Source organism: Bacillus sp. RC240, assembly GCF_044907945.1.
Taxonomy (GTDB): Bacteria; Bacillota; Bacilli; order Bacillales; family Bacillaceae_G; genus Bacillus_A; species Bacillus_A mycoides.
Genome location: NZ_JBIYCT010000002.1, coordinates 288,358 through 519,043 on the forward strand (window position 1 = coordinate 288,358; position 230,686 = coordinate 519,043).

The 230,686-nt window shown below is 36.2% G+C and carries 261 protein-coding genes, 1 tRNA gene, 1 pseudogene, 4 riboswitches and 1 other annotated feature (2 of these 268 running past the window's edge); of the genes and pseudogenes, 65 read left to right on the forward strand and 198 right to left on the reverse strand.

Annotation, left to right across the window (positions count from 1 at the left end):
* Positions 1–389, reverse strand: the 5' portion of a protein-coding gene (locus tag ABH955_RS09400) for a hypothetical protein (RefSeq protein ID WP_404453965.1). It extends 157 nt beyond the left edge of the window; the window shows 389 of its 546 coding nt (coding positions 1–389); it begins with the start codon at positions 387–389; its stop codon lies beyond the left edge, outside the window.
* 100 nt (positions 390–489) lie between these two features.
* Complete coding sequence (locus ABH955_RS09405; RefSeq protein ID WP_002088468.1) at positions 490–909, reverse strand: MarR family winged helix-turn-helix transcriptional regulator; 420 nt, start codon at positions 907–909, stop codon at positions 490–492.
* Between the two features lie 160 nt (positions 910–1,069).
* On the opposite strand from ABH955_RS09405, the gene ABH955_RS09410 reads away from it, so the two are divergent.
* Positions 1,070–1,741: an SIMPL domain-containing protein gene (locus ABH955_RS09410; RefSeq protein WP_002138209.1), complete on the forward strand. Its 672-nt coding sequence runs from the start codon at positions 1,070–1,072 to the stop codon at positions 1,739–1,741.
* Between the two features lie 134 nt (positions 1,742–1,875).
* Positions 1,876–3,165: an NCS2 family permease gene (locus tag ABH955_RS09415; protein WP_404453968.1), complete on the forward strand. Its 1,290-nt coding sequence runs from the start codon at positions 1,876–1,878 to the stop codon at positions 3,163–3,165.
* A 33-nt stretch (positions 3,166–3,198) separates the two neighbouring features.
* Here the strand turns inward: ABH955_RS09415 and corA are convergent, their stop codons facing one another.
* From corA to spoIIM, 9 genes are all read right to left on the reverse strand, one after another.
* Positions 3,199–4,161 (reverse strand): magnesium/cobalt transporter CorA, encoded by a 963-nt coding sequence (gene corA / locus ABH955_RS09420; RefSeq protein ID WP_002067031.1) that lies wholly within the window; start codon positions 4,159–4,161, stop codon positions 3,199–3,201.
* Between the two features lie 210 nt (positions 4,162–4,371).
* The gene (locus ABH955_RS09425) at positions 4,372–5,676 is read right to left on the reverse strand and encodes a pyrimidine-nucleoside phosphorylase (RefSeq protein WP_002067030.1); all 1,305 of its coding nucleotides are present in this window, start codon (positions 5,674–5,676) and stop codon (positions 4,372–4,374) included.
* Between the two features lie 7 nt (positions 5,677–5,683).
* Positions 5,684–6,505 carry a purine-nucleoside phosphorylase gene (locus ABH955_RS09430; protein ID WP_078175428.1) on the reverse strand — a complete coding sequence of 274 codons (822 nt, stop codon included), beginning with the start codon at positions 6,503–6,505 and terminating at the stop codon, positions 5,684–5,686.
* Positions 6,506–6,517: 12 nt separating this feature from the next.
* Positions 6,518–7,702: a phosphopentomutase gene (deoB, locus tag ABH955_RS09435; RefSeq protein WP_002014935.1), complete on the reverse strand. Its 1,185-nt coding sequence runs from the start codon at positions 7,700–7,702 to the stop codon at positions 6,518–6,520.
* A gap of 364 nt (positions 7,703–8,066) precedes the next feature.
* A complete protein-coding gene (locus tag ABH955_RS09440; protein ID WP_404491050.1) occupies positions 8,067–8,798 on the reverse strand; it encodes a FixH family protein in 732 nt (243 codons plus the stop codon).
* A gap of 140 nt (positions 8,799–8,938) precedes the next feature.
* Positions 8,939–9,829 carry a site-specific tyrosine recombinase XerD gene (gene xerD, locus ABH955_RS09445; RefSeq protein ID WP_002067028.1) on the reverse strand — a complete coding sequence of 297 codons (891 nt, stop codon included), beginning with the start codon at positions 9,827–9,829 and terminating at the stop codon, positions 8,939–8,941.
* Positions 9,830–9,835: 6 nt separating this feature from the next.
* The gene (locus tag ABH955_RS09450; RefSeq protein WP_002165108.1) at positions 9,836–10,066 is read right to left on the reverse strand and encodes a YqzK family protein; all 231 of its coding nucleotides are present in this window, start codon (positions 10,064–10,066) and stop codon (positions 9,836–9,838) included.
* A 103-nt stretch (positions 10,067–10,169) separates the two neighbouring features.
* The gene (fur, locus tag ABH955_RS09455) at positions 10,170–10,625 is read right to left on the reverse strand and encodes a ferric iron uptake transcriptional regulator (protein ID WP_000392654.1); all 456 of its coding nucleotides are present in this window, start codon (positions 10,623–10,625) and stop codon (positions 10,170–10,172) included.
* Between the two features lie 106 nt (positions 10,626–10,731).
* A complete protein-coding gene (gene spoIIM / locus ABH955_RS09460) occupies positions 10,732–11,379 on the reverse strand; it encodes a stage II sporulation protein M (protein ID WP_404491051.1) in 648 nt (215 codons plus the stop codon).
* Positions 11,380–11,505: 126 nt separating this feature from the next.
* On the opposite strand from spoIIM, the gene ABH955_RS09465 reads away from it, so the two are divergent.
* The gene (locus ABH955_RS09465) at positions 11,506–12,057 is read left to right on the forward strand and encodes a GNAT family N-acetyltransferase (protein ID WP_002033881.1); all 552 of its coding nucleotides are present in this window, start codon (positions 11,506–11,508) and stop codon (positions 12,055–12,057) included.
* Positions 12,058–12,080: 23 nt separating this feature from the next.
* Here the strand turns inward: ABH955_RS09465 and ABH955_RS09470 are convergent, their stop codons facing one another.
* Positions 12,081–12,620: an NUDIX domain-containing protein gene (locus tag ABH955_RS09470; RefSeq protein ID WP_002014941.1), complete on the reverse strand. Its 540-nt coding sequence runs from the start codon at positions 12,618–12,620 to the stop codon at positions 12,081–12,083.
* 74 nt (positions 12,621–12,694) lie between these two features.
* On the opposite strand from ABH955_RS09470, the gene mciZ reads away from it, so the two are divergent.
* Both mciZ and ABH955_RS09480 read left to right on the forward strand, forming a co-directional pair.
* Positions 12,695–12,823: a Z-ring formation inhibitor MciZ gene (gene mciZ / locus ABH955_RS09475; RefSeq protein ID WP_000870295.1), complete on the forward strand. Its 129-nt coding sequence runs from the start codon at positions 12,695–12,697 to the stop codon at positions 12,821–12,823.
* A 53-nt stretch (positions 12,824–12,876) separates the two neighbouring features.
* Entirely contained in the window at positions 12,877–13,791 is a 915-nt protein-coding gene (locus ABH955_RS09480) for an aldo/keto reductase (RefSeq protein ID WP_404491052.1), read from the forward strand.
* Positions 13,792–13,849: 58 nt separating this feature from the next.
* On the opposite strand, the gene ABH955_RS09485 is transcribed toward ABH955_RS09480, so the two are convergent.
* From ABH955_RS09485 to ABH955_RS09495, 3 genes are all read right to left on the reverse strand, one after another.
* Complete coding sequence (locus tag ABH955_RS09485) at positions 13,850–14,677, reverse strand: aldo/keto reductase (RefSeq protein WP_002088477.1); 828 nt, start codon at positions 14,675–14,677, stop codon at positions 13,850–13,852.
* A 130-nt stretch (positions 14,678–14,807) separates the two neighbouring features.
* Entirely contained in the window at positions 14,808–15,332 is a 525-nt protein-coding gene (locus tag ABH955_RS09490) for a GrpB family protein (protein WP_404491053.1), read from the reverse strand.
* A 68-nt stretch (positions 15,333–15,400) separates the two neighbouring features.
* Positions 15,401–15,676: a YqkE family protein gene (locus ABH955_RS09495; protein ID WP_002111646.1), complete on the reverse strand. Its 276-nt coding sequence runs from the start codon at positions 15,674–15,676 to the stop codon at positions 15,401–15,403.
* 201 nt (positions 15,677–15,877) lie between these two features.
* Between ABH955_RS09495 and ABH955_RS09500 the strand changes: the two genes are divergently transcribed.
* Both ABH955_RS09500 and ABH955_RS09505 read left to right on the forward strand, forming a co-directional pair.
* Positions 15,878–17,467, forward strand: coding sequence for a bifunctional metallophosphatase/5'-nucleotidase (locus ABH955_RS09500; RefSeq protein ID WP_113937127.1), 1,590 nt, complete (start codon positions 15,878–15,880; stop codon positions 17,465–17,467).
* A gap of 171 nt (positions 17,468–17,638) precedes the next feature.
* Complete coding sequence (locus ABH955_RS09505; RefSeq protein ID WP_404445187.1) at positions 17,639–17,956, forward strand: ferritin-like domain-containing protein; 318 nt, start codon at positions 17,639–17,641, stop codon at positions 17,954–17,956.
* Positions 17,957–18,005: 49 nt separating this feature from the next.
* Here the strand turns inward: ABH955_RS09505 and ABH955_RS09510 are convergent, their stop codons facing one another.
* Entirely contained in the window at positions 18,006–18,482 is a 477-nt protein-coding gene (locus ABH955_RS09510; protein WP_002014948.1) for a ribbon-helix-helix domain-containing protein, read from the reverse strand.
* A gap of 131 nt (positions 18,483–18,613) precedes the next feature.
* On the opposite strand from ABH955_RS09510, the gene ABH955_RS09515 reads away from it, so the two are divergent.
* A complete protein-coding gene (locus ABH955_RS09515) occupies positions 18,614–19,612 on the forward strand; it encodes an alpha/beta fold hydrolase (protein WP_404491054.1) in 999 nt (332 codons plus the stop codon).
* A 119-nt stretch (positions 19,613–19,731) separates the two neighbouring features.
* Positions 19,732–21,051 (forward strand): Na+/H+ antiporter family protein, encoded by a 1,320-nt coding sequence (locus ABH955_RS09520; RefSeq protein WP_286126178.1) that lies wholly within the window; start codon positions 19,732–19,734, stop codon positions 21,049–21,051.
* 25 nt (positions 21,052–21,076) lie between these two features.
* Here ABH955_RS09520 and ABH955_RS09525 read toward each other — a convergent pair whose 3' ends face one another.
* Positions 21,077–22,003, reverse strand: coding sequence for a LacI family DNA-binding transcriptional regulator (locus tag ABH955_RS09525; protein ID WP_404445196.1), 927 nt, complete (start codon positions 22,001–22,003; stop codon positions 21,077–21,079).
* A gap of 114 nt (positions 22,004–22,117) precedes the next feature.
* Positions 22,118–22,594 (reverse strand): GNAT family N-acetyltransferase, encoded by a 477-nt coding sequence (locus ABH955_RS09530; RefSeq protein WP_404491055.1) that lies wholly within the window; start codon positions 22,592–22,594, stop codon positions 22,118–22,120.
* 82 nt (positions 22,595–22,676) lie between these two features.
* Here ABH955_RS09530 and ABH955_RS09535 point away from each other — a divergent pair, with 82 nt between their 5' ends.
* Positions 22,677–23,600 (forward strand): alpha/beta hydrolase, encoded by a 924-nt coding sequence (locus ABH955_RS09535; RefSeq protein ID WP_002014993.1) that lies wholly within the window; start codon positions 22,677–22,679, stop codon positions 23,598–23,600.
* A 10-nt stretch (positions 23,601–23,610) separates the two neighbouring features.
* On the opposite strand, the gene ABH955_RS09540 is transcribed toward ABH955_RS09535, so the two are convergent.
* Positions 23,611–23,856: a DUF2552 family protein gene (locus tag ABH955_RS09540; protein ID WP_002014992.1), complete on the reverse strand. Its 246-nt coding sequence runs from the start codon at positions 23,854–23,856 to the stop codon at positions 23,611–23,613.
* A 139-nt stretch (positions 23,857–23,995) separates the two neighbouring features.
* On the opposite strand from ABH955_RS09540, the gene ABH955_RS09545 reads away from it, so the two are divergent.
* From ABH955_RS09545 to ribH, 5 genes are all read left to right on the forward strand, one after another.
* Positions 23,996–24,202, forward strand: coding sequence for a CDGSH iron-sulfur domain-containing protein (locus ABH955_RS09545; protein ID WP_098614107.1), 207 nt, complete (start codon positions 23,996–23,998; stop codon positions 24,200–24,202).
* A gap of 190 nt (positions 24,203–24,392) precedes the next feature.
* A riboswitch (FMN riboswitch) is annotated at positions 24,393–24,536 on the forward strand.
* Positions 24,537–24,845: 309 nt separating this feature from the next.
* The gene (gene ribD, locus ABH955_RS09550; RefSeq protein WP_242307760.1) at positions 24,846–25,958 is read left to right on the forward strand and encodes a bifunctional diaminohydroxyphosphoribosylaminopyrimidine deaminase/5-amino-6-(5-phosphoribosylamino)uracil reductase RibD; all 1,113 of its coding nucleotides are present in this window, start codon (positions 24,846–24,848) and stop codon (positions 25,956–25,958) included.
* Complete coding sequence (gene ribE, locus ABH955_RS09555; protein WP_404491056.1) at positions 25,940–26,584, forward strand: riboflavin synthase; 645 nt, start codon at positions 25,940–25,942, stop codon at positions 26,582–26,584. The genes ribD and ribE overlap by 19 nt, the downstream gene beginning before the upstream one ends.
* Before the next feature lie 12 nt (positions 26,585–26,596).
* Complete coding sequence (ribBA, locus tag ABH955_RS09560) at positions 26,597–27,808, forward strand: bifunctional 3,4-dihydroxy-2-butanone 4-phosphate synthase/GTP cyclohydrolase II (protein WP_404491057.1); 1,212 nt, start codon at positions 26,597–26,599, stop codon at positions 27,806–27,808.
* Positions 27,809–27,957: 149 nt separating this feature from the next.
* Positions 27,958–28,419, forward strand: a complete 462-nt coding sequence (gene ribH, locus ABH955_RS09565; protein ID WP_000230892.1) for a 6,7-dimethyl-8-ribityllumazine synthase — start codon at positions 27,958–27,960, stop codon at positions 28,417–28,419.
* A gap of 23 nt (positions 28,420–28,442) precedes the next feature.
* Here the strand turns inward: ribH and ABH955_RS09570 are convergent, their stop codons facing one another.
* The 8 genes from ABH955_RS09570 to ABH955_RS09605 all read right to left on the reverse strand — a co-directional run bounded on the left by ABH955_RS09570 (position 28,443) and on the right by ABH955_RS09605 (position 35,205).
* Complete coding sequence (locus tag ABH955_RS09570) at positions 28,443–28,763, reverse strand: hypothetical protein (RefSeq protein WP_404491058.1); 321 nt, start codon at positions 28,761–28,763, stop codon at positions 28,443–28,445.
* Between the two features lie 181 nt (positions 28,764–28,944).
* On the reverse strand, positions 28,945–29,943 hold the full coding sequence (gene bioB / locus ABH955_RS09575) for a biotin synthase (protein ID WP_113937121.1): 999 nt from the start codon (positions 29,941–29,943) through the stop codon (positions 28,945–28,947).
* Between the two features lies 1 nt (position 29,944).
* Positions 29,945–30,754 (reverse strand): malonyl-ACP O-methyltransferase BioC, encoded by an 810-nt coding sequence (gene bioC, locus ABH955_RS09580; protein ID WP_404491059.1) that lies wholly within the window; start codon positions 30,752–30,754, stop codon positions 29,945–29,947.
* Positions 30,720–31,460, reverse strand: a complete 741-nt coding sequence (locus ABH955_RS09585) for an alpha/beta fold hydrolase (RefSeq protein WP_404491060.1) — start codon at positions 31,458–31,460, stop codon at positions 30,720–30,722. Before ABH955_RS09585 ends, bioC begins: the two co-directional genes overlap by 35 nt.
* Positions 31,457–32,644 carry an 8-amino-7-oxononanoate synthase gene (gene bioF, locus ABH955_RS09590; protein ID WP_404491062.1) on the reverse strand — a complete coding sequence of 396 codons (1,188 nt, stop codon included), beginning with the start codon at positions 32,642–32,644 and terminating at the stop codon, positions 31,457–31,459. The genes ABH955_RS09585 and bioF overlap by 4 nt, the downstream gene beginning before the upstream one ends.
* Positions 32,610–33,338: a dethiobiotin synthase gene (gene bioD, locus ABH955_RS09595; protein ID WP_404445224.1), complete on the reverse strand. Its 729-nt coding sequence runs from the start codon at positions 33,336–33,338 to the stop codon at positions 32,610–32,612. Before bioD ends, bioF begins: the two co-directional genes overlap by 35 nt.
* Entirely contained in the window at positions 33,338–34,771 is a 1,434-nt protein-coding gene (gene bioA / locus ABH955_RS09600; RefSeq protein WP_404445226.1) for an adenosylmethionine--8-amino-7-oxononanoate transaminase, read from the reverse strand. Before bioA ends, bioD begins: the two co-directional genes overlap by 1 nt.
* A gap of 77 nt (positions 34,772–34,848) precedes the next feature.
* The gene (locus ABH955_RS09605; protein WP_404491063.1) at positions 34,849–35,205 is read right to left on the reverse strand and encodes a hypothetical protein; all 357 of its coding nucleotides are present in this window, start codon (positions 35,203–35,205) and stop codon (positions 34,849–34,851) included.
* 142 nt (positions 35,206–35,347) lie between these two features.
* Positions 35,348–35,567 (forward strand) — a binding site (T-box leader).
* Positions 35,568–35,844: 277 nt separating this feature from the next.
* Here ABH955_RS09605 and nhaC point away from each other — a divergent pair.
* Positions 35,845–37,218 carry a Na+/H+ antiporter NhaC gene (gene nhaC, locus ABH955_RS09610; protein WP_404491064.1) on the forward strand — a complete coding sequence of 458 codons (1,374 nt, stop codon included), beginning with the start codon at positions 35,845–35,847 and terminating at the stop codon, positions 37,216–37,218.
* 49 nt (positions 37,219–37,267) lie between these two features.
* On the opposite strand, the gene cpdB is transcribed toward nhaC, so the two are convergent.
* Positions 37,268–39,640 carry a bifunctional 2',3'-cyclic-nucleotide 2'-phosphodiesterase/3'-nucleotidase gene (cpdB, locus tag ABH955_RS09615; protein WP_404491066.1) on the reverse strand — a complete coding sequence of 791 codons (2,373 nt, stop codon included), beginning with the start codon at positions 39,638–39,640 and terminating at the stop codon, positions 37,268–37,270.
* 364 nt (positions 39,641–40,004) lie between these two features.
* On the opposite strand from cpdB, the gene ABH955_RS09620 reads away from it, so the two are divergent.
* On the forward strand, positions 40,005–40,784 hold the full coding sequence (locus tag ABH955_RS09620) for a GDSL-type esterase/lipase family protein (RefSeq protein ID WP_002067002.1): 780 nt from the start codon (positions 40,005–40,007) through the stop codon (positions 40,782–40,784).
* Between the two features lie 72 nt (positions 40,785–40,856).
* Positions 40,857–41,303, forward strand: coding sequence for a MarR family winged helix-turn-helix transcriptional regulator (locus ABH955_RS09625; RefSeq protein ID WP_404453987.1), 447 nt, complete (start codon positions 40,857–40,859; stop codon positions 41,301–41,303).
* A 24-nt stretch (positions 41,304–41,327) separates the two neighbouring features.
* Here the strand turns inward: ABH955_RS09625 and ABH955_RS09630 are convergent, their stop codons facing one another.
* The 7 genes from ABH955_RS09630 to argC all read right to left on the reverse strand — a co-directional run bounded on the left by ABH955_RS09630 (position 41,328) and on the right by argC (position 47,496).
* Positions 41,328–41,567: a hypothetical protein gene (locus ABH955_RS09630; protein ID WP_404491067.1), complete on the reverse strand. Its 240-nt coding sequence runs from the start codon at positions 41,565–41,567 to the stop codon at positions 41,328–41,330.
* 58 nt (positions 41,568–41,625) lie between these two features.
* Positions 41,626–42,177, reverse strand: coding sequence for a DUF2062 domain-containing protein (locus ABH955_RS09635; RefSeq protein WP_002088510.1), 552 nt, complete (start codon positions 42,175–42,177; stop codon positions 41,626–41,628).
* A 148-nt stretch (positions 42,178–42,325) separates the two neighbouring features.
* Entirely contained in the window at positions 42,326–43,276 is a 951-nt protein-coding gene (argF, locus tag ABH955_RS09640) for an ornithine carbamoyltransferase (protein ID WP_002014968.1), read from the reverse strand.
* Between the two features lie 12 nt (positions 43,277–43,288).
* Complete coding sequence (locus ABH955_RS09645; RefSeq protein ID WP_002129009.1) at positions 43,289–44,449, reverse strand: acetylornithine transaminase; 1,161 nt, start codon at positions 44,447–44,449, stop codon at positions 43,289–43,291.
* Entirely contained in the window at positions 44,446–45,213 is a 768-nt protein-coding gene (gene argB / locus ABH955_RS09650; RefSeq protein WP_404445248.1) for an acetylglutamate kinase, read from the reverse strand. Before argB ends, ABH955_RS09645 begins: the two co-directional genes overlap by 4 nt.
* Positions 45,214–45,224: 11 nt before the next feature.
* Complete coding sequence (gene argJ / locus ABH955_RS09655; RefSeq protein ID WP_404491068.1) at positions 45,225–46,448, reverse strand: bifunctional glutamate N-acetyltransferase/amino-acid acetyltransferase ArgJ; 1,224 nt, start codon at positions 46,446–46,448, stop codon at positions 45,225–45,227.
* A gap of 10 nt (positions 46,449–46,458) precedes the next feature.
* Positions 46,459–47,496, reverse strand: a complete 1,038-nt coding sequence (gene argC, locus ABH955_RS09660; protein ID WP_003191291.1) for an N-acetyl-gamma-glutamyl-phosphate reductase — start codon at positions 47,494–47,496, stop codon at positions 46,459–46,461.
* A gap of 224 nt (positions 47,497–47,720) precedes the next feature.
* Between argC and ABH955_RS09665 the strand changes: the two genes are divergently transcribed.
* Positions 47,721–47,906 carry a YqzH family protein gene (locus ABH955_RS09665; protein ID WP_002014960.1) on the forward strand — a complete coding sequence of 62 codons (186 nt, stop codon included), beginning with the start codon at positions 47,721–47,723 and terminating at the stop codon, positions 47,904–47,906.
* Between the two features lie 29 nt (positions 47,907–47,935).
* Here the strand turns inward: ABH955_RS09665 and ABH955_RS09670 are convergent, their stop codons facing one another.
* Positions 47,936–48,730: an SDR family oxidoreductase gene (locus ABH955_RS09670; protein ID WP_404491069.1), complete on the reverse strand. Its 795-nt coding sequence runs from the start codon at positions 48,728–48,730 to the stop codon at positions 47,936–47,938.
* Positions 48,731–48,739: 9 nt separating this feature from the next.
* Complete coding sequence (locus ABH955_RS09675) at positions 48,740–49,693, reverse strand: MBL fold metallo-hydrolase (RefSeq protein WP_404491070.1); 954 nt, start codon at positions 49,691–49,693, stop codon at positions 48,740–48,742.
* Positions 49,694–49,858: 165 nt separating this feature from the next.
* On the opposite strand from ABH955_RS09675, the gene proI reads away from it, so the two are divergent.
* Positions 49,859–50,698 carry a pyrroline-5-carboxylate reductase ProI gene (gene proI / locus ABH955_RS09680; protein WP_002066991.1) on the forward strand — a complete coding sequence of 280 codons (840 nt, stop codon included), beginning with the start codon at positions 49,859–49,861 and terminating at the stop codon, positions 50,696–50,698.
* Positions 50,699–50,755: 57 nt separating this feature from the next.
* On the opposite strand, the gene sdaAA is transcribed toward proI, so the two are convergent.
* The 4 genes from sdaAA to rnz all read right to left on the reverse strand — a co-directional run bounded on the left by sdaAA (position 50,756) and on the right by rnz (position 53,981).
* Positions 50,756–51,634, reverse strand: a complete 879-nt coding sequence (gene sdaAA, locus ABH955_RS09685) for an L-serine ammonia-lyase, iron-sulfur-dependent, subunit alpha (RefSeq protein WP_002033842.1) — start codon at positions 51,632–51,634, stop codon at positions 50,756–50,758.
* 18 nt (positions 51,635–51,652) lie between these two features.
* Positions 51,653–52,312, reverse strand: coding sequence for an L-serine ammonia-lyase, iron-sulfur-dependent subunit beta (sdaAB, locus tag ABH955_RS09690; protein ID WP_002088527.1), 660 nt, complete (start codon positions 52,310–52,312; stop codon positions 51,653–51,655).
* Between the two features lie 45 nt (positions 52,313–52,357).
* Positions 52,358–52,495: a hypothetical protein gene (locus ABH955_RS09695; protein ID WP_002066987.1), complete on the reverse strand. Its 138-nt coding sequence runs from the start codon at positions 52,493–52,495 to the stop codon at positions 52,358–52,360.
* Positions 52,496–53,057: 562 nt separating this feature from the next.
* Entirely contained in the window at positions 53,058–53,981 is a 924-nt protein-coding gene (gene rnz / locus ABH955_RS09700; RefSeq protein ID WP_002014952.1) for a ribonuclease Z, read from the reverse strand.
* A 189-nt stretch (positions 53,982–54,170) separates the two neighbouring features.
* Between rnz and ABH955_RS09705 the strand changes: the two genes are divergently transcribed.
* From ABH955_RS09705 to ABH955_RS09715, 3 genes are all read left to right on the forward strand, one after another.
* Positions 54,171–54,422, forward strand: a complete 252-nt coding sequence (locus ABH955_RS09705; RefSeq protein ID WP_000665712.1) for a DUF3932 family protein — start codon at positions 54,171–54,173, stop codon at positions 54,420–54,422.
* A gap of 195 nt (positions 54,423–54,617) precedes the next feature.
* A riboswitch (M-box (ykoK) riboswitch) is annotated at positions 54,618–54,785 on the forward strand.
* Positions 54,786–55,116: 331 nt separating this feature from the next.
* Positions 55,117–57,822 carry a magnesium-translocating P-type ATPase gene (mgtA, locus tag ABH955_RS09710; RefSeq protein ID WP_404491072.1) on the forward strand — a complete coding sequence of 902 codons (2,706 nt, stop codon included), beginning with the start codon at positions 55,117–55,119 and terminating at the stop codon, positions 57,820–57,822.
* 76 nt (positions 57,823–57,898) lie between these two features.
* The gene (locus ABH955_RS09715; protein WP_016096135.1) at positions 57,899–58,600 is read left to right on the forward strand and encodes an MgtC/SapB family protein; all 702 of its coding nucleotides are present in this window, start codon (positions 57,899–57,901) and stop codon (positions 58,598–58,600) included.
* A 174-nt stretch (positions 58,601–58,774) separates the two neighbouring features.
* Here the strand turns inward: ABH955_RS09715 and ABH955_RS09720 are convergent, their stop codons facing one another.
* On the reverse strand, positions 58,775–60,013 hold the full coding sequence (locus ABH955_RS09720) for a DNA polymerase IV (RefSeq protein WP_404445263.1): 1,239 nt from the start codon (positions 60,011–60,013) through the stop codon (positions 58,775–58,777).
* A 142-nt stretch (positions 60,014–60,155) separates the two neighbouring features.
* On the opposite strand from ABH955_RS09720, the gene ABH955_RS09725 reads away from it, so the two are divergent.
* Positions 60,156–60,362, forward strand: a complete 207-nt coding sequence (locus ABH955_RS09725; protein ID WP_000809197.1) for a hypothetical protein — start codon at positions 60,156–60,158, stop codon at positions 60,360–60,362.
* 52 nt (positions 60,363–60,414) lie between these two features.
* Here the strand turns inward: ABH955_RS09725 and ABH955_RS09730 are convergent, their stop codons facing one another.
* A complete protein-coding gene (locus ABH955_RS09730; RefSeq protein ID WP_404445267.1) occupies positions 60,415–61,533 on the reverse strand; it encodes a tripeptidase T in 1,119 nt (372 codons plus the stop codon).
* A gap of 127 nt (positions 61,534–61,660) precedes the next feature.
* A complete protein-coding gene (locus ABH955_RS09735) occupies positions 61,661–62,206 on the reverse strand; it encodes a GNAT family N-acetyltransferase (protein WP_002015105.1) in 546 nt (181 codons plus the stop codon).
* Between the two features lie 188 nt (positions 62,207–62,394).
* On the opposite strand from ABH955_RS09735, the gene prli42 reads away from it, so the two are divergent.
* Positions 62,395–62,487, forward strand: a complete 93-nt coding sequence (gene prli42 / locus ABH955_RS09740) for a stressosome-associated protein Prli42 (RefSeq protein WP_000549036.1) — start codon at positions 62,395–62,397, stop codon at positions 62,485–62,487.
* A 90-nt stretch (positions 62,488–62,577) separates the two neighbouring features.
* Here the strand turns inward: prli42 and ABH955_RS09745 are convergent, their stop codons facing one another.
* The 19 genes from ABH955_RS09745 to ABH955_RS09835 all read right to left on the reverse strand — a co-directional run bounded on the left by ABH955_RS09745 (position 62,578) and on the right by ABH955_RS09835 (position 81,204).
* Positions 62,578–62,817 (reverse strand): DUF3894 domain-containing protein, encoded by a 240-nt coding sequence (locus ABH955_RS09745; protein ID WP_002088543.1) that lies wholly within the window; start codon positions 62,815–62,817, stop codon positions 62,578–62,580.
* Positions 62,818–62,881: 64 nt separating this feature from the next.
* Positions 62,882–63,442 carry a L,D-transpeptidase gene (locus ABH955_RS09750; protein ID WP_002067076.1) on the reverse strand — a complete coding sequence of 187 codons (561 nt, stop codon included), beginning with the start codon at positions 63,440–63,442 and terminating at the stop codon, positions 62,882–62,884.
* A gap of 16 nt (positions 63,443–63,458) precedes the next feature.
* Positions 63,459–64,427 carry an aromatic acid exporter family protein gene (locus tag ABH955_RS09755; protein ID WP_002033971.1) on the reverse strand — a complete coding sequence of 323 codons (969 nt, stop codon included), beginning with the start codon at positions 64,425–64,427 and terminating at the stop codon, positions 63,459–63,461.
* 100 nt (positions 64,428–64,527) lie between these two features.
* A complete protein-coding gene (locus tag ABH955_RS09760; protein WP_404445274.1) occupies positions 64,528–65,250 on the reverse strand; it encodes an amino acid ABC transporter ATP-binding protein in 723 nt (240 codons plus the stop codon).
* On the reverse strand, positions 65,243–65,902 hold the full coding sequence (locus ABH955_RS09765; RefSeq protein WP_404445277.1) for an amino acid ABC transporter permease: 660 nt from the start codon (positions 65,900–65,902) through the stop codon (positions 65,243–65,245). Before ABH955_RS09765 ends, ABH955_RS09760 begins: the two co-directional genes overlap by 8 nt.
* A gap of 36 nt (positions 65,903–65,938) precedes the next feature.
* The gene (locus tag ABH955_RS09770; RefSeq protein WP_002192550.1) at positions 65,939–66,718 is read right to left on the reverse strand and encodes a transporter substrate-binding domain-containing protein; all 780 of its coding nucleotides are present in this window, start codon (positions 66,716–66,718) and stop codon (positions 65,939–65,941) included.
* 250 nt (positions 66,719–66,968) lie between these two features.
* Positions 66,969–67,382, reverse strand: a complete 414-nt coding sequence (locus ABH955_RS09775; protein WP_002015097.1) for a BrxA/BrxB family bacilliredoxin — start codon at positions 67,380–67,382, stop codon at positions 66,969–66,971.
* 143 nt (positions 67,383–67,525) lie between these two features.
* Positions 67,526–67,933 (reverse strand): YjdF family protein, encoded by a 408-nt coding sequence (locus ABH955_RS09780; RefSeq protein WP_002067071.1) that lies wholly within the window; start codon positions 67,931–67,933, stop codon positions 67,526–67,528.
* A gap of 122 nt (positions 67,934–68,055) precedes the next feature.
* A complete protein-coding gene (locus ABH955_RS09785) occupies positions 68,056–68,520 on the reverse strand; it encodes an NUDIX hydrolase (protein ID WP_404491074.1) in 465 nt (154 codons plus the stop codon).
* A 69-nt stretch (positions 68,521–68,589) separates the two neighbouring features.
* A complete protein-coding gene (locus ABH955_RS09790) occupies positions 68,590–69,294 on the reverse strand; it encodes a DUF421 domain-containing protein (protein ID WP_113937098.1) in 705 nt (234 codons plus the stop codon).
* 106 nt (positions 69,295–69,400) lie between these two features.
* The gene (locus ABH955_RS09795; protein WP_113937097.1) at positions 69,401–70,579 is read right to left on the reverse strand and encodes an FtsW/RodA/SpoVE family cell cycle protein; all 1,179 of its coding nucleotides are present in this window, start codon (positions 70,577–70,579) and stop codon (positions 69,401–69,403) included.
* A 340-nt stretch (positions 70,580–70,919) separates the two neighbouring features.
* Positions 70,920–72,242 carry a dihydrolipoamide acetyltransferase family protein gene (locus ABH955_RS09800; RefSeq protein WP_404445282.1) on the reverse strand — a complete coding sequence of 441 codons (1,323 nt, stop codon included), beginning with the start codon at positions 72,240–72,242 and terminating at the stop codon, positions 70,920–70,922.
* 15 nt (positions 72,243–72,257) lie between these two features.
* Entirely contained in the window at positions 72,258–73,241 is a 984-nt protein-coding gene (gene bfmBAB / locus ABH955_RS09805) for a 3-methyl-2-oxobutanoate dehydrogenase subunit beta (protein ID WP_000290070.1), read from the reverse strand.
* 13 nt (positions 73,242–73,254) lie between these two features.
* Entirely contained in the window at positions 73,255–74,256 is a 1,002-nt protein-coding gene (gene bfmBAA, locus ABH955_RS09810) for a 3-methyl-2-oxobutanoate dehydrogenase subunit alpha (RefSeq protein WP_002033961.1), read from the reverse strand.
* Between the two features lie 27 nt (positions 74,257–74,283).
* A complete protein-coding gene (lpdA, locus tag ABH955_RS09815; protein WP_002015090.1) occupies positions 74,284–75,705 on the reverse strand; it encodes a dihydrolipoyl dehydrogenase in 1,422 nt (473 codons plus the stop codon).
* A gap of 4 nt (positions 75,706–75,709) precedes the next feature.
* A complete protein-coding gene (buk, locus tag ABH955_RS09820) occupies positions 75,710–76,813 on the reverse strand; it encodes a butyrate kinase (protein WP_002088555.1) in 1,104 nt (367 codons plus the stop codon).
* 87 nt (positions 76,814–76,900) lie between these two features.
* Complete coding sequence (locus ABH955_RS09825) at positions 76,901–78,001, reverse strand: leucine dehydrogenase (RefSeq protein ID WP_002015088.1); 1,101 nt, start codon at positions 77,999–78,001, stop codon at positions 76,901–76,903.
* A gap of 35 nt (positions 78,002–78,036) precedes the next feature.
* A complete protein-coding gene (gene yqiS, locus ABH955_RS09830) occupies positions 78,037–78,936 on the reverse strand; it encodes a phosphate butyryltransferase (protein ID WP_002190640.1) in 900 nt (299 codons plus the stop codon).
* A 195-nt stretch (positions 78,937–79,131) separates the two neighbouring features.
* On the reverse strand, positions 79,132–81,204 hold the full coding sequence (locus tag ABH955_RS09835) for a sigma 54-interacting transcriptional regulator (RefSeq protein WP_404491076.1): 2,073 nt from the start codon (positions 81,202–81,204) through the stop codon (positions 79,132–79,134).
* Between the two features lie 137 nt (positions 81,205–81,341).
* Here ABH955_RS09835 and ABH955_RS09840 point away from each other — a divergent pair, with 137 nt between their 5' ends.
* On the forward strand, positions 81,342–81,575 hold the full coding sequence (locus ABH955_RS09840; RefSeq protein WP_001190193.1) for a DUF2627 domain-containing protein: 234 nt from the start codon (positions 81,342–81,344) through the stop codon (positions 81,573–81,575).
* A 51-nt stretch (positions 81,576–81,626) separates the two neighbouring features.
* Here the strand turns inward: ABH955_RS09840 and ABH955_RS09845 are convergent, their stop codons facing one another.
* Positions 81,627–82,355, reverse strand: coding sequence for a glycerophosphodiester phosphodiesterase (locus ABH955_RS09845; RefSeq protein WP_002033957.1), 729 nt, complete (start codon positions 82,353–82,355; stop codon positions 81,627–81,629).
* Positions 82,356–82,405: 50 nt separating this feature from the next.
* Here ABH955_RS09845 and ABH955_RS09850 point away from each other — a divergent pair, with 50 nt between their 5' ends.
* Positions 82,406–82,552 carry a YycC family protein gene (locus ABH955_RS09850; RefSeq protein WP_001247671.1) on the forward strand — a complete coding sequence of 49 codons (147 nt, stop codon included), beginning with the start codon at positions 82,406–82,408 and terminating at the stop codon, positions 82,550–82,552.
* Between the two features lie 240 nt (positions 82,553–82,792).
* On the opposite strand, the gene ABH955_RS09855 is transcribed toward ABH955_RS09850, so the two are convergent.
* From ABH955_RS09855 to accB, 15 genes are all read right to left on the reverse strand, one after another.
* Positions 82,793–83,356 carry a PRK06770 family protein gene (locus tag ABH955_RS09855; protein ID WP_404491078.1) on the reverse strand — a complete coding sequence of 188 codons (564 nt, stop codon included), beginning with the start codon at positions 83,354–83,356 and terminating at the stop codon, positions 82,793–82,795.
* Between the two features lie 297 nt (positions 83,357–83,653).
* The gene (gene spo0A / locus ABH955_RS09860; RefSeq protein WP_002015081.1) at positions 83,654–84,448 is read right to left on the reverse strand and encodes a sporulation transcription factor Spo0A; all 795 of its coding nucleotides are present in this window, start codon (positions 84,446–84,448) and stop codon (positions 83,654–83,656) included.
* 286 nt (positions 84,449–84,734) lie between these two features.
* Positions 84,735–86,027, reverse strand: coding sequence for a SpoIVB peptidase (spoIVB, locus tag ABH955_RS09865; RefSeq protein WP_002015079.1), 1,293 nt, complete (start codon positions 86,025–86,027; stop codon positions 84,735–84,737).
* A gap of 119 nt (positions 86,028–86,146) precedes the next feature.
* Positions 86,147–87,886, reverse strand: a complete 1,740-nt coding sequence (recN, locus tag ABH955_RS09870) for a DNA repair protein RecN (protein ID WP_404453997.1) — start codon at positions 87,884–87,886, stop codon at positions 86,147–86,149.
* Positions 87,887–88,156: 270 nt separating this feature from the next.
* On the reverse strand, positions 88,157–88,606 hold the full coding sequence (gene argR / locus ABH955_RS09875; protein ID WP_002015076.1) for an arginine repressor ArgR: 450 nt from the start codon (positions 88,604–88,606) through the stop codon (positions 88,157–88,159).
* A 142-nt stretch (positions 88,607–88,748) separates the two neighbouring features.
* Positions 88,749–89,588: a TlyA family RNA methyltransferase gene (locus tag ABH955_RS09880; RefSeq protein ID WP_002015074.1), complete on the reverse strand. Its 840-nt coding sequence runs from the start codon at positions 89,586–89,588 to the stop codon at positions 88,749–88,751.
* A gap of 3 nt (positions 89,589–89,591) precedes the next feature.
* A complete protein-coding gene (gene dxs, locus ABH955_RS09885) occupies positions 89,592–91,484 on the reverse strand; it encodes a 1-deoxy-D-xylulose-5-phosphate synthase (RefSeq protein ID WP_002129043.1) in 1,893 nt (630 codons plus the stop codon).
* A gap of 308 nt (positions 91,485–91,792) precedes the next feature.
* Positions 91,793–92,686, reverse strand: a complete 894-nt coding sequence (gene ispA, locus ABH955_RS09890) for a (2E,6E)-farnesyl diphosphate synthase (RefSeq protein ID WP_002015072.1) — start codon at positions 92,684–92,686, stop codon at positions 91,793–91,795.
* On the reverse strand, positions 92,686–92,916 hold the full coding sequence (xseB, locus tag ABH955_RS09895; protein ID WP_000428422.1) for an exodeoxyribonuclease VII small subunit: 231 nt from the start codon (positions 92,914–92,916) through the stop codon (positions 92,686–92,688). Before xseB ends, ispA begins: the two co-directional genes overlap by 1 nt.
* Complete coding sequence (gene xseA / locus ABH955_RS09900) at positions 92,906–94,264, reverse strand: exodeoxyribonuclease VII large subunit (protein WP_002015068.1); 1,359 nt, start codon at positions 94,262–94,264, stop codon at positions 92,906–92,908. The genes xseB and xseA overlap by 11 nt, the downstream gene beginning before the upstream one ends.
* A 26-nt stretch (positions 94,265–94,290) precedes the next feature.
* A complete protein-coding gene (folD, locus tag ABH955_RS09905; protein ID WP_002067081.1) occupies positions 94,291–95,151 on the reverse strand; it encodes a bifunctional methylenetetrahydrofolate dehydrogenase/methenyltetrahydrofolate cyclohydrolase FolD in 861 nt (286 codons plus the stop codon).
* Positions 95,152–95,174: 23 nt separating this feature from the next.
* On the reverse strand, positions 95,175–95,567 hold the full coding sequence (gene nusB, locus ABH955_RS09910) for a N utilization substance protein NusB (protein ID WP_002067080.1): 393 nt from the start codon (positions 95,565–95,567) through the stop codon (positions 95,175–95,177).
* A 348-nt stretch (positions 95,568–95,915) separates the two neighbouring features.
* Positions 95,916–96,308, reverse strand: a complete 393-nt coding sequence (locus ABH955_RS09915; RefSeq protein ID WP_000807630.1) for an Asp23/Gls24 family envelope stress response protein — start codon at positions 96,306–96,308, stop codon at positions 95,916–95,918.
* Positions 96,309–96,330: 22 nt separating this feature from the next.
* The gene (accC, locus tag ABH955_RS09920) at positions 96,331–97,683 is read right to left on the reverse strand and encodes an acetyl-CoA carboxylase biotin carboxylase subunit (protein ID WP_002067079.1); all 1,353 of its coding nucleotides are present in this window, start codon (positions 97,681–97,683) and stop codon (positions 96,331–96,333) included.
* 16 nt (positions 97,684–97,699) lie between these two features.
* Positions 97,700–98,188 (reverse strand): acetyl-CoA carboxylase biotin carboxyl carrier protein, encoded by a 489-nt coding sequence (gene accB, locus ABH955_RS09925; RefSeq protein WP_002067078.1) that lies wholly within the window; start codon positions 98,186–98,188, stop codon positions 97,700–97,702.
* A 471-nt stretch (positions 98,189–98,659) separates the two neighbouring features.
* On the opposite strand from accB, the gene ABH955_RS09930 reads away from it, so the two are divergent.
* A complete protein-coding gene (locus ABH955_RS09930) occupies positions 98,660–98,857 on the forward strand; it encodes a hypothetical protein (RefSeq protein WP_012261697.1) in 198 nt (65 codons plus the stop codon).
* Between the two features lie 58 nt (positions 98,858–98,915).
* Here ABH955_RS09930 and ABH955_RS09935 read toward each other — a convergent pair whose 3' ends face one another.
* From ABH955_RS09935 to ABH955_RS09975, 9 genes are read right to left on the reverse strand one after another with little or no spacing between them, the layout of a single operon-like run.
* Positions 98,916–99,587 carry a SpoIIIAH-like family protein gene (locus ABH955_RS09935; protein ID WP_404491080.1) on the reverse strand — a complete coding sequence of 224 codons (672 nt, stop codon included), beginning with the start codon at positions 99,585–99,587 and terminating at the stop codon, positions 98,916–98,918.
* Positions 99,588–99,602: 15 nt separating this feature from the next.
* Positions 99,603–100,265, reverse strand: coding sequence for a stage III sporulation protein AG (gene spoIIIAG / locus ABH955_RS09940; protein WP_404445313.1), 663 nt, complete (start codon positions 100,263–100,265; stop codon positions 99,603–99,605).
* Entirely contained in the window at positions 100,255–100,887 is a 633-nt protein-coding gene (spoIIIAF, locus tag ABH955_RS09945; RefSeq protein ID WP_002015059.1) for a stage III sporulation protein AF, read from the reverse strand. The genes spoIIIAG and spoIIIAF overlap by 11 nt, the downstream gene beginning before the upstream one ends.
* A 12-nt stretch (positions 100,888–100,899) precedes the next feature.
* The gene (gene spoIIIAE, locus ABH955_RS09950; protein ID WP_002067101.1) at positions 100,900–102,072 is read right to left on the reverse strand and encodes a stage III sporulation protein AE; all 1,173 of its coding nucleotides are present in this window, start codon (positions 102,070–102,072) and stop codon (positions 100,900–100,902) included.
* A 10-nt stretch (positions 102,073–102,082) separates the two neighbouring features.
* Positions 102,083–102,466: a stage III sporulation protein AD gene (gene spoIIIAD / locus ABH955_RS09955; RefSeq protein ID WP_078172833.1), complete on the reverse strand. Its 384-nt coding sequence runs from the start codon at positions 102,464–102,466 to the stop codon at positions 102,083–102,085.
* 23 nt (positions 102,467–102,489) lie between these two features.
* A complete protein-coding gene (gene spoIIIAC / locus ABH955_RS09960) occupies positions 102,490–102,693 on the reverse strand; it encodes a stage III sporulation protein AC (protein WP_000020914.1) in 204 nt (67 codons plus the stop codon).
* A 14-nt stretch (positions 102,694–102,707) separates the two neighbouring features.
* A complete protein-coding gene (gene spoIIIAB, locus ABH955_RS09965) occupies positions 102,708–103,223 on the reverse strand; it encodes a stage III sporulation protein SpoIIIAB (protein WP_002088574.1) in 516 nt (171 codons plus the stop codon).
* The gene (spoIIIAA, locus tag ABH955_RS09970) at positions 103,217–104,143 is read right to left on the reverse strand and encodes a stage III sporulation protein AA (RefSeq protein ID WP_404454005.1); all 927 of its coding nucleotides are present in this window, start codon (positions 104,141–104,143) and stop codon (positions 103,217–103,219) included. The genes spoIIIAB and spoIIIAA overlap by 7 nt, the downstream gene beginning before the upstream one ends.
* 27 nt (positions 104,144–104,170) lie before the next feature.
* Positions 104,171–104,452 (reverse strand): YqhV family protein, encoded by a 282-nt coding sequence (locus ABH955_RS09975; RefSeq protein WP_000816054.1) that lies wholly within the window; start codon positions 104,450–104,452, stop codon positions 104,171–104,173.
* A gap of 178 nt (positions 104,453–104,630) precedes the next feature.
* Here ABH955_RS09975 and ABH955_RS09980 point away from each other — a divergent pair, with 178 nt between their 5' ends.
* Together ABH955_RS09980 and ABH955_RS09985 are read left to right on the forward strand one after the other, a co-directional pair.
* Positions 104,631–105,212 carry a GNAT family N-acetyltransferase gene (locus ABH955_RS09980; RefSeq protein WP_404445327.1) on the forward strand — a complete coding sequence of 194 codons (582 nt, stop codon included), beginning with the start codon at positions 104,631–104,633 and terminating at the stop codon, positions 105,210–105,212.
* Positions 105,193–105,513 (forward strand): hypothetical protein, encoded by a 321-nt coding sequence (locus ABH955_RS09985; protein WP_002129051.1) that lies wholly within the window; start codon positions 105,193–105,195, stop codon positions 105,511–105,513. Before ABH955_RS09980 ends, ABH955_RS09985 begins: the two co-directional genes overlap by 20 nt.
* Positions 105,514–105,548: 35 nt before the next feature.
* Here ABH955_RS09985 and efp read toward each other — a convergent pair whose 3' ends face one another.
* From efp to ABH955_RS10005, 4 genes are read right to left on the reverse strand one after another with little or no spacing between them, the layout of a single operon-like run.
* Complete coding sequence (gene efp / locus ABH955_RS09990; RefSeq protein WP_002129052.1) at positions 105,549–106,106, reverse strand: elongation factor P; 558 nt, start codon at positions 106,104–106,106, stop codon at positions 105,549–105,551.
* A 21-nt stretch (positions 106,107–106,127) separates the two neighbouring features.
* Positions 106,128–107,189 carry a Xaa-Pro dipeptidase gene (pepQ, locus tag ABH955_RS09995; RefSeq protein ID WP_002015050.1) on the reverse strand — a complete coding sequence of 354 codons (1,062 nt, stop codon included), beginning with the start codon at positions 107,187–107,189 and terminating at the stop codon, positions 106,128–106,130.
* A gap of 4 nt (positions 107,190–107,193) precedes the next feature.
* Positions 107,194–107,634, reverse strand: a complete 441-nt coding sequence (aroQ, locus tag ABH955_RS10000) for a type II 3-dehydroquinate dehydratase (RefSeq protein ID WP_002015049.1) — start codon at positions 107,632–107,634, stop codon at positions 107,194–107,196.
* A 55-nt stretch (positions 107,635–107,689) separates the two neighbouring features.
* Positions 107,690–108,175, reverse strand: a complete 486-nt coding sequence (locus ABH955_RS10005; RefSeq protein WP_002015048.1) for a YqhR family membrane protein — start codon at positions 108,173–108,175, stop codon at positions 107,690–107,692.
* A gap of 244 nt (positions 108,176–108,419) precedes the next feature.
* Here ABH955_RS10005 and ABH955_RS10010 point away from each other — a divergent pair, with 244 nt between their 5' ends.
* Positions 108,420–109,340, forward strand: coding sequence for a DUF1385 domain-containing protein (locus tag ABH955_RS10010; RefSeq protein WP_002015047.1), 921 nt, complete (start codon positions 108,420–108,422; stop codon positions 109,338–109,340).
* Between the two features lie 79 nt (positions 109,341–109,419).
* Positions 109,420–109,821 carry an SA1362 family protein gene (locus tag ABH955_RS10015; RefSeq protein ID WP_002015046.1) on the forward strand — a complete coding sequence of 134 codons (402 nt, stop codon included), beginning with the start codon at positions 109,420–109,422 and terminating at the stop codon, positions 109,819–109,821.
* A 78-nt stretch (positions 109,822–109,899) separates the two neighbouring features.
* On the opposite strand, the gene ABH955_RS10020 is transcribed toward ABH955_RS10015, so the two are convergent.
* The 3 genes from ABH955_RS10020 to splB all read right to left on the reverse strand — a co-directional run bounded on the left by ABH955_RS10020 (position 109,900) and on the right by splB (position 112,188).
* Positions 109,900–110,547, reverse strand: a complete 648-nt coding sequence (locus ABH955_RS10020) for an HAD family hydrolase (RefSeq protein WP_050000317.1) — start codon at positions 110,545–110,547, stop codon at positions 109,900–109,902.
* 53 nt (positions 110,548–110,600) lie between these two features.
* Complete coding sequence (gene mntR / locus ABH955_RS10025; protein WP_001143080.1) at positions 110,601–111,029, reverse strand: transcriptional regulator MntR; 429 nt, start codon at positions 111,027–111,029, stop codon at positions 110,601–110,603.
* 133 nt (positions 111,030–111,162) lie between these two features.
* Positions 111,163–112,188, reverse strand: a complete 1,026-nt coding sequence (gene splB / locus ABH955_RS10030) for a spore photoproduct lyase (protein ID WP_002067092.1) — start codon at positions 112,186–112,188, stop codon at positions 111,163–111,165.
* Between the two features lie 156 nt (positions 112,189–112,344).
* Between splB and ABH955_RS10035 the strand changes: the two genes are divergently transcribed.
* The 4 genes from ABH955_RS10035 (at position 112,345) to ABH955_RS10050 (ending at position 115,070) form a co-directional block, all read left to right on the forward strand.
* Entirely contained in the window at positions 112,345–112,662 is a 318-nt protein-coding gene (locus ABH955_RS10035; protein ID WP_372488344.1) for a PadR family transcriptional regulator, read from the forward strand.
* Positions 112,663–112,667: 5 nt separating this feature from the next.
* The gene (locus ABH955_RS10040) at positions 112,668–113,354 is read left to right on the forward strand and encodes a DUF1129 family protein (protein WP_372488342.1); all 687 of its coding nucleotides are present in this window, start codon (positions 112,668–112,670) and stop codon (positions 113,352–113,354) included.
* A gap of 7 nt (positions 113,355–113,361) precedes the next feature.
* A complete protein-coding gene (locus ABH955_RS10045; protein WP_372488340.1) occupies positions 113,362–114,030 on the forward strand; it encodes a DUF1048 domain-containing protein in 669 nt (222 codons plus the stop codon).
* 200 nt (positions 114,031–114,230) lie between these two features.
* Entirely contained in the window at positions 114,231–115,070 is an 840-nt protein-coding gene (locus tag ABH955_RS10050; protein ID WP_002138306.1) for a hypothetical protein, read from the forward strand.
* Positions 115,071–115,098: 28 nt separating this feature from the next.
* Here the strand turns inward: ABH955_RS10050 and ABH955_RS10055 are convergent, their stop codons facing one another.
* Positions 115,099–115,935, reverse strand: a complete 837-nt coding sequence (locus ABH955_RS10055; RefSeq protein WP_269480969.1) for a lipoate--protein ligase family protein — start codon at positions 115,933–115,935, stop codon at positions 115,099–115,101.
* Positions 115,936–116,105: 170 nt separating this feature from the next.
* Here ABH955_RS10055 and ABH955_RS10060 point away from each other — a divergent pair, with 170 nt between their 5' ends.
* The gene (locus ABH955_RS10060) at positions 116,106–116,489 is read left to right on the forward strand and encodes a rhodanese-like domain-containing protein (RefSeq protein ID WP_002015038.1); all 384 of its coding nucleotides are present in this window, start codon (positions 116,106–116,108) and stop codon (positions 116,487–116,489) included.
* 37 nt (positions 116,490–116,526) lie between these two features.
* Here ABH955_RS10060 and ABH955_RS10065 read toward each other — a convergent pair whose 3' ends face one another.
* A complete protein-coding gene (locus ABH955_RS10065; protein ID WP_404454368.1) occupies positions 116,527–117,063 on the reverse strand; it encodes a DNA polymerase III subunit delta in 537 nt (178 codons plus the stop codon).
* Positions 117,064–117,380: 317 nt separating this feature from the next.
* On the opposite strand from ABH955_RS10065, the gene ABH955_RS10070 reads away from it, so the two are divergent.
* From ABH955_RS10070 to ABH955_RS10090, 5 genes are all read left to right on the forward strand, one after another.
* Positions 117,381–118,358 carry a LacI family DNA-binding transcriptional regulator gene (locus tag ABH955_RS10070; RefSeq protein WP_404491082.1) on the forward strand — a complete coding sequence of 326 codons (978 nt, stop codon included), beginning with the start codon at positions 117,381–117,383 and terminating at the stop codon, positions 118,356–118,358.
* Between the two features lie 98 nt (positions 118,359–118,456).
* Positions 118,457–119,038, forward strand: coding sequence for a TetR/AcrR family transcriptional regulator (locus tag ABH955_RS10075; protein ID WP_002034003.1), 582 nt, complete (start codon positions 118,457–118,459; stop codon positions 119,036–119,038).
* A 71-nt stretch (positions 119,039–119,109) separates the two neighbouring features.
* Complete coding sequence (locus ABH955_RS10080) at positions 119,110–119,442, forward strand: DMT family transporter (RefSeq protein ID WP_000312339.1); 333 nt, start codon at positions 119,110–119,112, stop codon at positions 119,440–119,442.
* 1 nt (position 119,443) lies between these two features.
* Positions 119,444–119,758, forward strand: coding sequence for a DMT family transporter (locus ABH955_RS10085; RefSeq protein ID WP_002015033.1), 315 nt, complete (start codon positions 119,444–119,446; stop codon positions 119,756–119,758).
* A gap of 15 nt (positions 119,759–119,773) precedes the next feature.
* Positions 119,774–120,031, forward strand: coding sequence for a DUF3975 family protein (locus tag ABH955_RS10090; protein WP_088040143.1), 258 nt, complete (start codon positions 119,774–119,776; stop codon positions 120,029–120,031).
* A 170-nt stretch (positions 120,032–120,201) separates the two neighbouring features.
* On the opposite strand, the gene ABH955_RS10095 is transcribed toward ABH955_RS10090, so the two are convergent.
* The 12 genes from ABH955_RS10095 to gcvT all read right to left on the reverse strand — a co-directional run bounded on the left by ABH955_RS10095 (position 120,202) and on the right by gcvT (position 129,248).
* A complete protein-coding gene (locus ABH955_RS10095) occupies positions 120,202–120,387 on the reverse strand; it encodes a hypothetical protein (protein WP_016096117.1) in 186 nt (61 codons plus the stop codon).
* 247 nt (positions 120,388–120,634) lie between these two features.
* A complete protein-coding gene (locus ABH955_RS10100; protein WP_033728154.1) occupies positions 120,635–121,231 on the reverse strand; it encodes an ABC-2 transporter permease in 597 nt (198 codons plus the stop codon).
* Between the two features lie 14 nt (positions 121,232–121,245).
* The gene (locus tag ABH955_RS10105) at positions 121,246–121,869 is read right to left on the reverse strand and encodes an ABC-2 transporter permease (RefSeq protein WP_404491084.1); all 624 of its coding nucleotides are present in this window, start codon (positions 121,867–121,869) and stop codon (positions 121,246–121,248) included.
* Positions 121,870–121,900: 31 nt separating this feature from the next.
* Positions 121,901–122,533 carry an ABC-2 transporter permease gene (locus tag ABH955_RS10110; protein ID WP_002034007.1) on the reverse strand — a complete coding sequence of 211 codons (633 nt, stop codon included), beginning with the start codon at positions 122,531–122,533 and terminating at the stop codon, positions 121,901–121,903.
* A 14-nt stretch (positions 122,534–122,547) separates the two neighbouring features.
* Positions 122,548–123,216 carry an ABC-2 transporter permease gene (locus ABH955_RS10115; protein ID WP_404491086.1) on the reverse strand — a complete coding sequence of 223 codons (669 nt, stop codon included), beginning with the start codon at positions 123,214–123,216 and terminating at the stop codon, positions 122,548–122,550.
* Positions 123,197–124,069, reverse strand: coding sequence for an ABC transporter ATP-binding protein (locus tag ABH955_RS10120; protein ID WP_269480967.1), 873 nt, complete (start codon positions 124,067–124,069; stop codon positions 123,197–123,199). Before ABH955_RS10120 ends, ABH955_RS10115 begins: the two co-directional genes overlap by 20 nt.
* A 3-nt stretch (positions 124,070–124,072) precedes the next feature.
* Positions 124,073–124,447: a GntR family transcriptional regulator gene (locus ABH955_RS10125; protein ID WP_001021351.1), complete on the reverse strand. Its 375-nt coding sequence runs from the start codon at positions 124,445–124,447 to the stop codon at positions 124,073–124,075.
* A 116-nt stretch (positions 124,448–124,563) separates the two neighbouring features.
* Positions 124,564–124,755: a hypothetical protein gene (locus ABH955_RS10130; RefSeq protein ID WP_002088608.1), complete on the reverse strand. Its 192-nt coding sequence runs from the start codon at positions 124,753–124,755 to the stop codon at positions 124,564–124,566.
* A 70-nt stretch (positions 124,756–124,825) separates the two neighbouring features.
* Positions 124,826–125,029, reverse strand: coding sequence for a DUF3929 family protein (locus ABH955_RS10135; protein WP_000262495.1), 204 nt, complete (start codon positions 125,027–125,029; stop codon positions 124,826–124,828).
* 282 nt (positions 125,030–125,311) lie between these two features.
* A complete protein-coding gene (gcvPB, locus tag ABH955_RS10140) occupies positions 125,312–126,787 on the reverse strand; it encodes an aminomethyl-transferring glycine dehydrogenase subunit 2 (protein WP_002122485.1) in 1,476 nt (491 codons plus the stop codon).
* Positions 126,784–128,127, reverse strand: a complete 1,344-nt coding sequence (gcvPA, locus tag ABH955_RS10145) for an aminomethyl-transferring glycine dehydrogenase subunit 1 (protein WP_002015020.1) — start codon at positions 128,125–128,127, stop codon at positions 126,784–126,786. Before gcvPA ends, gcvPB begins: the two co-directional genes overlap by 4 nt.
* Positions 128,128–128,147: 20 nt before the next feature.
* Positions 128,148–129,248 (reverse strand): glycine cleavage system aminomethyltransferase GcvT, encoded by a 1,101-nt coding sequence (gcvT, locus tag ABH955_RS10150; protein WP_002034013.1) that lies wholly within the window; start codon positions 129,246–129,248, stop codon positions 128,148–128,150.
* A 390-nt stretch (positions 129,249–129,638) separates the two neighbouring features.
* On the opposite strand from gcvT, the gene ABH955_RS10155 reads away from it, so the two are divergent.
* Both ABH955_RS10155 and ABH955_RS10160 read left to right on the forward strand, forming a co-directional pair.
* The gene (locus ABH955_RS10155; RefSeq protein ID WP_002015016.1) at positions 129,639–131,321 is read left to right on the forward strand and encodes a DEAD/DEAH box helicase; all 1,683 of its coding nucleotides are present in this window, start codon (positions 129,639–129,641) and stop codon (positions 131,319–131,321) included.
* The gene (locus ABH955_RS10160) at positions 131,308–132,102 is read left to right on the forward strand and encodes a YqhG family protein (RefSeq protein WP_404454016.1); all 795 of its coding nucleotides are present in this window, start codon (positions 131,308–131,310) and stop codon (positions 132,100–132,102) included. Before ABH955_RS10155 ends, ABH955_RS10160 begins: the two co-directional genes overlap by 14 nt.
* A gap of 49 nt (positions 132,103–132,151) precedes the next feature.
* Here ABH955_RS10160 and ABH955_RS10165 read toward each other — a convergent pair whose 3' ends face one another.
* A complete protein-coding gene (locus ABH955_RS10165) occupies positions 132,152–132,283 on the reverse strand; it encodes a hypothetical protein (protein WP_002088613.1) in 132 nt (43 codons plus the stop codon).
* 98 nt (positions 132,284–132,381) lie between these two features.
* Positions 132,382–132,609 carry a hypothetical protein gene (locus tag ABH955_RS10170; protein WP_000032698.1) on the reverse strand — a complete coding sequence of 76 codons (228 nt, stop codon included), beginning with the start codon at positions 132,607–132,609 and terminating at the stop codon, positions 132,382–132,384.
* A gap of 72 nt (positions 132,610–132,681) precedes the next feature.
* Between ABH955_RS10170 and ABH955_RS10175 the strand changes: the two genes are divergently transcribed.
* Complete coding sequence (locus tag ABH955_RS10175; protein WP_080019198.1) at positions 132,682–132,798, forward strand: GTP pyrophosphokinase; 117 nt, start codon at positions 132,682–132,684, stop codon at positions 132,796–132,798.
* A 126-nt stretch (positions 132,799–132,924) separates the two neighbouring features.
* Positions 132,925–133,557, forward strand: a complete 633-nt coding sequence (locus ABH955_RS10180) for a VC0807 family protein (RefSeq protein ID WP_002145755.1) — start codon at positions 132,925–132,927, stop codon at positions 133,555–133,557.
* A gap of 66 nt (positions 133,558–133,623) precedes the next feature.
* Here the strand turns inward: ABH955_RS10180 and ABH955_RS10185 are convergent, their stop codons facing one another.
* The 10 genes from ABH955_RS10185 to comGA all read right to left on the reverse strand — a co-directional run bounded on the left by ABH955_RS10185 (position 133,624) and on the right by comGA (position 139,238).
* The gene (locus ABH955_RS10185) at positions 133,624–133,824 is read right to left on the reverse strand and encodes a YqzE family protein (RefSeq protein ID WP_002015009.1); all 201 of its coding nucleotides are present in this window, start codon (positions 133,822–133,824) and stop codon (positions 133,624–133,626) included.
* A gap of 38 nt (positions 133,825–133,862) precedes the next feature.
* Positions 133,863–134,360, reverse strand: a complete 498-nt coding sequence (locus ABH955_RS10190) for a shikimate kinase (RefSeq protein WP_002138327.1) — start codon at positions 134,358–134,360, stop codon at positions 133,863–133,865.
* A gap of 120 nt (positions 134,361–134,480) precedes the next feature.
* The gene (locus ABH955_RS10195; RefSeq protein ID WP_404454020.1) at positions 134,481–135,131 is read right to left on the reverse strand and encodes a 2OG-Fe(II) oxygenase; all 651 of its coding nucleotides are present in this window, start codon (positions 135,129–135,131) and stop codon (positions 134,481–134,483) included.
* Between the two features lie 174 nt (positions 135,132–135,305).
* On the reverse strand, positions 135,306–135,677 hold the full coding sequence (gene comGG / locus ABH955_RS10200) for a competence type IV pilus minor pilin ComGG (protein ID WP_002167676.1): 372 nt from the start codon (positions 135,675–135,677) through the stop codon (positions 135,306–135,308).
* Positions 135,674–136,135 carry a competence type IV pilus minor pilin ComGF gene (gene comGF, locus ABH955_RS10205; protein WP_269480965.1) on the reverse strand — a complete coding sequence of 154 codons (462 nt, stop codon included), beginning with the start codon at positions 136,133–136,135 and terminating at the stop codon, positions 135,674–135,676. Before comGF ends, comGG begins: the two co-directional genes overlap by 4 nt.
* Positions 136,119–136,415 (reverse strand): hypothetical protein, encoded by a 297-nt coding sequence (locus tag ABH955_RS10210; RefSeq protein ID WP_002088621.1) that lies wholly within the window; start codon positions 136,413–136,415, stop codon positions 136,119–136,121. The genes comGF and ABH955_RS10210 overlap by 17 nt, the downstream gene beginning before the upstream one ends.
* On the reverse strand, positions 136,408–136,863 hold the full coding sequence (comGD, locus tag ABH955_RS10215; RefSeq protein ID WP_002129089.1) for a competence type IV pilus minor pilin ComGD: 456 nt from the start codon (positions 136,861–136,863) through the stop codon (positions 136,408–136,410). Before comGD ends, ABH955_RS10210 begins: the two co-directional genes overlap by 8 nt.
* Entirely contained in the window at positions 136,860–137,159 is a 300-nt protein-coding gene (gene comGC / locus ABH955_RS10220; RefSeq protein ID WP_002088623.1) for a competence type IV pilus major pilin ComGC, read from the reverse strand. Before comGC ends, comGD begins: the two co-directional genes overlap by 4 nt.
* 11 nt (positions 137,160–137,170) lie before the next feature.
* Complete coding sequence (gene comGB, locus ABH955_RS10225) at positions 137,171–138,208, reverse strand: competence type IV pilus assembly protein ComGB (protein ID WP_016096112.1); 1,038 nt, start codon at positions 138,206–138,208, stop codon at positions 137,171–137,173.
* Positions 138,195–139,238 (reverse strand): competence type IV pilus ATPase ComGA, encoded by a 1,044-nt coding sequence (gene comGA, locus ABH955_RS10230; protein WP_404491088.1) that lies wholly within the window; start codon positions 139,236–139,238, stop codon positions 138,195–138,197. The genes comGB and comGA overlap by 14 nt, the downstream gene beginning before the upstream one ends.
* A gap of 205 nt (positions 139,239–139,443) precedes the next feature.
* On the opposite strand from comGA, the gene ABH955_RS10235 reads away from it, so the two are divergent.
* From ABH955_RS10235 to ABH955_RS10245, 3 genes are all read left to right on the forward strand, one after another.
* Entirely contained in the window at positions 139,444–140,139 is a 696-nt protein-coding gene (locus ABH955_RS10235) for a helix-turn-helix transcriptional regulator (protein WP_002014995.1), read from the forward strand.
* Between the two features lie 281 nt (positions 140,140–140,420).
* Entirely contained in the window at positions 140,421–140,663 is a 243-nt protein-coding gene (locus ABH955_RS10240; RefSeq protein ID WP_002015110.1) for a DUF2626 domain-containing protein, read from the forward strand.
* 107 nt (positions 140,664–140,770) lie between these two features.
* Entirely contained in the window at positions 140,771–142,165 is a 1,395-nt protein-coding gene (locus tag ABH955_RS10245; RefSeq protein ID WP_404454024.1) for an L-cystine transporter, read from the forward strand.
* Positions 142,166–142,565: 400 nt separating this feature from the next.
* Here the strand turns inward: ABH955_RS10245 and ABH955_RS10250 are convergent, their stop codons facing one another.
* Complete coding sequence (locus tag ABH955_RS10250) at positions 142,566–142,781, reverse strand: DUF3912 family protein (protein ID WP_219303540.1); 216 nt, start codon at positions 142,779–142,781, stop codon at positions 142,566–142,568.
* Between the two features lie 252 nt (positions 142,782–143,033).
* On the opposite strand from ABH955_RS10250, the gene ABH955_RS10255 reads away from it, so the two are divergent.
* Entirely contained in the window at positions 143,034–143,345 is a 312-nt protein-coding gene (locus ABH955_RS10255) for a hypothetical protein (RefSeq protein WP_002129099.1), read from the forward strand.
* A gap of 35 nt (positions 143,346–143,380) precedes the next feature.
* On the opposite strand, the gene ABH955_RS10260 is transcribed toward ABH955_RS10255, so the two are convergent.
* The 6 genes from ABH955_RS10260 to ABH955_RS10285 all read right to left on the reverse strand — a co-directional run bounded on the left by ABH955_RS10260 (position 143,381) and on the right by ABH955_RS10285 (position 151,246).
* Entirely contained in the window at positions 143,381–143,869 is a 489-nt protein-coding gene (locus tag ABH955_RS10260; protein WP_002015119.1) for a hypothetical protein, read from the reverse strand.
* A gap of 108 nt (positions 143,870–143,977) precedes the next feature.
* Positions 143,978–144,355: a nucleoside 2-deoxyribosyltransferase gene (locus tag ABH955_RS10265; RefSeq protein ID WP_002034029.1), complete on the reverse strand. Its 378-nt coding sequence runs from the start codon at positions 144,353–144,355 to the stop codon at positions 143,978–143,980.
* Between the two features lie 97 nt (positions 144,356–144,452).
* Positions 144,453–144,695 (reverse strand): DUF3966 domain-containing protein, encoded by a 243-nt coding sequence (locus ABH955_RS10270; protein WP_085960924.1) that lies wholly within the window; start codon positions 144,693–144,695, stop codon positions 144,453–144,455.
* A 243-nt stretch (positions 144,696–144,938) separates the two neighbouring features.
* Positions 144,939–145,997: an undecaprenyldiphospho-muramoylpentapeptide beta-N-acetylglucosaminyltransferase gene (locus ABH955_RS10275; protein ID WP_002067149.1), complete on the reverse strand. Its 1,059-nt coding sequence runs from the start codon at positions 145,995–145,997 to the stop codon at positions 144,939–144,941.
* Positions 145,998–146,015: 18 nt separating this feature from the next.
* On the reverse strand, positions 146,016–149,414 hold the full coding sequence (metH, locus tag ABH955_RS10280) for a methionine synthase (RefSeq protein ID WP_404491090.1): 3,399 nt from the start codon (positions 149,412–149,414) through the stop codon (positions 146,016–146,018).
* A complete protein-coding gene (locus tag ABH955_RS10285) occupies positions 149,414–151,246 on the reverse strand; it encodes a bifunctional homocysteine S-methyltransferase/methylenetetrahydrofolate reductase (protein ID WP_404491092.1) in 1,833 nt (610 codons plus the stop codon). Before ABH955_RS10285 ends, metH begins: the two co-directional genes overlap by 1 nt.
* Positions 151,247–151,316: 70 nt before the next feature.
* A riboswitch (SAM riboswitch) is annotated at positions 151,317–151,426 on the reverse strand.
* Between the two features lie 202 nt (positions 151,427–151,628).
* Positions 151,629–151,742: riboswitch (SAM riboswitch) on the forward strand.
* A gap of 89 nt (positions 151,743–151,831) precedes the next feature.
* Between ABH955_RS10285 and metI the strand changes: the two genes are divergently transcribed.
* The 4 genes from metI to ABH955_RS10305 all read left to right on the forward strand — a co-directional run bounded on the left by metI (position 151,832) and on the right by ABH955_RS10305 (position 155,505).
* Positions 151,832–152,944 (forward strand): cystathionine gamma-synthase/O-acetylhomoserine thiolyase, encoded by a 1,113-nt coding sequence (gene metI, locus ABH955_RS10290; RefSeq protein ID WP_002143142.1) that lies wholly within the window; start codon positions 151,832–151,834, stop codon positions 152,942–152,944.
* The gene (metC, locus tag ABH955_RS10295; RefSeq protein ID WP_002143144.1) at positions 152,941–154,104 is read left to right on the forward strand and encodes a cystathionine beta-lyase; all 1,164 of its coding nucleotides are present in this window, start codon (positions 152,941–152,943) and stop codon (positions 154,102–154,104) included. The genes metI and metC overlap by 4 nt, the downstream gene beginning before the upstream one ends.
* A gap of 161 nt (positions 154,105–154,265) precedes the next feature.
* Positions 154,266–154,778, forward strand: a complete 513-nt coding sequence (locus tag ABH955_RS10300; protein WP_219303752.1) for a cysteine hydrolase family protein — start codon at positions 154,266–154,268, stop codon at positions 154,776–154,778.
* A gap of 436 nt (positions 154,779–155,214) precedes the next feature.
* Positions 155,215–155,505 carry an ArsR/SmtB family transcription factor gene (locus ABH955_RS10305; protein WP_000894375.1) on the forward strand — a complete coding sequence of 97 codons (291 nt, stop codon included), beginning with the start codon at positions 155,215–155,217 and terminating at the stop codon, positions 155,503–155,505.
* 150 nt (positions 155,506–155,655) lie between these two features.
* Here the strand turns inward: ABH955_RS10305 and ABH955_RS10310 are convergent, their stop codons facing one another.
* Both ABH955_RS10310 and ABH955_RS10315 read right to left on the reverse strand, forming a co-directional pair.
* Positions 155,656–156,768 (reverse strand): class I SAM-dependent methyltransferase, encoded by a 1,113-nt coding sequence (locus ABH955_RS10310; protein WP_219303545.1) that lies wholly within the window; start codon positions 156,766–156,768, stop codon positions 155,656–155,658.
* A 9-nt stretch (positions 156,769–156,777) separates the two neighbouring features.
* A complete protein-coding gene (locus tag ABH955_RS10315) occupies positions 156,778–157,407 on the reverse strand; it encodes an MBL fold metallo-hydrolase (protein WP_002015137.1) in 630 nt (209 codons plus the stop codon).
* A gap of 170 nt (positions 157,408–157,577) precedes the next feature.
* Here ABH955_RS10315 and ABH955_RS10320 point away from each other — a divergent pair, with 170 nt between their 5' ends.
* Positions 157,578–157,748, forward strand: coding sequence for a DUF2759 domain-containing protein (locus ABH955_RS10320; RefSeq protein WP_002034036.1), 171 nt, complete (start codon positions 157,578–157,580; stop codon positions 157,746–157,748).
* A gap of 80 nt (positions 157,749–157,828) precedes the next feature.
* Here ABH955_RS10320 and glcK read toward each other — a convergent pair whose 3' ends face one another.
* From glcK to ABH955_RS10395, 15 genes are all read right to left on the reverse strand, one after another.
* A complete protein-coding gene (gene glcK / locus ABH955_RS10325; RefSeq protein ID WP_002034037.1) occupies positions 157,829–158,812 on the reverse strand; it encodes a glucokinase in 984 nt (327 codons plus the stop codon).
* Positions 158,813–158,831: 19 nt separating this feature from the next.
* Positions 158,832–159,032, reverse strand: coding sequence for a YqgQ family protein (locus ABH955_RS10330; protein ID WP_000253699.1), 201 nt, complete (start codon positions 159,030–159,032; stop codon positions 158,832–158,834).
* A 103-nt stretch (positions 159,033–159,135) separates the two neighbouring features.
* Positions 159,136–159,714, reverse strand: a complete 579-nt coding sequence (locus tag ABH955_RS10335; RefSeq protein WP_002034038.1) for a 5-formyltetrahydrofolate cyclo-ligase — start codon at positions 159,712–159,714, stop codon at positions 159,136–159,138.
* A gap of 104 nt (positions 159,715–159,818) precedes the next feature.
* Positions 159,819–159,968 (reverse strand): 50S ribosomal protein L33, encoded by a 150-nt coding sequence (gene rpmG / locus ABH955_RS10340; protein ID WP_001265616.1) that lies wholly within the window; start codon positions 159,966–159,968, stop codon positions 159,819–159,821.
* Between the two features lie 69 nt (positions 159,969–160,037).
* Entirely contained in the window at positions 160,038–162,392 is a 2,355-nt protein-coding gene (locus ABH955_RS10345; RefSeq protein ID WP_404491094.1) for a sugar phosphate nucleotidyltransferase, read from the reverse strand.
* Positions 162,393–162,737: 345 nt separating this feature from the next.
* Entirely contained in the window at positions 162,738–163,394 is a 657-nt protein-coding gene (phoU, locus tag ABH955_RS10350) for a phosphate signaling complex protein PhoU (protein WP_002015145.1), read from the reverse strand.
* A gap of 426 nt (positions 163,395–163,820) precedes the next feature.
* Complete coding sequence (locus ABH955_RS10355) at positions 163,821–164,951, reverse strand: RNA-guided endonuclease InsQ/TnpB family protein (protein WP_404491096.1); 1,131 nt, start codon at positions 164,949–164,951, stop codon at positions 163,821–163,823.
* A gap of 252 nt (positions 164,952–165,203) precedes the next feature.
* The gene (gene pstB, locus ABH955_RS10360; RefSeq protein ID WP_002088644.1) at positions 165,204–166,019 is read right to left on the reverse strand and encodes a phosphate ABC transporter ATP-binding protein; all 816 of its coding nucleotides are present in this window, start codon (positions 166,017–166,019) and stop codon (positions 165,204–165,206) included.
* A 28-nt stretch (positions 166,020–166,047) separates the two neighbouring features.
* A complete protein-coding gene (pstA, locus tag ABH955_RS10365) occupies positions 166,048–166,914 on the reverse strand; it encodes a phosphate ABC transporter permease PstA (protein WP_002088645.1) in 867 nt (288 codons plus the stop codon).
* 1 nt (position 166,915) lies between these two features.
* Positions 166,916–167,866: a phosphate ABC transporter permease subunit PstC gene (gene pstC, locus ABH955_RS10370; protein ID WP_002088646.1), complete on the reverse strand. Its 951-nt coding sequence runs from the start codon at positions 167,864–167,866 to the stop codon at positions 166,916–166,918.
* A 27-nt stretch (positions 167,867–167,893) separates the two neighbouring features.
* Complete coding sequence (locus tag ABH955_RS10375) at positions 167,894–168,811, reverse strand: PstS family phosphate ABC transporter substrate-binding protein (protein ID WP_002138359.1); 918 nt, start codon at positions 168,809–168,811, stop codon at positions 167,894–167,896.
* 521 nt (positions 168,812–169,332) lie between these two features.
* Positions 169,333–171,459: a peptidoglycan D,D-transpeptidase FtsI family protein gene (locus tag ABH955_RS10380; RefSeq protein ID WP_269480955.1), complete on the reverse strand. Its 2,127-nt coding sequence runs from the start codon at positions 171,457–171,459 to the stop codon at positions 169,333–169,335.
* Positions 171,460–171,568: 109 nt separating this feature from the next.
* Positions 171,569–172,846 (reverse strand): MFS transporter, encoded by a 1,278-nt coding sequence (locus ABH955_RS10385; RefSeq protein ID WP_002015154.1) that lies wholly within the window; start codon positions 172,844–172,846, stop codon positions 171,569–171,571.
* Between the two features lie 122 nt (positions 172,847–172,968).
* Positions 172,969–173,580 carry a superoxide dismutase [Mn] gene (sodA, locus tag ABH955_RS10390; protein WP_001052029.1) on the reverse strand — a complete coding sequence of 204 codons (612 nt, stop codon included), beginning with the start codon at positions 173,578–173,580 and terminating at the stop codon, positions 172,969–172,971.
* A 223-nt stretch (positions 173,581–173,803) separates the two neighbouring features.
* A tRNA-Ile gene (locus ABH955_RS10395) sits at positions 173,804–173,877 on the reverse strand.
* A 239-nt stretch (positions 173,878–174,116) separates the two neighbouring features.
* Here ABH955_RS10395 and yqgB point away from each other — a divergent pair.
* From yqgB to ispG, 3 genes are all read left to right on the forward strand, one after another.
* Positions 174,117–174,884 (forward strand): protein YqgB, encoded by a 768-nt coding sequence (yqgB, locus tag ABH955_RS10400; RefSeq protein ID WP_269480953.1) that lies wholly within the window; start codon positions 174,117–174,119, stop codon positions 174,882–174,884.
* Between the two features lie 66 nt (positions 174,885–174,950).
* A complete protein-coding gene (locus ABH955_RS10405) occupies positions 174,951–175,322 on the forward strand; it encodes a hypothetical protein (protein WP_002088653.1) in 372 nt (123 codons plus the stop codon).
* A 156-nt stretch (positions 175,323–175,478) separates the two neighbouring features.
* The gene (gene ispG / locus ABH955_RS10410) at positions 175,479–176,591 is read left to right on the forward strand and encodes a flavodoxin-dependent (E)-4-hydroxy-3-methylbut-2-enyl-diphosphate synthase (RefSeq protein WP_219303551.1); all 1,113 of its coding nucleotides are present in this window, start codon (positions 175,479–175,481) and stop codon (positions 176,589–176,591) included.
* 84 nt (positions 176,592–176,675) lie between these two features.
* On the opposite strand, the gene ABH955_RS10415 is transcribed toward ispG, so the two are convergent.
* The 4 genes from ABH955_RS10415 to ABH955_RS10430 all read right to left on the reverse strand — a co-directional run bounded on the left by ABH955_RS10415 (position 176,676) and on the right by ABH955_RS10430 (position 179,765).
* A complete protein-coding gene (locus ABH955_RS10415) occupies positions 176,676–177,089 on the reverse strand; it encodes a Fur family transcriptional regulator (RefSeq protein WP_002015164.1) in 414 nt (137 codons plus the stop codon).
* A gap of 13 nt (positions 177,090–177,102) precedes the next feature.
* The gene (locus ABH955_RS10420) at positions 177,103–177,936 is read right to left on the reverse strand and encodes a metal ABC transporter permease (RefSeq protein ID WP_002015165.1); all 834 of its coding nucleotides are present in this window, start codon (positions 177,934–177,936) and stop codon (positions 177,103–177,105) included.
* Positions 177,936–178,706: a metal ABC transporter ATP-binding protein gene (locus ABH955_RS10425; RefSeq protein ID WP_002015167.1), complete on the reverse strand. Its 771-nt coding sequence runs from the start codon at positions 178,704–178,706 to the stop codon at positions 177,936–177,938. The genes ABH955_RS10420 and ABH955_RS10425 overlap by 1 nt, the downstream gene beginning before the upstream one ends.
* 180 nt (positions 178,707–178,886) lie before the next feature.
* Positions 178,887–179,765: a YitT family protein gene (locus ABH955_RS10430; protein ID WP_002015168.1), complete on the reverse strand. Its 879-nt coding sequence runs from the start codon at positions 179,763–179,765 to the stop codon at positions 178,887–178,889.
* Between the two features lie 151 nt (positions 179,766–179,916).
* Here ABH955_RS10430 and ABH955_RS10435 point away from each other — a divergent pair, with 151 nt between their 5' ends.
* Positions 179,917–180,171, forward strand: a complete 255-nt coding sequence (locus ABH955_RS10435; RefSeq protein ID WP_002088657.1) for a DUF2624 domain-containing protein — start codon at positions 179,917–179,919, stop codon at positions 180,169–180,171.
* A gap of 19 nt (positions 180,172–180,190) precedes the next feature.
* Here the strand turns inward: ABH955_RS10435 and ABH955_RS10440 are convergent, their stop codons facing one another.
* Positions 180,191–181,087 (reverse strand): deoxyribonuclease IV, encoded by an 897-nt coding sequence (locus ABH955_RS10440; protein WP_404491098.1) that lies wholly within the window; start codon positions 181,085–181,087, stop codon positions 180,191–180,193.
* Between the two features lie 250 nt (positions 181,088–181,337).
* Positions 181,338–182,648, reverse strand: coding sequence for a DEAD/DEAH box helicase (locus ABH955_RS10445; RefSeq protein WP_002015172.1), 1,311 nt, complete (start codon positions 182,646–182,648; stop codon positions 181,338–181,340).
* A 179-nt stretch (positions 182,649–182,827) separates the two neighbouring features.
* On the opposite strand from ABH955_RS10445, the gene vrrA reads away from it, so the two are divergent.
* Both vrrA and ABH955_RS10455 read left to right on the forward strand, forming a co-directional pair.
* A complete protein-coding gene (gene vrrA, locus ABH955_RS10450; protein WP_002184950.1) occupies positions 182,828–183,553 on the forward strand; it encodes a VrrA/YqfQ family protein in 726 nt (241 codons plus the stop codon).
* 89 nt (positions 183,554–183,642) lie between these two features.
* Positions 183,643–184,593: a 4-hydroxy-3-methylbut-2-enyl diphosphate reductase gene (locus tag ABH955_RS10455; RefSeq protein ID WP_002015175.1), complete on the forward strand. Its 951-nt coding sequence runs from the start codon at positions 183,643–183,645 to the stop codon at positions 184,591–184,593.
* 40 nt (positions 184,594–184,633) lie between these two features.
* Here ABH955_RS10455 and ABH955_RS10460 read toward each other — a convergent pair whose 3' ends face one another.
* The 32 genes from ABH955_RS10460 to gpr all read right to left on the reverse strand — a co-directional run bounded on the left by ABH955_RS10460 (position 184,634) and on the right by gpr (position 215,870).
* A complete protein-coding gene (locus tag ABH955_RS10460; protein ID WP_002190694.1) occupies positions 184,634–185,755 on the reverse strand; it encodes a Nif3-like dinuclear metal center hexameric protein in 1,122 nt (373 codons plus the stop codon).
* A complete protein-coding gene (locus ABH955_RS10465) occupies positions 185,752–186,459 on the reverse strand; it encodes a tRNA (adenine(22)-N(1))-methyltransferase (RefSeq protein WP_404491099.1) in 708 nt (235 codons plus the stop codon). The genes ABH955_RS10460 and ABH955_RS10465 overlap by 4 nt, the downstream gene beginning before the upstream one ends.
* A gap of 166 nt (positions 186,460–186,625) precedes the next feature.
* Positions 186,626–186,982: a cytochrome c550 gene (gene cccA / locus ABH955_RS10470; protein ID WP_002015178.1), complete on the reverse strand. Its 357-nt coding sequence runs from the start codon at positions 186,980–186,982 to the stop codon at positions 186,626–186,628.
* 385 nt (positions 186,983–187,367) lie between these two features.
* Complete coding sequence (gene rpoD / locus ABH955_RS10475) at positions 187,368–188,495, reverse strand: RNA polymerase sigma factor RpoD (protein WP_000764062.1); 1,128 nt, start codon at positions 188,493–188,495, stop codon at positions 187,368–187,370.
* A 59-nt stretch (positions 188,496–188,554) separates the two neighbouring features.
* The gene (gene dnaG, locus ABH955_RS10480; protein WP_002015179.1) at positions 188,555–190,357 is read right to left on the reverse strand and encodes a DNA primase; all 1,803 of its coding nucleotides are present in this window, start codon (positions 190,355–190,357) and stop codon (positions 188,555–188,557) included.
* An 81-nt stretch (positions 190,358–190,438) separates the two neighbouring features.
* Complete coding sequence (locus ABH955_RS10485) at positions 190,439–190,582, reverse strand: hypothetical protein (RefSeq protein ID WP_162836445.1); 144 nt, start codon at positions 190,580–190,582, stop codon at positions 190,439–190,441.
* Between the two features lie 664 nt (positions 190,583–191,246).
* Complete coding sequence (locus tag ABH955_RS10490) at positions 191,247–192,059, reverse strand: pyruvate, water dikinase regulatory protein (protein ID WP_002015180.1); 813 nt, start codon at positions 192,057–192,059, stop codon at positions 191,247–191,249.
* A 29-nt stretch (positions 192,060–192,088) separates the two neighbouring features.
* The gene (gene ccpN / locus ABH955_RS10495; protein ID WP_002015181.1) at positions 192,089–192,721 is read right to left on the reverse strand and encodes a transcriptional regulator CcpN; all 633 of its coding nucleotides are present in this window, start codon (positions 192,719–192,721) and stop codon (positions 192,089–192,091) included.
* A gap of 106 nt (positions 192,722–192,827) precedes the next feature.
* Positions 192,828–193,574, reverse strand: coding sequence for a DNA repair protein RecO (recO, locus tag ABH955_RS10500; RefSeq protein ID WP_002129136.1), 747 nt, complete (start codon positions 193,572–193,574; stop codon positions 192,828–192,830).
* 33 nt (positions 193,575–193,607) lie between these two features.
* On the reverse strand, positions 193,608–193,751 hold the full coding sequence (locus tag ABH955_RS10505; RefSeq protein WP_000883924.1) for a YqzL family protein: 144 nt from the start codon (positions 193,749–193,751) through the stop codon (positions 193,608–193,610).
* A gap of 176 nt (positions 193,752–193,927) precedes the next feature.
* Positions 193,928–194,833: a GTPase Era gene (gene era / locus ABH955_RS10510; protein ID WP_002088672.1), complete on the reverse strand. Its 906-nt coding sequence runs from the start codon at positions 194,831–194,833 to the stop codon at positions 193,928–193,930.
* Positions 194,826–195,224: a cytidine deaminase gene (locus tag ABH955_RS10515; protein WP_113935594.1), complete on the reverse strand. Its 399-nt coding sequence runs from the start codon at positions 195,222–195,224 to the stop codon at positions 194,826–194,828. The genes era and ABH955_RS10515 overlap by 8 nt, the downstream gene beginning before the upstream one ends.
* A gap of 99 nt (positions 195,225–195,323) precedes the next feature.
* The gene (locus tag ABH955_RS10520) at positions 195,324–195,677 is read right to left on the reverse strand and encodes a diacylglycerol kinase family protein (RefSeq protein ID WP_002143170.1); all 354 of its coding nucleotides are present in this window, start codon (positions 195,675–195,677) and stop codon (positions 195,324–195,326) included.
* The gene (gene ybeY / locus ABH955_RS10525) at positions 195,674–196,144 is read right to left on the reverse strand and encodes an rRNA maturation RNase YbeY (RefSeq protein ID WP_002088675.1); all 471 of its coding nucleotides are present in this window, start codon (positions 196,142–196,144) and stop codon (positions 195,674–195,676) included. Before ybeY ends, ABH955_RS10520 begins: the two co-directional genes overlap by 4 nt.
* Positions 196,141–198,285 carry an HD family phosphohydrolase gene (locus ABH955_RS10530; RefSeq protein WP_002015188.1) on the reverse strand — a complete coding sequence of 715 codons (2,145 nt, stop codon included), beginning with the start codon at positions 198,283–198,285 and terminating at the stop codon, positions 196,141–196,143. Before ABH955_RS10530 ends, ybeY begins: the two co-directional genes overlap by 4 nt.
* A gap of 196 nt (positions 198,286–198,481) precedes the next feature.
* Entirely contained in the window at positions 198,482–199,441 is a 960-nt protein-coding gene (locus tag ABH955_RS10535; RefSeq protein ID WP_002015189.1) for a PhoH family protein, read from the reverse strand.
* 3 nt (positions 199,442–199,444) lie between these two features.
* Positions 199,445–200,644, reverse strand: a complete 1,200-nt coding sequence (yqfD, locus tag ABH955_RS10540) for a sporulation protein YqfD (RefSeq protein ID WP_002015190.1) — start codon at positions 200,642–200,644, stop codon at positions 199,445–199,447.
* Positions 200,645–200,893: 249 nt separating this feature from the next.
* Positions 200,894–201,187 carry a sporulation protein YqfC gene (gene yqfC, locus ABH955_RS10545; protein ID WP_002067170.1) on the reverse strand — a complete coding sequence of 98 codons (294 nt, stop codon included), beginning with the start codon at positions 201,185–201,187 and terminating at the stop codon, positions 200,894–200,896.
* A gap of 107 nt (positions 201,188–201,294) precedes the next feature.
* Positions 201,295–201,738, reverse strand: coding sequence for a GatB/YqeY domain-containing protein (locus ABH955_RS10550; protein WP_000054578.1), 444 nt, complete (start codon positions 201,736–201,738; stop codon positions 201,295–201,297).
* A gap of 15 nt (positions 201,739–201,753) precedes the next feature.
* Entirely contained in the window at positions 201,754–201,927 is a 174-nt protein-coding gene (gene rpsU / locus ABH955_RS10555) for a 30S ribosomal protein S21 (protein WP_000048061.1), read from the reverse strand.
* Positions 201,928–202,394: 467 nt separating this feature from the next.
* Positions 202,395–203,747, reverse strand: coding sequence for a tRNA (N(6)-L-threonylcarbamoyladenosine(37)-C(2))-methylthiotransferase MtaB (gene mtaB / locus ABH955_RS10560; RefSeq protein ID WP_002015193.1), 1,353 nt, complete (start codon positions 203,745–203,747; stop codon positions 202,395–202,397).
* A 6-nt stretch (positions 203,748–203,753) separates the two neighbouring features.
* Positions 203,754–204,503 (reverse strand): 16S rRNA (uracil(1498)-N(3))-methyltransferase, encoded by a 750-nt coding sequence (locus ABH955_RS10565; protein ID WP_404491100.1) that lies wholly within the window; start codon positions 204,501–204,503, stop codon positions 203,754–203,756.
* Positions 204,504–204,648: 145 nt separating this feature from the next.
* A complete protein-coding gene (prmA, locus tag ABH955_RS10570; protein ID WP_002138379.1) occupies positions 204,649–205,587 on the reverse strand; it encodes a 50S ribosomal protein L11 methyltransferase in 939 nt (312 codons plus the stop codon).
* A gap of 28 nt (positions 205,588–205,615) precedes the next feature.
* Positions 205,616–206,722, reverse strand: a complete 1,107-nt coding sequence (gene dnaJ, locus ABH955_RS10575) for a chaperone protein DnaJ (RefSeq protein WP_002015197.1) — start codon at positions 206,720–206,722, stop codon at positions 205,616–205,618.
* A gap of 202 nt (positions 206,723–206,924) precedes the next feature.
* Positions 206,925–208,760, reverse strand: a complete 1,836-nt coding sequence (gene dnaK / locus ABH955_RS10580) for a chaperone protein DnaK (protein WP_404491101.1) — start codon at positions 208,758–208,760, stop codon at positions 206,925–206,927.
* A gap of 26 nt (positions 208,761–208,786) precedes the next feature.
* Positions 208,787–209,353, reverse strand: a complete 567-nt coding sequence (grpE, locus tag ABH955_RS10585) for a nucleotide exchange factor GrpE (RefSeq protein WP_002138384.1) — start codon at positions 209,351–209,353, stop codon at positions 208,787–208,789.
* A gap of 114 nt (positions 209,354–209,467) precedes the next feature.
* On the reverse strand, positions 209,468–210,484 hold the full coding sequence (hrcA, locus tag ABH955_RS10590; RefSeq protein WP_002067157.1) for a heat-inducible transcriptional repressor HrcA: 1,017 nt from the start codon (positions 210,482–210,484) through the stop codon (positions 209,468–209,470).
* A gap of 133 nt (positions 210,485–210,617) precedes the next feature.
* Positions 210,618–211,757, reverse strand: a complete 1,140-nt coding sequence (gene hemW / locus ABH955_RS10595; RefSeq protein WP_404491102.1) for a radical SAM family heme chaperone HemW — start codon at positions 211,755–211,757, stop codon at positions 210,618–210,620.
* 51 nt (positions 211,758–211,808) lie between these two features.
* Positions 211,809–212,183, reverse strand: a complete 375-nt coding sequence (locus ABH955_RS10600) for a winged helix-turn-helix transcriptional regulator (protein ID WP_002015203.1) — start codon at positions 212,181–212,183, stop codon at positions 211,809–211,811.
* A gap of 189 nt (positions 212,184–212,372) precedes the next feature.
* Positions 212,373–214,196, reverse strand: a complete 1,824-nt coding sequence (lepA, locus tag ABH955_RS10605) for an elongation factor 4 (RefSeq protein WP_002034072.1) — start codon at positions 214,194–214,196, stop codon at positions 212,373–212,375.
* A 208-nt stretch (positions 214,197–214,404) separates the two neighbouring features.
* Positions 214,405–214,767: a DUF3679 domain-containing protein gene (locus tag ABH955_RS10610; protein WP_061689604.1), complete on the reverse strand. Its 363-nt coding sequence runs from the start codon at positions 214,765–214,767 to the stop codon at positions 214,405–214,407.
* Positions 214,767–215,870 carry a GPR endopeptidase gene (gene gpr / locus ABH955_RS10615; protein WP_002088693.1) on the reverse strand — a complete coding sequence of 368 codons (1,104 nt, stop codon included), beginning with the start codon at positions 215,868–215,870 and terminating at the stop codon, positions 214,767–214,769. The genes ABH955_RS10610 and gpr overlap by 1 nt, the downstream gene beginning before the upstream one ends.
* A 180-nt stretch (positions 215,871–216,050) precedes the next feature.
* On the opposite strand from gpr, the gene rpsT reads away from it, so the two are divergent.
* Positions 216,051–216,308 carry a 30S ribosomal protein S20 gene (rpsT, locus tag ABH955_RS10620; protein ID WP_113935599.1) on the forward strand — a complete coding sequence of 86 codons (258 nt, stop codon included), beginning with the start codon at positions 216,051–216,053 and terminating at the stop codon, positions 216,306–216,308.
* 84 nt (positions 216,309–216,392) lie between these two features.
* Here the strand turns inward: rpsT and holA are convergent, their stop codons facing one another.
* The gene (holA, locus tag ABH955_RS10625) at positions 216,393–217,403 is read right to left on the reverse strand and encodes a DNA polymerase III subunit delta (RefSeq protein WP_002034073.1); all 1,011 of its coding nucleotides are present in this window, start codon (positions 217,401–217,403) and stop codon (positions 216,393–216,395) included.
* A gap of 348 nt (positions 217,404–217,751) precedes the next feature.
* Between holA and ABH955_RS10630 the strand changes: the two genes are divergently transcribed.
* Positions 217,752–217,886, forward strand: a complete 135-nt coding sequence (locus ABH955_RS10630) for a YqzM family protein (protein WP_000997609.1) — start codon at positions 217,752–217,754, stop codon at positions 217,884–217,886.
* A 31-nt stretch (positions 217,887–217,917) separates the two neighbouring features.
* On the opposite strand, the gene ABH955_RS10635 is transcribed toward ABH955_RS10630, so the two are convergent.
* The 3 genes from ABH955_RS10635 to ABH955_RS10645 form a co-directional block, all read right to left on the reverse strand.
* Entirely contained in the window at positions 217,918–220,239 is a 2,322-nt protein-coding gene (locus ABH955_RS10635; RefSeq protein ID WP_404491103.1) for a DNA internalization-related competence protein ComEC/Rec2, read from the reverse strand.
* A gap of 14 nt (positions 220,240–220,253) precedes the next feature.
* The gene (locus tag ABH955_RS10640) at positions 220,254–220,811 is read right to left on the reverse strand and encodes a ComE operon protein 2 (protein WP_002088698.1); all 558 of its coding nucleotides are present in this window, start codon (positions 220,809–220,811) and stop codon (positions 220,254–220,256) included.
* Between the two features lie 63 nt (positions 220,812–220,874).
* On the reverse strand, positions 220,875–221,474 hold the full coding sequence (locus tag ABH955_RS10645; protein ID WP_404491104.1) for a helix-hairpin-helix domain-containing protein: 600 nt from the start codon (positions 221,472–221,474) through the stop codon (positions 220,875–220,877).
* 77 nt (positions 221,475–221,551) lie between these two features.
* Here ABH955_RS10645 and comER point away from each other — a divergent pair, with 77 nt between their 5' ends.
* The gene (gene comER / locus ABH955_RS10650; protein ID WP_002015213.1) at positions 221,552–222,379 is read left to right on the forward strand and encodes a late competence protein ComER; all 828 of its coding nucleotides are present in this window, start codon (positions 221,552–221,554) and stop codon (positions 222,377–222,379) included.
* A 172-nt stretch (positions 222,380–222,551) separates the two neighbouring features.
* Here comER and ABH955_RS10655 read toward each other — a convergent pair whose 3' ends face one another.
* The 8 genes from ABH955_RS10655 to ABH955_RS10690 all read right to left on the reverse strand — a co-directional run bounded on the left by ABH955_RS10655 (position 222,552) and on the right by ABH955_RS10690 (position 227,684).
* The gene (locus tag ABH955_RS10655; RefSeq protein WP_002088700.1) at positions 222,552–223,301 is read right to left on the reverse strand and encodes a class I SAM-dependent DNA methyltransferase; all 750 of its coding nucleotides are present in this window, start codon (positions 223,299–223,301) and stop codon (positions 222,552–222,554) included.
* Positions 223,298–223,654, reverse strand: coding sequence for a ribosome silencing factor (gene rsfS, locus ABH955_RS10660; protein ID WP_000653209.1), 357 nt, complete (start codon positions 223,652–223,654; stop codon positions 223,298–223,300). The genes ABH955_RS10655 and rsfS overlap by 4 nt, the downstream gene beginning before the upstream one ends.
* Complete coding sequence (gene yqeK / locus ABH955_RS10665) at positions 223,651–224,220, reverse strand: bis(5'-nucleosyl)-tetraphosphatase (symmetrical) YqeK (protein WP_404454084.1); 570 nt, start codon at positions 224,218–224,220, stop codon at positions 223,651–223,653. Before yqeK ends, rsfS begins: the two co-directional genes overlap by 4 nt.
* Positions 224,210–224,779, reverse strand: a complete 570-nt coding sequence (locus ABH955_RS10670; RefSeq protein WP_404454087.1) for a nicotinate-nucleotide adenylyltransferase — start codon at positions 224,777–224,779, stop codon at positions 224,210–224,212. The genes yqeK and ABH955_RS10670 overlap by 11 nt, the downstream gene beginning before the upstream one ends.
* Positions 224,780–224,914: 135 nt before the next feature.
* Entirely contained in the window at positions 224,915–225,208 is a 294-nt protein-coding gene (yhbY, locus tag ABH955_RS10675) for a ribosome assembly RNA-binding protein YhbY (RefSeq protein WP_002015220.1), read from the reverse strand.
* 4 nt (positions 225,209–225,212) lie between these two features.
* Entirely contained in the window at positions 225,213–226,046 is an 834-nt protein-coding gene (gene aroE / locus ABH955_RS10680) for a shikimate dehydrogenase (RefSeq protein ID WP_404454090.1), read from the reverse strand.
* A gap of 15 nt (positions 226,047–226,061) precedes the next feature.
* A complete protein-coding gene (gene yqeH / locus ABH955_RS10685) occupies positions 226,062–227,168 on the reverse strand; it encodes a ribosome biogenesis GTPase YqeH (protein ID WP_404454093.1) in 1,107 nt (368 codons plus the stop codon).
* Between the two features lie 3 nt (positions 227,169–227,171).
* On the reverse strand, positions 227,172–227,684 hold the full coding sequence (locus ABH955_RS10690; RefSeq protein WP_002015225.1) for a YqeG family HAD IIIA-type phosphatase: 513 nt from the start codon (positions 227,682–227,684) through the stop codon (positions 227,172–227,174).
* 246 nt (positions 227,685–227,930) lie between these two features.
* Between ABH955_RS10690 and sda the strand changes: the two genes are divergently transcribed.
* Complete coding sequence (gene sda / locus ABH955_RS10695) at positions 227,931–228,086, forward strand: sporulation histidine kinase inhibitor Sda (RefSeq protein ID WP_002015226.1); 156 nt, start codon at positions 227,931–227,933, stop codon at positions 228,084–228,086.
* A 152-nt stretch (positions 228,087–228,238) separates the two neighbouring features.
* Here the strand turns inward: sda and ABH955_RS10700 are convergent, their stop codons facing one another.
* The 3 genes and pseudogenes from ABH955_RS10700 to ABH955_RS10710 all read right to left on the reverse strand — a co-directional run.
* Positions 228,239–229,027, reverse strand: coding sequence for a phosphatidylserine decarboxylase (locus tag ABH955_RS10700; protein WP_002088706.1), 789 nt, complete (start codon positions 229,025–229,027; stop codon positions 228,239–228,241).
* Between the two features lie 291 nt (positions 229,028–229,318).
* Complete coding sequence (gene sigK / locus ABH955_RS10705) at positions 229,319–230,032, reverse strand: RNA polymerase sporulation sigma factor SigK (protein ID WP_000051382.1); 714 nt, start codon at positions 230,030–230,032, stop codon at positions 229,319–229,321.
* Positions 230,033–230,215: 183 nt separating this feature from the next.
* Positions 230,216–230,686: pseudogene (locus ABH955_RS10710) on the reverse strand (YcdB/YcdC domain-containing protein); its annotated part runs 141 nt beyond the window's last position; the annotation flags it as partial.

A 230,686-nucleotide genomic window follows, 5' to 3' on the forward strand; every position in this document is an offset into this window, starting at 1 on the left:
CCATTTAATTGATACGCATTTTCTTTTTTTACATTATAGTGCACCGCAATGTAGTGCACTTGAATATTTTCTTTCCCTGCTTTTGATACGTATTGCGGTAATCTTGGAATGTACATTGATGCTTTCTTAAATGGTAATTGCTTCGCTTTAACGAGCGATGAACTTGTTACATTACGCAAAGTGTCCTGATTACGAACATTATCGCTATGATGAAATAATACTGCGTTTTGCATAGAACGAACCCATAATTTCGAATACAGGACAGTATTATCGTTTTCAATGTACTTCACTTCTTTTTGCACCACTTGGATAGGGGTATCAGCGTACATGAATGTATGAAAGCAGAAAAAACTTCCAAGTAAAATGGTAAGTGCAGCAATATATTTCATAATCTTTCCTCCGATCTGTTTAATTAAAGTATCGGAGTTTCAAAATATTTTTATTCAAAAGAAAAAGGATAGGAAAGCTCTCGCTTCCTATCCTCATTTATTATAATACGCGGCCAAATAGTTCTAAAACCATTTCTATCTCTTGGTCGCTCCAACCTTTAAATTTCTCTTTATAATATTCTTTACGCACAGCTTCAAGCTTTTCAGTTACTTCTCGTCCGTTTTCAGTAATTTCTAAGTATACGATACGACGGTCCGAATTTGAACGTTTTCTTTCAACAAACCCTTTTCGCACGAGACGATCTGTTACAGCTGTAATATGACTGGAGGTTACGTTTACTTCACTCGCAATTTGCGAAGCCATCTGTGGACTTTTTAAAAATAACGCACGTAATACAGAGAATTCATTATATGGCATATGCTCTGAAAAACGTGTATTAATATCATTTTGTAATAAACGTATCATCTTTCGAAATGATGCAGATAAATCTAAAATCAGTGTTTCTCTATTTTCGTTCACTAGCCTCGTCCCTTTTTTATCATATTTACACATATTATAATCTATAAATACCTATATTGTATATGCTTTCTTCCCTCAACATTCTCATTTATGTAACTTTTTTCATAAGATTTTCTTTTTTGTTCACACATATACATATAAAAAAGGATGGTGAGCATAAATGCAAAGTGGAATGAATCCGTATTTACATAACATCCGTACGACAAATACTGGTAAAGAAGCTACTATTACTGTACAAGGAGAAGGCATTATAAAGGCAAAACCAAATGTTGTCATATTAACACTGGGCATTCGAACAGATAGTAAAAATGTAAAACAGGCGCAAGAAGAAAATGCAGTGCAATCGAAACAATTGCTTGATGCACTCAAACAGCTAGGTATTGCCGATAAAGATATAGAAACCATTTCTTATACAATTACTCCTCAATACGAATATGTAAATGATAAAGCATTACTACAAGGCTACCGTGTGGAGCATTTGTATGAAATTACCGTTTTAAATGTGCAAAAAGCAGGGGAAGTATATGATATAGCCGTTACAAATGGGGCAAACGTAGCAAAAGGATTACGTTTTCGAATATCTCATCCAAATAAATATTATGAGCAAGCTCTCATTCAAGCTCTGCAACAAGCAGTAGACAAAGCTCGTACAATTGCGAGTACCTACAATTTAAATATTAATCCTGTTCCCCTCTCACTCGTTGAAGAATCTGCCCAATTACCACGGGAGATCGCATCATATGCTACTTTGCATGCGCAAGCAGCTCCGCCCATTCAATCAGGAGAACTAGAAATCATTTCATCTATCCGGGCAATTTTTACGTATTTATAAATAAACTCATTTATAAGTAACCGTTATCATTTTCGTTGTTGTAAAAACATGATGTTCTGATATAATAAAGGACGGTGAGCTCTTACATAAGAGATATCACGGGTGGGAGAGGGATATGAAAAAGAAGGTTTAACATGAAAGGAATACTTGAAAGAACATTTAAATTAGACTTACACCAAACATCACCAAAACAAGAAGTTTTAGCTGGAGTCACGTCATTTTTCACAATTGTTTATATTATGATTGTAAATGCGTCAATCTTATCAGATGCCGGCATTCCTCTTGAGGCAGGAATTTTGGCAACTGTTCTTAGTTCATTTGTCGGATGTCTACTCATGGCATTTTGGGCAAATGCACCTGCTATTCTTGTCCCTGGTATGGGTGTAAATGCATTCTTCACGTACACTGCTGTGCATACGCTCGGTTTAACTTGGCAAGAAGCATTGGCAGCTGTTTTTATCGCCGGTATTATTTTTACAATTGCTGCTTTTACACCGATTGCTCGCGTGCTTTCGGTATCGATTCCAAAGTCATTAAAGGAAGCGATCACTGTCGGTATCGGGTTGTTTTTAGCTTTCATCGGCTTGCAAAAAGGTGGTTTAGTCGTTTCGCATCCTAATACTGCTGTTGCAATGGGAAAATTAAGTAGTCCTGTCGTTCTTGCCACACTACTTACTCTTATTGTCGCACTTGTACTATTTGCGCGTAACGTACGTGGAAGCTTTTTATGGACGATTGCAATTGGAACTGGTATTGCATGGCTGTTTGGTCTTGTTGATACGAGTCAAATGGGAAATAGTTCGTTTTCATTCGCTAATTATGGCGATGTGTTTGGAGCTATGTCATTTGGGAAACTTTCTTCCTTGCCATTTTGGATTGCAACATTCTCCTTAAGCATGGTGCTTATTTTTGAGAACATGGGACTTTTACATGGTTTATTAGAAGATGATCGTAAATTCCCACGTGCTTACCAAGCAAATGCAATTTCAGCAATGACATGTGGTCTATTTGGCACAAGCCCTACCGTTTCAACAGTAGAGAGTGCCGCAGGTATTACTGCAGGCGGAAAGACAGGTCTGACGTCTATCGTTACAGGGTTGTTATTCTTCGCATCACTGTTTGCGCTTCCGTTTGTCAAAATAATTCCTGACAGCGCCATTGCACCAATCTTAATTATTATTGGCGGTCTGATGATTACAAGCATTCAACAAATTCCTCTGAACGACTTTTCAGAAGGATTTCCAGCGTTTTTAATTATCGTTATGATCCCGCTCACATATAGTATCGCTGATGGCATTGCGTTCGGATTTATTGCTTATCCTATCTTGAAAGTTGCACTTGGAAAGCGTAAAGAAGTCGCACCGTCCATGTATATTATTACATGCTTATTCTTAGCCATGTTCGTATTACACGCTATTGGCTAAGAAAAAAACACCGAGGAAATCCTCGGTGTTTTTTTACTTAAACCAACCTTTTTTATAAAACCAAGCCATCATTCCGCCGCCAATTAATGCCATTAAAATTAAGCAAATAAAATAACTATACTTCCCGCCAAGCTCTGGCATATGTGCAAAGTTCATGCCGTATACCCCTGCAATAAATGTTAACGGCATGAAAATAGTTGAGAAAACAGTTAATGTTTTCATAATATTGTTCATATGGTGGGAATTCAACGAAAAGTAACTATCTCGAATATCTGCTGTTAATTCACGGCTCGCTTCAATCATCTCTGTCAGTTTAAGCAAATGATCATGTATATCTTTAAAATAAATTTCATGATCGCTTATACCGTAAAAACGTGTTGAATTTAATATACGATACAATAAATCACGCATCGGAATAATCGTACGCCTTAGCTTAGATAAATCTGCACGAATATCAAATACTTCTTCTAGCACACTTCCTGCTGTCTCACCCGTTAAATTATCATCAATTGCATTTAAATGGTCTTCAATGTAATAAACAGGTGCGAAATAATCATCTACAATTTGGTCAATAATTGTATGTGCTACATGCAAAGGGCTCTTCTTAATACGTTTCTTTTCACCGAGCGTTTTCCATACTCTTTCAATCGCATTGTTATGAGAGAAATGGAAAGAGACTATATATCGATCACTAATAAATAAATCGATTTCATGCGGTTCTAATCCGTCTTCTCCGAATGCATGAAGAACTAAAAAGTTATATCCATCATAAAAATCTACCTTTGGTCTCTGCACATACTCTACACAATCTTCAATTGCAAGGGGATGGAACTTGAAGTGATCTTGTAAAATATATGTATATTCCTCTTTCGTTGGCTTATATAAATCAAGCCAATACCATATGATGTTCTCTTTTTTCGTTTCTTCTAGCGAAACATCATATAAAACTTCATTTTTTTTCGTTATTGCACAAATTCTAATCATAATTTCACCCATTACTATTATAAACAAAAAATAGTAAAAAAAGCCAAGGAGAAATCTCCTCAGCTTTTTTTATCCCGCTATTTGCGGGCAGTAAGACCCCTACCTCAAAATTCAGCGAAAGCAAAGAAGTTAGGTCTGGGTCGGGCTGCCCGTAAATGCCCGATTGGTGAAGGCTAATAATCAGTGGGGATAAAGCCCCCCACTGATTAAAGTTTCACTTTATTACTTCGTTACAATACCGTGTACTAAAGTTGGTGCATCTACGTGATCTTTAGCGATTTTCATGTTCTCATAAATTTTCGCTTTTACGTCTTCAACATTTTCGCGGTTTGCGTAAATTGTAACAAGAGAGTCACCTTTTTTCACGCTATCGCCTACTTTTTTGCGAAGCATTAGACCAACTGCTAAATCAATTTCAGACTCTTTCGTTGCACGCCCTGCTCCTAAAAGCATTGCTGCTGTTCCGATTTCATCTGCAACGATTTCCGATACGTAACCGTCTTCTTTCGCTTCCACTTCAATTTTAAATTGTGCTTGTGGCAATTTAGAAGGATCATCAACAACAGATGCATCGCCGCCTTGCGCGGATAAGAACGTTTTAAATGATTCTAGCGCTTTACCATTGTTCATTACTTCAATTAACTTTTCACGTGCATCTTCTAAAGATGAAGCTTGTCCAGCAAGGTACACCATCTGACTTCCAAGTGTTAAACATAACTCTTCTAAATCTTTCGGTCCCTTACCTTGTAATGTATCAATTGCTTCTTGTACTTCTAATGCATTACCAATTGCTTCACCAAGCGGCTGACTCATATCAGAAATAACCGCCATCGTATTACGACCAACGTTATTACCGATGCGTACCATTGCTTCTGCTAAACGCTTTGCATCTTCATCCGTTTTCATAAACGCGCCTGCTCCAGTTTTTACATCAAGAACAATTGCATCTGCACCAGCAGCAATTTTCTTACTCATAATTGAGCTAGCGATAAGAGGAATTGAATTTACTGTTGCAGTTACATCACGAAGCGCATATAACTTTTTATCAGCAGGTGTTAAGTTTCCACTTTGACCAATAACAGCGATTTTATTTTCATTTACAAGACGCATGAATTCATCATTTTCAATTTCCACATGGAATCCTGGTACTGCTTCTAATTTATCAATTGTACCACCCGTATGTCCTAGACCTCGTCCAGACATTTTCGCAACTGGTACACCTAAAGCAGCTACTAATGGACCTAATACAAGTGTCGTTGTATCACCAACTCCACCCGTTGAATGCTTATCTACTTTTACCCCTTCAATGGCTGATAAGTCAATTGTATCACCGCTATTTACCATTGCCATCGTTAAATCTGCACGTTCTTGATCATTCATATCTTGGAAGAAAATTGCCATTGCAAGTGAACTCATTTGATAATCTGGAATACTACCATTTGTGTATCCTTCAACGATAAAGTTAATTTCTTCTGTCGTTAATGCATGTCCATCACGTTTTTTTGCAATTAGGTCCACCATTCTCATTGTGAAGTCACCCCTTCATTTGTTTTACAATTGCTTTTACTAATGCTAAGAAATTAGCTTTAACACGTTCTGTCGTTTCAATTACTTCATCGTGGTGAAGTGGTTGATCTAAAATACCAGCTGCCATATTTGAAATACAAGAAATACCTAGTACTTTCATACCTGCATGACGAGCTACAATTACTTCTGGTACTGTTGACATACCAACTGCATCTCCGCCAAGTGTACGAAGCATACGAATTTCAGCAGGTGTTTCATATACAGGACCTGTCATTCCAACATATACACCTTCTTGTACTTTAATATTTAAATCTACTGCAACTTGTTTCGCCATTTCGCGAAGTTCTGGCGTATATGATGTAGACATATCAGGGAAACGTACACCCATTTCAGAATCATTTGGTCCGATTAATGGGTTCGTACCCATGAAGTTAATATGGTCTGAAATTAACATAAGATCGCCTGGTTCAAATGATGTATTTACACCACCAGCTGCGTTCGTTACAACAACTGTTTCTACACCTAGTTCTTTCATAACACGAACTGGGAATGTTACTTTTTGCATATCGTATCCTTCGTAGAAATGGAAACGTCCTTGCATTGCTACTACTGTTACACCTTGAAGTGTACCGAATACAAGTTGACCTGCATGTCCTTCTACAGTTGAAACCGGGAATTCAGGGATTTCACTGTATGGTACTGTTACTGCGTTCTCGATTTCATCTGCTAATACACCTAGTCCAGATCCAAGGATTAGTCCTACTTGTGGTGTCTCTTGAAATTTCTCTTTTAAGTATGAAGCTGATTTTGTAATTAGTTCACGATTCATCTGTTTATCCCCCTATTTCTTTAGCTCGTTTAAGAAGCTTGTTCCATGTTCTGGCATTTTAACATTAAAGTTTTCTGCTACAGTTGCACCAATATCAGCAAATGTTTGACGAAGTGATAACTCTTGTCCGCCTTCTTTCATGCTTGGGCTATATGCTAATAACGGTACATATTCACGTGTATGATCAGTACCAGGATGTACTGGATCATTACCATGGTCTGCTGTAATTAATAATAGATCATCTTCTTTTAGTTTTTCGAATACTTCTGGAAGACGTGCGTCATATTCTTGTAGAGCTTCTCCGTACCCTTGTGGGTCACGACGATGACCAAATAAGGCATCAAAGTCAACTAAGTTTAAGAAGCTAATACCTGTAAAGTCCATATTTAATGTATCTACAAGCTTGTCCATTCCATCCATATTTGATTTCGTACGAAGTGATTCAGTTACACCTTCTCCATCATAAATGTCAGCAATTTTACCAATAGCAATTACATCATAATCGCTATCTTTAAGTTCATTCATTACTGTGCGACCAAATGGTTTTAACGCATAGTCATGACGATTTGGTGTACGTGTGAAGTTTCCTGGCTCTCCAACGAACGGACGAGCAATAACACGCCCTACCATATACTTCTCATCTAATGTTAATTCACGTGCGATTTTACAAATTTTATATAGCTCTTCAAGTGGTACTACTTCTTCATGAGCTGCGATCTGTAATACACTATCAGCAGAAGTGTAAACAATTAAAGAACCTGTTTCCATTTGTTCTTGACCAAGCTCAACAAGTACCTCTGTTCCAGAAGCTGGTTTATTACCGATAATTTTACGACCTGTCTTTTCTTCTAATTCATCAAGTAATTCTTTCGGGAATCCTTCAGGAAACACTTGGAATGGTGTATCAATGTAAAGGCCCATGATTTCCCAGTGACCTGTCATTGTATCTTTACCTGTAGATTTCTCTTGCATTTTTGTATAATATCCAAGCGGTTTCTCTACTTTAGAGATTCCTTTCATTTCACGAATATTACCAAGGCCTAATTTCACCATGTTTGGCATGTGTAATCCATTCATATGTTCAGCGATATGACCAATTGTATCAGAACCTAAATCACCAAACTGCTCAGCATCCGGTGCTTCACCGATTCCCACAGAGTCCATTACGACTAGGAAAATACGTTTATATTTATTCATAACTGCAACCTCCTATATGTTCAGTTCTACTTCTTGTAGTATGTTCAAAACGCTATAAAGTGAAACTGTTATCAATGGGAATTATCTTTCGTCCTCATTATTAAACAGTACTGCTTTAAATCATTCTCTAACTTTTTCGTTTTACTTTCAAACGAATAAAAAACATTTCTAGGTTTTTCCAAGTCAGATGTCAGACATCTGATATTGATATCATAACATGTTTACGCTTTCTTTTTAATACATTTTCGTAGAATTTCTCATTTTCTTCACACTTCTATTGTAATCCATTATGCAAATAAGTGCTAATTATTTTATAACATATTTCCTAATATAAAAATAAAAAGCAGCTCTAAAGAGCTACTTTTTATTTTACTTCTACTGTTTCTTCTTTATGTTCATGTAGTTCACCTTTTTTAACATGAACTTTCACTTTGTAAGCACCGTTTTCTTTGAAAGTATGTTTCGTTTCATACTCTCCTTTATTTCCTTCTTTCGCTGGAATAAATTCGTGCTTTTCAACACCATCTTTCCAAATCTCAAGTTGTACTTCAGCACCAGTTAACGCTTCTTCTTTTTGCTTCAAATGAACTTTCATTGTTGATTCAGCATTTGCTTTAATATCACCAGCCATAAGATGTATCATCGTATCACTTTTATGATCCCCATGACCTTCTTCTTTTTTCGCATCTTCTACTTTTGCATTTCCTACAGCGACTTTTGTTTCTGGCATAACATGCATTTCACGTGCATTTGTATGAGGAATAACATGATATACTCCATCAGTTTCAAATGTTTTCTCTACTGCATAAACACCTTTTCCTTTATGCTTACCATCTAACATCTCGTGTTTCTCGTCGCCATCTTTCCAAATCTCAAACTTTACGTCATCAGCATCCGTTACTCTTTCTTTTCCTTGTGTAACAAGTGCTTGTACTTCTGTTTTTTCACCAGGTTTAATTTCTTTCGGATTCGTTTGAACCGCTACTTTTATAGCTTCAAGTTTCTGTTCTTTTTTCGGTTCTTCTTTGTTTGTATTACAGCCAGCCAATGCTAGCATCGCGATAAATAATGTAATAATAAGTTTTTTCATCTTCATTTCCTCCTTCATACTTTCCTTAGTATAGAGGAAATACATTGTAATATTCTAGTCTTCTGCTGAAAACAATGTACGAAATGTTTGTGAAGTTTCTGTGAAATGGTTCACTCTTCTTAATCTATGAAAAAAGAGCATAGTGACTATGCTCTCGGGTGAAACTGTTTATATACATCTTTTAATCTAGTTTTTGAAACGTGCGTATAAATTTGTGTCGTCGAAATATCTGCATGTCCAAGCATTTCCTGTACAGCACGTAAGTCTGCCCCATTTTCTAATAGGTGCGTAGCAAAAGAGTGACGCAACGTATGCGGTGTAAGCTCTTTTGCAATATTCGCTTCTTTCGCTAGCCGTTTTAAAATTTTCCAAAATCCCTGCCTCGATAATCGATTACCATGATGGTTTAAAAAGAGCGCATCTACTGCTTTTTTACCCATCAATTCTCTTCTTCCTTTTTCAATATACTTTTGAATCGCTTCTGTCGCTAAGCTTCCTAGTGGAATAATTCTTTCTTTGTTCCCTTTCCCGATACAGCGAACAAATCCCATCGTTAAGTGCACATCTTCTAAATTTAATGCAATTAATTCCGAAACACGAAGTCCTGTTGCATACAACAACTCTAACATTGCCTTATCACGAATCCCAAAAGCACTTGCCGTTTTCGGTGTTTGAAGCAATGCTTCCACTTCGTCGATTGATAATACTTTTGGTAATTTTCGTTCCCCTTGTGGCGTTTCAATATGTACCGATGGGTCATGCTCCACTGCTCGTTCACGAAGTAAAAATTGATGAAACGAACGAATCGATGCAATATGACGCGCCAATGTTTTTGAAGATTTCCCGTTTTCTTTTAAATGCTGCAAAAAGTTAACAATATGCAAGCGTGTCACTTCATGAAACGTCTTCGTTTGTTCTACATTTTGCAAATACTTCACATAGCTTTTTAAATCGCGTTCATAAGATACAACTGTATTTTTCGCTAAACCTTTTTCAACAATCATATAATGAATAAAATCTTTTAATTGATCTTCCAATCTACACTACTCCCCATTTTCATAGAAAAACATCATTCTATTTACGAAAGCATCCTTTTCCGGCTCCTCATTCCCTGATACTTTTTCTACAGTCTCTTCTTTTGGCTTTTCATAACGATGGTAACTTTCATATTCTTGATTTATCCATAGTATAGCGAAATAAAACAAAATCGTACAACTTGTAAATAATAAAAATACTTTCATCCCATCAAAAGTTAATTTTAAAGCTCGGCGCATTGTAAATTCCTCCAAAATATAAGTTATTACAACATATGCCAAGCTTTCACCAATTTATACCTTATTCAAATAAAAAACCTCTTCCTAGTTAAATAGGAAAAGGTTATTTTTCATCCGTTTCATTTTCTTGACAATTTTTACAAATCCCATGGAATGTTAAACGATGATCTTTCACCTTAAAGCTCCAGTCTCGTTCCACTTTATTCTCCACTTCACCAAGTAAATCTTCTTGTATTTCTTGTACAGCACCGCATTGTGTACAGATTAAATGATGATGGAAACGCTGTGCACCTTCTTGGCGTAAGTCATAACGCGAAACACCGTCTCCAAAGTTAATTTTATCGACAACTTTCAACTCAGACAATAACTCTAAAGTTCGATAAACGGTTGCTAATCCGATCTCTGGCGACTTTTCTTTTACAAGGAGGTATACATCTTCTGCGCTTAAATGATCTTCTTCATTTTCTAGCAGCACACGAACTGTTGCTTCACGTTGTGGTGTCAATTTATAGCTCGCTGCATGTAATTGCTTCTTAATTCGTTCAATTCTTTCTTCCATTCGGTACTACTCCCTCCTCGCCACTCTTACACCATTATATCAGAAGAAGGGCTCCTGTCAAAAGAAAAACAATAAAAACAAATTGATAATTATTCTCAAAAAGTATTTATTGTTTGTTAATAGCCTCCACAACTTCTTTCATTAAAACTGGTGATGCATACACTTCGACACTGGAAGCAATAGCTAATACCGCTCCAATCACGAGAAAAAAGCATGTATAGCGAATTAATAACGGTAATAGTGGCTCAGTTATTTTCCGAATAAATTGATGCCTAATCATTCTCAAGGAAAAGCTTGCAGCAATTGTTGTCATTACGAGAAATACAGGAATTATAATTAAATTTTGTGGCAATACAGATACAAATGCTAATAATAGTCCATTCCATCCGTGCTGACTTACTAAAAAACCTACTGTAAATCCAACAACTACCCCTTTTAAAAATAGTAAGATAAAAATGAGCGGCAACCCAATAATTGAAATCCCCAAAATCCAAATAAAGCCGATATATTTTAATTGCGAAAAGTAACTTTCTCGAAACATTTCGCCTGCGACAGCAAATTCTCCTTTAGAAACTTGTCCAAAAAAACGCTGTAAATAAAATGATAAATCTTGCTTTTGGTTTATTTGCAAACTATTCACAAGAATCGCTCCAAATATTACTCCCATCAGTAATAAAACCGCATTAAATATATATAGTGAAGAATTTTCCTGCATGTGAGACATTACACGGTCTTGCCACGTTTTTCGCCACATTTTCCTTCCCTCCGTTCACACTCTTACTAAAAATGTATGAAAGAAAGAAAAAAAGTATGACGAATTAGCATTGAAATTCCGCTCTACTTTGCTAAACTAAAAAGTAGAGAATAGGAGGGATTTCTCTTGAAACCATTATTATTAGATTTTCCAACATTATTTCAAACTGAGCGCTTGCAAGTACGTAAGCCGTTTCCAGGTGATGGAACAGAAGTATATGAAGCAATCCAAGCTTCGCTAGAAGACTTATTACCATGGATGCCAATTACTGCTGAAACAGAAGAACGTGCTGAAGAAATTGTTCGCGAAGCTCACGGACAGTTTTTACTTCGTGAAACACTTGATTTCCACTTATACGATAAAGTATCTGGTACATTCATCGGAGCTATTACGCTCAAGCCTGAAAACTGGGATATTCCAAAGTTTTCACTTCACTTTTGGCTACATAGCGCTTATACAAAGCATGGCTATATGACAGAAGCCATTAAAGGTGCGATTCAATTTGCATTTGATAAACTAGGTGCTAGAAGAATTGAAATTCGTACTGATGCAACAAATATAAACGCATGTAACTTAGCAGAACGTCTAGAATTTATTTTAGAAGGTACAATGGAAAATGATTTCCTAGCACCCGATGGCAGCTTACGCGATGCACGTGTATATGCAAAAATCAACTAAAAACACTCGCCTTAGGCGAGTGTTTATTTTTGTAATTGTAAATATTGTACTGCAAACATCGTCTTAGCATCATGTATGCGAAGGTCTTTCATAAGATCAATCGCTTCTTCTAATGACACTTCCATTAATTCCACAAATTCATCTTCATCTAAAGCTGCTTTATTTTCTTTTTGTTTTAATCCTGTCGCTTTATATACATATAAAATCTCATCTGCAAAACCAGGTGATGTATAGAAAGATGTAATAAGCTCCATATTTTCACATACATATCCTGTTTCTTCTTCTAATTCACGAACTGCTGTTACCTCTGGCTTTTCCCCAGGTTCTAACTTCCCAGCAGGAATTTCCACAATTGCCTTTTCGAGAGCTTTACGATACTGCTCAACGAGTACAATTTTCCCCTCATCAGTAATAGCAATAATAGCAACTGCCCCAGGGTGATTTACGATTTCACGTTTACTCATTTCTCCATTTGGTAATACTACATCATCAACACGAACTTTTATAACCCTACCATCAAAAATCGGTTCAGTTTTTACTGTTCTTTCTGCAAGATTACTCATACTACTTCATCTCCCTGTTCTATTTCCTAATCGTTCTTCATACATTTTACCACATTGAAAGGAGCGTGATAGAAATGAAAGTTTACATTTTACCAAATCGCGTCACTTTAGTCGGCAAAGCATGGCAAATTCGTCATAAGCTAAAACAATATGGAAAAGAGTATACAACTGTACAAGAGTGGATTACAGCAAATAAAAAGTAAACGTTTGTCAACCTCCTTCCCCTTTCGTACAATAAAGGTAAGGAGGTTGACCTATGAAAAAACGTCAATTAGGAAACTCAGATTTACATGTTACGGAAATTGGATTTGGCTGTATGTCTCTCGGTGCATCTGAGGCTGAAGCTATGCGTATTATCGATGAGGCAATCGATTTAGGAATTAATTTTTTTGATACAGCGGACTTATACGATTATGGATTAAATGAAGAATTTGTTGGAAAAGCTCTGAAAGGAAAACGCGACCAAGTTGTTCTTACAACAAAGGTTGGAAATCGATGGACAGAAGAAAAAAACGGTTGGTCTTGGGATCCTTCTAAAGCTTATATAAAGGCCGAAGTAAAAGAGAGTTTACGTAGACTTCAAACAGATTATATTGATTTATATCAACTGCATGGCGGGACGATTGAAGATCCTATAGATGAAACAGTTGAAGCCTTTGAAGAATTAAAAAAAGAAGGGATTATTCGTCATTATGGTATCTCTTCTATACGTCCAAATGTCATTCATGAGTATGCAAAACGATCAAATATCGTTAGCATATTAATGGAATACAGCCTTTTAAATCGTCGCCCTGAAGAATGGTTCCCGCTTCTTAATGAACAGCAAATTAGCGTTATTGCTCGCGGACCACTTGCGAAAGGGATTTTAACTAACAATAATGCAAGAAAGATAGAAAGAGTAAAAGAAAAAGATTACCTCTCTTATTCTTACGATGAGTTATATTCGACACTCGCGAGTGTAAAAGAAATAATCGGGGAAAGCTCTTTAACAGGAACAGCTATTCAATATTGCTTACATAACGAAACTGTTGCAGCTGTTATACCTGGTGCAAGCTCTATTCAACAATTGCAAGAAAATATACAAGCTAGCCAACAGTTATCTTTAACAAAAGAAGAATATGTACAACTTCAAAAGATTGTTAAGTATGATTCATATGCTTTGCATCGCTAAAATATTGATACCGATAAAAGCAAAAGACTGCCTCCCAACACTAGGCGGCAGTCTTTTTTTATAACGTATCATATTTATCAGGATTCGTTCCTACATGTAAATTACGATTTAACGTATTAATTTGATCCATCTCTTCTTCAGTTAATGAGAAATCAAAAATAGTAAAGTTCTCTTTAATACGAGATGGCGTAACAGATTTAGGAATAGTCACAATCCCACTTTGAATATCCCACCTTAATATAACTTGTGCAGGTGACTTTTCATATTTTTTAGAAATAGCCTGAATAATTGGATGCTGGAATACTTCGCCGCCTCTCATTAAAGGACTCCACGCTTCCATCTGAATTTGCTCACCTTGACAGAAATCACGCAATTCAAATTGCGCTAACATTGGATGAAGTTCAACTTGATTTACCATCGGCTTCACTTTGCAATTTGGTAATAACAGTTCTAAATGATGTTTATGAAAATTAGAAACACCAATCGCGCGCACTTTACCTTCTTCATATAGCTTTTCTAAAGCACGGTACGTATCAACATACTTCCCTCTTATCGGCCAATGGATTAAATATAAATCTACATACTCCATTTGTAATTTCTTTAAACTTTTTTCAAACGCCTCGAGCGTCTCCTCGTACCCTTGATCGTCGTTCCAAACTTTTGTTGTAATAAACAAGTCTTCTCGCGGGATTCCAGATTCACGAACCGCTTCTCCGACACCGCTTTCATTTTCATATACAGTTGCTGTATCAATCGAACGGTATCCAACTTCTAACGCTGTTTTTACTGCTTGTTTAACTTCGTCGCCTTCTTTCGCTTTATAAACGCCTAGACCAATCATCGGCATTTTCACGCCATTATGAAGTGTAGTTGTTGGAATATGCACAGTCGTTCTCCCTTTCAATGTTACATTTTTTATAAACCACCACTTTATTTCAACAAGATTTATTCAAAATGTCAAAACATACGTACAGTTTACATAATAATTTTATACCCCTTTAGAAAATAACATGAACTCAGTCGTTCACGTTATTTTCTATCCATTTCTTCGCTTTTTCATCAACATTACGTACAAATTCATTTTTTCCTTCTGTATACAACGTGCCATCATATGTATATTTTTCAGCTAGTTCTTTCTTTAAAGTCGCATACGCTTCTGCTTCTTCACAATGAGCCATCATATAATCACGAAATGCTAAATGCCTTACTATCTCAGGATTTCCTTTTTCAAATACGTGTAAGTGATACGAGCGTTTTTCCTCAGTTCCATGAATAAAAAAACGACGACCTGAAATACCATTTTCCCCTTTCACGATGTAACCAAGCTCTTTAAATCGTTCATTCCAATGATCTACTCTGTCGATACTTTCTACTTCCATGATCATATCAATAATAGGTTTAGCTGCTAGTCCTGGCACTGACGTACTTCCAATATGATGGATTTTTACCGTTTCTGGCATCGCCGATTTTAATCTTTCGGCCTCCATTTGAAATTTCTCACTCCAATGATTTTCATACGGAACGACTACAATTTTCCTCATTCTAACTCCCCTTTTCTTACAAACTCGTCAAAAAAATGATCAGTGGCATTTCACTGATCATCTTTTTATTATTTAAAGTCTTTCCAAGTAAGGCTACTTTCACTTAACAGTTCTTCAAATGATTTATTCTTTTCACGTTCTTTTTGTTCTTTACGCTTTCTTTCTTGTTCTGCTGCCTCTTTTTTCTCTTCTCTCACTTGCAACTCTTTTTTCTTATTCTTTAATTGTTGCATTAACGAATCGTTCAATTGATCACCTAGTGTAAGTGATTCTTTCTCTGGTTGATTCATTTGAGAGTGTCTTTGTGTTTGTCTTTGTGTTTGTCTTTGCTTCTTTTTCTTCATACTATTCACCTTTTACTTTTTTCTCCATTATAGAGGATACACGGCGAAATCGACAATAAAAAAGGTTCCCTACTCTATTATTTATCTTTTGTAAATATGTTAATTTTTCGAAAAAACTAAATTTTTATATGGATATAATCCTAGTAATCTATTAAAATTATGTCGTATGATGTCAGATTATAAAAAAAGGAGAAATTAATTATGTGGAAAAAAATTATTCCTGCTGTTGCTGTTTTAAGTACTATTACTTTTTCAAGCGTATTCGCCGCTCCTCCATCTCAGACTCCTGCCGAACAAAACCGATACATAGACGTACAAATGCTTGGTATTAATGATTTACATGGTCAACTAGATACTGTAAAAAAAGTTAACAATAAAGAAGCTGGTGGCGCTGATTATTTAGCTACTTATTTAAAAGAACGTAAAAAACAAAACCCTAATACACTTCTCGTACATGCCGGTGATATTGTCGGAGCCAGCCCACCAGTTTCCGCATTATTACAAGACGAACCAACAATTGAATTTTTAAATGACTTAAAGTTTGATGTTGGTACAATCGGAAACCATGAATTTGATGAAGGTATCGATGAAATGAAACGCCTCATTTACGGTGGATATCACGAAAAAACAGGGAATTTCAAAGGAGCAAACTTCCCTTATGTCGCTGCAAACTTCTATAATAAATCAACTGGCCGCTTATTTTTACCACCATTCACTGTAAAAATGGTTGACGGAGTTCCTGTAGGGTTCATTGGAGTTGTTACAACGGATACACCGAATGTCGTTATGCCTACTATGCTTAAAAATGTAGAAATCACTGATGAAGTAGAGGCTATTAATAAATCCACACAACAATTAAAGCGTCTCGGCGTTAAATCTATCGTAGTCCTTGCACATGTCGGCGGAACAACTGATGAGTCTGGTGTAACAAATGGAGACCTCACTCGAATTGCAAATGAAACAGATCCCGAAGTTGATGTTATTTTCGGCGGACATAGTCATACGTACGTAAATGGTACTGTAAATAATAAACTTATCGTGCAAGCGAACTCTTACGGGATGGCTTTCTCTGATGTAGATGTAACGATTGATAGAAAAACAAAAGATATTGTGAAGAAAAAAGCTGAAGTTATTACAACGTACCATGAAGGTGTAGAGCCTGATAAACAAGTAAAACAAAAGTTAGATCAATATAAAGAAAAAATCGCACCTCTTGTAAATGAAGTAGTCGGAAAATCTACAGCACCTATCGACCGTAAACAAAACGATGCTGGTGAATCTACACTTGGAAATTTAGTTGCGGATGCCCAGCGCCAAACTATGCAAACACAAATCGCTCTTATGAATCCTGGTGGAATTCGTAATGATCTAGACGCTGGAGATATTACATGGGGCGAATTATACGGCATTCAGCCTTTCGGAAACCAATTAATTAAAGTAGATCTAACAGGTCAAGATATTCGTGATATTTTAAATCAACAATGGCAAAAAGGAGCAACGAGAATGCTTCAAATTTCAGGTATTCAATACACTTGGGATGCAAATAAACCAAATAACGAAAAGGTTACGAATATCCGTTTAACAAATGGTGAAGAATTAGTTCCCTCTAAAACGTATAGCGTAGTTGCAAATGCTTTCCTAGCTTCTGGCGGTGATGGATTCGTATCCTTTAAAAATGGAAAAAATGCTGAAACTGGTCCAAACGATTTTGAAGCATTAGTCGATTATGTAAAACAAGTGAAAGAACCAATTCAGCCGATTATTGATGGACGTATTCAAAAAAACAATTAAATACTATTCAAACTAGTGCGTGACACTCGAAAGAAGAAGCTCCTTTTATATGCAAGGAGCTTCTTCTTTTAGAGTCATACGTATTGTCATTCTTCTAGTGCAGTAAAGGATACGCACATAGCCCCTTGTTTCTTCGTAGTATATAGAAAACTATAATGGGAAGATTTGTATGTGTTTTCATCAAACAATGACGATACATTGTATCGAAAAAACGACAAACACATTCGTAGTATTGAGAAAGCAATTAACGGAGAATATAGCGCCATTCATTTTCATGCTAGATTAGCTACTTTAGCTCCAGACATAAATGAACGAACTCAAATCCTTGAAATTCGGCAAGATGAGCAACGAACAGTTGATTTTTACTTAGAAATTGCTGACGAAACGACAAATCAACAAGTGAAAGAAACATTTCGGCGCGCAGCAGCTGATGAACAAAATCATGCCGTTTGGTTCCTATATTACTTTTCGAAACAAAATAAAAAATGAAATAAAAGAAAGGATACACGCTCTTATATGGAACATAGTATCCTTTCTTTTATTTCTCTGGATACGTTTCATGATTAACATCATACCGTTGCAAAAATTCCTGTAGTGCTTCTTCTACAATTTTAGACTTTTGAATCCCTTTTGATTCCGATATAACATCTAGTCTTGCTAATACTTCTATATTAATCGAAAAGGTTCGTTTCTTTTTCTCTGTGCTCTTACTTATAATTTGAACACTTACTTCTTCTCTTTTTCTTAGCAATTCATAAATGCTTTGTAATTGTTCATAAATTAGTAATTGATAGTCTGTTTTTGCATATTGAAGGGCAGTAGCTTCTTGGATTTGCAAATGACGTGGCTCTTCACCATCACCTATAAAGATACGTTTTTTCTGCTCTCCATCATATTCATATCCAATCACCCTTAATTTCTTTGATAATGTATATGGGCTCATTTCAAGCCGTTTCGCTATAATAGCGATTGATTCGCGTCTATTTAAAGAATCAATAATTTCTCCAATCGTCACATTCTCCCTCCTCTCTTAATCGCCTAAACTTGAAATCAAACCAGTATGTTATGATACAATGATTTTCTAGTAGTATATGCAAAAGAAAGAGCCTGTGCGATTCATACCATTTAAGAAAAGGAGGTTTACATATGCTTTTTCGTAGCCATACCCCTCAGTTTTACAACGAAAAGAAGCAACTAATCCCTAACAGTATCGCTACGATAGAAAGCGTTATGATTAATGACCGGAAACAATCTCTCCTTATACGCGGCCAAAACGTGGAACAGCCTATTTTATTATGCTGCCACGGCGGCCCTGGTATGGCACAAATCGGCTTTATTCGCCATTTTCAAAAAGAGTTAGAAAAGCACTTTATCGTTATTAATTGGGATCAGCGAGGGGCAGGTAAATCCTTTTTATGGCGGGACATCCAAACAAATCTTACGATTGATCAATTTTTTTCAGATGCAAAAAAGGTTATTCAATATCTTCTCAAACGCTTTAATAAGCAAAAACTATTTCTCGCAGGTCATTCTTGGGGAAGTATTATCGGACTACAAATCGCTAATCAATGTCCCGAATATATAGAAGCATACATCGGCATCGGTCAAATCGTACATATGAAGCAAAATGAAGAATTACTATATCAACATTTAATTAGCTCTGCCAAAAAACATGACCATAAAAAGGCATTAGCTTCTCTTTTAAAATTAGGGAAACCACCCTTTTTAGATACGAGACGCCTCATTATTCAAAGAAAGTGGCTTGGTACATTCGGAGGAGCAATCCAAAATGGATCTTCCTTTTCTTTCATACGAAAAGGCTTCTTTTCTCCTGAATATACGCTATTAGATTGGTTCAAATTTCTCGCAGGAAATTTAAAATCCGGAGTTTTATGGGAAGAGATGCTGACAATCGATTTCTTTTCATCTATTTCAAGTTTATCTGTTCCTGTTTATTTTTGTTCTGGTCGCTATGATTATCAAACTCCTTATGCACTCGTTCAACAATATTGCGATATCATTCAAGCTCCTATTAAAAAGATGATTTGGTTTCCAAACTCGGCACATTCTCCAGATTTAGAAGAGCCTGAGTTATTCGCTAAATCTTTACAATCAATTAAACAAGAACTATCTTTTCAACATTAATAACAAAAGGCGCTTTTACATTTCATAGAAAACATTTTATAATGATATGTCGCAAGTATATGTCACTACAAACACTTGCTTGCCTTAACAGAATAAAAATTAGGGAGATTACATTTATTATGAACGCTGTACTCATCGCAGTAGCAGTCATGCTACTGCTTAGTTTGTTACGTGTCCAAGTCATTGTCGCCATTATCGTTGGAGCTTTAACAGGCGGACTTATCGGCGGACTCGGTATTTCAGAAACAATTAGTACTTTTACAGCCGGTCTTGGGAACAGTGCTCCTATCGCATTAAGCTACGCAATGCTCGGTGGATTTGCTATTTCCCTTTCAAAAACAGGACTTCCTGATGCAATGATCCAATCAGCTTTAAAATGGATCGGCAACGAACAAGACACGAAAAAACAAGTCTATTCTAAAATACTTATATTATTTATCATTTTAACAATGGCTTGCTTCTCACAAAATATTATCCCTGTTCATATCGCCTTCATCCCAATCTTAATTCCAGCACTTTTAAAAGTATTAAATGAGCTGAGGGTGGATCGTAGGCTTGTAACATGTCTTATTACATTTGGGTTAATTACCCCTTACATGTGGGTTCCAGCAGGGTTCGGAAAAATTTTTCATGACGTATTGCAAACAAATGCTGCGCAAAGCGGTCTTACATTTGATGTCGCACTTATTCCAAAAGCGATGACTATTCCAGCAATCGGTATGATTATCGGATTATGTGTAGCGGTTTTCATTACATACCGAAAACCACGTACATATGAAACAGAACAAATTCATTCTGCACAGAATGAAATCGTTCCCTATACGAAAAGAAGCATTACTTTGGGTTTATTATCAATACTCGCTACATTAACTGTGCAATTAGCAACAGAATCAATGATTTTTGGTGCTTTAGCAGGTATTATCGTCTTATCAGTTAGCGGTAGCCTCCCTCTTAAAGAAGCCGATGCTATTTTAACGAGTGGAATGCGTATGATGTCCTTTATCGGATTTGTTATGATTTCTGCCGCTGGATTTGGCGCTGTTCTTCGAAAAACTGGACATGTTGAATCTCTTGTGCAAACGAGTGCACATATAATCGGAAATAATAAACCGCTTGCTGCATTTCTTATGCTCATTATTGGACTTCTCGTTACGATGGGAATTGGCTCTTCCTTTTCAACCATCCCAATCTTAACAACAATTTTCGTACCGTTATGCGTCCAGCTCGGATTTAGTCCCATGGCTACAATCGCAATTATCGGTACAGCTGGTGCACTTGGTGATGCAGGTTCTCCAGCATCTGATAGTACACTTGGACCAACGTCCGGTTTAAATGCTGATGGTCAGCACCATCATATATGGGATACATGTGTCCCAACATTTCTACACTATAATATACCGTTACTTATATTCGGCTTTATTGCCGCAATTACACTATAAAAGGTGCGTTTTAAAAACGCACCTTTTACTTTGTTGTTTCTCTCTCAATGCATCTAAATTCTGTTTCCACTTCTTCTTGTCGCACTTGTTTCTTCTTTATTTTTCCTATTAACTGTTGAAAAGCTATTTCCCCATTTTCTTCGATATAACTTCCAATCGTCGTTAATGATGGACTTATCCATTCACCCTCTACACTCCCGTTAAATCCAATGATTTGTAACTTACCTGGTATATGAATATTAAGAGTTTTCGCCGCCCTGATTAGCTCAATAGCGACCTTATCACTTGAAGCTACAACCCCATCTATGTATGGATGCTTTTGTAACAATTCAAGAAACTGTTGATTCGTATACCCTTGTACAATTCCCTCTCGATAAGAAAGTCCTTCTTTCCAAGCAGTATCTAGAAATCCTGCCACATGCTCTTCCATTTCTTCACTCTCTACTTCCTCACCGATATAAGCAAGAAACTGGCAGCCTTTCTCTTTTAATAAAGAAACAGCTTTCTGTCCACTTTCATAATAGCTCATAAGAGATTGTCGTTCTTCAAGCACAGCGAAAGGAAGTGAGATTTCTCCTATACTTCGAAAAACAGATTTCGTCATTATAACGCCTGCAATGTTATTTTGCGCCAACATATCTATGTATCTATTCTTATTTTCTATATTACAAACTATTACTTGATACCCTTCTTTGTATGCTATTTCCTCAACGAAACGGAGCAAAGTGATGTATGATGGATTATGCAAATTATCTACAAGTAATGCAATCACCGTTGAAGGCTGTTTAAATAAAGGCTTTGCTGTAGCATTCGGTCTATAATGTAATTCTTCAATTGCTTTTTTTACTTGTTTCACCGTATCTTCATGGACATATCCTTTTTCGTTAATGACTCTTGAAACGGTTGCGACTGAAACACCGGCCAATTTTGCAACATCACGTATAGTTGCCACATCGTCACCCCTTAATATGGTAATAGATTACAATTTTAAATTAAACCAAAATATAACATTCGTCAAGGTTATTGTTTTATATTTCTGAAAATTGTTACACAATTTCCACTCTACTCAGAAAATATACTCCAGCTGAATTTCATGTGAAATCGCGATATTATCATAACCAATAAATGGAATTTCTTTCTTTATTTTTCGTGCTTCCTTTACCGCATCAATATATAAGTTCGTCATCATGAAGTTACGTTTTTGATAAAAACGAAGTGCGTTCATATTATCATTCGTCGTAATAAGCCACACTTTTTTACATTCGTTCTCTTTTGCCACTCGCAATACACAATCCACCAGTTTTGTACCAATCCCCTTCCCTTCCTCAAAACTATTTAACGATACAATTTCACACATGTTTTCTATCACTTTATATGTTAAAATTCCTACTATTCTGTTATTTCTAAGTGCAATAAAACCAGGTAATTCTTCTAATTGATGTACTCTGCCTCGCGAGACCATCATTGAGCTTCCCCAGTTTTCACACATAAAATCCTGAATTGCTTCTTTCATTTCTGGTGTGATTTTTTGTATATGAACCATACACGATTTCTCCCCTTTTCACATCATTGTGATACAATGTTAGTGTATCACATGTAGAGGTATTTGGAGGATGAGGTAAAGTATGAAACGTTTTTTTACAGCATTGTTTACTATACTAGGCGCACTAACTGCGATTGGGATTTTCTTTACAAATAAAGTTATGTACTTGAAGAAAAAAACAGAGGAAGAAGTTTTAGAACGCGAAACGAAAAAGCATTTTCATTTGGACGATTTTAAGGCTATTCAAAAAGAAGAGGTTCACATCCCTTCTCAATTCGGATACGAACTTCACGGATATTACATGCCAGCTGGTCATTCCAATAAATTTATGATTTTTTGCCACGGTGTGACTGTAAATAAAATGAATTCCGTTAAATATGCAAACTTATTTTTAAATAGAGGATATAACGTATTTATTTATGATCATCGCCGTCATGGTAAAACCGGTGGTAAAACAACAAGTTATGGCTATTATGAAAAACATGATTTAAAGTCAGTAGTTGACTGGCTAAAAGATCGTTTCGGAACGAATATTACACTCGGAATTCATGGTGAATCTATGGGTGCTGCAACTCTTCTTCAATATGCAGGACTTGTAGAAGATGGTGCTGATTTTTATATTGCTGATTGTCCTTTCTCTGATTTTTATGGACAGTTACAACATCGTTTGAAAGTTGAGTTTCATTTGCCAAAATGGCCTTTATTACCTTTAGCAAATGCCTTTTTAAAAGTTCGTGATGGCTATACAATTCGTGAAGTTTCACCAATTGATTGTATAAAAAATATTAACAATCCGGTTCTCTTTATTCATAGTAAAGATGATGACTATATTTTATCTGATATGACGAAATCACTTTATGAAGCGAAAGAAAATAATAAACAGCTTTATATTGCAGAACATGGTGCACACGCTTGCTCTTATAATGAAAATAAAGAAGAGTACGAAGATGCCATCGATCAATTTTTAAACACATATGTAAAAGAAACAAAAAACAGGCTTGCATAAGCCTGTTTTTTTACTGCGCTAAAACGTCTGTAACTTGTTCCATATTTTCAGAAATCCACTTTACTGCCTCGTCTAGCGTTGGGAATTCCGTCGTTTGAAAAGTTACCTCATCTTGAAGTAACCAAACATCTTTCGGTTCTTGTCCTACACCTGCGATTGACCAATGAAGTAAACTATATGGATGATTATCATTCAAAAATGATGCCCATGTGCGCTCATTTGCAATATTTTGTAGTGTGTGTAATTTTTTATCCATCTTTCGTCACCTTACTCTAGTCAGTTATAAAAACTATTATAACACTCTCTTCTCTCTCAAACAAAGTGCTCTTTTTATATTGTCAAGTACTCTCCCTAATTATATGATGAGAGTAAGCGTTTGGAAAGGAGGGATAACGTTGGCAAAAGTACAAATTAAAGTGAATGATAATGGCTCTTTTCGCGTTACAGGGGACGTGGAATTAGTTGACTCACAAGGGAATGTATTCCCAGCAAAACCGGCATTTTCTTTATGTCGTTGTGGTTTATCAAAAAACATGCCTTATTGCGATGCTTCGCATAAAGGAAAATTCGATTCTGTTGTTAGAGCACCAGAGGCAGAGTAATTTTGGACGTAACATGCACATTTTTTTGTGCATGTTTTTTCTTTTGATCAAAGCCTATACAGCCCTTCCCCTTTCAACATTTCTATTACTTTCGTCCCCATTCAAATCGGCATATATTTTCACACAATTCTTCACATTCGAATATTTTCCACTTTGCTTTTTTCTTTTTTGTGCTATAATGTGAGCAAACAACATCCTTCGGGGTCGGGTGAAATTCCCAACCGGCGGTGATGAAGCGATAGCTTCTAAGTCCGTGACCCGTTTTCAACGCGAAAACGGTGGATCTAGTGAAACTCTAGGGCCGACAGTATAGTCTGGATGGGAGAAGGATATGTTTTCTAGTAATTTTATATAGCGAATACACTTTTATTTCAGTATGCATATTTTTAAAGTTTCATTTTGAATCTTTATATATGTTTTATTTTGTATACTTATGTTTCTATACTGAAATAAAAAGATACGACTAGCGTTGAAAGAATTTGATATTTTGCTAGGTTTTTTCCTTATGCCAAAATATCAGTCATCGTTAGGTTTCTTTCCTATACTTTCGTATTCGAACTATATTTCTAGAAATCACGTCTCCCAAACCCCAAGGATATAAAATCCTTGGGGTTTTTTGATTTTTTCAGGAGAGGTGAAAAGAATGACAGATCAAGAATATATGAGGATTGCCTTGCAGTTAGCACAAGGAACATCGGGACAAACAAGCCCAAATCCTATGGTTGGTGCTGTTGTTGTAAAAGATGGAAACATCATAGGAATGGGAGCTCACTTGCGTGCTGGTGAAGAACATGCCGAAGTTCATGCACTTCATATGGCTGGTGAAAAAGCAAAAGGTGCTACTGTTTATGTAACACTTGAACCGTGTAGCCATTTTGGAAAAACACCACCTTGCTGTGAATTACTCATTGAAAAAGGAGTTCAGCGTGTTGTAATTGCTACTCTTGATTGCAATCCACTCGTTTCCGGAAATGGAAAAAGGAGATTAGAAGAAGTTGGAATCGAGGTAACTACTGGTGTTCTTGAGGCGGAAGCCACTTTATTAAATCGATACTTTTTTCACTATATGAAAACGAAACGTCCCTTTGTAACAATAAAAACAGCAATGAGCTTAGATGGAAAAACAGCAACTGTAACCGGTGAAAGTAAGTGGATTACAGGCGAAGAAGCACGCGCTGACGTTCACCAATATCGTCATATACATGATGCTATTCTAGTCGGTGTGAATACAGTTCTAACTGATAATCCACACTTAACAACACGAATTTCAAACGGAGGTAAACATCCTATACGCGTTATTTTAGATACCCACTTACGAACGCCGCCATCTTCTCATGTCATAACAGATGGCTTAACTCCGACATGGATTATTGTCGGTAAGGATGTAAATAAAGAGAAAATAGCGTCTTATGAATCTAACAATATAGCTGTATTCCAAATGAAAACACAGCAAATTGAAATACAAGATGTCCTATCCCTGCTCGGTGAGAAACAAATTCTTTCTCTGTTCGTTGAAGGTGGTCAAACGGTGCATGCAAACTTCTTAAAAACAAATAGTTTTAATGAAATCGTGACCTATATAAGCCCGAAATTAATTGGTGGAAAAGATGCACCCACCTTATTTGGCGGAGCTGGTTTTTCGAAGTTACAAGATGCACTTTCCTTAACAATTCAAGAGATGAAACAAATCGGTAATGACATAAAAATTGTTGCAACCTTAAAAAGCGAGGTGACGGAATGTTTACAGGAATCGTAGAAGAGTTAGGAACGATATCAAGCATGACTCAAAGTGGTGAAGCAATGAAGCTAACTATTAGCGCGAATCAAATTTTATCCGATGTCAAATTAGGTGATAGTATCGCGGTTAACGGCATTTGCTTAACAGTAACTACTTTTACGACTACTTCATTCACTGTCGACGCAATGCCTGAAACAATGAAAGCAACATCACTTCGTATGCTAAAGCCAAGTGCCAAAGTGAATTTAGAACGGGCGATGGCTGCAAACGGACGATTCGGTGGACATTTCGTCACCGGACATATCGATGGCATCGGTACGATTTTAACTAAAAAACAACATTACAATGCCATCTATTACAAAATAGCAATTTCTGATGAATTACTACGCTATTGTTTGCATAAAGGATCCGTTGCTGTTGATGGCACTAGCTTAACAATATTTGATATAGACGAATCTTCAATTACAATTTCACTCATCCCCCACACAGTAAGCGAGTCTATAATCGGAGAAAAAAAAGCCGGGGACATCGTAAACATTGAGTGTGACATGATTGGAAAATATATTGAACGCTTTATCTCAAAGCCCGCAAAAAGAACTGGTTCAATGACCGAAATCTTTTTACAAGAAAACGGATTTCTATAAGGAGGAAGCACAATGTTTCATCGTATTGAAGAAGCTCTAGAAGATTTAAAACAAGGAAAAGTTGTTATCGTATGTGATGATGAAAACCGAGAAAATGAAGGCGATTTTATTGCTTTAGCAGAGTACATTACACCAGAAACGATTAATTTTATGATTACACACGGTCGTGGTCTCGTTTGTGTACCCATTACGGAGGAGTACGCAGAACGTCTACAGTTAGAACCAATGGTATCCCATAATACAGATTCACATCACACTGCGTTTACAGTAAGCATTGATCATGTTTCTACAACAACAGGCATTAGTGCTCATGAACGTGCAACTACGATACAAGAATTGTTAAACCCTGCATCAAAAGGCTCTGATTTCAATCGCCCTGGACATATCTTTCCATTAATTGCGAAAGAAGGCGGTGTATTGCGCCGTGCTGGTCATACAGAAGCCGCTGTCGATTTAGCCAAACTTTGCGGAGCAGAACCAGCTGGAGTCATTTGCGAAATTATAAATGAGGACGGTACGATGGCACGTGTACCTGATTTACTAGAGTGCGCAAAACAATTTGATATAAAAATGATTACAATAGAAGATTTAATTGCTTATCGCCGCCATCACGAAACACTTGTGACGAGAGAAGTGGAAATTACATTACCTACAGATTTCGGTACTTTCCATGCAATTGGCTATTCTAACTCATTAGATATGAAAGAACATATCGCGCTCGTAAAAGGTGATATTTCAACAGGCGAACCTGTACTTGTACGCGTTCATTCAGAATGCTTAACAGGAGATGTATTTGGTTCGTGCCGCTGTGATTGCGGACCACAGCTACATGCTGCACTTGCTCAAATTGAGCGTGAAGGAAAAGGTGTTCTTCTCTATATGAGACAAGAAGGACGAGGCATTGGCCTTCTGAATAAGCTTCGCGCTTATAAGTTACAAGAAGAAGGGTTAGATACTGTAGAAGCAAATGAAAAACTTGGGTTCCCAGCTGATCTTCGTGATTACGGTATTGGCGCTCAAATTTTAAAAGATTTAGGCTTACAAAGTTTACGATTATTAACGAATAATCCACGAAAAATTGCTGGCTTACAAGGTTACGATTTAGAAGTAACCGAGCGTGTACCGTTGCAAATGCCAACAAAAGAAGAAAATAAAACGTATTTACAAACGAAAGTAAGCAAATTAGGACATTTACTAAACTTATCCCGCATTAACGGGCAGTAAAACTCCCACCTCAAAATTCGGCTGGAGCAAAGAAGTTAGGTGGGAGATCAACTGCCCGTAAAGGCCCGATTGGTTCAACTAATAATCAGCGGGGGATGAATCCCCCCACTGATTATAGTTTCACTTTATAATTAAAGGAGAGATACATTATGGTATTCGAAGGTCATTTAGTTGGTACAGGATTAAAAGTTGGGGTTGTTGTTGGACGTTTTAATGAGTTTATTACAAGTAAGTTACTTGGCGGAGCTTTAGATGGATTAAAGCGTCACGGTGTAGAAGAGAATGATATTGATGTTGCATGGGTTCCTGGTGCATTTGAAATTCCTTTAATCGCTAAAAAGATGGCCAATAGCGGAAAATATGATGCTGTTATTACATTAGGTACAGTAATTCGCGGTGCTACAACACATTACGATTACGTTTGTAATGAAGTAGCAAAAGGTGTTGCGTCTTTATCACTACAAACGGACATTCCAGTTATTTTCGGTGTATTAACGACAGAAACAATTGAACAAGCGATTGAACGTGCAGGTACAAAAGCTGGTAATAAAGGATATGAATCGGCAGTTGCTGCGATCGAAATGGCTCATTTATCAAAACAATGGGCTTAAAAAAGAGGCTACGGCCTCTTTTTTTATTTTCTCACCTTTTTTCGTACATCTTCTATTAATTCATCCATCGTTTTTCCTTCTGTTTTTATACGAAGAGCTTGTGCTGTTCTCCACACATTTTCTCTCTTTTCCGCTTCTTCTATAATAGAAATTTCCTTCCTCACTTCTTTTAAATCTTTTCCTTCTGTTTCAAGCCCAAAATGTTCAGCTTTCGTTCGAAAATGCTGTTCAATTCTTTGTTGCATTTCTTTTTGTTCAGGATTTTCAGCCGCCCTAACTGGATCAGCACTTATCGCTTTTATTAAAATCAGACAGGTCATAATAGTTAATATGTATTTGTACATGTAAAATCCTCCAACCCGATATAAATTACATTTTTACTATGTACAATTAGGGCTTGGAAAATTCGTCCACAAAATTATTTTTCTCGTCCAAAAGTGACTACTATCAAGCGTTAATGGACTTTTATTACATTTTATTTACAAAAAAAAGCAAACCCTTTAAAGAGTTTGCTTTTCATCTATCTTATAGCGCACATTCTTCAATCTCAAATCCTAAATCTTCAATCATACCCCAGTCCGCAGTCGGCTCTTGTCCAGCTGTTGTTAAATAGTCCCCGACAAAGATAGAGTTTGCTGCAAATAAACCAAGTGGCTGTACAGAACGTAAATTAAGTTCTCGACCACCTGAAATACGAATTTCTTTTGTTGGATTTACAAAACGCATCATCGCCAGCACTTTTAAACATTCTACAGGTGTTAATTCTTTTTGTCCTTCAAGCGGAGTACCCTTTACAGCAACAAGGAAATTACATGGAATAGAATCAGCATCTAAACGTTGTAATTCAAATGCAATTTCAGCGCGCTGTTCAATCGTTTCTCCCATTCCGAAAATTGCTCCAGAGCATGGAGAAATACCGGCTTGCTTCGCTTTTTGGACTGTATCAACACGATCGTCATACGTATGCGTTGAACAAATGCTATCATAATTGTTGGCATGCGTATTTAAATTGTGATTATAACGATGCACACCAGCTTCTGCTAACTGACCTGCTTGATCTTCATTTAAAAATCCTAAACAACAGCAAATTTTTAAATCTGTCGTTTCACGAATTTCCTTAACTGCTCCAATAACGTGATTTACTTCTTTATTCGTCGGACGACGACCAGATGCAACAATACAATATGTACCTGCTTTACGACGAATTGCTTCGTGCGCTCCTTCAACAATTTTCTCTTGTGTTAACCATGCATACTTATCAATCGGTGCTTCTGAAATAATAGACTGTGAACAATACCCGCAATCTTCAGGGCATAAACCAGATTTCGTATTTATAATCATGTTCAACTTTACTTTCTTACCAAAATGATGATGGCGAATGATGTAAGCTGCATTCATAATTTCTAAAACCTCTGTATCATCAGCTTCTAATATTGCAATTGCATCTTCTTTCGCAATCATTTTCTCTTCTACTACGTCGTATGCAAGTTTTTTCCAATCCCTTTTTATTTGTACTTGTTTCATTTCATCTCTTCCCCTCTTTTGTTATATACGTAAATAAAGCATGATATGTTGCTACTATCCCTTCTTTTTCCGTGAAGTCTCTTTCGTATATACGAAGCATCGTACGAAAGAGTGAAGGGCTTTGACAATAAGACTCTTCATTACTATTGGTCGCTCCTACTTTTCGAATAGAATGTAGAAACTCCCTAACTTCTGCAAACCTTTCTATGTAACATGTTTCAGAAACATGTACATTTCCTAATGGCATTTCACATATATTTACTAACTGTTCTTTCGAAACGAATCGTTGTCCTATTGAAGTACAATTGTGTATCCCCTTTTCTTTCTTAGCGCGCTGAAAAGACGTATGCAATTCTTGAAAAGTCGTATTACCAAACGTGGAAAATAATAATATTCCTTCTTCAGACAAATAGTTAAATAAATTTTTCACTGTCTCTTTTAAATCATTAAGCCATTGAAATGTAGCATTTGAAATGATGACATCATATGAATTTTCTAATTTTAATTGTTCAATATCTTCACATCGAAACATCACATTTTCCAAACTTTTTCTAGTTTTCGCGACTGCAATCATCTCATCAGCAAAATCCACAGCTGTAATATGAGCTTTCGGAAATAAATTTGATAATTGCTCTGTTACATATCCTGTCCCGCATCCAAGTTCTAAAATACGTATCGATGATGTTTCACTATATCGTTCCTTCAATGTAGAAAGTAACGAATACGCCATCTTTTTTTGTACATTTGCATATTGATCGTAGGATACAGCCGCCCCGTTAAACCGTTTTTGCAGTAACGTTTTGTTGATCATGTCGTATCCCCTCTACAAATTGAATAATTTCATTTGCGCAATATTCAAAATTCGTTACACATAATGCATGCCCAGCACCGCTTACTACTTTTAGGTTGGCATTCGTATTATCGGCCATACTATGGGCTGCAGACAATGGACATATTACATCCTGCTCTCCATGAAGGAGTAACAGCGGGGCTTTCATATCTATTACTTCATTTCTCATATCTGTTTCTATTAAATAATCTAAGCCTAATTGTAAAGACTGAATCGAGTCTCCTTTAAACTTCTGCGCAATCTCTTCAAAACTCGTATTCTCCCTCAGCTCACTTTTTGTAAACATATTTTCATAGAAACGCTTCAAAGTATCTTCTTTTTTTCTCGTTAAATTCTTTTTCATACGTTCTACATGCAAGGAATTCCATCCACTTGTATAGTCACTTGTATTGGTAAATTTAGCGGTACCACCAATTAGTACCATACCTTGGGCCTTAATCTTTTTATAAGCTTGTACTGCCGCTAACGCTCCTAGTGACCATCCAACTAAAATTACATTTTCATCCTGCGATACATCTATTATTCGCCCCGCAAATTCACTTTGTTCTTTCACGTTACGCCAATCTATACATTGAACAGAATATCCTTTAAAATACGGCAGAACCAAAGTCCAAACACCTTCTTCCATTCCCCATCCTGGAATAAAAATAAGCTTTAGCTCTTTCATACTAAAAACCCCTCTTCTTTACCAATGCGTATAATATGCTGAATAGCCCATTTTAAATCGGCTATTGTATGTTGTGACGTAACTGCAAAACGGACTCGGGAACTACCAACTGGAACAGTCGGCGGACGAATTGCAATGGCAGCGATACCTACCTCTTGTAACCTTTCACTAAACCGTAAAGTATTTTCATTTGACCCAACTACAATCGGTACAATATGAGTTGAGCTATTCCCAATATCAAAACCAGCTTCTTGTAAATGCGTCCTGAAATATGCACCATTCTCTATAAGTCGCTCTCTTCTTTCGTTATCTTCTTTCACAATTTCAATTGCTTTTCGGATCGCCCCTAATGTTCCTGGTGGTAAAGCTGTAGTAAAAATCAAGCTTCTCATCATATTTTGTAAATACTCTATATAGATGGAATCACCCGTTAAATACGCACCATAACACCCTAAAGCCTTACTAAACGTCCCCATATGTATATCAATTTTTTGAGCAATATCTTTTTCTACATGAGATAATCCGGCTCCACCGATTCCATATATTCCACTTGCATGTGCTTCATCAACTATAATGATTGCCCCGTATTTCTCTTTCAGCTGAACTAAGCCTCTCAAATATGCAATATCTCCATCCATACTAAAAATCGTATCTGTTACGATTAATTTTCTCTTTTCTGGTGACGCTATTTGCAACATCTTTTCTAAATGATCCAAATCATTATGACGATATCTTTTATGCTCTGCTCCGCTTAATATAATTCCATCAACAATACTTGCGTGATTTAATTTATCACTAAAAACCATATCGTGACGACAGGATAAAGCAGATATAGCACCTACATTTGCTGTATACCCGCTATTTACAATTAAAGCTTTTTCAGTACCTTTCCAATCACATATACTTCTCTCAACCTCTTCATACAGTGGATAATTTCCTACAACGAGACGCGAGGCAGTCGCTCCAGTTCCATATTTTTTTGTGCAGACAATAGCAGCTTCTTTCAACCTTTCATCTCCAGCTAACCCTAAATAATTATTTGATGCTAAATTTAGCATCCTTTTCTCATTTCGAATAAGCCATGTCTCTTCCGCTTTCTCTGTTACATGTAAATTACGATACTGCCCTTGCTCCTTTAATTGTTCTACTTTAGATTGAAGATGCGTGCGCCACATTTGATTCATTTTGGATGAGCTCCTCTAATTTTGAAATCATAATATGTTCTTTTGCCGATTCCAATAATTCTTCCCTTGTAAACTCACCTTCAAGGAATGGTAATAACCCTAAAACCGGCACGCCACTTAACTCCTCAATCATTATTTTATTTTCTTGCACTCTTTCTTTTTCATATCCTTTACATCCAGATAAAATTACACCTGCTACTTTTAATCCATGTGCTTTTGCATAAGAAATTGTTAAAATAGTATGATTAACTGTCCCAAGCGTAGGACGCGCTACTACAATAAGAGGAAGCTGTAATTCTTTTGCAAAATCAATCACTAAAGCATCTTCTGTATATGGAACTGCAAGCCCACCAGCCCCTTCTACAAATAGGCTATTAAACTTTTTTAGTAGTTCATTATAGTGATCAGTAATTTCTTTTAACGTTACTGTCCTTCCAGCTCTTTTCATGGCAAGTCTCGGAGCAAGTGGTTCTTCAATGGAATAAGGACAAATTTCATCCTCTTCTGTCGGTACACCCGATAATGCTTTTAACCTTGCTGCATCACCCTCAGGATTTGATGCAACATGTCCACTTTGCAACGGTTTATATACACCAACATTATGTCCACGCTCTCGAAATATACCTGCCAATGCTCCTGTCACTACCGTTTTGCCAACTTCTGTATCCGTTGCTGTTATAAAGAAACCACTCATTACTCTCCCTCCGTAACATCCGAGATTGCTTTATATAAAATGCGTAACATCTCATCAATCTCAGCCACCGTAGATGCAAGAGGAGGCATAAATACAATCGTATTACCGAGTGGTCGCAAAATCATGCCCAGCTCTCTTGAGCGTTTACACACTTGAACACCGACTCTTTCTGTCCATTCAAACGATTCTTTCATTTCCTTATTCTTCACAAGTTCAATACCAACCATTAGCCCACACTGACGAATATCTCCTACGTGCTTATATTCATTAAGAGCTTCTAATTGTGCCGCTACATATTCTGCTTTATGCGCAACATCTTCTATTAAATTAGTCTTTTCATATAGTTCTAAATTTGCAATTGCTACGGCACAACCTAACGGATTCCCTGTATAACTATGACCATGGAAAAACGTTTTTTGTTCTTCATAGCCTCCTAAAAAGGCATTATAAATTTCATCTGTCGTTACCGTAATTGCCACCGGTAAATAACCACCTGTTAAACCTTTTCCGGCTGTTAAAATGTCTGGCGTCACATCCTCGTGTTCACATGCAAACATTTTCCCGGTACGCCCAAATCCAGTCGCTACCTCGTCTGTAATAAATAATACATTGTATTTTGCACATAAATCGCGAAGCCCTTTTAAGTATCCTTTTGGCATTGTAATCATCCCACCAGCACCTTGCATTAATGGCTCCACAATAATAGCTGCTACTTCTTCATGTTTTTCTTGTAGCATTTCTTCCATTTCTTCTAAATGTTTCTTTACAATTTGTTCCTTATTATCTCCATAAGGAGAACGATATGTATATGGATACGGCATTTTAATTGCCTCAAATAATAGTGAACTATACACTTGGTGAAACAAGTCTATTGCCCCCACTGAAACAGCACCTATCGTGTCACCGTGATATGCTTCTTTTAATGTAACAAATCTTTGTTTTTTCGGTTTTCCTTTATGCTGCCAATATTGAAAGGCCATCTTAATTGCAATTTCAACGGCGCTAGAACCAGAGTCTGAATAGAATACTTTCTTCAAACCTTCTGGTACAACTTCAATTATTTTTTCTGCTAATAAAATAGATGGAACGTTAGCAAGTCCTAGCATAGTAGAATGAGCAATTTTATTTAATTGCTCGCGAATTGCCTCATCTAGTTCTGGTACTTGATGCCCATGAACATTTAACCAAATAGATGAAACACCGTCCCAATATTCATTTCCATTTACATCGTATAGCTTTCTTCCCTCTCCACGTTCAATAATGACAGGATCTTCTTCTAAATAATCTTTCATTTGTGTAAATGGGTGCCATACGTAATCTTTATTCTTCTTCGATAATTCTTCATATGTATAAGATGATTTTTCACTCGTGTTACTATTAACAGCCACAATTGCCACCCCTAATGTTAACTTATTTATAAATAAAGTTAACATTAAAAATAAATGACTGTCAATTATTTTTAAATCAAATAGTTCTTAAAAAAGAACAACTTATCATACGATAAGTTGTTCTACTTTCCATGTTGTATCTTTCCAATTTCTAAAATAATCTCTTCATCTTTTTTTCCTTCTGTATCAATTCCAAGTTGCTTAGCATGCTCAATTAACAAATCATGGCGCTGCTCAAATCTAGTGGTATCTACTTCTTTTGTAACCTCTTCTTTTGTTTTCCCCTCAGTAGAAACTCCTAGTTTCGTAGCTGCTTTTTCCATCGATTTCTTCTCTTCATTTCCTTTCACTTTCTTCACTTCTGACTGCTGTATTTGCTTTTGTTTCGACTGCTCTGATTCAGCTGCAAAAGCTGTGTAAATTCCAGCACTTCCGCCAACGACTAGTAAGGTGGTAAAAAGAATTATTTTTTTCTTCACTCTTTCCTCCCCTTTCAAATTCATTATAACGCACACTTTTACAGTATTAAAAACATTTCTCCTTTATTTCCCTAAAAAAATATCGAATGTTTTTATTGACATGTATGATGAATATATGATAAAAATTTAACTAACATCATATGAATCGGCGTTGATAGGATTTAGTAGTATTTCGTTTTCTGATTTCAGAGAGCTGGTGGTCGGTGCGAACCAGTACAGAGCGATTTATGAATTACCCCCTGGAGCTTCTTTTACGAAACGTGAGGAGTAGTGAAAGACGGTTTAGACCGTTATGTCTAAAGAGTGGTGAAACGAAACTGTTTCACAATTTAGGGTGGTACCGCGAATTTTTCGTCCCTGCATATATTGCAGGGGCGTTTTTATTTTATGAGCGCATATCATATGACCCTTTATTTTGTGATACATTCCTTTCACAAGCTAGGGTGGTACCGCGATTTCTTCGTCCCTGCATAATTATATGCAGGGGCGTTTTTTTATCCAATCATTTCCGTATCATATTGAGATGTTGACAATTACCGGTAATTTGTCACAAAATTCTAAATTTTAGAAGGAAATATACAATATTGGCGAATTTTATATAAAAAAGAGCTATTTTAAATTACTTAGGAGGGAAACACAATGGTTTCAAAAATTGAATCTGTTCTTTTAACATTATTTATCTTTTTCTGTATCGGCTTTAGTGTTATCCAATTAGAAGTTTCACCACACATCCCAATTTTATTTGGTATCGTTCTTTTATTAGCATTTGGATTTATAAAAAAAATCTCTTGGTCTACTATGGAAAAAGGGATGATCAGTAGTATTTCAGCTGGTATTCCATCTATTTTTATTTTCTTACTTGTGGGCGTATTAATTAGTGTTTGGATCGCTGCTGGAACAATTCCAACTTTAATGGTATACGGCTTCCAGCTTGTATCTCCTAAAATTTTCGTCCCAACTGTTTTTGTTGTTTGTGCAATTGTTGGAACAAGTATCGGTAGTGCCTTTACGACTGCCGCAACTGTAGGACTTGCCTTTATGGGAATGGGTAGTGCTCTCGGATACGATCCAGCTCTGATCGCTGGTGCAATTATTTCTGGTGCATTCTTTGGAGATAAAATGTCTCCTTTATCTGATACAACAAACTTAGCTCCTGCTGTAACGGGGGTAGATTTATTTGAGCATATTCGTAACATGCTTTGGACAACAGTTCCTGCTTTCATTATTGCTTTTATCGCATTTTTCATTTTAGGAAGCGGTACTAGTGGAGACGTTGACTTCACAAACTTTATTAGCACGTTAGAAAAACACACAACGATTTCTATCGTTACACTTATTCCAATTTTATTACTGTTCCTATTCGCATTTAAAAAAGTTCCAGCAGTTCCAACATTGCTTGCAGGAATTGTGGTAGGAATTATTATTCTCTTTATTTTTAAACCTAGCACTTCTTTAGCTGATTTAATGAAAATTATGCAAGACGGCTACGTTTCTAAAACTGGTATTAAAGACATTGATAGCTTACTATCTCGCGGTGGTCTACAAAGTATGATGATGTCGATTGCTCTTATTTTCCTAGCTCTTTGTATGGGAGGATTATTACAAGGAATGGGTATTATAGCGCAGCTGATGAATATTATCTCTAGCTTTGTAAAAAATAGCACACGCTTAATTATTTCTACTGCTTCAACTGCAATTGGTGTAAACTTCTTACTTGGTGAGCAGTACTTATCCATCGTTTTAACAGGACAAGCATTCGCTAATAAATACGATGAACTCGGTTTAGAACGTCGTAATTTATCACGCGTATTAGAAGATGCAGGTACAGTCATTAACCCGCTCGTACCATGGGGTGTAAGTGGCGTATTCTTAACAAACGTCCTTAGCGTTCCAACATTCGATTACCTTCCATACGCAATCTTCTGTTTAGCTTGCCCAGTCTTAACGATTATCGTCGGCTTTACTGGATTTGGCCTTTCATGGAAGAAAGAAAAAGCAGTACCAGTTTCATAATATAATAAAAAGGATTACCTTAATCGGTGATCCTTTTTATATTTCTCCGCTATCTATTCGCTTTCTTTCTTCTAAATAACATAAGTAATCCCGCTCCAACAAACGCCAGACCTGCTCCAATTGTAGAAGCAACACTTGTACCTGTTTTCGGTAAATCACGTTCCTCTTTATCTGCTTCTTTATTTTCACTTACAGTTTCTTTTGTATTTTGATTATCCGTTGTAGTTTGTCCAGATCCTGCGTTGTTTCCATCTTGTTTTGGTTCATTAACAGCATTACCTTCATCCGTTGGTGGTGTCGTTGGATTTTCTCCGTTATTGCCCTCACCTGTTGGCGGTGCCGTTGGATTCTCTCCATTATTGCCTTCACCTGTTGGTGGTGTCGTTGGATTTTCTCCGTTATTGCCTTCACCTGTTGGCGGTGTCGTTGGATTCTCTCCACCAGTTTCCTTATCATTCTTCTTCGTTATATCAATTGCATATTTAGCAAATTCATTTTCAGATGGTCCAACATATGATATTTTTCCATCTTTCTTTATATGGTTTTGTGCATTTGGTGAAGAATCAAATGTTGTATTTAATTTATCTGCAATAATCGGTTTAAACGTCCAATTTTGATCTGCTGATGGATTAATAACTGGTGTTTCCTGCATGTACTTCACAATAATTTGACGCGTTTCATCTTGTGATTGGTATACAACTTCGCCTTTACTTACACCAGGGAACGTTTGGCTACTTCCACGATAGTTGTTTGTAGCCACAATAAACTCTTGATTGTCAGCTACAGGCTTACCTTCATACGTCATATTTACAATACGATTCGTATTTCCATTTACAACTTTGCCATCTTTATCGTATTTCGCTGGTTGCGTTACGTCAATTTCGTATTTTAGGCCATCTAAAATATCAAAGTTATATGTAGGATAACCTATATTTACTAATGGTTGTTCTTCTGTTTTCTTTGAATCAATTTGATTAAATTGACCAGCAGACATTTCAAGCCATTCTTTCACTTGTGCCCCGTTTACTTTTACAGCATATAACGTATTTGGATATACATATAAATCCGCTACGTTTTTAATTGCTAACGTCCCTGCTGGAATATCCGTATAGTATGTAGCACCGTTTCGGCCACCTGCTTTAAATGGCGCCCCTGCAGATAATACTGGAATTCCTTTATATTTACTATATTGTCCGTTTTCAGCGAATAGTTTTTCTACATACCATTTTTGTGCATTTGTCACAAGTTGTACGGAAGGATCATCTTGTACTAATGAAAAATAACTATTAATTGGTGCTGTCGTTTTACCTACAGCTGTATTTACATAATCGATTGTCGCTTGATGATCATCTTTAATTTCATTAACTAATTTTTGATCAGATTCTACTAATGGGTTACCTTTACTATCAGCAATCGGACGAAGTTGTGGCTTAGACTGATCTTTTTGCACTTCCCATTTTCCGTTTACCTTTTTCAATTGCATATCAATAATACCTAAGTTACTACCAAAAACACCAGGCATTACAACTGGAACACCATTAAATATATCCTTCACTTCAGTATGTGAATGTCCCATTAATACTGCATCAACACCAGCAACTCCTGTTAAATAATATGATGCGTTTTCCATTCCAACGTTGTATCCACTCTTATCAACGCCTGAATGAGCTAGTGCAACGATAACGTCCGCACCTTTTGCTTTCATTTCTGGAACTAACTTTTCCGCTGTTTGAACAATATCTTTCGCTTTTACTTTTCCTTCTAAATTCGCTTTATCCCAGTTCATAACTTGCGGTGGAACAAATCCCATTACACCAATTTTCACTTTTTGTTTTTGGCCAGATTCATCCTCTACTTCTTTTTCAAAAATATGATATGGTTCAAAGTAATGCTTGTCATTCTCTTCAATACCATCATGATCATCTGTATAAACATTCGAGTTAATAACTGGGAATTCTGTTTTACTAATCACTTTGTTTAAATAATCTAAACCGTAGTTAAATTCATGATTCCCAAGAGAGATGACGTCATACTTCATTAAATTCATTAAACGATATAATGGATGTGTATAACTAGGATCCACAGGATTTTTCGGATCATTTATTTTATTCGCTACGTAATCTCCAAGCGGTGTCCCTTGTAATGCATCCCCATCATCAAATAGGACAGAGTTCTTCGCTTCTTCACGCGCTTTATTAACAAGTGTTGCAGTTTGCACGAGACCTACTTTATTATCTGTTTTCGTTTGATAATAATCGTAATTCATTAAGTTAACGTGAATATCTGATGTTTCTAAAATTCGTAAGTTAACTGTACTCTCCCCAATTTTTTCCTCTGCTTGAGCTGTTGTTGGCAACACTTGCGGTGCTATAACGCCAATAGCAAGAGTTGCTCCAGCTAACATTTTTTTTGACTTTTTCACAAAAAATCCCCCTTATACAATTACCAGAAATAATGAAATGAATCCCTATCTGTCTCTAACCACATACTTTTTTCTTCTATTAGAGACACGATTTTCATTTCATCCTGCGCTAACGAGTAGTCCCCTTAAAAGCTCGATTGATGAAGACTAACAATTAACGGGAGATAAAGCTCCCACTAAGCAGCATTTCACCTTATCTGACATTATCATATATAAAACTCTTTCGTATCGTCAATATTTTTTGACAAACTTCTACAAATTTTCTGTAAAGTCATTGTAAACTTTTCATAAACATATAATATGCCCTTACATTGCTAATACTGCTGAATATGATACAATTACCAATTACAAGGAGGATGAATTTATGAAAAAAGTCATCTTAACAATTGTTTGTCTCCTCCTTCTAATCATTTCTTGTTCTAATTTTGAAAAGAACGATGAGATAGAACAAAAAGGAACTGAAGGAAAAGCAGAAAAAACATCTGCTCCGAGTTGGATTGATAAGCAAACGAACGACTCCTTTTATCACCTCGTATTAGGTGATTCATTTGCAAAAGGATATGGATCTACACAAGGGGGATTTGCCGAATTAGCTTCTAGACAATTAGAAGGACAAATTCATAAACCAATTACGGTAGAAAACCTCGGTGTAAATGGTCTCACTACAGATCGTCTTGTTAAGAAAGTCCAGTCAGAAGAAGTTCAACAAAAAATTAGGGAAGCAAATATCATTACTATTAGTATTGGAGGAAATAATTTATTCCGCTTAAATCGTGATGTAGGTGTTATAGATGGTATTAAAATGTTAAATAAAGAAAAAGCCCGTTTTGAAACGGATGTGAAAAATATTGTAAAGACCGTTCGAGATCAAAATCCGAATGCTTTACTCATTCTCTCTGAACTCTATAACCCTTTACAACTAGATGACTCCATCGCAAGTTATGCAGATATGTTTTTAGACGGTTGGAATGATTCTATTTATTCTATTTCAAAAGCACATCAACCGTCGATCGTTTTACCAATTCGCAAATTAATTTCGAATGATAAAAAAGAGTTACTATTTGACCAAGTACACCCAAATGATAACGGTTATGCGATTATTGCCAATACATTTACAAAGCAAGTGTTATCCTACAAATATTAAGGCTACCATGAAACAATTCTATTTTTATACCTTGTCTTTTTTGTTACAATGATAGTGGAAGGGGGCCGTTATATGGAATCACGCGAGTGGGAACGTATTGTTGATCATCTTCTTTCGCTAGTGCCTCTTTTTTATCGCAAATTTATGCTTCCTGGAGAGTTTTCTTCTCAAAGACATATGCCGCCATCACATACGCAAGTGTTACTGCTTTTGCATGAAAATGCTACATTAGCAGTTTCAGAAATTGGCAAGCGGCTAGCGATTTCACGGCCTAACATGACCCCTCTATTAAACAAACTTATTCAAGAAGAGCTAATAGAGCGTCATTATAGCGAAAAAGATCGAAGGGTCATTTTAATTTCCCTAACAACTGAAGGGAAAATGTTAGTAAGTCAGTATCAGCAATTCATTTTAGGCAAACTAAAAGAAAATTTTCAAACATTATCTGAGGAAGAGCGTGAAAAGCTCATTTATTCTCTTAAAACCATTCAAAATTTAATTTTGAAAACAAACGCATAAAGCTGCTTCTAAATAGAAGCAGCTTTATGATTCGTAATAATTACCATAGTATACATTTGAATACGGCCATGTCATTAAATACGGTTTTCGTTCTTGAACAGGTTGCTGCTCAGGCTGTTGCATTTGTTGCATTTGTTGCATTTGTTGTATTTGTTGTATTTGTTGTATTTGTTGCTGCGGATATACTCCGAATTGCTGTCTCGCTCCAGTTACAGGATAATAATTTGTATATGGATATACTTGAGGTACATAGTAATAATACATTCATTCTCTCCCCCTTTTTCTTAAACATATTCAAAGGAGAAAATGAATGTGACATTCTTTATATTTGAACAAGTGGTTCTCTCACTTGTTTCTTTCTTTTCTTCAAACGTAACTTACGATTCTTTTCATATAAATAATGCACAACGAAATATGAAATTACCCCAAACACAATTCCTATTATCGTCATACCAATTAATACATATACTTCACTCTGTAATAAGCTCTTTAACATCGTAAAAATATGGCTCGAAAACAAATCTGATATCGTAAATGGTTCATGATGTATTTTCTGTACATGAAATGGGTAAATCATTTTTCCTAGCGCATAAGCAAACGGAAATAAAAATACTGGGAGAAACGATATTTTCCCAATAATATTACCAATGACTGCGGCTGGAAAAGATCCCTTTGCTAACCTGACAATTGGATAAAATATTAAATATACGAGCGATGCCGTATAAATCACCAACATTTCTAAACCAAATCCAATAGCAAAACCTAGTGACACTTTCTTTGCTCCTTCTGGCGATCGAAGCAACTTAAAATATTGAAACTTTAATATTCTCCACATCCGCTGAAAAAACGAATATGTTTTCTTAGTTGTTTTCAAATTCATCATCTCTTTAACTATATTTTTTTATCTAGTATGTCCTTACATGATATGAAAAACAAATTTAGTTTGCTCTTTTTATTATAAATGATATAGAGATAATTAACTAAATATACATCCGACATTTCCATATAAAAAAACCTCCCTTTTAGGAAGGCTCTTCTATATTTTTAAATAAACTCACTAATAAAGCTTTTTGCGCGTGCAACCTGTTACCAGCTTGCTCAAAAACGATAGACTGTGGCCCATCTATAATCTCTCCAGTTACTTCTTCTTCACGATGAGCGGGCAGGCAGTGCAGGAAACGATATGTTTGCTTTGCATGTATAACAAGCTCTTTATTTACTTGGAAAGGCTGGAATAAAGTATATTTTTCTGCTTCTCCTTCTTGGCCCATACTCATCCAAACGTCAGTATAAATAAAATCTGCTCCACTTACCGCTAATTCAGGATTATGCAAAATTTCAATTTCAGCCCCTGTTTCATCAGCAATCGCTAATGCTTTTTTAACAATTTCTTCATTCGGCTCATACCCTACAGGAGTTGCAACAGTCATATTCATTCCGACTTTTGCACTCGCTAGCAATAATGAATGACATACATTATTCCCATCACCTACATAAGCTAATTTAACTCCTTTAAACGTATGAACTTCTTCATATATCGTCATTAAATCTGCCAATGCTTGGCAAGGATGATGATCATCAGTTAAACCGTTAATAACTGGGATACTGGACTCTTTTGCAAGCTCCTCTACATCCGCATGCGAAAATGTGCGTATCATAATTCCATCAATATAATGAGATAGTACTTTCGCAGTATCTGACACCGTTTCTCCTCTGCCAATTTGCATCTCTTTTCCACTTAAAAACATTCCATGTCCTCCGAGCTGTACCATTCCTGCTTCAAAAGAAACGCGAGTACGGGTTGAATGTTTATCAAAAATGAGACCTAATATTTTCCCTTGTAATAAAGGCTCCTGCTTGTTCTTTTTTAAATATATAGCGAACTCAATTAAAGAAATGATTTCTTCTTGCGTCAATTCTTCTAACGTTAAAAGATCTTTCGTATTTAATTTCGGTACTTGTACAGTTGACATGAAATTTCCCCCTTATATTATTGATGCATTTTTTGTACAAACCACTCTTTTTATCATATATATTGCCTGTTCTAGCTCTTCATTCGTTACAATAAGTGGTGGTAATAGTCTTATAACATTAGGCCCTGCTTGTAATACGAGAAGTCCTGCTTTTTCTAGTTGTTCTATGACATTTGCAACCTCATGCTTGCATTCGATTCCAATCATAAGTCCCTTACCACGAATATTTTGAACACATTCAACGTGTCGTAATTCTTCTTGCAATTTCTTTAATACGTACTCGCCCTTTTCCTGTACCTCTTTAAAAAACGATTGCTCCTTAATGAATTGCAATACTTCTTTCGCTGCAGTCATAGCAATATAATTCCCACCGAAAGTTGAACCGTGTGACCCGGCAGTAAAAGAAGAACCTAGTTCTTTTCGGCCAATCATCGCTCCAACTGGAATACCATTCCCAAGCGCCTTTGCGATGGTAACGATATCAGGAACTATTCCCATTTGCTCATAAGCGAATAGTGTTCCTGTTCTGCCTATTCCAGTTTGTACTTCATCTATAATAAAAAGAGCATTGTACTGATTACATAGTTTTTCAATTTCCTTCAAAAAGGATGGATCAGCTAATATTACTCCTCCTTCTCCTTGAATAACTTCTACCATTACCGCCGCAACTTCTTCATTCATTACTTCCTCTAATGCTCGTATGTCGTTAAATGGTATATGTAAAAAAGACGGAAGTAATGGACCGAATCCTTCTTTCACTTTATCTTGCCCTGTTGCACTCATCGTTCCAAATGTTCTCCCGTGGAAAGATTGCTCACATGTTACTACGAGAGATTTTCCAGTATGCTTACGTGCTAGCTTTAAAGCCGCTTCATTTGCCTCCGCCCCGCTATTACAAAAAAACACATGATCTAATGCTGTATCTTCTGTTAATAATGATGCGACCTCTTCTTGTAAGGAGTTCGTAAATAAGTTAGATATATGCCATATATTTCTAAGTTGCTTTTCTACTGCCTTTACAACCGTAGGATGACAATGTCCTAAGTTACATACTCCAATACCAGAAGTGAAATCTAAATATTGCTCACCACTTTTATCAATAACTTTAGCCCCATTGCCCTTTAGAAATTCAATTTCTCTTCTTCCATATGTTTGAAAAAGATGGTTTGTCATACGATACTCACTCCTTTTGTTACCGTAGTTCCAACACACTCTCCTGTAACCTCAGTAAAATCCTTTGTACCATTTACGATACTAGCCTTTTCCACTCCCATTTTTAACGATGTAAGTGCCGCCTGTACTTTCGGAATCATTCCACCTGTAATGACGCCTTGTTCTATAAAAGTAAGAATTTCATATTCATCCGTTTTCTTTACCAATCTTCCTTCGTGTAATACTCCATCTACGTCCGTTATAAAAATGAGTTCTTTTGCGGATAGTGCATATGCTATTCCAGCTGCAGCGGTATCTGCATTTATGTTATAAACCTCATTACCATTTATCCCAATAGGGGCAATGACAGGAATATAATTCATATCTATCAACCCTTTCAATAGGGCTGTTTCTACATAACTTACTTCTCCTACATATCCTATCGCTTCGCCAACAGGTTGAACTTGAAGTAAATTACCGTCACATCCTGAAAGCCCCACCGCAAGTAAATCATGTTTTTGTAAATTCATTACGAATTTTTTATTCGTACTTCCGCATAGCACCATTTGAACAACATCCATAACCTCTTTTGGTGTTACTCTTAATCCATCTTTCTTTTCTATCTCGATATTAGATTCTTCTAACTTGGCATCAATTTCTGGGCCACCGCCATGGACAATAACAACCTTATACTTATTTTGCAATTTCTTTATACAATCAAAAAAGACACTATTTAATCGATTCAACATGCTACCGCCACATTTAACTACAATATAATCACTCATCTTCTCTCTCCTTATGTACGATAACAAGCATTTATTTTCACATATTCATAACTTAAGTCGCAGCCCCAAGCCGATCCCGTTTCATCTCCTAAATGTAAACACACATCAATTTTTATTTCATGTTCTTGTAATTTCTTTGTCATTTCCTCTTCAGAAAACATTTGAGGCTCACTATTTTTTAATACGGCGATAGATTGAAGAGTGATATCAATTGTATTTGGGTTAATAATTACTTCACTCTGTCCAGTACTACTAATAATTCTTCCCCAATTTGGGTCCTCACCGTATATCGCTGTTTTCACAAGACTGGAACCGACTATTTGTTTTGCAATTTTCTTTGCTTCTTCATTTGTTCTAGCCCCTAACACGTTTACTTCTATTAACTTCGTAGCACCTTCACCATCTTGTGCAATTTTTTTCGCTAAATCTTCACATACCTTTTGTAAAGCAACTACGAAAGTTTCCCAGTCTTCATGTTCCATATTCATCGTTTTCGTTTCTGATAATCCACTTGCCATAGCGATGACCATATCATTTGTAGAAGTATCTCCGTCCACCGTAATTTGATTAAACGTATGATTCGTAATTTGTGATAATGCTGTTTGCAATACTTCATGCTCTATATTGGCGTCTGTTGTAATAAAACTAAGCATCGTTGCCATATTCGGTTTGATCATCCCTGATCCTTTTGCGACCCCAGCAATGATCACTGCTTTCCCATCAATTATCATCTCATAGCAAGTTTCTTTCGTTATAAGATCTGTCGTTAAAATTGCTTCACAAAAAGAATAAGCTTCACTTACTTCCTTTGTTGGCACAAGAGATTCAATTCCCTTTCGAATGATACCCATCGGTAAAGGTATTCCAATTACACCTGTTGAAGCGACTGCGACGTACTTTTCTTTTATTCCAAAGTGTTCCGCTCCTAATGTTCGCATCTCATAAGCATCTTGCAATCCTTTCATCCCCGTACAAGCATTTGCATTGCCGCTATTTACAACAATTGCTTGTAATTTCCCTTCTGCTGCTATGCTATCCTTCGTTACTTGCAACGGCGCTGCTTGTATTTGATTTGTTGTATACACAGCGGCACATGATGCTGGCACCTCACAAACGATTGCACCCATATCCTTTTTCACCTTTTTCAGACCATTTGCAGTACCGATTGCCAAAAAGCCTTTTGGTGTAACAATTGAACCATTTGCTAATTTTGTAATAGACGATGCTTTAATCATAATTTCCCCCTTATGGATAAAGCGGCATATGCTGTAAACCCGTTGTCTCTTCTAGTCCCGCTAATAAATTTGCATTTTGAACTGCTTGCCCTGCCGCACCTTTCATCATATTGTCTATAACAGAAACGACCGTAACTTTTTCTGTTCTTTCATCGTAAGCTATCCCAATATCACAATAATTTGAGCCCCTTACTTCTTTCGGACTTGGAAATTCTCCTTGCGAGCGAACTCGAACGAAAGCTGAGTATTCATACGTTTCTTCATACAACTTTTGAAGTTGCTCTATTTTCATTTCCTTTTTCACTTTCGCATAAAGTGTAATCATAATCCCTCGTGATATCGGTATTAAATGTGTACTAAACGTGATTGGCCTCGTTTCACGATTCCACTCTGCAAGCATTTGCTCAATCTCAGGAACGTGCTGATGCTGATTAACTTTATAAATGTGTAAGTTATCGTATAACTCAGGAAAGTGAGTCATTGTTGTTGGCGTTTTGCCCGCTCCAGATACTCCTGATTTCGCATCAATAATAATCGAAGCTTCTTCAATCATGCCGCTACGTACTAACGGCGCTACCGCTAATAATGCAGCTGTAGCAAAACATCCTGGGTTTGCAATTAAATTTGCATTTTGGATCTCAGGCCTTTTCCATTCACTTAATCCATATACTGCTTTCCTAAGAAGTTCTTCCTGTGCAGCTGGCCTTTTATACCACAATTCATATGACGAGGGATCTATCATACGAAAGTCTCCAGATAGGTCAATTACTTTTAAACCTACTGCCAATAATTTTGGTGTTAACTCTGCCGATACTCCCGCTGGGGTTGCTAAAAATACAATTTCAGCTTCCTTCTCTATTTTCTCCGCATCAATTTCTTGTAACGTATGGACAAGGACATTTCGAAAATGCGGGTATACATTTGTTATAAATTCACCGACTTGTGAAAAAGAATGGAGAGATGCTATCGAAAAATATGGATGTTGCTCTAATAACCGAATTAACTCAATACCTCCATATCCAGTTGCTCCAATAATTGCGACTTTCATAAGCTCCTCCTCATATCTATTCTTTAAATTAAGTTTGATTATAATATTGCATAATTATAAAGTCAATTAAATATTTATAATTTTTAAAAACTTGAAAATATTAACTTCGCTATAAAAACAATATATACAAGTGGATTTTTATGCAAAAATAGTGCATAGTAGTATTTTCATTTCACTTCAAGTACAATAAAACAATACATGTATACATATAGGCGGGGAAAAACATGAATAAAAAATTAATTGAGAAAATGATTATAAAAAGTTTTCGGCAATATCAATGTAATCCTGTTTCAAAAGAGGATCAGGAAATGCTAATTAAACATATTCAAATGATAATTCATTCAAATACTGAAATTGATGTATACGAGGCTGTTGAGGATATCGTTTACGATTATGTGACTGGAAAATAAAAAATAGGAGATTTCCATATGGAAATCTCCTATTTTTTACTTAATGATTTGCCTGCAACGCGTTCAAATAAACCTGGGAATAATGCGTAGAGCTTTGGCCCCATTCCCATCCACTTCGGCAAGTTTACTTCACGTTTTTTCGTTTGCATCGCCTTTACGATTTGTTCTGCTACATATGTTGGTTTTAACATGTAACGTCCCATATTTTTCACATATGTACCTGATTGATCGGCTATTTCAAAAAAGTTCGTTTCTATCGGTCCTGGGTTAATTGCTGTTACATACACATTTGTGTTAGATAACTCCATACGTAAACTATTCGTAAATCCTAATACAGCGTGTTTTGTTGCTGCATAAGCACTCGACTTCGGAGTTGCAATTTTTCCAGCCAATGAAGCAATATTAATAATTTGTCCTTCGTTCCTTTTTACCATATTAGGTAATACCGCTTTCGTACAAGCTACTAATCCAAATACATTTACTTGAAACATATCCTTTACTTCATCCATTGAAGCATCTTCAAACGTTTTAAAAATACCAAACCCAGCATTATTTACCAATATATCAATACGGCCTACTTCTTGTAATACCTTTGAAAAAACAGATCGTACTTTCGTTTCTTCACTTACATCTAATACATAGTAATAGCAAGGTGTATTATAAGTTACTTTAATTTTGTCTGCTAATGCTTGTAGCTTCTCTTCTGTTCGAGCCATTAATACCGGCGTCGCCCCTTGCTCTGCAACCTGCATTGCAACTTGCTCTCCAATTCCACTAGAAGCACCTGTAATGACGATTACTTTTTCTTGTAAACGTCCCGTCATTGCTGTCACCTACTTTGCATAATAAATCAATTGTTGTGAAGATTCATCAATCATCACCTGTTGATTATATGCTAAAAAGTCTAATTGTCCAACAGTTTCTGAGATAGTAAGTGGTAATTGCTCTTTATATAATACCGGAAATAGTTTTACACACACCTCAAATGCTGTCATTGGCTTTTCCTTTAATAGTTCAAGCACTTTAAAAGCACGTGTCTCTTGCTTTTGTAATCTTGTTTCAATAAGTTGTTTCACATTCAGAACATCTTCCCCATGCCCTGATAAAATCCGTGAAATATTCATTTCACTTAAACGTTTTAACGTTTGATTGTACTGCAATAAGGGATGCGCTCTTTCTGTTTGCCCTTCATATGGTGGTTCTAATATTGGATTTGAAGAAATATGACTAATGAGAGCATCCCCACCAATTAATATTCCATCAGATTCTCTATATAATGAAATATGAGTGGAAGCATGACCCGGGGTTTCAATCACTGTAAATCCAGGTAACGAATCTATACGATCTCCCTCTCTCACGGTATGTGTTAACGATCTATTACAAGAATATTTAAGTGTCTTCGTCGTCAATAACGCCTCACCATTCAGAAATACTGCTGGAACGCCGAACTGCAAGGCTGTCTCTTTAAAAAATTCATGATACCTCTTTAAAAATTCAGCATTCTGTGTAATCCACGGTTCATTCCAAGGATGTCCGATAATCTTTACTTTTTCAGAAAATTTATTTAAAAGTCCGCAATGATCCGCATGGTGATGCGTAATCACTACCGTTTCAATATCTTCTATCTTATATCCTAATGCACCTAATTGACTTTCTAGTGCTTTCTTTGCTTCTTCTGTATTTGTCCCTGTATCAATTAACGTTAATGTTTCTCCCTCAACTAAAAACACATTCACTGTCTCAACTGCAAATGGAACAGGAATCTCCATTCGATGAATCGCCGTCATGCTTAGCCCCCCTGTCTTTTTCCGGTTCAAAAATGAATACCTCTTCAGTTTACAACTTCCCTATAAATTTGTCATTATTTTCAGATAAAAAGAGGTCTTTTCCATAAAAAAACGAATGTATGTACATTTATAAGTATTTCTAACCAAATTTAAAGGAGGCACATCATGTCTATGCAAAACATTTCCTTTCTCGGTGCAGGCTCTATTGCCGAAGCGATTATTGGTGGCTTATTAAACGCAAATGTTGTTAAGGGAGAACACGTCACTGTAAGTAATCGTTCTAACGAGACAAGATTACAGGAGTTACATAAAAAATACGGTGTCAAAGGTACACATAATAAAAAGGAATTACTTGCTGATGCAAATATTCTTTTTCTAGCTATGAAGCCAAAAGATGTCGCAGAAGCGGTTATTCCTCTTAAAGAATACATAAATAATGACTTGCTTATTATTTCGTTATTAGCAGGTGTTTCTACTCATTCAATTAGAAACCTACTTCAAAAAGACGTTCCGATTATTCGTGCAATGCCAAATACATCTGCAGCCATTTTAAAATCCGCTACCGCTATCTCACCTTCAGAACACACAACGGAGGAACATATTCGCACTGCAACATCTTTATTTGAAACGATTGGTCTCGTCTCTGTTGTAGAAGAAGAAGATATGCATGCTATCACTGCATTATCTGGAAGTGGACCAGCTTATATTTATTACGTGGTAGAGGCACTGGAAGAGGCAGCAAAAAAAATTGGTTTAAAAGAAGATGTTGCAAAATCTCTTATTCTTCAGACGATGATTGGTTCTGCTGAAATGCTAAAAGCAAGCGAAAAACACCCTTCTATTTTGCGAAAAGAAATTACTTCTCCTGGCGGAACAACTGAAGCAGGTATTGAAGTATTAAAGGAGCATAATTTTCAACAAGCATTAATCTCATGTATTACACAAGCAACGAAACGATCACACGATCTTGGAAAAACATTAGAAGAAATAGCAAAAGAAAAATAAAAAACGGAGCTCAACTTTATTTGAGCTCCGTTTTTACTTTAATCATATGATATGCTTTTAGTTATTACTCTTACCAAAAATCTCTTCTTGCAAACGACGACCTGTCGGTGTTGCTGCAAGGCCACCTTCTGCTGTTTCACGAAGTGCTACTGGCATCGTTTGTCCAATTCTAAACATCGCCTCAATGACTTCATCACATGGAATTGTACTAGTTACACCAGCTAATGATAAATCAGCTGAAATCATGGCATTCGCAGCTCCTGCTGCATTACGTTTTACACAAGGTACTTCTACAAGCCCTGCAACAGGATCACATACTAAACCAAGCATATTCTTTAATGAAATCGCCATCGCTGTAGCTGCTTGATCTTGTGTTCCACCAGCCATCTCAACTGCTGCTGCAGCTGCCATTCCACTTGCTGAACCTACTTCAGCTTGGCAACCTCCTGCCGCGCCAGAAATACAAGCATTATTCGCAACAACCATACCGAAAGCTCCTGCTGTAAATAAAAATTCAATCATTTCTTCGCGTGTCGGCTGTAATTTTTCTTGCAGTGCAAACAGTACACCTGGCACTGTTCCAGCAGATCCTGCTGTTGGTGTTGCACAAATAATTCCCATCGCCGCATTTACTTCATTTGTCGCAACAGCTTTACTCACTGCGTCCAAAATCGTATCTCCAGATAAACCTTTTCCACTCTGCATATACGCTTGGACTTTCACAGCATCCCCGCCAGTTAAACCAGTCGGTGATTTTACACCACGAATACCGCGTTCTACTGCTTGTTCCATCACGACTAAGTTCTTTTCCATTCCAGCAATTACTTCTTCACGTGAGATATTTCTTGTTTGCATTTCACATTGAATCATAATTTCTGCGATTTTTACATTTTGCTCTTTAGCTTGCGCCACTAGTTCCGCTGCGTTCCGAAACATGGTGTGTCCCCCCTGCAATTAATCCATAATAGTTACTTGACAAATATTTTGTTGCCCATTTATTTCCGCAATTACTTCATCTGCTAATAATTCATCTGTTTCAATGACCATAAGCGCTCTTCTTCCTTTTTCTTTACGAGAAACACTCATTGTACTTATGTTAATCTCATGCTTAGCAAGGATTGAAGCTACAGCTGCGATAGCACCAAAGCGATCGTTATTTACAATAAGTAGTGCTGGACTCGTGCCTGTTAATTGAAGATCGAATCCGTTTAATTCTACAACTTCAATTTTACCGCCACCAATTGAGCAAGCAACAACTTCAATTTCCTCTTCACCTTTATACAGACGAATTTTCGCTGTATTTGGATGCGGAGCATTTGCATCTTCTTCAATGAATTCCACTTCAATCCCGCGTTCTTTTGCAATATCTAACGCACTTGGAATACGTAAATCATCTGTTTCAAATCCTAGTATTCCACCGATTAGCGCTACATCCGTACCGTGACCACGGTATGTTTTTGCAAATGAACCATATAATGAAATGCTAACTCTCTCTGGTTCATGACGAAACAGCTGACGAGCAACTTGCCCCATTCTTGCCGCGCCTGCTGTATGTGAACTTGATGGACCAATCATAACCGGACCAATAATATCAAACACTGAGCGATACTTCATCATAACTCCCCCTAAACCTCTATGAAAAAATTATTTACTATTCTATTAAGCTACCGAATCGGTTGCTGTTCCAGTCGTACCACGAATTTGTTCCGCTGTAAGAATTGGATAGTTTTTGAATAACAGTGAAGCAATATATCCTGAAATAATACCAGTTATAATAATAAATAAGAAACTTAGCATTACCTGCATTTAAAAATAATATAAGATAGTCCACAATAAAGTCTGGTAGCAATCCAAAGTTTAACACAGAACCCCTTACAAGCATAGCATAAACAAGTGAAACTCCCATTGCTTTCATACCTTTTGATATTTTAAAGCTAAAAAGGAAAAAAAGACTTAGTACAAATAATAGTAATATCCTTCCTATTATAATTTCCATGTTGCTCTCTCACGATTTAGTCAACTTCACTTGTTATGACAAATGGCTAAAACGCATGTAGCCTACAATAAATTATAATCTGCCCTCATTATAGCTTGTTTTTAATAAAACGCTTACTTTTAATGAATTTTAAAAGTTCTGAATAAAAATCCATTTTCGCTACTTGTACCACTCGTATGTCGTCTGACTTATATAACAGTTTTTCTAAATAATCGGTATTATGTATTTTTATCCTATATCTTCACATCATTAAAAATTTCTGTGTCATCCTATATAAAAATAAAATGATAACAGTTTTATTTTTAATTTTTTTTAGAAATAAAAAAAATGGCAACCTATCGTCACCATTTTTTCACAACATTATTATCTTTCTACTGGAAATGATTTTAAATCCGTAGCTATTTCTGTATTAGAAAATAGCTCTCTTGCCTCTTTCAATAATTCCTTATATGTATCTCCTTGATAACGAGAACTAATATGAGTCAATATTAAGCGTTTTGCATTTGCCTGAAGTGCAATACTCGCAGCTTGCTTAGATGTGGAATGAAAATAATCATACGCTTGTTGTTCATCTTCTGCCGCAAAAGTCGCTTCATGAACAAGTACGTCAGCATCTTGCGCAAGCTCTCTACTCGCTTCGCAATATCGTGTATCGCCTAAAATTGTAATAACTCTTCCTTTTTGAGGCGGGCCAATAAAATCTTTTCCATCTAACACTGTGCCATTCTCTAATTCAACTACTTCACCATCTTTTAAGCGTTTAAAAACTGGACCAGGTTTCACACCCATTCCCAGTAACTTATCCACTAAAAGAGCTCCCTGTATATCTTTCTCTACAATTCGATATCCGAAGCATTCAATTCCATGTGATAACCTTTTTGTTTCTACACAAAATTCATTATCCTCAAACACAATACCTTCTTCCGTAATCTCAACGATTTCAAGTGGATATTTAACATGTGTCGTACTTACTAATAATGCCACTTCAATAAATTGTTTAATTCCTTTTGGTCCGTACACTGTTAATTTTGTTGTTCCACCTTGAAACGAACGGCTACCCAATAAACCCGGCAATCCAAAAATATGATCGCCATGTAAATGCGTAATAAATATTTTTTCAATGCGGCGTGGACGTACAGACGTATGTAGTATTTGATGTTGCGTCGCCTCGCCACAGTCAAATAACCAAGTCTGTCCTCGTTCTTCTAACAACTGCAAAGCAATTGCTGAAACATTCCTTCCTTTTGAAGGAACACCTGCACCAGTCCCTAAAAATACAAATTCCACTTTCTTTCCTCCAGCTCTTTATATAATCTATCTTTCATCTTACGGAATGTTATTTCAAATGGCAAATTGAATTTGTATAACCAATCATCTAGACAACTATATAACACGAACATTATACTTAAAAAATTTAGCTATCGTTCGTATTTTGTGGTAAAATGATTGTACTACATTTTAAGGGAGCGTTTTATTATGAAAGAAGTATTTCGTTTACAAACTGATTTTTCATCTTCATTTGATCGCTGGGTAAGTTCTTTCGTTTCTGATCACCCAGCACAATTAGAATGGACGACTTTAAAAGAATTAATCCATGAATATACAACATCACATACAAATGAGACGTTACCAACATATATTTCTTCAGCTTTAACATATTACGCACAACGCGTTTCAACAACAAGTAACTCAGAAATTGTTATTTTTGAAAATCCTACAATCTCATAATCTATAATAAAAAGCACTGTAATCAGTGCTTTTTATTTATGTTCATTAAAGTATTTATTTTCCCGCCTTATTTCAAAAACTCCGCTTATTTCCTACTATATAGCCATCATAAATCTATTTGATTTTTCAAAAAAACAGATTAAAAAGATATTGACACTACGATTTTACAGTGCTAATATTCAACGTGTAATTGAATATGGTCTCTGTTAGGTGAGGCTCCTGTATAGAGAAACGCTGCTGCCCAAAAATGTCGAGAGACGCCAATGGGTCAACAGGAAAGGTCGGAATGAAGGCCTTTCTTAACGTAGCTGGTTTCAGTACCTATGCTATACAGTGCTAAAACTCAACGAGGGAGAGGTGCGTATGTTTTGTCATACACAAAAACTGTTTTTATCTATGTTTACTAACAGTCTTTGTTGTTGACTCTTTTTGACTATGAATTCAGACCTTTACTCGTTTTGAGTAAAGGTCTTTTTTATATCTTTATGCACCCTACTATGAAACAAACATAGCATATTCAGAAACTACTAATTGTACGGAGGTGAGGAACAGTGGCAAGTGATGATTCGGCCCAGATACCCATATGTTTTACGTTAATATTTCACCATGTAGGTAGGAAAGAAGCTGTTCCTCCCAATTTTAAATAGTCGAGTAACAGATTGTTTCCTCCTTCATGAAAGAGGAGGAACTACCAATGTTAAATTTACAAAGACAAGAAACAAAGCATACTTACGATCAAGATAGCATGAAAGCAAATAACGAATTATTAGTGGAAGTTGCAACACAGGATGTAAACTCTGCATTAAAACTCTTAGAAACAACACAAGATGGTCTCTCTAAACAAGAAGCGTCTCGTAGACTTTCTTTATACGGTCCGAACGAAATTGCTCATAATAAAACATTGCCATGGTATATTCAATTTCTGCTGGCATTTAAAAATCCATTTATTTTTGTTTTGTTAGCTCTTGGAGCACTCTCTTTTTTCACAGATGATATACAAGGAACAATTGTCGTATCTGTAATGGTACTGCTAAGTGCAACGATTCGCTTTTTACAAGAATTCCGCTCTCAGAAAGCGGCGGATAAGTTAAAGGCTATGGTTCGAACAACTGCGAGTGTCTTTAGAATAGATGGATTTGTACACGAAACAAAAAACGTAACAAATTTAAATCGAAATTACACAACAGAAATTCCAATTGAAGAACTTGTACCTGGCGATATTATTTCACTTTCAGCTGGTGATATCGTGCCAGCTGATGTGCGTATTTTATCCGCAAAAGATTTATTTGTTAATCAGTCTTCTTTAACCGGGGAAGCACTTCCTGTAGAAAAATACGAAAACTGCTACCATACGGAAAATAAACATATATTACCGAAAAACATGAAAAAAAATTACAATCCGCTCGATATGGAAAACCTTTGCTTTATGGGTACAAATATTGTTAGCGGTAGCGCAAAAGCTGTTGTTGTTTCAACTAGTACGGATACGTATTTCGGCTCTTTAGCAAAAAAGGTTATCGGAAAACGTGCAGAAACAAGCTTTGATAAAGGCGTAAACAAAGTAAGTTGGCTCTTAATCACATTCATGCTTATTATGACACCCATTGTCCTTCTCATTAATGGATTCACAAAAGGAGATTGGCAAGAAGCTTTCTTCTTTGCTATTGCTGTTGCAGTTGGTCTTACACCTGAAATGCTGCCAATGATTGTAACTGCTAATTTAGCTAAAGGTGCCGTTAACATGTCTAAACAAAAAGTAATTGTAAAACAGCTCAACTCTATTCAAAACTTAGGTGCTATGAACATTCTTTGCACAGATAAAACTGGAACTTTAACAGAAGATAAAGTTGTCCTAGTTCGTCATTTAGATCCTAACGGAAATGAATGCGATCGTGTATTACACTTTGCCTATTTAAATAGCTTCTATCAAACGGGATTGAAAAATTTAATAGATAAAGCTGTTATTGAACATACAGAGGAAAACCATAAATTTGATCCATCAGCTTTTCAAAAGCTAGATGAAATTCCATTCGATTTTGCTCGTCGTCGTATGTCTGTCATCGTGAAAGATATTTCAGGTGAACATACAATGGTTTGTAAAGGTGCCGTAGAAGAAATTTTATCAATCTGTAATTACACTGAAGTTGATGGGCAAATTGTCCCTCTCACTGAAGAAATGAGAGCAAATGTAAAACATCTTAGCGAAACTTTAAATAGTGAAGGAATGCGTGTCATCGCTGTAGCATACAAGAAAGATAACAAACCTTATCATAAAGCTTATGCAGTACAAGATGAATCCGCTATGATCCTTACTGGATATATCGGCTTTTTAGATCCACCAAAACCATCTGCTGCTTCTGCAATTCAAGCATTGCAAAAACACGGCGTACAAGTGAAAATCTTAACTGGTGATAACGAAATTGTTACAAGAAAGGTTTGTAAAGACGTTGGATTAAATATAGGAGAGCCTGTCCTCGGTTACGAAATCGATTCTTTACCAGATAAAGCATTAGCAAAACTGGCAGAAGAAACAACAGTGTTCGCAAAACTAAATCCAATGCAAAAATCTCGTATTATTCACGTATTACAAGGTAATGGTCATACTGTAGGTTACATGGGCGATGGCATTAACGATACCGTGGCATTACGTGAAGCTGACGTTGGAATATCTGTTGATACCGCTACCGATATCGCAAAAGAATCTTCTGATATTATTTTACTCGAAAAAAGTTTAACTATATTAGAAGCAGGTATTTTAGAGGGACGTACTACGTTCGGCAATATTTTAAAATATATCAAAATGACGGCGAGCTCTAACTTCGGAAATGTATTTAGTGTATTAATAGCAAGTGCTTTCATTCCATTTTTACCGATGCTTGCAATTCATCTCTTAATTCAAAACTTACTTTATGATATTTCACAGCTTTCAATTCCATGGGATAAAATGGATAAGGAATTTCTAGAGAAGCCTAGAAAATGGGATACTGCAAACTTGCGTAACTTCATTATTTGCATCGGTCCAATTAGCTCTATATTCGATATTATCACATTCGTTGTCATGTGGAATGTATTCGGTGCAAATACACCTGGAGAACAATCACTATTCCAATCTGGTTGGTTTGTCGTCGGGTTACTAACTCAAACATTAATTGTCCACATGATCAGAACACAGAAAATTCCGTTCATTCAAAGTACAGCATCAATACCAGTTCTTGTATTAACCGCTTGTATTATGGCAATCGGAATTTACATTCCATTCTCACCACTTGGTGCAGCAATTGGTTTACAAGCATTACCACTAAGCTATTTCCCGTGGCTCATAGGAATATTATTAGGTTATGCTTTCTTAACACAATTCCTGAAAAAGCTTTATATTAAAAAATTCCATAGCTGGTTGTAAAAATGAGAATGAGTGGGTATTTCTCACTCATTCTCAAAAAATATAACATGTACTTATATGTATGGAGGTGACCATGATGATATGGTATGACATCGTATTAAGGTTATTCATAGCAATTATTGTAGGAGCTTGCATCGGAATGGAAAGACAATGGAGACATCGAATGGCTGGTTTGCGGACAAATGCTCTCGTATCACTTGGCGCCTGTATATTTGTTTTATTATCCGTCATGCTTGATCATGATGCTAGTCCATCACGCATCGCCGCTCAAGTTGTTAGTGGTATTGGCTTTTTAGGAGGCGGTGTTATTATTCGTGACGGTTTTAGTATTAGAGGGTTAAATACAGCGGCAACTTTATGGTGTGCAGCTGCTGTTGGTACTCTTACAGGTGCTGGCTTCCTCGTTGCAGCTATGCTAGGTGCAGCCGGCGTCTTACTAGCAAATATACTACTACGCCCAATCGCTCTATTTATGAATAATAAATCAAAAGAAGATTTACCCGAGCAAACAAACTACTTACTTTCTCTTACTTGTTCAGAAGAAAATGAAGCACATATTCGTTTTCTTCTCATGCACATGGTAAGTTCTGAAGGTATCGGTTTAAAAGAATTGTACAGTGAAGACGTTGATTCTAACCAAAAAGTATGTATACAAGCTACATTACATTGCAATACAAATGCAGCTGTCTTAATTGAAAAAATAGTAAGTAGAATGCTTTTAGAATCTGGTGTTACTGCCGCGGGGTGGAAGACAACACTAGACTTAGAAGCAAGTTAAATCATAAAGGTGTCATGAATAAAACAGAAGGTTTAATATTCATGACACCTTCTGTTTTATTTTCAAGTTATTAGCAACTGCTAGGAATAACTAAAAGTAATCCATACTCATTCAATCTTTTTGTTTCAACTTAGTATGGGGCTAAAAAAGAAGGGTTTAAATCTCTAAAACCTTCTACATAAACTTATTTTCTAATTTTTGCTGAAAAGACTTTTCTTGCTTACGCAATAATTGACTACCTCTCTGTAAAAGAGGTGTTCCATACTTTTCATTAATTTGATCAATAACAGCAAGTAACGGCTCTTCTTTCGCATCTTCTTCGAATGAAAACAAATCTAACTGTTTCACTGATTCTGTCTTCCACTCTAATTCAGTAGCTGTAACACCTAACAGACGAACAGAATCACCATCCCAGTGTTGCTTCCATAAACGTGATGCTGATTGGAAAATAACCCGTTCTTCCCATATTGCATTTTTCAATTGTTTACTCCGTGTTACCGTGCGACGATCATGGTATTTAATCATAATTTGAATGTTATAACTAACGAGAGTTCGTTTTTGTAGCCTTTTGCTTACTGATTTCGATAATCTTTCTAACATATCAAGTAATTCTTTTTCTTCGTCCATATCCTTTGAGAAAGTCATCGAATTTCCAACGCTTTTATGTTGTCCCATTTGATTCGGATCAACTTCCCTGTCATCCATACCTTTTGCACGTTTTTGTAAATCAACACCGTGCTTTCCAATTTTAGCGCGAATGATATGCTCGTCTCCTTTTGCTAACTGTTCAATTGTATGTATATGAATGTCTTTTAGTTTTTCAGCTGTTTTCTCTCCGATTCCATGCATCTCTGCAACTGATCGTGGCCAAATAATTTCTGGGATATCACGCTTTCGAAGTACTGTAATTCCAAGAGGTTTTTTCATATCTGAAGCAGTCTTTGCTAGGAAAAGGTTTGGGGCAATCCCAATGCTACATGGAAGCTGTAACTCTGTTAGTAACGCTTGTTGAATCATCTTCGCTATTTCAAGAGGCGAACCGAGCGCATAGCAATCTGTAATATCTAAATACCCTTCATCTATAGAAAACGGTTGTATTTTTTCTGTAAAACGGGAAAGAATTTGAAACATTTGAAATGAAGCTTCTCGATATAATGTAAAATTAGGGTGCCTCACAACTATTTGCGGGCATAATCGCTTCGCTTCCCATAGAGGCATCGTCGTACGTATTCCATATTCTCTCGCCTCATAACTACATGTTATGATAATCCCTTTTCTCTCTTTTTCATTCCCCGCAATCGCTAATGGCTTTCCTTGTAATGATGGGTCATGAGCAATTTCAACAGATGCGAAAAAGCAATTCATATCTACATGTAAAATGACACGACCATTTTTCGGATACATTTCTCGCATACTACTCACCCCTCAAAGAACATTTGTTCCTTCATTATATCAAATTTCTTTACACTTTATAATAATTATTGGCTTTTCTCTATCTATTTTTTGTTATACTGTACGTAACAAATGGATATTATTGTAAAGGAGATGAATCGTTATGAAACAACATAATAAACTCAATTATGTATTTATTATTATTATAGTAATCCTTGCGATTAATTATTTGTTACTTCCCCTTTTTAACATTAACATTTACGCTTTAGGAATCTTCTCTCATTTCATACGTTTTACAACAACTTATGTACTTCCATGGGTCTTCTTATATTGGCTTATCCGCCTTGTGAAAGCAATTGAATCAAAATAAAAAAAAGACGTGTAAACCATAATTGGTTCACGCGTCTTTTTGACTTTATTACTTACTTCGCTACTTCTTCGATAATAGCTACAACTAATTCTGCTGTTTTCGCTAATTCTTCAACAGGAATTTTTTCATTTGTTGTATGAATTTCTTCATAACCAACTGCTAAGTTAACTGTTGGGATACCATTTCCTGCGATTACGTTCGCATCACTTCCGCCACCACTTTGGTGAAGAGAAGGCGTACGACCAATGTTTTCAGCTGCACGTTTCGCAACTTCTACAACGTGATCGCCAGCAGCAAACTTAAATCCTGGATACATAACGTTTACTTCAACGTCTGCATGACCACCCATTTCTTTTGCAGTTGTTTCAAATGCTTCTTTCATTTTTGCAACTTGTGCTTCCATTTTCTCATTTATTAAAGAACGAGCTTCTGCAAAGATTTGAACATGATCGCAAACGATATTTGTTTGTGTACCACCTTCAAAACGTCCAATATTTGCAGTTGTTTCAGAATCGATACGACCAAGTGGCATCTTTGCGATTGCTTTTGCTGCGATAGTAATTGCAGATACACCTTTTTCTGGTGCTACGCCAGCATGAGCTGTTTTCCCGCGAATAATCGCATTCACTTTCGCTTGTGTTGGCGCTGCAACTACAATTTCACCAACTTTTCCATCACTATCTAATGCATAACCATATTTTGCTGTAATGCGCTCGCGGTCTAACGCTTTTGCGCCAATAAGACCAGATTCTTCTCCAACTGTAATAATAAATTCAATTTTACCATGAGGAATGTTTTTCTCTTTTAAGACACGAATCGCTTCAAACATAGATGCTAATCCAGCTTTGTCATCGGCTCCTAAAATTGTAGTACCATCTGATACGATATACCCATCTTTAATAGAAGGCTTAATTCCATTACCAGGAACTACTGTATCCATATGAGAAGTGAAATAAATTGTATCAACACCGTCTTTTGTTGCTGGTAAAGTACAAATTAAGTTACCTGCACCATGACCAGTCACACCCATCGTGTCATCCTCAAATACTTCCACACCTAAAGCAGTAAATTTCTCTGTTAACACTTTGCAAATTTCTGCTTCAAATTTCGTTTCAGAATCTACTTGTACTAACTCCATAAATTCATTTACTAAACGTTCTTGATTAATCATAAGACTGCGCCTCCTGCACTACCATTATGTATGTAACTACATTAATTATAACAGAATTTCGCAAAAGTTTCGAAATACAAGACAAAAAACAGATGGTTAACACATCTAGATACCCATCTGCCTTCTATTACTCGTTTAACAATACCCAGCGCATATGATCTTCCCAGATGCCATTTACCATTAGCATTTTTCGAGATACACCTTCATATTGAAATCCTATCTTCGTCACTACTTGTATAGATGCTAAATTTCGTGGCATAATTGGTGCTTCTATACGATGTAAATGAAATTCTTCAAAGGTAACTTGAATTGCTTTTCTAAGCGCTTCTGTTGTGTAACCTTTATTCAATTCTTCCTTATCTAATTTATAACCGAGTACACAAGATTGATAAATTCCGCGAACAATTAGATTAAATGAAATACATCCAATAATTTTTGTATCATCACCCTTTTTAAAAATCCAAAGCCTGATAATCTTGCCTTCCGCGAACTCTTTTCTATCCTTTTGTAACTTTTTCTTTTGATAATCTAACGTGAAAAAACCCTCCGGTCTATACTCTTCCCACGCTTTTAAAAATTCACGATTTTTGTCGTAATATTGAAGAACTTTTTCCGCATACGACTCATCAATTTCTCTTAAATGTAAACGATCTGTCTCGTATATTTTCATCATTGTATCTCCATTCTTCAGCTTGCATAACAAAAAATTAATAATCTATCTTTTAACATATTCTCTACGTATGCTCAAATTTCCTGTAATATTTTGCACCCCCTTCCCGAATTTTGTCCTTTCTCTCCCCTTGTCCACAATTTCATTTCTCGTTACAATGAAATTGTACTGATTTGCAAGGAGGTTTAACGATGCATAAAAAAGCTCAAAAAATTATGGTTTATATAATGTTAATTTCTATGCTTGTAACAACATTACTTACTGGCGCAAGTATGTTTTGGTAAAAAGGACGATTCACTCGTCCTTTTTTTACTGCTTACACATACAAAATAGACCATCTCGAAATCGAGATAGTCTATCTTGTAATGAACATTTTATTTTATATATATTACAATTGCTACAATGCTAAAGGAAAAAGCCATTACAAGTGCTATTACAAAACTTGTATATTGTTTCTGCTGAAATGCCCCAATAACAAAAGTAAGATTGAGTAATGCCATAAATACAATCGCTACAACGTAAGAACATATATTAAAAGTTGCCAATATGAATGTAATAACAAATAGAAAACCAACACAAAACTGCATGTAAGAAATTTTTGGATTTAAATACATATGAGCAACCCCTTTACTCAATTATCTTTATATATTCTCATTAACGCATGGTTATGTACACATGTCAAGACAACTTATAATAAAAGAAAAAGCCAACCGTTTCGTTGACTTTTCCAAATACTATGGCCCCTTTTTCCTTCGCCAATTGCTGAAATGTTTTTTTCGATTTCACAATCGATACTTTTGTTCCAATTGGAATACGATCAAACAAATATTCCACATCATGTTTCTTCATTCTTATACATCCTTGCGAAATATATTTTCCAATTGAACTAGGCTGGTTTGTCCCGTGTATCCCATACTTACTTCCATCCGTTCCTCTTGCATTAAATCCCATCCACCTCGATCCAAGTGGATTTTTTGGAGAGCCCCCAGGAATATCCTTCGCAATATAATAGGGATCCTTCGCCTTCAATACAATGTCAAAGGTTCCTTCTGGGGTTAATTCATTTGTTTTCCCTGTCGCTACTGGAAAAACCTTTTGGATCTTCCCATCATCGATGTAAGCTAGTTTATTCGTTGCTTTATTTACAATTATAAAAGGATCTCCAGCACGTGGGTTATCACCAAGAGGCCAGATCGGTGATAGAGAAAGACATAATACTAAAGAAAGAAGATACGGCATATATAGTTCCTACCTTCTAAATAAGTTCTTTTATATTATCCTTTCCCTTAAAACGACTTTTAATGAGTAAATATTGCTCCATCTCATAAACAAGTTGAACAAGTTTTGCACGTATTTCAAATTCTTCTCGCGAGACTGGTAAAGGCATTTCTCTAAATACTTCTCGCATTTCTTGAAGTTGTCTTAACGAAATGACCCCTGTACTTTCAGGTCGAATAGAATTCCCTATATTTTCAATTACGTCTGCAATCATATCAGCTTGTTCATACGTCCAAGATAGTGATGCAGCTAATGGTATCATGCGCTCCAAAATTTCAAATTGTTGCATACGCATATCAAAATACCGATAATAATAGTCATCTTCACGCATAAATTCATTCTCAAGTTTTTTAAATGATAAATCTTTCGCTTCTTTCAGCATCATTTCTGTTTCAATTAATTCGGCCCCACTCCAATTACTATCTCGATTCCGTAAATAAACGACCATTTCAAACAAAATCGTTCTGAAATGCTCTTCTATTTTTCCTTGATACTCTTTCAGTTTATTCTCACTGCTTGGCATGTACATGTTTACTAATAAAGCGACACTAATTCCAATCGTTAATATAGCAATTTCATTACCAACTATAGACCATGTAATTTGCTTTAATGAATACAGATGCATAACGATAACCGAACTCGTGACAATCCCTTCTTGAATTTTGCACATAACTGCAGTTGGAATAAAGGTAAGCAGTAATACGCTAATCGCAAGTGGTGTATAACCAATCGTTTCAAAAATACAAAACGCAAATACCATCGATAATACACAAGCTAAAAAACGGTGCAACGATACTTGAACGGATTTTCGTTTCGTATTTTGCACACATAAAATGACTAAAATACCAGCTGAACTATAAAATTCTAATCCTAATAACTGAGCAATAAAAACTGCCGCTCCCGTTCCAAGCGCTGTTTTCACTGTTCTATATCCAATTTTAAACATATCATTACTCCTATATGTATAAATGTATTTAAAAATAGTATAAAAAAAGGATGACGCAATGTCATCCTTTTCTACCTATTATTCACGTACCCTTCACATATTACAATATCTTTTGCAAAAATTCTTTTGCACGGTCACTTTTGGGTGCTGTAAAAAACTCTTCCGGATTACTATCTTCTACGAGCTTTCCACCATCTAAAAAGAGAACACGGTCTGCTACTTCTTTTGCAAATCCCATTTCATGTGTAACGATTGCCATCGTCATTCCTGTCGTAACTAATGATTTCATAACTTCTAACACTTCTTTCACCATTTCTGGATCTAGCGCAGAGGTCGGTTCATCAAATAACATAACTTCCGGTTCCATCGCTAACGCTCTTGCAATTGCTACACGCTGCTTTTGTCCTCCTGAAAGACGATTTGGATATGCATCTTTCTTATCTAATAACCCCACTTTTTCTAGAAGTTTCTCAGCTTTTTTTTCAGCTTCTTGCTTCGTTACTTCTTTTACATTGATAGGAGCATACGTAATATTTTCTAATACAGTCATATGAGGGAATAAGTGAAAATGTTGAAATACCATTCCGACATTTTCACGAACGTGCATAATATTTGTTTTCGGATTCGTTACTTCTTCCGTTCCAATCCAAATGTGACCATCTGTCGGCGCTTCTAATACATTCATACAACGTAAAAACGTTGACTTTCCAGATCCAGACGGTCCAATAATTGCAACAACCTCTCCTTTCTCAATCGTTGTTGTAATTCCTTTTAATACTTCATTTTTCCCAAATGATTTATGAAGGTTTTCAACTTTAATCACTTTTCTTCATTCTCCCTTCAATGGCTTTCCCGACTAATGTAAGAATAATGACTAACATATAATAAATAAGTCCAACAAACAGTAATGGTTCAAGATATTTAAATGTTTCACCACCTACAATATAAGCACGGCGCATTAAATCTGTGGCTCCAATTACAGTTACTACAGCCGATTCTTTCGTAAGAGTCGCAAATTCATTTACAAGTGCTGGTAATATATTTTTTAAAGCTTGAGGAAAAATAATATTTTTCATCATTTTCCCGTAAGGAATCCCTAAAGCCATAGCTGCTTCTGTTTGTCCTTTATCAACCGCTTGAATGCCGGCACGAATTACTTCTGACATATATGCACCTGAATTTAAACTAAATGCAAGTACAGCTGCTAAAAAGGCTGGTATCTCATATCCAATCATTTGCGGAACACCAAAATAAATAATCATTAATTGTAATACTAGTGGTGTACCACGAAATATTGAAGTATATATATCTGCTGCAATATTTAATACTCGTATTCTAGCAATTTTGCAAAGTGCTAATAACGTTCCTAAAATAAATCCTACCACAGCTGATGCAGCTACAATTTTCAATGTAACTTCTAATCCCTTTAATATATATGGTATTGAAGGCGTAATTGCCGAAAAATCTAGATTCATCCTTTTCATTCCCCTCACAGAAAAGTGAAAGGCAGCTTATTTTCCGCTGCCAAACCATTTCTTCACTAATTTATCCATTTCTCCATTTTCTTGCATTTTCTTAATTACTTTATTAAATTCTTCTGTTTTATCACTATTTTTCGGAAGAGCAATTGCTGCACCTACTTCTTCTGGTGCTTCTTGAATTTCAATTCCTTGTAGTTCTTTCATTTTTTCTAAATAATTTTTTGCAACTGTGTCTTCTATAATTGCAGCGTCAAAACGACCAGCTTTAATTTCTTGTACGATTTCTGGTATACGGTCACGTCCCTCAGCTTTGAAATCGACTTGTTTCTGAAATTCTTTTGCCTTTTCTTCTTGAATTGATCCTGTTTGTACTCCTACTTTTTTCCCTTTTAAATCTTCTAACGATTTAATATTAGAGCCCTTTTTTGAAACGATCATATTTTTTGCAACAAAATAAATATCTGTGAAATCAGCATTATTTTTACGCTCTGCAGTTGGCGTCATACCCGCCATAACGAAATCAACTTTTCCTGAATTAAGAGATGCTAATAATCCGCCGAAATCCATGTCTTTCACTTTCACTTCGTATCCAAGTTCTTTTCCGATATATTTGGCAATATCAACATCAAAGCCGATAATTTCATCACTTTTTGAAGCTTCCACGTATTCATACGGTTTATAGTCTGCTGAAGTCCCCATAACGAGTACTTTTTTATTTTTTCCAGTAGCCTTTTCTTCCCCATTACTACAAGCACTGAACATACTTACAATTAAAATAAGTGCAAATGATATTGATAATAACTTCTTCATCTTTCTTCCCCCTAATAATGTATATTTAAAAGTTTAATAGAGTATTTATTCGATGTTTGTATTGTATCAGCACTTTCATTTTTATGCAATATTTAAAATAAAAATAAATACAAAAACAGCATTAAAGCTGTTGTCAATGCATAAAAACATGCATAAAATAACAATTTCCTGCATGTTTAATTATTTTAAAAACTAAATAAAAAAGGCGGTACACCCACTTGATCGTGGACATACCGCCTTTTTCTCTTCCCTATAGTTCTTCGCAATTATCTTCGAAATAAGATTGTAGTTTTGCAATTACTTGCATTGGTTCATGACCTTCAATTTCATGACGTTCTACCATCGTTACAATTTTTCCATCTTTCAATAACGCAAATGATGGAGATGAAGGTGGATATCCTTCAAAATATTCACGAGCTCTTGCTGTTGCTTCTTTATCTTGACCCGCAAATACCGTTACAAGGTGGTTAGGGCGTTTATCATAATGTACGGAATGTGCAGCAGCAGGACGAGCAATGCCACCTGCACAACCACATACAGAGTTTACCATTACAAGTGTTGTACCATTTCTTTTAAATGCTTCTTCGACTGCTTCTGGTGTCGTCAATTCTGTATATCCCGCAGAGACAATCTCTTCACGCGCTTGACGGACAACATCATTCATAAAAAAGTTAAAGTTAATCAATCTTTTCCCTCCTCTAATTCTACCTATTTGTATCTTACCAGTTAATGTTTAGAGAATACAAGTAAGTTTACTTGTATTTCAGCATAGAAAAGGTGTTAGAGCCCTGTTCTAACACCTTTTCTTTAATGACCACGATGTTTTTGCTTTGCTTTTTGTACTTTTATAAAACGTTTTCTCTGCTTTTCAGCTTCCCGTTTCTCCTTAGATTGCACTTTCTGTTCTTGTTTATGCAGTTCATAAGATAAACTAATTGCTTCTTGTGCCTTAGTAAAACGTTTTACATTTACTTCTTTTGCCGCTTGTCGTATGATACGCTTTATATTTTTTGGACGCTGTTTTTCTTTAACTTCCACACCGCATTTTGCAAAGTACTGGAAATATGCTAACATCGGACCATTCACAAATATAAGTACTTCCTCGTCTGAAGGTTCCATCCCAAAAATATACCTCGCTCCATACAATTTCTCTTTTTCTTTATGCGTAATAATTCCTACAAAAAATTGACCATCGTGATATACTGTCAAATCCATTGACAGCCCCTCCTTTAAAAAAATTAGAAATACTGGACATCCCGGAGGGGAAGGTTACTGACATGAAATCATGCGTCTGGACTACCGACCAGAACTGTGTTTTTGTATCTCTTCCAATATTATTATATATTTCTTTCCATAATTTTCATATATTCAACAATCATTTTTTTATGCGATCCTACAATATAATCAGGTAGCTCTGTCACCGGGAAGAATTTAAGCTGAACCGCTTCTTCTTTATTCATAACAAAATTCCCTTCGTATTCATCGGTATAATAGGCTGTCGTTACGGATTGAAACTCATCACCGTTTGTTAATTTTGAAAAATAGTTCGCTCCAGAAAATACATTGATTAATCGGAGGTTCTTTACTTCTATTCCTGTCTCTTCATATACTTCACGGTAAGCTGTTTCTTCTGGTGATTCACCAAGCTCCATTAGCCCGCCAGGCAACCCCCATTTTCCGTACGGCTCTGTTCTTTGCTGTAATAATACATATCCACTTTCATTTATAACGAGTACAACAGCACCAACTAAAATTAAAGGGCGATGACCAACTACTTTTCGTAATTCCTCTACATATCCCATCGTATCCCTCCTTTTTCGTTGTCCACACTATTGTATCATATGTATGAAACGACAAAATGCGTATATTTTTCATTTTTTTAACAAAACATTTATTTTATGCGCTTCATCTACTGTAGCTAACATAATGGATTCGATTTCTGCACTCTTCTCTAAACACTCTTTCGCCCACTCTTCTGTTTTTCCTACTAAAGCTAGAACATCTTGCTGAATCCTCCCATCCTTTACTAATACAAAAGAAACTGGAGATCTTCTTCCCGCCACTTTCAGATCAAGCCGCGAAACTGCTTCATATTCTGGATACTGAAATATAGAAACAACACCATTCGCTTCCCACAATGCTAATTTAATCGTTTGAATATCGCTCACATTTCGCATACGAATTTCCGAAAATAAATATTCCACCGTAATTCTCGCTTTTTTCAAATTGCTAAAATCAATGGAACCATTGTGTATAAGAATAATAGGTGCTGGCTCTAAAAAGCGTCTCCATCTATCCCATTTCAACATTAAGACTGAGCTTATAATGTGAAGTACAACGAGTATGAACGTTGTAATCATCGAGCCGAGTAACCCCACTTTTTCATCAGATAATGCGTTAGAAATATTCCCACCAAGCAATAATACTAATACGACATCTAAAAAACGAAGTTGTGCGATGGACCTTTGTCCCATCGCTTTCGCAACTAATATTAAAAATATGTATGCTATGATAGCTCGAATAACCCATTCACCATTAGATAGATGCCGTGCTCCTTCAAAAATATGCATATGCATCACTTTGCACTCCTTACCCGTCTCAAACTGCTATTCTGTCTTAGTTTGCAACGTTTAAGGGCATATATGTAAAAAAGCTAGTTCGTTTTTACACGAACTAGCTTTTTTACTTAACTGAAAACATATATTTTTTATACGTTTTCCGTACCGATAATATGAGCCCCATCATAATCATATTCGAAAATAAGGAACTTCCCCCATATGATAAGAAAGGTAATGCGATACCTTTTACAGGCATTAATCCAACGATCATACCGATGTTTTGGAATATTTGAACCGTTAGTATTCCTATTGATCCAGCACATAATAATGTACCAAATAAATTATCAGCAGAATAACCGATAATAATTGTTCGATATAGTAGTAATAGGAACAAGAACACAACTAACGCCGCTACTATAAATCCACCTTCTTCGGCAATTGTAGCGAAAATAAAGTCAGTGTGTTTCTCTGGAATATAGACGTTCCCTTCACCGAATCCTTTCCCTTCCATACCTCCACTACCTACAGCTAAAATCGATTGCTGTGTTTGATAGCCTTCATTTGCATTCTCAAATGGATTTAGCCAACCTATAATACGTGATTGTTGGTGAGGTTTTAACAAAGTAACTAATTTATTAAAGAAGAAATCTGGATATTTTACAAATATAAATATTAATGTAGACAATATGGTCACCGGAATGACTGTACATAACGCAATTAATTTCTTTTGAATTCCTGACATAAATAAAATACATGCGATAGCTGCTGCATATAAGAACACCATACCTGTATCCGGTTGGCTATATACAACGGCCATAGGCGGGAGGGATACTAGCATAATTTTACCTACTAATTTTAAATCTGTTTGGAATGTCCTTGCCATATACTGTGCATTATGCTTCACTGCTATACTTGCTACTACAAGAAGCAATGCGATTTTGAAAAACTCGGATGGCTGAATTTGTCCAAGTACTGGAAAAACGAACCACCTTTTTGCCCCTAACTTTTCAGGTGTGAAACCTGATGCTGGTAATACTTTCAAAAGAATAAGTGAAGCAAACCCAGCAATATAAAGCGGCCAAGACAATTTTTGCAACTGATCTAAGTCGATGCTAGCAACAAGAAGTAACAATACAACCCCAATTATGTAGTTAACTCCCTGCTTCATAGCAAAGTTTGCATCTCCATACTGTCCGGTTTGCTGACTGCTATATATAGCAGTTATACTTATAACACAAAATGCACACAAAATTAAAATTAATTTTACATCTAAACTTTTTAGAAACTCGGTACTTCTTTTCATGACATCCTCCTGAAACATTGTTACAGCAAAATAAAAAACCAGGAGTCAACATTCTTCATGTTTTGACGACTGATTACACATTATCTATAAAACACTTATATAGAATAACTCTCTTTTTCATACAATACAATATATTATACTACAGTTTCATCAGTAAGATTTGCCAAAAAAATTATTCTTTTCTTATTTTATATCTATATACCATATATCAGCAATGTATTTTCGTAAATTTCTAATACATAATCGTTCATTGTAAGATTACTGGGAAAAGTGTTGTACATATAGTAGGATGCAAATGAAGAAATAAGATGATAAAAAGCTCGCATAAGCGAGCTTTTTATTAATATACAGATGTATTATTTTCTGACGTATTTTCTAAAATTTCTTTTACACGTCCTAAGAACTTACCACAAATTAAGCCATCTAGTACACGGTGATCAAGTGATAAACATAAGTTAACCATGTCGCGAGCACCGAACATACCATTATCCATAATTACTGGGCGTTTTACAATTGATTCAACTTGTAAAATAGCCGCTTGTGGGTAATTAATAATACCCATAGATTGAACAGAACCGAATGATCCTGTGTTATTAATTGTAAATGTTCCGCCTTGCATTTCGTCCGCTTTTAACGATTTCGTACGTACTTTTCCTGCAAGCTCTGTAATTTCACGAGCGATGCCTTTAATCGTTTTTTCGTCCGCGTGCTTAATTACTGGTACAAATAGTTCTTCCTCTGTTGCAACAGCGATAGAAAGGTTAATATCTTTCTTCTGAACGATTTTATCGCCAGCCCACATTGAATTAATTTGAGGATACTCTTTTAACGCCTGTGCTACTGCTTTTACGAAGAAAGCAAAGAACGTTAAGTTAAAGCCTTCACGCTTTTTGAAATCGCCTTTAATTGAGTTACGGTATGATACAAGGTTTGTCACATCTACTTCAATCATCATCCAAGCATGAGGTGCCTCATGTTTACTGCGTAACATGTTCGCTGCAATTGCTTTACGCACACCTGTTACCGGAATTTCGATATCGCCAGGCATTGTTGGTACAGAAACTGGTTTTGCAGCTTCTACTTTTTGTGCTACTGGCGCTGCTTTTGGTGCTTCTGGACGCGCTTCTACTACTGCTGCTACCGCTACAGCTTCCTCTTTCTTCGCACCTGCTTGCGGAATATTTCCAGATTCCACTAGCTTTAAAATATCTTTACGAGTGATACGGCCATTTGCTCCCGTACCTTCTACTAAATCTAAATCAACATTATGCTCACCCGCAAGTTTTAAAACAGCTGGTGAAAAACGTGGTTTTCCATCAGTTGGTTGTTTTGCTTTCGGTGCTTTTTCAGGCGTAGCTACTTCTGCCTTTGGTTCTTCTTTTGTTTTTTCCTCAACAGCTGTCGCTGCTACTTCATCTGCGCCTTCTACTTGAATAACACAAACTACTTCACCTACAGCTAACGTCTCACCTTCGCCAGCTATTAGCTCTTTCACAATACCAGTGAAAGAAGATGGTACTTCAGCATTTACTTTATCAGTCATTACTTCTGCAAGCGGATCATACTTGTTTACGTGATCGCCAACATTAACGAGCCATTTACTAATTGTACCCTCTGTAACGCTCTCCCCGAGCTGAGGCATTGTGATATTTTCTACAGCCATGTATAGTCCCCCCGATTAAAATTCCGCAAGTTCACGCATTGCTTTTTCAACTTTATCTGGATTTACCATAAAGAATTTTTCCATTGTTGGTGCATATGGCATTGCTGGAACGTCTGGACCTGCAAGACGTGCGATTGGCGCATCTAAATCAAACAGACAGTTTTCAGCAATAATTGCTGCCACTTCACTTATAATACTTCCTTCTTTATTGTCTTCTGTTACAAGAAGAACTTTACCTGTTTTAGAAGCCGCTTCAATAATCGCTTCTTTATCTAACGGATATACCGTTCTTAAATCAAGAATGTGTGCAGAGATTCCATCTTGTGCTAACTTCTCAGCTGCTTGAAGAGCAAAGTGAACACATAATCCGTAAGTGATAACAGTAATATCATCACCTTCGCGTTTTACATCTGCTTTTCCGATTGGTAATACATAGTCATCTTCTGGCACTTCACCTTTAATTAAGCGATATGCACGCTTATGCTCAAAGAATAATACTGGATCTTCATCACGAATTGCAGCTTTTAATAAGCCTTTTGCATCATATGGTGTAGAAGGGATAACAATTTTTAAACCTGGTTGGTTTGCAAACATCGCTTCTACAGATTGTGAATGATACAATGCACCGTGAACACCCCCGCCGAATGGTGCACGAATTGTAACTGGACAAGTCCAATCGTTGTTAGAACGATAACGAATTTTTGCTGCCTCAGAAACAATTTGGTTTACTGCTGGCATGATGAAATCAGCAAACTGCATTTCAGCGATTGGACGCATACCATACATTGCCGCACCAATTGCTACCCCAGCAATTGCAGATTCTGCAAGCGGTGCATCAAGCGCACGATCTTCACCAAATTGATCATACAAACCGTGTGTCGCTTTAAACACGCCACCTTTTTTACCAACATCTTCTCCTAAAACGAATACTTTCTCATCGCGTTCCATTTCTTCGCGCATTGCTAATGTAATAGCATCAATATAAGACATTACAGCCATGAAACGTTCCCCCCTATTCTGCGTATACGTGCTTCAATGCATCTTCAGGTGCTGCATACGGAGCATTTTCTGCATATTCTGTTGCTTCATTTACGATATGCATAATTTCGTCTAGCATTTGTTTTTCAAATTCCTCAGTTAACACACCAACTTCTTTTAAATAAGCTGCAAATGTTATAATTGAATCTTTTTTCTTCGCTTCTTCTACCTCTTCTTTATCACGATAAACACGATCATCGTCGTCACTAGAATGTGCTGTCAAACGATATGATACTGCTTCAATTAAAGTCGGACCTTCACCACGACGACCGCGGTCTGCTGCTTCTTTTACAGCTTTATATACTGCAAGCGGATCGTTTCCGTCTATTGTATATCCAGGCATGCCGTAACCAATTGCACGATCTGATACGTTTTTACATGCTAATTGTTTTTCAACTGGAATAGAGATTGCATATTTGTTATTTTCACACATGAAAATAACAGGTAGTTTGTGTACACCAGCAAAGTTTGCTCCTTCATGGAAGTCACCTTGGTTTGAAGAGCCTTCTCCGAATGTAACGAACGTTACTAAATCTTTCTTCTCCATTTTTCCAGCTAGTGCAATACCAACTGCATGTGGTACTTGCGTTGTTACTGGTGATGATCCTGTAACAATACGATTTTTCTTTTGACCGAAGTGACCAGGCATTTGACGACCACCAGAGTTTGGATCTCCAGCTTTTGCGAAAGCAGACAACATAAGCTCTTTAGCTGTCATACCAAACGCTAGTACAACACCCATATCACGGTAGTATGGTAATGCATAATCTTTCTCTCTATCAAGAGCGAACGCCGCTCCAACTTGTGCAGCCTCTTGTCCTTGACAAGAAATTACGAATGGAATTTTACCTGCACGGTTTAATAACCACATACGTTCGTCAATTTTACGTGCAAGTAACATCGTACGGAACATTTCTAATACTTGCTCATCACTTAAGCCAAGCTCTTCATGGCGCTTTTCTTTTACTTCTGCCATTTTTCATAACCTCCTAAATCCACATTTTTATGCGTGTAACGCTCTTCCATCTACAGCAAGTGCCGCTTCACCAATCGCCTCAGATAATGATGGATGCGGATGAATTGTATGTGCTACTTCCCAAGGTGTTGCATCAAGTACTCTTGCAAGACCAGCTTCAGAAATCATATCTGTTACATGTGGTCCGATCATATGAACACCGAGAATGTCATTTGTTTCTTCATCAACTACAAGTTTTACAAAACCGTCTGATTCTCCGTATACAAGTGCCTTTCCGATTGCACGGAATGAGAACTTACCTACTTTTAACTTATAGCCTTTTTCTTTTGCTTCTTGTTCTGTTAAGCCGACAGAAGCAACTTCTGGACTACTATATACGCATTTTGATACCATAGAATAATCAATTGGTGCAACTTCTTTACCAGCGATATGTTCTACTGCAACAATTCCTTCATGAGAAGCAACGTGAGCAAGTTGCAAGCCACCGATTACATCTCCAATTGCGTAAATATGAGATTCCTTCGTTTGATAAAACTCATTTGTTTGAATGTATCCTTTTTCCACAACAATATCTGTGTTCTCTAAGCCCATATTTTGCGTATTCGCTTGTCTTCCTACAGATACAAGCATTTTTTCTGCTTTAAATGCTTTGTTCTCACCGTTATGTTCAGCTTGAATTGTTACTCCATTATCTTTTACCAATGTTTCTGGTAATACTTTTGCACCAGTTACCACTTTAATACCTTTTTTCTTGAATAGACGTTGCATTTCTTTTGAAACGTCATTATCTTCTAGTGGTAATATGTTTTTCGCATATTCTAATACAGTAACTTCTACACCGAAGTCAGCAAGCATAGATGCCCACTCAATACCAATTACACCGCCACCAACGATAATGATTGAGCTAGGAAGCGTTTCCATTTTTAGGGCATGATCCGAAGACATTACATACTCTCCGTCTAACTCTAATCCTGGTAATGAATTTGGACGAGAACCTGTTGCAACAAGTACATTTTTTGGAATTAACATTTCATTCTCTTCTCCACTTGCAAGTTCAACTGAAATTGTACCTGGCATTGGAGAGAAAATAGATGGGCCAAGAATACGGCCAATACCTTCAAACACATCAATTTTACCTTGTTTCATTAAATGCTGAACGCCTTTATGAAGCTGCGTTACAATCTTCTCTTTACGCTCTTGTACTTTAGCAAAGTTTAGTTCTACATTACTTGCAATAACTCCGAACTCTTCTCCTTTTTTAGCAGTTGCGTATACTTCCGCACTACGTAAAAGAGCTTTACTAGGAATACATCCTTTGTGTAAACAAGTACCACCAAGATTTTCTTTTTCAACAAGTGCAGTTTTTAACCCTAGTTGTGATGCACGAATAGCAGCAACATATCCACCAGTACCGCCGCCAACGATGACTAAATCATATTCTCTTGCCATTATCTCAACCCCTAGCTACTGTTTGTTTTTCTCGTACAATATATTCTTTTGGAGCTTCTTCTTCACGTAATACACGAAGTGCTCCTTCTGCTAACGCTTGTAATTCATCTTCTCCTGGATGTACGATAACATCTGCAATCCAGTGAACACGTTCTTTTATTTCATCGACAAGAATTTTACTGTACGCAAGTCCACCAGTTAATACGATTGCATCGATTTTCCCGTGAAGTACAGCACTAGCTCCGCCAATCTCTTTTGCAACTTGATACGCCATTGCTTTATAAATAAGAGTTGCTTCAGGATCACCTTTTTCAACCATTTGTTCTACTTTAATTGCATCGTTTGTACCGATAAGACTTACAAGTCCACCTTGTCCGACAAGTTTTTTAACCATTTCGTCTCGGTAATACTCACCAGAAAAACACATTTCAACTAATTGTCCTACTGGTACTGTACCAGCACGCTCTGGACTAAATGGTCCTTCTCCGTTTAAGCCATTATTAACATCGATAACTTTTCCTTTTTTATGAGCACCAACTGTAATACCACCGCCCATATGTGTAACTAATAAATTTAAATCCTCATATTTGTGATTTAATTCATCTGCCACTTTACGAGCAACTGCTTTTTGATTTAATGCATGGAAGATACTTTTGCGTTCCATACCAGCAATACCACTTATACGAGCAATTGGCTCCATCTCATCTACAACGACAGGATCCACAATGAATGCAGGAATGTTTAATCCAGAAGCGATTTCATATGCTAAAATGCCTCCAAGGTTTGAAGCGTGATGACCGCTAAACCCATTTTTTAAATCTTCTAACATCGCATCGTTTACTGTATACGTACCGCCTTCGATTGGACGAAGTAATCCACCACGCCCACAAACAGCGTTTAATTTTGAAATGTTAATACCATGAGAATGTAGAACTTCTAAAATCGTTTCTTTACGAAACTCATATTGGTCGATAATTCGCTTATATTTTCCAATCTGTTCTACGTCATGACGAATAGTTTCTTCTAGAACGGGTCTTTCATTATCAAAAACACCAATCTTTGTGGATGTACTACCTGGGTTAATAACAAGAATTCGATTTACAGACAATGTTGCTACCTCCACTAATAAATTTAAAAGGAAGTGGAAACCTCATAAGAGGTAACCACACCTTTTGTAAAAGTTATATATGAATGATTAGCGACGGCTAATAATGTCGTGACCGTTGCGTAAGTATGTGCTACGAGAGTTTTTCAAGCTTGCAATGCGCTCTTCAGCTAGACGATCTGCTGCTACATAAGTTGCTATGCCATCGCGTTTTGAAATTTCGATTACTTTTGCAATTGTGTCATAAATAGACTCAACACGTTTTAATGCACGTTCTCTATTGTATCCATATAATTCGTCTGCTACGTTAATTACGCCACCTGCATTAATAACATAGTCTGGTGCGTATACAATACCCATTTCATGAATAAGGTCGCCGTGACGATCTTCTTTTAATTGGTTATTTGCAGAACCAGCGATTACTTTTGCTTTAAGTTGTGGAATAGTTTCATCATTAACTGTTGCGCCTAATGCACATGGTGCGTAAATATCACATTCAACACCGTAAATTTCATTTGGCTCAACTGCTGTTGCACCGAATTCTTCTACTGCACGTTGTACAGCTTCTTTATTAATATCTGTAACGATTAATTTTGCTCCTTCAGCGTGTAAATGTTTGCATAGGTGATACGCTACGTTACCAACACCTTGAATAGAAATTACTCTTCCTTCTAGGTTATCTGTACCAAATGCTTCTTTTGCAGCTGCTTTCATACCACGGTAAACACCGTATGCAGTTACTGGAGATGGGTTACCAGAAGAACCGAATGATGGTGAAATCCCTGTTACAAAATCAGTTTCCTCATGGATAATATCCATATCATCTACTGTTGTACCAACATCTTCAGCTGTAATGTAACGTCCGTTTAGTCCTTGAATGTAGCGTCCTAATGCACGGAACATCGCTTCGCTTTTATCTTTACGTGGATCACCGATAATTACTGTTTTTGCACCACCTAAGTTTAAACCAGCTGCTGCATTTTTGTATGTCATCCCTTTTGCAAGACGCAATGCATCTTCAATCGCCGCTTCTTCAGAATCATATGTCCACATTCTTGTTCCACCAAGAGCTGGTCCAAGTGTTGTATCATGGATTGCAATGATTGCTTTTAAACCAGATTCTTTATCTTGACAAAATACCACTTGCTCATAATCATATTTTTCTAAGTATTCGAAGATTTCTAATGTCATTGTCGTTTCCCCCTAATTGTTTTACCCTATTTGGTTTATTTTGAAGCAGTCGCAACTGCCAATGCTAATGAATATACTTTTGTTTCTGCTGAATCAGCACGTGATGTTAAAACAATCGGTGCTTTAGCGCCAGCAATCATCGCTCCTACCTTTGCATTTGCAAAATAGACGAGTGATTTATATAGCACATTTCCAGCTTCAATCGTTGGGACGAGTAAAATGTCTGCCTTACCTGCTACATCACTTACTATGCCTTTATGTTCTGCTGCAATTTGTGATACTGCATTATCTAAAGCAAGTGGTCCATCAACGACACAATTTTTAATTTGTCCGCGGCGATTCATTTGAGTTAACATCGCTGCATCAATTGTCGCTTGCATCGCAGGATTAACAACCTCTACCGCTGCAATTGGCGCTACCTTTGGCAAATCAATTCCTATTGCCTTGGCAACTTCTACAGTATTTTGTATAATAGCAGCTTTTTGTGTTACATCAGGTGCAATGTTCATCGCTGCGTCTGTAACAAAAATAAGACGATCGTAATTTGGAACTTCAAACGCTGCAACATGTGAAAGCACGCTGCCCTTACGAAGTCCCCACTCTTTATTTAATACAGCTTTCAAAATATTTGCTGTTGGGATGTTCCCCTTCATTAGCACATCTGCTTCGCCATTGCTTACAGATTTAACAGAAAGTTCTGCAGCCTCAGCACTTGACGCTGCTGCAATCACTTCAATATGTTCTGAAGTTTGTAACCCATGCTCTTGTAGCATCCCTATTATTTTCTCTTGATTTCCATATAGACGAAATTGAGCTAGCTGTAACTTGATTGCTTTCGCTACAGCTTCAATTACTTCATGATCTTCAGCTACTGCTACAGCCACAGTTTTTTTAGGCTGTCCTGCTGCTTGATCAATTAAGTGTTCTAACTTCATATTTTGTAATCAACCCTTTCCGTCGTCCCTCGTCTATTCATTAAGCAAATACCGTGCCAACTTTCAAAAGTGGTCTTACCAATAATGAAAACGCATTCAAAATGCAGTGAAATCAATACTTTGTAAAACAACGAAATATTCTGTCTCGTTTTGTCGCTTTTTGTATACCACGCAATAAATTGCACGGTACGCAATTTATTGCATGCTATTTTTTGCACAGTTATACTTTTCTAGCTTGTAATATAAGTTTCGAACTGAAATTTCTAACGCTTTTGCAGTCTTCGTTTTGTTCCCATCAAATTTCTCTAAATATTCACGGATAATATTCCCCTCAAATTCTGTCACTAGGTGTTCAAGGGCCTTCTCTTCTAATTCAGGTAATAAATTATTTTGTTTCGTCTCTACTTGTTCTTCTTTATGTAAAGGCGGTAAATGATGTACATCAATATATATTTCGTTATAATTCATAAAGATAATAGCTCGTCCTAAAATATTTTCAAGTTCCCTAACATTCCCTGGCCATTCATATGATTGTAAATACGAAACGGCTGAATCGGTGAGTCCTTCTACATTACGACCATAATCTTGATTAATTTTTTGAATTAACCTTTCTGCAATCGCTGGTATATCTCCTTTACGCTGACGAAGGGAAGGAATTTGAATCGGGATTTTATTTAAACGATAATATAAGTCCTCTCTGAACTCTCCTTCTAGAATGCCCTTTTCTAAATTCACATGCGTTGCTGCAATTACCCGGACATTAATAGGTATCGCTTTCGTTCCCCCTACTTTCACAATTTCTTTTTCTTGTAGCACACGAAGGAGCTTCGCTTGCGTATTTGCAGATAACTCTCCGATTTCATCTAAAAAAATACTTCCATTATTCGCTTCTTCAAAGAATCCTCGTTTCCCGCCTCTTTTCGCTCCAGAAAACGCGCCTTCCTCATAACCGAATAATTCACTTTCTAATAAGGTCTCAGAAATAGCAGCACAGTTTACTCGTACAAACTTATTGTATTTTCGATTACTACTGTTATGAATAGCGTGTGCAAATAACTCTTTCCCCGTACCAGATTCCCCTCTAAGTAATACTGTTGCCGGTGTATTCGCTCCAAGTTTTGCTTGTTCAATAGCTGCCGTCGTTTCATCTGAATCACCAACAATATCATCAAATGAATATTTTGCTTCTAACGTTCGAATAATTTGTCTTGCCCTATTCAATTCATTTGTTAACTTTTGAATTTCTGATACATCGCGAATTACCCCGACGCTCCCTTTCAATATTCCATCGACAATAACCGGTGCTACGTTTACAATTACATCTCGCTTTTTTTGCCCAATCTTCATATGTATTCCTCGTACCGCTCGGCGCGTCCGAAGTACTTTCATATGCATACTTTCACCTTCCACAATATCAGTTGTAGCCGGCTTCCCAATAATTTCTTCTTCAGTCAAACCCGTTAACTTCGTATAAGCAGGGTTTATAACTAGTCCTCTTCCTTTCTCATCAACAACCGAAATTGCTTCCTCAGATGAGTTAATAATCGCCTCAAGTAGCGTTTGAATTTCTTTTAAGTCTGTAACTTCTTCCGCTAAATCTACAACTTCTGTAATGTCTTTAAAAATCGCAAATGCCCCTTGAACCTCTCCACCTTCTTTTAATATCGGAATACGCGTTGTAATAATCTTTTTTTCATTCTCTAACGTCAGTTCATGATTCACTTCTATTTTTTTCGTGCGTATAATACGAAGCAACTTACTCGTTGGAATAACTTCTAAAATATATCTCCCTATTGCTTCCTCTTTTTTATATCCAGTAATACGCTCTGCGCTTTTATTAAACAGACGAACTTGTCCCTCTTGGTCTATAACAATCATACCGTCATGCGTTGAATTTAAAATTAAATTCCCTTGTTGCGTCTGTTCTTCTAGCTTTCCAATTAAGCTTTCCTTCTCATGCGCTAGTCTCGTAACAATTTTTGCAATATCCCCTGGTATAAGAAGGGTGTCTTTATGCTTGCTTCCCAATAAAACTTTATGTAAATCATAATCACCTGTCATATCAAACATTACATCAATATGCATAGAAAGAAACGGAGTTACACTATCACCAATCGGAACCCCATATTCCTTTGCGATTTGTAATCCTTTCGCAATTGGATTACTATCAATAACTCCTATAATTTGAAATATATTCGAATTTTGCAACAGACTCAGCAGTGTACTCCCACCTTCACCTGCTCCAACAATTAACACATTTTGTTTCATACATTACACTTCCTCTCGAAGTATCTCTGCAAAATTTTTCACATTCTTATCTTACTCGTTCAGCAACCTCTTGACAAACCCCCATTCCATATAACATCATTAAAATACACAAAATAATCTGAAAAGGAGCGTTATATATGCAGCGTTACCTCGCTCTATTATTAGCACTCATCCCCATTTCATTAGCCGTGCTTGGTATTAAACTAATGAGAGATACTGTATTTGGGATTTTGTTCTCCCCAATCCCTATATTATGGTTACAATTTTTAATCGGCGCTCTTTGCTTCGCACTCGGGTTTTATATCTTCGGCGGCTTCGTCTTACACAGAGATCGTAAGAGAAATAAAGTACAAGCACGCTTCAGAAGATAAAACAAAGTTTTCACATATCATAAATAAAAAATGAGACCATTATATTAGGTCTCATTTTTTTATCGGTAATAAAGTTCTTGCTGTTTCAGGATAATCAGTAATAATCGCTGATATATTCATATCAAAATATTTACGCATAAGCGTTTCTTCATTTATCGTGTAAGGACGAACCTCCACACCACTTCCCATCGTTAATTCAGCGATAGCATCTTGAAGATAACGATAATTCGGATGTACTGCAGTAGCACCCATCTTTTTTGCATATGCCCATGGGCTATGCAAACCTTCACGATACAAAATAGCTGTTTGAATATCAGGAGCCATCATATGACATCGCTTCATACTGTAGTGATTAAAAGAAGAAAACACAATCCGATCCTCTAGACTAAACTTACGTACAAGTGTTATAACCTCTTCTTCTAAACCTCTGTATGGGATTTTATTATTTTTCAGTTCAATATTGAGTAGCAATTTCGTTTTTGCGAGCCATTCTAACACCTCTTCTAGAAGAGGTATTTTGCAAAAACCTACTTTGTCACCGAATTTATAACTCGCATCCAACTTACATAAATCCTCATATAAATAATTTCGAACCGCACCTTTTCCATTTGTTGTCCGATCCACCGTTTCATCATGAATAACGACAACTTTTCCATCTTTCGTGAATTGAACATCGAGTTCAATTCCATCTGCCCCGAAAGCCTCTGCTGCTTCAAATGAAATCATTGTATTTTCCGGATACGTTCCCGCCGCACCACGATGCGCAAATATAAGAGTCATCCTCACTCCCCCAATCTTATGCTATACTATACGAAAAAGGAGGTACTTCTATGAGACCATTACAAATTTCTCCAGACACTGCAGTCCGCCTATCAAAAGCGTTAGGTGTTCCACTTGAACAACTTATGCATATGCCACAGCATATTTTAATCCAAAAGTTAGTTGAATTAGAAAAACAAAATAAAGACGAAGAATAATATAGTCCTGTTTTGCAGGGCTTTTTATTATCATCTATTATATCATGGATGACTTCCCCGCTAAAATCCTTTAATAGATGTACTACGATGCGATTTAGCCTTTACTTCATCATTTAATAATGAATTATATATCTTCTTTTTTGTTACAAGTCATAAAGAAAGCAGAATATTTATTCACAAGTCACCATTGCCCCCTTAAAGCAAGGTAATAAAAAAACTAGAAGCCCTTCATATTATTTTTTATTGAATGTGCGGAGTATCCCCTGATTCGTATAGTTCTTTCGCTTTTTCCTCCCCGAATGTAGTTAAAATATAATGTTGCTCTTCTACCGCATCCATCGCTCTAGTGGCTTTACAAACATTACCCTCTTGAGCATCCGAGAAAAAATTGTGATCTTCTACAATTTTACTAAAATCTTTTTTCGCCCATCTATCAGCAATTGCTACAAGCTCATTTTTCTTCGCAAAACTACTCTTATTTATGATTTTTTTTAATTTTTCAGCGTTATTTTGAATCATTGGGATGGATCCCGATTTTCGTTCTGCCACTACTTTTTGATGAGTCATGTGATACATCGCTGTAATGACTTCGCTTTCAGTAGAATTTTCAGTAACATACACATCAACAAAGACTCCATCTACCTCTCTACCTACTATCGTTGGGTCTTCTTTTTTATCTATTTGAGCACTCATTTCTTTATCTACTGGATTATCGGCAAGCTCTAACATTCCAAATGTAACTGCAACAGCAAGAACTCCCATAGCTGCTACTATTCCTAGCCAAGTTAATATTTTGTTTTTCATTTTCCTTCTCCCTCTGTATACCTATTTAATTATCTTAAAAAACTCACTTATATGTAATATTACTAAAAACAGGTTTTATTTTCCATAATATCAAACAACCCTTTTTATCTACCGAAATAATTTTGATAAAATCGATATCACTTCTCCCTCTTTTTCTCAACAAAATAAAAAGACCAACGAATTCTAAAATTCATTGGTCATTAAATAAAAGTTTATTGGTTTTAAAATTGATATCGAGTATAAATTTCAAGAATTATTAAGCTCTACTAAAACTTAAATCCCTTACTACTTTTCCTCTCAGCTAGCCTTATGTTCAAGTCTCAGCTTATCCGCAACCATTGCGATGAACTCGGAATTCGTAGGTTTTGCTTTTGACATGGATACAGTATAACCAAATAAGGACGAAATAGAATCAATATTCCCACGGCTCCAAGCTACTTCAATTGCGTGACGGATTGCGCGCTCGACACGGCTTGCTGTTGTATTATATTTCTTTGCAATATCTGGATATAATACTTTCGTAATAGATCCTAGTAATTCGATATCATTGTACACCATAGAGATTGCTTCTCGTAAGTACATGTACCCTTTAATATGAGCGGGTACACCAATTTCATGAATGATACTTGTAATACTCGCATCTAAGTTTTTCGGTTTTCCATCGATTGTTGTTGCTGATCGGAAAGATGGTAATGGACGTTTAATAGTAGCACTTTCCTTACCACTAACTTGACGAATATGACTTGTTAAATTCTCCATATCAAATGGTTTTAATATGAAATATGATGCCCCTAAATCAACCGCTTTTTTCGTCACATCTTCTTGTCCGAATGCTGTCAACATAATAACGCTAGGTTGTCTTAACCTTTCAATATGTCGCATTTTCTCTAGCACAGCTAGACCATCTAAATGTGGCATAATAATGTCTAAAACGAGTATATCAGGCTGCTTTTCTTTCAATAAGTTTAAACATTCTTGACCATTGTAAGCAATTCCGATAACTTCCATATCATCTTGGGCAGCAACATAACTCTCTAGCATCGATACCAATTCTTTATTATCATCCACAAGACATACTTTAATTTTCTCCACAGTTTTTCCTCCCTTACCGAATCGATTCTTCCGACATGTGTAAGCTTCTAGGCTACATGAATTGTTCGACAATTGTGTGAAAATTCCCTTTAAAGTTTCTTACTTTCCGATAAAATCACAAAAAAATATGTTTATCGTTCATTTTTTTACTTTCGCAACACATTCCATCATAGAATTACAGCGAAACGTTCAACCCTTTGCTTATATCTTACAACAAAAAACAGCTCTTGCGGAGCTTTTACAAAATTTCAACGAATTTTTCAAAAGAAAAGCGAGCTAATATGTATTAGCTCGCTTTTTTCTCTTGATCATAAATATTAATTCCAGCCTCATGTAACATCCATTCAATATGAACACCGTATCCTGACGTTGGATCATTTACAAATACATGTGTAACCGCACCAATTACTTTCCCATTTTGTACAATCGGACTTCCACTCATTCCTTGTACAATACCACCCGTTTTTGCTAGTAAACGTTTATCTGTCACTTTTATAACCATACCTTTTGTAGCCGGGAACTTTTGTGGTACCGTACTAACAACTTCAATATCAAACGCTTCCACCTTATCTTGATCAATAACTGTTAATATTTTCGCTGGCCCTTCTTTTACTTGATGGGATAATGCGATAGGCATTGCTTTATCCATTATGCCGTTTGTCATATCTGTATTTAATTTCCCAAAAATACCATACGGGCTATTTATTGTAATATTACCAATCACTTCACGATCCGGTGAAAATCTTGCTAATTTTTCTCCCGGGTTCCCGTGACTTCCTCTTTCAATAGACGTTACTGTCGAACGCATAATTTGTCCATCTTCTACTTGAATTGGCTTTTTTGTATCATTATCGGAAATCACATGACCAAGCGCTCCATATTTCATGGAATCTGGATGTACAAATGTCATCGTTCCGATACCAGCTGCTGAATCACGAATATACAGTCCAATTCGGTAAGAGGATTCACCATTGTCTTTTTGTGGTGTTAGCTTAGCACGAATATATTTTCCATCTCTTAATAAAACAAGATTAAGCGGTTCACCTGTTTCTCCACTATTATGAATAAATGGTGCTACATCACTCATTCTTTCAATTGTTTTACCATTGATTTCAGTAATCATATCTCCAATCTGTACACCAGCTGTTTCACCAGGAGATACTTTACCCTTTTCAGTTTGAATTAAATGATGGCCTACAACAAGTACACCTTTTGTGTTCAATTTTACACCAATCGATTGTCCACCTGGAATAACTTTAAAATCTTTTAATACTTTCACATTTACTTTTTTCACTGGAAAACCAGCAAGTTGAAACACCATATCAGCTTCACCATTTTGGTGAGAATTTACCATAAGTTCTTGTTCATTTGAACTTACAGTAAACACATTACGATTTGTAGATGCAGCCTTAAAAACTGGTAATGATGCTATTTCTGATTGTTGTCCTTCAAAAACAACAAGTTGCTTCGGAGATGAAATAAACGTTCGAAGCGGTTTAAAACATCCAATAAAAACTAGAGAAACAAGGAGACAAAGACCTATTATTTTTCGAAATCTTTCTAATTTCAATTTGTTCACTCTCCTCGCTCCTACCCCACATTCAGCCTCTTGGCTTCACTTTTTAATCTCTCCTTGCGGCGCTTTATTTATAACCGGAAGAATTAAGAAATCGTCATTTGAGAAAAAAAAGCTATCCATTACTGGATAGCCTCTGCTGTCTGTTTGAAATGATGCGCTTGCGTAAGTAACTCTTTCGCATGCTCTGTCGTTAAATCTGTAATTTCAACACCAGAAATCATTCGAGCAATTTCTGTTACTTTTTCATCCGTACTTAACACAGTAACCGATGTAATCGTACGATCATTCGCCACTTGTTTTCTAATAAATAAATGAGAGTCCGCCATTGAAGCTACTTGAGGTAAGTGCGTAATACAAAGTACTTGCGAGTTTACTGATACACGATAAATTTTTTCCGCAATAGCCTGTGCAACCCGACCACTCACACCCGTATCCACTTCATCAAAAATAACAGATGCAACACCTTGATGCTTAGAAAAAATGCTTTTTAAAGCTAAAATAATACGAGATAACTCTCCGCCAGAAGCGACCTTTGAAAGTGGCTTTAACGGTTCACCCGGATTCGTTGAAATATAAAATTCCACATGATCGTAGCCATCAGCCGTAAGTTTTACCGGTATTCCTTCCACGAGAGGTTCTTCTACATTTCCTACCCTCTTCATAATTCTCACTTCAAATTTCGTTTTTTCCATATATAGTTCTTTTAATTCTTGATGAATAGCGCTTGTAAGATGATCTGCAAGCTCATGACGCATAGTACTTAACAACGTTGCTTCTTTTACAATAACACCTTCTAATTTCGTTAACTGCTTTCTCGTCGTTTCAATATGTACGTCTTTATTTTCAATCGTAAAAATTTCTTGTTCAATTTTATCAGCATACGCTAAAATCTCTTCTACAGTATTTCCATACTTTCTCTTTAACATACGGATTTCATTCAAACGTGTTTCAATTTCATCTAGACGTTTCGGATCGTATTCCATCATGTCTAATTTTTCTCTAAGCTGGTATGCAACTTCTTCTAATAAGTAATAACTATTCGCAATAGAATCATGATTTTCTTGATACGCTTCATCTAAGTGCGTAATACTCTCCATTTGTCCCATTGCATTTCTTACGTGGTCCAATCCCTGTCCGTCTCCACTTAACGAACGATACGCATCTCCTAATGCTTTATAAATCTTTTCAAAATTGGAGATTTTTAATCGTTCCTCAGTCAATTCATATTCTTCATCCATTTTTAAATCCGCCTTACGAATTTCTTCATGTTGGAATTGAATTAAATCTAGACGATGGGCCATTTGTTGTTCATTTTCACTTAAAGATTTCAGCTGTTTTTTTAACTTCTCATAGTCTGTATATACATTTTGATATATGCCCAATTGTTTAACAATGCGATTTCCATCAAAATGATCAAGCATAAACATATGACGCTCTTCATTCATTAAATCTTGTGTTTCATGCTGTCCATGAATATCAACTAGCGTTTTTCCAATCTCTTTTAATATGCTGAGTGTAACAAGTTTCCCATTTACACGACAGACACTTTTTCCGTTCGCAGCGATGTCACGCTTCAAAATAATCATGCCATCTTCTATTTCTATATCTAACTCTTCTGCCTTTGCGATACATGGATGTTTGTCATCTTCTACATAGAATAAGCCTTCTATCTCAGCCTTTTCTGTTCCATATCGAACAAATTCTGCTGAACCACGGCCACCAACAAGCAAACTAATTGCATCAATAATAATGGATTTTCCAGCTCCTGTTTCACCACTTAAAACGGTTAAACCTTTTTGAAAAGAAATATTTAATGCCTCAATAATAGCAAAGTTTCTGATCGATAATTCCGATAACAATGCCCCATTCACCTCGTTATAAACTAATCCCCTATTAAGGGCTTTTCTCAGTATTCTTCATTCAAATAGTTATACTATATGTTTGTATGTATAAATTACTCTTCTAACCCGCTCCATTGTACCAAACATTCGTTTTACGGGTCAATCCACCTATTTTCTAACTTCATTCAAAAAAAATAATGTATTGTATTTGAAAATCCGTATTTTTCGCCAATAAAAATATCTTGTTTACTTTCCACTTTACAGAGGAAAGTAAACAAGATTTTTCTGTTAAAGCATATTTAAGAAACGATCAGAGACAACACCTGTATCTTCAGGTGTACGGCAAATAATTAAGCAAGTATCATCACCACAAATGGTTCCGACGATCTCATCCCACTCTAAATGATCAATGAGTGCCCCAAGTGAATGAGCGTTACCAGGCAATGTTTTTAACACAAGCATATGTCCTGCCGTGTCTAATTTTACAAATGAATCCACTAGATTTCGTTTTAATTTTTGCAACGGATTAAATCGTTGATCTGCTGGCAAGCTATATTTATAGCGGCCATCATGTAATGGCACCTTCACTAAGTGCAGTTCTTTAATATCGCGCGATACTGTTGCTTGCGTTACATTAAACCCCACATTACGTAAAATATCAACTAGTTCATCTTGTGTTTCAATTTCTTTGTTAGCAATAATTTCCCTGATTTTAATATGGCGCTGACCTTTATTCATACATTTGCACCTCACACTATCTCTTACCATAGTTTAAACATTGGTATACTTCATTTATTTATGTTACCGTATAATCCATTACTTGTACACAATTGTTTTTACAATCATTATACGATTACAACAAAAAGAGGAACAACATATGTTATTCCCCTTTCCCTTTTTGTTTTAGAACATCATGTGCTTCTGTAACAACTTGCTCAATAGAAACCGGAGAATGATTTTCGCCATTCTCACGCTCACCGTGCCACTTTAGATGAATTAAAAATTCAATATTTCCATCCCCGCCTGTAATTGGTGAGAATGTTAAACCTTCGATATTATAGCCTTCCTTAAGAGCAAAATCGACAATCATTTCCACGACAGCTTCATGTACTTTTCTATCACGAACAATGCCTTTTTTCCCGACTTGTTCTCGTCCAGCTTCAAACTGAGGTTTAATCAATGCAGCTACATCACCATTTGGCATAAGCATTGTTTTTAAAACCGGCAATATAAGCCTTAATGATATAAATGAAACATCAATACTTGCAAACTGCGGTAAACCACGCTCTAAATCTGCCGGTGTCACGTAACGGAAGTTCGTTCGTTCCATCACAACAACACGCTCATCTTGACGCAATTTCCACGCAAGTTGATTATATCCTACATCTAATGCGTAGGATAACTTCGCCCCATTTTGAAGCGCACAGTCTGTAAAACCACCAGTTGATGAACCAATATCTATCATAACCTTATCTTGTAAATCAAGTTGAAATGTTTCTAATGCCTTTTCAAGCTTATAACCACCACGGCTTACATACGGCATGACTTGCCCTTTCACCGTAATCTCCGTATCTTGTGAGATTTTCTCCCCTGGCTTATCGAGTCTCATTTCATTCGCATATACAAGACCTGCCATAACAGCACGTTTAGCCTTCTCACGCGTTTCTATAAGCCCTCGCTCTACTAATAGTACATCTACTCTTTCTTTTTTTACGCTCATTTGTTACGCCCTTTTTTGTTTTGATGGAATCATTGTATGAATACGGTCTACAACAGCATCTGTTGTTAAACCAATTTCTTCTAACAGTTTTGTTACACTACCATGCTCTATGAAGCGATCAGGAATACCCATTCGTTCAATTAAAGCACTATGGTATCCGTTCTCAGAAGCAAATTCAACTACTCCCGTTCCAAAGCCACCGATTAAACAAGCCTCTTCAATCGTTAAAATCGGTATATTTTTCCCTAAAAGCTCATGTAAATATGCTTCGTCCATCGGCTTAATAAAGCGAGCATTCACTACTTTCACTGATATTCCAGCTTGTTCAAGACGCTCAGCTGCTTCCATTGCCATCGGGATTGTCGTACCAAACGTTAAAATTGCTGCTTGTGTGCCTTCTTTTAACGTTTCCCATGTACCGATTGGAATCGCCTTTAATTCTTCATCCATTTGAACGCCAAGTCCATTTCCGCGTGCATAACGTAAAGCAATCGGCCCATCTTCGTATTGCATCGCTGTATATACTAAATGTTGACCTTCATTTTCATCTTTCGGCATCATAAGCACCATATTCGGCAAGTGACGTAAAAACGCGATGTCAAATACACCTTGATGCGTTTCACCGTCTGCTCCTACTAATCCAGAGCGATCTATTCCAATAAAAACGTTTAAATTCTGGCGACAAATATCATGAACAACTTGGTCATATGCTCTTTGTAAAAATGTTGAATAAATTGCTAAGAACGGCTTCATCCCTTGTGTTGCCATACCAGCTGCCATTGTTGTAGCATGCTGCTCTGCAATACCTACATCAATCATGCGATCCGGAAATTCTTTTTGGAATTTCTCAAGTTTCGATCCAACAGGCATTGCAGGCGTAATTGCAACGATACGTTCATCCGTTCTCGCTAGCTTAAGCACTGTTTCACTAACAACAGCACTCCATGCTGGTGCAACTTCTTTCGGTTTAACGAAGTCACCTGACTCAATTTTATACGATCCTGTTCCATGCCAAGTTCCAATAACGTCACTTTCAGCTGGTTTATAACCTTTTCCTTTTTTCGTAATAACATGAACAAGTACTGGGCCTTTTGTTTTCTTTGCATATTGCAACGTTTCGAATAACTTTTCATAATCATGCCCATCGACCGGACCTAAATATGTAAAGCCTAATTCTTCAAAAAAGACGCCTGATACTAGTAAATATTTTAGACTATCTTTTATTTTCTCTGCTGTCGCAGCAACTTTCCCACCGACTGCTGGGATTTTCTTCAATATATACTCTAGTTCATCTTTTACCCAATGGTACTTCCCTGCGGTACGTAAACGACCAAGTACATTATGAAGTGCACCGACGTTTGGTGCAATTGACATTTCATTGTCATTCAAAATAACAATCATGTCCGTTTTTTCATGCCCAATGTGGTTCAATGCCTCTAAAGCCATTCCGCCTGTTAATGCACCATCGCCAATGATTGGTATAACGTATTCTTCCGTTTTCTTTAAATCACGTGCTAGAGCCATTCCCATTGCAGCAGATAACGACGTTGAACTATGACCAGTTTCCCAAACATCATGCTCACTCTCACAGCGTTTTGGAAAACCACATAGACCTTGGTATTGCCTTAATGTGCCGAATTCTTTCGCACGCCCTGTTAAAATTTTATGTACATAGGATTGATGTCCTACGTCCCATAAAAACTTATCTTTCGGACTATCAAATAATTTATGCAGAGCAATTGTGAGTTCTACTACACCTAAATTAGGTGCAATATGTCCACCTGTTTGAGAGAGCTCTTCAATTAAAAACTTACGAATATCCTCACTCAACCCCTCTAGTTCACTGATAGACATATCTTTCAAAAAACTAGGGTTTTGAATTTGCGTTAGATCCACATGGATCACTCACTTTCATTTCATAATCTGTCAACATGTCAAATATTATAAGAAACATTTACACAACACAAGAAATTATCTTTTCTATTCTTTTTATCTTGTCCTGCTTTCAGAAAACACTTCCATTTTTTCACTTATCATATTATACATCATATTTCTTTACGTGATGAAAAAAATAGCCGCTAACACGAAGTGATAACGGCAATGTAATCTACATATATTTTTGCCAATAACAAGAAAAGAAAAACCTTTTCCTACATTTATATCATAAAATGATGAATGACTCAACAAATGGAAACGCTGTTATATTAGTTATTACGTTTTGCGATTAAATCACAAATAGATAGTAAATATTCATCTTGTAATTGTAAGGAGCTAATAGAATCTTTTGCTTTTGCAATTTTCTCCTCTAAAATAGATTTTGCTCTATCTACAGTAAATAACGTCGTATATGTGCTCTTCTCGTTGGAAGCATCACTACCAATCGGTTTTCCAATCTCTTCTTCTGTTCCTTCTACATCCAAAATATCATCTCTAATTTGGAAAGCTAGACCGATATATTTCGCAAATGCAAGTAACTTCTCTTCTTGCTCTTCTGTAGCATCAGAAAGTATCGCGCCTGCAAGTACAGCAAACTCAAGCAGTTTACCTGTCTTATGATTATGAATGTACTCTAATTCATTAATTGTAAGTCGTTTTCCTTCAGCTTCCATATCTGCCACTTGTCCAGCAACCATTCCTTCAGGTCCTGCTGCTTTCGCAAGCTCAAGTACAAGTCTTACTTTTTTTTCAGCAGAGATTTCTTTTTGCTCATATGCCATAATAACTTGAAAAGCATATGTCAACAAACCATCTCCCGCTAAAACTGCCATTGCTTCACCAAATACTTTATGATTTGTAGGCTTTCCTCGTCTTAGATCATCATCATCCATACAAGGTAAATCATCATGAATTAACGAATATGTATGAATCATTTCAAGGGCACAAGCTGCACCCACTCCAAGATTTCTTTCTTTCCCAAACGCTTGTAACGTTGCAAATAAAAGTAACGGGCGGAGACGTTTCCCACCCGCTTCCAAAGAATATGCCATCGCTTCACGAAGCACATTTGGACATTGTAATTCATTTGCATAGCTAACAAGCTTTTCTTCTACGAAAGTTTTACTCTCTTTCAAAAAAGCATCAAAAGCTATATGTGTCACTATGCTTCATCTCCTAAAGCAGTAAACGGTTTAAGCTCTCCATCTTCCCCAAGGATAACTGCCATTTGTTCTTGTACATCTTTCAATTTCTCATCACAAAGCTTAGATAATTCCATGCCTTCCTTAAAATAAGAAATTGCTTCCTCTAAAGGTACATCACCTTGTTCAAGCTTAGAAACGAGATGCTCAAGCTGCGAAATTGCTTCTTCAAAGCTTAACTTATTTTCCATTATTCAATTCACGCTCCTCTATGCTTGATACACTACAATCTAGTATTCCATCTTGTAATTGAACCGAAACAGCATCTCCAAGGCTAACATCTTTCACGCTTTTTAATACTTGTTTCTCTTCATCGTATACAAGCCCATACCCTCTCATCATTACTTTAAGCGGGCTTAATACCTCAAGCTTTTGAGCCGCTCTCACAAATACGAACTCCTTCGTTTGAAGTAATGTTTGCATTTCACGTTGCAACTGCTTTTGCAACGTTTCAATTGCCGTTTTCGTTTGTATAATTTTTTGAGATGGGTGGTGCTTTTCTAAATAAAATGAAAGTTGCTTTAATTGATTTACTTTTTTATCTATATAACGCTCTTTCGCTAAAACAAGTTGTTCAAGAGCCCTGTCTAACTGCTCTTCTTTTTGCTCGTACACTTGCCTTGGATAACGGAACGCATAAGATTTTTGTAACACTTGCAGTTTTTCTTCTTTTTTATGTACTCTCTCTCTCATTGCTCTTTGCAATCTCAGAGTTCTTTGTAATACCTTTTCTTGTAACTCTATAGTATTAGGTACCGCCAGCTCAGCTGCTGCAGTCGGTGTTGGTGCACGTAAATCCGCGACAAAATCTGCGATTGTAAAATCTGTTTCATGGCCTACAGCCGAAATAATCGGAATCTCACTTGTGAAAATTTCTCTTGCAACTACTTCCTCATTAAAGGCCCATAATTCTTCAATAGAGCCTCCACCACGTCCAACAATTAAAACATCAATATCTCCCATTTCATTCGCTGTACGAATTGCTTGTACAATCGAGGGAGCTGCTGACTCCCCTTGTACAAGTACAGGAAACACAATAACATTTCCAATTGGATAACGACGTTTAATTGTTGTTATAATATCGCGAATTGCTGCTCCTGTTGGCGACGTGATTACACCTATTGTTTTAGCATACGGAGGAATTATTTTTTTATAAACTTGAGAAAACAAGCCCTCTTCCTCTAAACGAACTTTTAATTGCTCATAAGCTAAATGCAAGTTTCCAATTCCGTCAGGCTGCATGTCTTGAATATAAATTTGATAAGAACCACTCGCCTCGTAAACAGAAATCTTTCCTTTTACAAGTACTTTCATTCCATTTTCCGGTCTGAATTTAATGTTACGATTATGACCCGCAAACATAACCGCTGCAATTCTTGCATTTTCATCTTTCAATGTAAAATACATATGACCACGACTATGATATTTAAAGTTGGAAATTTCTCCTTTTAACCAAACAGACTGTAAATGCGGATCATACTCTATTTTTGTTTTAATATAGCGTGTTAACGCTGTAACGGTTAAATATTGTTTCTCCATTTCTCTCTCCTCATAGCCGATTCAAATTATTGACAAACAACACCTGCACGCTTTGCAGACTCCACAGTGTTGTGAAGAAGCATTGTAATAGTCATTGGGCCGACTCCTTTTGGCACAGGCGTAATGTAACCTGCAACGTCTAATACATTGTCAAAATCAACATCACCACAAAGTTTGCCTGTTTCTAAACGGTTAACACCAACATCAATTACAACCGCACCCTCTTTAATATAGTCAGCTGTTACCATTTTCGGTCGTCCAACGGCTACGATTAAAATATCAGCTAACTTCGATAATTCTTTTATATTTTGCGTCTTAGAATGACAATATGTGACAGTTGCATTTTCATTTAAAAACAGTTGCCCCACTGGTTTACCAACAATATTACTTCTTCCAATTACAACAACATGCTTTCCAGAAATATCAAGATTCGTTTCTTTTACTAATTCTAAAATGCCATGCGGTGTACATGGAAGGAATGTGTCTTGTCCCGTCATCATACGTCCTACGCTGATTGGGTGAAATCCATCTACATCCTTTTCCGGTGAAATTCTTTCAATGATAGCTTTTTCTTCAATATGTTTTGGTAAAGGTAATTGTACCAATATGCCATTAATGCGGTCGTCTCCATTTAAGCGATCGATTTCAGCAAGCAAACGCTCCTCAGTAATCGTTTCAGGAAGTTCTATTAGCTCTGAATAGATTCCTACTTGCTCACAGCCTTTTTCTTTTCCTTTTACATAAGAACGAGATGCTGGATCTTCTCCAACTAAAATAACTGCTAATCCTGGTACAATCCCTTGCTCTTTTAACTTCACAACTTTTTCTTTTAATTGTGCTCGTTTTTTCTCCGCAACTTCATTTCCTTTGATGATTACTGCTACCATTTTAAGTTTCCCCCTTAAAGAAATTACAGTGTATCTTTTATATTAGATAAAACGCCGTTAATAAAACGACGAGATTCCTCATCCCCAAATGTTTTTGCGATTTCAATTGCTTCGTTAATTGTTACATTGTGCGGAATTTCTTCCATGTATTTCATCTCACACACAGCTACACGTAAAATACTGCGATCAACAATACTAATACGCTCAAGCTTCCACTTTTTTAAATTTTGACGAATTGCTGCGTCAATCTCTTCTTTGTTGTCTACAAATCCTACAACAAGTGATTCTAGAAACTCATTTGTTTCTTCGCCTTCATCTAGCGTATTTTCCACCGCTACTTTCGGTTCTAATTCACCTGTAATATCCATTTGGTATAATGCTTGCATTGCTCTTTCTCTAGCCGTCCTACGTTTCATTGTAACTCTCCTTTATACTTCAAGTCTTTCCTTATGTTTTGTTATATTATTATAATTTATAAGCCGTCAATTCACTTACTCTTGCAGTTTTCATTGATTTTCCAACCTTATAATACAATGATAATAACACAATTTATCGTTTCACACACGGGGTACAAGGCTGAAAAATAATAAAAAGATTAACTTCAAGTTCCATATCTTATCACAATGTACGTTTTTTGGAAAAATGAAACATACCGTTTTATTTTTCTTTTTTTTTGAAATAGTATAATAATTAGAGGGTTTTAATTTGTGAAGAAATGAAACGATAAAAAAGATGCCTATTTTACTAGGCACCTTTTTCCACTCTTACACTGGTTCGATTTCTGTTTTTTGTGTTTCGAATGTTACGCCAACGATGTGAACGTTCACTTCTTTTGGCTCAAGTCCTGTCATTGTAAAGAGTGCTTGGCGAATATTGTCTTGAATTTTTTGTGCAACAACCGGAATCGCTACACCAAAATACATCACAACATAAAGGTCAACAATAATATCTTCGTTTGCTAATTCAACCTTTACACCTTTACCATGATTTTTCTTACCTAACTTCTCAACAACATCTGTAGCAAAATTACCACGCATTGCCGCTACACCTTCTACTTCAGCAGCTGCAATACCTGCAATTACTTCGATTACTTCTGGTGCAATTTCTACTTTTCCAAGAGTTGTATCTTGACCCATATCTAACATATGTTCAGCCATGAAAAAAACCTCCTTTAATGTATCACTGCGTCACAAGTTCATGCTCTTCCAAAAATTTCGTGTTAAACTCACCTTTTACAAAATCAGGATGCTCTAGCAATTGCAAATGGAACGGGATTGTTGTATGTACGCCTTCAATGACAAACTCACTGAGCGCTCGCTTCATTTTTGCAATTGCCTCTTCACGTGTTTTTCCGTGAACAATTAATTTAGCAACCATCGAATCATAGAAAGGTGGTATTGAATATCCCGGATATACAGCTGAATCGACGCGAATACCAAATCCGCCTGGTGGTAAGTACATTTCTACTTTACCTGGAGATGGCATAAATTTTTTGGCAGGGTTTTCCGCATTAATTCGACATTCCATTGCCCAACCATTAAATTGTACTTCTTCTTGCTGTAACGATAACTTTTCTCCAGAAGCAACAAGAATTTGTTCTTTAATTAAATCCATCCCTGTTACCATTTCAGTAACTGGATGTTCAACTTGGATTCTCGTATTCATCTCCATGAAATAAAAGCTTTTCGTTTTATATTCATAAATAAACTCAACCGTACCAGCACCTGTATAATCAACCGCTACCGCCGCTTTAACTGCTGCGTCACCCATTTGCTTGCGAATATTCTCATCAAGTGCAGGTGATGGACTTTCTTCTAATAGTTTTTGCAGACGGCGCTGAATTGTACAATCACGCTCTCCTAAATGAATGGCATTTCCATGTGTATCTGCCATTATTTGAATCTCAACATGGCGGAAATCTTCAACGTACTTCTCCAAGTATACACCAGGGTTCCCAAAAGCGGTACTGGCTTCTTGCTGTGTAATTTGAATTCCTTTTACAAGCTCTTCTTCATGGCGCGCAACACGAATACCTTTTCCGCCGCCACCTGCAGTCGCTTTAATGATAACTGGATATCCAAGTTGATTAGCAAGCTCGATCGCTTCTTCGGTATTTTTAATAATCCCTTGTGAACCTGGTACAATCGGAACCCCTGCTTCTTTCATTGTATCACGTGCAACGTCTTTTGTGCCCATCTTTGAAATGGCTTCTGGGCTTGGACCGATAAAAATCAAGTTACACTCACGGCATAATTCTGCAAAATCTGCATTCTCTGCTAAAAATCCATATCCCGGATGAATTGCATCACAACCTGTTAATTTCGCAACACTAATAATGTTCGTCAAATTTAAATAGCTTTCTTTTGAAATCGTTGGTCCAACACAATACGCTTCATCTGCAATTTGCACATGAAGTGACTCTTTGTCTGCTTCTGAATAAATTGCAACTGTTTCAATATCCATTTCTTTACAAGCACGAATAATTCGTACAGCAATTTCCCCACGATTGGCTATTAATACTTTTTTTATCATCACAAAGACTCCCTTATTACGCTTTTACAAGAAATAGCGGTTGTCCATACTCAACAAGCTGTCCGTTATTAACAAGAATTTCAACAATTTCGCCCTCTACATCTGCGTCAATTTCGTTAAATAATTTCATAGCTTCAACAATACATACGATAGAATCTTTCGATACTCTGTCCCCAACACTTACATATTGAGGTGTATCAGGCGAAGAAGAGGAATAAAATGTCCCTACCATCGGTGATGTGATTTTATGTAGGTTTTCATCTTGAACAACTTTCTTCTCTTCTTGTTTTTGCACTTCTACTTGCGCTGCCGCTACTGTTGTTTCTACTTCAACAGATGCTGCTGGTTGTACTACCTGTTTCGTTACCGGTGCTTGCACAGCAACAACTTCATTACCACGTTTTTTCATTTTGATTGCTGTACCGTCTTTTTTGTATTCAAATTCATCAATATTAGAGCTATCAATTAATTTAATTAATTCACGAACTTCTTGAATTTTAAACATGTAAAATCCACTCCCATACTCTTGTTTGTCCCGTTTTTACAGATTGGCATCAAACTGATTTACTGTAAAAATACGATGTATTCTATTAGAAAATTTATTCCTATGACATTTACTAATAGAAATATTTACTATTCCCATCTTACGCTAAATTTTTTAAACATTCCAATTTATATTTCTTTATTATAAATCGAAACTCCTGTAAAAATATTATTCCACCAAAAAATTATTACCTAGTAATAATACCAAGTTTCACACAAAATTGGCAAGACCACTTCCTAAAAAACATTCTTTACTTTTTCAAAACTGCAAAGTGTAAAAACGTAATTCCCTCAGAATTCTTCATTTTATCTACGGTAAAAAAACATATTTTTACCAAATATTATTTTTTTGTTTACGCGCCGTTCATTCTTCCTTCATAAAAGAATAGTATGTTCAAAGTGTAGCAAATTTATTGTAGTGAGGTGCGGACATATGATATGGCTCATCCTGTTCTTGCCTGCCGTAGTGATTTGGACATTGGTCCTCTTCATTCACGTCAAATCTGGAAAAACTAATCACCATCATCACGAACCATTAATCTTTTACTCACAGCGTATTTCCCCGTTTCCAATTGAAAATACTAAATACAACTGCAAAGATGAAATAGAAAAAAGCTATCGAAAACGATAGCTTTTTTCTATTATTCTTTTATCTAATTTGAAGCAGCAACACCTATTATAATTTCAATTTATTTTACTGATGGATCAAATTTCACACCTACATCTTTTGGACCACCTTCACTTCTTACAAGCTGAATAATTTTATTCGCTTCTTTTTGTGAATGCTTTGCCGATTTAACTGTTACTTTAATGTCCGTTCCATCAGCTCTTACAAGAGCATCTTTATATCCACCTTGAGATTTAATCACTGTCTCAAGTAATTGTTGCTTCGTTTCCATCGTAGTGATGGCATCAAGATTATCTTTCGCTTTACTCTTTTCTTCTGCTGAAGATTTTGATGACTTCATTACATTTTGTAACTTTTCTTTCTCTACACTACGCTGATCTTCCATTTGCATACGTAGCGCTGTAAAATTCTCATCGCTTGATTGAACTGTTACGCTAGCCTCTTTTTTACTTGTTTCTTTTTTGTCATTCTCTTTTTTGTCATTCTCTTTTTTGTCTGTTTCTTTATTTGTAGTTTCCTTGCTTGTATTTTCTTTTGTTGTCTCTTTATTTGTAGTTTCTTTCGTTGTTTCTTTTGTAACTGCTTTATCAACACCTTGCTTTTCTTGTCCCATCTTTTCACCCGTTGCCGGTGCTGCTGTATTCATTTTATCAGGAGTTGTTACGTAATAAACAGATAGTACAACCACTAAACTTAACATCGTTAATAGCCAAACCGTTTGTTTTTTTAACACTTTATTTCCTCCCTATCAATTTTTCGGTGATACTGAAACGCGATGAGCTGGTACATCTAATAATCGCGTCACAGCTTCTTTTACCATTGCTTTTATTTGTATATTATCCACTCCCTTTGCTACGACCAGAACACCTCGTACTTTCGGTTTCTCTGTTCGCAAAACAATTGGAGTTTCTTTATCACCTTCACGTATAATGACTGTCTTTTCATCAAGAGACTCGTCTTCTACTTCCCTTTTCCCGCCTGCTTTATCAGTTTCACCTGTCGTTTGTGAACGTTTTACTGTATTTTTCTCGAGTATTTTTTCTTCAGATGAATCTAAGTTCACTTTAATAGTTACATCTTTTACTCCGGCTATCTCTTCTAAAGAAGTTTTCAATTCTTGTTCATACGCTTTTTCGTATTTTTCTACATTTGACATATTATCATTGTTTTTTTGACCGAAAGTTGGTACATCTTTATCTTGGCTTTGACTTGTCTTTTCTTTAAACACAGGCACTTCTTCTTTTTTAGGTGATAAGAAATTACTAGAAAACATAAGCGCAATCCCAAGTATGAGTAGGACAAGCAAAAACTTAGGTGTTACCTTTTTCCCCTTCTCATTACTTTCTTTTCCATCCCCATTTAATAGGTTTCGAAAAAATGAGAACCTCGAATTTTTATCTTTATTGTCCATTTACGCTACCTGTCCTCCCTTCCATCTGAACTTGGATTTGTTTATCCTCTAGTTGCCACCTGCTTGAAAAGAAATCTTTCATTTCTACATTCGTTTCTTCTATTTTTTTTGGAGGTTCTTTCATATTAATTTCAATGGGCTTTACTGTTTCGATTGCATCATTTTTACTACGTTCTTTTTCTTTCAACGTCACAACAACAGATTGAATATCTTTCGCTGACTTTACTTCTTCTGCATGTTCCACTGCGACTATTTGTATTTCAGAGACTGTCATACCATACTTTTTCTCAAACTCTTTTCCTACGTCTTTTTTCATTTTGGTAGCCATCTCTTCTAAACTATATGCACGTGTTAGAGCTTGTATTTCTTTTTTCTTCGAATCTATCGAATTTTTTACAGATCCATCTGCTACGTACTTTTCTTCATTGAAATTTGCGATAACTTCATTTACATCTGTTTGTAACAACTTAAATAGAGGCGTTAAAATTAATACGACTAACAATAGACTTACAACGAATTTAACGTACTTTTGCAAATTTGAATTTGGAAGAATAAGATGAAGCATTGTCGCTAAGAGTAAAAAAACGATAATATTTCTAATCCACTCTGTAACAAATTGCATACTCTTCACCTCCTACCGCATCATGAGAGTAATGTTCCCGGCAGCAATAATAATTGTGATACTTAAAAAGAACATAAATGATACGATAGCTAAGCAAGCAAATACGTAAATGATACTTCGTCCAATGATATCTAAACATTGAATAATTGCTCCTCCGCCTACTGGTTGCAATACTGCTGCTGCGAATTTATAAATAAACGCGATACAAAAAATTTGAATCGCTGGGAAAGCGACAATTAAGCATAAAATAACGAGCCCGATAATTCCTACTGTGTTTTTTAATAATCCAGATGCACTAATAACAGTATCCGCCGCCTCAGTAAACATCCTTCCTACTACAGGAATGAAGTTTCCTGTTACAAATTTAGCCGTTTTCACAGCTATACCATCAGCAACGGCTGACGCTGTTCCCTGTACAGATAATACGCCTAAAAAAACCGTCAAAAAGATACCAATAATCCCAACACTAACGTTTTGCAAAAGCTTGGACAATTTCGTAACTTTATATTGATCACTCATCGTGCTTACAATACTTAATATAGTTGCAAGTAATAAAAGTGGTAGAACGATATAGTTCATAAGAAGCCCACTCGTATTCATTAAGAAAATGATGATTGGATGAAAAAATGATACAGAAACAACACCGCCGCCTGTTGCTACGAGTGCAAGTAAAATTGGTAATAACGCTAGTATAAAATCTACCATTGTTTGTATCGTCTCTCTTGCATATGTCATAACGACATAAAAACTATTTAAAGCGAAAATAATAAGTACCATGTATACGACTGCATCAGCGATTTTACTCACGCTACTCTTTGAAAAAGCAGATTGTAACGATTGCAACAATGCACTGAAAATCGTGAGCATAATGAGCGTTCCAAGTAACTTTCCATTTGCAACAAGCTCATGAAATAAATATTTTAGTAGACCTATCATCCACTCTTTTATGGAGAACTCTTTTTCTCCCTTTACAAACTCCATAAAGCTTCCTTTTTGACTCTCTGGTAAATAGCCTCCATACTTTGTAACAAGCCCGTCCCAAAATTGCTTCACATCTTCAATTCCGAGCTTATCCAATTGTTGATCAACGACGTTTGTTTCTATAGGAGAAGCTTGTACAACAATCGGTAAAGAAAAGAAAAGGAAGCAAGCAAATAATAGCTTAGCTCCAAACTTCCTCAACATTCACTCCCCCTTATCCCGTAGGTAAAAAACCGAGAATTGTTTCAATTACAACCGTCAAAATAGGAATTGCCATGACGAGAATTAAGATTTTCCCAGCTAATTCAATTTTCGAAGCGATTGCACCTTGACCAGCATCCTTTGTAATTTGCGCACCAAACTCAGCGATATAAGCAATCCCTATAATTTTCAATAACGTTTCTACATATACGTTGCTAACCTTCGCTTCACTCGCCACTCTCTCAATCATTTGTAAAATAGAATGAATTTGATCGATTAAGAGAAGAAACATCATGCTACCAATGAACACAATAAATAACGATGTAATACTAGACTTATGCTGATTTAAAACAGCAGCTAAAAATGTAGCAACGAGGCCTAATCCGACAATTTGTATAATTTCGATTCGAACCGCCTCCTTTACTGGAAGAGAAAGACACTTTTAATCTTGTCGAATAGAGTATTAATTAAAAATGCAACATGAAACAAAATAACGACAAAACCGACAAGGATAACCCAATTTGCAATATCCTCTCGCTTTAATTCTTTTAGTACAGTATGAATGAAAGCTAAAACAATGCCGATTCCGGCGATTTGAAATATTAATCCAACATCAATGGACATCGCCTTTCTCCCCCCTATAGCAGTAAAATTACGATAAGTAGCCCTGCTAGTACCCCTAAACTCTTTATCATTTTTTCATATTGTAGTTGTAATGCTTTCGCTTCTCCTTCTTCTCTCTCCAAATGTGTAATACATAAGCGAATATGTTTTTGCTGTGATTCACGATCATGTTGTCCAAGTGTTTCACCAAATTGTTGTAAGATTTCATACTCGGTTTGTTTAAACGCCGTTAACGTCCAGTTCTCCTTCAAACTATCAATCCAAGCTTCTCTAACTGTTTGCTCCCCGTCCTCTAGCCGTTTCGAAAAGCTTTGAAATATCCAATTTAACGGCTTCGGCATTTGTTTGACTAAACGCTCTGCAGCCTCAGATAACGGCGTGTGTCCATACATAATTTCAGCTTCTAATGATTGCAATGCTGCCTTCAATAACCTAAGTTGCCGCGGTCTCTCACTGTACCTTTTAGCGTATGAAAATCCGAAAAAAGTGCTAACAGCAACTATTAATACCGCACCAAATATTTTCACCATACGCCTTGAGCCTTTCTATGAGGTAATACTGATTTTCCATATTTATCTTTCACTTGCATAACCGTTCCTGGCCCTCTCGCTTTTGACAATTCCACAAACCGATCAAATACACCAAGTTCCAGCACCGCCTGTAACGATGGACGTTTCACAACATCATCATAAGAAAATCCATGTGCACTTATAAAAAGCTGAACGCCGGCATGCACCGCCTCCATAATTGCTTCACTATCTTCTTTACGTCCAATTTCATCTACGATTAATATGTCTGGGCTCATAGAACGGATCATCATCATCATTCCTTCAGCTTTTGGACAAGCGTCTAATACATCTACTCGCGTGCCAAAGTCATATTGCGGGATTCCTTTCACACAGCCCGCAATTTCTGATCGTTCATCAACAATTCCCACTTTACATGAAGGGATTTTCGAAGCACTTACACCTTGACTCATACAGCGTGCTACATCTCTTAAAAGTGTTGTTTTCCCCGTTTGCGGTGGCCCAATTACCATCGTGTTTAACCATCGCGATTCATAAAGATATGGCAGAAGCGGCTCAGCAATCCCTATTTTTTGACGGGCAATACGAATATTAAAAGAAGAGACATCCCGAATCATTTTCACTGCACTTTTTTCTGTAATGACTTTTCCTGCTAGGCCAATTCTATGTCCTCCTCGTAGTGTCGCATATCCACGTTTCAATTCCTCTTCCATCGTATAAATTGAGAATTGACTTAATTTATTCAATAAATGGATTGCATCTTCCGCTGTAGCGATATAGTCATAGAAAAACACTTCTCCATGTGCGATACACTCTAGTGGCCTTCCAATTCGAACGCGAATTTCCTCTAGAGTATCGTATTGCTTACAACCTTCAACTAACTGTTTCATCGTTTTCGGTAAAACTTCTAATACTTCTTTCATAAGCTTCTCCCCACTATACTCGACTTACTATTTCAACAACGCGATAAAAATGCAGCCAATTCCAAGTGCTAGAAAAAAGAGTTTCAAGAAAGAAATCTCACTTGCTACACTCGCTATGCCAATTGTCATTGTTAAAATTAATACGGTCGGTCCAACAAACGCCAACATACCATTTATAAACAATGCTTTCTTCGCATCATTCACGTAAAGCATAAGCAAAGCGGCGAATATTTCCGCGCTTCCTGAAAACAACCGAAGTAACCCCATAACAAGCACGGATGTTTCCATTGCCGCTAGCCACTGTTTCATTCTCCCACCTTCTCCCATAACAGTTACTACTTCCTTATTCTGAAAAAGAATATATTTGTACAACCATATGCAGAGGTTGTCTATTTCAGAAGTAAAAACATAATTTTTCTCTATCGACTTAATAGAAAGCTGAATATTCTAATTATTTTATGGTATATTTAATAGAAAAGGAGCATAGATGATGAAGCAAGTTACTTTATTACCACTCGATTTACGATATGCAAATGTGCTTTTTGAGCTATCAAGCAATCCACATGTAAAAAATGCATTAGGGCTAAAAGTAGAATCAGTGGAAGATACAAAAACATTCATTCTTTTTGCAATTGAAGAGGAACGAAAAAAGCACTCCTTATCAAGAGTGATTGTAAGTGAGGAAAATGAAATAATTGGCCTCACGACACTTAAACATATTAATTACGAACAAAAGCACTCACATATTGGAAGTTGGCTCGGCTATCAATATTGGGGAAGAGGATATAACGAATCTGCTAAAAAAGAGATCTTTAAAATCGCTTTTTTAGACTTGCAACTTACATACGTATTTGCCGGTGCTAAAACGAATAACATTCGCTCTTTAAAAGCACAAGAGAAACTACCTTACATTTCATTACATGTGGAAAAACAATTTCCAGACATACACGCTGCTTTGGAGAAAGAAGTAAAATCACCTTGCGTACTGCATGTTGTATCATGCGAAAAATTTTCAAATTGGTTGGAAGTACAAAATGAGGGGGGAAAATATGAAAGGATTGAAAATTAGTTTAACAATTGTAGTAGAATTAGCTATTATTTATCTTTTTTCAAAAATGGTCGGCTGGTCATTTATGGAGAGCTTTTTCCTTGGCAGTCTAGCAATATTTGCAATTACGTGGTTAATTATTATGAGTACCTTTAGAAATAACAATATGGATCATGCAACGAATAAAACTTTTACCGGTATTGAAACTGGTGAAATACGCCCGTTTCAAATTGTTTTGACTCCATATATTATGGGTACCCTTTCACTCGTCACAGTTAGTTTTGCTATAACTGCAATTTACTATCTGCCCTATTTCCTATAAAAAAAGCACTCGTGATAATCACGAGTGCTTTTCTACTATGCACGAGAAACGTATTTACCTTCACCAGTGTTGATGATAAGCATTTCGCCTTCGTTAATGAAGATTGGTACTTGTACAACAAGACCAGTTTCTAATTTAGCTGGTTTTGTTACGTTAGAAGCTGTGTCACCTTTAATACCAGGCTCTGTTTCTGCAACTTTTAATTCAACTGTGTTCGGAAGTTCAACACCAAGTATTTCATCTTGGTATGTCATAATAGATACTCCCATGTTTTCTTTTAAGAATTTTAATTCGCGCTCGATTTGGTTTTCACCAAGTTCGATTTGCTCATAAGTTTCGTTATCCATAAATACGTGAGACTCACCGCTCGCGTATAAGTATTGCATACGACGGTTTTCGATGTGTGCTTTTTCTACTTTTTCACCTGCACGGAATGTTTTCTCTTGAACAGATCCTGTGCGAAGGTTACGTAGTTTAGAGCGAACGAATGCAGCACCTTTACCTGGCTTTACGTGTTGGAAATCCATTACTTGCCAAAGGGCATTGTCCACTGAAATTGTTAAACCTGTACGAAAATCGTTTACTGAAATCATGTAAAAAAATCCTCCTGTGTATTACAAAATAATAAGTTCTTTTGGTGATTTCGTTATTACTTCATTACCTTCACTTGTTACAATGATATCATCTTCAATACGTACCCCGCCAACACCTGGAATATAAATACCTGGTTCTACTGTTACAGCCATACCTGGTTCAAGTACTGTATCAGAACGGAACGCTAAACCTGGTGCTTCATGGATTTCAAGACCGATTCCATGACCAGTAGAGTGTCCGAAGTATTCACCATATCCTTTTTCCGTTATGTAATCACGCGTTAATGCATCAGCCTCACGACCCGTTAAACCAGCTTTAATACCGTTCACACCACGTAGTTGTGCTTCTAAAACAATATTATAAATTTCTTTTAATTTATCAGATGGTTCACCGACTGCAATCGTACGAGTAATATCAGAGCAATATCCTTTGTAATAAGCGCCGAAGTCTAATGTAACGAAATCTCCTTTTTCTATCACTTTTTCAGATGCCACGCCGTGCGGTAATGCCGAACGAAGACCTGAAGCAACGATAATATCAAACGAAGAAGATGTTGCTCCTTGTTTTCTCATGAAAAATTCAAGTTCATTTGACACTTCAATTTCAGATACTCCCGGGCGAATGAATGATAGAATATGCTCAAAGGCAGCATCTGCAATCTGTGCAGCTTCCTTTAATATCTTAATCTCTGAATCAGTCTTTATCAAGCGTAACTTTTCTACAAGCCCAGAAGTTGGGATGAATTCAGCTTCGATCGCTTCATTATGCGTTACGTAAGAGCTATATGTAAGAGTATCTTGCTCAAATCCTAGCTTTTGAATTCCAAGTTCTTTAACTTGTTTCGCAACTTCATCAAGAATTAATCCTGCATGCTGCACTATTTCGTATCCAACCGCTTGCTTACTAGCTTGCTCTACATAACGGAAATCTGTAATAAATAGAGCACGCTCTTTTGAAATTAGTACAACACCAGCTGTTCCTGTGAAATTCGCCATATATCTACGGCTATGTTCATTCGTTAATACGATACCGTCAATACCAGCCTCATCAAACGCACTTCTTAATCTCTCGATCTTTTCCATTACTTTATGCCTCCCTCAATTTCTCCATTAATGCAAATAACGCTAACTTATAGCCATAAAAACCAAATCCAACAATTTGTCCCGCACAAACAGCCGCCGTCACAGATTCGTGACGGAACGATTCACGCTGGTGAATGTTAGAAATATGTACTTCAATAACAGGAATCGAAATGCTCGCAATTGCATCTCGAATCGCATAGCTATAATGCGTAAATGCTCCAGGATTTAAAATGATCCCTTCATATATATCTTCAGCCTCATGAAGACGATCGATAATAGCACCTTCATGATTCGATTGGAAACATTCTAACTCCACTCCCATTTTCTCTGCTTCGTGTTTCATATCTGTTTCAAGCGTCGCTAACGTTCCTTTTCCGTATACATTTACTTCCCTAACGCCAAGGCGATTTAGGTTAGGACCATTTACGAGGAGTAACTTTTTCATTTTCTTAAAACTCCTTAATATTAAAAAATGTCTATACGACATTTTAACATAGGAATCACTTATTTGAATAGTTTGTCTTCTCGACCCCTTCTCCTCTATTTGTATTATTCGATTCGAATGCTACAGAATACGAAATAAAAACACCATATAATATAAAGATACATATTGTCGTTACAATTGTTTCTTTCGGTAAATGGAGTGCACTTTTAATAACAGGTGCCATTAGCCCCATCCCCAAAAATAATAATGCCCACCAAAACAAACCGTATAGTACGCCAGGGAATACTCCTTCAAACTTTTTAAAAAGGGCTTTATAGAGAAATGCCACTAAAATTGAAAGAAGTCCCATACAAACGATACCTAGTACATTTCCCCAAACCCCTTCTTTCCAATCTCCAAATGCAAACGGTAAAAGTAAATAGTTAGGTCCAGCTTCTGTAAATGAGAATATATGAAGGAAATACCATATACCTCCCCAAAATAAGCCACCAAATAAACCAATTTGTACAAAGTTTCTTATTGTTGATTGTTCTTGATTCACATTGACACCTCCGCTCACTAGTATGCCCGAAACTATTTTGAGGCATGTTTAAATCCTGCAAAATTTGTCTATAAAAAGAATAAGAAATGTCCGACTCTCGTAACATTTTCCCTTGTCATCTGCCTGTATTTGTCGATAAAATAAAGGAAACTCGGTGATTGTCTTATTTCAAGATGACAAAACCAAGTATGACAATTGCCTCTTTTTCTACATAAGAGAGAAACAAATACAGGTTGGTGTTAACATGGCAGAAGAGTCAAAACAAATATATGGCGGGCAGGCAGTCATAGAAGGAGTTATGTTTGGCGGTAGAGAATATACTGTTACAGCGGTTCGTCGTAAAGATAAATCGATTGAATTTTATCGTTTACCACGCGTTCGTAATAAAGCATTATCTCTACTAAAGAAAATTCCATTTTTACGAGGTATTGCCGCTATTGTGGATGCAAGTGCGAATGGAGCGAAACATTTAAACTTTGCTTCAGAACGATTTGATGTCCACCCAGAAGAAGATGAACAACTTGCAAATAAAAAAGAAGAACAATCAAAATTAACGATGGTATTAGGAGTTGCAGCAGTTGGCGTTTTATCGTTCATATTCGGTAAAGTAATTTTCACAGCAGTTCCTGCACTTTTAGCTGAATTAACGAGACCGATTTTCCCATCTCATACAGGGCAAATCATTGTCGAAAGTGTCATTAAGCTCATGCTATTATTGAGCTATATATACTTCATTTCTTTAACCCCACTTATTAAGCGGGTATTTCAGTACCACGGTGCGGAACATAAAGTAATCAATGCTTACGAGAATAACCTTCCACTGACTGTAGAAAATGTTCAAAAGCAAACTCGCCTCCATTATCGCTGTGGCAGTAGCTTTATAATATTTACAGTCATTATTGGAATGTTTGTTTATTTCCTAGTTCCTACAGATCCACTTTGGGCAAGGGTAGTAAACAGAATTTTATTAATTCCAGTTGTTCTCGGCATTTCTTTTGAAGTATTACAATTTACCAATCGATTACGAGATGTCCCTGTTTTGCGAGTACTTGGATATCCAGGATTATGGCTGCAACTATTAACAACGAAAGAACCAACAGATGATCAAGCGGAAGTTGCAATCGCATCGTTTGAAGAATTATTACGTTTAGAAAACAAACAATAATTATTTAAAAATGGTGTTCAACTCCTTTCCTCATCGTTAATATACTAATTTTAATATATGTTTTTAGGAGGTGTCCCTTATGAACGGTCGTTCGTTTACATTCGCTATATTTGTGCTTATTATCGGATTAGCAATATTCGGCCTTGTTTCATCTGTTATTACAAATCCAATGGAAGTATTGAAAAACATTGGTATCATGTTAGCTGTCGTCGGTATCTTTTACTTACTCTACAAAATGTTTACAAACTCTAGTGGTTCTGCAAATTCGCAAAGCTCATATAAGCGTGCAGCGAAACAATCGAACCGCAAACACGGGAAACAAAATGTAGCACCCCTAAGTAATTCTTTCTTGAAACGAAATGCTTCTGATGACAAGGGGAAAAAGGGTAATTCTCCATCGTTGAAAAGAAAAAGAAAACAATCTCATTTAACTGTCATTGAAGGTAAAAAAAACAAAAAGAAAGACCGTGCTTCCTTTTAGGAAATACGGTCTTTTTTATCTCAATTAGTATGGGCAAATAATCAGTGGGGATGAGAAAAGCCCCGACTGATTAAAGTTTCACTTTATATGTTGAAGTACTTCTTTCAAACTTTTATCTTTCATACTTTCGATACGAAGGTGATGGTTTTCAAATTGTAAATTTCTTGTCACATCATTAGGTACGACGACACATTTTAATCCTGCTGCCACCGCTGCTTTCAATCCATTTAATGAATCTTCAAATACAACAGCTTCTGATGGTTCAATTCCTAATTCTTCTATCGCAACTTTATAAAGAGCTGGATCTGGTTTTACCTTCTCTACATCTTCTCGCGTTTTAATCACTTCAAAATAATCTCTAATTTGTAGCTCTTCTAAAAAACGAACGACCCACTCCCTAGATGAACTAGAGGCTAATGCGATTTTCAATCCAAGTTCTTTCGCTTCTTCTAAATATTCTTTTACCCCGTCACGTGCTTTCGGTATTTTCATTTTTTCTTTATGTAAAGTTGTTACTTTTTCCTTTAATGTATGCTCATTAAACTTTTCTTTTAATTGCTCTTTTAAATATGCATAAAGCACTTCATCTGTCGTTCCAATACATTTCGCAAATTCCTCTAAAGGTAACTCGCTGCCGTATTCACGAACAGCATCTCTGAAAGAGTGAAACCATATTGTTTCTGTGTCCACAATTAATCCATCAAAATCAAAAATAATCGCTTTCATGATTCTCCCGTCCTTTTCGATTGAAATAAAAAAGGAAACGCCACACGTTCCCCTTAATTACTTTTCTCTTCATTTGCTTTTTGAACACCACGAAGTGTTTCTACTCGAACTTCATCTTGTTCAAAGTATTGTACTAAATCACCGATACGGTCAATTGATTCCCAACTTAAATGATGTTCAATTCCTTCTACATCATTATAAATTTTGCTTTCATCCACACCGATAATGCGCATAAACTGTTCTAACAATTCATGACGATATACGAGACGTTCTCCGATTTTTTTACCTTTTGATGTTAATACAAGCCCTCTATATTTTTCATAAATTAGATATTCGTCTTTGTCTAATTTTTGTACCATTTTTGTTACAGAGGATGGATGTACACTAAGCGCTTCAGCAATATCAGATACACGGGCATAACCCTTTTCATCAATCAACAAATAAATTTGTTCAATATAATCTTCCATACTAGGGGTAGGCATCGGTTTCCTCCATCCAATTTCATTTTGCTTATTCCGTACGAAGCAATCAATAAAATGATACACCAGAAAGAATAACGTGACAAGGTGGAAACGAGCCTAAATATATAAAACAAAAAAAGAATCCAGATTTCCCTTATGTAAAATATTGAATTTCTGCATCGGGAAAATACTCATATATATAACCTCGTATTGTTTCTTCCAATACTTCTGCATCATCCTTTTGATATACATATTTCCCAATACCGTATCGTCCCCATTTATATTTCCGCTTCTCTTCATCCATTTCAAGTTTCGTATTCGGATAACGTTCTTGAATGACTTTTTTGGCTGGTTTCGTAAAACGATGTTGAATTAATTCGAACGTTAAATTTGGTATCGTCATGTCTTTTAACTCATTGTACAATCGTTCAAACAATTCACGGTACCCTTCTTCCCACCCTTCATGCATATAAATTGGCGCAACAATAAAGCCAAGAGGATAATTAGCCCCCGCTACTTTACGAGCAGCCTCAATTCGCTCTTCAAATGGCGATGTCCCTGGTTCAAAATTTTTAATCACATAACGTGAATTAATACTAAATCGAAAACGCGTTTTCCCATTATGCTTTGCATCTAATAAATGATCAACATGCGAATATTTCGTAACGAAACGTAAACGTCCATGTTCACTTTCTCCGATAAACTCTATCGCCCGCTTTAATGCATGTGTCAAATGATCAATTCCAACGATGTCTGATGTACACGCCGCTTCAAATCTTGTTATTTCAGGGGCCCTTTCATCCATATATTGCTTTGCCTTCTCAAATATTTCATCTAGATTCACATACACCCTTACGTAAGGTTTGCTCCCAAGTGTCGTTTGCAAATAACAATAATGACAATGCCCCATACATCCTGTTGCAAGCGGGATTGCATATTCAGCTGAAGGTTTTGATGTATCGAACTTTAACGTCTTCCTCACCCCAACGACAAGTGTTGCTTTTGCATTACGATACTTTTGCAATTCATTTTCCCCTGGAAAATTTCTAATTTGATTATGTGATGTCGTTTCACGAATTTCTAATCCCATCTTCGTAAACTTCTCATAAAGCTCTTTTCCAAGCGGATATTCGAGTGCCCTCGGTTCAAAGTAAACGAGTTTTGGCATAAATGGTTTCATGTGCTTCCCTCCTCTCGTTAGTATGGGAAGCACATGAAAATTAACACAGATTAAAGTTTTCCACTTCAGTAACTTGCTTTGCAAGTTACTGACTGTTATAATTTGGATAACAGCTACCTTGCAAGGCAAGTTACCTGGATAAAAGGTGGTGAAATCATGCACAGCCAAATGTTAAAAGGTGTACTAGAAGGTTGCATTCTATATATCATTTCACAAGAAGAAGTGTACGGATATGAACTAAGTACAAAATTAAATAATCACGGCTTTACATTCGTAAGTGAAGGAAGCATCTATCCTTTATTGTTACGCATGCAAAAAGAGAAACTTATTGAAGGTACATTAAAGGCTTCCTCTCTTGGACCGAAGCGAAAATATTATCACGTAACTGATAAGGGATTAGAACAACTTGAAGAATTTAAAAAAAGTTGGGGAATGGTTTCAACGACGGTAAACAACTTATTACAGGGGGAGTGATGGGGATGAAGGCGAAAGATTTAATCGAATTAAATAATCAAAAGCGTAAATTATTAAATGCAGAAAACGAAACCACCTATAGTGACATGTTAATATACATCCGCCTAGCTAAAGTGCCAGAGTACCAAGCAGAAGAACTGCTAATTGAAATTCTTGATCACCTTATTGAAGCTCAACAAAAAGAAAAAAGTGCTTATGATATTTTTGGTGACGACTTACAGGCGTACTGTGACGAGCTAATTGCTGCTCTACCGAAGCCAAGTTTATGGGAACAATTATCGATTCCTTTATTTATAACTAGTTATCTGTTAGCAATATACTTTGCTATTTCTTCCGTAATTGCATTGGTATTTCCCTTATTTTCAAATGAAGCACGTTTTAAATTTGTACACATTGATTTCATTTATCTGCTCGTATTTATCTTGTCCGTACATCTTATGATACGTTTTGTTTTCGATTTTATTAACACTGATTTATTTAAAAACACAACAACTATTTGGAGGCATATAGGAAGTTTTTTAATACGCCATAGCCTATGGATACTATTAATTGGTATTTCCTTTTTATTTATAAAAAAGCCCTATACTACTCTGCAAATTTCACCTTGGATTGGCGCTTTACTTGCCATCTCTTGCTATGCACTATATAAACTTTTCTTCAAAAAAGAATACTTAGAATTTAAAAAGGAGTAACGAGGTTATGACCGAAAAAGAAATGGTTAAGTTAAACAATGAAAAAAGAAAATTATTAACACCTGAAAACGAAGCTGCTTATGGTGATATGCTTATTTATCTACGCTTTACTAGCGTTCCGCAAAAGCAAATGGAAGAATTGCTTTTAGAAATATTGGATCATCTTTTAGAAGCGCAAGAAGATGGTAAAAATGCACATGATATTTTCGGAGAAGATTTAAAAGCTTACTGCGACGAATTGATTAACTCTTCAGAGCATCAAAATTCTTTCCAACAAGCTACCGTTATTGGATTTGCAGTTAGTTTATTATTAGCTATTCAAATTGGATACGATACATTTACTACTCTTATGCAAAAACTATTTACAGATACAAACACTTCAGAAATTCCACTTAGTATTCCTGGAACAATATTATCTGCTATCGTTTTAACAATCGGTGCTTTCATAACTTTTTCGTTATTTAGACGTTTTTCTTTTACAATACTGGTTTCCTGGAAACAAAAAGCACTCCTCTTATTATCAGTGTTTATACCTTTTATCTTATCAGTTTTTTCAAACGTATTTTTTAAAACACAACCATACTTATTTTATAATTTGTCTATTTGGCAAGGTGCTCTTGTTACACTTTCTTTTTATATTCTGTACAAATTTTTATATAAAACATCTAAATTTTAACAGCCTTTCAAACGGCTGTTTTTCTTCTGTCTAATTTTACAAATTGAAAAATTTCATAAAGAAAATAAGAAAAATGCAAAATAATTAAAGTTAATTGTTGACGTGATGCTTTTATTATCGGTATCATAAATCTTCGTGAGCAATTATTTTTCGTTATACGATTTTTTTATTATTATTGAATTTTTGAGAGGAGAAATTTGATGTCAGTTAAGAAGAAAACGCAAGTACGCACCGGCAAAATGGTACGTGAACTAATGTTAGCAGACGAAGATGTAAATGCTTCGCTAATTATGGTATATAGTGAAAACGGTGTAAACGCAGAAATTAAAATCGAGGGCTTAACGCCAAAATGTAACGAAGAATTATTTTTGAGCGGAAACGTGGATTGGAACAAGAGTGTTATTTATAAAATTGTTGATTTCACTGGGAACGCTGAGGTTGGTAAAGTTACATTAACAGCGATGAACAAAAATAATGTTTCTCTAGAAGTTGAACGCGTTATGTGGAGCAAAGAAAATAAAGAAGCTGCTGAGCAAGAAGAAACAGTTGTAGAAGCTACTCCGAAAAAAGAAGTAGTTGTAGAAGCTCCAAAAGCAGTTACACCTGCTCCAAAGCCTATTACGCGAGTAGAAACACCTGCTGCACCTAAACCTACTCCGGTACCAACGCCGAAGTCAGTAAGTGTTGAAGCAGCTATAGAACTATCTACTCCAGCACCTGTGAAAAAAGCAGTACCTACTCCAGTTACAAAGCAAGAGACAGCACCGGTTACTCCTACAAAACCGAAGCAACCTGCTTTGACTGAAACAAATACAAAACTACAAGAAAATTATGTTAAACTTGTGAAAAAGACAATTGAAGTTTGTCAAGATTACGAGCTTGGCATCGACATAGATGATTCTATTGAAGGATTAAAAAAAGAACTACAAAGCCAAGGTATTAGCGTTACATTCGACAAAGAAATTATGGACGTTGTAAATCGCCTTCGTTCTTTACAAGATAAAGGAATCAAAGTAGAAAAAGTACTTAATTTACTATAAAAATAAGGAGATGGCGGTCGCCATCTCCTTATTTTTTATAATTCCATTCATTACTTTCATACTTCTCTTTTGCTAAAGTTTGAACTTCATGAAGCTGTTCTTCTGTTAGTTCATACGGCACAAGCTCTATATCTAAACCTTTTTCAAATCCAGTTTCAAACGCTTTAATTAACTGTTCAATCGTAAATGTACGGTCTGTTAATTCATTAATCGCTACCGCTTTAGAAGAAAACATGTTTTTCATACGCTCTTTTACTCGCTCATTTTGGAATAAAAATAGGTCGTATAACTCATCTAAATCTATTTCTAACGGAATAGAACCGTGTTGTAAGATAACACCTTTTTGACGTGTTTGAGCACTACCCGCGATTTTTCTTCCTTCAACTACAATTTCATACCAAGATGGTGCATCAAAACATACTCCTGAACGCGGATTTTTTAAATTCTCACGATCCGCTTCTGTTTTCGGAACTGCATAATACGCTTCTAATCCTAATGCCTTAAAACCGTCCAATAAGCCTTGCGAAATAATTCGATATGCTTCTGTAACTGTTTTTGGCATATTCGGATGATCTTCAGACACAATAACACTGTACGTTAATTCTTTGTCATGTAGTACACCCCTGCCGCCTGTTTGACGACGAACAAATCCATATTTCTTTTCGTTAACTACATCCATATTTATATCTTTTTCAACACGCTGGAAATACCCGACTGTTAATGTTGGTACTTCCCATTCATAAAAACGAATTGTTGGTGACATTTTCTTTGCACTTTGCCAATTTAATAAACATTCATCTAACGCCATATTAAATGCTGGTGAACATTGACCAGAGTTAATATAACACCATTTTTCTTTTCCCATCCTGCACCTCATATAACCAATTATTTTTCACATTCTCTAGTCTACCAAATTCGACAAAATTTGTGAAAGAATACGAAATTTCTTCTTATATACAAATGAATCTGTTGCATAAATACATATGGGCATTATAATATTGAAAGTAGGATAAGAAAAAAGGGAGCGATAGAATCGTGTCAACAAACTTGATTATTATACTAGCCGCAATTGCAGCATTCATCGGCTACACTGTATGGATGTATTTCTATCAGAAAAAATTAATTAAAACACTTTCAGAAGATGAATTTCGCGCTGGCTACCGTAAAGCACAGCTTATCGATATTCGCGAAGCGGATGAATTTAACGCGGGACATATTTTAGGTGCGCGTAACATTCCATTATCACAAATTCGCCTTCGCCACAAAGAACTCCGCCAAGATCAACCGGTTTATTTATATTGCCAAAGCGGATTCCGTACAGGTCGTGCAGCTCAATACTTAAAAAAACAAGGCTACACAGATTTCTACCAATTAAAAGGTGGATTTAAATCTTGGTCAGGAAAAATTAAAAAGAAATAATATACAAAAAACTAGCTGCACGATACAGCTAGTTTTTTCATTCCATATTGTTCGCAATGTACAGCAGATTTTGTTTAATCACATCTTCAACTTTCTCATCTACATTACGATATAATAGCTGATATTCAATCCCCTTCTCTTTCCATATAAGCGTAGCAAATTCGTCCCCTCGCTCGTAATCATCCTTATTTTTAAAATAAGCAGGTGCTCCATTATTCAATTTCATTTGTTCTTGAAATCGATTCTCTTCTACGAGGTATGGAAAACTGTAAGAAAAGTTGGCCACTGTTAATTCTATATAATCGTGCCTTCCTTTCTCTTGTTGCTTATATTTAATCGTTAAGACAGCATTCTTCTTTCCCATCGTTCTTACCTCTCCCTTCACATCACTCGTGATGTCATAAGGTAAAAACGTTGGAACTTTAAACTTTGCCGGAAAATATTTTGGAAGTTCCTTTAGGGGAATCGGATCAGTAACACGGTCCTTAGCCCCTCCTGTTGTTCCTACAAATGTTTTTTCTTCTTGCATCGTTTGCTGAAATGAACATGAGCTAAGTATTACACTAGAAAACACGAAACAAATGATTCCTTTTTTCAATTTGTTTCCGCCCTTTCATACCGTTCTCTTAACGAGTGAAGCGTTTATACTCTCTACTATTCGCTTCGTTATCAAACGCCTCCTCCGAAAACTTTCCACGTTATTCTCACACATTTTGACAAAAATTCTTTGCAGACATACAAAAAAGACCCCACTATTCTTACGCCCAAATAAAAAGGTTACGCGAACAACAGAAGTCATGCTTATAACATAGATTGTGAAAAGCTTTTCAGGTCAAGATTTTTTTCATTCTTATTATTTTCCCCTTATAATTAAGGAAAGAGGTGATACATATGGCCAATATAAAACAAATTGCAAAAACTGCTGGTGTATCTATATCAACTGTTTCTCGTGTCCTTAATAATCATCCTTACGTAAAAGAGGAAAAACGTAAGCGTGTTTTAGATGCAGTTGAAGAATTGAACTATGCAAAAAATATAAATGCTATCCATTTAATAAAGGGTAAAACATATACAATTGGCGTTATGCTACCTTTTATTAATCTTCCGTACTTTAGCACGATCATTGAAGGAATCGGAAACGAAGCGTTAGCAGCTGGATATCATATTAATTTATGCCAAACGAATTACGATAGTATTGAAGAAATTCGCGTTCTTGAAATGATGAAAATGAAGCAATTTGACGGGATGATTATTTGCTCTCGCACGAGTTCATGGGAACAAATTGAACCGTTCGCAAAATTTGCCCCTATTATTTCATGTGAAAAAATGAAACATCCCCTCATTTCATCTGTCTATGTAGATCATTACGAAGGATTCCGCCTTGGTACTTCCTATTTACTCAGTAAAGGTCATGAAAAAATCGGCATTTGTTTAGCAAGAAAAACAAGTGCTAATTCAATCGATCGTGAAAAAGCTTTCGCCGATACTCTTCATCAAGAAGGAAAAACAGTGCACCCTGATTGGGTTTTTCATCAATGTTATACGATGCAGGACGGGGCAAAAATACTTCATCGTATTTTAAACATAAAAAATCGTCCAACCGCTATTTTCACAGCGAACGATCAAGTAGCTGCTGGTTTATTAACAGAGGCAAAAAAACATGGCATTCGCATACCTGAAGACCTCGCTATCCTGGGATTTGATAACCATGAAATTTCAAAAGCATTAGAAATTACAACTATTGAGCATCCCGGGCTCACAATGGGATCACGTGCTTTTTCTTTATTTCATAAACAGATACAAAACGAACACATTATTGGAAACTCAGAAGAACTTTCATTCCATTTAATTGAGCGAAAAACAGTCTAGAAAAGAGTGCCAACCATAGCACTCTTTTTTCAGTTCTTCACCTATTGACTTTATATTTTTTATCTCATATAATGAACCTAACGAACGGTAGGTAGGGGATGAAAATGACAGCAAACCGCATTAAAGCTGTAGCACTTTCTCATTTCGCGCGCTACGGCTACGAAGGAACTTCATTAGCAAATATTGCTCAAGAAGTTGGGATTAAAAAACCATCGATTTACGCACACTTTAAAGGAAAAGAAGAGCTATATTTTACATGCTTAGAATCCGCTCTTCAAAAAGATTTACAAAGCTTCACTGACGATATCGAAAATTTTTCAAAATCGTCTACTGAAGAATTGCTAGTAAATCTGTTAAAAGGTTATGCAAAACGATTTGGTGAAAGTGAAGAATCAATGTTTTGGTTACGAACTTCTTATTTTCCGCCGGATGCATTTCGCGAACAAATTATTGATAAAGCGAATGTACACATTGAAAATGTCGGAAAACTTTTATTCCCTGTGTTTAAAAGAGCAAGCGAACAAGATGAACTGCATAACATTGAAGTAAAAGATGCTTTGGAGGCTTTTTTATGCTTACTTGACGGCCTTATGGTTGAACTACTATACGCAGGTTTAAATCGTTTTGAGACACGTTTAGAAGCTTCTTGGAAAGTATTTTGGCGCGGCCTTTCAAACTGACGGATTGCTCCTTTGCAATGCGTCGTTTTTAAGCCCTTTACCTAACGACTGGTAGGAAGGAGAAATGACATATGGCATGGATTTATGTAATCATAGCTGGTATTATTGAAATCTTTTGGGTTATTGGACTTAAAAAAGCGGAGGCACCACTTGAGTGGGCTGGTGTTGCTCTATTAATTACAATTAGTTTCGTCTTATTATTTAGAGCATATAAAGATTTACCTGTCGGCACTGTATACGCAGTCTTTACAGGAATTGGAGCTGGTGGAATCGTTCTTACAGAGATTTTCATCTTCGGAGAACCTTTCTCTATCGTAAAAGTATTATTAATCGGTTTAATCTTCTTCGGAGTAATTGGTTTAAAACGAGTAACAGAAGAAAAAGAAGCGAAGGAGGCCGCATAAAATGGCTTGGGTATTTTTAATTCTAGCTGGTATTTGTGAAATTGTTGGTGTACTCTTTATGAAAGTAGCCACTGAAAAGAAAGGCTGGGCACCAAAAGTAATTTTAATCGCTAACTTTGGCGTAAGCTTCTTCTTCTTATCTCTTGCAATGAACACATTACCGATGGGAACTGCTTACGCAATTTGGACTGGAATCGGAACTGCCGGAAGTGCACTTCTCGGGATTCTTATTTTCCGCGAGTCAGCGGATTGGCGTCGCCTTGCCTTCTTAAGCTGCATTCTATGCGGCGCTGTTGGCTTAAAATTATTAGGCTAACGTGAGGTGAATGTCATGTGGAAAGAAAAAGGAAAACAAATGTTAGCATGGATTACACTCGGGATCGTCATTCTATTACAAATAAGTTTTCATATAATAGAATGGTTGTTTCATAAAGTACTATTCATTCTTACATTCCTTCCTAACATGGCACTTGAAATTGCATCTATCGCTTGGTCAATTATTGCCTCCATTACAATCGTGATTATATGGAGTATCGCCAAGCTATGGAACAAGTTATTTAAAAAGGACAGTTCTTCTGAAAAGAAGTAACTGTCCTTTTTTTATCCCGCTATTCGCGGGCAGTAAGACCCCCACCTCAAAATTCGGCGAATGCGAGGGAGTTAGGTGGGAGTCGGGCTGCCCGTAAACGCCCGATTGGTGCGGGCTAATAATCAGTGGGGATGGACAAAACCCCCACTGATTAAAGTTTCACTTTATATTCATTCAGATTTTCTATAGAAATTTGATGCGATCAGACAAAGCAGACCAGCTATGACAACACTCATACCAATCCCTTTATGCAAATTAGGAAATGGCGATGGTATATCTGAGTAAAAATTTGCTAATATGAGACCAATTGAAAATAAAAGGACTCCTATTCTATATAACCATTTTCTTTTTTTCATCATTCTCCCTCCTAAAATTTTTCATATCCTTCTTTCTTTTGGACATACTACCTAAAAAAGGAGTGGGTTATATGCAAAATTCTATACATAAGCAGATCCTGTTTTTATTTTTCCTCTTTCTCATTTTCGTTATCGTTTTCAGCTTTATATTACATACTCCGAAAGATGTGCCTAATAGCCTTTCTGTTTATAAACTTTTGCTCTCGTATTGCCGTTATTGAAAAAGGTGCCTTTTACGAGGCACCTTTTAAAATTCTCTCTTCTCATACAATTTCACTGAAACGAAGATAGATACTATGAACATGCAAATTGAACTAACGAATAACACGCTGTTGTATAGTTGAATTTGTTCCAGGTTGATTTGAAACAAAGTTTCTAAAATAACAATCGGCGCCATGAATATTACTATCGTAATAAAAATAGTTTTTTTATACCCTAGCCAAAACGATATCGGTAAAACAAAGCTTAAATACACTAAAATAAAGCTAATACTAGCAACCATTGTCGTTTCAATAAATTCAAATAGGTTAACCCCATTCTTCATTCCCATCGTGAAACAACCGACCGTTACGCTTATAAAGAGAATAATAATTGCTACTATATATTTCGCATATACAATTTGTTTTCTGAATATTGGCAAACTACTTACTATAACTTCACTCTCATTTTTACTATCTGCTTCAAATGTTTTTACTGTTGCCCCAATTGTAATAATTACTGACATAATTATGAACAGATTTTCCGTATCTGTTAAAGCCATATAAAAGAAAACAGGATACAATATGTACCAAATTAAAAATTTCCATTGAATGATGAAATCTTTTAAAATTAGTTGTTTCAACACTATTCTCCTCTCTCTTACAAATCACGCTCACTATACAAATGAATTGAGAATAACATAGACATGATATATAAAAGAAGCAGCCCAGCTATAAAAAAAACATTTACGACTAGACTCGTGCTCCAAACATTCTCTACATCTAACCATACGTTACTTACAATTAGTCCACTTAAATACCCAAATGCTATTCCGATAAAAGGAGCAATTTGTTTTGCACTGTTATATCCTACTGAGAATTCAATCGGAAGTACAATTATGCTACAAACAAGCCCACCTGTTATACCTCCGAGAATTTCTCCCCACAGCATAAATCCAGTTATATGTTCATTTTGTAACTGAATCAAACCAACCACAAGTGAGAGAATCCCCCCTAACGCAACTAAAATACTTACAAATATGTATTTTGCTATGACAATTCCTTTACGTTGTAACGGTAAACTATTTACTATTATTTCACTTTTATTTTTCCCCTCATAACTCATTGACAGTACCATGCCAAGAAAAGGTATAGATAAGCTAATCGTCATAAGGAAGCTATCACTACGAAAATCAACAATAGCAAGGAAAAACAAACATATAAGATACGCAAACCCTAACTTTCTTTGCAACACTATATCTTTTAAGACTAATTGCTTGATCATGTTTTACCCTCCTAATATGAAAATGTCCCTTCTATAACTCTGCCTCCTGAAACATTTTCATTGAGAGAAACATTGATATGACTATACTTACTAACACTCCGATACCAAGAACACTCATTGCTAGTGTAGCCTCTTGAGAGTGGAGTACTTTTAACATAATTATTTCATCACCAAAAATATTGCACATAAGGCCAATCATACCCATTAAAGGAAAAATCATAATCACATTCAAGACAGTAATAGCTTTATATCCTCCAATGTAATTAGTAGGTATCGTTACTACACAATAAATCAAAGTTGCTACTATTGCTGAAAATATTGCATATCCAGGAATAACTATATCTCTGTTCAACAAAATATTTCCTAATATTACGACTATAGAAGTTATGCTCAAACCGACTATAATAAATAATGTGCTTGAAATATATTTAGCTATAACTATCTCTTTTCTCATTATCGGCAAACTCACTAATACTTTTTCTATTTTACTTTTCTCGTCATAATAAAAAGAAATATATATAATCGTACTACATGTTATAAATAATCCTATTGCAATCCCCATCGGTTCTACGGAATTTCTAAAAACAGATAAAATAGGTATTAAAAAATAGAAAGGAAACATCTTCTTCTGTAAGAAAAACTCCTTCAAAATCAACTGTTGCATATGAATTCCCCTCTCTATAAATCACGCGTTTCATAAATTTTAATTGTAAGAAACATAGAAGCGATATAGACACTAGCTAATATAATTCCTCCAACTATAAATACACCGATATGCACTGGATTCATAATCCACTCAATGAATGAAGGTGTTGTTTCATCCAATCCATCTCCTATGAATATCCAAGCAATTCCACCAACTACCATTGATGCTCCTGACACTATACTTCGTGCTATCTTTGACCTTGTAACATAATAACTAGGAAAGAATGTTACAACAAAAAATACGGCGTAAACAGCTCCATTTATTACTTCATACCATGGAATTTCAATGTATAGATTCGGATGATAGGTACCGATATCACCAATGACCACAATGCCTCTTACAAGAAAAACAACTAACATCGTAGAGAGTATGCCACCAACAATAAATACTGCACTGGAAACATATCTAGCAATTATGATATCCTTTCGGCTTACCGGTAAACTATTTATAATAATGTCACTGTTATTCCTTTCATCCATAAAAGTTAACGTCATAACGGAAGAAAGAGTTATAAATAGACAACTCATCGAAAATAACAATTCACCACTTGGATCTAACATAAATAATACAAGAGGCACAATTAGATTCACTAACCACGTTACCCTAAAAAAGAACAAATCTTTATATATGAGCTGACGCATAAGCACCTCTCCCTTTCGCGGTGTAAACGATAATATCATCTAATGTAGGCTTTTCTAGTACAACTTCATTTCCAAACCAATCGACAATTGCTTGTTTATCCTTCGCTAAACCTTCGAAACCAAATTTATTTTTGCGTAAGCCAACAAATAGTTCTTTTCCTTCTCGATCTAATAAATCATTGTTTCCCTTTACGATTACGTAATTCTCCATTAATTCATCTTTCTCACCAGTAAATATAATTTCTCCATCGTTGATGAACGTAATATAATCCGCGATGCGCTCTAAGTCTGTTGTAATGTGTGTGGAAAATAATACAGATACTTCATCTTCCATTACAATCTCTTGCAGCATATCAAGTAATTCACTTCGAACAACTGGGTCTAATCCTGCTGTCGGTTCATCCATAATGATAAACTCCGCGTGATGTGAAAGTGCAATGGCAATCGCAAATTTCATTTTCATCCCTTTGGATAACTCTTTAATCTTTTTATACGTTGGAACTTGTAATCTCTGCATATACGATTGATACTGCTTTTCGTCCCACTTTTCATATAACGGTGCAATAATACGCTTCATTTGTTCACACGTTAAATCTTCGTAATAATGATTTTCATCATATACAAAACCGATATTTTGTTTTATTTCCTTTTCGGCTTTCTTATTGTCCTTGCCAAAAACTTTTATATCGCCGCTATCTTTTCTAATTAAATTCATAATCATTTTGATTGTCGTACTTTTCCCGGCTCCATTTGGTCCAACAAATCCCATAATATATCCTCGTGGTAATGTAAAACTTACATTTTTCACTGAGAAATCTTGATAACTTTTACAAACGTTTTTTAGCTCTAACATCCCTTATTCCCCCTCATATAAACACGCAATCATCTGCTGTAAATCTTCAAGTGAAAGCTGCAACGCTTTACTTTCATTCACAATCTCTTCCGCTTTACTTTCCAATAAACGAAGCCTTTGTTCTTTTAGTAGTTCATTATTTTTACGTGAAACATAAGTCCCTTTCCCAGCAACAGTTTCTATATATCCTTCTTTTTCAAGCTCCTCGTACGCACGCTTCGTTGTAATTACACTAATCTGTAATTCCTTCGCTAAGCTACGAATAGACGGTAATTGGTCTCCACCCTTTAAACCACCATTTAAAATAAGCTGGCTTAATTGTTTTCTTATTTGCACATAAATAGGGTCTTGGGAAGAATTCGAAATAATAATATTCATGTTTTCCTCCAGTGTGTATATACTGTATATACCTTATATATACAGTATATACACAATATCCTATTTTTGGCAAGAAAAAAAGACCAACATTTTCCTGTTGGTCTTTCGTATATGTATCACTTTTCAAAGCGATCTAACATTTCGTCTCTCATTCCGAAACTAACAACCGCAATTCCTACATACATAAAAAGAAGGAATGCTGGATGAACTGTATTGTACCAGCTGCTATCAACAATTAAATAAATCGTTAACGCCACAACAAGAACAAACGCTAAAATAAACATATAAAAGTGTCGTGTATTACCCATGATAAACTCCTCTCTTCTCTCTTCACCATTCAACAGTATATTGTATCGAATAATTCGATATGACTCAAGGTTAACTTTCTGTTATGTAATCAAGTTCTACCTTTACAATGTCCTCACACGCTATTGAAATGATTGTTCCTTGTTTATCAATCGCTGTCACTTCTCTATTATCCATTACACGGTGCGCTACTCTTTCTAACACTTTCCCTTGGTCTCGGTAACAAAATTCTTTTACATCTTTAATTGTTTCTCCATTTTCTAAATGGTATACCATTCTATAACATCGATATCCCACACTTCCACCCCCGTCTTGCTCGTTTTTTCACATATACATAAAAATGAGTAATTTCTACCTCATCACATCTTCTTAATTTCAATAAAATTCTAACAAAAATAAATACTTTTATCAAACCGACTTTTTCAACAAAAACACCTATAAAACCGCATCTTTACAGCAATATGAAACAAAAAATATAAATTTTCAACATTTTTTCATTCTAGCCACACCAATTTTGCAAAAAAAAGAACCCGCATGTAGCGAGTTCTTTTTTTCCAATCACACTTGTACAGGTGCTAGCTTTTCATAACGTAAAACTGGTTTACGAGCAGCCAATGTTTCATCTAAACGTTTTATTACTGTTGTATGTGGTGCTTCTTGTACAACTTCTGGATTTTCTTCTACCTCTTTAGCAATTTGAATCATCTTATCAATGAAACCATCTAATGTTTCTTTTGATTCTGTTTCTGTTGGCTCAATCATAATACATTCTTCCACATTTAATGGGAAGTAAATTGTTGGTGGATGGTAACCGAAATCAAGCAGACGTTTTGCAATATCTAATGTACGTACACCAAGTTTCTTTTGACGACGACCAGATAATACAAATTCATGCTTGCAATGTCTATCGAACGGAAGATCATAGAATGGTGCTAATCTTCTCATCATATAGTTCGCATTTAATACAGCATACTCAGTTACTGCACGCAAGCCATCTGGGCCCATAGAACGAATATATGTGTATGCACGAACGTTAATTCCGAAGTTACCATAGAATGGTTTTACGCGCCCAATTGCTTCTGGACGATCATAGTTAAAGTGATAGCCATTTTCTGTTTTCTCTAAAATTGGTTTTGGTAAGTACGGAATTAAATCAGCTTTCACACCTACTGGACCAGAACCTGGGCCACCGCCGCCGTGAGGACCTGTAAATGTTTTATGAAGGTTTAAATGCACAACGTCAAATCCCATATCTCCTGGGCGCGCTTGGCTTAATACCGCATTTAAGTTTGCACCATCATAGTATAATTTACCGCCTGCGTTATGGACGATTTCTGCCATTTCTAAAATATTTTCTTCGAATAGGCCTAATGTATTTGGATTTGTTAACATAAGTGCTGCTGTTTCTTCGTTTACAACACGTTTTAAATCATCTAAGTCAACAAGACCATGTTCATTTGATTTCACCGTAATTGTTTCAAAACCAGCTACTGTTGCAGACGCCGGGTTTGTCCCGTGAGCAGAGTCAGGAACAATTACTTTCGTACGGTTAAAGTCACCGTTCGCTTCATGATATGCACGAATCAACATTAATCCTGTCCATTCTCCGTGTGCACCAGCTGCTGGTTGTAACGTAACAGTATCCATACCTGTAATTTCAATTAAATGTTCTTGTAAGTCATACATTAATTCCATTGCACCTTGCACTGTCTTTTCATCTTGAAGTGGATGAATATTTGCAAATCCTGCGAAACGAGCTACGTTTTCATTAATTTTAGGATTATACTTCATCGTACAAGACCCAAGTGGATAGAATCCTGAATCCACACCGTGGTTACGGTTTGAAAGCGCTGTGTAATGGCGCATAATATCAAGTTCAGATACTTCTGGAAGCTCTGCATCTTCTACTCGAATATAATCACTCTCAAACACATCTTCTAATTTTACTTCTTCTACATCTAATTTGGGTAAGCTATATCCTACGCGTCCTTCTTTAGTCACTTCAAAAATAAGTGCTTGGTCTTGGTTCTTCATTGGATAGCCCCCATTTCGTTTACAAGTGTGTCAATTTCCTCTTTTGTACGAAGCTCTGTTACTGCTACAAGCATATGATTTTCATGCTCTTTATAATCACGGCCTAGGTCGTAACCACCGATAATATTCTTTTGTATTAATACATCATTTATTTCTTTAACTGGACGTTTGCAATCTACAACAAATTCATTAAAGAATGGTCCAGCGAACGTTACAGTGAAGCCTTTCGCTTCGAATTGACGTTTTGCATATTGTGCTTTAGAAATGTTTTGACGTGCCATTTCTTTTACACCTTGTTTGCCAAGTGCCGTCATTGCAACAGAAGCTGCTAATGCATTTAACGCTTGGTTTGAACAAATGTTAGACGTCGCTTTATCACGGCGAATATGCTGTTCACGTGCTTGTAACGTTAATACAAATCCACGTTTACCATCTGAATCTACAGTTTGTCCGACAAGACGTCCTGGAATTTTACGCATAAATGCTTTCGTTGTTGCAAAGTAACCACAGTGCGGTCCACCAAACTGCGTTGGGATACCGAATGGTTGTGCATCACCGATTACAACATCAGCACCGAATTTTCCTGGCGGTGTTAATGCGCCTAATGATAATGGATTTGAAGAAACGATAAATAATGATTTTTGTTGATGAACGATTTTTTCGATATCAGCTAACTTTTCCACTTGTCCGAAGAAGTTTGGATATTGAACGATTACACAAGCAACTGTATCATCTACTTCACTTTGTAATACTTCTAAATCTGTTACACCGTTTTTATGATCAATTTCAACAACTTCAAGATTTTGACCTTTTGCATATGTTTCAAGTACCGCTCTTGATTCTGGATGAACTGCCGCTGAAACAAGAATTTTCTTTTTGCGAGTATGACCAGCTGCTAGCATTGCCGCTTCAGCTAAAGCTGTACCTCCGTCATACATAGAAGAGTTTGCTACATCCATTCCTGTTAATTCACAAATCATTGTTTGGAATTCAAAAATTGCTTGTAATTCCCCTTGTGAAATTTCTGGTTGGTATGGTGTGTAAGCTGTATAAAACTCTGAACGAGAAATAACATGATCAACAATTACTGGAGCGTAATGATCGTATACACCTGCTCCTAAGAAAGAAGCATATTCTTTTAAATTAGCATTTTTACTAGCCATTTGAGATAACTCTTTTAAAAGCTCTGGCTCTGATTTTGCTTCTTTAATTTTTAAATCCCCTTTAAAACGAACACTCTCTGGAATATCAGAGAATAATTCGTCGATCGTTTGAACGCCGATCGTTTGTAACATTTCTTTTTTGTCTTCTTCTGTCATTGGAAGATAACGATGCAACATGAAATCTACCCCTCTCCCCGTTACTTTGAACGTTTATAAAATGGTGTTGGAACAACTACTGCTTTGACGCGTTTATTACGAATTTCAATTTCTACTTCTGTATCAACTGCTGCGTATTTTACATCAATTAGTGCTAAACCAATGCTTTTCTTTAACGTTGGAGATTGTGTACCACTCGTTACTTCCCCGATTTTTTCTTCTCCTATAAATACAGGGTAATGCGTACGAGGAATACCGCGTTCGATTACTTCGATGCCGACTAATTTACGAGATGCACCGTTTTCTTTTTGCTCTTTTAACGTTTCTTTTCCAAAGAAATCTGCTTCTTTATTTGGTTTTACCGCAAAGCCAATTCCCGCTTCAATCGGTGTAATATCTTTTGATAACTCCTGTCCGTATAACGGAAGTGTTGCTTCGAAGCGAAGTGTATCACGAGCACCTAAGCCACATGGTTTTAAGCCCTCTTCTGCTCCCACTTCAAGAAGTTTCTCCCAAAGTTTTGCTGCATCTTCACTCTTACAGTAAATTTCGAATCCATCTTCACCTGTGTAACCTGTACGAGATACAAGTGCAGGAATTCCATCTACAAGAATATTATTTTTAAATTTAAAGAACTTAATTTCTTTCAAATCTTCTGACACAACTTTTTGTAAAATGCCTTCTGCTTTTGGTCCTTGAATTGCAAGCTGCGCAACTTCACTAGAAACATTGACTACTTTCGCATCGCCAATTACATGGCTAGCTAACCATTCGTAATCTTTCTCGATATTTGACGCATTGATTACTAATAAATAGTCTTCTTCACCACGTTTGTAGATTAATAAATCATCTACTGTGCCACCATTTTCATAGCACATAGCTGTATATTGTGCGCCCCCTACCTTTAAGGTAGATACGTCATTTGTAACAACACGTTGTAAAAATGCTAAACTATCTACACCTTTTACCTCTACTTCTCCCATATGAGATACATCGAACAAACCTGCTCCTGTACGTACAGCTTCATGTTCCTCTTTAATGCTTGAAAATTGAACTGGTAATTCCCAACCACCGAAGTCGACTGTTTTCCCACCATACTTCGCGTATACATCAAATAACGGTGTACGTTGTAATGTAATCATGCTCTTTCCCCCTTATGCTCTGACAAATCAATAAAAGTTGCTTCCCATATCTAAACATTTTCATTCTGAAAAGATAGGATATACGGAATCTCACTATATTTTTTTATGAAAGCGTAAATAAAAAAGTGCTTTCTTGGATAAAATACGAAAGATTCCACACATTTCACACCATTATCCTAACATCATTCGCTATATTTCATCAATATTCTAGCATAAAAAATAATTTAGAATTTTTTATTCTTAATCCTATTAAATACAACTTTTAAGATTTAGACCTTTATCGTTGTCTATTCTTTAACTTTTAGTAATTGTGATAGCGCCTTATTACAAGGCTTATAATAAAGATTTTTTTAATAATCACTTTAGTTTATAAAAGGTGGGAGAGTCTTAATGAATGTCGATATTTCCGTAGATCGAACGTGGCAAAATAATTTTTTAAAAAGAATTGATGAAGATGGCCCTTGGACAAATTGGGATTTATATCATTTAGCTTATAAAACAGAGAAATCGTTACTCGTCCCTACTTTTGATGGATTGCAAGCACCGAAACATTTATCACATTTCACGCCGCTTCCACATCAATTAGAGGTTGCTCAAAATGTCATTGAACAAATGAATGGTAAAGCGATTCTAGCAGACGAAGTCGGACTTGGAAAAACGATTGAAGCTGGACTTATTTTAAAAGAATATATGGTTCGAGGACTTGTAAAAAAGGTACTCATTCTCGTTCCAGCTTCTCTCGTATCTCAATGGGCGTATGAACTAAACACAAAATTTTTTATTCCTGCGGTCGCTCAAAAGAAAAGTTATTCTTGGGAACAAGCTGATGTCATCGTTTCATCAATCGATACTGCGAAACGTTCACCGCATCGCGATATCGTTTTAAACCTAGAGTATGACCTTATTATTATCGATGAAGCACATAAACTAAAAAATAATAAAACAAAAAACTATGAATTTGCACAGCGATTAAAAAAGAAGTTTTGTTTATTACTAACTGCAACTCCTGTTCAAAATAAAATCGATGAAATCTTCAACCTCGTTTCTTTATTAAAACCAGGTCATTTAGGCAATCAATCTAATTTTGAAGAATATTACGCTTCCAAAAATCGTTCCACTGAATCCGATGAAGATTTAAAAGCTCTTATCAATAAAGTAATGGTTCGAAATAGACGCAATAACACTGGCATTGATTGGCCGAAGAGGCATGTACGAACAATCTTCGTTGAATTCAATGAAGAAGAACAAGCTTTGTATAATGAAATTGAAAATTGGCGTGGACAAGATGCCGTCACATCTGCTTTCTCATCCTTAACTTTAAAACGGGAAGCATGTAGTAGTCGTGAAGCTGTTTACTATTCATTAAAAAAACATGTAGAAAAAAGACAGAAAGAAAATGAGCACTACATAAAGGACCCACATATTGATGTGCTGATGGACAAAATTAATCATATTCCGTTCAACTCCAAAGCAAATAAAGCACTAGAGCTTATAAAAGAAGTTGACGATAAAGTCATTATCTTCACTGAATATAGAGCTTCACAAATGTATTTACAATGGTTCTTACAACAACATGGCATTTCCTCTGTTCCATTTCGCGGTGGATTTAAGCGCGGGAAGAAAGATTGGATGAAGGAGCTTTTCCAAAATCATGCCCAAGTATTAATTGCGACCGAAGCTGGTGGTGAAGGAATTAACTTACAATTTTGTAGCCATATGATTAATTACGACTTACCGTGGAATCCAATGCGACTCGAGCAAAGGATTGGACGTATTCACCGTCTTGGACAAAAAAATGATGTTCATATTTATAACTTAGCAACAAAGCATACTGTTGAAGAGCACATTTTAAAACTACTATATGAAAAAATTAATTTATTTGAACGTGTAATCGGTGAACTCGATGAAATTTTAACGAGAATCAACATGAAAAATATTGATGCGCATATTCAAGAAATTTTCGCTCAGTCAAAAAGCGAAGGTGAAATTCGAATCAAGATGGAAAATTTAACATCTATTATCGATTTTGCGAAGCGCAATGAAGCAGAGGTGCAAGACTATGCAGCAAAATGAAATTCATAATTACTTATATAACTTTTTTGAGGCGAATAACTGCGAAATTTTAGAACGTTCCCCTCACCTATTAGACGTGCAGTTAACAATTGAAATGGATAAATTATTAATGAACCGCCCTTTCTATTGGCACTATCTTGAAAAAACAGGAGGCGTTCCGAACCCGATGCGCCTTACTCTTATTACAAATCCAGAAAACGAAAAAAACGACGGTGAACTTATTCATTACGGTTCACCCCGTTTGCATCAAATATTTGAAACAACAAAAGAACTAGGTTCATACATACGTTTATATGAGGAAGTGAAACATAGCGGGGCAACTCATACGCCCCTTCATCCTTGGCTTGGTGTAAATATAAAAGTATCTTATCAATGCGACCGAAAAAAAGACATACTTCATTCCATCGGTATTCATCTTATTTCCGGGACAATGATTGCAAACTTTCATGACACTTTAGCAGAGATCAAACTCACACCGAAAATACCTGACTTTTGTTTTACCCTCTCACCTATCATTAAGCCACAAAGTGGCTTACAACGTATAGAGGATGCTTTAAAAAGTATAATCGCTGAAGATGACCACACGTGGGCAAAAGAAGCGAGAGTGCGTTGGAATCACGATTTAGACCTTTTAAATCGATTTTACGAAGATAGCGATGAACTTCCAGAAAGCTATGAAATTGAAAAGCAAGCATTACAAGAACAATACGAACCACGCATTACAATACAAATTATAAACGGTGGTCTCTTTTATGTTACCGCAAATCATTTTCTATCTTAAAGAAAGCTCCTTCAGATTGAAGGAGCTTCTTTTAAAATATGTTCCCAGCCTATTCTCTATCTTCATTGCGCTCTTGCTGTTTTTTCTCTGTCATACGTTTCTGATATGCACGATCCTTTGCACTTACATGGTTTGCATCAGTTGGAAGATTCTCTTTTGAACGACCAATTCCATTACTCATCTTTTTCGCCTCCTTTTTGCATGTTTCAAAATGCATCTTTATTTTCAGCTAGAGGCACAATCCTTATACAAAAAAATAAGAGCAGCCAGTAGCTGCTCTTACTCATTCACGTATTTTTGAAACATATCATGGATGCCTTGATTTACGAGGTTCGAGATCTGTTCGTCAGATTTATTCGGATAACGATCACGCAATCTGATAGATGCCTTCACCATTAAATTTTCTAATACAGAACGGCCACCTTCTCCATAAATAATTTCAGCATACTTAACAAGTCTTCCATCCTCTAATGTTGCTGGATTATGATTGAAGAAAAATTTACTCATTGTCTCCACCTCTCTCTTTGATAACGTTTACATTTATATAGATTATTTATGTTATTTATTTCACAATATTGTATGCATGTATATTTAATTGGTTTCATTATAAAGCAACATATCAATAGTAAATATGTGATTTTCCGTCCATTTTGTGAACAAACCAAAAATGAAAGCGTTTCCTTTATTATATACTAAAAAAACTTACTACGCTAGGGGCAATTTTTTAATCTACTAATCATCTACTTTTCTTTTTTTCATTAACCTTATACAATTTTCAGAAATTATATTATAAAATATATGTATGACTTAAGGAGGCCATGTATGAATCAAAATAAAAAAGCTATATTAGATCTTGTCTTTTATCTCGTATTCCCATTCCTCATTTGGAAATTTGCAAAACCTTATATCGATCCTTATTACGCAATGTTAATTTCCTCTGTTCCGGGGATTATTTATACACTGTATACCTTTAAAAAAGAAAAACAGCTTAACGTTACAGGGTTCTTTATTTTAATTACACTTATTTCTAATACAGCGGTAGACTTAATATCTGGGTCGGCTGAACGAATGCTATGGAATGATGCATATTATCATATCGTACTTGGCTGCATCGTTATATGTACAATCTTTATAAAAAAACCACTCATGTTATATTTCGCAGCTGATATCGCAGCACTGCAAGGTCATGATCGTGATAAAAGCCGTGAGCTTTATCGTGATAGTCGTATATATCCAGCACTGCAATATTTAACACTATTTTTCGGCCTTCAATTTATATTAAAAAGCTTCTTGAAAATCTATTTCATCTCTGTTTTCGGTGTAGATGGATATGGTGAAATGAGAGCTATTATGACCGCTGTTGGCTGGGGGATTTCTATTTGTATCGGAATTGGATTTGTATGGGTAAACAATAAAATACATGCGGTTACTGAGGAAAAAGAGTCTGTGCAATAAACAAAAATCCCCTAGCATCTTGTTATACTAGGGGATTTTTGTTTTGCTAAACATATTACGAAAAAGTTAGCTTGATTTTTTTCTTTTATTTTTTACATTTCGATAAAACAAAGCAGCGCTCAGTGGCATAACACCAAACCATTTATTTAAGAATGGCTCTTTCTCCGCACGACGTTGTTGTTTCTGTTGTTTTCGATCCTCTTTTGGAGCATCCATATATGACACAAATTGCTGTGTCACAAAGCGTACATAATCATTAGTAGACATATTATCATCACCTCTACTTGATTAGTATGTCCACTTTTTTATTCATTAATCTTTTGCTTTAATTCATTCATAATTTGCTTTACCGACTTATTTGTCGTATCGATATGAATATCAGCCTCTTCATAATACGCTCGGCGCGATTCAAATTTCGTTATAAATGCATCTATATCTTTCTTCTGAAATAGTGGACGTGTCGTATCTTCACGAAGCCTTTCTGCAATTACATGTGGATCGCAATATAAATACACAACAGTTCCATTTTCCTTCATCCACTTTCGATTTTCCTCTCGTTCAATAATCCCTCCACCAGTTGTCATAATTACATTCTGAACCGGTAGTGAACGTAACATTTCACTTTCATATTCACGAAAAGCCATTTCGCCTTCTTCTGCAAAAATATACCGAATCGCCTTCTCTTTCTGCTCTTCGATTTTTTGATCTGTATCTACAACTTCCATATGGAGTTCTTTACTTAACGCTTTTCCAATTGTTGTTTTCCCGACTCCCATATAGCCGGTTATGTATATAGATTTCATTTTCGTTCCTCTCAATCATCCGTTATTATTTGTTATTATAACGAAAGATGTTACTTTATTTAATAAAAAAACGTTTTGTTCTTCTTGTAAAATGAAGAACAAAACGTAACATACTCGCTTTTACTTATAAGTACCTCTTCTCACCCACTGCGTTGCAATCCATTTCTCACCTTTCGTTACAGGTGCTCCTCCATGTAACGTAAGCTCATTTAGTGATTGATCTTGATAAAAGTACTCAAAGTATACTGCCATTCCCTTTCTAGGGTGTACAGAAAGATTTAATTTCGGAAAGAATGTTTCTCCGCCTTCTTCTACATCATTTAAGTACATCACAAGAGTACTTATACGATTATTAGCAGCTGATCTACTATGTTCCGCAAAATAATCATAGTGCGCTTTATATTCTTGATCTACTTCATAATTTAAAATGTGCAATCCTTCTCCATGCGCTACAGGAACATTCGTGATAGATGAAATTCGTTTTTCAATCTTCGAAGTTAGTTCATTCTCTTCCAAAAATGCACCACTACTCGTTCGAATATCATTTACATCACGTGATGAACCAACTTTAGAACGTTTCATCTTACTTTTAGACAATTCAATTAATTCACCACACTCTTCATCACTTAATACATTTGCTAATACGACAATAAGAGGTTCTTCGAATTTTGAAATAATTTGTATTTCCCTATCCTCTGTCATAATCGTATTTCCTTTATGATCAAAAATAGTTTGTTCCTTATTTTCACCTATTTGATTGTTATTTGTCATTTCCTTATCTCCCTAGAAAAAAATGATTGGATAGCATGAATATATCATATTCTTTCTACCTTTCTCTTTTTTGAGAAAATTTAAACTTTTGACCATTATTCTTATCCCTTTCCTCAAAGAAATTGACTCCCTCCACAATAGAAACTCATGGTTCTTCTCCATATATTTTACATATTATCCTTCTACCCAATCAAATATTTTATTATCCTTTTCCCTATACCGAAAGCTCACTGTATAGAAAACTCTCTGTTTTGTAACACATTGCAACGAAATGATAATAACATCATTTTCAAAGACGTACTTTCCACTCACTTCTCCTCTTTCATACTGAAATAAAAAAACATCCTCTTTTTCTTTTTGCTGTAACTCTCTTTTTATATCTGAAATAGCGCGATCAACAAGTTCCTCCATGAAAAAACTTTGTTCTATTTCAGAATAAAATTTTTTATCCGAAAGTAACATATTCGTTTCGTACATCAAAAAAGAAATGAATAAAATAAGAAAAATAATTGTTCCTGGCATTGCAAATCCATCTTGTTTTCTCATGTTTCTATCTCAATTTCACTATAGCGCACAGCCACGCCTTCATATATTTCACCACTTATATCTTTCACATATATATATAACAAATGAGGTGTTAATTTATACGAAATCGCTTCAATCCTTTGTAATATAAATTCCCTTCCGCGCATATTTACTTTTCTTATTAAATTACTATTCGACTTTTCATACGTCACCTGATCACCATTACGAAGTTGGAGGCGTAAAATATTCCCACCGTTTTCTAGCTCTATCTTCCTCCCACTTGATACTTCACGAAACTCTAATTGCATTTGTCCTAAAAATACATCCCACTCCCAGTCATTTAATCCTTTTGAATGTGTATTTTCTATCCCCATAATATGAAGACGCGGTAAAAGTAAAAAGAACATTGATAAAAGCAACAAACATGCAATCATTTCTATTAATGTAAATCCCGCTTCTTTTTTATTTTTCCTTTGCATAAAGGCATTGCTCCATCGCTTTTCCTCTCATATCTTTCCACATCGTACAAACTTCATCTCCTCTCCAATATGTGTAATATACAATTCCTTTTATGACTTGCTCTTTTACTCGCTTTTCCTCATTCTCATACTTAAATAAGGCCGCTTCTTTTTTTAATAATATTAATGCTTTATAGCTCATTTTTATATTTTTTCTTTCTTGCATAATTAATAATGTTTGCGGGAGCAATAACGATGCCGCCATCATTATTAAACTTAACGCTACAACCATTTCAACCATTACTGATCCTTTTTGACACTTCACGATACGTAAATCTCCCTCTTCCAAGCTGAAATACAATCTCATATTTATACCCTCGATAGGAAAGTAAAATGGTACCACCCCTATTAATATTCCCGCTCGGATTATATGTCATTGGATTTGGAAAGGTATGCAAATCCATTTGGACATCTTTATCATATTCTCTCTTAACAATTAAAAGGTCTGTCTCCGATTCCGAAATATAATACATCTGTTTCCCTTTAAACCAGCGTAACGTATAATGTTGTTGACGCTTAATCGCCAACTGCTGCATATACAAAATATCATTTGAAAACTGTTTCAAAAACTGCTCAACTTTTTGTTTTTCATGTAATGAAGTAACGTTAAAATGCGTAACAACACTCAGTACAGAAATAGCAAATAAGACAAGTAGCATTTCTAAAAGAGTAAAACCTTTTTGCTTCACGATTTCCCAGCTGATACCGTACCATCATCGGAAATATGGATTGGTTCACCTTTCGGGCAAGTTTTTGAAGTAATATACTTTCCTGTTTCAAGTTCCTCTATTGATGGAATCTTATTATGTTGCAAGTGATATGCTTGTATTTGTGCTTCTATAGATTTCACATAGGCTGCACATCCTTTTCCTTGGACGGATGAGCGCTGTGTAACTACATTTGGAATAATTAATAGTAATAATACAGTTATGACAACCATAACTAATAACATTTCTAAAAGAGTAAAACCCTCCTCATTCTGCATGTAAATGCCCCCTATATAGAATTCATCATTTGAAACATCGGCATAATCATCGCTAAGTACATCAAAATGACTATAACCCCAAGACATGTAAATAAAATGGGTTGAATCACAAATAACATACGTTTAATTTTTTGTTCTACCTTTTCAATAATGAGCTCACTGTAATCACCAAGCTCATTTGCTAAATTACCGTTTGCTTGTCCATGCGTAATGATATAAGAAAGTTCTTTCTCGTAATAACCGCTTTTATCAATAATAGATTGTAACGGTTCTCCTGCAATTAATTGCCGCTCAATTCGGTCTGCTTCATACTGAAAGAACGGATGATACTTTTGCTTCATCATTATTGTTAATGCTTCGTGTACCGACAATCCACCGTGTAATAAACCACTTAATTGAGTGGAAAAATAATGCGAATGATTTAAAATAAGAAATGTTTTCATAAGGGGAATACGGATCATAATCTTTACCTTTTGAGTAGGCGGAAGTTTTCGGAAATAAAATATATATAAACTAAATCCCGTTATAACGATAAGAACAATCATATAAATGAAGTAGGGTAATAATTTAATTGCAACTAAAATTTGCTCCGTAAGTGGTGGTGCTGTAGAACGTAAAGAACTATACATCATTTCAAACTGAGGCAATAAAATGAGGTTAAAAACAGAAAGCATAATCATTAAAAAAAATGATAAAAACATAGGATATCGCATTACTTTCATCATATCTTTCCTATATTTATCTTTCTTGTAAAGAAGTACGCTCCCTTGTTGCAAAGCAAAAGAAATGTCACCATGTCGCTCTGCATAAAACAAATAACTTAACATCTCAGAGTGAAACATTAATTGGTGAAAAGAAGCGTGCAAACTTTGTCCATTTTTCAATCCCTCGATCATACGCTGTAACTGTAATTTCTTCCCTAATGGTAGTTGCAACTGCAAAAATTCTAACGCCTGCAAAAGTGAGTAACCTTTCTCTAATAAATCACTTAATCTTTTACATAATAATGCTTGATCACTTAAACTCCATTTTCTCTTAAACATATACATCTTCTTCTAAAAAGCCTAAAGCATACCCTTTTCGAACCGACGATTCCAACGTTTTATAGTGATACGTAACATGTTCTCCACTTGCTTCTTTAATCGCTTGTTTTAATTCATATCCATATAACAGTTCATAAATGCTTGCCTGTCTCACTTTCCTCATTGATTTACATAAAGTTGCACACTTCCCTCTGCAAAATGGACATTTTAATTCGACGAGCCGCTGAGCAGCTACTGCTAATAATGATTGTTCAATTTCTTGCCTTGTAATACCATAATCCATAAATCGCAGTATCGCTCCTTTCGCATCATTTGTATGCAAGGTTGTCATTACTAAATGTCCCGTCAAACTGGCCCTTACAGCTACTTTTGCTGTTTCTTCATCACGAATTTCGCCAACTAAAATAATATCTGGATCATGACGCAAAATAGCCTTTAATCCTGTTTTATATGTGATACCAGCTTTTTCATTTATTTGAATTTGTAATAAACCGTCTTTTCTTTGCTCAACTGGATCTTCTAGTGTAATGATGCGACGTGTTTGCCATTTTCTAGCTACTTCTAATAACGCATACATTGTTGTTGTTTTTCCAGAACCAGTCGGCCCAGTAAATACGAGTAACCCATGCGAATGCTTTAAAAAAGAGAGTAATTTTTCCGCTGAACTTGGAAATAACGAAAGGTGAGACAACGGCTGTACAGATGCTTGTAAATGGAGGCGAATAACGAGACTTTCTTGATATACTGTTGGAAGTGTTGAAAGGCGTAAATACACTTCTTGTCCATCAATTTGTAAGTACAACGAACCATTTTGAGGTTTTCTCCTCTCTCCTATATCCATTGATGCTAAAAATTTAAAGTGTGAAACAAGCTTTTCTCCAAATTCCTTTCCAATACACCGTTTCGTAATTAAATCTTTCCCTATACGTAATTGAATCGCCACATCCTTTTGCCTGGGCACAATATGTAAGTCTGATGCTTGCACCCCACAAGCTTCTTTCATAATCATATTTGCAAAAAGCTCGACACTATTCATCAAGTTTCCCTCCTCACTATGTATATATCATGAAAAAATGCTCAAGAAAAATTAGAGATTTTGTATTTCCACTAAGATAAAAAGGAAAAATATGTTTGTGAAATTATGAACAATTTCTGAACTATTGTCTGAAATTACCTATATAGAAGTTTATCTGTATTATAATGTTAATATCTTGGATAAAGTGATAAAGGTGGAGATCCTCATGGAACAAGCTTTAAAAATTACAGGTGTGTTATCTGACCCTACTCGTTATTACATTTATAAATATATTTCGCAAAAGCATAATTACGTAACTGTACAAGAAATTGCAGATGAGTTTAACATTCATCCAAACGTAGCGCGTTTACATTTATCTAAATTAGAAGATGTTAATATGCTCAAATCAGAAACAAAAAAAACTGGGAAAGGCGGCAGACCAAGCAGACTATACGTCTTGTCTCAAGATGTCATCCAGTTACAATTCCCATTTCGCGATTATCAATTATTAGCACAGATAGCATTTAATTCACTGCTAAGCTTAGGTAGTGCTGGTGAAAAAGCGCTATATGAAACAGGGAAACAATTCGGCAAAGAATTAATGCAACAACATATGCATCGCTTAAATGTAAGTGCAGAAGCATTGACGATAGAACAAAAAATGCTAATCGCAAAAGAAGCATTCTCAACAGCTGGCTTATCCCCTGCTTTTGAATTAAGTACAGATGGCACAAAAATTTTCTATGATGTACACAATTGCCCATTTAAAGAAGTTGCTGCGCATCATCCGACTGAAATTTGTAATATGCACGGAGATATGATGAAGGGGATTTTTGAAATCCTATTCCCGAACGTGGAATTAACACGAAACGATAGTCTACTAGATGGCTGCAAATCTTGTAACTATAAAGTGAAACTTTAATCAGTGGGGAGGTGTTCTTCCCCCACTGATTATTAGCCCGCACCAATCGGGCTTTTACGGGCAGTTATCTCCCACCTAATTTCCTCGCATTTGCCGAATTTTGAGATGGGAGTTTTACTGCCCACAAATAGCGGGATAAAATTCAAATTTAGTTTTTCAACTAAGAAGAAGTCAATATTATAATTGGCTTCTTTTTTATATGAATGAATATTTACAATAGTTAGAAAAATAAACTATAATGAAAAGAGGTTTTACTTTTTTTAGAAAAGGAGGGAGATGGCATGGAGCGCATGTTTCGCGTTCTCGGCTTTTGGACTGGAATTTTCTCGGTTATGTTTTACGTAGGGGATATGCATTCGACCGCACTACTATTTTTAGGACAAACAGGATTCTTCGTACTTTTAAGTTATTTAAAATTAACAGAGCGTATGTATATATACGTATTCGGGGCATATTTAACCGTTTTCTTCATCGGATTTACATGGTACACAACATTTTTACTTGTCCCTGGAGCTGGGCATTAAGAGATGGCAAATTGCCATCTTTTTTTTAATCCCGCAATTCCCTAGTTGACTTATAGGTTTTATTACCTTATATTCTATATAACACATTGGAATTAGGGGGAATTAACATGAATACAATGCTTGTCGGAATTAACATCACAGTCATGCTCATTTTAGTTGGCGTATTGTATTATATGCAACGTAAGCATGTATCTTTTAATAAACGTGTATTTACTGCTTTAGGAGTCGGAATTATATTTGGTCTTATATTACAATTTATTTATGAGCCTACTTCTAAAGTAATTATCGAATCAAATACCTGGTTTAGTTTAATTGGTAACGGTTATGTGAAATTACTTCAAATGATCGTTATGCCACTTATTTTAGTATCTATTATTTCAGCATTTACAAAATTACAATTAACGAAAAACCTTGGTAAAATTAGTGGTCTTATTATCGGAATTTTAATTCTTACTACAGGAATTGCCGCAGCTGTCGGTATCGCAGCAAGCGCAGGATTTGATGTATCAGCGACAGGATTACAACAAGGTGATGCAGAATCTGCTCGTCTGAAATTAGTAGAAGAAAGATTTACTTCTATTGAAAAGACAACAATTCCAGACAAATTGTTAGAACTGTTGCCTACGAATCCTTTTCTTGATTTAACAGGTGCTCGTCCAACATCAACAATTTCTGTTGTAATATTTGCAGCCTTTATCGGGATTGCCTTTATAGGTGTAAAACGAAAATATCCAGAACAAGCAGAGCTATTTAAGAAAATGCTTGATGCTGTATATGCAATCGTAATGCGTATGGTAACATTAATTTTACGTCTTACTCCATACGGCGTATTAGCTCTTATGGCAAAGACAGTTGCTGGTAGCGATATAAATGCTATTTTAAAACTTGGTAACTTCGTGTTAGCGTCTTACGTAGCTCTTATCGTAATGTTTATCATTCACTTATTATTAATCGCACTATCTGGTTTAAATCCAATTCAATATTTGAAAAAAGTGTTCCCTGTATTAACATTTGCATTCACATCTCGCTCTAGTGCTGGTGCAATGCCATTAAATATTGAAGCTCAAAAAGAAAAGCTTGGTATTTCTGAAGGAATCGCTAACTTCGCTGCATCCTTTGGGGTATCTATCGGTCAAAACGGTTGCGCAGGTATTTATCCAGCAATGCTTGCTATGATGGTCGCTCCAACCGTAGGAATCGATCCATTACAACCACAATTTATTTTAACTTTAATCGCTGTCGTTGCTATTAGCTCATTCGGTGTTGCCGGCGTTGGTGGCGGTGCAACATTCGCAGCGTTAATCGTACTATCTACAATGAACTTACCAATCGGCATTGTCGCTCTTGTTATCTCAGTTGAACCATTAATCGATATGGGTCGTACAGCTCTTAACGTAAGTGGTTCGATGACAGCTGGTCTTATTTCTAGTAAATGGCTTGGTGAATTAGATCAGGATACGTACAATCAAGATGATGTAAAAACTGGTGAGATTGCTTCATAATAAAAAAGGACGCTAACAAAAACTGTTAGCGTCCTTTTTTAGTTCTTTTCATCTTCCTCTTTATCTTTTATACATAAGGCATAACATATTGTTTCAAACACTATGTATAAAGCTCTACCGATTACTTCAACCATAGTAAAACACCACCTGTATATTAGAATAGATAATTATAAATAAATTATATATCTTTTCGGACTTTTATAAAAATTACATTTTTGTAAGGTTTTATAAAAACCAATCTTTATACTTCTACTAAAAACTCTTCTAGTTGCTCTTTTAACTCCAATGTAAAATCTCGTTCTTTATACTTCATTTCTATCTCCTTACACATAAAAAAAGAGAATATAATAACATATTCTCTTTTCTCAAATATATTTCATTATCTCACAGCCCGTCCCTTTCACAAATAACCATTTTGCTCGCACCATGTATGAAATTGTCCTACATCTACTCCAACTAACACGATATCCTTTAGCTCTACAGCAATACTTTGTTCCCCAATTACAATAGCAAAATGGGATTCTAATTGTTTTTCATTTTTCTTTACAGTTCCAATTCGGTTCCGATGCGGCCCATCTTTTATATATGCTTTTTGTCCTACAATATCAAAGTTCAAGATTCTCACCTCTTTTACTGCGCTCAAATTGGAAATACAATCTCCACCTCGGAAAATTTCCTTTCATTGCACTATTTCTCTATATATATGACGAAACAATAAAAGAGTCCTTCCTTCTTTACAATTATTTTTTCTTTGTTTCATTTTTATGATTGAAACGTAAAGTTTATAATAAAATACACTTGGAAGCGCTTTCTACGTAATTTTTTATGTTATAATATAAAAGTAGAACTTCGTAAAGAGGGTTAAAAAATGAATACAAACATGATTAACAAAGTAATTGAAGCATTAAAAGTATATGGCTTTCAGGATGTATCATTCTGTGAAGAAACGAAGCAATTTTTATTTCATAACGAAACCGATATTATGAGCGGCTATGCAGAAATAACATATAGTAGTCAATTCGAAAAATTTAACGTACAAATTCATCCAATTGAAACGCATCACCAAGCAGAGTTACAAGAGGTTGAAAGACATATACAAGCTTGCATACGAAAAGTAGAGTATTTAAATGCACTTCTTACTGGACAAACAAAGCTAGATGATAAAATTATTATTATGTAAAAAAAAAGAACGTGAAGCTATCACGTTCTTTTTCATTATACGTTCATTTTCCCCTTCAGCTGTAATCCTGTAACAGATTCTAATACATCCATCGCTTCTTCAAACGTCATATCAAAAATTGTCTTCTCTTCTATATAGGGAAACTGTCTAAAGCGCTTTTCTAACATTTTCACTGCATCCGATGTGAAGTTTGCGCTATCAATGCCAAATTCTGTTTCAAGAAGCACAATCCAATCTAACACATGAAAACCTAATCCATTTACGAATGAAATAAGTTTTTCTTCTGGCTGTGGAGATAAGAATACGTTTCGCTCCAGCTCACTGAAAAGTTCTTCTCCTAAAATTCCTGCTAACTCATCATCATGTTCGCGTTCAATAATCTCTTCATAACCGTAATCATCAACAAGCTCTTCTACTTCTTCACTATCCGCAAAAAGCAATTGACTAAGAATTGCATCTTTCTTAAATTCACTGTTTTGTACAACCTCTAAAAAACTTGTTTCCCATCCATTTTCTAATTTCATATGTATAACTCCTTTATATGCTTTACTTATAATCACTGTGCCCAAAATAGCCTAATGGTAACCTTCACTCTTTTTTTGCAAAAAATATTTCTCGCTACATTCCCACGTCTAACATTCCACTTTATTCAATATATATGAGACAAGCCCCTCAATTTCTCCTTCGAAAATATCAACTTCTCGTAAATGGTAGAATGTCGTTTGCAACTCATTGCCCTTGTGATATATATAAATTTTCTTTTCTAAAGCAATTGCCATCCCTAATTCTGTATGACTTCCATTCCCACCCTCTAGTATGAGTAAGAAAACATCAGCTTCTCGTATCGCTTCTTGTTCTTCTTCACCAATCTTTTGCAATTGTTCTCTATTGGTTGCTCTTTCATTTTTCGTCCAATCATATGTATGCTGCCATCCCACTTCTTTCAACTGGCTTGATACGAAACGAACAAGATGTTTATTTTGAAATCCTGAAGCAATATAAAATTTCATTTATATTCACTCCTTAAATATGTATGGGGAAACTCCTTTTTTAGCGTTAATGGGATTTTTTCAAAAAAAATCCCCATCCTTAGAACTTATTTGCGTTTCAATGATGGGGTGCCTCATGATCTTCTTTTATTTTTTGTTTTTTATAACTTTCATCAGCTAACATTTCTAGTTCAGCTGTTATTTCTGATTTTTCAAGCTCTCGTTCTTGTGAAAATTTCCGTGAAATATAAACAATAACACTACCAACGTACAACACAAAGCATATAATAAGTGCAGTATTTTCATAGAGACTTAGCTCCAACACAGTCACTCCTAATCCATTCGTATTTTCACGCTTAATCAATTGGAATTTCCCTATTAACCATTTGTTACCCCGCATTAACGGGCAGTAAGACCCCCACCTCAAAATTCAACGAAAACAAAGAAGTTAGGTGTGGGATTAACTGCCCGTAAAAGCCCGATTGGTGAGGGCTAATAATCAGTGGGGATGAACCCCCCACTGATTAAAGTTTCACTTTATTGTAACATAAAAATATCAATTCTTGGAATCTTTCATCCTACTAAAAAAGACATGATTGTTTAATCATGCCTCTGAAATATGTTGAATGATAGTTTTAATCGCTTCTTTTCCATTATATTTTTTTAATGCTGTTTTATACGTCTCATTATTATGAGATAGCTCTTCTATATGCTTTATAAGTGAGTTCACCGTTACATCCTCTTCATATAATACCGATGCATACCCTTGTCTTTTAAAGGATTCAGCATTTAAAATTTGATCTCCACGGCTTGCAAATTTCGATAACGGAATTAAAACCATCGGCTTTTGCATTGTTAAAAATTCAAAAATCGCGTTGGATCCCGCACGCGAAATAACAAAATCTGTTGCTGCTAATATATCCGGCAACTCTTCATGTACATATTCAAATTGTCTATATCCTTCTTTATTTTGTAAGGATTCATCAAGATTTCCTTTTCCGCAAAGATGCACAATTTGATAATTTTTCAGAAGATCTGGAAGTGCCGATCGAACCGTTTCATTAATTTTCTTTGCGCCTAAACTTCCTCCCATAACAGTAATAACTGATTTCTTCCGGGAAAACCCTAGAAACTTTAAACCTTTTTCAAGATTTCCTCTTAGTACGTCTTCACGTACAGGCGATCCTGTATATATTACTTTTTCTTTCGGTAAATGTTTCGCTGCTTCTTCAAATGTAACAAATATTTTCGAGGCAAAACGGAGCGCAATTTTATTTGCTAGTCCAGGTGTCATATCAGATTCATGTAATAAAACTGGCACCCTATTTAGCCACCCTCCTATTACGACTGGTACGGATACGAAACCACCTTTTGAAAAAATAACATCCGGTTTTAGTTTACGAATTGTTACGTACGCATCCATAACACCCTTCATCACGAGAAAAGGATCTTTTATATTTTTCAAATCAAAATAACGACGTAGCTTCCCGCTTGCAATACTATGGTATGGGATTCCTTCTTTTTCTATAATCGTTTTCTCAATACCTTGATGAGAACCAATATAAGAGATATCCCAGTTCTGCTTTTGTAAATGTGGAATAATTGCTAAATTAGGTGTTACATGCCCGGCCGAACCGCCACCTGTAAAGACTATTTTTTTCATACGTCTCCCCCTTCTACACTATAGTACACTAAAATACCTTGCCTCAGGGTGAGAAAATACCATAGCCGTTACAGACGCTTCTGGCTCCATCATAAATCCTTCTGTTAATGAAATACCTATTTCTTCTGGATGAATTAAGCGAAATAATTTTTCTTGATCAGCAAGTTCTGGGCATGCTGGATAACCAAATGATACGCGTATTCCTCTATATTTTGTACGGAATCTCTCTTCCATCGTCAGTTCAGGTGAATCTGGAATTCCCCAACGATCACGAATGAGCATATGTGTTTTTTCAGCAAGTCCTTCTGCTAATTCAAGTGCTAACGACTGAATCGCATGACTGCGTAAATAATCTCCCTTCGCCTTCCATTCCTCTGCAATATCTCGAACCCCTTCTCCAACGGTAACAGATAAGAAAGCGACATAATCCATCTCATCTCCAATCGGGCGTATATAATCTCCTAAAGTACGGTATGGTGCTTTCCCTTGTCTCGGAAATTCAAATCGCTCTATAATACGTGTGTAATTTTCCGGATCGTATATAATTATATTTTGTCCATCACTTTGCGCCGGGAAAAATTGATACACCGCTTTTGGGCGTAACCAAGATTGTCCTTCTTGTAATAATTCATCAATTAAATCATTTAGCTCATGTGCTCTTTTATCCCCTTCTTGCAAGAGTTTTTTTACGTTTCCTTTTAACCCAAGATGGTGTCCAATTAACATTTGTCTATTTAAAAACGGTGCAAGATGAAGGGCAGGAATATCCCGTAATACAACTCGTTTCGTCGAATCTGGCACTATAACAGTTGCTTTTGGCAACGGCTCAATAACTGCGGGAATTTCTATTTTTTTCTCCTCTTGTTTCACAATATGAAGATGGCGTTCCTTTTTATCTCGCTTCATCTTTTCACGTTCTTCTTCTTTTTGTAATTTGTTAATAATATCAAGACCTGTCATTGCATCACTTGCATAACATACGAGCCCTTTATAAGATGGAGAAATACGATTATCTGTAAATTTCCTCGTTAGTGCTGCACCACCTACAACAATTGGAATATCAATATTCGCTGCTTTTAAATCTTCAGCAGTCGTTACCATTTGTTGCGCTGATTTTACTAACAAACCCGAAAGGCCAATAATATCAGGTTTCTTTTCTTGTACTTCTTGAACAATTCGATCCGAACGAACATTAATTCCTAAATTAATAATTTCATATCCGTTATTTGATAAAATAATTTCAACAAGGTTTTTCCCAATATCATGTACGTCTCCTTTAACAGTCGCTAATAATACTTTCCCTTTTTTTGCACTCTCACTAGATTCCATATGTGGCTCTAAATAACTTACGGCAGCTTTCATACTTTCAGCACTTTGCAATACTTCAGCAACGATAAGCTCATTACCATTAAATAATCGCCCCACCTCATCCATTCCTGTCATAAGCGGCCCGTTAATAATATCCAGAGGTTTTCGTCCTTCTGTAAGCGCGAGACTTAGATCTTCTTGTAGTCCTTGCTTCGTACCTTCTACAATATAATTTGCCAGTCGTTCATCAAGTGTTAGCGTTTCTTGTATAACGACATCTTTCTTTTTGGCAACACGATAAAAGTTTGTAAATTTTTCTAACGTCTCTTTCGTCGTTTCAAATAATAATGCATCCGCAAGACGTTTTTCTTCCTCTGGAATTAACGCATAGCGTTCTAATTTTTCCGTATTAACAATCGCATAATCTAATCCTGCTTTCGTTGCATGATATAGAAAGACAGAGTTTAATACTTCACGTCCAGCTGGTGGTAAACCAAAAGATATATTACTCACACCTAGAATCGTTAAACATTCTGGTAACGCTTCTTTAATAAGACGAATTCCTTCTATAGTCGCTGCCGCTGAACCTATATATTCTTCATCACCTGTTCCTACAGGAAACACAAGCGCATCAAAAATAATATCAGATGGGCGTATACCATACTTTTTCGTTAGTAATTCATAGCTTCTTTTAGCAATCTCTATCTTTCTTTCTGCACTAACTGCCATACCATCTTCATCAATTGTCCCTACAACTATCGCAGCACCGTATTTCCGAAGAAGGGGTGTCACTTTTTCAAAACGTTCTTCTCCATCCTCTAAATTAATAGAATTGATAACACCTTTTCCTTGAATATAAGTAAGAGCTTTCGCCATAACATTTTCATCTGTTGAATCAATCATAATCGGTACTTTTAACACTTTCGTAACTTCTGCCAAGAATCTTTCCATATCTTCTATTTCATCACGATCAGGGTCTGCCATACAAATATCAATAATATGAGCATTTTTCTTCACTTGCGCTCTTGCCACTTCAGCAGCCTCTTCAAATTTCCCTTCTGCTACTAATCTTTTAAACTTACGCGATCCAATTACATTCGTCCTTTCTCCAACAAATAAAGGCCTCATAGAATCATCGTATTGCAACGCTTCTAGTCCACTAATTCCATGTCCAACCCTTTCATGATGCTCACGAGGATTAATCGAGGCAAGCGCCGATTTCATTACACGTATATGTTCTGGTGTTGTGCCACAACAACCACCAATAATATTAATCCATCCTTCTTCAGCAAAACGTTTTACTTTTTCAGCAAGTGACGCTGGAGATTCGTGATAATGCCCATCTTCATCAGGAAGACCAGCGTTTGGATAACACGAAATATAACACTCCGATAAATCAGATAGGGAACGTATATGTTCCCTCATAAATTCTGGACCAGTAGCACAGTTTAATCCAACCGATAATGGCTTCATATGCTCTACCGATAAATAAAAGGCTTCGATCGTTTGACCCGCTAAAGTCGTTCCCATCGGTTCAATTGTTCCAGAAATCATAATAGGTACTATTTTGTTTAGTTCTTCAAACGCCGATTGAATTCCAATGTACGCAGCTTTCACATTACGCATATCTTGACTCGTTTCAACGAGTAATACATCAACTTCTCCTCTTAATAGTCCTCTCGCTTGCCTTGTATAGGCTTCAATTAACTCTTCAAAAGTCACACCACCTGTAACACTAATCGCTTTCGTCGTTGGTCCCATCGCTCCCGCAACATACACTTCTTTCCCACTTTCTTTAACCGCTTGCTTCGCCAAAAGCGCTGCCCTTTCGTTTAACTCTTCATCTAAATGAGACAATGCATAATCACTTAATACAATATTTGTTGCACCAAACGTATTCGTTTCAATAATATCTGCTCCAGCTTCAATGTAGACTTTATGAATATTTAAAATAACATCCGGTCTTGTTTTTACTAAATATTCATTACAACCTTCGTATTCTTCTCCTCCAAAATCTTCCGCTGTTAAGTCTTCTTGCTGGATCATCGTTCCCATTGCACCATCTAATATTAAAATTTCATGTTGTAATCTCTCTTCTATTCGTTTCATCAATTAATACCTTCTTTCACTTCTTGCTTTTCTCTCACATATTTCACGAGATGTTCTGTAATTTCATATTTTAAAAACGGTGTAATAAGATAAATACCGTTAAAGTATTTCATCGCCGCATCGATCAACTTTTGTGAAATACGAATCCCTTCCTCTATGGCTGCCTCTTTCGTTTCATGTCCATCCATTCTTTGTCTTATCTCTTCAGGGAGAGTAATACCTGGCACTTCAAAATGAAGAAAATCTGCGTTCCGCTTACTTACTAACGGCATAATTCCAATAAAGATAGGTTGTTCCAAATGCTTTGTCGCCTCATATACTTCTTCTATTAAAGCAACATCATATATCGGCTGCGTTAAGAAATATTCAGCACCAGCATCAATTTTTCGTTCCATTCGCTTGACCGCTGCTTTTAAATGCCTTACATGAGGATTGAATGCACCTCCAACAGAAAATCTTGTTGCCGGACCAATTGATTTCCCTAAAATAGAGCGTCCGTCGTTCATCTCTTTAATCATTTTAATGAGCTCTATCGATGACAAATCATATACAGAAGTTGCACCTGGGAAATCACCAACGCGCGCTGGATCACCAGTTAAAGCTAGCACTTCCTCCATACCTAATGCTGATAATCCAAGTAAGTGAGACTGTAGTCCAATGACGTTATGGTCTCTACACGTTAAATGCGTCAATACTGGAATATCATGCTTCGTTAATAATGCACCCATAGCCATATTCGAAACACGAGGAGATGCTAATGAATTATCTGCTAGAGTAATAGCATCCGCTCCAGCCCTTTTCAGTGCTCTTGCCCCTTCAAAAAAACGCTGCGTGTCTAACGTTTTCGGTGGATCTAATTCCACTACAACTGTCGTTTGTTTCTTTGCCTTTTCTGCTAGAGTAACATGAGCTCTCGAACGCTTCTCATGTGTATGGACCACTTTAGGCCTTTGAATCGTCTCCTTTGCTATTACAGGTGCAACATTTGCAATAGCACGTTTCATTCCTTCAATATGTTCCGGGGTAGTACCACAACAACCACCTAATAAACGAATACCTTGTTCAATAAATTTCGGTGTCATTTCTTCAAAATACGCTGGACTTCCCTCATATACGTAACGCCCTTCCACATAATTCGGGAGACCTGCATTCGGATATGCTGATAAATAGCCATTTTGAGGAATCGATATCATTTTGAAAGCTTCCGTCATGTGAAGCGGGCCTAGTTGACAGTTCAACCCAACAACATTGGCACCGTAATCTAAAAGCTGTTTTAATATTTCATTGACATCATTCCCATTTTGAGTCGTACCTGCCTCATGTAACGCTAACTGAGCAACAATCGGAATATTCGTTTGTTTACGCAATACTTTAACCGCATGCAATAATTCAAATTCATCATAAAAAGTTTCTAATAGTAATCCATCAACCTGTTCTTCTAGTAAAGCACCTGCCTGCTCAAGTAACATAAATTCTCGCTCTATATCAGTCGTTGTAACAGCACCAATATGTTTCATACCTCCAATTGTCCCTAAAATTGCATTCCGATCTGTTACTGATGCTTTCGCAATATTCACTGCCGCTTTATTAATTTGGACAACTTGATTTTCTAGACCATACATGCGGAGTTTCGCTTCATTCGCACCATACGTATTCGTTTGAATAACATCCGCTCCAGCAGCTACATATTGTTTATGGATCGATATAATTAAGTCCGGATCAGACAAATTCAATTCTTCAAAACTACTTTGTAAACCATGCGAATGTAATAACGTTCCAACCGCACCATCACCTATTACAATTCCTTTTGATAATAAATCTAGTAATTTCACGAATCTCCCTCATTTCTATCAATATAAAAACCCCCTCTTCACTTTGAAGAGGGGGACATAATTGTTCCTCCTCTTATTATGCAAAACACACGTTTTGCAGGTTTTAGCACCGTTTCAAACATTTAGTTTGAAGGTTGCCGGGTTTCACAGGGCCTTTCCCTCCACCGCTCTCAATAAGAGTTTGTCTTTATTATTTTATTTATGTAGCTAAAAGGAAATACGTTCCCCTTTTAACAATGTTTGTTAATTTTTTATAAATTTAGCACGCACTAAAATAAAAGTCAATGACACTTGCGGAAAAATAAAAATTATTTAAAATAAAGTTGCAATTCAATTATCTTTTGTTGTAAAGTTAAAACCATAATAAAATTTCATACGAACATTCTTATCTAGAGAGGTAGAGGGACTGGCCCTTTGACGCCTCAGCAACCATTAACATTCATTCGTTAATAAGGTGCTAATTCCAGCAAATTGTGAAAGATTTGACAGATGAGAAGAAGACTCTATTCAATCCGAAAGCCTTCTTCTTAGAAGGCTTTTTTTATTTTCACTTAGTCGTTCACTTTAAAAAGGGGGAATTTTCACATGTCAACAATCGAAACAAAACTAGCACAAATCGGGAACCGTAGCGAAGCTACAACAGGAACGGTTAATCCACCTGTTTATTTCTCAACTGCTTATCGTCACGAAGGAATTGGTAAATCTACTGGATTTGACTATTCAAGAACTGGAAATCCGACTCGTGGCCTTTTAGAACAGGCAATTGCAGACTTAGAAAGCGGTGAGCAAGGGTATGCCTGTAGTTCAGGAATGGCGGCTGTTCTCCTTGTCCTTTCACTATTCCGTTCCGGAGATGAGCTTATCGTATCTGAAGACTTATACGGGGGAACATATCGTCTATTTTCCGAACATGAAGACAAGTGGAATATTCGATGTAGATACGTAGATACACAATCTATTAAACAAATTGAGCAAGCAATCACATCTCAAACGAAGGCTATTTTCATAGAAACACCGACTAATCCATTAATGCAAGTAACTGATATCGTAAGTGTAGCAAGTGTAGCGAAAAGGCACGGACTACTTCTTATTGTAGATAACACGTTCTATACACCTTATATACAGCAACCATTAACAGAAGGTGCAAACATCGTCCTTCATAGCGCAACTAAATATTTAGGCGGTCATAACGATGTACTAAGCGGACTTGTCGTTGCGAAAGGGAAATCTCTTTGCGAGGAGCTTGCTCATTATCATAATGCCTCTGGTGCTGTCTTAAGCCCGTTTGATTCATGGCTATTAATTCGAGGCATGAAGACTTTAGCACTTCGCATGAAACAGCATGAAGAAAACGCTCATGCAATTGTTGCTTATTTAAATGATGAAGATGGTGTGACAGATGTATTTTATCCAGGAAGAGGTGGTATGATTTCATTTCGCCTTCAAGATGAAACTTGGATTAATCCTTTCTTACAATCTTTATCCTTAATTACATTTGCTGAAAGTCTTGGCGGTGTCGAAAGTTTAATGACTTATCCAGCAACGCAAACTCATGCCGATATTCCAGAAGATGTTCGAACAGCACGTGGTGTGTGTAATCGTCTTCTCCGTTTTTCAGTCGGCATCGAAAATAGCAACGACTTAATTCAAGACTTAAAGCAAGCAATTAAACTTGTAAAAGAAGGTGTAAGAATATGAGTTATTCCATAGATACGCTTTTACTGCATAATCAATACAAGCATGACACACACACAGGAGCTGTTAACGTTCCCATCTATAACACATCAACATTCCATCAGTTTGATGTAGATGCTTTCGGAAAGTATGACTATAGTAGATCTGGAAATCCAACACGTGAAGCTCTTGAAGATATCATTGCTTTATTAGAAGGCGGGACAAAAGGATTTGCCTTTGCATCAGGCATTGCAGCCATTTCTACTGCATTTCTCCTTCTTTCACAAGGTGACCATGTTCTTATTTCAGAAGATGTATATGGAGGTACTTATCGAATTGTTACTGAAGTTCTCTCCCGTTATGGTGTTTCACATACATTTGTTGATATGACCAATGTGGAAGAAGTAAAAGAAAACATTAAACCAAATACGAAGCTCTTTTATGTAGAAACACCTTCTAACCCACTTTTAAAAGTGACAGATATTCGTGCTGTTTCTAATCTTGCAAAATCTATTGGTGCTCTTACTTTTGTTGATAATACATTTTTGACACCACTATTTCAAAAACCGCTTGATCTTGGCGCTGATGTCGTTCTTCATAGCGCTACAAAGTTTATTGCTGGTCATAGCGATGTCACCGCCGGATTAGCTGTCGTAAAAGATGAAGAACTCGCTCAAAAGCTCGGCTTTCTACAAAACGCTTTTGGTGCTATTTTAGGACCGCAAGATTGTTCTCTCGTGCTTCGCGGCATTAAAACATTGCATGTACGTCTCGAACATTCAGCTGCAGGTGCCAACAAAATCGCACATTTTTTACAAGAGCACACTAAAGTTCAAAATGTCTATTATCCTGGCTTACAAACACATCTTGGATTTGACATTCAACAATCTCAAGCTACATCAGCCGGAGCTGTCCTATCTTTCACTTTACAATCAGAAGACGCACTCCGCCAATTTTTATCAAAAGTAAAATTACCTGTCTTCGCAGTTAGTTTAGGAGCTGTCGAATCGATTCTTTCCTACCCAGCTAAAATGTCACATGCAGCATTGTCGCAAGAAGCTCGTGATGAAAGAGGTATTTCTAATTCATTACTTCGTTTATCCGTTGGCCTTGAAAATGTTGACGATTTAATATCCGATTTTGAAAATGCCCTTTCTTATGTAGAAGAACCTGTAAATGCATAGGACGAACAGAAGATATGAAATTAAGTTTTCATATCTTCTTTTTTATGCCGTTAAATATATTTTTTACTTTTCGTATAGTTCATAAAAAAACGAAAGAGCACCATCTATTTCCAAGTAATGAATTAATTGATATATTAAAAAGTAAAAAAGGGGCAAAAATAATGGATACTTGTGCAGATGTTTTAATCGTTATCGATTTACAAAATGGGGTATGTTATAGCGGAGAGCATTTATTTGATTTACAAAACTTGCTTACAAAAGTAAATAAAAGAATTTCTTCCTATAGAAAATCAAATAAACCAATCATTTTTGTTCAACATTGTGATGATGATTTAGTACCCGAAAAAGAACTTTGGGCTATTCATACCGATCTAGATGTTCAAGAACAAGATTTTTTTGTAAGAAAAACACATGCAAATTCATTTTATAAAACGAACTTAAAAGAGATTTTAGACCAATTATCTGTACATCATATTGAATTTTGTGGTGCCCAAACAGAGTACTGTATGGATGCTACGATTAAATTTGCCCATGGACTGGGATACGAAAACTTCATGATACAGAAAACAACCTCTACGTTAAATAATCCATTTATGTCCGCAAAAGAGACAATTAATTTTTATGAAAATATATGGAATCACAGATTTTTAAAATTGATACAAGATGAACTCTAGAATAAATGACTAATAACTTGATCATTCTAAGATTTATCAGCCACATTCAAATATTTCATTATCACCATTATAAAGAAGCTGATCATAATCAGCTTCTTTTCTTTTAACCTGTTATATATTCTATATATAACATTATAATTCCTTTGTCATATTATTTTAAAAATTTTGTATATTCATTTGAAAGAATAAGAAAATCATGATAAAATTGTGTTACGAATATATCTATATCTTTCAATTTTTGAAACGCATCAAAATTTTCACTCAAAAATGTCATTTTACAAAACTGTGCAAATTTATCTATTTTATTTACATCAGGGTCTCTTTTCTTACAATTTCTTTACTTTAGGACTTTTTTTCTGCAACAACTGTTTTCTTTTCTTTGATTTTTTGGTATGTATAGTATGGTATAACAGCTCACACGGAGGTGGAAAAGAACATGTTAGAAACCTTTCAAAAAGAAATAGAACTATATGAAAGCAATGCAGAATTATTGAAAGTGCTTGCTCATCCTGTTCGCTTATGTATTGTAAAGGGATTAATTGAACGTGGCCCAAGCAACGTTTCTACAATGTACACAGGCTTAAACATGCCACAATCTACAATTTCACAGCATTTAGCAAAGTTAAAAAGTGCTAAAATCGTTTCTAGTGAAAGAAAAGGATTGGAAATTTACTACAAAGTAGAAAACGAAACAATTATTCAACTCGTTCGTGTATTATTAGGTTAGGGACCTATAGACAGAGAAAAAGAGTGTATTCTATATTTTTCATCTCATATCTTTAATATAAATATATATCATGAGAGAAAATATATAATGCTACATAATTAAAAGTCGTATTAAAAAACAAGACACAGAAAATACTGTGTCTTGTTTTTTTCATATCGTTAAATATTGATTCAAAAGTAAATTCTTCATATCTTTTGTGTGTATAACAACATCGAAAGCATTACCTAATCCTCCGTTCAAAATCATAGAGCGAATAGCTCTATTTAGTTTTTGAGTTTCAGAAAAAGGGTTGGTATCTTGATGGCTAGCAAGCTGATCTAATATTCCTGCTGCTAACAAAAACTCTGATTGCTTCCTATGCCATATCGTATTAATTCCGTGCAGCTCAAAATTCATCTTCAACTCATCCCAATGAACATGCGTAGTAAGATCCATTTCTCCTGGATATGCAAGAGGATTACGAATTAGCTTGTGCTTATAATATCCTCTTAAACTTCCTTCACGATGTGCAGGATGCATCCATTCTTCTTTTGTATATCCATAATCAACTGTAATACATATACCTTTCTGAAACCATTTCGCAATCTCTTCTATATACTCTTCCATTGCAATAGGCACTTCAAAGCGCTGTCCCTCAGCAATATGAATGTTATATTTCAATAAGTAACGACCGACTCTTTTCTCTATCGGTCTAAATACTTCTGTAAGGTTTCCCTCATCTGTATACGTGATACGTACTTCATACAAAATTCCATTTCTTTTCTCAACTATCTCAACAGGAAACGCATCAAATAATTCATTCGAAAAAATAATTCCTTCGAAAGACTCTCCCATTTCAATATAAGATGTATAATACGACACATTATCAAATAAGCAAAGCCTCTCCTGTTGTAGCCTTCTATGAAAAGGGCTCACTTCAATAATTGAATAGTTTAAATTGATAAAGGTTTCCGGAGATAATTGTTTCCATTCTTGTAAAACATCATAGGCAAACTTTCCTGTTCCCCCACCAATCTCACAAATATTTGGAGAAACTTCTCCCTTTTCAACAAGCCGAATAAAAAACTTAGCAAAAGTCTTCGCAAATACAGAAGATACATTGCTACTCGTAAAAAAATCTCCCTGTCTTCCGATTTTTTCACGTTCTCTCATATAATACCCATGTTCCTCTGCATATAATACGAGGTTCATATACGTACTATATGAAATCGAATGATCCTTTTCTTTTCCCATCCATTCTCTTAAATTGAGCTCCATCCCCATAATGACTCCTTATTGTAAAAATGGATTATTTTCTTTTTCAAAACCAATGCTTGTTTCTGGACCGTGTCCACATAGCACCGCTGTTTCATCTGGTAATACAAATAATTTCTCTTCAATACTTCCAATTAATTCAGCAAAACTTCCACCAGGTAAATCCGTTCTTCCAATACTCATTTGGAACAATACATCTCCAGAAAATACAGCATTCGCTTCTTTACTGTAATAAGAAATACTTCCTGGAGAATGTCCTGGTGTCTCAAAAATTTCAAAACTAAAAGAACCGATCGTTAATGTACCCTCTTCGTCAATAATATGGTCTGCTGGTTTTGCTGTAATACTGCGGTTCATCATAAAAATTTGCGAGCCATTCACAGTTGCATCTCCTAACCAATCCGCTTCTTCTTTATGTACGTATACAGGAATATGAAAAGCGTCTCTCACGGCATCAACAGCACCAATATGATCGAAATGAGCATGTGTTAATAAAACCGCAAGTGGCTTTAACTGTGCTTCCTGTAAATATGTAACAAGTTTCTCTCCTTCATGACCAGGATCAAAAATAATACACTCATTTTGATCATTCGTTAAAATATAAGCATTTGTTTGTAATGGGCCTAAAGGCATTTGTATCCATTTCATATGAAAATCTCCTCCAGTTATTTAATTTACTTTTAATGATACAACATTTCTTTCTCTTAGGAAAAGAAGGCGTGTTATCTCGACAATCATTTTTAAAACATGTACAATATAAAAGAGTAAATATTCTAAAAACTCATTCTAAGGAATGAGTAGACAGAGGAGGATATTGTATGGGCCTTGTTATTATTTTTACGCTAGTCACTCTGTTAGCTGTATTTGCTACGCTTAGAACACTTCGCGAAAAAAACTTATTCGCGGGCGGCTTCGCTATTGCAACCGTACTTGTTTTCGGATGGTTTACAATCATGACTGTTCTATATAATGGGTACCCACCAGCTTAATCCATTTACATTTTTATTCTCCAACAAGATCTTGCATAAAAAGAGGAAGGGGGCCCCTTCCTCTTTTCATTATTCACAACTTATATCATCTTCGCCTCGTATTTGTGCTTTTTTACAAGCCACGCTCCTCCAATTACACCTGCATCATTACCAAGTATTGCAATTGCTAACTTTGTGCTCTTTACAGCACGAGAGAAAGCATATTGCTCGAAATAACGTTGAATTGGCTCTAATAGTGCGTCTCCAGCTTTAGATACGCCACCACCAATTACGATTTTCTCTGGATTCAACGTACTAGCAAGGTTCGCTACAGCTAATCCTAAATAAGAAGCTACTTTTTCCACTACTTCACCTGCTAGTTCGTCACCTTGTCCAAGTGCTTCAAATACATCTTTTGATGTAATAAGCCCTTCTTCTGCTAACATAGAACGTAAAACACTTTCTTTATCTGTCTCTTGTATTTGTTGCATAGCAACACGTACAATACCTGTTGCAGAGGCTACCGTTTCTAAACAACCCGACTTCCCGCAATTACATGGAAAAGCGTTCTCTGTAACAACTGTAATATGTCCAATCTCACCAGCAGCACCGCTTATACCATGTACAATCTCACCATTGGCGATAACACCACCACCAACACCAGTGCCAAGTGTCATACAAATTAAATCTTTTGCTCCTTCACCAGCACCTTTCCACATTTCACCAAGCGCCGCTAAGTTTGCATCATTATCAATAACAACAGGTAATCCCGTTTCTACTTCTAGTAAATCTTTTAACGGATAGTTTTTCCATCCTAAATTAACCGCTTCATAAATCATTCCAGATGCCACATGTACAGGACCAGGAGCTCCCATACCAATACCAATTAGCTTGCTTTTTAATTCACCTAATTCTTCTAACTTTTTATCAATAGCTTTCGCTACATCAAGTGTAATATGTTTTCCTTGTTCATTTGTATTCGTAGGGATTTCCCACTTATGTAAAATTTCACCATACACATTAATAAATGCTAATTTAATCGTTGTACCACCAAGGTCAACACCAACTAACCATTTCTCTTCCATGTTACGTACCTACCTTTATCTAATTCTTATTTAGCTCTTTTTGAATTTCTTGCTTCAATAAAAATAAAGCTGTTTGATAGTCTTGTGGGTCGATTAGCTGTGATTGATTTAATTCACGCAATTCATCTTGCATTAATTGTAAATCTGCAATTCGATCACCCGTATAAATAATCGTACCAAATTTCTTTAGCAATTGCTGAATATCATAAATAGATACCATTTCATCACCCTCTATGCTCACTTACTATAAAAAATTATAATAAGAAAACGTTCACATATTTTATTATAATCACGAAGAAAAAGTCTCGTCAATTTTTATTTGTCTATACAAGCCCATTTTTAACCATTGTTCCTTTTTCTGTAATAATTTTTTCTACATTTTTATCAAATGGCTCTACTGGAATATGTTCTACCATTTGAAAACTATAAGCTAATGATAGCGCTTTCCCTTTATAATGCACGAGATAACGATCATAATAGCCACCGCCATATCCAATCCGTTCTCCTCGCTCTGTATAAGCTACGCCTGGCACGATTTGAAGATCAATTTCATCTGCATTCACTTCTTCCGTAAGCGCTGGAATTGGTTCACGTAAATTCATATACACTGTTTCTAATTGATCAAAATTACTAATTTTCCGGAAAGACATCGTTCGTGTTCCTTTATTACACTTCGGAACAACAACTTTCTTTCCTTCTTCCCAAGCTTTTTCGATAATAGGATATGTATTCACTTCATTTTCCATTGAGAGGGTGATTCCAATTGTTTTAGCTTCAACCCACTCTTTTTGCGCATACAACGAAGCTGCAATTTGCTCTGATAAAGTTGTATACCGTTCTTCTGATAAAGAATTCATGTGTTCTATTATTTGTTTACGTAAACGTAGTTTCTCTTCTCTCACACATTTTCCCCCTCACAGTGACACTTTGCTCTACGATGATAGTGTATCACTTTTAACAGAGGAACCGAATAAAAAAAGAAACAGTAGGAAAATATTCCTACTGCTTACTTTGTTTCACGGTGTAACGTAGACTTCTTGTCACGCTTGCAATACTTTTTAAGCTCGATACGCTCAGCGTTGTTACGTTTGTTTTTCTTTGAGATATAGTTACGATCTCCGCATTCTGTACATGCTAGAGTAATATTCACACGCATTCTTATTTCCCTCCAGTACTAATAACTTAAATCAGACTATACTATAATACCACTTTTAAAATAAAAATTCTACACCTTTTGATATTGTCTAATTTTTTCTATAAGATTTTTCATGTTTTCCCTTGCTATTACTGGGTTTCTAGCATGCGAATACACTAAAAATTTCGGTTGTTTTGTGTCAGAAACGATATAAGACCACTCTTTTTCGGTATATTTGAACTGTACTCCTTCAAATATACCTTCTTCCTTTCTTTCCATATCAGCCAATAATTTCCTCATTACTTTCCCTTTTTCATTCCATGAACATACAACTTCATCACAAAGTAGATAGAGCGGAGGTGATTGCTCTACTATGCTGAGAAATGTTTTTCCCTGCAATGCTATTAGCTCGAATAATTTTCCAATTCGATATAAAATATCTCGCTTCCATCTCGCTTGAAACGACTTTTTTTCATCCTGCGTATAAAATAGAAGGTAACATTCTCCTAATTTCAAAGACATCGGGTAAATATTTCCTGCCGATTCAAGTAATAAATCTGGAATATCTACCTCTTCAAAATCTGTTCCCTGGTAAATATTACTATAATTATCATATAACTCGAAATAATTTCCTTGCTCTGAAAACATAAGTGCCATATTTACTTTACTTGATTTCATCAAGGCTTTCACATGATGCTTTTGTTCACCCGCATAAATCCATGTAACTGTGCACCCGAGCCTTTGCAAAAAAATCATAAGTAAATGTTGTAACATATCATTTCTCTTATTAATAAGAAGATGAAACTTCTGTTTTTGTATCGTTTCAATATCAATACGCTCTAACACAGCTTCTACATAATTATTTGCAGAAACGTGAACTAGCTTATTTCGCCCCAGTTCTTTCTCAGAAGCGTAATAAAACGACTCAGACATATATACTTGTTCTATCTCTTTTTGCTGCTTATACGTTAAAAACGAGCCCTCCTTGCCATACAGTTGTATAACAATCCCTCTTTCGCTTTCCACTTGAACGAAAACTCCACCTGCACATTGCAAATTATGAATGGCATACTGAAAAAGCGACTCATTCATTTCTTTACATTCCATCGTATGAATCCCGCTGCCATGAATGGCATGGAGGAATAAATTTTTAAAGGAAGTTGTTTCTATATTTTCCTGACTTCCAATCAATATACTCTCCCCTTTGGCAAAAAGAGATCCATAAGCCATTGCAACTTTCACAATAAATTGAGGAGTAATTTCAACATTACCCCTTCCTACAATTCGGCTTTTTTGTAACCATCCTGCACTCTTTTCACTCTCTTTAACACCGGCAGAACCTACTATCGAATGACTATCTATCTCCTTATATGGCCATATTTTTCCTTTTTGCTTAATTACTGTACTTTTCCCTATATGACAATGATCCGCTACAATACTTTTTTGAAAAAGTGTAACATCATCTTCGACCATTGTATGATCTCCTATTGTTGTTTCTAACAACTCACAATTTTTTCCTATATGAGAATTTGCAAAAATGATGCTTTTTTGAAGATGAGAATAACTTGAAACGATACTATTTTTCCCGATAATAGAGTACGGTTCAATTACAGCCCCTGCACCAATCATTGCTCCTTCTCCAATAAAAGAAGGGCCATGAATTTTCGTCCCTTTTCCTATCGTTACACCTTCTCCCATCCACACCATCGGTAATACTTCTGTATATGGAATAGGCACCTTCAATTTTTTCGTCAACAAATCGAATTGAGCTTGCCGATATTGATCAAATGTACCAATATCTAGCCAATAGTCTTCTGATAAATATGCAAATAAAGCATTTTTATTTGCCAATAAAGGAAACACATCATGACTGAAATCCGAAAATTCCATGGATGGTATGTAAGAAAAGATTTCCGGCTCCATTATATAAATACCTGTATTCACAATATTAGAAACTACCTCATTCCAGCTCGGCTTTTCTATATATCGTATAATTTCTTGTTCTTTATTCATTACAACTAAGCCAAATGAGAGTGGGTTTTCTACTTCTTTCACAAACATCGTTACCATTCTCTTCTTCTGTTCATGAAATGCAATTCCTTCTGATAATTGAAAGTCAGTTAGTGCATCCCCACTAATAACAACAAATGTTTCATCTAAAAAACTTTCGGCTTGCTTAATACTCCCTGCTGTTCCAAGCGGAGGAGAATCTTCAAAATAATACAAGTTAACTCCCCACTTACTACCATCACCAAAGTATTGCTTAATAGCGGTACTCATATATTGAACTGTAATTGCAATTTCACGAATACCATGCTGACGTAATAATTCAATATTATATTCAAGAACTGGTTTTTCTAACAATGGTAACATCGGTTTTGGAGTATTACATGTTAATGGTCTAAGGCGTCTCCCTTTTCCTCCAGCTAAAATAACCCCCTTCATATACTTCAGCCTCCACTTATATAATGTTCAAGAACTCCGTATATCATTTACCCCACATTAACTGCAGTAAAAGTCCGGTTTGGTATGATCTAACAATCAGCGAGAGACAGCCCCACTAATTAAAGCCTCACTTTATAAATAAATGTACCTTTTAACTCCCACCAAAAAGAAAGCGCTTACCATTAACTTGGTAAAATAATTAATAAGACGTAACTAACATATATGTACTTATTTTTCCATTAATTATGATACATCTTATCATCATAGACTAAAGGAAACAACGAGCTTTTTTTGTCATGTTTTGACTAAAAAAAGCAGGTGATTTCTCATCACCTACTTTTCCCCCTACTCATTCAATAAATAATGCTTTCCTTTTACTACATAAAATACATTCTCGGCAATATTTGTAACATGGTCTGCTACACGCTCAATATATCTTGCAACAAAGGATAGTTGTGTAATTTGTGTAATCGCTTCTGGTTGTCCAGGGATAGATGAAATAAATTCACGAATCGCCTTCCCATAAATTTCATCAACTGAATCATCCATTTCAGCAATTTGTTTAGCAAAAGTTAAATTTTCTTGCTCATATGCTTCTAATGCTAAATTTAACATCTTATGAGCAATCTCAAACATTTCCTCAAGATTATGTAAACTAACAACCACTTCTTTTTCACCAAGACGAATTGTTGATTTCGCAATATTAACAGCATGGTCTGCAATACGTTCTAAATCTGTCGCTGTTTTAATTGAAATGAAAATTCTTCTTAAATCACTTGCTACAGGCTGCTGCTTTGTAATAAGCATAAGCGCAAGGTCATTTATTTCCTCTTCTAAATTATCCATGCGATAATCCCCATCAATGACTTCTAACGCTTTCTCTACATCCCTGTTGTGAAGACCTTCCATAGCAATCAATAAAGCTCCACTTGCTAACTCACCAAGCTCGATCACCTTTTGCTGTAACGTTTTTAAATCACATTGAAACTGTTCTCTTACCATCATTTCTTCCCCCTCAATATTATGTGCCATTATATATAAAGTGAAACTTTAATCAGTGGGGGTTTTGTTCATCTCCCACTGATTATTAGCCTTCACCAATCGGGCGTTTACGGGCAGTAAAACTCCCACCTAACTTCTTTGCTCCATCCAAATTTTGAGGTGGGAGTTTTACTGCCCGGCAAATAGCGGGATAAATCCCCTACCCCGCTTCTTGTATGTTTATTACGCCTTGAGAAAAGAGAAATATTACTCCCCTATTAGAATGAGGTGAAAGTGAGAAATGCCGATACGATAAACTTAACTAAATCTATACAATTCAATCAAATTCACACAAGTTAGTGCTTCAAAGTGTTCTCGCAACCCCGAAGGGACGAGGGGTATAACACTCCACACGAGGCAGTATCGTTACCTCATATTATCAAGCATTTATTTTACCCATCTTGATAAATTTATCGAAGCATTCAAATCCCTATCGTGATGGCTATTGCATTGAACACAGTCCCATTCACGAATCTTTAAACTCCACTGTCCTTCTGATTGAACTGAATGGTCGTATTTAACTCCGCAACATGAGCAAATCTTGCTGGAAGCGAACCATTTATCAGCTTTTACATATTCAATGCCGTACTTCTCACACTTGTATGATAAACATTGAAAGAAGAAGTTTAATTTTTGAAATGAAAATGCTTTCGATAGTTTTTTGTTTTTTAACAGGTTTGAGATATGTAAGTCTTCCACAACAATCCTCATTGGTTTGGTTTTCACCAATTTAGCTGTTGATTGATGGATATGGTTATTTCGGATATTCGTAATTTTCCTAGATAACCGAAGGTGCTCAGTTTTAGCTTTTTCATATCCGGCAGATTGAATTTTTACACCTTTTTTAAATCTCCTAGACATATCTCTTTGCGCTGACTTTTTCCTTTTCAAAAGTTTTTTAACCTTAGCATCTTTGTTTATATTTCGTTCTTTCGTACCATTAGAAGCTACAAACAGCTCTTTTACACCAACATCCACACCAATCGACTCATTGGTTAGTTCTTGTGATTCAAAGTCTTCCTGGAACCCTACACTAATCCACCAGTGACGACCATCAAATGTAACTCTTGGATTTGATGATTTTTTGTTTCTTGGTAGTTGTTGGCTTGTTTTCACTTCTCCAATAGACTGAATATCAACTACTTTCTTTCCTATAATCAGTCTTTCATAATTGGCATAAAATCCTTGAATTAAATCTTTTTTGGATTTATAAGAAGTGTGATAACCATTTTTGTACTTTTTGAACGAATTTCTTCTCGCCTTATCAAAATCTTTTGAAGCCTGTTTGGGAACTTGTGCGTTGATTTCATTTAACCACTCATATCTCTTTCGCTTCTTGATCTTTGTAAATCGTTTCTGTAAATCTAACTGTGAAACAGATTTTCCAAATAGCTTATAGTATCTATCACTCATCCTTTTACAATAGTTATAAGCGAATCTTGAAGCTCCAGCATGATTTCTAAGCACCTTTTCTTGTTCAGGCGTTGGAATCAGTCTGACTTTCTTCGCCAATATCATCAGAAGTCAACTCCTTAATCATCTGATTGATTTTTTCTACTTTCGCAACATTCACGCTCACCATTTCTAGCCACGTTGTAGTTCAATCAGCTTTAGGGATTGCCCGCAGTTAACCCTCACTACTAGCCAATCACTTGACTAGCAGGGCTTACTGATATATTTAATTAACTTTGGTTATAATTGGTTAAATAAATCGTAACAGTTAGTTACCCTCTGTTAAGAGGGTCTTTACTCTTAGCCTTGCTAGCGATATCAACCAAATCGTCCTGTAATGTAGTCTTCTGTACGCTTATCTGCAGGTGTTGTAAATAATTTGTTCGTATCTGTATATTCCACAACTTCTCCACTTAAGAAGAAAGCAGTTTTATCTGAAATTCGTGCTGCTTGTTGCATGTTGTGCGTTACGATAACAATACTAAAATCTTTCTTTAACTCCTGAATTAATTCTTCTACTTTTGATGTTGAAATTGGATCTAGCGCCGATGTTGGCTCATCCATTAAAATTACGTCTGGCTCAATCGCTAAGCAGCGTGCAATGCATAGACGTTGTTGCTGACCACCAGATAAACCGTATGCATTATCATGCAAACGATCTTTTAACTCATCCCAAATAGCTGCGCCGCGCAAGCTATTTTCAACAATTTCATCAAGTGTTTTTTTGTCACGAACACCATGGATTTTCGGACCATATGCTACATTTTCATAAATAGATTTTGGGAATGGATTTGGCTTTTGGAACACCATACCCACATGCGTACGTAATTCTTCAACCGGATATGATTTATCAAATATGTTTCGTTCTCTATATTCGATAACGCCCGTAGTTCGAACGATAGGCACTAACTCTACCATACGATTTAGCGTTTTTAAGTATGTTGATTTCCCACAACCACTTGGACCGATAATCGCTGTTACTTCATTCTCATGAATACTTAAGTTGATATCTTTTAAAGCATGGTCTTCTCCGTACCATAAATTTAAATTTTTCGTATCAAATACTATTTTTTTTGGTGCTGTCTCAATCTTTTTTTCATTTTTCACCTGTACATTTACTACTGTTGCTACCATTTGAATTCCCCTTTCATCCACTTCCAACTTATTTTCGATTTCGTAACCATAAGACAAATATATTTATAAAGAGCAACAATCCTAGCAAAACAATCATCCCAGCTGCTGCTACATACTGAAATTCTTCTTGTGGTCTACTCATCCAATTAAAAATTTGAATTGGTAAAACCGTAAATCTATCAAACATACTGAACGGAACATAATTTGCAAAGGCAAGGGCCCCAATAACTAATAATGGTGCTGCCTCACCAATTGCTCTCGATACCGCTAACGTACATCCCGTTACAATCCCTGGCAAAGCGACTGGCAATACAATTTGATACATCGTTTGCCATTTCGTAGCACCTAATCCGTAAGAAGCCTCTAGTAATGAGCTCGGCACAGTTCTAATCGCTTCTTGACTAGCTACAACAACAGTTGGTAAGACGAGTAAGCTCATCGTCAGTGCCGCTGCCATTATGCTCTCTCCCAAATGGAGAGCGTATACGAAAATAGTTAACCCGAGTAAACCAAACACAACGGAAGGTACCCCTGCTAATGTTTGATTATTTAATTCAATTAACTTTTTAAAAACGGACTCCTTCGCATAATGCTCTAAATAAAGAGCTGTTCCGACTCCAAATATAAAAGAGACTGGTATAACAATGCTCATAAATAGTATTGTTCCTGACAAAGCAGCGACAATCCCAGCTTCTCTCGGATTACGTGAGGCGAAGTTTGTAAAGAAATCTATTGAAAGATAACTTATACCTTTTTCAAAAATTTGAAAAAGCAATATAAAAAGTATTACTACCGAAAACAAAATTGCTATATAAAACAAACACTTGTAAATCCGATCCTTTAAAAAACGCGATGCCATATTTTCTTGTATGTTCTTATGGTTTAACATTCGCATATTATGTCAACCTCCTAAAACGGCGCATAATATATTGCGAAATGATATTCATAATAAAAGTAAACATAAATAACGTTGCACCTACAGCGTACATGCTGTAATAAGTAATCGTTCCGTGCGGAGCATCACCTAAACTCACTTGTACAATATAGGCTGTTAATGTTTGAATAGAATGAGTCGGATCTATCGATACATTAGGTGTTGATCCAGCTGCAATAACAACAATCATCGTTTCACCAATTGCCCTGGAAGCTGCTAATATAATCGCTGCCATTATGCCCGTAAAAGCCGATGGAAACACCACTTGTTTTACCATCTCAAAACGAGTTGCTCCTAGCGCTAATGAGGCTTCTTTAATTCCTTTCGCTACAGCTCTCATCGCATCTTCAGAGAGAGACGCAATCGTCGGTATCATCATAAACCCTATAACAATACCTGGACTAATAGCATTAAAAAACTGCAAATCTGGTATAACCCGTTGTAAAAGTGGTGTGACAACTGTTAACGCGAAAAAACCATATACAATTGTCGGGATGCCTGCTAGTAGCTCTAACAAAGGTTTTAATATTTTCCGAGCGCCATTCGAAGCGTATTCGCTTAAAAACACGGCACAACCTAAACCAATAGGAATTGCTACGAACATGGCAATTGCTGTTACAAGGATTGTTCCACATATAAGTGGTAATATACCGAATTTTGGATCTTCAAAAAAAGGTAACCATTCCTTCTCTGTCAAAAAAGAATACAATGATATCTTTTGAAAAAACATGATTGTTTCATTTGCCAACGTAATAATAATTCCAAGTGTCGTTACAATGGACACGCTAGCAATGGCTTTTAGTATTAACGGAACAATTCGATTGATTCGCTGCGTTTTTTTTCTTCTATTTGTATTTCTCTCAATCAAATGTTGTACAGAAAATGTAATTTGACTTTTGTCATTATGAGCCAAAGATGAAAACCCCTTTCCACCCTGACATTACCTTTTTATTTCTGTTAACATTCGCAGCTGTTCATTATATTTTTCTTTTGGTAATTTTACATATCCGACCTCTTCAGCAAGGCTTCCAACATGCTTAATCATAAACTCAACATAATTTGCTACATTAATTTTATTTCTGATGGATGCATGATTCACATACGTAAATAGCGGCCTAGATAATGGCTTATACGTACCCGACTGAATGGTCTCTTTCGTTGGAAATACACCATCCACCTGTATTGCTTTTACCTTATCTCGATTGGCCATATAATAAGCATATCCTACAAAAGCAATGGCATTTTTATCATTCATTACCCCTTGCATAATAACTTGATCGTCTTCAGACAAAGAAACCGTTTTTACAAGGCGATTATTTTGTAAGACAACATTTTGGAAATAATCATAAGTACCAGAGTCTACGCCTGGCGCATAAAATTTAACTTGTTCACGAGGCCATGATGAATGAATTTGTGACCATCGTTTCAATCTTCCATTTTCACTCCATAGTAGACGTAACTCATCTATCGTCATATTGTTTACCCACGTATTTTGACGATTCACAACAATCGTTAGACCGTCATAAGCAACCTCAAATGGTGTAAATTGAATGGATTTTTTCTGCATTGCATTTTCTTCTACCGGTTTCATCAATCTCGAAGCATTGTTTATATCTACTTCTCCTTTACTGAAACGATTAAATCCTCCCCCTGTCCCAGAAATACTAATAGAAATTTTCACGTTTGGATGGGCCTTTGTATATTCCTCTGCTACTGCCTCTATAATGGGGAAAACCGTTGAGGATCCATCAACTCTCACTTCTCCCATTTCATTTGTAGCGAATGCAGTAGACATATTAAAACAAAGGAAACATGTCGATAATGTCAAAACTTTAATCGATGCGCTCATCCATTTCACGTGTTCTTCCTCCTAGAAGTAACCGGAAATAACAGGATTACAGATATAAGAATACTGCTAAACTATTAATTCGGTTTTAATTATTTGTAAAAGTTTTGTAAAGTCCCACAAAAACAACTGTATACACAAACTTTATTTTCACTTTTGTACTTTAGATGCAGGAAATTTTCTAATCATCCATAAAGCGAAACTTTAATCAGTGGGGGTTTTGTTCATCCCCCACTGATTATTAGCCCTCACCAATCGGGCGTTTACGGGCAGCAGGGCTCCCACCTAACTTCTTTGCTCCAGCTGAATTTTGAGGTGGGAGTTTTACCGCCCTCAAACGCGGGATAAAACTGCTATCGCCTATCACACACAACAAACTTAGAGCGTATGCACTAATCTTGTTGTGTTCATCGTTTTTGAAACTACATGTTTTTTCAATATTTTATGCTTGTCCATATTTACTAAACCATATGCGTAAGGCATAAAAAAAAGCACACTATCTTTTCAGATAGTGTGCTTTTTTTACAACTTTTTTATTCATCATCTTGATTTTTATTTTTTTTCGCTTTTTCATCTTGCGGAGCTTCACCAGTTAATGCTTGTTTTTTCAAATCAAAGTAAGCGTCCATTATTTCACGACTGATATATCCGTTAATTCCTGTTTTATCGTCATGTACCCATGGCACAACAACAGAAAATGCTACTTCTGGATCTTCAAGTGGTGCATAACCTACTAGCGTTAAGTTATACGTTTGCACACGCTCACCGTTTTCTTTTTTACCAATCTCTTTATCTCCGCCATATACGGTTTGAGCTGTACCTGTTTTACCAGCAGCTTTATATGGTGCGCCTGTAAAGTATTTCGTGGCTGTACCACCTGAATCGTTAAACACTTGTCTAAATCCTTCTTGAACGCGTTTAATTTGCGATTCTGGCATATCAATACGATTTAATACTTTCGGTTCCATTGATTGAACAACTTTCCCTACTTCCTCTGGCTTCATAGCTGGCTGACGAATTTCCTTTACAACTTGTGGTTGCATACGATATCCACCATTTGCAATCGTCGAAATATATTGCGCTAATTGAAGCGGTGTATACGTGTCATACTGTCCAATCGATAAGTCTAGTAAGAAACCTGGTTGACTCCCTCTACCTATTTGACCAGCAGTTTCATTTGGCAAATCAATTCCTGTTTTTACACCAAGCCCAAACTGCCCAAAATAGTAACGCATAGTATCAAATGCTTTTTGTGGTATATCTAACGTACCACCTTTCACATATGAAACTCCGGCCAGGCTCATCGCTGTTTTAAACATATAAACGTTAGAAGACTTTTTTAAGGCTGTAAGGTCATCGATGTAACCCATATTTTGCCAAGATGACTTTTTAGGCGTTCCTTTTAATACAATCGGTTCATCATATTGAACTGATCCAGGTTGAATCGCCCCAGTTTGATATCCAGTAAGTACTGTTGCACCTTTTACAGTTGAACCCATCGGATAAGAACTTGTCATCGTACCTAACGCAAAGTCATTCACTTTCGTTTGCCCATCTTCGTTAACTAATTGTTTCCCTGCCATGGATAAAACTTCACCATTCTTTGGATTCATCATTACAACGAAAGCGCGATCTAAAAGCGGTTCTGATCCTTTAAATTTATTTAAGTTTTTCTCAAGAATCTCTTCTACACGCTTTTGTAATTCCATATCGATTGTTAAATTCAGATCATTACCTCGTTGTCCCTGTGACACATTAATAGTTTCTAAAATATTACCATCTTTATCTGTAACATTTCTTACTTCAGATTTTGTGCCGTGTAAACTATCTTCGTACTGTTGCTCAAGGTAACTTTTTCCTACACGATCGTTACGATTATAATCACGAACAAGATAGTGATCTAATCTTTCTCTCGGTAACCCTTCATCAGAAGAAGTTACACCACCAAGTACACTTCGGAACATATCGTCATACTTATATTTTCGCTCCCAGTCAACATTTGTATCTACACCTGGTAATTTCGCTAAATTTTCACTAATAATCGCGTATTCTTCCGGTGTTGCATTTTTTTTAACGATTTGCGGCGTCATTGCATATCCGCTTTCCATCTTACTTTTGATCGCCAATATTTCTAAATCTTTTGCTGACAGTTGATTAATCTCTTCTTCTGTTACACGATTTCGTTGACGTTCATCTAGTTCTTTATCGTCAATTTTATTCGCTTTAAACTCTTCACGATCTTTTTTTGTGATTTTTGCTTCTGCTTCTTCTTTATGTAAAGCAAGCCAATAATCTTTCTTATCGCGATCTGTTAACTTATCTGTTGGGACTTCAATTAAATCTGCTAACTTTTTCGCCGTCTCTAAGCGATCTGCTGCAGTTGATCCCTTCATTTTTGTAAATGTAATTGTACGAATAGGCTCATTATCTACGACCGCTTCTCCATTACGATCAAATATTTTCCCGCGTGGTACAGGATTACTTATCGTTGAGTTTTCTTTTTTCTCAACTTCATTTTTATATTCCTCACCACGAACAATTTGTACGTATCCAAGCCTTACAATAACCGCGGAGAACATTAAAAACACGCAAAAAAACAACACGTTTAACCGAAAAGGAACGTGGGTCTTTTTCTTTTGTTGTTTCTGCTTCTTGCTCATACAAACCCCCTCTACCAACAGCTATGTAATGTGAAAGGGACACCTTCATACAGGTGCCCTCACTGCTGTCTTACATCTTTTTCTATTCTAGCATAAAACACGCGATAAGTTAACCTTCTGGTTCAGTTTGATTCTGTGTGCTTCCTTGCGCTACAACACTGGTTTTGTTCACATTCCCCTCATCATATTTGACATTTTTAACTGCAAAATAAATAAGAAAATGTCCAGCTCCTAAAATACATAGTAAGAAAGGTAAACTTTTTTCAGGCGGAAAAAATATGACAGCACATAAAAAACTTAAAATGGAACAAATTCTTCCGGCATTTAACCATAATTCCCTGACCACTATATATTCTACACGCCATTCTCTCGCCTGTTTTGCTCTACCAATTACATCGTATGTCATTGAGCCGTACGGAACGAGTAAAATCGGATATGCAACCGCAATACATGCTGCATAAATAAGTAATTTCGTATATGTAACATTAAAAATAACTAAAAATACGACCGCATATAAAATAATGCCACCAAGTAAAATTGCTTTTTTTCGCCATTCTTTCTTTAACATACGAGCAACTAAATAATAGCATACAAATGATACTGCAGAATTCACTAAACTATATTTCCCTAGTGCTAACTCGCTACCAGATGCTAAATAGACATATACCGAAATAACGAAAATAAACGTTCCCTCTCTCAAGCCTTGGAAGAAATGAGCGCGCGTAATTCTTCCCCAGTTTTCATCAACTTGCCGCTCTTTCAATACTTGCACAATTTCATAGCGTCCTTCACATTCCCTCTTCGATAAAAAAAAGCTTAGAACGACTGCAACCGCAAATAGCATTAACGAGAGGAAGAAAACGACAGTATAACCACTCCATTTTTCCATACGTGAAATTGTATATCCTGCTGCTATCGGCCCAATCATTCCAGAGAACGATGTAAGAAGTCCTAGAAAACCGTTAAAAAAATCTCTTGTTTCTGGTTCTGTAATCTCAAATGTCAACAAGTTAAAAGCGAGCCAATAAAAACCATAACCAACTCCTAAAAGAGCTCCCATTAATAAAATATAGTGAGATGCACTTTTTCCCGCTACTAAAACGACGATAAAAAAAACAGCTAATGTGCCTACACCGATTCTCAATAAAATCGAGCGATCAATACGTTTCGCTAATTTCCCGCCCACAAGAAATGTTAGAGGCTGCAATACAACGCTGGCCAAATTATACAAGCCCAGATTCACATAATTTTGTGTTTGCTTCCATAAATAAATGTTTACAAACGTATTCGATAAAGAAATTGCGAGCGTGTATAAACCTCCTATAACGAGCAATAATACTAAATCCCGATTCACTTCAACATCACCGATTACATGTTTCCACTTCATACACAACTCTCCTTTACTTCATGTTCTAGTCTTCCAAAGACAAGCTCAATTATGTAAAAGGAGAACATAGAAAAAAGCTAGGAGAAAACCCCCTAGCTTTTTTCTAGCTGTATTAACTTTAATTATTTTGCTTCTTGGTAAAGTTTTTCAGCAACGTTCCAATCTACAACGTTCCAGAATGCACCGATGTAGTCAGGACGACGGTTTTGGTAATTTAAGTAGTAAGCATGCTCCCAAACATCTAAACCGATAACTGGAGTTTTACCTTCAGTTAGAGGAGAATCTTGGTTTGGAGTGCTTGTTACTTCTAACTCACCATTGTTTACTACTAACCAAGCCCAACCAGAACCGAAGCGAGTTGCGCCAGCTTTTGCGAATTCTGCTTTGAATGCATCGAAGCTACCGAATTTCGCTTCAATCGCAGTTGCAAGTTCGCCTACTGGTTGTCCCCCGCCGTTTGGAGATAGGATTGTCCAGAAGAATGTATGGTTAGCATGTCCGCCACCATTGTTACGTACTGCTGTACGGATTGCTTCAGGTACTTCGTTTAAGTTTGCAACTAATTCTTCAACGCTTTTGTCAGCTAATTCTGCATGACCTTCTAAAGCAGCGTTTAAGTTTGTAATATACGTGTTGTGATGTTTTGTATGATGGATGTTCATTGTTTCTTTATCAAAGTGAGGTTCTAAAGCATCATACGCATAAGGTAAATTTGGTAATTCGTGTTTTGCCATTGTTATATTCCTCCCGGTTTATGTATTGTCACTACATATGTGACCTACAACTTCATTCTACCCTAATTGCCATAGGGTGCAAACAAATAAATCGCTTTGTCTTGCTATCATTAAAGTAGCAAAATTCCCACTTCTTTTCAATTAAAATGCTCATATATTCCGAAAAAAAGCTTCCTTCTACAAGGAAGCTTCCTGCTGACATAATAAACATATGAAATGGATATGGACCCTGTAGGACTCGAACCTACGACCGGACGGTTATGAGCCGTCTGCTCTAACCAACTGAGCTAAGGGTCCACGATTATGTATGTACCATTAAAAACAACTAAATTCCAATCGGATATATCGTTTGAAAAATGTAAGATAAATTTACCATATACGAAAGAAAAGTGTCAATTGTATTTTTCTCTACTAAAAGAAGTAAATTAATAAGAAGGAATTTAGTCTTCTCTACTATATGTAAATATAATATATCTTGAGCTTCTCTAGATTCGTACGTTACAATGATTTTATACATACATAAAGGAAGTGAATCTATGTCCATTTTTACACAGCTAGCAAAAAGCGTATATTCGCCTAAAGATATGGCGCTTTTCCGTTTTCAAAAAATCGGTAAAACCATTTTGTATATTATGCTTCTTTGCCTAATCACTACTATTCCAAGAACTTTCTTGTACGGTAGCGTTATTCAAGATGGTGTTAACATGGTAAATAAAGTAATCGAAAAAGATTTACCTGATTTTAAAATTGAAAATGGCGAGCTAACAGCTGATATTGATCAACCTATCGAAAAAGAAGATGGAAATGCCCTTTTCGTATTTGATCCAAATTCAACAGACTTAGAAAAATATCAAAATAAAACAGGTTTATTTGTTTTAAAAGATAAAGTAGTCTCCATGGGGAATGGTCAAACACAAACATACTCCTATAATGACTTATTAGGCGCATCTCTTGAGAAAAAAGATTTACAAGATTTCATTTCGTTATTTGACAGTATTTATCCAATCTTATTATTCGTTATTGGGTTCTTACTGTACTTGTTCCAATTATTTATTACCTTTGTAGGAGTTACATTGCTTGCCTTCATCGGTTCTGCGATGAGCGGTCAACGCAAATTATCTTATAAACAAGTTTGGACATTAACTGCTTACAGCTACACAATTCCAACAATCTTCTTTATGATTATGGATTTATTCAAAATAAACGTACCTGGCGCAACATTCATTTACATTGCAGTTGTTTTAATCATTCTATACTTAACAATTAAAGAAGTTCCAAAGCCGAAAGAAAAACAAGAACTATAAAAAAAATGCCTAAATAGGCATTTTTTTTTTGGACAAGCATATATTCCTAGCAAAGGAGTGAAGGATATGAAGAGATTAGGTGTACTCTTATTCGTGCTTGTCCTCGGTTATATATTTTATTACGACATAAAAATCGGTACTTTACCGATGTTAAGTTCATACAAAAAAACATCTGCTGCCCAAACGATAAAAAAAGAAAATACAGATACAAAACAAAATAAAGAGAAAGAAACAGAAAAAGAAAAAGAAACGGATACAGCTTATAAAGCAATCGAAGTAAAAACTGGCGATACAGTTCTTTCTATTACAGAAGCTATTAATAAGAAAAAAATTCCTTCTATTGAAAAAGTAATTGATGATTTTAAGCAATTAAATAAAAATACATCTGCTACAAAAATCCAAGTTGGAAAGTCTTATAAATTCCCCTTATATCAATAAGCAATCACTTAATCCTTGTCAATTACATAAAAGCGCTGATACAATAGTAAAAGTGAAACCGAGTACTTTGGTTTCTATAGCCCTTTCTCACACATACTATCATTGATGTAAGGGACTAAAATAAGAAACTTCTTTTATAAGGAGAGCGATCAATTCGTGAATGAAATAACTCAACGCACAAAAACACGTCCAGTTAAAGTCGGTAATTTAACAATTGGCGGTAACAATGAATTAATTATACAAAGTATGACGACAACAAAAACGCATGATGTTGAGGCTACAGTTGCTGAAATTAAACGTTTAGAAGAAGCTGGCTGTCAAGTTGTTCGTGTTGCTGTTCCAGACGAACGCGCAGCAAATGCTATTGCTGATATTAAAAAACAAATCAACATTCCACTTGTTGCTGATATTCATTTTGATTACCGCCTTGCTTTAAAAGCAATCGAAGGCGGCATTGATAAAGTACGTATCAATCCAGGTAACATTGGACGTCGCCATAAAGTAGAAGCTGTTGTAAACGCAGCGAAAGAGCGTGGCATTCCAATCCGTATCGGTGTAAATGCCGGCTCATTAGAACGTCATATTTTAGAAAAGTATGGATATCCAACTGCTGATGGTATGGTCGAGAGCGCACTGCACCATATTAAAATTTTAGAGGACTTAGATTTCCACGATATTATCGTATCAATGAAAGCCTCTGATGTTAACTTAGCAATTGAAGCATACGAAAAAGCTGCTCGCGCTTTTGATTATCCATTACATTTAGGTATTACAGAATCAGGAACATTGTTTGCTGGGACTGTAAAAAGCGCCGCCGGTCTTGGAGCAATTTTAAGTAAAGGCATCGGAAATACACTTCGTATCTCTTTAAGCGCTGATCCAGTTGAAGAAGTAAAAGTTGCACGTGAACTATTAAAATCATTCGGTCTTGCATCTAATGCCGCAACACTTATTTCTTGTCCAACTTGTGGTCGTATTGAAATCGACCTAATTAGCATTGCTAATGAAGTCGAAGAATACATCTCCACACTTAAAGTTCCAATTAAGGTTGCAGTACTCGGCTGTGCCGTAAACGGTCCTGGTGAAGCTCGTGAAGCTGACATCGGTATTGCCGGTGCACGCGGAGAAGGTTTATTATTCCGTAAAGGGCAAGTCGTTCGTAAAGTACCAGAAGAAACAATGGTAGAAGAACTGAAAAAAGAAATTGATGTAATCGCTGCTGAAATGGCTGCCGAACGAGAAAAAGAAAAAGAAAAACAAGAACAATAAAAAGAAGGTTGCCACAATTTTTGTGAGCAACCTTTTTTTACATTCAAATTAAAAACTCGTCAGTTATATAACTGACGAGCCCTCTCATTTTGCACATTTTGGGCAACGACCATATATTTCAAACTTATGCCCCGTTACCTCATAACCTTTAAAATCTTTATTCATAAAATCCATCGGGCAGGAATTAATCTCTTTTGTACCACCACAATCTAAACAAATGAAATGATGATGATGTTCCATAATGGAGCATGTAAAACGGAAATGCTTTTCACCATTTAATTCCGTTTGCTCTAAAACACCGACTTCAGCAAAAACCGTTAAGTTACGATAAATCGTATCAAAACTAAGTCCTGGATAATCACCCTTCATATGCTCTAAAACATCTTTCGCAGTTAAATAACGATTATGAGCTGCGAATAACCTTAGCATTTCTTCCCTTTTCCCTGTATGTTTGTATCCCTTTTCCTTCATTAGGCGTAAAGCTTCTGTTAGATTCATACCTATCCCTACTTTATGCAGTTTTTTTCTTTTTCCATAAAATTGCACCAATTAAAATAAGAACCGCTATCATAACAATTGTACCACCTGGAGCTAAATCAAGTTGATACGAAGCAAACATTCCACCAATTACTGCAATTTCACCAAATAAAATGGAAAAGAAAATTGTTTGTTTAAATCCTTTTGCAATACGAATACTTGCTGCAACTGGTAACGTCATTAAAGATGATACGAGAAGAACACCTACAACACGCATTGATACCGCAATTACAAGAGCAACTAATATAATGAAGATAAAGTGAATCCACTTTGCACTTAAACCGGTTGATACAGCGTATTCCTCATCAAATGATAGTAAAAACAACTCTTTGTATAATAAAACGATCGTCGCAATAACAACAATTGCTACTATACCAATAATAATTAAATCCGCACTTGTTACAGCACTTACACTACCAAATAAATAACTAAATAAATCCGTATTGAATCCATTAGCAAGTGAGATGAAGATAACTCCAATCCCCATCCCTGCTGAAAGTATAATCGGGATTGCTAACTCTTGATAATGTTTATATACAGTACGTAATTTTTCAATTAGCAATGCTCCACCGATTGAAAAAAACATCCCCATATATAAAGGGTTTAAAAAACCACCGGTAAAGATTGTCTTTTCAAGTAATAAACTTGCTGCAATTCCTGATAACGTCACATGACTTAATGCATCCGCAATAAGCGACATGCGGCGAATTACAACGAACACGCCGATAAGTGGTGCGACAAGCCCTATTAAAATACCAGCGTATAAGGAATTACGTAAAAAATCATATTGTAAAAAATCCTGTATCATTATATCCTCCCGTGATGCCCATGTTCATGTTCTAAGCGATGAACATGATGTCCATATAAAATCGACATTTCTGCATCTTCTAACTCTCGGAATTTCTCTACATTCCCATGGAAATGTAAATGCTGATTCAAACATGCAACATGCGTCACCTTCTCTGTTACAGCACCCATATCGTGCGTAACAAGAATTAACGTAATTCCCAATCTTTTGTTTAAATCCTCTAGTATCTCATAAAAACTTGCCACATTTTTCACATCAATCCCAACAGTAGGCTCGTCCAAAATAAGCAATTCCGGATCACTTACAAGTGCACGAGCAATAAATACACGCTGCTGTTGTCCACCAGAAAGTTCTCCAATGTTGCGACCTCGAAACTCGCTCATACCTACATCAGCAATCGCTTTTTCTACTTTCGCATTATCGTCTTTCGTAAAAAAGCGAAAAAGCCCTTTTTTCGAAACGAGCCCCATTGAAACAACCTCGAAAACAGTTGCCGGGAAACCTGAGTTAAAGCTACTTGCCTTTTGGGATACATAACCAACTTTATTCCACTCTTTAAATTTCTTACTATCAATGCCAAACAATCTAATACTTCCTTGCTTTGGTTTTAAAACACCCAATAAGCATTTAAGTAAAGTCGATTTCCCTGAACCATTCGGTCCAACTAAACCTAAAAAAGCTCCCTTCGGAACTTGCAAATTAATATCTTCTAACACGTTGCGATCTTCATACCGAAACGTTAATCCTTCTATTTCCAATATATTATTCATAGCATCTCACCTATTTTAATTCAGAATGATTCCGATTTATCTCTATTTGAATTATAGTACAGCTTATTATAGTTGTAAACCAATCTGCCTAAAATATATTCTTTATTTCAAGAAACCTTATTATTATAACAAAAAGCAGAGAATAATTCTCTGCTTTCAAAAGATATTACAATTAACTTTTTAGTGAATTGCTGATTTAAACTTACCACCATTTGTCTCTTGTGTATTCATAATCGTAACAAATGCGTTTTCATCAATTTCATGCACAATTGATTTTAACTTCGTCACTTCCAGACGTGTTACAACTGCATAAATAACTTCTTTTTCTTTATCTGTATAGCCACCTTTAGCAACAAGTTTTGTTGTTCCACGACCAAGGCGGTGTAAAATTGCATTTGATACTTCCTCATATTGATCCGATACTATTAAAACTGCTTTCGTTTCGTCTAATCCTTGAATTACCGTATCAATTGTTTTGAATGCGATATAGTACGTCATAACAGAATACATCGCTTGTTCAACACCAAAAACAAATGCTGCCCATGCAAAAATGAATAAGTTCACAAACATTACGAATTCACCAACAGAAAACGGTAATTTCTTCGTTAATAGAATTCCCATAATCTCGGTCCCGTCTAACGATCCACCATGACGAATAACAAGTCCTACACCAATCCCTAAAATAAGACCGCCGAAAACTGTTGCTAAAATCGGCTCTGTTGTAAATGGCGGGATAGCATGCAACGTTGATTCAATAAATGCTAAAGCTACAATTCCAAATGCTGAAGATAACATGAATGTTTTTCCAATTTGCTTATACCCGGAGTACATAAAAGGAATGTTGAGGATAACAACTAAAGTAGAAAAGCTTAACCACCAAATATTAGGAGTAAGATAATCTAATATAAGAGAAATACCAATAATTCCACCATCAATAATTTTATTTGGCATTAAAAACAGTTCAATCGCTACCGCCGCACACGCTGCCCCAAAGACAATCATAACTAAACGATATACAAGATGAATAACACTTTCTTTTCGATGTTGCTTTTTTTCCATAAGTCCTCCTTATACTCTTTATCTATAGTTTTGTTCTTATATTATAACATAAGCTTCTTTTCCCCATTGAAAAAATGCACCTTGATACGAATATGTACAAGCTATGCGTACATATATTTCGATAGAAGAACGTGTGAAGGAGGACAACACGATGAACCTCATTAAACAAATTGTGAACAAAAAATTAAATCATATTTCTACAAAAGAACTATTGAAATATAGTAAAGAATACGAAGTTCCAATCACAACTGCACAAGCTGATAAAATCGTTTTACTTATGAAAGGGAAAAACATTAACATTTACGATAATACCGAGCGACTAGATTTGTTAAAACAAATCGCTAAAGTAACTACTCCTGCCACTGCCCAACAAGTAAATATTTTATTTCAGCAGCTATTAAAATAAGGAGGGGAAAATCCCCTCCTTATTGTGCTTTAATTTTTTCAAGAATTCCTTCATCAAAAGTACCATTTTTCAGCATTTCGATTTCTAATTTATATGGTGGCTTCTTATCTTTTTTATCTTCACCTACATACGGCGTTTCAAGAATTTTTGGTACGTGCGTAAGTTGTGGGTGATGCACAATGTGATGCAATGCCTTATAGCCAATATGACCAAAACCAATATTTTCATGACGGTCTTTTCCAGCTCCGCGTACATTTTTGCTATCGTTAATATGAAGTACTTGTAAACGATTTATCCCAACAATTTTATCAAATTCGTTTAACACACCGTCAAAATCATTTACAAGGTCATAACCTGCATCATGCGTATGACACGTATCAAAACATACGGATAGTTTTTCATTATATTTCACACCATCAATAATTTTCGCAATTTCTTCAAAGCTACGACCGCATTCCGTTCCCTTTCCTGCCATCGTTTCTAACGCAATGTTAACCGTCTGCTCTGGCGTTAATACTTCATTAAGCCCTTTAATAATTTGTTGAATACCAGCATCCGCTCCTGCACCAACGTGCGCACCTGGGTGAAGAACGATTTGTTTCGCTACACCTAATGCCGATGTTCTTTCAATTTCCATGCGAAGGAAGTCTACACCTAATTGGAATGTTTCTGGCTTCGTCGTATTCCCAAGATTAATAATGTATGGCGCATGTACGATAATTTCTTCAATACAGTTTAGTTCCATATGTTTTCTTCCTGCTTCTATGTTCAATTCTTCAATTGGTTTTCTTCGTGTATTTTGCGGTGCACCTGTATAAATCATAAACGTCGTTGCACCGTATGAAACAGCCTCTTCACTTGCTGCTAATAACATTTTCTTACCACTCATAGAAACATGAGATCCAATCTTTAACATACAATCACCTCTTCAATATACAATAGATATAATGATAGCATAATTTGTAGAAATATGTAGCGAATTGTTTGTTCACACAAAAGGCACTACATAGATTAAACAGACTATTCAAACAATCTGCGCTCTATACTTAAATTAACCCAATAAAGCGAAACTTTAGTCAACGTTTTTTCTACCCCTCACTAATTATTAGTCTGCATTAATCGACTTTCTCTCAAGCAGTGAGATAAAAAAAAATAAGGGAAATCCCTTATCTTTTTTTATTGCTATATTTTTTCTTCACTTTGTCACGTTCTGTTGCAAGTTTTCGTTTATAGTTTGGTTTTACTTTTTTCGGCTTCTTAACAACTTTTGTTGCCATAACATCTAGTCCATCACTTGGTTTTTTACGGCTCTTACGACGACGACGGTCACCTAAATCCGCCCATTCATCTCCGCGTAAATCTACATGTTTAAACTCGATATGACGTTGTTTTTCCAAACTATCTAACGCTTCTTCATTTGCTGGATCATAAATCGTCACTGCAATACCTGAATGACCCGCACGTGCAGTTCTTCCAACACGGTGAACGAAGAAATCTAAATCTGGTGGAAGTTCATAGTTAATAACATGGCTAATTCCTTCAATATCAATACCGCGTGCCGCCAAATCTGTTGCGACAATGTATTGGAACTCTAAATCACGAACTTGTTTCATCATTTTTCTACGATCACGTGGTGATAAATCACCGTGTATACGCCCTACTTTTAATCCACGTTCTGCTAATCCATCGGCTACTTCGTCAGCCTTCTTCTTTGTGTTTGTAAAGACAATTGCTAAATATGGTTTAAATTGAAGTAGCATATTTTTCACTAATTCAGTTTTATTACGGTGTCTTGAAGGCACAAGGTAATGATCAATATTTCCTGCTGCAACTTGCTTCGGATTAATATGAATATGTTCTGGATTCTCCATATATTTCTTCAAAAATGGTTTTAATTTTTGAGGAATTGTTGCAGAGAAAACTAACATTTGCAGATTTTTAGGCATACGTGCCGCAATTTTATCTACATCTTGAATGAATCCCATATCAAGCATTAAGTCCGCTTCATCGACAATAATAGTATCCGCTTTATAGACAAATAGCGCCTTTTCTTCTACTAAATCTTTAATACGTCCTGGCGTTCCAACTACAATATGAGGTTGTTTTTTCAACTTTTCAATTGATCGTTGTTTATCAGTTCCACCAATTAAACAGCGTGCTGTAATCATTTGATCTTCTGCACAGAACTTTGTTAGTTTCACAATTTCTTCGTAAATTTGTTGTGCTAACTCACGAGTAGGCGCTGTAATAACAAGTTGTACCTCTTCACGACTTGCATCAATTCTGTTTAATGTAGGAAGTAAGTATGCATGTGTTTTCCCAGAACCAGTTTGGGATTGTCCAATTATACTCACACCTTTTTTCACGACCGGGAAAATCTTCTTTTGAATTCCTGTTGGCTCTGTAAAGCGTAGTTCACGAACTGCATCTATTAAAAATGGTTTAAAATCATACTGTGTAAAAGTTTGTAGTGTCATAAGTTACACCTTCTTTCTAAAATTTCTACTGCGCACAAATCAGTCAAGTCTACATTATATCGAAATCTACAAGTAAAATCCATCTTTAGTTTAGGTTTTTATCTCAAAAACTAACCTTCTTTCCTTCCATTGCATATTGTATGTGTATATACCTAACTGAAGAAAGGAGGATTTCCCACATGTTTCCGAAATCCCCTATAAGACAAATGTATCCGAATCGAGGACAACAATCTTACACACCATATCCGATTCCACAACTACCACCGATGGCTCAAAAAAAGAAAGGTTTCCTTGCTAAACTCTTTAAAAAACACGATCCAACCGAACCTTTCATGCAAATGGTCCCTCCTTATCGACAAATGGAAGGGCCACCGATGATGCACCAACAACCGCCGCCCCAATATCAACAGCAACAGCCATACCAACAACAATATACACAACAATATACACAACAATATCAGCCATACATGCAGCAATATCCAGAGCAGATGATACCACCTCAAATGTATGAATCAAATGATACACGTGGTGCTGCGTCAGCTACAACTGCAGCGGCATCTAGCAGCGGCATCGGTAGTTTTTTTTCAAATTTAATTTCGAACCCAACTAATATGATAAATAATATCGAAAAAGTATCTCAAGTCGTGCAATCTGTCGGTCCTGTTGTCGAACAGTACGGTCCCATTATGCGTAGTCTACCAAGCATTGTTAAAATCCTCACCTCTGGAAAAAGTACGGAAGAAAATCAAACTGAAGATGCAACAGAACAGGTTGAGGTAGCAACTCCACCTCCTCCACCTCCAAAAAGGAAACGAAAAAAAATAGTGCTTGAACCGGTAATAGAAAAAGAGGTTCCGAAAGAACCCGTTCAACAATCAGCAACAAAACCAAAACTATATGTGTAACAATCCTTTGTTTTCTATCCACTCCTCCTTTATAATGTAATGGACTATGCACAAAAGTATCCCTTGTTTAGAAGGAGAGGATTACTCACATGAAGATTGTTAAAATTTCCCCTCGTGGTTATTGCTATGGTGTTGTTGACGCAATGGTTATTGCACGTAACGCCGCATTAGATAAATCATTACCGAGACCCATTTATATTTTAGGTATGATTGTTCACAATAAGCATGTCACAGATGCTTTCGAAGAGGATGGCATCATTACATTAGACGGTCCAAGTCGATTAGAAATTTTAGATAAAATCGATTCTGGTACTGTTATTTTCACTGCACACGGTGTTTCTCCAGAAGTTAAACAACGTGCAAAAGAAAAAGGTTTAACGACAATTGATGCAACTTGTCCAGATGTTACAAAAACACATGACCTTATCGAAGCAAAGAAAGCTGAAGGATACCATGTCATTTATATCGGCAAAAAAAATCATCCAGAACCAGAAGGCGCAGTTGGTATCGCACCTGATATCGTTCATCTTATCGAAAAAGCTGATGATTTAAAAACACTAGAAATTCCAACGGATAAAATTTTAGTTACGAATCAAACAACAATGAGTCAATGGGATGTTCAACATTTAATGGAGGACATTCAGAAAAAATTCCCAACAGCAGAATTCCACAAGGAAATTTGTTTAGCAACTCAAGTTCGCCAAGAAGCTGTCGCTAAACAAGCTGATGTTGCAGATTTAACAATTGTTGTCGGTGATCCGAAAAGTAACAACTCAAACCGTTTAGCACAAGTATCACAAGAAATCGCTGGTACGACAGCATACCGCGTTGCAGACGTAAGTGAAATCCAATTAGAATGGCTACAAGGTGTAGAAAACGTAGCTGTTACAGCAGGTGCTTCTACTCCAACGCCAATTACAAAAGAAGTTATTGCTTTCTTAGATCAATATGACCCAATGAATCCAGCTACATGGGACAGAATTCGAAAAGTACCACTTCAAAAGATACTACCTCGTGTAAAAGTGAAAAAAGAACAATAATAAAAACCGTTGCCTACATGAGCAACGGTTTTTATTTTTCTTATACAAATGTGAATGGATCTGTATGTAACTGCGAAGCGTGAATGTGTACATTGAATTTCTTCACATCTACTTTTTCTTGCAATTGTTTTTGTACACCTTGCTTCATTACTTTTTCAACGTTATGTCCTGGATCGACTATATTTAAACCAATCATCATCGCATCGTGAGCAACATGATAATACATATCACCTGTTACATATACATCTGCTCCTTTAAATTTCGCTTGGTTTATATATTTATTACCGTCACCACCAAGTACAGCTACTTTACGCACCTTATCATCTAACTTTCCAACAACTCTTGCACCCTTTACATGTAATGATTGTTTCACATGTAAAGCAAACTGCTCAAGCGTCATTTCTTCTTGTAAATACCCTATTTTACCAAGACCTAATGTTTCACCTTTATTATCAAGCGGATATACATCATATGCCACTTCTTCATATGGATGGGCTGCCAACATCGCTTTAATAACTTTTCTTTGTAATGAAGCTGGAATAATCGTTTCGACACGTATCTCTTCCACACGTTCTAACTGCCCAGTTTCTCCGATATAAGGATTTGTACCTTCTTGAGGGATAAACGTACCTACCCCTTCGCTACCGAACGTACAGTGGCTATAATTACCGATATGACCTGCATCCGCATCTCCAAGAGCTTTGCGCACTTCTTCTGCATGGGTTACTGGAACAAATACAACAATTTTTTTCATTTCTTCTGCATATGTAGGAGCTAATACTTCTGTATTTTGTAACCCTAACGCATCAGCAAGTAAATCATTTACCCCGCCCTTAGCAATATCTACATTTGTATGTGCGGCATAAACCGCAATATCATTTTTAATACACATTTCAATAATTCTTCCGTACGCCTTATCTGTATGAATCGCTTTTAATGGATTAAAGATTAAAGGATGGTGCGCTATAATGATATTCGCTCCTAATTGGATCGCCTCGTCCACAACTTCCTCAGTTACATCTAACGCGATTAATACGTGCTGGACAGGTTTATTAAGCGCTCCAATCTGTAAGCCAATCTTATCCCCTTCCATCGCTAAATGCTTCGGATACATACCTTCAAACAAAGAAATAATTTCATGACCATTCGGAATTTTACTCATGATAAAACCTCTCCTATCATTTTCATTTTCGCTTCTACTTCTGCACGCTTCGCTTTCTTCTCTTCAGACTCTGCTGCACGTTCTAACTGTTTTAAAATATTTTGGAAGTTTTTCAATTCCCCTTCCCACTTTTCAACAAAAGCTTCACTTTTTTCTTTTATTAAAAATGGACCCATAAACAATTCAGCTTGTTTATTTTCAGAGTAAGGTACTGCTGTATCTCCTCGCTCTCCGACTAAAATCTCGTAAATCTTTCCGTCTTCTATTACAATTTTCTCACAGATAAGCTCCCATCCATTTTCAATAAACCATTCACGGATATGGTGTGCTGCAATATTCGGCTGTAAGATTAAACGTGTTACACCTTCTAATTTTTCTTTACCACTTTCTAAAATGTCACGAATTAACGCTCCACCCATACCAGCAATCGTAATAACATCTACTTCTCCTGGCACTATAACAGCTAATCCATTCCCTTTACGAACGTCTACTTTATCTTGTAAGCCACTTTCAGCTACAGTTGCTTGTGCAGAGCGAAACGGTCCATCTACAACCTCTCCTGCAACTGCTTTCGTAGCAATATTATTTATAATTGTATAACACGGTAAATACGCATGATCCGATCCAATATCAGCTACTGTAGAGCCTACCGGAATCTCCCTCACAACTTCTTCTAATCGTTTCGAAAGCTTTACTTCATTCATGTATTTCCATTACTCCTTCTCTTCTCAGTCTGTCTCCATGATAATGAATTTATAGTAGTTGTTGCAAGTCCATAACAATACTTCAATTCTCTATTACTAATCGTATTTTAGATAGTATAGAAAAACAAGCCTTTTGCAAAAAGCAAAAGACTTGTTTTTCTATACTTTATTTTTTCTTCGATAACCAATCAGCTACTTTCGTTGCTTGATCAGCTGGAATTAAATTAGCTGGCATATTTCCTTTTCCTTTTGACAGAACTTCTTTAATTTCATCTTTTGAAAGTTTCCCACCAATTTTTTGTAAATTAGGGCCTACCGCTCCTTGTAACTGATCACCATGACAGCTCGTACAGCTTTGCTTTACAATATCCTCTGGCTTTGATGCTGTTTGTGCTGGTTTCCCACCATTTTTTGCATCAGCTAACTCTTTAGATTTATTTAGCCCCTGAAATGAAAATACAAACATAACGATAATACCTAATGCTGCAATAAGAGCGAACGGAATCAACGGATTACGTTTCATATCTCTTCTCCCCCCTCTACACCGCTAAATAGTTAGATGATTCAGTCATTTATATTGTACTTGAAAACGCCCTATCAGAAAAGAGCAAACTACTACTTGTTAAAAATATTCCGTAAATTCATTTTATTGATTTTCACTATTATATCGCATATTATTTCGATAATTACTAACGTTTCTCATCATATTTTTTACTTTTCTACATATTATTTTGTATATAATAAACAAAATAAATCGAAAAATCGAAAAATGAGCATTTGCAAATCAAAAGACAATTCTGTAAAATAAATTACAAGAAATTGTAATCGTTGCCGATAGCTAAATTTTAACAAAAATTAACAAAATAAAAAAGTTTACTTCACAAAAGTGAAGTAAACTTAAAGGTAGCCTATTCTAAGAAATCCTTAAGACGCTTACTACGGCTTGGATGTCTTAATTTGCGAAGTGCTTTCGCTTCAATTTGACGAATACGTTCTCTCGTTACGCCGAATACTTTCCCAACTTCTTCAAGCGTACGAGTTCGTCCATCATCTAAACCAAAACGAAGACGCAGAACATTTTCTTCACGATCTGTTAGTGTATCTAACACATCTTCTAATTGTTCTTTTAGCAATTCATACGCTGCATGGTCCGCAGGCGATGTTGCTTCTTGGTCTTCGATAAAGTCACCTAAATGGGAGTCGTCTTCTTCACCAATTGGTGTTTCAAGAGAAACTGGCTCCTGTGCAATCTTTAAGATTTCGCGTACTTTTTCTGGAGCAAGATCCATTTCTTCACCAATCTCTTCAGGAGATGGTTCGCGTCCTAAATCTTGTAATAATTGACGTTGTACACGGATTAACTTATTAATTGTTTCAACCATATGAACTGGAATACGAATTGTTCGCGCTTGGTCTGCAATCGCACGTGTAATAGCTTGGCGAATCCACCAAGTTGCATACGTACTAAATTTAAAACCTTTACGGTAGTCGAACTTTTCAACTGCCTTAATTAGACCCATATTTCCTTCTTGGATTAAGTCTAAGAAAAGCATACCACGGCCCACGTAGCGCTTTGCAATACTTACTACAAGACGTAAGTTTGCTTCTGCAAGACGGCGTTTTGCTTCTTCATCGCCTTCTTCAATACGTGTCGCAAGTCGAATTTCTTCTTCAGCAGATAGTAAGTCTACACGACCAATTTCTTTTAAGTACATACGAACAGGGTCATTGATTTTCACACCTGGCGGCACACTTAAATCATTAAGGTCAAATTCTTCTTCCGTTTTTGTAATTTGACGATTATTAGGACCTTCGTCGTTGTCATTGTCACCAACTAAGTCAATCCCTTGTTCACCTAAATATTCATAGTATTCATCCATTTGATCGGATTCAATTTCAAATCCATTCATGCGTTCTGCAATCTCTTCATATGTAAGAACGCCACGTTTTTTTCCGAGCTCAGTGAGTTGTTCTTTCACTTGCTCAAGGGTCATTTCAGTTTCAATTTGTTTAGAACGAGCTGGTTTATCAGCCATCTGTTCCCCTCCTTACGCGAGATACAAACATTCATTATACTAAAACTTTATCGAAAAAGCTATTTTCTTGCTTTTTGACTTTGTAAATATGCCACATAATATTTAGCAGCCTCTACAGGATCTGTTTTTTCCATTTGTTTTACTTTAAAGATAATTTCCATCTTTTCAAGTTTTTCTTTATGGCGTCTTAGCGCCTCCAAATGACCTTGTAACGCTTCTTCTGTGTACTCTGGATTAATAAATTCATCCGTCGAAATATCAGTAATAATATTTTTCAACTTTTCATCAGAGAGCCAACTTAAAAATGTTCCGACTGAAGGTTCATTTCCCTTTTCATAATATGCGTATAGTTCATATAAAATCCCTTTATGTTCTTCTGTATAAAAATCTTCTATATGAGGTTCCATACGCACTGTCACTTCTGCACTTTGCAACATATGGTAAATAATTTCTCTTTCTGCCCTTTCAAAACCTGTTAATTTCGGTTTCGTTTGAACAATTTGAGATGGCTTAGAAACCTGCTTTATTTGTTTTTGCTGTACCTTTTGTTCTTTGCGATATTGGTGCAATTGATTCAAAAGTGTTTCCATTGAATACGAAAATTCTTGCGATAATGATTTTAAATATGATTCCGCCTGCATCGCATCCTGTAGCAATGATAACTCTTTTAAAACACTTTTTACATATTCTTCTTTGCCAGACTCATCTTGCAAATTTTTCCCTAAACGCAAATAATTTATTTTGAAACCAACAAAACTTATACTTGATTTCACAAGATTTTCAAAAGCGGTTGTCCCATATTGTTGCACATATTCATCAGGGTCAAGCTTATCTGGCAAGGATGTAACTTTTACTTGGCAACCAACTTGCAATAGTAATTGCCCTGCTTTCATCGTCGCTTCTCGCCCTGCTTTATCACCATCATAGCAAAGAACAACAGTTTCAACGTTACGTCGCAGAAGTTTCGCTTGTTCTTCAGTTAAAGCTGTTCCCATTGTCGCAACAGCTTCTTCCACACCACTTTTCACCGCGGCTAGTACATCGGCATAACCTTCAAAAAGGACAACCTGCCCACGTTTTCTAATAAACGGCCTTGCTTGGTGGAAATTATACAACAGCTTACTTTTGTAAAAAATCGGTGTTTCAGGACTATTCAAATATTTCGGAGTGTCATCTCCTAATGCCCTTCCACTAAACGCTATCACCTTACCTTGTAAAGTATAAATCGGAAACATAACTCTTCCGCGGAAGCGGTCATAATGACTGCCATCCTTCTCACTTCTTACAAGAAGGCCAGCCTGTTCCATACTAGATAGCGACAAACCTCTTTTTTGTAAAATTTTCGTCGCTGCATCCCAAGCTTGTGATGCATAACCAATTTCAAATTTCTCAATCATCTCTTTTGTAATACCACGTTTTAATAAATATGAAAGTGCTTCATTTCCTTCTTCTGTATTTACTAATAAATGATGATAATACTTTTTCAAAAGTTCATGAGCCTGTTGCATGATGACAGTGTCATCAGATATGTCTTCTTGTTGTTGTTGTCCTTGCCCTGATGTATATTCTGCAACTGCAATTCCATTTCTTTCGCCAAGCTTTTGAACAGCCTCTGTGAAAGCAAGTCCTTCCATTTTCATAAGAAAAGAAAATACATTTCCACCTTCTCCACATCCGAAACAATGAAAAATTTGCTTATCAGATGAAACAGAGAATGAAGGAGAATTCTCACCATGAAATGGACAAAGACCGAAATAGTTACGCCCCTGCTTTCTAAGTTGAACATACTCACCAATCACTTCTACAATATCGGATGATGTCCGAATCTGTTCAACAACTTCTTCAGGAATTCTGTTCCCCATAACTCCATCTCCGTGTCGTATTTTGTATTCGATATAAATTAAAAGATTCCTTTATAATTCGACAATATTTTTCTAAATTTGTTAGAAAGTACTGTCGATCACATTGTGTAAACGATTTTGGACCTTTCGTATAAGTCCCCAGTCTGCGTAAATTCGCAGATACATACTACTATATAAAATTGTATACATTTGCTCATCTGTTACAAATGTATCTCCTGGAGACAATACATATACTCCTTTTTCACAAGAAGACTAGCAAGAAGCACTATAGCCTGTATGATCATGAGATCTGTAGCTTTTGCATGTTAATAAATATAACAGTCAACTTCATCTTGCTCAGAATCTACATAGACCCAATTACCTTGCTGTTTTCTTGAACGATGAGCATAGGATACGACAAACAAAATTTCGACATAAAATTTTGTTCCAACTTGCACAATTGCATTCTTCACGGGATACGCATCTGCATCAAATAATATCTTATCTGATGTTTTGCATATTGCTGTATTCTACATCCCTTCTGTGAATCCTTCCATAATGTGCGTTTTCTTGTCTAGATTTTGTCGATTTAACGTAAAGACATGTCTTTTTCGAAAATCCTATCCCTAGTTTATTCTGAAAAATTAAAGTCTAAACGTAAAATATAGGTTTTTATCACAATTTTTTATTATAATATATTTTCTTCAACTACGCTACATATCCCTTTAATTTTCATCTTACACTTAAAGATAACGAAATCGTTCCTTTAGCATAATTAAAAAACAGAAGAATATAAGTATAACCATTCCGCTATATTCTATTACTAAGCCGAAAGTTCATGCTCTACTTCGCATCTTCCTCTAACGCCTTCTCACGAGCGAAAAAAGCACATTCACCTTTGGTAAATGTGCTAAAACATTTTTTGGTTTTGCACTGCATTCACAATAATATTTGCTGTTTCTTCAATTGCCTTATTTGATACATCAATCACTTGACAATTTATTTTACTAATTACTTCCTCAAAATGATCAATTTCTTCTTGAATACGATTAATATTTGCATATGTTGCTCCATCACTTAATCCAAGTGATTTCAATCGTTCTTTTCGAATATGATTTAACTTATCTGGTATAATTTTCAAACCGAAACATTTCTCTTTTGCCACTTGATATAATTCCTCAGGCGGATCCACTTCCGGTACAAGTGGTACATTAGCAACTTTCAAACGTTTGTTATGCGCTAAATATTGTGAAAGTGGTGTTTTTGATGTACGTGAAATTCCAATCAACACGATATCAGCTTTTAAAATACCACGTGCATCTCTACCATCATCATACTTAACTGCAAATTCAATCGCTTCAATTTTTTTAAAGTACTCTTCATCTAATCTTCGAACGACACCTGGCTCATACCTTGGTACTTGCCCTGTAATTTCTTCAATTTGATCGATAAGAGGTCCGATAATATCGTATGCCTCTACTCCTTCTTTTGCCGCTTCTGTCAATAAATATTGACGCATATCAGGCTTTACTAACGTAAAACAAATAAGCGCTTGATTGCTCTTGGCAATCGAGATTACTTCTTTTAATGTCCCTGTATCTTCTACATACGGTACACGCCTAATATCAGGAGCGAATGGGAACTGTCCCATTGCCGCTCTAACAACCAAATCAGCCGTTTCTCCTACAGAGTCAGATACGACATATACGATTTTATTATCCATTACATTACCTCACTTTAAACAAATTACACTTATTCGTTATTTACTAAATTTACAAACGCACGTGTAATATTTGTTTTTGTAATTCGTCCAATCACTTCTAAACCTTGTTTCGTATCCTTCACAACCGGCATCGCATCAATCTGTCTTTCTATTAATTCCATCGCAATATCATATAAAGAATCCTCCCTGCGACACATCGCAATGTTTGGCATCCTTGTCATGATAATATTAACCGGAAGAGAGGTTAAATCCTGCTTTCCTAAGCTAGCTCGTAATAAATCTTTACGAGATACAACGCCAACTAATAAAGTAGCTTGATCTACAACAAATAATGTACCAACGTCCTCTAGAAACATAGTACAGATTGCATCGTATACTGATACATTTTTATCAATTACAGCCGGTCTAGATTGATAATCTTGCACTTTAATTTTCTTAACAGCTTCAGATAATAGCTGTCCCCCGGTTTTACCCGTATAAAAATAACCTACACGTGGACGCGCTTCTAAATAACCAGCCATCGTTAAAATTGCTAAGTCTGGTCTTAGCGTTGCACGTGTTAAACCCAATTGCCCAGCAATTGACTCCCCTGTAATAGGACCGTGATCTTTTACAATCTGAATGATATGCTCTTGCCGTTTATTCAGCTCTATGATAATCACCACCTTTAATGCACAACGAAAAAAGTTATACTATCTCTTAAATATTATATACTAAATATGCTATTCGAAAAAGAAAGTATGTAAAAAGGACCGTATACGGCCCTTTTTATATTTGAAACTTATCAAGTTGTTCCAAGAAACGCCTTGTTTTCAAATAAATCCCACAATATTCGTCATAATATGTATTCAATACTGTGCGCATTTGTTTTTTTGTACTATCCTTCACCGATACATTACCGAGCCGGTGTAAATCAAAGTGAAAAAAGAGACGTAATAATTTATGAACAGCCTCTCCCACCGGAATACGATACGGATCTTGCTCCGCATGACGCGAGCACAGAAAACCGCCTTCCCGGACAGAGAAGGCGACAAAATCTGTTTCTTGATGACAAATAGCACATGTATCAAAGTACGGGCGCATCCCTAATACCGGAAGCATTTTCGTTTGATAAATTAATGATAATACTTCTGGATCAACACCCTCACACATATAATGCAACGTTTGATATAACATTTCAAATAAATACGGATTATGCTTCTTATCTTCTGTTGCTTTATCGGTTAATTCAATAATAAATGATGCATAAGCAGTTAAAAATATATCCTCACGAATTTCTTTCATAGATGAAATAATCTCGCCTTGTTGCAAAGTTCCAAGTCCAGATCCCATTTGAATAAGAAAATGACCATGTGTCATAAGTTGCGAAATAGCTGCTAACCGACTCTTCGGCTTTTTCGCCCCTCTTGCCATTGCACTTACCTTACCAAATTCCCGTGAGTATATTGTAACAATCTTATTTGTTTCTCCGTAATCAGTCGTACGGATAACAATGCCCTCAACTTTTTGAAACATGTTCGTCACCATCCAAGGTTTGAACAAAACGGGTCAAGAAATTGGAGAGTCTAGATGCGCTAACTCCTCTTCATGTTGATCCATCTCATCGTTTACGTCTTTTTCCATTTCTTTCAAAAGCAAATACGTTTCAATGCTTCCTGTTTTGGAGAAAAACTTCCAGGTAAAATCTAGCATAAGAATCCACCTTTCTCAATAAGCGTAGCCTATAAACCAATTTCTTTTGTTGTTATTAAGTTGACCCATTTTGTTCATTTTCATGTGAGAAAAATTTTTCCTAATTTATCAAGGTTCATAAAAACCAATAATCAGCGGATGAACAAAACATCCACTGATCACAACTTTACTTCATATTAATACTCGTCTTCACGGAAACCAAGGTCACGAAGCTGTGACATCTTATTACGCCAATCTTTTTGCACTTTCACCCATACTTCTAAAAATACTTTAGAACCAAGAAGTGCTTCAATGTCAAAACGAGCTCTCTTACCGACTTCTTTTAACATCTTCCCTTGCTTACCTATAATAATTCCTTTTTGTGATGCACGTTCAACAACAATCGTTGCGTTTATATAAACCGCTCCGCCCTCACGCTTTTGAATTGCATCAATAACAACCGCTACAGAATGCGGTACTTCTTCACGTGTTAAATGTAATACTTTTTCACGAATAAGCTCTGAAATAATAAATCGCTCTGGATGATCCGTTACTTGATTATCCGGGTAATATTGCGGTCCTTCTGGTAAATACTTTTTAATTGCTCCGATTAACGCTTCAACGTTATTACCGTCCAATGCAGAAATTGGCACAATCTCCGCGAACTCATATAATTTACGATATTGATCAATCAACTCCAGCAATTGCTCTGGATGAAGTTGGTCAATTTTATTAATTACCAAAAATACCGGTTGTTTCGTTTCTTGTAATTTCTCAATAATAAATTCCTCACCACGACCATATCCTTCAGTTGCATTGACCATAAACAAAACAATATCAACTTCTTTTAATGTCGTTTGAGCCATCTTCACCATGAAATCGCCTAGTTTATGTTTAGGTTTATGTATTCCTGGTGTATCAATGAAAACTACTTGTGAATCATTTTCTGTATATACACCTTGAATTTTATTACGAGTTGTTTGTGGCTTATCGCTCATAATGGCAATTTTTTGGCCAATAATACGATTTAAAAATGTAGATTTCCCAACATTCGGTCTGCCAATAATAGAGACAAAACCTGATTTATAACCTTTTCTATTCATGTAAATCCTCCGCTAAAAATGCTCCTGGTAACAATTCTCCGACTGTTGTCTCTTGAACATCACCATGTAAGTTTGATAGGTATACTTTCGTATCCTGTTTACATAATTCTATCATAACTTGTCGACATGCTCCACAAGGAGGTACTGGACGCTTTGTATCCGCTACGACTGCAATAGCTACAAACTCGTTATCCCCTTCAGAAATTGCCTTAAATAACGCTGTTCTTTCTGCACAGTTACATAAACCATATGATGCATTTTCAACATTACATCCACGATATATTTTTCCATCCTGAGTTAGTAAAGCTGCACCTACTTGAAATTTAGAATATGGTACGTACGCTCGTTTACGCGCTTCGGTTGCTTCTTGAATTAATTGTTCGCTATTCATATTCCCGCATCCTTTCCGTTCATAGATGTGAATAGATACACTCTTTCATTAAAGGCCTTCACGGCGCTCCCAAAGCTTAATAAAAGCTTCGGAATGCAACTATACCATATACGGTAAAAAGATAATAGCACCAATTACAGCAGCTATAATTGCAAATAATAAAACTGCCCCTGCTGCAACATCCTTTGCAATTTTCGCAACCGGATGAATATCGACGGTTGCTAAGTCTACTGTTTTTTCAATAGCCGTATTCACCATCTCTAAACTCATTACAATCCCTATCACAATAAGTACGACAATCCATTCCATTGTTGTAATATGGAAATAAAAGCCGCAGCATATAACGATGACTGCGGCTAAATAATGAATTTTCATATTTCGTTCATGACGAAGACAAAAGTATATACCAGCTATAGCATATCCAAAACTATCTAAAAGTTTTCCTGTTTTCATCGTCCTAATCCAAAGGCCTCTAAAATTTCTTTTTGTCTTCCAAACATTTCTTTCTCATCTTCTTCTGTCATATGATCATAACCAAGCAAATGCAAAAAGCCATGTAGTGCTAAAAACCCAAGTTCCCGATCAAAAGAATGTCCATATTCTTCAGCTTGTTCTTTTGCTCTCGGAATAGAAATAATAAGATCTCCTAACATACGCGGCATCTCTGCACCGACAATTTCCATTTCGCCTTCTCCCATTTCTTCCATAGCAAAAGAAATAACGTCCGTAGGCTGATCCTTATCTCGGTAATCACGGTTTATTTCACGAATACGTTCATTATCTACAAATGTAACCGATAATTCTGCGCCTTCTTCTATGTTCTCCATTTGGGCTGCTTTCTCTACTAAACCTCGAATCAAACTTATATATTCGTCTTTCACTTCTTCTGTTTCATCAATAAAATCAATTAATAAACTCATTCTTTCTCCTTTTCTTCCGGCGGTTCCGGATATGTAATACGGGAATGGAAAATACCATTTAACGTTTCACATAACGTTTTTCCAACGATTTGTAGTTCCTTAAATGTCAAATCACATTCACTAAATTGACCATCTTGCAGGCGATCTTTAATAATACTTTGCACTAAATTATTAATCTGATCTGGTGTTGGATGGTTCATCGAACGTACCGCCGCTTCCACACTATCAGCAATACCAACGATCGCCGACTCTTTAGAAGTTGCTTTTGATCCTGGATAGCGGAACATTTCCTCCGTATATTTCTCTTTATCTTCTTTAATCGCATTATAATAAAAATATTTAAGTAACGTTGTACCATGATGCTGTCCAGCAATATCGATAATTTCTTGAGGTATATGGTGTTCTTCTAACATTCTCACCCCATCGGTTACATGAGCAATTATAATATCTTTGCTCGTTACAGGGTCTAATCTATCATGCGGGTTTTCAATACCCATTTGGTTTTCAATAAAAAACTGTGGTTGTACCGTTTTCCCTACATCATGATAATACGCCCCTACACGCGCTAATACTCCATTTGCTCCAACTGCTTCACAAGCAGCTTCTGAGAGATTAGCTACCATTACACTATGGTGATATGTACCTGGTGCTTCTAATAAAATTTTACGCAAAAGCGGGTGATTCGGACTTGAAAGTTCCATCAATTTCATACTCGATACAATCCCAAGACCACTTTCTAAATACGGTAAAATCCCCATAGCTAGAACAGAAGAGATAATACCCGAAACAGCAGCCATTAATAATTGCACCCCAATTTCAAGAGGCGAAAAATTCCCGTTACGTAATAATAGCAAAGCCGCTAATACGACTACATTTAATACAGAAACGAGTATACCAGCTTGTAAAATCATCGTACGACGATTTTTTTCTCTCAAGAAAATACTAACTGATAATGAACTTAATAAAACATAAATCCCCACACTATAATTCAGTGTACTCGTTACACCTTCATTAAACATAATACTTCCGCATACAGAAAAGATCATACTCGTTAAAAATACAAATCGATCACCAATCATTAATTTTACAAGTATTGTTCCCATTGCAACTGGAACAACATACGCGATTCCTGCATACTCAAGCTTTTGAAACAAACTAATGATTTTCATTAAAACAATCGTGATAGACAAAATTGTAATATACGCTAAGACATACGGCCTATCTTCTCTTTTCCGCTGTAAAAACACTTCAAACTGCTTATGCATAAAGTACAATAGCACACCAATGAGTACCGCTAACCCAACATAGGGTTGAAAACTGTTCCCTTTTTCTAACAGGCCAACTAATTTCAACTGATTGTACATATCACTTGAAATCGTTTCACCTTCTCTAACAAGGACTTGCCCTTGAAGAATATAAACAGGTGGAACTAAATCTTCTTCCGCTTTTCTCTTCTCTTTTGTTAAGGTCGGATCATAAAAATAGTTTGCAGAAATCGCATATTTCCCTAACGCCTTAATAGATTCCTTTAAACCATTATCAACATTAACACTATTCATCTCACTTACATATCGTTCCTTCGCATCCTTCAATTCATCCATTTTAACATGCTCAGTCATGATACTATTAATAGCTGTAACTGTTGCATCTTTCGCTAATACTAATTGGTTCGAATCCGCATTAATTAAGTTTAGTAAGTTTGAATCAGATAATTCTTTCGTTAAATCAGTAGGCAATTTTTTTTTCAACTTGTCCACTTTTTCAGCATCAGTAATCTTTTTTTGCTCATCCGGTCCAACCGCTTTAATCTCTTGTATCACTTCATCTACTTTAGCAAAGACGTCATTCACAATATCCACTTTATTTTGTTTATACTCACTTTTATATGTATATTGATCTTCAACTTTTGTAGCGGCTTCTTTTTTCTTTTTGTCCGTTGTAACTTTATCTTCAATTTTAATAGGAGAATGGATTGTTTTTTTCGCAATAGAATATGTTGTAACATCTAATTGCTCTGGTTTTACATTATTCATAAGTGCAAAAAACAGCACTGCCCCTAATAAAACGTAAGAAATCCAACTTAGTTTTTTCGAATGTTGTAAATTACGAAACCACTTAGAAATTTCTTGAGATCTTGACATGATTTCAATACCTTCTCCTCTCCAGAAATAAAGTGAAACTATTTATAGCTTTCATTTCTTCTAGGTAACGATACTTTTTGGACAACATTTTTATCCACTCTCACCTATAGTTTATTTCCCTCGTCTTTAATGATAGTAAAAAATATGTCATTCGCCAACCTTATCATACAAAAAGAAATGATCCTGACAAATAGGATCATTCCATTTTATCATATGCCTCAATAATACGTTGCACTAACGGGTGTCTCACAACGTCCGTTTGTTCCAATGTAATGAACGAAAGACCTGATACACCAGATAAAATATTAGCAGCAATAGAAAGACCTGACTTTACCCCTTTTGGCAAGTCTACCTGTGAGGGATCCCCCGTAATAACCATTTTAGAACTAAAACCTAATCGTGTTAAAAACATTTTTATTTGAACACCAGTTGTATTTTGCGCCTCATCTAATATAACAAATGAATCATCAAGAGTACGCCCTCTCATATAAGCAAGAGGTGCAATTTCAATTACACCACGTTCCATCATACGTTGTGTATATTCTTGTCCAAGAATATCATGTAACGCATCATATAGTGGACGTAAATACGGATCTACTTTTTCTTTCAAATCACCTGGTAAAAACCCTAAGCTCTCTCCAGCTTCTACAGCAGGTCTTGTTAAAATAATTTTCTTTACATACCCTTGCTTTAAAGCTCTCACAGCCATTACTACGGCTAAGTATGTTTTTCCTGTCCCAGCAGGTCCTATCCCAAACACAATATCATTCTTTTTCATTGCATGAATATATCGTCTTTGCCCCATCGTTTTCACACGAATGGATTTACCTTTTGCCGTTTTAAAAATTTCCTCTTCATATAATTCTTCGAATTGAGCAATTTTCCCTTGTTGCCCAAGCTGAATCGCATACGCAACATCTCTTTCCGAAATTGATACACCTTTACGGATAACAACAAGTAACTGTTGTAAGATTTTTTCTACGAGCACCACAGTTTCATCTGCCCCAGATACACGAACAGATTCTCCTCTAGTCACAATCGATACACTAAGTTCTCGTTCAATTACTTTTAAATGAGCATCATTTACCCCAAAAAGAGCGATTGCTTCGTTGGGGTTTTCCAATTGTTGGTTCATTTCTACTAATTGTTCTGCCATTACTCAGTCTCCTTGAATATCGGATTCAGATATTGGTTGTGGCTCTGCAATATTTTCAATCACTGTATAATGTAATGTGACCTTTAGGTGATCCGCCTCAACCTCTTTACTCAAAATGTTATCACTTACAATCATAGCATGTTCATCCAATTTTTTCTTCAGTTCTTTTTCTGCCATCTCTTTCGCTACTTTCATTGCTTGTTTTTCGGTATATTCTCGGTTCGCTTCTTCCTCTTCTCGTACAATATCTTTCTCGTATGCAATTGGTAATGTAAATCCAAATAATTTCACATCATGTTTTACACTTTCAGTACGAGAGCGCTTATACTTATCCTGTAGAAATCCCCATATTTTTATTTTAGTACTCCCAAATTTAAGGAAATATTCATTGTATGAATTACCAGTATACACTTGAAATTGTGTCTTTAACGGAACATCCACCTCAGATTTATACCACGTTTCTCCATATACAATCCCTTTAGCCGAAACAACTGTCGGATTCTCCTCATTACCATACATCCCGGATACGAGAAGTTGCCCCTTTTCTACATGGTCATTTTTCATGACAACCGGCTTCCCAACTTCCACAAATGTTTTTGTAATAATCCCTTCTTTTTTTGCTACTAAGTTTTGTGGCTGTTGTTCACTTTCTTTTTTCGGCTCATTTTTTTCAACAATCTTAAAATGATATGTTGTCCCTCTTATTTCTAATCCCGCCCAAGTAATCGCATTAATATTGTCTGTCAAATGACGTTGAACATCTTCTACACTCGGCATTTGGAATTGTAATTTACCTTTTTTTATACCCATTTTGTCCAATTCTTTCATCAATATATATTCTGTTTCAGGTTTTGCACCTGTAATTTCAATTTTCCACACCATATTTGACAATGCGATCATTCCGAAAAAAAATATTAAAAACCCAATTAAAAATCCACTATTTTTAATTACACGCTTATTCCAAAAAGGAAAACCGTAACGTCCAATAAAATATAATTTACATTCATTTTTTCTATAAATTGGTTTTATCTTTTTCACATCTCGTAATAACATACAAAAAACTAACGTTTCATCAGCTATCTTCTTTACATCCCAAACGAGTAATTTCTTCCGCACACACTCGTTAACAAAGCGTTCCGCTCCTCTACCTTCAATTCGCACCTTTACATACCCAAGCCATTTTATAAACCATTTATTTTTCATCGACTATCTCCACTACCTTTCTAAAAGTAGATACACTACTTTTCAATTCGATTATCAAACTAGCTCGTACTAAAATTTTAATTAGCAGATTCCTTGATCCTCACTAATTATTAACCTTCACGAGCCAGTTTTTTACGTGGAACTCAATTCCCACCTATCCTCTTTGTACGAACCGAATATTGAGGCCAGAACGTTACCGCCTGTTAATACAAGGTAACGAAGAAAAACTTCACAAACGGAAGTTTCTCCTCACTCCTCTTTCTTTTCATTTTCTAAAAACGTCACTTGTTCAATAATCCCTTCAAGCAACAGTTCTTCTGGAAGGATTGTTTTAATAACAAAGGATTGACCTTTAATTAATAATTGACCATGTTTCAATAGCAATCTTACCTCTTTATCTGAAAACACTAATAATCCTCGATGATTTTCTATATAGATATGTACTTGCCCAACAAGCGTGATCCGAGGTAGATCCATTAACACATCCACTGGCAGGTCTATTTGCTTCGTTAACCAATTCTTCATTTGTTCTATTTTTTTCATCTCAAAAGACCCCCTCTCATCCCATATGTATGAAAAAAGAGCTTGTAATATCACGTCCAAACTGAAAAAAGCATAAAAAAACGTCTCATACGAAATGAGACGCTTTTTTATGCTAATAGCTGGATAACCAGCTTATTCACAAGTGATCCGTCTGTTTTACCTTTTACTTTCGGCATAACAGCAGTCATCACTTTACCCATATCTGCTTTAGATGTAGCACCAACTTCAGAAATAACTTGCTTAATTATATCCGCTAGTTCTTCTTCTGTTAATTGCTCCGGCAAATATGCGCTTAAAATCTGAATTTCACTTTGCAGTTTATCAACAAGGTCTTCACGACCAGCTTTTTTAAATTCAAGGAGGGAGTCCTTATACTGTTTTACTTCACGAGCTAAAACTGTTAATTCCTCTTCTTCAGTAAGAGTATGTTGCAGTTTAATACCTTCATTTTGTAAAGCAGCCTTAACCATACGAATAACGGTTAATTTTTCTTTTTGTTTATTCTTCATCGCTTGTTTCATATCATCGTTTAAACGACCGAGAAGACTCATAACTTACACCCTCTCTTAGAACTTACGCTTTCTTGCCGCTTCAGATTTCTTCTTACGTTTTACACTTGGCTTTTCATAAAACTCGCGCTTTCTTGCTTCAGCAAGTGTACCAGTTTTAGAAACCGATCTTTTAAAACGGCGAAGTGCATCCTCCAAAGACTCGTTTTTACGAACGACTGTTTTTGACATTCTCTTTCCCTCCCTCCGAAACATCACACTTACATACTAATTTCAGCATGCAAAAAGAAACCCTTCTTCAGCATGTCTTTTACGATTATAATACATTTTATCACTTCAGGTCAACTATTTGGCAGAATAAAAGAAGAATAGATGCCCTTACCTGTTCAAAAGCTATGTAGATAGCTATTATCCTTTTCCCCTGAAGACAACTATATTTTTTATCATTACACCTTTTTTAATACAAGAAAGCATTAAATAACTACTCATTCAACGTACCTGCCTTTTCAGTACTTAACTTCTCCCAAAAAAAAAAGAAAGCATGCAAATCGTTTCCGTTTGCATGCTTTTTTATCCCGCTATTTGCCAGGACAGTAAGACCCCCACCTCAAAATTCAGCGAAAGCAAAGAACTTAGGCGGGGGTCAGGCTGATAATCAGCGGGGATGAACAACCCCCCCCACTGATTAAAGTTTCACTTTATGCGCTTGCTGATTCTTTTTTTACATCATCTTCAAGAACACGAACAAACTGCGCTTCGTTATATGGATAACCAGCTTTTGTAATTTTCACTTTTACTAGCTTACCAATCAATTCTTCAGATCCTTCAAACACAATTTTTAAGTAGTTATCTGTATAACCTACATATAAACCTTCACGGTCACCATCTTTAAATGTCTCTTCCGGAATGATTTCAAGTACTTCACCTTCAAATCTAGAAGCATACTCTTTCGCTAATTGATTTGATAGCTCAATTAGACGGTGAACACGATCGTTCTTCACGTCTTCAGGAACTTGATCTTCCATACGTGCTGCTGGAGTACCTGTACGTTTCGAATAAGGGAAAACGTGTAATTCAGAGAAACGATTCTCTTTAATGAAATTGTACGTTTCCATGAATTCCTCTTCTGTTTCGCCTGGGAATCCAACAATTACGTCTGATGTAATCGCAAGACCTGGTAACGCTTCTTTCAAACGATCTAAACGCTCTTGGAAAAATTCCATCGTATACTTACGGCGCATACGTTTCAATACAGTATTAGATCCTGACTGTAATGGAATATGCAAGTGACGTACAACTACTTCTGATTTATCTAACACTTCAATTACTTCATCAGAAATTTGACTCGCCTCAATAGAAGAAATACGAAGGCGTTTCAATCCGCCTACTTCCGCTTCCATATCGCGCAGTAATCCAGCTAAGTTATACTCTTTTATATCTTCACCGTACCCACCTGTATGAATACCTGTTAATACGATTTCTTTATAGCCCGCATCTACTAATTGCTGCGCTTGTTTAATAACTTCTTTTCCATCACGAGAACGCATTAAACCACGCGCCCAAGGAATGATGCAAAATGTACAGAAGTTATTACAACCTTCTTGTATTTTTAAAGATGCACGTGTACGGTCCGTGAAATATGGTACATCGAGCTCTTCATATACACGTGTTTTCATAATATTGCGGACAGCATTAATTGGTTGACGCTCTTTACGGAATTCTTCGATGTATCCTAACATCTTCTCACGATCTTGCGTACCAACAACAATATCTACACCTGGAATCGCCATAATTTCCGCTGGAGATGTTTGTGCATAACATCCAGTTACACAAATTACCGCATCTGGATTTTGACGTACAGCACGTCTAATTACTTGACGGCTTTTTTTATCTCCAGTATTCGTTACTGTACATGTGTTAATAACGTATACATCAGATTTTTTTTCATATTCAGTTCTTTCATAACCACCTTGTTTAAACAATTGCCAAATCGCTTCTGTTTCATAGTGGTTTACTTTACAACCTAACGTGTGGAACGCAACAGTTGCCATTGATTATCACCCCATCAATTCAAAATGATAAGAAGCGGCACTTAACGCATAAAGCGGAGCCGTTTCTGTTCTTAAAATTCTTGGTCCTAAACTACATGGTACAAATTTATGTTCACGAAGTGCGGTTATCTCTTCCCCCGCTAAGCCGCCTTCTGGTCCAAATACAATCAGCAGCTTTTGGCCTGGTTTAACCGTCGCTAAAGCTTTCGCAAAATTAGATTTCTCACCTTGTTTCGCTTCTTCTTCATACGCAACAAGACAAACATCATACTCGCTACTCATCGACAGCAGTTGTTTAAATGATGAGGGAACGTGTACTTCTGGAATTTCACTTCTATGCGATTGTTCCGCAGCTTCTTTTACAATTTTTTTCAAACGCTCAACTTTTTTATCTGCTTTTTTCGCATCCCACTTTACAATAGATCGAGATGCTTGAAATGGTAAAAATGCAGCTGCCCCAAGCTCAGTTCCTTTTTGAAAAATTAACTCTAGCTTGTCTCCTTTCGGCAGTCCACTTGCAATCGTCACGAACACAGGAAGTTCGCTTGACGCCTCTACCCATTCTACAATAGTGGTATCCACAAATTCACTGGTAATTTCAGCAATTGAACACTCTGCTGTTTTACCATTTACACAGCAATAAATGTGGTCACCAGCTGACATACGCATCACTCTTGCGATGTGATGGACATCATCACCCATTATGCGAATACTTGTCTCATTTACATATTTCTCTTCTACAAAATAACGTTGCATATAATCACCTTAGTAGAGTTTCGTTCCTTTCGTAAGTCAATACTTACGAAAAGAACGAAACGTTATCATTTTCATATAACAAACGGCAAGTCCCTCACCTTATACGGTGAGAGACTCCCCTGTTCTTTATAGACTAAAATCTATATTACGCATTTCGTGCAATAATTGCTACCCAATCTTCCATTCGAAGTACTTCTTCAATTGAAAATCCAGCTGTTTCTAACGCTTCAGAAATTACTTTTTCTTTCGCCCCAATAATACCAGATGTAATAAATAATCCACCTGGCTTCACAACTCTCGCTGCATCTTCAGGGAATAGAAGAATAATTTCCGCTAGTAAATTTGCTACGATTAAATCAACTGGGCCTTCAATACCCTCTAATAGACTATTCTGTCCAACATTGACAATGTCATCTGTTTTATTTAAGCGCACATTCATTTCTGCACTTTCAACTGCAACTGGGTCTAAATCATACGCTTGAACAGAAGCCGCACCTAATTTTGCCGCAGCAATACTAAGTACCCCCGAACCTGTCCCCACATCAATCACAGTATCACCTGGCTGAACCGTTTTTTCTAACGCACGAATACACATCGTCGTTGTGGGATGTGTCCCTGTACCAAACGCCATACCTGGATCTAATTCAATAATTTTTTCATTTGGAGAAGACGGTGTATACTCTTCCCACGTCGGCACAATTGTGAATGTATCAGAAATTTGAACTGGATGATAATACTTCTTCCAAGCAGTAGCCCAATCTTCCTCATCGACTTCATTAATTGTAATAGTTCCTTTACCAATTTCGATGTCGAAAGATGGTAGTGCATCAATAGATGATTTTACACCTGCAACTGTTTCGTGTAAAGAATCCGTTTGTGGGAAATATGCTTTTACCAAAACACCCTCACTTGGATATTCATCTGGGTTAAGTGCATAAATCTCACCGTATTGTTGCTTGCGCTCTTTCGTCAACTCCGCTGGGTCCTCAATCGCAACCCCGCTAGCGCCTGCTTCATGCAAAATATGAGAGACAGCTTCTACTGCTTCTTCTGTTGTATGAATACTAATTTCTGACCATTTCACAATTTACCAACTCCATTTTTTATTTCCATTATTCCCCTTTGAAAGCACGTTTAAGCTTTCTGAATAAGCTATCATCCTGCTCTTCTTGCCCTGCAAATTCACGCAATAAATCTTTTTGATGTGAAGTTAATTTCGTCGGCACAACAACACGAACGACTACATATTGATCTCCTTGACCATATCCACGTACGTTCGGAGCACCTTTTCCTTTTAAGCGGAATTCTGTTCCTGTTTGTGTTCCTGCTGGAATTTTCAGCTTCACTTTGCCATGAACGGTAGGAACTTCAACTTCCGCACCAAGTGCCATTTGCGCAAATGTTATTGGCATTTCGCAAATAATGTGATCCCCTTCGCGTTCAAAGAATTCATGATTTCTCACATGAACAACAACATATAAGTCACCTGCCGGTCCGCCATTTACGCCTGCTTCACCTTTTCCAGATACACGAATTTGTTGACCATTATCGATACCCGCTGGAATTTTAACATTGATTTTTTTACGTTTACGAACTTTACCAGAACCATGGCATGTCGTACATTTCTCTTTAATCATTTGACCTGTTCCTGAACAATGTCCACAAGCTTGACGGTTTACAATACGCCCAAATGGTGTATTTTGTTCTACACTTACTTGCCCTGATCCTGAACAATGTTTACATGTTTCTTTTGAAGTCCCTGGTTTTGCTCCACTACCCTTACAAGTATCACATGGATCCTCCACTGGAATCTCAACGTTTAATTCTTTACCAAAAATAGCTTCTTCAAACTCTAAAGTAACTTGATATTGTAAATCAGCACCTTGACGTGGAGCATTCGGGTCACGACGTCTTCCGCCGCCACCGCCAAAGAATGAACTAAAGATATCTTCGAAACCGAAGCCACCGCCGAAGTCTCCTCCGCCACCGAAACCTTGATTCGGACCCGCGTGACCAAATTGATCATACTGCGCACGCTTTTGATCATCGCTCAATACTTCGTATGCTTCTTGTACTTCTTTAAACTTTTCAATTGCATTTTCTTCTTTACTTACGTCTGGATGGTACTTTTTAGCCAAACGACGATACGCTTTTTTAATTTCATCTTTTGAAGCGCCCTGGCTAAGTCCAAGGACCTCATAATAGTCTCGTTTATTCATAAATTTGCAACCCCCGAATCTTTCACATAAACGTAATTTTAACACCGAAAGAAAGTGCTTTGCAACAAAGTTTCCTCACTTACAGTATGCAAAATAAAAAAACTAAGATCCTCACACATTTCTTCTTATTCGTGAAAAAAGTCAAAGCCAAGGCACGCTTGACTTTGACTTTTTGTCATCTTACTTATTTTATTTCACTGTATTACTTGTCTTCTTTTACTTCTTCAAACTCAGCGTCTACTACATTATCTTTTTTTGCGCCAGCGTCTTGTGCTCCTTGTGCACCTTCTGCTTGCCCTGCAGCCGCTTGAGCTTGCTCGTATAATTTAACAGTTAATTGTTGTACGATTTCTTGAAGAGCATCTTTTTTCACGCGGATTTCTTCAAGTTCGTTTTTCTCGATTGCCGCTTGTAATGCTTCTTTCGCTTCCGTTGCTTTCGCTACTTCAGCTGCATCTACTTTACCTTCTAAATCTTTTACAACTTTGTCTGTTTGGAATACAAGTTGGTCAGCTTCGTTACGAAGTTCAACTTCTTCCTTACGTTTTTGGTCAGCATCAGCATTTGATTCAGCTTCTTGTACCATACGATCTACTTCTTCATCAGAAAGACCTGAAGAAGATTGGATTGTAATAGTTTGCTCTTTGCTTGTTCCTAAGTCTTTTGCACGTACGTTAACGATACCGTTCGCATCAATATCGAATGTTACTTCGATTTGTGGAATTCCACGTGGTGCTGGCGGAAGGTCTGTTAATTGGAAACGACCTAACGTTTTGTTGTCAGCTGACATTGGACGCTCACCTTGTAGTACGTGAATGTCTACCGCTGGTTGGTTATCAGCAGCTGTTGAGAATACTTGTGACTTACTTGTCGGAATTGTAGTGTTACGCTCGATTAGTTTCGTGAACACACCGCCCATAGTTTCGATACCTAAAGAAAGTGGAGTTACGTCTAATAATAGAACGCCCTCTACATCACCAGTAAGTACGCCACCTTGAACTGCAGCACCTAATGCTACAACTTCATCTGGGTTTACACCTTTGTATGGCTCTTTACCAGTTTCACGTTTAATTGCTTCTTGTACAGCTGGGATACGAGTAGATCCACCAACAAGGATAACTTTATCTAATTCGCTTGGAGCAAAACCAGCGTCTTTTAATGCACGACGAGTTGGCTCTAATGTTCTTTCAACAAGACTAGCTGAAATTTCTTCGAATTTAGCTCTTGTTAACGTTAATTCTAAGTGTAATGGGCCAGCAGCTCCAGCACTAATGAATGGTAATGAAATTTGTGTTTGTGTTACACCAGAAAGATCTTTCTTCGCTTTTTCAGCTGCATCTTTCAGACGTTGAAGTGCCATTTTATCTTGGCTTAAATCAATGCTATTTTCTTTTTTGAATTCAGCTACTAAATGATCGATGATAACTTGGTCAAAGTCATCTCCACCAAGACGGTTGTCACCAGCAGTTGAAATAACTTCGAATGTGCCGTCTGCTAACTCAAGGATAGATACATCAAATGTACCGCCACCTAAGTCATATACTAAGATTTTTTGCTCTTCATCTTGTTTTTCTAAACCGTAAGCAAGTGCTGCGGCTGTTGGTTCGTTAATGATACGCTCAACTTCTAAACCAGCGATACGACCAGCATCTTTCGTTGCTTGACGCTCTGCATCGTTGAAGTAGGCAGGTACTGTAATAACAGCTTTCGTTACTGTTTCACCTAAGTATGCTTCAGCAGAAGCTTTTAAGTTTTGTAAAATGATTGCAGAAATTTCTTGAGGTGTAAAATCTTTACCTTCAACTTCTACTTTGTAGTCTGTACCCATATGACGTTTAACAGACATGATTGTATTTGGGTTTGTAATTGCTTGACGCTTCGCAACTTCCCCAACTTGACGCTCTTCATTTTTGAAAGCTACAACAGAAGGTGTTGTACGGTTTCCTTCTGGATTTGGGATAACCTTTGGTTCTCCACCTTCCATAACAGCTACACAAGAGTTTGTTGTACCTAAGTCAATACCGATAATTTTACTCATGGCGATTCCTCCTACTTTTATGTAAATTATTGATTTACTTTTACCATTGATGGGCGAATCACACGGTCTTTTAGTTTATAACCTTTTTGGAATTCCTCCACAACCGCGTTTGATTCAAATTCACTGTCTTCGACTTGCATAATAGCTTGGTGCTCATTAGGATCAAACTGTTTACCAACAGATTCAATCGCTTCAACACCTTCTTTAGTCAGCGCTTCTAGCAATTGACGATGCACCATTTCCATACCTTGTAACAAGGATTTCGTTTGCTCATCAGTTGTTTCCACTTGCATCGCTCTTTCAAAATTATCAAGAGCTGGCAAAATATCTGAAACTAAACTTTGTGCTCTATATTTTTCAGCAGCCTGTTTATCCATTTGGACACGGCGCTTATGATTTTCAAAATCAGCTTGTAGACGTAATGTGCGACCTTCCGTTTCCGTTAGTTTCGCTTGTAACTCATCTACTTTTTCTTGTAAAAGAGCAGCCTCACTTTTTTCTTCTACAGCTTCTTCACTGTTTTCTGGCGTGACAGCTTCTTCAACTTGCGCTTCTTTCACTTCTTCTACCACTTGTTCGTTACGCTCTTCCACAATTTTCACCTCCTTAAAAGGTATTAGGTATCACGCTTAGCACGATTACCTAAGCATTATATATTACACACAGCAATGAGAATCTCATCACTTGAGCGAATGTATTACTCTCATTTACTTTTTAAGTCCGTCTGTAAATTGTCTTGTAAATAACTGCAACAAACTAATTACACGAGAGTATTGCATTCTCGTCGGACCTAAAATCGCAATTGTTCCTAGTTGCTCTTCTCCAATCGAATATGTTGCAGAAATTAAACTACAATCTTCCATAGCAATTGAAGAATTTTCCCTACCAATTTTCACTTGAATACCAACTTGTTTATGACGCAAAATATCATAAAACTCAGCTTCGTTATCAATCATTGTCAGCAAGGATCTTACTTTTTGAATGTCATGGAACTCTGGTTGCGAAAGCATATTTGCTTTCCCTCCAAAGTATATCTTTTCCGATAAAGGAACTTGAAATGTACCATCTAACATTTTTATTGCACTATCGTAATTATGAACATACCCACGCAAGACTGTAACAATCTCTTTAAAGATTTTATTATGAAGTTCTGCCATAGGTATACCAGATAGCTTTTCATTTAAAATATTAACCATTTTTTCTAAATCTGATAAATCAACAGATTCCGGAACGGTAATCGTTTTACTTTGCACATGCCCTGTATCTGTTACAATAATAGCGACTGCTGTTTGACGATCAAGCGGTACAATTTGTACATTTTTAAGTTTATTTGTGCTCAATTTCGGACCAAGAACAATGGCCGTATAATTCGTAAGCTCTGATAAAATTTGAGCTGATTGTTGTGCAATTTTTTCTGCTTCAAAAATTCTTTCAGCAAATAAATCTTTAATTTGTACAATTTCATCGGTCGGTAAGTTTTGCGGCGCTAAAAGATGGTCTACATAAAAACGATACCCTTTTTCAGAAGGAACACGCCCAGAAGAACTATGCGTTTTTTCAATAAATCCTAGTTCTTCTAAATCAGCCATTTCATTTCGAATAGTAGCTGAACTAAACGTAATTTCATCTTTCTTAGCCAACGTCCTCGAACCAACTGGTTGCGCTGATCCAATAAAGTCATCAACAATTGTTTGTAAAATTAAGAGCTGACGTTCCGTAAGCATCTCATCATCACCTCTGTTAGCACTCTTTGTCTTCGAGTGCTAAATCTATTAATAACTTACCAAAATTGACATTCAATTGTCAACGGAAACGTCACGAAATAACGAAACTTTTTCACGCTTATGGCACATTTAATTAATCAATCAAAAATGACTGGAATACTTCATTCCCTAATAGTTTCCCTTTCCTCGTTAAACAAACATGTCCATCTCTGTTTTCAAGTAATCTTTGTTCTTGATTACTTTGTAACTGCTTTGCAAAAACATGATCCATCTCCACATTAAATTTCTTTTGGAATTCTAGCTTAGAAACACCTTTTGTTTTTCGAAGTCCTAAGAACAACTCTTCTTCCATTTTTTCTTTCTCTGTCACTGGGTGAACATCTAAATACGGAAATCCTGTCTCATCAATTTTAGTGAAATATTGCTTGAGCGGGCCTACATTTTGAATTCGTTCCCCGTTCACATAGCTATGCGCTCCAGCTCCAAATCCATAATACTCTTCATTATTCCAGTATGTGAGATTGTGTCTACTTTCATTATTACCTTTTGAGAAGTTACTAATCTCATACTGGTTATAACCATGTTTCTCCATTTCATCCATTACCATTTCGTACATTTTCGCTTCATGGTCTTCACCTGGAAGTCTTAATTTCCCTTTATTCATTAAGTTATAAAATACGGTTTTCGGTTCCACAATTAAGGAATATGCCGAGAAATGTTGTACACCAAGCGTAAAGGCAATGTCTAATGTTTCCTTTACATCTTCTATCGTCTGTCCAGGCAGAGCATAAATTAAATCTACATTAATATTTGTAAAACCGACTTCCTGCGCTTCTCGAATTGCTACGAATGCATCTTCTCTCGTATGCCTGCGTCCAATCTTCTCAAGTAGCTCATCACGAAACGTTTGCACACCAAAACTAATTCGGTTTACTCCACCTTCTAGCAATACGTTCAATTTCTCTTTCGGTAAATCACCTGGATTCGCTTCAAATGTTAATTCACAATTCGGCGCAAATGGACGCAAACGACGGTTAATGATGTCGAGTAGTTTTTTTGTCTGTTCCATATTTAATGCCGTCGGAGTTCCTCCGCCAACAAAAATCGTTTTCATACTTTCAAACGGTACTTTTTGAACCGTATTTATTATTTCTTTCTCTAAATATTGTAAGTATCGATCAACCGGTTGGCGTTCAATAAATACTTTATTAAAATCACAATAGTGACAAATATGCTGACAAAACGGAATATGAATATATGCAGCTTGTACCAAATATAACTCCTACCTTTCTAAAAAGAAAACCTCCGCACTCCGGAGGATTCTTTACTTCTCTACTGTATTACGGATTTGTTCCATTCGCATTTTTCCCCAATCATACATCATTTCAACGATCGGTAAAAGCGACATACCTAATTCCGTCATATAGTACTCAACACGCGGAGGAATTTCCGGGTATACCGTTCGATCAACAATCCCGTCCTCCATTAACTCTTTCAATTGATTTGACAACACTTTATGAGAAATGCTCGGGAACAGACGTTGCAATTCACTAAAACGATGCGGACCTTCCACACCTAAGTGCCACAATATCACAACTTTCCACTTCCCACTAATTATAGAAAGCGTCAGTTCCTTTTCGCAATTAAAATTACCTTTTTGTATTTTCTCTCGAATATCTTTTCGAATATTTTCGGACATTGATAGTCTCCTAACTCTATATCAATCACTAAAAAGCTCTCTCACTATTGTAAATGAGAGATGCTAAGATGTCTAAAAAGTAGCATATAAAAAAGAAGCCGAACGAACGGCTTCTACTTTTATCACGATTGGTGCGGGCTAATAATTAGCGAAGAATAGAAAAATCTCCACTAATTATAGTTCACTCCATTAGTTATCATCCATTTTCAGTACAGCCATGAATGCTTCTTGCGGCACTTCTACAGAACCAACAGACTTCATACGTTTTTTACCTTCTTTTTGCTTATCAAGAAGTTTACGCTTACGAGAAATGTCACCACCGTAACATTTTGCAAGTACGTTTTTACGCATCGCCTTAATTGTAGAACGAGATACAACTTTATTTCCGATAGTCGCCTGAATTGGCACTTCAAACTGTTGTCTTGGAATTAATTTCTTTAATTTCTCTACAATTACTTTACCACGGTCATACGCTGAATCACGATGTACAATAAATGATAAAGCATCCACTTGTTCATTATTTAAAAGAATATCCATTTTCACAAGTTTAGATGGTTTATAACCAATTAACTCGTAGTCAAATGATGCATATCCTTTCGTATTTGATTTCAATTGATCGAAGAAATCATATACGATTTCTGATAACGGGATTTCATATGTCAATGTAACACGTGTTTCATCTAAATATTGCATATCAATAAACGTTCCACGTTTCCCTTGGCAAATTTCCATTACAGCTCCAACATAGTCATTCGGAACCATAATTGCAGCCTTCACAAACGGCTCTTCTACACGATCGATAGTCTGTGGATCTGGCATATTAGATGGATTATCAACAATAAAATCTTCACCGTTCGTTAAATACACTTTATAAATAACGCTTGGCGCTGTTGTAATTAAGTCAATCTTGAATTCACGTTCAATACGTTCTTGAATAATCTCCATGTGAAGAAGCCCTAAGAAACCACAACGGAAACCAAAACCTAAAGCTTGAGATGTTTCAGGCTCAAATTCAAGAGCAGAATCATTCAATTCTAGTTTTTCTAACGCATCACGTAAGTCGTTATAACGTGCAGAATCGATTGGATATAAACCACAGAATACCATTGGGTTTAATTTTCGATACCCTTTTAACGGCTCTGCAGCCGGACGTTTCGCATGTGTAATCGTATCACCAACACGTGTATCGCCTACGTTTTTAATAGATGCTGCCAAGAAACCTACATCACCTACTGTTAACTCGTCACGTTGCGTCGTTTTCGGTGTAAACACACCTACTTCTGTTACTTCAAATTCTTTTCCAGTTGCCATCATACGTACTTTATCGCCAACTTTTACCGTTCCATTTACAACACGGATATATGCAATTACACCACGATACGGATCATATAAAGAATCGAAAATCATACATTGTAACGGCTCTTCTGAATCACCTGTTGGAGCTGGTACCTTTTCAACGATTTGCTCTAAAATATCTTCAATACCAATGCCAGCTTTCGCTGAAGCAAGTACAGCTTCCGATGCATCTAAACCAATTACATCTTCTACCTCTTGACGTACGCGTTCTGGGTCTGCACTTGGTAAGTCGATTTTATTAATAACTGGTAAGATTTCTAAATTATTATCAAGCGCTAAATATACGTTCGCTAATGTTTGCGCCTCAATTCCTTGCGCTGCATCCACTACAAGAATTGCACCTTCACAAGCCGCTAAACTACGAGATACTTCGTACGTAAAGTCGACGTGTCCTGGAGTATCGATTAAGTGAAGAATATACTCTTCACCGTCTTTCGCTTTATACGTTAGTTGTACTGCATTTAATTTAATTGTAATACCACGCTCACGCTCCAACTCCATAGAGTCAAGCAATTGCGCCTTCATTTCGCGCTGTGCCAACGCGTTTGTTTTCTCCAAAATACGGTCTGCCAACGTTGATTTCCCGTGGTCAATGTGAGCAATGATGGAGAAGTTACGAATTTTGGACTGTCTTTTTGCTCTTTCTTCTTTATTCATCTATGTTCTCAACTCCTAATAGTCTCGCCAATATACACTAGCACTGATTATATCAATAGAGCAGCAAAGATTCAATGAAAACTCGTGCTGCTTACAATACAAATCACTCTATCTATATCTTATGCGAACAAACCATAAGAGACAAACCTTTTTCAAATTAAAAGACAGCTCTCTTACAAACATAAGACAACCATCCTTCCCGCTACCCTTAACTAAAAATTCCTTTTATTGCCCCAACAACTATATCCGTTCCAAACTTTGTCATATCACGAGCAACACTTGCTATCGCCATACCGATACCTTCTACAACATTAAAACTTCTTAAGCTTTCTAACTGTTTTTGTTTTTCAATAGCCGAAAACGTCTCTCCCGAAATTCCGGGTTCAGCCCCAGCGCCTTCTGTTCCTGTCATATGAGCAATTTGTTCATATGACAGCTGACGATATCCCTTCATACTTTTTAGACCATGATTAGCGAGTCCCACTCCAGCTATCATCATAAGCAAACATAAGACTGTACCGCATATACATAACAGCGTAAATTGACTCAAGCTATTTCTGCCTCTTTCCATCAATGTGTATATGCCCCTGTATTATCCTGATCAATCTGATGATGCAGCGCTGCATTTAAACCGCTGGCTATTACATTTGCCATATCCTCAATAAACGCATCTACTTCTTTTGGAGTTACCATTAAATTATGACCAAGAGGAGATAACACTTCATAAATTAACTTTCTCTTTTCTTCTTCTTCTAACGTACCAATAGCTCCTAAAAACATATTTCGACTCTTTTCATCTGGCATATCTTCTTCTGTTAATTTTTTCTTTTCTCCAAATGTAAAACCTGCTGGCAATAAAGAGCGTGACGGTTTGTTTCCTTCTTTCAGTTCCCGGCCAAAATGTTTCAAAATAAAATCAATTGTATCACTCGTAATCGAAACAGCATCTACCACAGTTGGCACACCAATTGCGATAACAGGAATACCTAATGTTTCTTTACTTAGTTCCTTACGCTTATTCCCAACACCAGATCCTGGATGAATTCCTGTATCAGAAATTTGTATCGTACTATTTACTCGTTCTATAGAACGAGCAGCTAATGCATCAATTGCGATGACAAAGTCTGGTTTTGTCTTCTCAATAATTCCGTAAATGACATCGCTCGTTTCAATCCCTGTAATTCCCATTACCCCTGGACGAATGGCACTAACAGGTCTAAACCCTTCTTCCACACTTTCAGGCTGCAATTTAAACAAATGTCTCGTCACCAGTACGTTCTCTACAACTATCGGTCCGAGTGCATCCGGCGTTACATTCCAATTCCCAAGACCTACGATTAAACAACTCGCTTCTTTTGAAACTCCAACCTCTTCTAAGAAATAAGAAAATTCTTTTGCAAAAATACGCTCTACCTTTTGCTGAAGTTCCGTATCTTGTTGTCGTATACCTTGCACCTCAAGAGTTAAATAACTTCCAGGTTTTTTCCCCATCGACTCAGATGCAATTTCATCAATAGTTACTTTTGTAATTGTAACTCCCTCTTCTTCCCTCTCTTTTACAATAACTCCCTGTATCCCTTTTTGTTCTTCTTGGCGCTCTTGTAGCATTTGGTGCGCCTCTACAGCAAGGTCAGTTCTAACACTATATTTACTTAAATCTAATGGTTCTTTCATCGTATCTCCTCCGTAATTCATAGTAAATATCGTTAGATTTCCCCAAGTTATATTAGGTCATTCTTTCCTTTACGTGAAATTTCATTGATATACTATTGCAATTCTCTTCACCGTTTGATAGAATATCACTTGTTCTATGTAAGAATCGAGTCATTCGATTGCACCAGGGAGGTGAAAAGTATGGCAAACATCAAATCTGCTATCAAACGCGCTAAACTTAGCGAAGAGCGTCGTTCACATAACGCTTCTATCAAGTCTGACATGCGTACTGCTGTTAAAACTGTAGAAACTTTAGTTACTAATAACGATCTTGAAAATGCTAAAGAAGCTTTCAAAACTGCTTCTAAAAAACTTGACAAAGCAGCTCGTAAAGGTCTTATCCACCAAAACGCTGCATCTCGTCAAAAATCTCGCTTAGCGAAACAAGTAAACGCGTAAGGCGTTTAAAAAACGATCCATTCGGATCGTTTTTTATATACACAAAAAAGTTCACGTACTAAGTACGTGAACTTTTTTGTGTCACTACATATGATTTAACCGCATTAAGAAAAACTCAAGCACAAGTTTCTTATCCATCTTTCCAGTCTTCATACTATAATCAGCTTCCGCCAATTCTATAATAACTTTTTTTAATTCTTCAAAAGAGAAAAACTTCGTTTGATTCATCGCCAACTTTACCCGGTACGGATGTACACCAATATGGGACGCGATTTGATTTTGTCCGTAACCACGCTGTTGCAACTCTTTCACTTGATGTAGCAAGCGGAACTGACTTACTAATAAAGCGAGCAGTTTAATCGGTTCTTCCTGCTGTGTAAATAATCCGTCTAAAATTTGCATAGCACCAGCGATATCTTTTTTCACCACTTTTTCTGTTAAAGCAAACACGTTTTGCTCAACAGATTTCGGCACAAGTTCCGTGACAAGTTTTGGCGTAATTTCTCCGCCCATACCGACGTATAACGTTAACTTGTCCATTTCCTTCGCCAACATTGTTACATTACTTCCCACAAGCTCTAACAATAAACTAACAGCTGCATTATCAATATGCACATGCACCTCATCCGCACGAGAAACAATCCACTTCTGAACATCCTGCACTTGCATCGCATTTGCTTCTATTACATCCGCTGTTTTCTTTAATAGTTTTGTAATTTTTTTTCGTTCGTCTAATTTTTCATAAGGCGCAACAAAAACAAGAATAGAAAAAGGAGATGGCTCCCCAATATATTCTTCTAAAATTTTTATATTTTGTTCTAATTTTTCTTTTTGTGCCGTTAAAAATAGTGGTGATTTTATTAATATAACTTTACGCTCTCCAAAAAAAGGAAGTGTATGCGCATCCTCAACTACATCTTCTAAATACGCTTCTTCCAAATCGTATGTCACAACATTAAACTCTCGATCTTCCTCTTCAAGCGCTTCCGTTGTAATAAGCTTTATCGTTTCATTTATAAAATAGGCTTCCGTTCCATACAGTACATACAACGGAGCGAACTGTTTCTTTTTAATCTTCTTATGTATATCACTCATATTTTTTCCTACTCCCTAACTTGGCAATATATATTTATACTAATGCCCTAGCTTTTGTTTTACAAGTACAAAGGGACGGTCTTTATAACCCGCCCCTTTATTTATATAAAACGCCACTCAATAAGCCCCGGATTTCTTATTGGTGTGCGGTAATCACCTTCCCTTTATTATTTACAATAATAATCTTAGTATAAGTGCCAACTGTTAACATGATTGGAAATGAAAAATTCACGCTACTTAACTAACTAGAAAAAGTATACAAATACTCTATTTCACTTCATATGGAAATTGTAGATTTTTTTCTGACAATATTTTATACTAAAATGGAATGTTGGGGAGGGATTCTAAATGAATGATTTTGAACAAAACGTTCAAAGTAAACGCAATGACGCTATTGATTCAGGGGTAGGCTTTATCGTCTCATTTGGTTTTTTCGCAACACTTTTCATTATTGCAACTGTTATTAAATTCATCGGTTCTTAAAGGCTGCTGCTTAACGGCAGTCTTCTTTTTTTCATCTTCTATGTGTTTCATCATATGTGATTTTACTTTGAAAGGTTCCTTTTTCTCCATTAAAAACATAGGAAATAGCACCTTGCTTATCCGTACGCCATATTTCAATACCCATCTTCTTAAAACGCTCTATAACTTCCTTATGCGGGTGCCCATACCTATTACGCTCCCCCACAGAAATAATCGCTACAGCAGGCTGTACAAGGCTTAAAAATGGATCTGTAGACGATGTTTTACTCCCATGGTGGGCAACTTTTAAAATATTAGCTCGCAAATCAGGATATGTTGATACTATAAACTTTTCTCCTTCTTCTTCTAGATCACCCGTAAATAGCCATGTTAGTCCCCCTAGTCTGGCCCATAGTACAATCGAAGAGTCATTTTCTCCCTTTTCTTTCCCCTTTGGAGCTAATACGAAAAATTCCGCTTCATTTACCCTCCAACCTTCCCCTTCTCCTACTACACTTATCTTCATGCTCTTTTCTAACGCCTTTTTCTTCACCACTTTTTCCAATACAGCATCTTGTTCCTTTCTCCCAAATACAACTTCTTTTACAATAATAGATGACAGCAAATCCAGCGCAGCACCTATATGATCCGCATCTCCGTGCGTTACAATTAATTTATCAATTGTTTTTATACCTTCTTTTTGTAAAAAAGGAACAAGAATATCATGCCCAACAGAAAATTCATGCTTTTTTTGTTGCCACGCTTCCTTCTTGACAGGAAGGGCTCCTCCTGTATCAATAAGATAAACCTCTTTATCGTACGGAAGACGAATTAATATCGCATCTCCCTGTCCAACATCAAGAAATGTAACACTCCCACTTTCGCGAAAATATGGATATACATAATGACAAGTACTAATAAAAAGAAACACACCCACAACTATGCACAAAATTTTTTTCGTTATTACCCTTTCCCAAATCACAAATATACTAACGATACTAAAACAATATATAGCCACAAGAAATAAAGGAGTTTGACCAAAAGTAAGTCGGATGAAAGGGAAACTTTCACAGTAACTTAGAAAATCATTAGAAATGGTTAAACATAGTGAAAGTACATATGCGATTCCTTTTGCGAAAAATGGAATAACCGGCATACATATAAGAATAATGATGCTACACGGCAATACAATAATGGATAGAAAAGGAACATATATAAGATTGAGGAAAATGCTATAAGGAGAAAAATAACCAAAATGATATAACAAGATGGGGGTACTAGCGAGCTGTGAAATTATAGAAATGTAAATAGAATTTCGAAATATCCCATTACTACTCCCTAATAATATCGGCGCAGATAGTAGTAAAGAAAAACTACCTACAAATGAGAATTGAAATCCAATGTTGAAAATAAGATACGGATCGTATATAAGCATACATATAGCTGTTATACTTAAGGCGTCTAGACTAGATAAGCGAACTGAGCACATGAAAGCTACCAATAATAAAACTCCTGTTATAGAAGCCCTCACAACAGATGGCGACGCCCCAGCTATGATCATATACAGAGGAATGCAAACTATAAGGCATACTGTTGCTATCTCTTTCGTCACACCACTTCTTAGCAAAACAAAATACATTATAACCATTAATAATACGATATGCGATCCTGAAATTGCTAACAAATGTATAAGACCAAATTGTTGATATTGCTCTTCTACTTCAAACGTCATTTGTTGTCGATCTCCAAATAATAATGCGTTCATAAATGCACCTGATTGTTCCGGGAACATTTCTGTAACTTTCGAGATTGTTTGTTGCCTGAGAAGGAAAATCCATTGCACGAGTGACAACGATGTTTTTTGACATTCAGAAATGTATGTCACATCAAATATAAAATGTATTTTTTGCTGATATAAATAATTACGATAATCAAAAACATGAAAATTCCGGGCAGTTTGTGGTTCTTTCACCTCCCCTTTAAATGTACACGATATACCTGCATGTAATTGTTGCAACTGCTTCTTTTCCGAAGCAGATTGTATTTTATAATTTAACTGCACTAAGTTTTTATTCTGATCTTCAATTTGAAAAGAGAGACGATCCCCATTAATTAGAGGTGTATTTTGCACGACCCCTCGTGTAACTTCATAGGACTCCCCTAGCGGCTTATTTAGACTCTGAACATACGTGGTGTACATAGCGCCACTAAAACACGCTATTATACAAAATATGAAGGTTTTACGCGAAGTACGATATAAACAAAATAAAACATAACAAACGAAACAACAAGCAGCCAACAAATGCGATGCGGAAAAGGTAATTGCAATCCCAATTATAAACGAGATTGCAACATAGCCCCATTGCCCATTCAACTCATACTCACTCCTTATAGCATCATTTTCGCTTTAGTGAATACACGCTGTAATTCTTCCATTGATAAATTATCTTTTTCTAAAGCTGCGAATAATTCCTTTAGCTGTAAATGACGCTCTTGTTCCTCTAGCGATGTAATATCGTATTCTAGTGGAACGTGCTTTACTGTTACACTCGCTTGTTCAAATAACTCTACGGCATACGGATGATTTTTATAGTCCTGTGCATAATAAACCGCTGTAACACCACTTTGAATAATCGCCTTACAGCACTGCAAACAAGGAAAATGTGTGACATAAATTTCCGCTTCCTCTGTTTTTGCACCAAACTTCGCACATTGCAATAAAGCATTCATTTCAGCATGAATTGTACGAACGCAATGATTATCAATGACATAGCAACCATCGTCTATACAATGCACACCACCTTTAATTGAACCGTTATATCCACCAGCAATAATTCGTTTATCACGAACAATTGTCGCTCCTACCGCAAGCCTTGTACATGTACTACGTAAAGATAGTAGATGGCTTTGCGTCATAAAATATTGATCCCATGAAATTCGTTCCATATTTTTCACCTTCTTTTTTGTCTACTTGTAGTGTAGCGAAAAAAGAAAAACTTCGTCAATCTTTTATGGAATAATAATTTGATCTTTTATTTTCTCTAAAGACTTCGCACCAATCCCATCAATTTCTAATAAATCTTCTATTTTCTGAAACGGACCATGTTCTTCTCGGTATTTCAAAATACTTTCCGCTTTCCGAGAACCAATGCCTGTTATTTTTTCAAGTTGCTCTTTAGAAGCTGTATTTATTTGCACTTTACCCTCGCTTTTTGAAAAAGTAGCCCCTTCTTGCACTGGCTCATTCTTGTTAGGAACATAAAGAAGCATTTGGTCTTGGACCATTTGCGCCAAATTCACTTTCTTCACATCTGCATCTGGCAACAAACCACCAGCTTTTTCAACTGCCTCCTTCACCCGGTCCCCTTCCTTCATTTCATACACACCCTCTTTAAAAACCGCCCCTTTCACATCAATTATAATTATTTTTTTCTGCTCCCTTGTATCCAATACTTTCGGTTTACTTTTTTTCTCCACATCTTTCACTTGAACTTCCGTTGTAATGAGCGATCGCTCTGTTTGCTGATTCGTTTTCCAGAAAAAAAGAAAAATCAAAGTGCCAATAATAATCACTAATCCCAACCATTTTTTCGGAAAATCCCACATCATTTTACACCTCTAATCATAAATTTATAACATCATTCATATTGTTTAGGAGAAAGCTGTTACGAAGGAGGGATGAAACATTGAACATAGGAATTATAGGGACAGGGAACATGGGGAATATACTAATCGATGCATTTTTAGAAACCCGTGCTGTCAAACCCTCGTGCCTTACTATTATTAATCGGACGCCTGCCAAAGCATATCATATAAAAGAAAAATACCCTTCTGTTCATATAGCCAAAACAATCCAAGAGGTAATCGAACAATCCCAGCTTATTTTCATTTGCGTAAAACCGATAGATATATACCCTATTCTACAAAAATACGCTGACCATTTTTCAGACGAAGATTGCTTAGTTTCTATCACAAGCCCCATATCTCCATCACAATTAGAAACACTTATACCTTGCCACGTCGCTCGTATCATTCCAAGCATCACAAACCGCGCCTTATCCGGCGCATCACTATTTACATTTGGAAATAACTGCTCTCTAGAATGGCAACAAAAACTACTTCGTCTATTCAAAAACATTTCTACTCCCCTTGTTATAGAAGAAGATATAACGCGCGTTTCATCTGATATAGCAAGCTGCGGCCCTGCTTTTTTTAGTTATTTATTACAATGTTTCATTAACGCTGCTGTAGATAAAACAAATATTACACATGAAGAAGCCACTACTTTAGTAAGTGAAATGGTCATTGGAATGGGGAAATTACTGGAAAAAGAAATTTTTACATTACCTACTTTACAAGAAAAGGTATGCGTTAAAGGCGGTGTTACAGGAGAAGGTATTCGTATTTTAGAAGAGCACGTTGGGGATATGTTTCATAAATTAATCGAACGGACACATGAGAAATTTGATGAAGATTTAAAATGCGTTGAGCAGCAATTCAATAAACACACATAATAAATACGCCATCGTAATCCCAAACCCTTTTTATTAATACTTATCTTTTTCATGCTACATTTTCACTAAAACTAGCATTTTTACACTTTACACATATCATCTTTTTATTTTTCTAGAACTAAAACTACATCTTTTCTATAAAACAAAAGCAACCTTATCGGTTGCTTTTCTTTTATCCATTCTTCTTCGCCATAAAAAAGATGCGCTCTGTTTGTTCTGTCACTTCAATTCGTTCAAAGTCACCTGTGACGCGAAGCACTGTAAACCCAGCTTCTTCAAGCCATTTTGTTAACACTTCAACCGAATACGCACGCTGCACGTGACATTCGTCAAAACGATGATACACATCTTCTTCTGAATCTTGTACAAAGAATGTCAAATCATGTTCCACACTATCTGATTCTTCTCCAGGGAAGCAGTTCCAAATAAGTGATATTTCTTCGCCGTTCACTGTATATGTTTCATTTTGAAATACGTGATGTATTTTATATAAAGAGTGTACATCGAATAAAAACAAGCCATCCTGACGTAAATGGTGGAAAACTCTTCTAAATGTTTCTTGCACTCCATCTTCTTGCAATACATAATTTAATGAGTCACAAAAGATTGTCACACAATCAAATTCACCAGGAACATCGAGCTCTCTCATGTCTTGTTGGTAAAAAGGAATAAAATAGCCTTCTCCCCCCAATTTTTGCTGCGCGACAGTTAACATTTCTTCCGAAAGATCTACACCAATTAAATCATAACCTTTTCGCACAAGCGGAAGTGTTACGTTACCAGTTCCACATGCTACGTCAAGGATTCTTGCCTCTTTCATAGATGCCTGTTGTAAACTTTCCTCTGTGAATTCCACCCATTTATCATAAGGGACATCATTCATCAGTTCGTCATACAGCAAAGCAAATTGTTCGTATTTCATTGATCTAGCTCATCTGCAATATCTTCACGCGGCACATCGCCCCATAGACGCTCTAAATTATAGTGATTACGCTCATCTTTATGGAATACATGAGCAACCACATCACCAAGGTCTACTAAAACCCAACGCGCTTCATCAAAGCCTTCCATACGTTGTACGTTAATTTCGAACTCATGTGCCTTCGCTTTAATTTCACGTGCAATTGCTTGTACTTGCTTGTCTGAATTTCCGTGACAAATAATAAAATAGTCTGCAATCGGTGAAATACCTTGCATATTTAGTACAACCATATCTTCTGCTCTCTTATCATCAGCTGCTTTTGCCGCTAATACTAATAACTCTTTATCTTTCATTTATTAATTTCCTCCTTGATAACTTCATTGTATGTTTGGAATGTTAATGGATAAATCGTTTGATCTTTTTCCATTAAAAATTGAATTGTTCGCTTTAAAGCAAACAGTAAAGCTTGATTTATATCTTTATATGCGAGTTTCCTCGCTTCTTCCACACCAGGAAACTTACGTCCTGGTTCAATGTAATCTGCTACATAAATAACTTTATCTAACATTGTCATTTTTTCATGACCACTTGTATGATATGTAATAGCTTGTAGAATTTCAGGATCAGTAATGCCTACTTCTTTTTCTACTAAGTATGCCCCAACAGGTGCATGCCATAACTCTTTGTTATAGTGCAGTAGATCCTTTGGCAACGCTTCTCTCTTAATAATCTCTTCCATTTCTGGAATCGCTCTACATTTTGCATAATCGTGAAATATAGCAGCCGTCTCTGCCTTTTCCTCATCTACACCATATAACCGAGCAAGTTCAATCGCTGTTTCCATTACACCAACCGTGTGTATATAACGTTTTTCATGCATTTGTTGTTTGACAATATTAAGTGCTTCCTCACGATTCATACAACCCATTCCTCTCGATATATACCTGTACTTTTTCGGGGAGTAAATATTTGCACGTTTTCTTCGTCATATATCTCTCACGTAACAGCGAAGAAGAAACTGCAAACTCTGGAATTTCCACTTTTACGATATCATAAGGCGTATGTAATGTATAACCTGGTCTTGCAACTCCAACGAAAGTCACAAGCTTAAGTAACTTTTCAATGTTATACCACTCCGGCAAATACTCAACCATGTCTCCGCCAATAATAAAGTGAAACTGCACATCCGGATACTTCTCCGTTAATTGTACCATAGTATCGTACGTATAAGATGGGCCTTCTCTGTCTAGCTCTTCTAAACAAATTGAAAAGTATGCTTCTTCCTCAATCGCTATTTGCAGCATGTTTAATCGACTTTTCACACTCGTAATGTTACGTCCTTGCTTGTGCGGTGGAATTTGATTCGGCAAAAACCATACCTCTTCCAACCCTAAAGCATGATACACTTCATTTGCAATTAACAAGTGCCCATTATGAGGTGGATCAAACGTGCCACCAATAATGCCAATTTTTCTCAAAAGAAACGCCCCTTCCTTTTACATACAGCAACTCTCCCCATACATATTCGAAGAGAGCCCACTGTTAATAAAAGTTCAATTGGTTTCGCTTTCTACATATCAAGCGTCCATTACAAAATAACTCACGTATATCTTTTATCGAGGAAGCTTAATCTGCTTATTTTCTCTTGATTCTTTGTATAAAACAATTGTGCTTCCGATTACTTGAACGATTTCAGCTCGTGCACCTTGTGCAAGCTCTTCTGCAACTTCACTACGATCAAATTCACAGTTTTGTAATACGCTCACTTTAAATAGTTCACGAACTTCTAATGCTTCTCCAATTTGTTTCACCATATTTTCATTCACGCCACCTTTTCCAACTTGAAAAATCGGTGTTAAATGATGTGCCTTTGCACGTAAAAATCTTTTTTGTTTTCCTGTTAACATATAATTAGCCTCCAAGCTCTCTCATTACTAATTGTTTCATTCTATCAATATTCGGCACACACCCTGTCCACATTTCAAATGCAAGTGCACCTTGATAAACGAACATATCGATTCCATTTTGAATTATTGCACCTTGTTCTTTCGCATCGCCTAAAATTTTCGTCTCAAATGGATTATAAATAATATCAGAAACAATCGTTCCTTGTTTCAATGAACGAATTTCCAGCGGCGTATACTCAACATGTGGATGCATACCTATCGTTGTTGTTTGGATGATAATATCATATTCCCCTTGATTTTCTGCTGCACATTCTAACGATATAGCATGCGAATTAACATTTGCCATGCACCCAGAGATAAGGTTTTTCGCCTTATCTCTCGTACGATTAGCAATATCAATTTCTTTCACACCTACATCGGCAAGCGCGAAGTAAATAGCTCGGCTAGCACCACCTGCACCGATTAATAAAATACGTTTCTCTTGAAGTGGATCTTCACTAATTGACTGCAGGGCACGAACAAAACCAATTCCATCTGTATTATACCCAATCAATTTTCCATCTCGATGAACTACTGTATTTACCGCACCGATTTGCCTTGCTAACGGGGCAATCTCATCCAAGTACTCCATAATTGCAACTTTGTGCGGAGTCGTTACATTAAATCCTGAAATACCTAATGCTTTCAAACCTTTTACTGCTTCCCCTAGCGCTTCTTCTTCTACAAGAAACGCATGGTAATGGGCATCCATATTCAAGTGTTCAAATGCATCGTTATGCATAACGGGTGATAATGAATGTCCAATTGGATTTCCGATTACACCATATAATTGTTTCATAAATCCCTCTCCATATTAAATTAAAGATTTACGTAATGAAACACTTACTCCTTTTGGTACATGAGCAACAATTTTCGCTCCTGATTCATTTACAGTAACCCAGCCCAATCCAGAGAATACAACATCCGTTTTCGGCTCACGAATATTAAATTCATATTTCACAAACTTAGGCATATTTTCTAATTCTTCTGGTGTCGGTGGATTCAATAATTCTCCAGCGTGTTTTTCGTACAATTCATCAGCCTTTTCAAGCTTTGTACGATGGATTGTTAAACGGTTTGAGAAATGACAAGTGAATGCACGACGGCCCCCACTTACATAATCAAATCGTGCTAATCCACCAAAGAATAATGTTTGTTCTTCATTTAATTGGAATACCATTGGCTTAACTTCTGTAGTCGGTGTAATAAGCTTTAAGCTTTGTTTCCCAACGTAATGCGCCATTTGATGATGATTAATAATACCTGGTGTATCGTATAAAGATGACGTTTCGTCTAATGGGATATCAATTAAATCAAGCGTTGTTCCTGGGAAATGTGATGTTGTAATTACATTCTCAGTCTCATCACTAAACTCTTTAATCATACGATTAATAAATGTTGATTTACCAACATTCGTACATCCAACAACATAAACATCTTTACCTTCGCGGTAATGCTCAATTGCATCAGCAAGTTCAGCGATTCCTTGTCCTTTAGCTGCACTAATTAAAAAGACATCTTCTGGTTTTAAACCAAGTTGCTTTGCACTATAGCGCATCCAATGTTTTACTTTATCATGCTTAACTGACTTTGGAATTAAGTCAGCCTTATTCCCTACAAGTAATACTTTATTGTTCCCTACAAAACGATGTAAGCCCGGTAACCAGCTACCATTGAAATCGAAAATATCTACGATTTTAACCACTAGTGCGTCTGATTGTCCAATTCCGTTCAAAATACGAAGGAAATCATCATCTGTTAAAGATACATCTTGAATTTCGTTATAATGTTTCAAACGAAAACAACGTTGGCAAATTACTTGTTCTTTTTCTAAAGATGATGCAGGAGCGTATCCTACTTCATTTTTATTTTCTGTTTGAATTTCTACACCGCAACCAATACATTTAATTGTTTCAGTCAAACTTTATTCCTCCCAGTTAATTAAGCCTTTTTTCTTCATGTTTCTCATAATTCTTCGTTCAATTTTCCGATTAAATCGTGTCACCAATCCGTCCGTTTGCGCTACCGGTACAACTAAAATTGTATGAAGTCCCACACGATTCCCGCCGAGCACATCCGTTAGTAACTGATCTCCAATTACTACAACTTCATCTGGCTGCAGGTGCATCTCGTGTATCGCACGCTTAAATGCGCGAACAAACGGTTTGCGCGCACTATGAATAAACGGAATACCTAATGGATCAGCGAAGTCTTTAACGCGTTGCTCGTTGTTATTTGAAACGACCGTTACTTGAATATCATTTTCTTTCATTTTCAAAAACCACTCTTCAAGCTGTGGCGTTGCGTTTGGACGATCCCATTCAATTAAAGTGTTATCTAAATCAGTAATAACTCCTTTAATTCCACGTTTTTTCAAATCTTCTGGTTGAATATGATATATATTTTTCACATATTCATTTGGTAAAAATAACTTCAATTTCTTTCACCTCTTTGAGGATTTTTCATAAAATTTTTCGACAACATTTTTCGATAGATAACCTGTGGATAAACTTGTACACACTTTCCACGTTAATTTTTCAGTCAATTTGGAATTTACTAACAATCTATCCACATTTTATCCACTGAGGTATGTGGATAACCTCTTGTTTGTGACTGTCATATTTTTTTGGTACATTAAATGCAACAACGAATCAATCCTTATATTATTAGGAGGTGACTCACCTTGAAAACAAAACATATGGAACAGTTATCTACTGATTTACTCACTGAGTCTTATTATAAAGCAAAAGAACTAAAATTAAATCCCGACTTCATTTTACTTATAAAACAAGAAATTATTAGACGCTCGTTAGAGGACAAGCTCGTCAAATCTTCTTGAGTACATATAGATTGCTGATTGACCTGTAAAAAGAGCCATCCTGCGATGGCTCTCGAATAAACAAGTACTCCCATCTAGGGGATTTCTTCATTAAGCATCTTTGTCCACATTTCTTAATTAGAGCTTCATAAGTATATTATAAAACTTTTTCTTTACTTATGAGATACTCGGGTTGCAATTTTTTCACCAAGACGCAGCTCTTGCCCACTTGTCAATTCCTGCACTGCTTTAATCATATCTTTTTCAAATAATAAAACAACTGTTGAGCCAAATGTAAAGTATGCCATCTCTTCACCTTTTTGAACAGTACTTCTTTCATGAAGGAGCTCGATACTATTAACAAACATAGCACCTACTTTTACAAGCGCCATATGTTCGCCTTCACTATTTACTTCTGTAACAGAGCGATAATTTTTTGACAATGGTTCTTTCCCATACTCCATACCCGCTGCATTTACCGGATATGATTTTCTGCCGAGTACAAATCTTTCAGTCACAGAGCCAGAGAGCGGGCTATGAATACGATGATAATGACTTGGACTCAAATAAATTACCATATATGTACCGCCTGCATATCGCTTTGCACGCTCTTCATTACCTAGCATATCCACAATTGAATAACGCTTTCCTTTTATATTGAATGTTTTTGTATCCTCAATAGGACCTTGATCAGCAAAAACACCATCAACAGGACTAACGATACTCGATGCATCAGTATCAATACTACGCTTTCCTTCTTTTAGCCTACGTGTAAATAAATCATGCAATGTTCGATATTCCTTCAAACCCTTTTCCATCTCATCTTGATTAATTTGAAAAACTTTCACATACGATGGAATAATGATAGAGCTCAAACGAGATTGTGCAAATTTACGTAATATATAAGAAGTAAAACGACCATTTGTAAGTTCGATCATAAGTCGATATAATGTCCGTCGCAAATTACGAAACCTCCTAATCAGCCTATAACTTTAGTTTCCCCTTCTTTTCTCTCTATATCATATGTAAAATTGGTTCTTATTCCCACATATAGAATGGAGCCGTCTCGTTATACACGAAGAAAAACTAAGTATAATTTTTATTCTTAAATTGTTTAGCACCTTCTAATATTACAGATAGAACCCGCCATTTTCAACAGTGAACATGTATTTCTTCTTAGAACAGCTCGTTTTCTTTCCGTTTTCCCGAAAGAAAAGCAGCCACTTTTAAAGTGTAGCTGCTTACAATACACATTATTCTTTTGCTTTTTTCTCTTTCTCAGCCCGCACAAATTCATGGAACATTTTCATTAAAGCACGCTTTTCAATTCGCGATACGTAGCTTCTTGAAATACCGAGTGCCTTAGCAATCTCCCTCTGTGTTTTCTCTTTATCAAGCCCAAGTCCAAAACGCTTCACAATTACTTCTTTCTCTCGTTCGTCCAAAATATCGATATACTCTTTAATTTTTTCTAACTCCATACTAAGCTGAATCATATCAATCACATCTTCAGATTCTGATTTTAATATATCAATAAGCGATATTTCATTTCCCTCTTTATCTTGCCCAATCGGATCATGAAGTGAAACGTCTTTTTTCGTTTTCTTCAGCACACGTAAATGCATCAAAATTTCATTTTCGATACAGCGTGCTGCATATGTTGCAAGCTTAGTTCCTTTCCCTGCTGAATAGCTTTCAATCGCTTTAATAAGCCCAATGGTACCAATTGAAATTAAATCTTCTGCATCTTCACCAGTGTTTTCGAATTTCTTAACAATATGAGCTACAAGCCGTAAATTATGTTCAATTAAAAGATTTCTCGCTTGAGCATCACCTTGCTCCATTAACTCTAAGTACTTTCTCTCATCATCTGATGATAACGGCTGCGGGAACGCATTGTTCTTCACATAAGAAACAAATACAAACACTTCTCGAACCATATATCCAATTGCGGCGAATAGACTCAAACCTTTCACCTCCGCCAAAATAGTGGTCTTTACTATGTGTATGTGGGCATGAGGTTGTTTGTGTCTGTACGATGTAAATATGGAACTCTTAACTTAATGGCATTCTTAAACCACTCAACGCTAATCATTAAATTTTTCTATAAACATAGTAAAAGCCAATCGAAACGTATCGATTGGCTTTTACTAATATTCACTCCAAATTTTCTCTCCAGTATGCGCATCTATGTAACGAATTTTCCGACTACAATCGACGGATTCTTTATGATTTTCACTCGTCGTTTGTTTATACAGCAGTTTATATTTCATTTCCTCTGCATCATGATCTATACACCATTCTAATTTTACTCGAATGACCTCTTTATATATTTCTAACGCTTTTTCTTTTGTTACTTTTGGTGTTGTTTCATATGCAAGTAATTCTTTTATAAAGTTGCTAGATTCTCCTGAGTAGTGCATCACAGCACCATTTTCTGTATTGATGTTGATCATAAATTGCATATAGTCTATTGGAATCCCATTCACATATACGGAAAAGGTAAATCTTTCAATCCCATCTTCTGCTTCTTCACGTTCTTCCCAAAGACGAAGATATTGTGTGATATCTGGAATAACTCGTTCTAAAAATTGAAGTGCTTTTTGTAAACATTCCTCTCT

Coding starts and splice junctions, on each gene's coding strand:
- mciZ (WP_000870295.1), top strand. CDS start 12,695: ATGAAAGTTTACATTTTACCAAATCGCGTCACTTTAGTCGGCAAAGCA.
- ABH955_RS10430 (WP_002015168.1), bottom strand. CDS start 179,765: ATGGAAAAAAAGCAACATCGAAAAGAAAGTGTTATTCATCTTGTATAT.
- ABH955_RS10170 (WP_000032698.1), bottom strand. CDS start 132,609: ATGAGTAAATTTTTCTTCAATCATAATCCAGCAACATTAGAGGATGGA.
- argR (WP_002015076.1), bottom strand. CDS start 88,606: ATGAATAAAGGTCAGCGCCATATTAAAATCAGGGAAATTATTGCTAAC.
- ybeY (WP_002088675.1), bottom strand. CDS start 196,144: ATGAGTTTATTAATTGATTTTATTGATGAAACAGAAGAAGTGAAAGAC.
- ABH955_RS09705 (WP_000665712.1), top strand. CDS start 54,171: ATGAAAGAAGTATTTCGTTTACAAACTGATTTTTCATCTTCATTTGAT.
- ABH955_RS09665 (WP_002014960.1), top strand. CDS start 47,721: ATGAATAAAAAATTAATTGAGAAAATGATTATAAAAAGTTTTCGGCAA.
- ribD (WP_242307760.1), top strand. CDS start 24,846: ATGACAGATCAAGAATATATGAGGATTGCCTTGCAGTTAGCACAAGGA.
- splB (WP_002067092.1), bottom strand. CDS start 112,188: ATGAAACCATTTATGCCAAAACTCGTTTACTTTGAACCGAGGGCACTC.
- vrrA (WP_002184950.1), top strand. CDS start 182,828: ATGTTTCCGAAATCCCCTATAAGACAAATGTATCCGAATCGAGGACAA.
- ABH955_RS09765 (WP_404445277.1), bottom strand. CDS start 65,902: ATGAATCTAGATTTTTCGGCAATTACGCCTTCAATACCATATATATTA.
- ABH955_RS09520 (WP_286126178.1), top strand. CDS start 19,732: ATGAACGCTGTACTCATCGCAGTAGCAGTCATGCTACTGCTTAGTTTG.
- ABH955_RS09450 (WP_002165108.1), bottom strand. CDS start 10,066: ATGCGCCGAGCTTTAAAATTAACTTTTGATGGGATGAAAGTATTTTTA.
- ABH955_RS10645 (WP_404491104.1), bottom strand. CDS start 221,474: ATGATGTGGGATTTTCCGAAAAAATGGTTGGGATTAGTGATTATTATT.
- bioA (WP_404445226.1), bottom strand. CDS start 34,771: ATGTTAACTTTATTTATAAATAAGTTAACATTAGGGGTGGCAATTGTG.
- ABH955_RS10655 (WP_002088700.1), bottom strand. CDS start 223,301: ATGAAATACGAACAATTTGCTTTGCTGTATGACGAACTGATGAATGAT.
- ABH955_RS10115 (WP_404491086.1), bottom strand. CDS start 123,216: ATGCGTCAGCTCATATATAAAGATTTGTTCTTTTTTAGGGTAACGTGG.
- yqfD (WP_002015190.1), bottom strand. CDS start 200,644: ATGAAAAATAAATGGTTTATAAAATGGCTTGGGTATGTAAAGGTGCGA.
- ABH955_RS10040 (WP_372488342.1), top strand. CDS start 112,668: ATGAAGGCGAAAGATTTAATCGAATTAAATAATCAAAAGCGTAAATTA.
- ABH955_RS10355 (WP_404491096.1), bottom strand. CDS start 164,951: ATGATATTGGCGAAGAAAGTCAGACTGATTCCAACGCCTGAACAAGAA.
- ABH955_RS10085 (WP_002015033.1), top strand. CDS start 119,444: ATGGCTTGGGTATTTTTAATTCTAGCTGGTATTTGTGAAATTGTTGGT.
- ABH955_RS10420 (WP_002015165.1), bottom strand. CDS start 177,936: ATGATACAGGATTTTTTACAATATGATTTTTTACGTAATTCCTTATAC.
- ABH955_RS10550 (WP_000054578.1), bottom strand. CDS start 201,738: ATGAGTCTTCTCGGTCGTTTAAACGATGATATGAAACAAGCGATGAAG.
- ABH955_RS09570 (WP_404491058.1), bottom strand. CDS start 28,763: ATGTACAAATACATATTAACTATTATGACCTGTCTGATTTTAATAAAA.
- holA (WP_002034073.1), bottom strand. CDS start 217,403: ATGAGTGATATACATAAGAAGATTAAAAAGAAACAGTTCGCTCCGTTG.
- ABH955_RS10050 (WP_002138306.1), top strand. CDS start 114,231: ATGTCAGTTAAGAAGAAAACGCAAGTACGCACCGGCAAAATGGTACGT.
- aroE (WP_404454090.1), bottom strand. CDS start 226,046: ATGAAACAATTATATGGTGTAATCGGAAATCCAATTGGACATTCATTA.
- bioB (WP_113937121.1), bottom strand. CDS start 29,943: ATGAAACAAGTACAAATAAAAAGGGATTGGAAAAAACTTGCATACGAC.
- ABH955_RS09540 (WP_002014992.1), bottom strand. CDS start 23,856: ATGGATAAAAAATTACACACACTACAAAATATTGCAAATGAGCGCACA.
- ribH (WP_000230892.1), top strand. CDS start 27,958: ATGGTATTCGAAGGTCATTTAGTTGGTACAGGATTAAAAGTTGGGGTT.
- ABH955_RS09585 (WP_404491060.1), bottom strand. CDS start 31,460: ATGAAAGAGCTAAAGCTTATTTTTATTCCAGGATGGGGAATGGAAGAA.
- gcvPB (WP_002122485.1), bottom strand. CDS start 126,787: ATGAAGAACCAAGACCAAGCACTTATTTTTGAAGTGACTAAAGAAGGA.
- ABH955_RS09770 (WP_002192550.1), bottom strand. CDS start 66,718: ATGAAGAAGTTATTATCAATATCATTTGCACTTATTTTAATTGTAAGT.
- proI (WP_002066991.1), top strand. CDS start 49,859: ATGTCTATGCAAAACATTTCCTTTCTCGGTGCAGGCTCTATTGCCGAA.
- ABH955_RS10035 (WP_372488344.1), top strand. CDS start 112,345: ATGCACAGCCAAATGTTAAAAGGTGTACTAGAAGGTTGCATTCTATAT.
- ABH955_RS10180 (WP_002145755.1), top strand. CDS start 132,925: ATGAATCAAAATAAAAAAGCTATATTAGATCTTGTCTTTTATCTCGTA.
- ABH955_RS10120 (WP_269480967.1), bottom strand. CDS start 124,069: ATGTTAGAGCTAAAAAACGTTTGTAAAAGTTATCAAGATTTCTCAGTG.
- ABH955_RS10330 (WP_000253699.1), bottom strand. CDS start 159,032: ATGGTATCTATTTATGATATTCAGCAATTGCTAAAGAAATTTGGTACG.
- ABH955_RS09975 (WP_000816054.1), bottom strand. CDS start 104,452: ATGAAACAGTGGCTAGCGGCAATGGAAACATCCGTGCTTGTTATGGGG.
- mgtA (WP_404491072.1), top strand. CDS start 55,117: ATGTTAAATTTACAAAGACAAGAAACAAAGCATACTTACGATCAAGAT.
- spoIIM (WP_404491051.1), bottom strand. CDS start 11,379: ATGTGGCGAAAAACGTGGCAAGACCGTGTAATGTCTCACATGCAGGAA.
- deoB (WP_002014935.1), bottom strand. CDS start 7,702: ATGAATAAATATAAACGTATTTTCCTAGTCGTAATGGACTCTGTGGGA.
- ABH955_RS09490 (WP_404491053.1), bottom strand. CDS start 15,332: ATGAGGAAAATTGTAGTCGTTCCGTATGAAAATCATTGGAGTGAGAAA.
- ribE (WP_404491056.1), top strand. CDS start 25,940: ATGTTTACAGGAATCGTAGAAGAGTTAGGAACGATATCAAGCATGACT.
- ABH955_RS10640 (WP_002088698.1), bottom strand. CDS start 220,811: ATGGAACGAATTTCATGGGATCAATATTTTATGACGCAAAGCCATCTA.
- ABH955_RS09515 (WP_404491054.1), top strand. CDS start 18,614: ATGCTTTTTCGTAGCCATACCCCTCAGTTTTACAACGAAAAGAAGCAA.
- ABH955_RS09695 (WP_002066987.1), bottom strand. CDS start 52,495: ATGCTAAGTTTCTTATTTATTATTATAACTGGTATTATTTCAGGATAT.
- ABH955_RS10490 (WP_002015180.1), bottom strand. CDS start 192,059: ATGGATAATAAAATCGTATATGTCGTATCTGACTCTGTAGGAGAAACG.
- ABH955_RS09980 (WP_404445327.1), top strand. CDS start 104,631: ATGATGAAGCAAGTTACTTTATTACCACTCGATTTACGATATGCAAAT.
- nusB (WP_002067080.1), bottom strand. CDS start 95,567: ATGAAACGTAGGACGGCTAGAGAAAGAGCAATGCAAGCATTATACCAA.
- gpr (WP_002088693.1), bottom strand. CDS start 215,870: ATGAAAGAACCATTAGATTTAAGTAAATATAGTGTTAGAACTGACCTT.
- ABH955_RS10460 (WP_002190694.1), bottom strand. CDS start 185,755: ATGAGTAAAATTCCGAATGGTCATGAAATTATTTCTTTGTTTGAAGGT.
- ABH955_RS10440 (WP_404491098.1), bottom strand. CDS start 181,087: ATGTTAAAGATTGGATCTCATGTTTCTATGAGTGGTAAGAAAATGTTA.
- fur (WP_000392654.1), bottom strand. CDS start 10,625: ATGGAAGAAAGAATTGAACGAATTAAGAAGCAATTACATGCAGCGAGC.
- ABH955_RS09410 (WP_002138209.1), top strand. CDS start 1,070: ATGCAAAGTGGAATGAATCCGTATTTACATAACATCCGTACGACAAAT.
- lpdA (WP_002015090.1), bottom strand. CDS start 75,705: ATGGCAAGAGAATATGATTTAGTCATCGTTGGCGGCGGTACTGGTGGA.
- spoIIIAB (WP_002088574.1), bottom strand. CDS start 103,223: ATGGTGAAAATATTTGGTGCGGTATTAATAGTTGCTGTTAGCACTTTT.
- ABH955_RS09985 (WP_002129051.1), top strand. CDS start 105,193: ATGAAAGGATTGAAAATTAGTTTAACAATTGTAGTAGAATTAGCTATT.
- ABH955_RS10055 (WP_269480969.1), bottom strand. CDS start 115,935: ATGGGAAAAGAAAAATGGTGTTATATTAACTCTGGTCAATGTTCACCA.
- ABH955_RS10275 (WP_002067149.1), bottom strand. CDS start 145,997: ATGAAAAAAATAGTCTTTACAGGTGGCGGTTCGGCCGGGCATGTAACA.
- ABH955_RS09715 (WP_016096135.1), top strand. CDS start 57,899: ATGATATGGTATGACATCGTATTAAGGTTATTCATAGCAATTATTGTA.
- ABH955_RS09840 (WP_001190193.1), top strand. CDS start 81,342: ATGCAGCGTTACCTCGCTCTATTATTAGCACTCATCCCCATTTCATTA.
- argC (WP_003191291.1), bottom strand. CDS start 47,496: ATGAAAGTCGCAATTATTGGAGCAACTGGATATGGAGGTATTGAGTTA.
- comGG (WP_002167676.1), bottom strand. CDS start 135,677: ATGAGAAAACAAGATGGATTTGCAATGCCAGGAACAATTATTTTTCTT.
- gcvPA (WP_002015020.1), bottom strand. CDS start 128,127: ATGTTGCATCGTTATCTTCCAATGACAGAAGAAGACAAAAAAGAAATG.
- era (WP_002088672.1), bottom strand. CDS start 194,833: ATGAATAGAAAAGGTTATAAATCAGGTTTTGTCTCTATTATTGGCAGA.
- efp (WP_002129052.1), bottom strand. CDS start 106,106: ATGATTTCAGTAAACGATTTTCGTACAGGTTTAACAATTTCAGTGGAC.
- accB (WP_002067078.1), bottom strand. CDS start 98,188: ATGTTTAAAATTCAAGAAGTTCGTGAATTAATTAAATTAATTGATAGC.
- ABH955_RS10600 (WP_002015203.1), bottom strand. CDS start 212,183: ATGTCCGAAAATATTCGAAAAGATATTCGAGAGAAAATACAAAAAGGT.
- ABH955_RS10505 (WP_000883924.1), bottom strand. CDS start 193,751: ATGCTAGATTTTACCTGGAAGTTTTTCTCCAAAACAGGAAGCATTGAA.
- cccA (WP_002015178.1), bottom strand. CDS start 186,982: ATGAAACGTAATCCGTTGATTCCGTTCGCTCTTATTGCAGCATTAGGT.
- rpmG (WP_001265616.1), bottom strand. CDS start 159,968: ATGCGTGTGAATATTACTCTAGCATGTACAGAATGCGGAGATCGTAAC.
- ABH955_RS10535 (WP_002015189.1), bottom strand. CDS start 199,441: ATGGCAGAACAATTAGTAGAAATGAACCAACAATTGGAAAACCCCAAC.
- ABH955_RS09720 (WP_404445263.1), bottom strand. CDS start 60,013: ATGCGAGAAATGTATCCGAAAAATGGTCGTGTCATTTTACATGTAGAT.
- ABH955_RS10300 (WP_219303752.1), top strand. CDS start 154,266: ATGGATACTTGTGCAGATGTTTTAATCGTTATCGATTTACAAAATGGG.
- ABH955_RS10095 (WP_016096117.1), bottom strand. CDS start 120,387: ATGAAAAAAAGAAAATGGTTATATAGAATAGGAGTCCTTTTATTTTCA.
- ABH955_RS09880 (WP_002015074.1), bottom strand. CDS start 89,588: ATGAGCGTAAAAAAAGAAAGAGTAGATGTACTATTAGTAGAGCGAGGG.
- rpsU (WP_000048061.1), bottom strand. CDS start 201,927: ATGTCAAAAACAGTCGTTCGTAAAAACGAGTCTTTGGAGGATGCACTT.
- ABH955_RS10260 (WP_002015119.1), bottom strand. CDS start 143,869: ATGAAATTAGAAAATGGATGGGAAACAAGTTTTTTAGAGGTTGTACAA.
- ABH955_RS09780 (WP_002067071.1), bottom strand. CDS start 67,933: ATGGATTTGACAGTATATCACGATGGTCAATTTTTTGTAGGAATTATT.
- ABH955_RS10520 (WP_002143170.1), bottom strand. CDS start 195,677: ATGAAAACAGGAAAACTTTTAGATAGTTTTGGATATGCTATAGCTGGT.
- yqfC (WP_002067170.1), bottom strand. CDS start 201,187: ATGAAAAAAATAGAACAAATGAAGAATTGGTTAACGAAGCAAATAGAC.
- bfmBAA (WP_002033961.1), bottom strand. CDS start 74,256: ATGGCAGAAGTAAAAGAAAAGCGCCATGAAGAGCTTGGCTTAAGTGAT.
- hrcA (WP_002067157.1), bottom strand. CDS start 210,484: ATGCTTACGGAACGTCAGCTCTTAATTTTACAAACAATTGTTGATGAC.
- ABH955_RS10565 (WP_404491100.1), bottom strand. CDS start 204,503: ATGCAACGTTATTTTGTAGAAGAGAAATATGTAAATGAGACAAGTATT.
- ABH955_RS10010 (WP_002015047.1), top strand. CDS start 108,420: ATGGCAGAAGAGTCAAAACAAATATATGGCGGGCAGGCAGTCATAGAA.
- ABH955_RS09855 (WP_404491078.1), bottom strand. CDS start 83,356: ATGAAAAACAAAATATTAACTTGGCTAGGAATAGTAGCAGCTATGGGA.
- ABH955_RS10530 (WP_002015188.1), bottom strand. CDS start 198,285: ATGTCAAGATCTCAAGAAATTTCTAAGTGGTTTCGTAATTTACAACAT.
- ABH955_RS10130 (WP_002088608.1), bottom strand. CDS start 124,755: ATGGGTAATACACGACACTTTTATATGTTTATTTTAGCGTTTGTTCTT.
- mntR (WP_001143080.1), bottom strand. CDS start 111,029: ATGCCTACCCCTAGTATGGAAGATTATATTGAACAAATTTATTTGTTG.
- sdaAA (WP_002033842.1), bottom strand. CDS start 51,634: ATGTTTCGGAACGCAGCGGAACTAGTGGCGCAAGCTAAAGAGCAAAAT.
- ABH955_RS10320 (WP_002034036.1), top strand. CDS start 157,578: ATGGGCCTTGTTATTATTTTTACGCTAGTCACTCTGTTAGCTGTATTT.
- ABH955_RS10045 (WP_372488340.1), top strand. CDS start 113,362: ATGACCGAAAAAGAAATGGTTAAGTTAAACAATGAAAAAAGAAAATTA.
- spoIIIAE (WP_002067101.1), bottom strand. CDS start 102,072: ATGTTGAGGAAGTTTGGAGCTAAGCTATTATTTGCTTGCTTCCTTTTC.
- ABH955_RS09735 (WP_002015105.1), bottom strand. CDS start 62,206: ATGATGAAAATATACGAGACAGATCGTTTACATTTAAGAGAAATTGAT.
- spoIIIAF (WP_002015059.1), bottom strand. CDS start 100,887: ATGCAATTTGTTACAGAGTGGATTAGAAATATTATCGTTTTTTTACTC.
- argF (WP_002014968.1), bottom strand. CDS start 43,276: ATGTCAACTGTACAAGTACCGAAATTAAATACGAAAGATCTTTTAACG.
- glcK (WP_002034037.1), bottom strand. CDS start 158,812: ATGGAAGAGAAATGGTTAGTTGGTGTTGACCTTGGTGGTACAACGATT.
- rpsT (WP_113935599.1), top strand. CDS start 216,051: ATGGCAAACATCAAATCTGCTATCAAACGCGCTAAACTTAGCGAAGAG.
- ABH955_RS09645 (WP_002129009.1), bottom strand. CDS start 44,449: ATGACAAACCATCTTTTTCAAACATATGGAAGAAGAGAAATTGAATTT.
- ABH955_RS10315 (WP_002015137.1), bottom strand. CDS start 157,407: ATGAAATGGATACAAATGCCTTTAGGCCCATTACAAACAAATGCTTAT.
- phoU (WP_002015145.1), bottom strand. CDS start 163,394: ATGGTAAGAGAACAGTTTCAATGTGATTTAAAAACGTTACAGCAAAAG.
- ABH955_RS09790 (WP_113937098.1), bottom strand. CDS start 69,294: ATGCATATGCATATTTTTGAAGGAGCACGGCATCTATCTAATGGTGAA.
- ABH955_RS10240 (WP_002015110.1), top strand. CDS start 140,421: ATGGAGCGCATGTTTCGCGTTCTCGGCTTTTGGACTGGAATTTTCTCG.
- ABH955_RS09800 (WP_404445282.1), bottom strand. CDS start 72,242: ATGGCTGTAGAAAATATCACAATGCCTCAGCTCGGGGAGAGCGTTACA.
- spoIIIAC (WP_000020914.1), bottom strand. CDS start 102,693: ATGTCCATTGATGTTGGATTAATATTTCAAATCGCCGGAATCGGCATT.
- ABH955_RS10405 (WP_002088653.1), top strand. CDS start 174,951: ATGAAGAGATTAGGTGTACTCTTATTCGTGCTTGTCCTCGGTTATATA.
- ABH955_RS10445 (WP_002015172.1), bottom strand. CDS start 182,648: ATGACACTACAAACTTTTACACAGTATGATTTTAAACCATTTTTAATA.
- ABH955_RS10165 (WP_002088613.1), bottom strand. CDS start 132,283: ATGAGTAATGGAATTGGTCGTTCAAAAGAGAATCTTCCAACTGATGCA.
- ABH955_RS09430 (WP_078175428.1), bottom strand. CDS start 6,505: ATGAATCGTGAACTAATTACAAAATCAGCTTCATACTTAAAAGAGAAA.
- aroQ (WP_002015049.1), bottom strand. CDS start 107,634: ATGAAAAAGTTACTCCTCGTAAATGGTCCTAACCTAAATCGCCTTGGC.
- ABH955_RS09915 (WP_000807630.1), bottom strand. CDS start 96,308: ATGGCTGAACATATGTTAGATATGGGTCAAGATACAACTCTTGGAAAA.
- ABH955_RS10310 (WP_219303545.1), bottom strand. CDS start 156,768: ATGGGGATGGAGCTCAATTTAAGAGAATGGATGGGAAAAGAAAAGGAT.
- ABH955_RS10160 (WP_404454016.1), top strand. CDS start 131,308: ATGCAGCAAAATGAAATTCATAATTACTTATATAACTTTTTTGAGGCG.
- ABH955_RS10090 (WP_088040143.1), top strand. CDS start 119,774: ATGTGGAAAGAAAAAGGAAAACAAATGTTAGCATGGATTACACTCGGG.
- ABH955_RS09750 (WP_002067076.1), bottom strand. CDS start 63,442: ATGCCGTATCTTCTTTCTTTAGTATTATGTCTTTCTCTATCACCGATC.
- yhbY (WP_002015220.1), bottom strand. CDS start 225,208: ATGTTAACAGGAAAACAAAAAAGATTTTTACGTGCAAAGGCACATCAT.
- ABH955_RS09745 (WP_002088543.1), bottom strand. CDS start 62,817: ATGTATTTAAATCCAAAAATTTCTTACATGCAGTTTTGTGTTGGTTTT.
- ABH955_RS09495 (WP_002111646.1), bottom strand. CDS start 15,676: ATGAAGAAAAAGAAGCAAAGACAAACACAAAGACAAACACAAAGACAC.
- ABH955_RS10245 (WP_404454024.1), top strand. CDS start 140,771: ATGAATACAATGCTTGTCGGAATTAACATCACAGTCATGCTCATTTTA.
- ABH955_RS10080 (WP_000312339.1), top strand. CDS start 119,110: ATGGCATGGATTTATGTAATCATAGCTGGTATTATTGAAATCTTTTGG.
- yqgB (WP_269480953.1), top strand. CDS start 174,117: ATGTCCATTTTTACACAGCTAGCAAAAAGCGTATATTCGCCTAAAGAT.
- pstA (WP_002088645.1), bottom strand. CDS start 166,914: ATGCGAATGTTAAACCATAAGAACATACAAGAAAATATGGCATCGCGT.
- ABH955_RS09530 (WP_404491055.1), bottom strand. CDS start 22,594: ATGGTTCATATACAAAAAATCACACCAGAAATGAAAGAAGCAATTCAG.
- ABH955_RS09670 (WP_404491069.1), bottom strand. CDS start 48,730: ATGACGGGACGTTTACAAGAAAAAGTAATCGTCATTACAGGTGCTTCT.
- ABH955_RS09630 (WP_404491067.1), bottom strand. CDS start 41,567: ATGTATTATTACTATGTACCTCAAGTATATCCATATACAAATTATTAT.
- comGF (WP_269480965.1), bottom strand. CDS start 136,135: ATGCAAAGGAAAAATAAAAAAGAAGCGGGATTTACATTAATAGAAATG.
- bioC (WP_404491059.1), bottom strand. CDS start 30,754: ATGATCAACAAAACGTTACTGCAAAAACGGTTTAACGGGGCGGCTGTA.
- comGB (WP_016096112.1), bottom strand. CDS start 138,208: ATGTATATGTTTAAGAGAAAATGGAGTTTAAGTGATCAAGCATTATTA.
- dnaK (WP_404491101.1), bottom strand. CDS start 208,760: ATGAGTAAAATTATCGGTATTGACTTAGGTACAACAAACTCTTGTGTA.
- xseA (WP_002015068.1), bottom strand. CDS start 94,264: ATGGAGAAACAATATTTAACCGTTACAGCGTTAACACGCTATATTAAA.
- ABH955_RS10425 (WP_002015167.1), bottom strand. CDS start 178,706: ATGAATAATATATTGGAAATAGAAGGATTAACGTTTCGGTATGAAGAT.
- spoIIIAA (WP_404454005.1), bottom strand. CDS start 104,143: ATGAAAGAAGTATTAGAAGTTTTACCGAAAACGATGAAACAGTTAGTT.
- ABH955_RS10135 (WP_000262495.1), bottom strand. CDS start 125,029: ATGGTATACCATTTAGAAAATGGAGAAACAATTAAAGATGTAAAAGAA.
- ABH955_RS09845 (WP_002033957.1), bottom strand. CDS start 82,355: ATGACTCTTATATTTGCGCATCGTGGTGCGGCGGGAACGTATCCGGAA.
- ABH955_RS10110 (WP_002034007.1), bottom strand. CDS start 122,533: ATGCAACAGTTGATTTTGAAGGAGTTTTTCTTACAGAAGAAGATGTTT.
- ABH955_RS10610 (WP_061689604.1), bottom strand. CDS start 214,767: ATGGAAAGAGGCAGAAATAGCTTGAGTCAATTTACGCTGTTATGTATA.
- ABH955_RS10105 (WP_404491084.1), bottom strand. CDS start 121,869: ATGATCAAGCAATTAGTCTTAAAAGATATAGTGTTGCAAAGAAAGTTA.
- recO (WP_002129136.1), bottom strand. CDS start 193,574: ATGTTTCAAAAAGTTGAGGGCATTGTTATCCGTACGACTGATTACGGA.
- dnaG (WP_002015179.1), bottom strand. CDS start 190,357: ATGGGGAACAGAATTCCTGAAGAAGTTGTTGAACAGATTCGGACATCA.
- ABH955_RS09625 (WP_404453987.1), top strand. CDS start 40,857: ATGGAATCACGCGAGTGGGAACGTATTGTTGATCATCTTCTTTCGCTA.
- yqeK (WP_404454084.1), bottom strand. CDS start 224,220: ATGAATCGTGAGGAAGCACTTAATATTGTCAAACAACAAATGCATGAA.
- lepA (WP_002034072.1), bottom strand. CDS start 214,196: ATGAATAAAGAAGAAAGAGCAAAAAGACAGTCCAAAATTCGTAACTTC.
- ABH955_RS09440 (WP_404491050.1), bottom strand. CDS start 8,798: ATGAAGATGAAAAAACTTATTATTACATTATTTATCGCGATGCTAGCA.
- ABH955_RS09500 (WP_113937127.1), top strand. CDS start 15,878: ATGTGGAAAAAAATTATTCCTGCTGTTGCTGTTTTAAGTACTATTACT.
- ABH955_RS10515 (WP_113935594.1), bottom strand. CDS start 195,224: ATGAATAGCGAACAATTAATTCAAGAAGCAACCGAAGCGCGTAAACGA.
- sodA (WP_001052029.1), bottom strand. CDS start 173,580: ATGGCAAAACACGAATTACCAAATTTACCTTATGCGTATGATGCTTTA.
- gcvT (WP_002034013.1), bottom strand. CDS start 129,248: ATGATTACATTACAACGTACACCGTTATTTGATGTATACGCGAAGTAT.
- ABH955_RS09755 (WP_002033971.1), bottom strand. CDS start 64,427: ATGTTTAAAATTGGATATAGAACAGTGAAAACAGCGCTTGGAACGGGA.
- ABH955_RS10345 (WP_404491094.1), bottom strand. CDS start 162,392: ATGAAGGGGGTTATTTTAGCTGGAGGAAAAGGGAGACGCCTTAGACCA.
- ABH955_RS10630 (WP_000997609.1), top strand. CDS start 217,752: ATGAATGATTTTGAACAAAACGTTCAAAGTAAACGCAATGACGCTATT.
- ABH955_RS09725 (WP_000809197.1), top strand. CDS start 60,156: ATGAAACAACATAATAAACTCAATTATGTATTTATTATTATTATAGTA.
- yqiS (WP_002190640.1), bottom strand. CDS start 78,936: ATGAAGTTAGAACACTTAATTGATCAAGCAGCAGGACAGCCTAAAAAA.
- rsfS (WP_000653209.1), bottom strand. CDS start 223,654: ATGAAAGATAAAGAGTTATTAGTATTAGCGGCAAAAGCAGCTGATGAT.
- ABH955_RS10465 (WP_404491099.1), bottom strand. CDS start 186,459: ATGAATGAAGTAAAGCTTTCGAAACGATTAGAAGAAGTTGTGAGGGAG.
- rpoD (WP_000764062.1), bottom strand. CDS start 188,495: ATGGCTGATAAACCAGCTCGTTCTAAACAAATTGAAACTGAAATGACC.
- ABH955_RS10380 (WP_269480955.1), bottom strand. CDS start 171,459: ATGAGCAAGAAGCAGAAACAACAAAAGAAAAAGACCCACGTTCCTTTT.
- ABH955_RS09620 (WP_002067002.1), top strand. CDS start 40,005: ATGAAAAAAGTCATCTTAACAATTGTTTGTCTCCTCCTTCTAATCATT.
- ABH955_RS10020 (WP_050000317.1), bottom strand. CDS start 110,547: ATGAAAGCGATTATTTTTGATTTTGATGGATTAATTGTGGACACAGAA.
- folD (WP_002067081.1), bottom strand. CDS start 95,151: ATGGTAGCAGTAATCATCAAAGGAAATGAAGTTGCGGAGAAAAAACGA.
- ABH955_RS09535 (WP_002014993.1), top strand. CDS start 22,677: ATGAAACGTTTTTTTACAGCATTGTTTACTATACTAGGCGCACTAACT.
- ABH955_RS09730 (WP_404445267.1), bottom strand. CDS start 61,533: ATGATTAATCAAGAACGTTTAGTAAATGAATTTATGGAGTTAGTACAA.
- ABH955_RS10155 (WP_002015016.1), top strand. CDS start 129,639: ATGAATGTCGATATTTCCGTAGATCGAACGTGGCAAAATAATTTTTTA.
- ABH955_RS09785 (WP_404491074.1), bottom strand. CDS start 68,520: ATGGGATATGTAGAGGAATTACGAAAAGTAGTTGGTCATCGCCCTTTA.
- ABH955_RS10435 (WP_002088657.1), top strand. CDS start 179,917: ATGAACCTCATTAAACAAATTGTGAACAAAAAATTAAATCATATTTCT.
- ABH955_RS10255 (WP_002129099.1), top strand. CDS start 143,034: ATGAATACAAACATGATTAACAAAGTAATTGAAGCATTAAAAGTATAT.
- ABH955_RS10075 (WP_002034003.1), top strand. CDS start 118,457: ATGAAAATGACAGCAAACCGCATTAAAGCTGTAGCACTTTCTCATTTC.
- ABH955_RS10185 (WP_002015009.1), bottom strand. CDS start 133,824: ATGTCTACTAATGATTATGTACGCTTTGTGACACAGCAATTTGTGTCA.
- ABH955_RS10195 (WP_404454020.1), bottom strand. CDS start 135,131: ATGACAAATAACAATCAAATAGGTGAAAATAAGGAACAAACTATTTTT.
- ABH955_RS09795 (WP_113937097.1), bottom strand. CDS start 70,579: ATGAAAAGAAGTACCGAGTTTCTAAAAAGTTTAGATGTAAAATTAATT.
- ABH955_RS09775 (WP_002015097.1), bottom strand. CDS start 67,382: ATGAATGATGTTGTCCGTCAAGCGCGTGAAGAGATTGTCTCTGCGGGA.
- ABH955_RS10175 (WP_080019198.1), top strand. CDS start 132,682: ATGCATGTATATTTAATTGGTTTCATTATAAAGCAACATATCAATAGT.
- ABH955_RS10385 (WP_002015154.1), bottom strand. CDS start 172,846: ATGAAGTGGAAACATGTAATCGGTGATGTTGAAGTGAATCGGGATTTA.
- dnaJ (WP_002015197.1), bottom strand. CDS start 206,722: ATGAATAAACGAGACTATTATGAGGTCCTTGGACTTAGCCAGGGCGCT.
- mtaB (WP_002015193.1), bottom strand. CDS start 203,747: ATGGCAACTGTTGCGTTCCACACGTTAGGTTGTAAAGTAAACCACTAT.
- comGC (WP_002088623.1), bottom strand. CDS start 137,159: ATGCAGAATGAGGAGGGTTTTACTCTTTTAGAAATGTTATTAGTTATG.
- bioD (WP_404445224.1), bottom strand. CDS start 33,338: ATGAGTGGTTTCTTTATAACAGCAACGGATACAGAAGTTGGCAAAACG.
- ABH955_RS10015 (WP_002015046.1), top strand. CDS start 109,420: ATGAACGGTCGTTCGTTTACATTCGCTATATTTGTGCTTATTATCGGA.
- metH (WP_404491090.1), bottom strand. CDS start 149,414: ATGAAACGAATAGAAGAGAGATTACAACATGAAATTTTAATATTAGAT.
- ABH955_RS09850 (WP_001247671.1), top strand. CDS start 82,406: ATGAGACCATTACAAATTTCTCCAGACACTGCAGTCCGCCTATCAAAA.
- ABH955_RS10305 (WP_000894375.1), top strand. CDS start 155,215: ATGTTAGAAACCTTTCAAAAAGAAATAGAACTATATGAAAGCAATGCA.
- prli42 (WP_000549036.1), top strand. CDS start 62,395: ATGCATAAAAAAGCTCAAAAAATTATGGTTTATATAATGTTAATTTCT.
- nhaC (WP_404491064.1), top strand. CDS start 35,845: ATGGTTTCAAAAATTGAATCTGTTCTTTTAACATTATTTATCTTTTTC.
- spoIIIAG (WP_404445313.1), bottom strand. CDS start 100,265: ATGGACAATAAAGATAAAAATTCGAGGTTCTCATTTTTTCGAAACCTA.
- ABH955_RS10210 (WP_002088621.1), bottom strand. CDS start 136,415: ATGGTTGAAATGGTTGTAGCGTTAAGTTTAATAATGATGGCGGCATCG.
- ABH955_RS10125 (WP_001021351.1), bottom strand. CDS start 124,447: ATGAATATTATTATTTCGAATTCTTCCCAAGACCCTATTTATGTGCAA.
- ABH955_RS09480 (WP_404491052.1), top strand. CDS start 12,877: ATGAAAAAACGTCAATTAGGAAACTCAGATTTACATGTTACGGAAATT.
- metI (WP_002143142.1), top strand. CDS start 151,832: ATGTCAACAATCGAAACAAAACTAGCACAAATCGGGAACCGTAGCGAA.
- ABH955_RS09425 (WP_002067030.1), bottom strand. CDS start 5,676: ATGAGAATGGTGGACCTAATTGCAAAAAAACGTGATGGACATGCATTA.
- ABH955_RS09415 (WP_404453968.1), top strand. CDS start 1,876: ATGAAAGGAATACTTGAAAGAACATTTAAATTAGACTTACACCAAACA.
- comGA (WP_404491088.1), bottom strand. CDS start 139,238: ATGAATAGTGTCGAGCTTTTTGCAAATATGATTATGAAAGAAGCTTGT.
- ABH955_RS10235 (WP_002014995.1), top strand. CDS start 139,444: ATGGAACAAGCTTTAAAAATTACAGGTGTGTTATCTGACCCTACTCGT.
- ABH955_RS10070 (WP_404491082.1), top strand. CDS start 117,381: ATGGCCAATATAAAACAAATTGCAAAAACTGCTGGTGTATCTATATCA.
- bioF (WP_404491062.1), bottom strand. CDS start 32,644: ATGAATCAAATGTGGCGCACGCATCTTCAATCTAAAGTAGAACAATTA.
- ABH955_RS10455 (WP_002015175.1), top strand. CDS start 183,643: ATGAAGATTGTTAAAATTTCCCCTCGTGGTTATTGCTATGGTGTTGTT.
- sdaAB (WP_002088527.1), bottom strand. CDS start 52,312: ATGAAGTATCGCTCAGTGTTTGATATTATTGGTCCGGTTATGATTGGT.
- ABH955_RS10415 (WP_002015164.1), bottom strand. CDS start 177,089: ATGAATCTAACAGAAGCTTTACGCCTAATGAAGGAAAAGGGATACAAA.
- metC (WP_002143144.1), top strand. CDS start 152,941: ATGAGTTATTCCATAGATACGCTTTTACTGCATAATCAATACAAGCAT.
- pepQ (WP_002015050.1), bottom strand. CDS start 107,189: ATGGAAAAGATCGAGAGATTAAGAAGTGCGTTTGATGAGGCTGGTATT.
- argJ (WP_404491068.1), bottom strand. CDS start 46,448: ATGATTAAAGCATCGTCTATTACAAAATTAGCAAATGGTTCAATTGTT.
- accC (WP_002067079.1), bottom strand. CDS start 97,683: ATGATAAAAAAAGTATTAATAGCCAATCGTGGGGAAATTGCTGTACGA.
- ABH955_RS09825 (WP_002015088.1), bottom strand. CDS start 78,001: ATGACATTAGAAATCTTCGAATACTTAGAAAAATATGATTATGAGCAA.
- ABH955_RS10265 (WP_002034029.1), bottom strand. CDS start 144,355: ATGAAATTTTATATTGCTTCAGGATTTCAAAATAAACATCTTGTTCGT.
- ABH955_RS09675 (WP_404491070.1), bottom strand. CDS start 49,693: ATGACGGCGATTCATCGAATGGAGATTCCTGTTCCATTTGCAGTTGAG.
- corA (WP_002067031.1), bottom strand. CDS start 4,161: ATGGGTGAAATTATGATTAGAATTTGTGCAATAACGAAAAAAAATGAA.
- ABH955_RS09930 (WP_012261697.1), top strand. CDS start 98,660: ATGATATGGCTCATCCTGTTCTTGCCTGCCGTAGTGATTTGGACATTG.
- bfmBAB (WP_000290070.1), bottom strand. CDS start 73,241: ATGGCTGTAATGTCTTATATTGATGCTATTACATTAGCAATGCGCGAA.
- ABH955_RS09835 (WP_404491076.1), bottom strand. CDS start 81,204: ATGAAACAAAATGTGTTAATTGTTGGAGCAGGTGAAGGTGGGAGTACA.
- ABH955_RS10190 (WP_002138327.1), bottom strand. CDS start 134,360: ATGAAATCTATATACATAACCGGCTATATGGGAGTCGGGAAAACAACA.
- xseB (WP_000428422.1), bottom strand. CDS start 92,916: ATGGAAAATAAGTTAAGCTTTGAAGAAGCAATTTCGCAGCTTGAGCAT.
- ribBA (WP_404491057.1), top strand. CDS start 26,597: ATGTTTCATCGTATTGAAGAAGCTCTAGAAGATTTAAAACAAGGAAAA.
- ABH955_RS09470 (WP_002014941.1), bottom strand. CDS start 12,620: ATGAGTAATCTTGCAGAAAGAACAGTAAAAACTGAACCGATTTTTGAT.
- pstB (WP_002088644.1), bottom strand. CDS start 166,019: ATGGTAGCAACAGTAGTAAATGTACAGGTGAAAAATGAAAAAAAGATT.
- argB (WP_404445248.1), bottom strand. CDS start 45,213: ATGAGTGATTATATTGTAGTTAAATGTGGCGGTAGCATGTTGAATCGA.